We start from the raw sequence: 230,686 nt of genomic DNA, 5'->3' as shown, positions 1-230,686 counted from the left end.
AGGACGCGGGCGTCGTGACCAACACGCGCGACACCTCGACGGTGCTGCTCTTCATGAATCAGTCGGTCAGCCGCAATGGCAAGGACCTCGTGCGCGTGGACCCGAGCCGACTGACGTTCGCGATGGTCCGCCACGACGACACCTGGATGATCGAAAAGATCGAGATCATCACCGACGACTCGTTCCGCAGCCGTATCGAGCAGACATCGACTCCGCCGGCAGGTGCGGTCCCGCTCCCGGGCCCGTCATCGGAGAGCCCGTCACCTGCAAGTCCGTCGCCGGCGAGTCCGTCGGCCGTCCCCACCGAGTCCTCGGCACCTCCTGCCGGTTAGCGGCGTCGGCGTGTTTGTGCGCACGAACCAAATCCGCCGACCGACTTCATGTCCGGAGGACATGGCCTAGGTCACTATTGCTGGATAGTGTCGTGTGGCACACAGCGCAGGCGACGTCTCGGTACTTTGCGCGAGTTAGTCTCCGCCGCAATGACTTTCGTGATGGTTCACGCCGTGGTCCTCGGGTTCGGTGTCTTCCGGCCCGATCGATGACGGTCGTCTCGTCTGTTGTGCAGTGCCAACAGATTCGAGAGAGGTCCGTGTAAATGTCGGAAGTATCCAATTCGGAATTGCAGGGTAAGCGCGTCTTCATCACCGGTTCTGCGCGCGGTGTCGGGCGGGGAATCGCCGAGCTGGCAATCAGCCGCGGCGCTCAGGTGGTGATCAGTGACTTCGACGAGGATGCGGCGCATAAGACGGCAGCGGACCTCGGCGCCGCGGGCGTGGCCAATTGCGATGTGACCGATGAGGCGAGCGTCATCGACGCGATCGCGCGGGTGCAGGAACTGCTCGGTGGGCTGGATGTGCTGGTCAACAATGCGGGCATCGAGATCGCGGCCCCGCTCGCAATGCAGTCGACGGACAGCTTCGACAAGATCTTCGCGGTGAACGTCCGTGGACCGTTCGTCGTCACCAAGGCCGCCGTGCCCGCGCTCGCCGAAAGCAAGGGCAACGTCGTCAACATCGCATCGGTCGCCGGAGTCGGCGGAAGTCCGTTGCTCGGCTCGTACTGCGCCACCAAGGCGGCGCTCATCCAGCTCACCCGGGTGTTCGCGATCGAACTTCGCCAGACCGGAATCCGCGTCAACGCCGTCTGTCCCGGATTTGCGGATACCTCCATGGTCGACCGGCTCGCCCCCGAGTTCGAAGCGGCGACCGACGCCCCCTTCGGTGACCTTGTCGCGGCAAAGCAGGGACGGCTCGGAACCGTGGAAGACATCGCGGAGGTCGCCTGCTTCCTCGCATCCGACCGCGCCAGTTGGGTAACCGGAAGCCACTACGTGCTCGACGGCGGACTGACCGCATCCCTTGTCTGACTTCGTATTTCGATCCACTCCAATCCACTTGTAGAGAAGAGGACCAACTCATGGCACAGAAACTGGACGGTCGCGTTGCCGTCGTCACCGGTGCGGGCGCCGGACTGGGCGCCGCGATCGCACGGCGGCTCGGACAGGAGGGTGCGCGCGTCGTGGTCTCCGATATCAACGCCGACGCCGCCAAGTCGGTCGCGTACTCGATCGACGGCGCTATCGCGTGCACAACGGATGTCACCGACGAAGAACAGGTGCAGCAACTGATCGCCGACACGCAGGAGCACTTCGGCGCGCTGCACATCATGGTTCCCAACGCGGGAGTCGGCTCCGTGCAGCCCATCGCGGAGATGTCCTACGCGGATTGGCGCAAGACCACCTCGGTCAACCTCGACGGGGTGTTCCTCTCGATCCGCTACGCCGCACCGGCGATCATCGCCTCCGGTGGAGGGTCGATCGTGACGATCAGCTCGATCACCGCGACCGCCGGCTCTGCACTGATCGCTCCGTATGCCGCGGCCAAGGCTGCCGTACGAAACCTCACGGAGACCGCCGCCGCGGAGTTCCGCGCGCACGGCATCCGCGTCAACGCCGTACTGCCGGGCTTCATCGATACGGAACTGGTCACCACCGCGGCGCCACTGTTCGAAGCCGCCCTCGGACTGCCGGAAGGCGGCTTCGACGCTGTCATGGCTCAGAAGCAGGGACGCTACGGAACGCCGGAAGAAGTTGCTGCAGCGGTGACGTTCTTCGCCTCGGATGAGTCGTCGTGGTGCAACGGCAGCAGCCTGGTGCTCGACGGCGGATTCGTGAGTTCGCTGCTCTGAGGCCGGTCAGGGGACTCGAGTCAGGAGACCTGATAGCCCATCGGCATCATCGTCGACTTGTGTTCGACGAACGACTCGAGTCCCTCGGGCCCGCATTCACGGCCGATGCCCGAGCTCTTGAAACCGCCGAACGGTGAGCCGGGGTCGATGGCGTAGAAGTTGATCCCGAAGGTGCCGGTGCGGATCTTCTCGGAGATCTCGATACCGCGGTCGACGTCGGCGGTCCACACGGTGCCCGCGAGTCCGTAGTCGGAGTCGTTGGCGATGGCGATCGCGTCGTCGACGTCGTCGTAGGTGATGACCGACAGCACCGGGCCGAAGATCTCTTCCTGAGCGATGGTCATGTCGTTGGTGACGTCGGTGAAGATCGTCGGGGTGAGGAAGAAGCCGGCGTCGAGGCCTTCGGGGCGGCCGCCTTCGAGGGTCGCGGTGGCTCCCTCTTGCTTGCCCTTGGCGATGTAGCCCTCGATCTTCTCCAGCTGCCGCTTGTTGATGACGGGTCCGAGCTGGCTGTCGGGTTCGCTCGGCAGGCCCACCTTCATGGCGTTGGCTGCCTCGACCATTGCCGCGACGATCTCGTCCTTGCGGCTCGCGGGTACCAACACCCTGGTCTGCGCGACGCACGCCTGGCCGGTGTTGAACAGGCCGAGGAAGACCATCATGCCGATGTTGTTGATGTCGACGTCGTCGAGGACGATCGCGGCGGACTTGCCGCCGAGCTCCAGCGAGCAGCGCTTGAGCGATTCGGCGCACGCGGCACCGATCTGCCGACCAGCGGCCGTCGACCCGGTGAACGTGATCTTGTCGACGTCGGGATGTGCGACGAGTGCTTTACCGGTGTCCGGTCCGCCGGGGAGTATCGAGATGACTCCTTCGGGAACGCCTGCCTCGGTGAAGATCTCGGCGACGGCGTTGGCCGTCCGCGGTGTCTCCGGTGCAGGTTTGAGCACCACCGAGCAGCCGGCCGCGAGTGCCGCGCCGAGCTTGTTGCAGACCAGGAACAGCGGGACGTTCCATGCGGTGATCGCGCCGACGACTCCGACCGGTTCGCGCGTGATGCGCGTGGTGCCGAACAGGCCGTTGCGGTACTCGATCCAGTCGTAGTTGCGTGCGGCCTCGGCGTACGAGCGCAGCACGCCGGTACCGGGCAGCTTCTGCAGCATGTCGACGGCACTCGGCGGGGCACCCATCTCCGACGACACCAGAGCCGAGATCGCTTCTGCGCGTTCGTCGATGATGTCAGCGACGCGATCGAGCACGGCTGCACGTTCTTCCGGCGACTTCTGCGACCACACGCCCGAATCGAAGGCGGCGCGAGCGGTACGGACTGCCGTGTCGACGTCGACCTCGTCGGCGAGCGGAACGGACGCGACTCGCTCACCGGTCGCGGGCGAGAACACCTCGAGAGTCTCGGTCGAATGGGGCTTCACCCACGTGCCGCCGATGTAGAGCTCGGTCCGGTCGTCGGATGTGCCTGCCTCGTTCGAGGAACGAGGTTCGACGGTCTGAGTCATGCGTGCTCCTGAAGTTGGTACCCGATGTTTCCCTCGACCCGTTGTGCTCTGAAGACTGCTGAACACTCCTCGGGGAGGGGCGCGGACAGGTGTGAACCACCGCACATCCAATACTAGAACACGTTCTAACTCTGGTGTCGAGATCAGGCGTCAAAGGCGATGCGGGCGGCAAATCCCTCGACGGCATCGTCGAGTATCGCGACCCGCGCGGGCATGTCCTGTGCTTCGAGGAGCGACTGTCGGTCGGCGGCGCCGATCGGTAGGCGGGCTGCCCAGCCGAAGAGTCCGGCGTCGTCGAAGTCGGCGTCGTCGAATGAAGGCAGGTCGTCGGGCAGGGGTGTGCCTCTGCGGGCGTAGGCGTCGACGACGATCTCGCGGATGCGGGTTCCGAGCGCGATCGAGTCGGCACGGGCCGCCGCGCTGGTCTTCGGTTCGTTGAGGACGGCCACCTCGGCGCGCGGGTACGGATCGTCGGGCAGCCATTCGGTTACCCGGAAGCGTCTGGTGCCGACGCAATGGACAAACGACAGTCCGCTGGGGTCGCGGCTCACGCGGTCGATTGCCGCGAAGGTCCCGACGTCGTGTCGAACATCGCCGCCGCCGACCTCCGAACCGCGCGCGATGAGGACGACGCCGAAGCCCGGCGGTCCGTCGGCGGCGGCGAGACAGTCGTCGAGCATCGTTCGATAGCGCGGTTCGAAGATCCGCAGCGGAAGCACCTCACCCGGCAGCAGTGCTGTGCCGAGCGGGAACATGGGTTGTGCGCTCATGTTCACACACTCCGGTGGGCTGGTCGGCCCACGTTGAATTGGGTTGTCAGGCAGACGGTTTGGCGTCGAGCACGACCTCGAACTCGAGAAGGTCTGCGCCGCTGGCGACAGGTTTTGCGCGCTCACCCGAATGGGCCTCGCGTGCGGGGCCGGCAGCCCATGCCTGGAAATCCTCTTCGGTCTCCCACTGCGTGACGACGAAGTACCGGTCGTCGCCCTTGACCGGACGCAGCAACTGGAATCCGAGGAAACCCTTCGAGCCGTCGACCGAGTGTGCGCGGTGTGCGAAGCGCTTCTCGAGTTCGGGCCCAGCGCCCTCGGGGACATGGATCGCGTTGATCTTCACAACAGTCATGTCCTCAGCCTAGTTCGGAATGTCTGTGCGTCGGATTAATCTCATTTACTGTGAGTGCGTACGCGATGTCTGAGGCGGGGTATGTGACGGCCGAGACGGGCCTGCTCGACCACGGTGGTCCAGACCGGGGCCTCGACGCGCAGCAGTCGACGGAGGCGGTCGGCGTGGGGCCGATCGTGCTACTCCACGGGCTCATGGGGCGTGGCCGCACCTGGCGGCGACAGATCCCCTGGTTGCGAAGGTATGGCCGGGTCTTCACGTTCGACGCCGCGTTCCACACCGGAGCCGACGCCGCGCTCATCTCCGACCCCGCGGAGGTCTCGACCGAGCGGTTCGTCGCCGACCTCGCCGAGATTCTCACCTGGATCGACCTCGGACCCGCTGTGCTGGTTGGACATTCGATGGGCGCGCTGCATGCGTGGTGCGCCGCCGCGGAGTATCCGGAACTCGTCAGTGCGCTCGTCGTCGAAGACATGGCGCCGGACTTCCGTGGCCGCACAACCGCCGAGTGGACGCCCTGGTTCGACTCGTGGCCGGACCGGTTCAGCTCACTCGGACATGCCAGGCAGATGTTCGGCGACGTCGCGGGACGGTACTTCTACGAGGCATTCGACGACGGCGCATTGCACGGTCAACTGGCGACCTGGGCGGCGATCGCACAGGAGTGGGGCGAGCGCGACTTCTGGGATCAGTGGCGCAGAGTGCCGGTGCCGAGTCTGCTGATCGAGGCCGGACACACCGTGACGCCCGAGGGGCAGATGCGGAAGATGGCGTCTGTCAACGACCACGCCGCACACCTGAAGGTCAGCGGAGCAGGCCACCTGATACACGACGACGCCCCGGAGGTCTTCCGGGGCGCCGTCGAAGCGTTTCTCTCTGGTTTGCCGTACCGCTGAGTACTCAGGCGGCGGGCGGTGCCACCGGCTCGCCGACGATGCGGCGGAACGCGTGCACCTGGAACAGCGCCGCGAGCGGTGCCGAAATGATCAGTCCGATGCCGCACAGCAGTGCGCCGACGACGTTGGTGAACCACACGATGATCAGTGTGAGGATCGAGTCGCCGATGTTGTCGCTGGTGACGCGGAACGATCGACCGATGGCATCGCCGGGTGAACGGGATTCGCTGATCGTCGAGAGCACGGCGAACTGTAGGAAGAACGCCGCGATGATTCCGCCGATGACACAGAAGCTGAGCACGAAGGCGATCAGCGCAACGAGGATTGCCGTGCCGACGACCGGCCAGAAGCGGAGCGGGACCAGGAACGACTTCGCGTCGATCGGTTCGCCGTTCGCGACGCGGACCGCGCCGGACAGGATGGAGACCTGGAAATACAGCAGGAGCAGAAGCCCGACGATGTAGACGGCGATCAGACCTGCGAGAGCTCCGCCGTTGACCGTCGTCGTCTCGTAGCTGTAGGTCGTGTCGCCGTAACTGCCGACGGTATTGGTAGTGGTGGTCTCGACCCACGACGATCCCCAGAAGACGAGCGCCCAGAACAGCAGTCCAACGGCGGCCATGATCACGCCGGGCAGGACCATCGGGCCGGGGTTGGCCTTGAACTGGCTCCACGCCCAACTGAAGCTCTCGCCGACACTGAACGGGGTACCCGGAGCGCCGGGGGCCGGTGCGGCGGGATAACCGGGTGCGGCACCGAACTGGCCGGGAGGCGGCGTGCCGCCGGGGGGAACCGAACCCGGCTGTGGTTGCCCGTACTGAGGCGTGCCGTATTGGGGTTGCCCGTACTCGGGTTGCCCGTACTGGGGCTGGCCGTACTCGGGTTGCCCGTACTGGGGCTGGCCGGGAGCAGGTTGCCCGTACTGTGGCTCACCAGGAGATGGTTGGCCGTACTGGGGCTGACCAGGAGCGGGCTGCCCGTATTGCGGTTGGCCGGGGGCCGGTTGCCCGTACTGGGGTTGGCCGGGAGATGGTTGGCCGTACTGGGGTTGGCCCGGGGTGGGATTCGTCCCATACGGCTCGTTCGGGTTGGGTCCGGAAGAAGGCGTCGATTCGTTCGGCGGCTCGGTCATCAGGCAAAGCTAGCAACCCGCGCCGCTCAGATGAAGAGTTCGAACGACATACCGTTCAACGTGTCGCGAAGTCGGCTCACCTGACGAGGGTCGCGCGGGCCATCAACCCGCCTCACCTGCCAGGCAGAAGCGGCCGTCGGAGGTGATCTCGACGAGGCCGTCGACAAGTAGTGAGTCGAGCGCACGGTCACGTTGGGCTGTGTCGGTCGGCCAAACGATGTCGAGTCGGTCGCGGACGACCGGCCCCTCGGTGCCGCGCAGAACGTCGAGTAACAGTCCACGAACCTGGCGATCGGTGCCCGCGAACTTCTGCACCCGCTTGGGCGGGCCCGTGTGGGCGGGTTTGCCCGCGTTGACCCACGCGCATGAGAGCGGGCATCGCGCACAGTCGGGGTTTCGCGCTGTGCACACCAGGGCGCCGAGCTCCATCAGTGCTGCGCTGAAACGAGGAGTCGACGACGCGTAGGTGCCGTCTGGGTCACGGGGCAGCACGGCCTCGGCGTCGGCGAGATCTTTCTTCGACGGATTGCCGGGCTCGGCGCGACCGTGGACGGCGCGCGCGAGAACGCGTCGGACGTTGGTGTCGACGACGGGAACCGACTGGCCGTAGGCGAAGCAGGCGACTGCTCGCGCTGTGTAGTCGCCGATGCCCGGCAGAGTGAGCATCGTCGCGACGTCGTCCGGGACCTTGTCGTCGTGATCGGCGGCGAGCACCCGTGCGCATTCGTGGAGGCGCAGCGCACGACGCGGATAGCCGAGTTTTCCCCAGGCCCGCAGGACGTCGCCGGGCGACGCGGCGGCCATCGCGGATGGCACCGGCCAGCGCCGGACCCATTCCCGCCACGGTTCGACGACCCGGGCGACGGGTGTCTGCTGGAGCATGATCTCGCTGATGAGAATCTGCCAGCCCGAAAGCCCTGGCTCGCGCCATGGCAGGTCGCGCTCGTTGGCGTCGAACCAGCCCAATAGCACCTGAGGTGGCAGACTAAACGACATGATCGGATTGACCCCGAAACAGGCATGGGACGTTCTGCGCGAAGGTAACAAGCGCTTCATCAACGGAGAGTCTGAGCATCCCAGCCAGGGTATCGAGGACCGCGCACGTCTCGTCGCAGGCCAGCACCCCCACGTGGTGCTGTTCGGCTGCGCCGACTCACGACTGGCGGCAGAGATCATCTTCGACCAGGGTCTCGGCGACATGTTCGTGGTCCGCACCGCGGGCCACGTCGTCGACTCGGCGGTGATGGGCTCGCTGGAGTATGCCGCGGAGGTGCTCGAGGTGCCGCTCGTCGTGATCCTCGGCCACGACAGCTGTGGAGCGGTCAAGGCGACGCTCGACGCTCTCGACGACCTGCAGATCCCCGGTGGCTACATCCGCGACGTCGTCGAACGTGTCACGCCGAGCATCCTCGCCGGCCGCAGCGAGGGGCTGACCAGGGTCGACGAGTTCGAGGCGCGGCACGTCGTCGAAACCGGCCGCTTGCTGATGCAGCGCAGTCGGATCATCGCCGACCGGGTGGCCAACGGAAAGCTGGCCATCGTCGGACTGACGTATGCGCTCAACGAGGGTGCCGTCCAGTTGCAGGGCGCCTACGGAGATATCGGCCAGAGTTACGTCGAGATCGATACCGCTGGAAATGGCCACAAGGGCGCACACGAAGCGTCCGCCGCGGTCGACGAAGCCCAGTCGGCGTGAGGCTCACGCGGCTGAGGGATTGCGCAGCTTAAGTCAACCTTTAGACTTTGCGCCGGTCAGGCGCGGTTTTCTCAGCGACACGCCGTTGCGGGTCAGCCGTCGCATAGAAGGTGGCCGTTAGCGTGGATGCGTGATCGAACCGCAGGGCCCGTTGCCATCCGAGATCTATTGGCGTCGTCGTATTGTCGCTGGTGGCGTCGGGGTGGCTGTGCTTGCTCTGGTCATCGGTTTGATCGTGTGGACGACTTCCGGAGGCGACAAGTCGCCGTCGAACGCAGCATCGTCGTCGTCGATCTCGACCACGACCTCGCCCGCGTACGGATCGTCGGCATCGTCGGAGGCCCCGTCCGGTCAAGCCGGTACCGGTGGCGGCGGCAATGGCGGAAACAACCCCGCCGGTGTGTCCGGTCAGCCGGGCGCGTCGCAGGCTTCCGGGGACGCCCCCGCTCCCGCGGCCGGAGTGAACGGGACCCCGCTGTGCCCCGACCAGAACATCGCAGTGGTGCTCTACACCGACAAGCCGACCTACACGGTCGGGGATCAGCCGGTGTTCACGATCGTCACCACCAACGCCGGTTTGACCGCGTGCACCCGCGACGTCGGGAAGGCCGCGCAGAACGTTGTCGTGCGGACACTCGACGGCACGCGCACGCTGTGGTCGGCGCAGGATTGCTCGCCGCTGAAGGACGTGAACAACGTCGTACTGCAGCCGAAGCAGCAGGCCACCGACACCATCACCTGGTCGGGTACGACGAGCAACCCCGGCTGCGACAAGCCGCGCGTCCAGGTGCCGGTCGGGTCGTATCAGGCGATCGGCAAGATGGGCGAGAAGGAATCGGCGCCGATCACGTTCAACGTCGTGGCGCCCGCGCAGCAGTAGCGTCCCACCGGGTCAGCCGGCGGCGCCCGGTGCCGAGGCTCGGGCAGCGGTATCCCTGTTCTCGATGGCCGCACCGACCTCAGTGATGGCCGTGCGGATGATGTCGCCGTAGGCATCGTCGGACAGTGCTGATGCATGCCGGTCTGCGGCGCGAATGTGCTCGGCCGCGGCGTCGAATGCGCTCAGGCGGCGGAGGTCGTCGGCGATGTTGAGGTGCAGGCTCGGGTAGAAACCTGCGACACGAAGTCCGTCGTGGTGCTGCCCGGTGCGCTCATCGGTGAGTGCCGCAGCGGCGTCGAGCGCGCGGACATCCCAGACCAGCGCCTGTGCGGGATCGTCGTAGAGGTCGGCGAGATAGTGAGCCAGGGTGCAGCGGTGGAATGGATCGCCCGCGACGCCGATACGGTCCCAGATGTCGAGCAGATCGCGCCGCGCCGACGCCGCGTCACCCGTATGCCCGAGTGTCACGGCTTTGCTGATCGCCTCCATCGTCGGGTCGGGTGTAGTGGTTGCGTCCATGGTGTCTGTGCGCTCCTTCGGTTCGAGGTCAGTGGGGCCTGCAGGGCATGACGAGCGTCGTGAGGTCGCCGTCGTCGGCCGAGCGCACGGTGGCCGGCTGATCGGTCGAGCGAAGGTCGAGGATCACGTCGCTGCCGAGTGCGTTGCTCAGCGCGGGATACAGCGTGGTGAGCTCGAACCAAACTGTGATGTCGTGGCCAGTCGACGTGCCGTCGAGTTCGACGGATTCGTCGGGTAGGAGCAGGGTGGTTCGGCCGTCGGCGACACGTAGACCGACCTTCTCCGGTGCTCGCTCCAGGGCCTTCAGGAACTGTCGGGTCCCTACGGTGACGCGATGGGTGGGCGCGGCGAGAGAGGCGAGCAATACGGAGCGATCGGGGAAGTCTGCGGTGAGCAGGCGGCAGTGTGTCTCGAATTTCTCGGGTGTCTCGGTGCTGTCGGGTGTCTTGGTGCTGTCGGGTGTCTTGGTGCTGTCGGCCATGCGCAGGTCGAGGGTCGTGGCGCGGGCCGCAAGCGTCACCGACGGACTGCGGCGCAGCAGCGATGTCGACGCCGCGAGGTCTTTTCCGGAGACGGTCGCCGCCCAGGGTTGGTCCGCTGTCGGCAGTCGGCTCGCGACCAACGTCCTGGTGGCCAGGCGATAGCGATCGGTTGCGGTCAGGGTGATGCCGTCGGCGTCGACCTCGACGCGTACCCCACCCAGCACCGGGAAGTCGGGGTCGTCAGCGGTGGAGGCCAGGACCTGATGGACTGCCGCGGCGAGGACCGGACCGGCGACGGCGCAGAGTGGGCGGCAGTCCGCATCGTCGAGTGACGCTTTGAGAGCCGTTGCGGCATGGGCGATCTCGTCGGCCTGTGTGGTGGCTCTGGCGACCTGCTCGTCGATGAGCGTTGTGGCCTCGGCCGCGCTCGCAGTGAAGAACCGGTCGATGGTGGGCAGTGGCATCCCGATCGCGCGGAGTTGGCGCAATCGCGTTGCGCGCGTCAACTGCGACCTGCTGTAGAACCGGTAGCCCGACGAAGGGTCGACGTGGTGGGGGCGAAGCACGCCGGCGTCGTCGTAGAACCGCAGGGCGCTAGTCGTGAGTCCGGCGAGCTCGGCGAAGGCGCCGATCGACATCAGTTCCGAGTCGGTCACAAGTTCCGTGTCAGTCACTCGAACATCATCGGGTCTCGACCCACTCGAAGGTCAAGGCGGTTCGAGGGTGGAGGCAGGTGGGCTAGTCGAATCGTTCGATGCTGGTCTCCGCCAGCCGCGAGAGACCCTCACGGATATGGCGGGCCCAGATGCCGCCGATGCCCTCGATGGCTTGCAGGTCGGCCGCCGACGACGCGAGAAGCGCTTGCAACGTGCCGAAGCTGCGCACGAGGCGGTCGATGTGCGCGAACTGCAGCCGCGAGATGCCCGCGAGGAGGCGGTAGCCGCGTGGACTCATCGCGGTGTCCTGGGCCTCGATCGTCGTCGGATAACCGAAGGCGCCCGCAAGGAGAGAGAGGTCGAGGAGGTCGGCGTCGGAGAGCGCTTCGATCGCCTCGAGCGATCCCCGCACCTCCTCGGTGGTCGCGGGCTCCGGGCTTGCGTAGTAGTCGCGGACCAGCAGTTCACGCATCGTGTCGTTCTCGGCGATGAGCTCTTCGAGCTGCAGGCTGACCTGTCGGCCGTTGACGCCGAGTTCCAGGACGTAGTCGTCGATTTCGGCCGAGACCCGACGCACCATCTCCATGCGCTGGGCTGTCGACATCGCGTCGCGGAGTAGTACGTAGTCTTCGATCTCCGCGCGCGACAGTGCGGCGCTGACGTCGTCGAGGCGCGCCTTGTAGCGTTCGAGCGTCGAGAGCGCGACGTTGGCGCGCGAGAGGATCGGGTCGGGACTCTCGACCACCTTGCGGAGTCCGTCGACGTAGACGCTGACGATCGACATCGACGCACTCACCGAGATCACCGGATGCCCGGTCTGGATGGCCGTGCGCTCGGCGGACCGGTGCCGCGTGCCCGATTCCTCGGTCGGGATCGACGGGTCGGGCACGAGTTGGACGTTGGCGCGCACGATGCGCTTGCCGTCGGTGGACAGCACCACGGCGCCATCCATCTTGGCCAGTTCGCGTAGACGCGTCGGCGCGAATTCGACGTCGAGGTGGAAGCCGCCGTCGCAGATCTTCTCGACGTCGGAGTCGTGTCCGATGACGATCAGCGCGCCGGTGCCGCCGCGCAGGATGCGCTCGAGCCCGTCGCGAAGTCCTGTTCCCGGCGCGACGCGAGCGAGCGTCTCGCGCATCAGTTCCGAGCGTGTTCCAGGCTCGGTTCGCGCGATGTCGCTCATGGCTTGCGTTCCCTTCTCGCGGCCGCGAGAAGCTCACGGTCCGTCGCAGACTAGGGTAACGGCACGTGAAACGTGACTTCGTGGTGCCCACCGACCTCGACCCGCTGCAACGCCACCCCAAAGCGGCCGCGCCGGGGGAGGCGATCCGCATGCATAATCCGCTGTGCTTCGGCTGTGGCGCCGAGTCGGCACAGGGACTGCACCTGGAGGTACGCGCGGCAGACGGGTTCGCCGTCGAGACGTCGATGCTGGTGGAGTCCCGATTCGAGGGTGGTCCCGGCGTGATTCACGGAGGCATCCTGTCGACCGCGATGGACGAGGTGATGGGGACCGTTCCGCTGCTGGTCGGACCGTCGGCCGTCACGGTGCACCTCGAGGTCGACTTCGTCGCCCCGGTCCCGATCGGCTCGACGCTGCACCTGCGGGCCGACATCCTCGGCAGGCAGCGTCGCAAGGTCTACGTCGAGGCCGTCGGCCATCTCGGCGACCCCTCGCAGCCGGTCGTCGTCGGCCACAGCATCTTCGTGACCATCGACGCGCGGCAGCACTTCGCCGAGCACGTCGAGAACAGCGCGATGGCCGACGAGTACAAGCAGCGCATGTCGCGTCCGTGAGCGTCAGAACGGTGCGCGCGACACGTCTCTGATCGTGACCGCGCGGATGGCGTCGGAGATACCCGACACACGAGTGACCCGGATGCCCTTGGGGAGCGGATCGTCGGAGCCCGCGGGGATGATCGCGTGCGTGAAGCCCAACCGCTTGGCTTCGGCGACCCGACGTCCGACAGCCGACACCCGACGCACCTCTCCGGCCAGGCCGACCTCGCCGATCGCGACGGTGGTGCGCGGCGTCGGCTTGTTCGTGACGAACGAGTTCACCGCGAGCGCGATGCCGAGATCGGCGGCGGGCTCGGTGACCTTCATCCCGCCGACCGTCGACAGATAGATCTCCTTCTCGCCGAGCGGCAACCCTGCCCGACCCTGCAGCACCGCGAGGACCATCGCGGAGCGTGCCGAGTCCAGACCCGACACCGCACGACGCGGGTTGGCCATCTTGGACTCTGCGAGCAGCGCCTGGATCTCGCCGACAAGCGCGCGCTTGCCGTCCATGGCGACGATCGACGACGATCCGCTCACGTCCGAATCATGTTGGTGGACAAAGATTCCCGACGGGTCGGTGACCTGATGGATGCCGTCGGAGCGCTGCTCGAAGCAGCCGACCTCGTCTGCGGAGCCGAACCGGTTCTTGATGCCGCGCACCATGCGCAACGACGTGTGGCGGTCGCCCTCGAACGACAGCACGACGTCGACGAGATGCTCGAGTGAGCGCGGTCCGGCGACGTTGCCGTCCTTGGTGACGTGACCGACGAGGATGACCGCGATCCCGCGGTTCTTGGCGAGCGAGACGAGCGCCGTGGTGACAGCCCTGATCTGGGTGACGCCACCAGTCACGCCGTCGGTTCCGGTGGCGACCATGGTCTGCACCGAGTCGATCACGAGGAGCGTCGGGCGCACGGCGTCGACGTGGCCGAGGACCGTGGCGAGGTCGGTTTCGGCTGCGAGATAGACGTTCTCGTGGACGGCGTCGGTACGTTCGGCGCGTAACCGGACCTGTCCTGCCGACTCCTCGCCGGTGAGGTAGAGCGCGACGCGCCCGCCGCGTGCCCAATGTTTGACCGTCTCGAGGAGCAGCGTCGACTTTCCGACGCCCGGCTCGCCCGCCAGCAGGATCACCGAACCCGGCACGACGCCACGTCCGAGGACACGGTCGAATTCGGCTATGCCAGTGGGGATTGCGTTCGACGACGCGGCGTCGACCTGGGTGATCGGAACGGCTGGACTCGACGGCGCGACAGCGCTGTGTGCGGCGGTCGCTGCGGGGAGCGAGGCCACCTCGTCGACGGTGCCCCACTCGCCGCACTCGGGACAGCGCCCCACCCACTTCGCGACGGTATGGCCGCACGCGGAACAGCGGAACGTCGACTTGGGTTTTGCCACGAATCCGAGCCTAGGTCAGGCCACCGACACTTCTCGGCATGGCTACCGGGACGTGTCGGGAGGGGCGGTTAGGCTCACCCATTTCCTTCCGGCTCATTGAATTCAATAAGCGGGAAGGAAGCGAGTGAGCGTAAACCTGGGTCACGCCGCGAGAGGCTGCGCGAGAAGTCAGTTGGGCAGGACGTTCGGCGCTTCTTCGCCGTGCTCGTCGGCAGGCGCCTCGGCCTCGCGGACCTTGTCCTGGCGGGTGAGCAGTGTGCCGGAGTCGACGGGGGTGTCGACGGTGACCGAGCCGACCGGAGAGGTGGCGCCGTTGGGGCCGACCTTCTCGAAGCTGAAGGTCAGCTTGGTGGTCAGCCCTACAGCGACGGACTTCCCAGTGCCGTCGAGGGTCGCCGACATGCGCTTCTCGTCGGTGATGCTCGAATCCTTGATGAGGGCGGCGGGCTCGCCTGCGCGCAGGGCTTTGCCGGGTTCGAGGTCGTAACGGTCCTTGAGGGTGACCGTGCCCTTCTCGGCTGTCACGCCCGTGAGGCGATAGGTGTCGATCTCGCTCTGGTTGGCGATCACCCAGGACAGCTGGAACGGGCCGCCGTTGTCGAAGACCGACGCCGCGTTCTGCGTGGGGTAGATGATCTGCACGTCGCGCAGCTCGATGCTGCCGAGGTTGGCATTGTTGCCGTTGACTGCGGGCAGCTGGTTCGCGGTCTGCGAGATCTGCCCGGCACCGCAGCCGGTCGTCCCGAACGCGATCGCGATTCCGACTGCTGCGATGGCTGTGGCTTCGGCGAACCGACGCACACGACGAGTCGGATGGCTCGACCCACTCCGAGTTGTCCCACTCCGAGTTGCCTCATTCTGCGATGACACAGACACCCGTTCCTCCCAGGTAATCGAAAGGCCGAAATCGCTTGGCGCGAACCCTGCACTACGCAGCGTAGTGGGCGGGCGTGCCAAAAGCCCGACGGGGTACCGGATTGGTATCTGCGAGCCGGATCTCGCGCGTCTCGAACGCGGGTGGGCGGGCCGTCGAAATCGGTCTCGCAAAGGGCTGTGGAGCGAGCTCTTGCGCGTAGTCGCCGAGGCTGTTATGGCCTTACCCGCTCACCTGCTGCAACGGTGAAACTCGAGGGTCTGCGACCACGCAGTAGTGCCTTGACCTGCACCGTTGGATGTGACCCAAATGACCCCCGTGCTAGACTGGGCCTACTCGAAAGGGGCACGGAACATTGAATTTCAAAGTTGGCGACACCGTTGTCTACCCCCATCACGGTGCTGCCCGGGTCGAAGACATCGTTACCCGGACCATCAAAGGTGAGCAGATCGAATACCTCGTTCTGAAGGTTGCCGATGGTGATATGACAGTCCAGATTCCCTCGACAAAGCTCGAGTATGTCGGCGTCCGAGACGTCGTCGGTCAAGAGGGACTCGACCAGGTGTTCCAGGTGCTGCGGGCACCCCACACCGAGGAGCCCACCAACTGGGCCCGACGTTTCAAGGCCAACCAGGAGAAGCTGATCTCCGGCGACATCATCAAGGTCGCCGAGATCGTGCGCGACCTGTGGCGCCGCGAGCAGGATCGTGGCTTGTCCGCAGGCGAGAAGCGCATGCTGACCCGCGCTCGTCGCGTACTGGTCGACGAGCTCTCGCTCGCACAGAACACCAACGACGAGAGGGCCACCAGCATCCTCGACGAGGTGCTGGCCGCGGCGTCTTGACGCTGACCGGCTACTGATAGACGTGGCCCAAGGGACCAAGCCGACACCCGGCGGACCGTTGACCAGCGTCATCATCCCTGCGGCTGGATCGGGTACCCGACTCGGACTCGACCAGCCCAAGGCATTCGTCGACCTCGGCGGATCGACGATCCTCGAGCGTTGTGTCCATGGCGTCCTCGACGCTGACATCAACGCCGAGGTCGTCGTCGTCGTTCCCGCTGATCTCGTCGAGCATGCTGCTGCACTCGTTCCGTCGGCCGTCGTTGTGGCCGGTGGTGCTCACCGTTCTGAATCGGTGCGTGCCGGTATCGCGGTGAGTGGCAACGCCGACATCGTGCTCGTGCACGACGCCGCGCGCCCGTTCACACCTCCCCGCGTCTTCCGCGCAGTCGTCGACGCCGTGCTCGCCGGACATCGCGCTGTGGTGCCCGGACTGCCGGTGGCCGACACACTCAAACGCGTCGACGGTTCTGGCCGGGTGCTCGACACCGTCGATCGCGAACCACTCCGCGCAATCCAGACGCCGCAGGGTTTCACCCGCGACGCCCTGATCGCAGCGCATGCAGACGACTCCGGCCTTGCCACAGACGATGCCGGACTCGCCGAGCGCATCGGTATCGACGTCCACGTCGTCGCGGGCGACCCTCTGGCCTTCAAGATCACCACGCCGTGGGACCTCCGCATCGCCCGTGATCTGGTGCAAGAAGTCGCGCGATGACGCAGCGCACGGTGACAAGACGGTGCCCGATGAAACGACGCCCGAAGACTTCAGGAGCAACTCGATGAGAGTCGGCATCGGTACCGACGCACATGCACTCGACCCGACCGCTCCGTGTTGGATGGTCGGGCTCTTCTTTCCCGACACGCCCGGATGTGCGGGGCATTCCGACGGCGACGTCGGTGCGCACGCACTGTGCGACGCCGTGCTGTCGGCTGCAGGTCTCGGCGACCTCGGCTCGGTGTTCGGCACCGGACGGCCCGAATGGGACGGGGTATCGGGCGTGACGATGCTCGCGCACGTGTCGCAGCTTCTCGCCGACGACGGGTTGGTCGTGGTCAACGCCGCGGTTCAGGTGATCGGGAACACACCCAAGATCGGTCCGCGCCGTGGGGAGGCGCAGCAGGTTCTCGGTGACGCGCTCGGTGCTCCGGTCTCGGTCTCGGCGACGACAACGGACGGCCTCGGTATGACCGGCCGCGGCGAGGGTGTGGCCGCAGTGGCGACGGCGCTGGTGACCGAGGCGGATCCGACGCCGGGCGACCGGTAGAATCGCACGTCGTGACCTTGCGCCTACATGACACCGCTGCTCGAGAGGTGCGCGACTTCGTGCCGCTGCACCCCGGCCGAGTGACGATCTATCTGTGTGGCGCAACCGTGCAGGGCGTTCCCCACATCGGTCACGTGCGCAGCGGCATCGCGTTCGACGTACTGCGCCGCTGGCTGGAGTACAAGGGCGACGACGTCCTGTTCGTCCGCAACGTCACCGACATCGACGACAAGATCCTGCGCAAGGCCGCCGAAGCGGAGCGACCCTGGTGGGAGTGGGCCGCGACGCATGAGCGCGAGTTCTCGAAGGCGTATGACGCGCTGGGCGTGCAACCACCGTCGGCCGAACCGCGCGCGACCGGCTTCGTGACGCAGATGGTCGAGTACATGGAGCGACTCATCGCGCGCGGACATGCCTACGCCTCGGACGGCAACGTCTACTTCGACGTCCGCAGCCTCCCCGATTACGGTGCGCTGTCGGGGCAGAAGCTCGACGACATGCATCAGGGCGAGAGTGCCGGCACCGGCAAACGCAACCCGCAGGACTTCACCCTATGGAAGGCCGCGAAACCGGGCGAGCCGTCGTGGCCGACGCCGTGGGGTCCTGGCCGGCCCGGCTGGCATCTCGAATGCTCGGCGATGGCGACGTCGTTGCTCGGTCCCGAGTTCGATATCCATTGCGGTGGAATGGATTTGATCTTCCCGCACCATGAGAACGAGATCGCGCAGGCGCACGGCGCAGGCGATCCGTTCGCTCGGTACTGGCTGCACAACGGCTGGGTCACCATGGGTGGCGAGAAGATGAGCAAGTCGCTCGGCAACGTCGTGGCGATCCCGGCGATGCTGCAGCGGGTGCGGGCCGTCGAACTGCGCTATTACCTCGGTAGTGCGCACTACCGGTCGATGCTCGAGTACTCCGACGGCGCGCTCACCGAGGCTGCCGCGGGATATCGGCGTATCGAATCGTTTGTGGGACGGGTTGTTTCGCGCGTGGGCCAGGTCGCCGTGGGGCAGGTGCATCCCGACTTCGCCGCGGCGCTCGACGACGACCTCGGCGTGCCCGCCGCGTTGGCGACGATCCACAACGTCGTGCGTGAGGGCAATACCGCTCTCGAGGCGGGCGACGGCGCGGCAGCGGTTGCCGCCGCCGAGTCCGTTCGCGCGATGATGGATGTGCTCGGCGTCGACCCTCTCGACGAGCATTGGTTGGAAGGTTCCGACGAGACCGATGCGATGTCGGCGCTCGATGTACTGGTGCATGCGGAACTCGGTCGGCGCGCACAGGCGCGTGCCGACAAGGACTGGGCGACGGCCGACGCTGTGCGAGATCGCATGTCGGAGGCCGGTATCGAGGTCACCGACACTCCCGACGGCCCCACCTGGGCGCTCAAGGGCAAGTAAGCAATTCAAGCGGACGGGACGACAACGATGGCCGGAAACTCCAAACGCCGTGGCGCAGTGCGCAAATCGGGCAGCAAGAAGGGGCAGACCGTCGGCTCCGGTGGGCAGCGTCGACGCGGACTCGAAGGCCGTGGCGCGACACCCAAGGCCGTCGACCGTCCGTACCATGCCGCGCACAAGAAGGCGAAGGCCGCCGGGAAAAGCGTTGCGGGAAGGCCGAATCCGCGTCGCAAAGACGACGGTCCGGAGTACGTGCTCGGCCGCAACCCGGTGCTGGAGTGTCTGCGCGCGGGAGTTCCCGCGACTGCCCTCTACATCGCGGTGAACAGCGAACCGGACGACCGCGTCGCCGAATCGGTGAAACTCGCGGCGGACAAGGGCATCGCGATCCTCGAGGTCGGCAAGCCGGAACTCGACCGCATGTCGGCCAACGGACTTCATCAGGGTGTCGCACTGCAGGTGCCCGAGTACCAGTACGCGCACCCCGACGACCTCATGCGCGACGCCATGGAGTCTGGCACCCCGCCGCTTCTCGTCGCGCTCGACAACATCACCGACCCGCGCAATCTCGGCGCGGTGATCCGTTCGGTCGCCGCCTTCGGTGGGCACGGCGTGGTGATCCCGGCGCGCCGCAGCGCGAGTGTCACCGCGGTGGCGTGGCGGACCAGTGCCGGCGCAGCCGCGCGCCTACCGGTCGCGCAGGCACCGAACCTGACCCGCACGCTCAAGGAGTGGGCGGAGACCGGCGCGCAGATCGTCGGCCTCGACACCGCGGGCGACGTGACGCTCGACGACTACGACGGCACCGGGCCGACCGTGATCGTCGTCGGATCGGAGGGCAAGGGGTTGTCGCGGCTCGTGCGCGAGACGTGCGATTCGATCCTCTCGATCCCGATGGCAGGTGACGTCGAAAGCCTCAACGCGTCGGTCGCCGCGGGCGTGGTGCTCGCCGAGTTCGCGCGCCAGCGTCGTCAGCAGTAGCCCTGCCGGCAGGCGTCCCATCGGACCTGTGTGACCGTGGTCGCCCGACGTTCGTTAGGTTGAGGCAATGACGCTGATCGACACCATCGTGACCACGACCGACGGACTTGTCGGGGGTCTCAGGGGAAGACGCGCCCGACGCGGCACCATCAGCTGGAAGGGCATTCCGTTCGCGGCTCCGCCCGTCGGTGAGGGCCGTTTTCGCGACGCACAGCCGGTGGCGCCGTGGCCAGGTGTTCGCGACTGCACGGCATTCGGCAACGCCGCCATCCAGGAGCGTCGATTCACGGCGACGGGTCCTGGGCGCTACGTACCGACCAGCGAAGACTGCCTGACGCTCAACGTCTTCTCTCCCGAGGAGCAGTCGTCGACGCCGCGCCCGGTGATGGTCTTCATCCACGGCGGCGCATACATCCTCGGTACCGCGGCGACGCCGCTGTACGACGGCGCGGCGCTCGCACGCGCGCAGGACGTCGTCGTTGTGACTGTGCAGTACCGCTTCGGGGCATTCGGAATGCTCGATTTCAGTGACTATTCGACGCCGGAACGCACCTTCGACGAGAACCCGGGACTGTCGGACATGCTCGCCGCGCTTCGCTGGGTACAGCGCAACATCGCGGCATTCGGCGGCGACCCGGACAACACGACGGTGTTCGGCGAGAGTGCGGGCGGATCGGCGGTCTTGACGCTGCTCGCGACGCCGGAAGCCAAGGGTTTGTTCGCGCGCGCGATCGCCGAGAGTCCCGCGCCGGAACTCGTCGTGAGCAAGCCGAGCGCGACAACGTTCGCCGACGAGTTCCTGCGCCTGCTGCGTGACCCGGAGCGTCGCACCGGAGACCTCGACGATCGCGAAGAGCCGATCGATCCCGTCACCGCGCGTGAACTCCTCGACGGCGCGAGCCCCGAGCAGATCTTCCGGGCGAGCAATCGGCTGATGCGCTTCGCCGCCAGGGCGCAGACCCCGGAGCCGGTACCGTTCGCGCCCGTCGCGGGCAGCGCGCTGCTGCCGAAACTACCGGTCGACGCGGCGCGAGCAGGCGAAACACACCCGGTTCCGCTGATCGTCGGCGGTAACCGGGACGAGGGCAAACTCTTCGAGAAGCTGTGGAACATGCTTCCCGACGCCGAGCGCATGCTCCTGCGCGTCGAGGACGAGGGTGCCCGCGAGCAGATCTCCGCGCTCTATGCGGGTCCGGGCGAACGGCTGCGACTGTCGGCCGACGCGACCTTCTGGGCGCCAGCGGTGGCCTTCGCCGACGGGCACAGTCGCGTCGCGCCTACCTACACCTACCGCTACGACTTCTTCACCAAGGTGCTCGGCAAGCTCGGCGTCGGAGCGACGCACGCGACCGAACTGTTCGCGGTGTTCGGTGCCTACCGCTCGGCTCTCGGTGCACCGCTGAGCGTCGGGGACTGGCGTGCCGTGGCGCGTGTGACCGCCGACGTGCAGTCGAGGTGGGGAGCCTTCGCGCGCACCGGCGTCCCCGGCGACGACTGGCCGCGCTACTTCGAGGACGACCGCGAGATCCTGGTCATCGACAGGACCGATCGCGTCGAAGCCGATCCCGACGGCGAACGCAGACTCGCCTGGCATCGGGGGACCGGCCTGATCGTCGACGATGGCCCGATCGAGTCAGAGTTCGACGCTGCTCGGGGGATCTGACGCCAGGTAGGTCAGCACCAGTGGGTTGAACAGGTGCGGTGACTCCAACGGGAGGATATGGGTGCCGGGGAGAACGGCGAGCCGACCGTTGGGCAGGGTCGCCGCGAGGTCGACGGAGTGCTCGATCCGAACGATTCCGCAGTCGGCCGCGATGACGAGAGTCGGGGCAGCCACCGCCGCGAAGTCGGTGCTCTCGAATTCCGGCTCGAAGCGCAGCATGGTGACCGTCTTGTCGAAGACGACGTCGGATTCCCTGCCGTGGTGTTCTCCGTCGTCGTGCAGAAAGCAGTCCCGAAGGCACGCGACGACCTTCTCGTCGCTCTCGTCGAGGCGGTCGGTCAGTGCGGAGACCGTGAGTCCGTGCCGGTTGACATAGCTACCCGTTGTCACGATCCGGGCCACGAGTTCGGGACGGCGTTGCGCGATCATCAGGGCGATGACGCCACCGTCGCTCCAGCCGACGATGTTCGCGGGGCCGCGCACGACATTCTCGAGGTAGGCGATGACCTGGTCGGCCATCGACGCGAAACTGTAGGGGCCGGGGCAGTCGGGGCTGTGGCCGTGACCGCTGCGCTCGGGTACGAACAGGCGAAGGCCCGCGTCGGTGAAGTCGCCGAACTGCGCACCCCAACTCGACGCCGACGAAAACGAGCCGTGCAGTAGGACGGTGGGCGGACCCATCGGGTCGCCACCTTGAAAATGCCACAGCAAATCCCCGTTGATGTCGATGTAGCTTCCACCGTCGGCGCGGTCGCCGACACTCGGTGATGCACTGCGGAAATGTGCGTCGATCATCCGCTCGATTCTCCGGCCAACCCTCCCAGGCGGCGACAACTGCCGTTGGACATGCGGCCCATGCTTCCAGAAGCCGTGGAGCCTGTGGACACGGAATGGACTCGAAACTGCAACGGCAGCACACATGCGGCAGGTCACCCGTCCCAACGCTGACACGCTGATGTGTGTTCGCTGACAGTCGCATCTGCACAGCATTAACCTCAAACGTGCAAGTGCTTCCGGCCAGACGCATTGAGGCGAGATCGGTGGAGTTCCCGTCACGGGGGATTGGGTGTGCAGAGTGGGCATGTGCCGTCGGATTGTTGTGATCGCCGCGGCACTGTGTGCAGTGCTGGCGTTATCCGGAGTCGGCGACGCGTTGGCAGCGCAGGGCGACACACCACCTCCGCTGGGATTGCGATCGATCGGGGCGGCTCCCGACATCACCTTTGCGGGCCAGCAGGCCCAGGTCAGCGTCTCGATTCCAGCGCCACAGAACCTGACGCCGGACAAATTGAGCGGATTTACCGACGTCCCGCCGTTCGTCACCGGCGGGACGGTCGACGTTCTGCAGGGTGACCGGGTGATCTCGCGGACGCCGATCAATCCGGCGCCGAACTCGCCGATCGAGTTGCCGCTGGCGGGTGTTCGTGTGACCCGCAACGCCGCCGACATCACGTTGCGGGCCTACCTGACCGTGAGCGGAATCTGCCAGTTCGACCCGGACAACGCGTTCCACATCCGCGACACGACGCTCTCCTTCACCGGGCGCGAGGCGATCCCCCGAAATGTCGCCGAATTCCTTCCCCCGATCCTGCGCAAGCTCACGATCTTCGTCCCGCAGAACCCGACGAGTGCCGAGGCGTCGGCGGCCGTCGGTCTGGCGACGTCCGTCGCGTCGAACTACGGCACCGCCGACTTCGACATCGACGTCGCGTCACTGGGTGCGGGCTCGCTCGTGCCCAGCGGTCAACCGGATTCGCTCGAACGGCAGATCGTGATCAGCAGCGCGGCGCCCGCCGGGCTGAGCGTCGAGAATCAGAACGGCGCGGCCTATCTGGTGATCGGCGGTCAGGCCAACGAGCTGACCAACCAGGCGCGGGCTCTGACGTCGAATCTGTCGCCGATCGCGCAGAGTTCCTCCGCGGTCGCCGGTCCGCTGCACGACGCGCCGCAGCTGACTCCCGAGGTGCAGACGCTGGCCGATCTGGGCATCAACGATCAGATCGTTACGTCGTCGGCATGGCCGTCGATCACGCTCGGGATCGACCAGACCCGCCTTGGCAGGCCGTCGCAGGACATCCGTGTGCAACTCATCGGATCGGCGACACCGGCGGCGAACGGGTCGTCGCCGGTGGTATCGGTACGGCTGGGCGATCGCGTCATCGCGACGATCAAGACCGATGACTCGGGTGCGTTCAACCAGTGGGTCGACCTGCCAAACGATGCGTTGAGCAGGTACAACGGGCTGGTCGTCACGCTCGAACGTGGCGACGTCAAAGAGGGCTGCGGCAACGGGACCCGTGGGTCGCTGAGCGTCTCTGCGGCAGGCGAGATACGTAGCTCGCCCGCAGATCCGCCGATCCCCGCGGGGCTCGGCTCGATGCCACAGTCACTGATGCCGCGCACGCAACTGGCATGGACCAAGGGCGACGTCCCCGACGTGGCGCGCGCGGTCTCGATCATGACGACGATGCAGCGGTTGTCCGCGGTGCCGCTCGGCGTCGACGTGGTCTCGATGTCCGACGCCGCGTCGTCGACACAGCCTGCGGTGCTGATCGCCGCTGACGGGCAGGGACTACCCGACGGCGTCGCGCTGCCGGTGACGCAGAAGTCGGGGACGGTCACCGTGCGCTCGTCGTCCGGCGCGGAATCGAAGGTGACGCTGAATCCGCAGGTGCAGTTCGGGTCGCTGCAGGTGACGCGGTCCGACGACCGCAGCATGCTGGTCGCGACCTCGACCAACGACGTCGGTGACCTCGACGATCTGGTGCGCTGGTTCTCCGACAACGCCTCGAACGCGACGGGCGACGCCGCGCTGAAGATCTCTGGCCGCGATCCGATCACGGTCGACGCCGACGCGGGTGCCCACGACGAGACGTCGAACAGTCATCCGCTGGGGTGGCTCGTCGTCGTGGCGGTGATCCTGGGAGCGGTGATCCTGTTCCTGATCGTTGCCGCAGGACTCAAGCTGCTGCGGCGTCGACACACCGGTGACGACAGCGCGCAATGACCGTCACCGAGGCACCCGCTGACTCCTCCGGCGCGTCGTCGGAGGAATCGCGGAGTGCGGGTAGGTCGATTGTCTCGCGGCTGCTCCTCAGGTGGCTGCTGCTGGTCGCGGCGACGGTTGTCGCCTACTGGCACAACATCGGGCAGTGGTACCGCGAGATCTTCGTATACGAGTCGGATCTCAGCTACATCCTCGTGGTGCTGGTCCTTGTCGCCATGGCCGCGTACGGGGTCACATTGCGCCGCCACGAGGAGCGGGCGATCCGCGATCGTCAGACCGACATCATCGTCGGTGTCATCGTGATGCTGCTGTCGTTCTGCTTCGACGGCGCGCTGACCAACCGGTTCACCGGTTCGCTGTATCTGCTGACGCACCTCGACATCCTCGGCCTGCTGACGTTCTTCTTCGGCGGTTCGATCCTGATGTTTGGGCTGCGGCCGACGATGCGCTACCACTGGGTGTGGCTGTTCGGACTGGTGACGTTTCCGATCGTGTACCGGGTCGCGTTGCTGAGTATCGGTGGCAACGAGTTGTCCGCGGGTCTGGTGATGACGGTGTTCGGGGCGGTGGCCGCCGCAATCGCGATCGGTCGTGATCGACGGTCGGCCCTGATCGGCTTCATCGCGGCGGTCGTGCTCGGGGTCGTGATCGTCGTGGTTGTCCACATCCTGCATCCCGACGCCCCGCTCTTCGCGTTTCAGGCACTCCCCGCGGTCGGCAGCGTCTTCGTCGTCGGATTGATCGCGTACCTGCATCGCCGTCGGCACACGACATCGCGTCCGTTCGACCGCCCGTTGTACGAGCCGGGCGTCGAGACGGTCAAAGCGGGTGCCATCTGCGTGCTCGTGGTCAGTGCTGTGATCACGCTGCTCCTGCCGTTTCAGCGAGTGGTGGCTACGCCGGTGACGACGATCGCGGGATTGTCGACCCAGGCACCGTTGGCGGTGCCACCCGAGTGGCGCCAGGATGGGCCGACGCTGCGCTACGACTTCGCCCACAACCTCTACGGGCGCGGTGCGCAGTTGGCGCGACAGAATCTGATCCAGCGATCCGGGGATATCGCATTCGACAAGGAGTCCCGTCCGCGCAAGGTGGTCGTCGACACGATCGAAACGCTGTACCCGCTGCAGTTCGACCTCTACCCGCAGACCTTCACCTACGACCTGTTCGGTGACCGCTTCTCCGACTCTGTCAATGTAGTACTGCCGCACGGCATCCCAGCAGTTCTCGAGGTGATCCTCGATGACAGGAGGTACCTCACCTACACCCTGCTCACCTGGCTATGGGGCAACGGTACGCACGCGCAGCAGGTGTCGGTGTGGTCGGTCGACAACCACGAGCCGAACGCCTACTTCCCGCAACCCGACCTGACGATCGCGACGAATCTGCGTGCGCTGGTCGACATCACGCTGCGGGGCAACGCGGTGACCCGCGACGACCGCCCTGATTTCAAGGACCGGCAGCTGGTACTCGACGCCGGGCGCGACATCGTCAACGAACAACTGTCCGGCGTACGGCGGGAGGATCAGCCATGACCGAATCCGCATCGGAGCAACCGACATTCGCCTCGCCTACCACCAAAGAAGAAGTCGACGAACTGCTTTCGGACGAGAAGTACCGCACTGCAGCGCTCGACGACGCGATCAACCGGCTGCGTCGCGAAGATCCGATGATGACCGCGTCGGTCGCGTTCAGTCGGACGCAGAAGATCATCGGTGCCGTCGTGGTCGCCGTCATCGTCGTCGGATTCGTGTTCTGGCCGGTCGGTACCGCGGCGACGCTGGTGTCGATCGCGACGGTGATCTACATCGTCTCGCTCATCGAGCGGCTCAACACATTTCGGCTGGGCCTGGTCAACGGTGCGATCCGGATCTCCGACGAGGCGGCGCGAGCGATCGCCGACGACGACCTGCCGAAGTACACCGTGCTGGTTCCCGCATACGGTGAACCGGAGGTCGTCGGACAGTTGATCGAGGCGATGGAGTCGTTCGAATACCCGCAGGAGAAGCTGCAGGTGTTGCTGCTGCTGGAGGAGGACGACGCCCCGACTATCGAGGCCGCTCACGCGGTCGACTCGTCGCCCATCATCACCTCGGTGCTCACACCGCCCGGCGATCCGCGGACCAAACCGAAAGCCTGCAACTACGGATTGCATTTCGCCACAGGCGATATCGTCACAATCTTCGACGCGGAGGATCACCCCGACCCGCTCCAGTTGCGCAGGGTGGTGGCTACGTTTCGTGAACTCGACGACGATTCCGTCATCTGCGTGCAGGGCAAGCTGAGCTTCTACAACGTCACCGACAACGTTCTCACGCAATGGTTCACGGCCGACTACGGCATCTGGTTCGGCTACCTGTTGCCGGGACTGATGGTCAGCAAGGCGACGATTCCGTTGGGCGGGACGTCGAATCACTTCCGCAAGGACATGCTCATCGAGCTCGGTGCGTGGGATCCGTTCAACGTCACCGAGGACGCCGATCTCGGGGTGCGCATCGCAGGCGAGGGTTACCGCACCGCGGTGCTCGACTCGGTCACGCTCGAAGAAGCAAATGTGGACGGCATCAACTGGATTCGTCAACGGTCGCGTTGGTACAAGGGCTACATGCAGACGTGGCTCGTGCACATGCGCAGGCCGCGGCGCCTCTTCCACTTCATGGGTCTGCTCGGGATGACTCGGTTCACCCTGCTGATCGCGGGCACTCCCTTCATCGCGTGTATGAACATGATCTTCTGGCTCATCCTGATCGTGTGGATCGCCGGGCAGCCGGCGTTCGTCGCGCAGCTCTTCCCCGGGCCGATCTACTACCTGTCGCTGATCTCGTTCGTCATCGGTAACAGCGCGGCGATCTACATGACGCTCGTCGCGAATCGGGAAGACGACCGTGGCGAACTGCTCTGGTCGGGGCTCATCGTCCCGTTCTACTGGGTGATGATGAGTATCGCGGCGATCAAGGGCATGTGGCAGTTGCTGTTTCGGCCGTCGTACTGGGAGAAGACGGCACACGGGCTCACGTCCGACGCCAGTCCGTCTGACACGTCTGACGCTTCCGGTGCTTCTGACGCGTCGGCTTCGTCGGGTACGGGTTCGTCGGGTACGGCTTCGTCGACGCAGGCGGCTCAATGACCCGTCGATCCGTCGCGCTGTGGCTCGTCGTGTGGCTGGCCTACCTGTCTTTCGGCGTATATCTGGCAGTCGGCGTGCACGCCTACTTCGGCGACTCGTTGGCGCGCGTGCAAGCAGCGCAGAGCGTGCTGTTCAGTCGGGATCCCCACTTGGCCGCAATAGGATTCATCTTCACACCCCTGACCGCGCTGGTGCAGCTACCGCTCACCGCGCTGTCGGTGTGGTGGCCGCAGATGACGACCGACGCGTTGTCGGCCGCGATCATGTCGTCGGCGTTCATGGCAGGCGCCGTGGTGCAGGTGTCGGGGGTGGCGCGCGACCGCGCACTGCCCCCGGCGATGACCGTCATCGTGACGCTCGTGTTCGCGATCAACCCAATGATCGTCCTGTACGGGGCCAATGGGATGAGCGAAGCGCCGTACATTTTCTTTCTCGCGTGGGCCGTCCGACGGTTGATCCGGTGGGTCGACACCGATGACGTACACGAATTGATAGTCGCCGGAATCGCTCTCGGCCTCGCCTACCTCACGAGATACGACGGCGCGGTCGCAGCATTTGTCGCAGGGTGCTTTGTGGCATTCGTGACCTATCGACGTTCCGACAAGGCAGTCGGGCGCAGGCTGCGCGCGCAGCGGGCGCTGCTCGACGTCGTGCTCGTCGCGTCGCCGAGCCTGCTGGCGTTCATCGTCTGGGCAATCACGAGTTGGCTGATCACAGGCCAGGCGTTCGCGCAGTTCACCTCGCAGTACGGAAACACCGCGATCATCGATCAGTCGGGTGGCACGGGCAGTGCGACCGGCATTGAGGCGCTGCGTTTCTCGATTACCGAACTACTTATCCTTGCGCCGCTTTACCTTGTGCTGTTCGTTCTCGTCGCGTGGGTGCGTATTCGCCGGCACCGGCTGTATCCGCTCGCGGTACCGGTCCTGATCATCGGTGCTGTTGTTGCGTTTCAGGTACTGAGCTACGTCCGCGGAACCACTTTCGGATTCTTGCGCTTCTACATGACGATCATCCTGTTGGCCGCGGTGACCGCGCTGCTCGCCACCCCGGCGCGTCGCACCGAACCGTATCGTCGACTCGGACCGCGAGCGTCACTGCCGCAAGCGAATCCGCGCGCAGGACGAGGGTGGCGCTACGGCGTGATCGGCACTGTCGCGGTCCTCGCATTCGTGGTGGGACTCCCCGTCACCGCTGCAGGCATGACGTCGCCGAAGTATGCGCCGCAGGAGTTCGCATACCGCTCTGTCGTTGCGCCCAAACCCGATTCGACGGAGAAGCGCTACCTCGACGAAGCGCGAGTGCTGCGGTCGTTCTCCACAGAGCGGGCGCTCGCAGAGTACCTCGACTCGCTGCATCTGCCGGAGGGCAGCGTGCTCACCGACACCGTCTACGGTTTCGCCGTCGTCGTGCAGTCCCGACATCCGAAGCAGTTCGTGATTCCGTCGGATCAGGACTTCGACCAGATCTTGAACGAACCCGCTCGGTTCGGAGTGCGGTTTCTGCTCGCGGTGCCGCGAGCCGGCCGCGGGTCGTCGGACGCATTGAACATTCGATACCCCACGCTGTATGACAACGGCGATCAGATCTCAACACTCGTCCTCGAGGCCCGCAACCAGGGCGCCAACATGCCGAACTGGCGTGTGTACGAGGTGAATCCGCGGACTTCGTGAGAGCTGTCAGGAGATTTCGCGTGCAACGACCTGCCAGGCGGGGTCGTCGTAGCCGATGTCGAACGTGCAGTCGTCGAGCCGCGGGTCGGGGACGAATGCCCACAGCAGGGCACCCGCGACCCCGACGGAGCGTAGCGACTCGTACTTGCTGGTGAACTGGCGTGCGCGAGTGTCGAGTGGTAGACACGACCCGGCCTCGATCCCAATCTCGTTGACCACCAACGGTTTACCGAGATTCCTTGCCTGGGTAAGGCGCGCAGGGAGATTGCTGCCACCTGGTGCGATCGCGCCGCCCGCGCTGTAGTCGTGGTAGTCGAGAACGTCGAGGCCGTGGGATGCGGCGACGCGCGCGTAATCGCCTCCCGTGAGCCCACATTGGTCGCCCCCGACGAAGCCTGCGAAGATCGGGTGCTTGGAGTCGATGGCCCTGATGCGTTGGCCGATTTCGTCGAAGAACGTACGCAGAACCGCCGCGCCGTTGGCTGGACAGGTACGTGTCTGCCAGGCGCATCCCGTGGCTCCGCAGTTGCTCGCCTCGGGCTCTCCGACCGGCTCCCAGCCCGCGAGCGTCGGTTCGTCGTGCCAGCGTTTGATCGCAGTGGACAGCCAGTCGTCGAAGGTCATTTCCGCGGCGATTTCAGTTGTGCGCCAACCGCTCTGGTACCAGGAACGCTCTTTGAACTTCTCGTTCTCACACGCGCCGGAGCTTCCGGTCAGCACCGGCAGGATCATCTGGTTGTGCCGCTTGGCTGCGGCGAAGACGGCGTCGAGTCGTGAAAAGTTGTCTCTGCCGGTCTTCTTGTCGACGATGAACGCCGAGTAGAGGTTGAACCGCGTCAGCGCACGCGGAGGGAGCTTGCCGAAGTACTCGTCGAGATCGACCTGGGCGCCGCATCCGACATTGATCGCCCAATCGGTGCCGAGTTGGTAGCTGTTGAAACCTGCGGGAAACCAGGTGCGTCCGTCGAGTGTGAGCCCGGTTTCTGTCGTCGCCACCCTGCCCGCGAAGTCGTGGTGCGCCGAGGGTGCCGCCGACTCGTCGTCGAGCGTTCTGGGAGCAGGTTGGCCGCACGCGGCGGCGAAGACCATGACCAGCGCAGCGATCACGCAGAATCGGAGCGCGTGCCGGAAGGTCACGCCTCGAACCCTACTCCGCCGACTACCGTCGAAGCGGTGAGAACATTCCGGACGACGCGCGCCGCGGCGGTGCTCTCGTTGATGGTGGCGCTCGTCTTCGCGCTGACTGGCTGCGGCGCGGACTCGACGTCGAGCGCGCCGACGTCTGCGTCGGCATCGAGTGTGTCGGGGTCTGGGGCCGAGTCGAGTGTGTCGGATGCTGCGTCTGGCTCCGGGGCGCCGTCGGGTGCTGTGTCTGGGGCCCCGTCGGTGTCTGCAGTCCTCGATCCGGCGCACCCGCCGCCATACGTCGACCATGTCACGTGGGTGAGCACGGCCGTCGGACCGAGCCTGCAGATCTATCCAACGCCCAACGGCCGCGCGAGCATCGCCGACGACGGCGCGCAGGTCGCCTGGCGCGAGGTGCTCGCGCTGGCCCCCGACGCCGACACCCCCGGCATGAACGCGCAGTTCGTGTGCCACTGGAACTTCGCCCGCGCGGTCGACCCGAACAAACCGAGCTGGAACATCGAACCGCAGCGACCCGTCGTCGACGACTCGACGATGATCGCCACCCGCTGCAACCCCGGCGCGCCGGAGGAGTGAGGCGCGGCGCGTTCTGGCTCGGCGGGCGTCTCGGCGGTGCGCGGGAAGTGGGGGAAGGGTCGTCGAGCGGCGCAGAAAGTAGGGGAAGGAACCCTTCCTCGGGTTGTGTACGTTTCCTCGAGTTGTTGCTAGAGGAAGGGTGAACATCCCGCGGAAAGAACTCTTCCCCTACTTTCTGCCAGCGCCGCGGGCCGCAAGACCCGCTCCGATCACAGCCCCGCCCAAACCCCTACCCCGCGGCGGCGATGGCGCGGCGGGTCGTGTGTTCGCGGCGCGCGCCGATCTGGCGGCAGATCACGTAGATCACGAACGAGATCGTCGTGACGAACACCGAGACCGGCAGCTTGGGGGCCAACGAGAGGATCAGCCCGCCGACGGCGGCGACCTCGGCGAAGATCACCGACAGCACCATCATCAGGGTGGGGTTGGCGGTCAGGCGGGCCGCGGCGGCGCCGGGGGTGATCATCAGCGACATCACCAGCAGCGCGCCGATGATCTGCACGCCCTGCGCGCAGGCGAGTCCCATCAGGATCGCGAAGATGACCGACAGCGTGCGCATCGGAACGCCGTTCGCCTCGGCGACCCTCGGGTCCATCGACGCGAAGAGCAGCGGCCGGTAGATCACCGCGAGCACTGCGAGCACGACGACGGTGGTGACCGCGATCGCGGTCAGGCCTTGTACGCCGACGCTGACCACCTGCCCGGTCAGCAGCGCGAAGCCCGTGCCGATCCGACCGTAGAGCGCGAGAAACAGCACGCCGAGACCAAGCCCGAACGCCATCACCACGCCGATGACCGAATCACGTTCTCGCGCTTTGTTTCCCAGATAGCCGAACACTCCGGCGGCCACGACGGCGCCGATGATCCCGCCGATGTTCACGCTGATGCCCGCCAGCAGTGCGGCGGCGGCGCCGGTCACCGACAGTTCGCTCGCGCCGTGCACCGCGAACGACATCTGTCGCACGACGATCAGCGGCGCCAGTACGCCGCCGAGCAGTCCGAGCAGCGCCAGCGCGAGCATGGCCTGCAGCACGAAGTCGTAGTGCAGCAGATCCGCTGTCACCGAGAAGTCCCAGAAGTCGCTCCAGTGCACGTCGGCGGCAAGCACCGTCTGCCCGGCGGCGAGGTCGGTTGGGGTCGAGCTGATCGTCATGTCGCGGGAAGCCCCTCGGGAGCGGTGCAGTGGTGTGCGTCCTCTTCACCGCCGACGACGAGCAACCGACCGTTGACCCGCAACACCTCGACGTCGCTGCCGTACAACTCCGACAGCGTCGCGGTGTTCATCACTTCCTCGGTGGTGCCGATGCGGAATCGGCCGCCGACGAGGTACAGCACGCGATCGACGTACGGCAGCACGGGGTTGATCTCGTGCGTGACGAACACGACGGCTGTGCCCGCGTCGCGGCGTCGTTTGTCGATGAGTTCGACGACCCGCTCCTGGTTGGCCGGGTCGAGGCTGGCCAGCGGTTCGTCGCAGAGCAGCAGTTCGGGATTGGTGGTGAGCGCTTGGGCCACGCGCAGCCGCTGCTGCTCGCCGCCGGACAGCAGGCCGACGGGTGCGTCCGCGAACTCGGTCGCGTCGACCTCGGCGAGCGCGGCGTCGACCTTCGCTCTGCGCGCACGACGCCCGCGGATGCCGAGACCCCAGCGCGCGCCGTCGACTCCGAATCCGACGAGGTCGCGACCGCGGATCGCCATCGAGTCGGCGTCGTCCGCGTGCTGCTGCGGTATGTATCCGACCTGGTCGGTGACGGTCAGCTCACCCGCCGACAACGGGTACTGATGCAGCAGCGTGCGTAGAAACGACGTCTTGCCCGAGCCGTTGGGGCCGAGGACCGCGACGAACTCGCCGGGCATGATGTCGAGATCGAGATCATCCCAGAGCACCCGCTCACCGAAGGCGAGTCGGGCGTGCCGGAACGAGGCGACGGGTTCGCGACCGTCGGAATCGGACCCGCTCACGCCGGCAGTGCCGAGGCGAGCGCAGCGATCTGTTCCTGCTGCCAGTCGATGTAGCTGTTCTGGCCCGCTGGCAGTGTCTCGGTGAACTCCACAACAGGAACGTTGGCAGACTTCGCGATCGACAGCAACGCTTCGGTGACCGCGTCGACGGCCTGGGTGTTGTAGATGAACACCTGCACCTCACGCTTGCGGAGCAGATCCTCCATCGCGGCGCGGTCGGCGGCCGACGGCGACTGTCCCTCTTCGACGGCCGCGGTGAAGCCTTCCGGGGCAACATCGCGCAGGCCCGCCTCGGTGAGGAGGTACGCCGCGAGCGGCTCGGTCTGCGCGACCTTCGTGCCGTCGTGGGCCTTCTTGATATCGGCGAGCGATCCGCGCAGACCGTCGATCTTCTCGTTGAACGCCTTGGCGTTGTCGCGGTACGTGGCGGCGTTGGCCTCGTCCTTCGCGGCGAGGTCGTCGGCGAGTTCGGTGGCCACCTGGCCGACGACGGGCAGGTTGTAGAAGACGTGCTCGTTGGTCTCACCGTGCGCGGAGTGGTCGGTGTCCTCGTGGTGGCCGGTCATCGTGTCGAAGGCGTTGATCACGGAGCCCTTGGTGTTCTGCGACGCCTTCTCCATGTACTCGTCGTAGTGTCCGCCGTTCATCAGCACCACGTCGGCGTCGACGACCTTGGCCGAGTCGGCCGCGGACGGCTCGAACTCGTGCGGATCGCCGGTCGGATCGTTGAACAACACCGTCACCGACGCCTTGTCTCCCGCGACGGCCGACGCGACGGCACCCCATACGTTTGTCGAGGTCACGACGGTCGGCTTGCCGTCGGAACTGCCCGAGTCGTCGCCAGAACAACCGGCAAGTGTCAGTGCCCCGCCGACGGCGAGGGCCGTGGTCAGTGCCAGGACTGCGCGTTTCATCGTTCGCCTACCCGTTTCGCTAATGACAATCGTTACCGAAAGAAGTGTAGGTGATGATCGACGACGCCGCGCTGCGGGGTCGGTTCGCACGCAACGATCAGCGCGGCAGCGCCCGTCTACCTGCGTTGTTCGGGTGTGCTGAGGATCGTCGGCCGCCGGACCTTCTCTACAGTGGAGTAATGAGTTTCAGGGGGCCGCGGCGAGTCGCGCTCGTCTCGGTACACACCTCTCCGTTGGCGCAGCCCGGCACGGGCGACGCCGGCGGCATGAACGTGTACGTGTGGCAGACCGCGCAGCGCCTCGCCCGACGCGGCGTCGAGGTGGAGATCTTCACCAGAGCGACGTCGTCGTCGGATGCGCCCATCGTCGAGGCCGCGCCCGGCGTCACCGTGCGCAACGTGGTCGCCGGACCATTTGAAGGACTCGACAAACGCGATCTGCCGACGCAGTTGTGCGCGTTCACCGCCAGCGTGCTGCGGGCCGAGGCGCAGCAGCGCCCCGGCTATTACGACCTGATCCACTCGCACTACTGGTTGTCGGGGCAGGTCGGCTGGCTCGCGCGGGATCGCTGGGGAGTTCCGCTGGTGCACACCGCGCACACCCTTGCCGCTGTCAAGAATGCGTCACTTGCCGCGGGCGACACCGCGGAACCGATGCTGCGCGTGATCGGTGAACAGCAGGTTGTCGACGAGGCTGATCGTCTCGTCGCGAACACCGCGACCGAGGCGCATGAACTGGTCTCGATGTATCACGCCGACCCGGCGCGAATCGACATCGTCACGCCGGGAGCCGATCTCGATTGCTACACCCCCGGCTCGATGGAGCAGGCGCGCGCCGAACTCGGATTGCCTTCTGACGCAACGCTGTTGACGTTCGTCGGGCGTATCCAGCCGCTGAAGGCTCCCGACGTCTTGCTGCGCGCCGCGGCTCCGCTGATCGAGAGGTCGCGGGGTGGGGATCGCCCCGTGCGGGTGCTCATCGTCGGCGGTCCGTCGGGTTCCGGTCTGGAAACGCCTTCTGCGCTGGTTGATCTCGCCACGCAACTGGGTATCTCCGACGAGGTGATCTTCCTGTCGCCGCAGCCGTCCGCGAAGCTCGCGCAGGTGTATCGGGCGTCGGATGTGGTTGCGGTGCCCAGCTATTCGGAGTCGTTCGGTCTCGTCGCGATCGAAGCGCAGGCCTGCGGTACACCCGTGATCGCGGCCGATGTCGGTGGGCTGTCGGTCGCGGTCTCATCGGGACGCAGCGGTGTTCTGGTCAACGGCCACGCCATCGGCGACTGGACCAACGCGCTGGAGAAGATGATCGGTTCTCCGGACGAACTGGCCGCGATGCGTCGACACGCACGTGCGCACGCCGAGAACTTCTCCTGGGAACACACCGCAGATGCGTTGCAGGAGAGCTACTCCCGCGCGATGGCCTCGTTTGCCGCGGCCCCCGGCGCACGGGTGAGCCCGACAGGCGCCGCGCGGCGCGCGTCGAGACGGTGGCGGCGTCGTCATCGTGCGAATGTCTGATCCGAACATCCAACCGACCCAGCGTCGTCAGGAGTGATAGCGATGAGCCACATCGAGAATCTCGAACTGTTGGAGAAGTCGCTGACCGAGCGCGACATCCCCTACAGCCGAAAGAGCTCCGGCGGAGCACAATCCGAACACGTCATCCTCGATCTGCCCGGAGAGAAGAAGCTCAAGACGACGGTCCTGCTGACCGCGGGTCCGTACGGGGTGCGCGTCGAGGCGTTCGTCTGTCGTCACGCCGACGAGAACCACGAGGCAGTCTACCGCTATCTGCTCAAGCGCAATCGTCGGCTCTACGGTGTCGCCTACACCATCGACAACATCGGCGACATCTATCTGGTGGGTCGGATCTCGGTGGACGCGTTGACATCTGACGAGATCGACCGCGTGCTCGGCCAGGTTCTCGAAGCCGCCGACGGCGACTTCAACACGCTCCTCGAGCTCGGGTTTGCGACGTCGATCCGCCGCGAATGGGCATGGCGTGTCTCGCGTGGAGAGTCGCTCCGCAATCTGCTCGCCTTCGAGCACCTCATCGACAAGGAATCGCTACCCGAGCCGGGGGAGCCGCTCGAAGGTCGCTACGAGCCCTCCTCGGTGGTCGACGCCGCGCAGGACGGTCCTGCGGGAGGCGCGCAGCTCGACGAGTGACGGTGCGCGAGCAGGCGGGATGCAGAGAGGGCCGTCACATCGTGGCAACAGCCGTTGGTAAGATCCTATTTGACTGATTTACCAACGGAGGTGCCATGAGCGTCAAGAGTCCCTACCCCGATGTCGAGATCCCGAATGTCAGCGTCTACGACTACCTGTTCGGCAGTATCGCCGATGACGACCTAGACCGCGTCGCGCTCGTCGACCCCAAGACCGACACGAAGACCACGTACCGCCAACTGATCGGCCAGATCAACGCCGCCGCAGGCGCTCTCGCGGCGCGCGGCATCGGCGTCGGCGACGTCGTCGGAATCCTGTCACCGAACATTCCCGCGTTCGCCACCGTCTTCCACGGGGTGCTGCGCGCGGGTGCGACGGCCACGACTATCAACGCGCTGTTCACCGCGCGTGAGATCGCCAAGCAGCTCACCGACTCCGGTGCCAAGATGCTCGTCACCATCTCGCCGATGGCCGCGCAGGCTCTCGAGGCCGCCAAAGAGGTCGGGATCGCCGACGACGCCGTCGTCATCCTCGACGGTGAGGGCGTCGAGGCGTCGGGCCATCCCAACGCCGCCGACCTGCTCGGCCCCAATCTGCCGGCGCCGGATGTCTCATTCGACCCGGCGACGCACGTCGCCGTCCTGCCCTACAGCTCGGGTACCACCGGAAACCCCAAGGGCGTCAAGCTTTCTCACACCAATCTCGTGGCCAACGTCGCGCAGATCGCCCCACTGCAGGGGATGGCGCGCGACGACGTGATCGTCGCTGTCCTCCCGTTCTTCCACATCTACGGCATGACCGTTCTACTCAACGCCGCACTGCGCGCCCGCGCGAGCCTCGTCGTGATGGCCAAGTTCGATCTCGTCGAATTCCTGGAGAACATCCAGAATTACAAGGTCACCTACGCGTTCATCGCGCCGCCCGTCGCGGTGGCTCTCGCGAAGCATCCGATCATCGACAACTACGACCTCTCGTCGCTGCACACCATGCTCTCCGGTGCGGCGCCGCTCGACGACGAGCTCGGCAAGGCGGTCGCCAAGCGGCTGAATCTGCACATGCTGCAGGGTTACGGCATGAGCGAGCTCTCGCCCGTCAGCCACCTCATCCCGGTTGACTCGCAGGCCGTGCTGGGGCTCGACGAACCGCCGCTCTCGTCCGTCGGCTGGCCAATTCCGAACTCGGAGAACAAGATCGTCGACCCGGCAACGGGTGAAGAGTTCACGGTGCCGAGCGAGGGCTTGTCCGAGCCCGGCGAACTGTGGGTCCGCGGACCCAACGTGATGCTCGGATACCTCAACAACGAGCAGGCCACCAACGACACCATCGACGCCGACGGCTTCCTTCACACCGGCGACATGGCCCAGCTCGACGCCGGCGGATCGGTCTACATCGTCGATCGCCTCAAGGAGCTCATCAAGTACAAGGGCTACCAGGTGCCGCCGGCCGAGCTGGAGGCGCTGCTGCTCACGCACCCGAAGATCGCCGACACGGCAGTCATCGGTGTCATCGAGGAGGAGTCCGGCGAGGAGATCCCGAAGGCTTTCGTCGTCAAGCAGTCCGATGTGGAGCTGACCGAAGCCGAGGTCATCGACTTCGTCGCCGCGAAGGTTGCGCCGCACAAGAAGGTGCGCGCCGTCGAGTTCATCGAGGTCATCCCGAAGTCGGCTTCCGGCAAGATCCTGCGCAAGGATCTGCGCAAGTAGCCACCCAGATCGCAAGGCAGCGGGCCGCTTTCGGATACTTCCGAGGGCGGCCCGCTCTTGTCGGTGACCCGTCGACCCCGTGTGGAGGCTCGGGTGAAGCCCCCGTGCAAAGCCTCTGTATGGAAAACTGACCCCTATGAGCAACGGCACCCTGATTCTCATGCGGCACGGCGAGAGCGAATGGAACGCGTCCAACCAGTTCACCGGTTGGGTCGACGTCGCGCTGACCGACAAGGGTCGAGCGGAGGCGACGCGCGCGGGCGAGCTGCTCGTCGAGCACGATCTGTTGCCGGACGTCCTCTACACCTCGCTCCTGCGACGCGCGATCACCACCGCGAACATCGCGCTCGACGCCGCCGACCGGATCTGGATTCCGGTCGTCCGCGACTGGCGTCTCAATGAGCGTCACTACGGCGCCCTGCAGGGTCTGAACAAGGCCGACACCCTCGCGAAGTTCGGCGAGGAGCAGTTCATGCTGTGGCGCCGCTCCTACGACACCCCGCCGCCGCCGATCGAACCCGACTCGGAGTACAGCCAGACGAATGATCCCAGGTACGCCGACCTCCCCGAGGTTCCGCTGACCGAGTGCCTCAAGGACGTCGTCGAGCGACTCATCCCGTACTTCGAATCCGACATCGCCGCCGACCTCAAAGCCGGCAAGACGGTGCTCATCGCCGCGCACGGCAACTCGCTGCGCGCGCTGGTCAAGTACCTCGACGGCATCTCCGACGCCGACATCGCCGCGCTCAACATCCCGACGGGTAACCCGCTGCGCTACGACCTCGACGACAACCTCAAACCGCTCAACCCCGGCGGCACCTACCTCGATCCCGAGGCTGCTGCCGCAGGTGCTGCAGCCGTCGCGGCGCAGGGTAAGAAGTAGTCCGTAACCCAATTGTCACGGGCAGGTTGCTGTGACCGCGGTTACATTGGTTGCATGGCCGATTCTGGAACCCTGCGCATAGTCCACTCGGCACCGCAGGAGAGGTACGAGGCGATCCTCACCGATCCCGAGTCCGATCCGCGCGACGTCGAACCCACCGATCGGCTGGTCGGGTACCTGGACTACGTGTCGGAGCCCTACCAGGTGATTCTGACTCACACGGTGATCCTCGACGCCTACTCGGGACGCGGGTACGCAGGCCAGCTCGTTCGGACCGTCCTCGACGACATCCGGTCGCAGGGCAAGCAGGTTGTGCCGGTCTGCTCGTACGTTCGTCACTACATCGACCAGCACCCCGAGTACGCCGACCTGGTGGCGTCGGTCACCTCCTGAATGCAAGCGACGGCGGTGTCACGTAATGCGGGTGGAACGGTGCGTGAACAGCGGTCGAACTGTCCTGCACTGAGTGTTCCTGCAGTTTGGTGGGCCGTAAGCTGACGTTGTGACCGGTGTATTCGTGGGCGGCGTGACAGTTGCCGTCGTCCTCGTGGCAGCCGTCCTCGTCGGATTCGCGCTCGGTCGTTTCTGGCGTCGCGACGCGATGTCACGCAGCGGGCTCGACAGCAGTCGCGACGATGCGAACCACGCGACCAATGTTGCCGCCCCCGTCGTTCCCGAGATCGCCGACGATCAGCCCAGCTACGCGTTGACTCTCGCCGAGCGCCCGCGGGTGGTGCCCGAGAGCGCGGAGCTGCGCGAGACCGACGTAAACGGCGTCACCGAGGACGGTCGGATGACCACCGCGGGACTGCTCGGACTGATCGTGCGAAACTCCGACACCGCGGTCGCGGTCGTCGACCAGTTCCGCGACGTCGTCCTCTACAACCATCGCGCCGTCGAACTGGCTCTCGTGCGCGACAGGCTGCTCGACGATTCGGTCTGGGAGGCTGCGAAAGAGGTCCTCGACACCGAGGCCGAGCGTCGTTTCGATTTCGAACCCCCCGCGTCGGCGTTGGGATTTCTCTCGACGGGACGTGCACGCGGCAAGACCGTCGAATCCGTGAGCTGTATCGCGCGGCTGGTCCGTGAAGGCGAGGAGCGCTACGCCGTTGTCTACGGAGCCGACGACACCGAGCACCTGCGCGTCGAGGCAACCCGCCGCGACTTCGTCGCCAATGTGTCGCACGAACTGAAGACGCCCGTCGGTGCCATCAGCCTGCTCGCAGAGGCGCTGCTGGAGTCGTCGGACGACTCGGATTCGGTGCAGCACTTCGGTAATCGTGTGGTCGCCGAGGCCACGCGCATGGGCAACATGGTCACCGAACTGCTCGCACTATCGCGACTGCAGGAGGGCGAGACCGCCGACTTTTCACTCGTCGACATCGACACACTGATCGACGACGCGATCGAATCAGCCGGTGTCGCTGCCGAAGCGGCGTCGATCTCACTGCGCGCCGACGCCCCGGCCGGCCTGACGGTGCGCGGCGACCGAATGCTGTTGTTGACGGCACTGAACAATCTGATCGTCAATGCCATCTCCTACTCACCGCCGCACACAACCGTCTCGGTGAGCAGGCGGGTGACCCGCCACGACGGACGCCCGATGGTGGCGATCGCCGTGACCGATCGAGGCATCGGGATCGCGCCGGCCGATCAGCAACGAGTCTTCGAGCGCTTCTTCCGTGTCGACAAGGCGCGGTCACGCAGTACCGGCGGCACCGGCTTGGGGCTCGCAATCGTCAAACACGTCGCCGCCAATCATGGTGGAGTCATCTCACTCTGGAGTAAGCCAGGCACGGGCTCGACGTTCACCCTGTGCATTCCGCAGGACATGAGCACCGAGATCGGTTGGGGCGACGACGACACCGATGTGGCCGGCGCCGGAATAGCCGGTACCGAAATAATCGAACCTACGGCAGCTGTAGCCGTGGTCCAGGGCGAGACGGTTCCGTCTGCGCCACTCGCACGACCGAAGGAAACCGACAGGTGACTCACGTTCTGATCGTCGAGGACGAGGAATCGCTGGCCGATCCGCTGGCATTCCTGTTGCGCAAGGAGGGATTCGAGGCCACCGTCGTCAACGACGGCGCTGCGGCACTCGGCACCTTCGATCGCGTCAGCCCCGACATCGTTCTGCTCGATCTGATGCTGCCCGGCATGTCCGGCACGGAGATCTGCAAGTCGTTGCGCACGCGGTCGAGCGTGCCGGTGATCATGGTGACCGCGCGCGACAGCGAGATCGACAAGGTCGTCGGACTCGAACTCGGTGCCGACGACTACGTCACCAAGCCGTACTCGGCGCGCGAGCTCATCGCCCGTATCCGTGCCGTGCTGCGTCGCGGTGGCGACGGAATCGACGACGACCTGGCCATCGGCATTCTGGAGGCAGGTCCTGTCCGGATGGACGTCGAGCGCCACATTGTCGCCGTCAACGGACAGCAGATCACGTTGCCGCTCAAGGAGTTCGACCTCCTTGAGTATCTCCTGCGCAACTCGGGCCGAGTGCTCACCCGCGGTCAGCTCATCGACCGTGTGTGGGGTGCGGACTACGTCGGCGACACCAAGACTCTCGATGTCCACGTGAAGCGGCTTCGCTCGAAGATCGAGCCGGACCCGGCCAGCCCGAAGCACCTCGTGACGGTCCGCGGACTCGGCTACAAACTCGAGCCCTGACTGTTCGACTCCCGGCTGTCCGGGTCGTGACTGTTGGAGTTCTGACTGTTGGAGTTCTGACCCGGCCCGAGCGTGGCCTGAGCCACCTGGTCGCCGCCTGATCGTTTTGCCGTGTACATCGCCGTGTCCGCCGACGCGACCAGTTCGAACACGTCGCTGGTCGGGGTGCCGGTGGCGACGCCGAGGCTCGCCGACACGCCGAGATCGGTTTCCTGGCTGATTGTCTGCAGGACGCGGGTGGCGAGGCGCTCCGCATCGGTCTTCGTTGCACGCAACACCATCGCGAATTCGTCGCCGCCCAGTCTGACGATCAGTGTCTGCGTACCCGGGACCTGGCAACGTCGGAGTACGTCGGCTACTGCGACGAGGACGTCGTCGCCTCGCTGGTGCCCGTAGATGTCGTTGACGGCCTTGAAGTTGTCGAGATCGACCGCGACGACCGTCCACGGGGTCGAGTCGGGTGATTCGATCTCGGCCTTCGCGACCTCCTGTCGAAGGCCGCGCCTGTTCAGCAATCCGGTCAGCGAGTCGACCGCCGACGCGTCAGCACTGGACCGGAACATGCTGTAGGCGATGCGCAGGAACGGCAGGACAAGCGCTGTCAGCAACAGGGCGATCAAGCCTTTGCTCATCGCGACCGGAAGCCATTGCAGGCCTTGAACGAAACCGCTTGCGACCACGGCAGTGACCACCACGGTGACCGCGAAGACGATATGGCAGATATTGGCTGCGGTGCTGTGGAAGAAGGCGATGTAGGCCCCCGTTGCCGCGAACAGCGGTGTCGCGGCAACGCCGAGCACGAGGTTGTGATGAGCGAAACATGCTGTCGCGACACCGATGTCGGCTGCGGCGATCAATACCAACGATTCGAGATGCGACGGCCAGCGCCCGAAAAGCCACCGTGCCGCCCAGCAGATGCCGGCGACGGCCAGACCCGCCATCACGAGGTTGCCATACGGCCACAGCACGCCTGGGGGAGCGAGGGCGGCGAGCATCGCAGTCACCCCGATGGTGGCGCCGTCGATCGCTACCAGCCACCTGCTCCAGCGGAGCAGGCCGCGCGCGACGAGATAGGACACCAGCCACTCGTACTCGTCGGCCTTCAGTAACTGCCGAGCTGTATTTGGTATCCCAAATCGCATGCTCGGTAGTGTGCCCGATGCGCGGCGCCTGCGGAGCGGTTAACCCAGTTCCTCGTACTTGATGTCAGTCGTCCGGCGCGTGGTCGCCGCGGCCGTCGCCGGATGGACCGCGACGATCCCGAGGCCATTGCGGCGTCGGCACGCCCGAGCCAACTCGTCGTATGCGGGTTTGCCGAGGAGTTCGGTCAGTTCCGGGGCGTAGGACTCGAAGACCTGCGTCGCTCCGACGTGGGCGTCGGGCGAACCCGAGCAGTACCACTTGAGGTCGTGTCCGCCCTCGCCCCAGCCGCGACGGTCGAACTCGGTGATCGTGGTCTTGAGGACCTGCGTCCCGTCGGGGCGCTCCACCCAGTCCTGCTCGCGCCGGATCGGAAGTTGCCAGCACACATCGGGTTTCACGCTCCACGGCTCGATGCCCTTGCGCAGCGCCATGGCGTGTAGTGCACATCCGGGTCCGCGGTCGAAACCGGGACGATTGAGAAAGATGCACGCGCCCTTGTGAGTTCGCGTTTTGAGCGCGGGCTCGTCGTCGAGGTCTCCCTCTTCGAGATACCCCTTCTTGCCGAGGGGATCTTTGCCAGATCCCTTCTCGTAGAACTGCCAGTCGTCGGGAGTGAGCATGGCGACGCTCTTCGCGAGATGCTTGCGGTCGTCCTTGTCGGTCAGGTAGGCGCCGTGGCTGCAGCAGCCGTCGTCGGGTCGGCCGTCGATGATCCCCTGGCACGCCGGTGTTCCGAAGACACACGTCCAGTGCGACAACAGCCAGGTCAGGTCGGCGTTGATGAGGTGTTCTGGGTCCGCGGGATCGAAGAACTCATACCATTCGCGCGCGAAGTCGAGTGGTACCTCGGGAGCCGGTGAGATCTGTGCGGACGGGGTGGGGCTTGGCACGCGTTCACGGTAGTCGTATCGGCAGCGTGGCGTCTGATCGCGCCCGTGTGTTTCGCCACCCACGCAACATGGCGAATCGTCGAAGCACTACCGTGTATGCGTGCGTTTAGGAGTGCTCGACGTGGGCAGCAATACTGTCCACCTGCTCGTCGTCGATGCCCATCGCGGCGGCCATCCGACACCGATGAGCTCAACCAAGTCGGTTCTGCGACTCGCCGAACAGATCGACGAGAAGGGCAGGCTCACCGAGCGCGGTGCCCGATCGCTGATCGACTCGGTCGACGAGTTCACCCACATCGCCGCCACGTCGGGGTGCGAGCAGACGATGGCGTTCGCGACGTCTGCGGTGCGCGATGCGACCAATTCCGAAGAAGTGCTCGACCGCGTCGAAGCCAAGACCGGTGTCCGAGTGACCGTGTTGAGCGGTCGCGACGAGGCGCGGCTGACCTCGCTGGCCGTGCGGCGCTGGTACGGCTGGAGCGCCGGGCGCATCCTCGCGCTCGACATCGGAGGGGGATCGCTCGAGATCTCCAACGGCGTCGACGAGGAGCCCGACGTCGCGTTGAGCCTGCCGCTGGGCGCGGGCAGGTTGACCCGCGAGTGGCTGCCCGACGATCCGCCGGACCGTCGACGTATCGGCGTGCTGCGTGACTGGCTCGACGCCGAGCTCAGAGACCCCGCGCGCGAACTGCGAGCCGCGGGCAAACCCGACATCGCGGTTGCGACGTCGAAGACGTTCCGCTCGCTCGCGCGTCTGACCGGCGCGGCGCCGTCGGGAGCCGGGTTGCGGGTCAAGCGTCAACTCACCGCGAGCGGGCTGCGCCAGTTGATCGCCTTCATCTCGCGGATGACCCGCGACGACCGCGCAGAACTCGAGGGCGTCAGCGCCGATCGTGCTGGTCAACTCGTTGCGGGCGCGCTCGTCGCGGAGGCGGCGATGCGGGCGCTGTCGGTCGATACACTGGAGATCTGTCCGTGGGCCTTGCGCGAGGGCGTGATCCTGCGTCGTCTCGACACCGAGCTGGCGGACAACCAAGAACAGATCGGGACGACCCCCACTGAAGCGACCCGCACAGGGTCGGCGGGTTCGACACCGGCAACCCAGGGCCTGCGCTAGGCGGCCTGAGGAGGAGAGCGAGTTTCGATGGCCAAGCAACCGGGGTCACCCACGGGCGGATCGGACGACTCGGCGTCGGAGTCGAGGCCCATCTCCGTGTCGGAACTGCTCGCACGTCGCGACGCCGCCATCGCCGACGAGGAGCGCGCCAAGCGCATCACCGAGACCCGTGGCAGGCGCCGCGCCGGGCGCGACGGAGCCGTCTCGGTGTCTGAGCTCACCGGCGAGATCCCGCGGATCACCGACGCGCCCAAGGGCGAAGCCCCGAAGACCAGCGCACCGAAGACCCAGGCTCCGAAGACTCAGGCTCCAAAGACTCAGGCACCGAAGACCGACACCCCGGCGGCCGGCGCGCCGAATGCCTGGGAGTCGCCCGACTCCGCGCCGCATTTCCCGCGGTCGAGCAGCCCGGTCCCGCGACGTGCGACCGACCGCCGACCGCTCCAGGATTCCGCCGACCCCGCCGGCGCGTCGACCGGATTCGACCGCGGCGTCTACGACGCTCCGCCGCAGACGCGCGACTTCAGTTCCGCCGCCATCGCCGAGCGGGCATCGCGCAGCACGTCCGACGGTGAACCTGTCAGCGACGAGCACGCGAACGCTGTCACCGGAATCATCCCGATCGTCGGCGACGACGACACCGCCGATGGCGTGCGACTCGTCGAGGCCGACGACGTCGACGTCGTAGAACTCGATGCGCCGCCGCCCGCGCGCACCGGCAGGTTCGCGGACGTCATCGACGACGACTTCGACGCATACCGGTCGTTCGCCGAATACGACGATGACGACGAGAAGAGTGCGTCGTCGAAGAAGCGCTCGGCCCGACGCTCCGGCGACAAACCCAAGCGCAAGCGCGGATGGTTCGGGCGCAAGGCCGCCGCGCGGGACGACCGCACCGACGTCGAGTCCGACTCACTCGTCGACGACGATCGCCACACCTCCGGAGCCGCGTTCGTGGAGGAGACCACCGCCATCGGGATCGTCGAGGAGTCACGCGACGTGACACCCGACGTCGAGGCATCCGGTGACGTCGAGACATTCAGTGACGTCGAACGACCCAGTGACGCAAATGCTTACGACGACGCAGGCAAGTTCGACGGCGACCGCGCGTACGGCTACTCGTCCTTCGACAGCGTCCGCGAGGACGACGACGAGCGCGACGCCCGTGAGCACGCCGATCGAGATGCGGCCGAGGCGCTCGAATCAGACTCACCCGAGGCCGCGACGACAGGCTTGACCGGAGTCGGCGCCGCCGCGGTCGCGGCCGAAGTCGGCACGAGCCCAGCGGACAAGAGCCCTGCGGACAAGAACCCAGCGGACGCGAGCGCAGCGGACAAGAGTGCGACAGACGAGAAGGAAACGGACAGCACGGCGGGTCTCCTAGCCCCGACGTCCGAAGCCCCCAAATCCAAAACCCTCACGTCGAAGGCGGCAACGCCCAAGGACGCGCGGCCAGGCGACTCCGACGACGGGGACGGCCGTTCGCCGGCGAAGGCGTGGCTGTTGGTCATCGGCGAGGCGATCCTCGGGCTGGCGGTCGGTGTCGGATTGTTCTGGGGATTCACCGAACTCTGGCGCTGGAACGTCTACTTCGCGCTGGTATTGGCGGTGCTGGTGATCTTCGGCATCGTCTCGTTCACCCACGCCGTGCGGCACTCCCGCGACCTGTTCACCACGTTGCTGGCGCTGGGCGTCGGACTGATTGTGACCATCGGCCCGCTGGTGTTGCTCGCGACGTGAGGATCTGATGGTCACTCCTGTAGCCGACATCCCCATCGGGCTGTCGACGGCGTCGGTCTATCCGCAGAACACCGAGGCAGCCTTCGCGTACGCAGCCGAGCTGGGTTTCGACGGCGTCGAACTCATGGTCTGGGGTGAGGCCGTCAGCCAGGACATCTCGCACGTCGAGTACCTGTCCGAGCGATATCAGGTTCCGGTGCTGTCGATCCACGCGCCGTGCCTGCTCATCTCGCAGCGCGTATGGGGTCGCGATCCGCAGGCCAAGCTGGCGCGGGCAGTGTCGGCGGCGGAGGATCTCGGAGCGCCGACCGTCGTCGTACATCCACCTTTCCGCTGGCAGCGGGCGTACACCGCAGCATTCGACGACCTCGTGACGGAACTCGAGGAGAACAGCGGCGTCGACGTCGCGGTGGAGAACATGTTCCCGATGCGCGCCGACCGACTCTTCGGCGCGGGTAAGCGCTCGGCGCAGCGGTTGAACGCACGTGGGGGAGGGCCGGGACGCGCGGCATCGGCATTCGGAAAGTCCACCGATCCCACCGACGACGGGTACGCGCACTACACCCTCGACCTCTCGCACACCGCGACGGCCGGGGTGGACGCGGTCGAGCTGTTCGATCGCATGGGGCCGGCGCTGAGCCATCTCCACCTTGCCGACGGCAGCGGTGCGGCAACCGACGAGCATCTGATCCCGGGCGACGGATCGCAGCCCTGCGTCGAGGTGTGTCGACGCCTTGCCGCGAGCGACTTCGCCGGGGCTGTTGTGCTCGAGGTCAGCACGGGATCGGCACGCACCAAACCCGAACGCGCGGCCCTCCTCGGGCGCGCCCTCGACTTCGCGCGAACCAACCTTCGACGCGATCCCGTCCGCACTGCACCGATCCAGGAGACCGAAACCGAATGAGCGACAAGATCGCTGGGCTGTTGACCCTGCGTCCCACCGAGGGCCCCGGCGATGTGAATTACCGCGCGAGTATCGACCCGACGTTCACGATCGGACCCAAGGTGCACGGCGGCACGATGCAGATGCTGGTCGCCCGAGCGGCGCTGCACGCATACGACGAGCTCGTCGGGTCAGACGAGTCGATGCCGTCGGCAGCCGACCTCGTGCCCGTCGCCATCGCCAGCGACTACCTCGCCGCGCCCGATCCCGCCGACGTCGACCTGGCGGTCACGCTGCGCAAACGCGGTCGCACCGTCACCCTGCTGACCGTCGACCTCGCGCAGAACGGACGACTGATGGTGTCGTCGTCGGTCACCCTCGCGCGACCCGACAGCGGCACGCCGCATCACTCGGCGCCGTCGGTGCTCGACGACCTGCCCGTCGATCCGCAGCCCGGCGGCATCTCCATCGACGGCTCGCCGGTCGGTGAGGTCATGCACCTCGGGGCTGCACTCGACCTGGTGCTCGATCCGACGAGCTTCCCCGTCGCGCGTGGTGAGACCGGTGAGCCGGTCGTGCGCGGGTGGACGCGTCCGAAGAACGCCGAGCCCGACGTCGATTTCTCCGTGCTCGTCTGCGACATCTCGCCACCGGTGGTGATGAACCTCGCGCTCTTCGGGTGGGCGCCGACCGTCCAGCTCACCACCTATGTCCGACGACATCCCGCGCCGGGTTGGCTGCGGTTCGCGGCGTCGAGTACCGAGGTCGGACCCGGAATGTTCGAGGAGGACCACCTCGTGGTGGACTCGACGGGCACCGTGGTCGCGCAGTCGCGTCAGCTCGCGCTGATCCCGCAGCGGCAGAGCTGACACGACCCCCCGCCGACCCGAATTCCGCTGACCACAGATGTCACGGCTGAGAAGAAAGGCACCACGACGTGAGTGAACGGATCGCCGTCATCGGCGGCGGCAAGATCGGCGAGGCGCTCCTTGCCGGACTCATCGCAGCGGGTCACCAGCCCAAGAACCTGGCCGTGGCCGAGCCCAACGAGGGACGCGCCCGCGAGCTCTCCGAGGAGTACGGCGTACTGGTCACCGATGTCCCCACCGCGGTCGAGGGCTCCCAGTACGTCTTCATCGCGGTGAAACCCGACATCGTCGACGCCGTGCTGCGCCAACTCGCGCGGGTCGACGACGACGGCGAATCCGAGCGCGTCACCATCAGCCTCGCGGCAGGAGTGCCGATCGCCCGCTACGAGAACGCGCTGCCCGCAGGCGTGCCGGTCGTGCGGGTCATGCCGAATACGCCGATGCTCGTGAACGAAGCGATGTCGGCGGTCGCGCCGGGGCGCCACGTCGACCCAGAGCAGCTCACCGCGGTCGTCGGGCTGCTCGAAAGCGTCGGCAAGGTCATCGTCGTCCCGGAGAAGCAGATGGATGCGGTCACCGCGATCTCGGGCTCCGGACCCGCCTACGTGTTCCTCCTCGCCGAATCGATGATCGACGCAGGCGTTGCGCTCGGCCTCACCCGCGCTCAGGCGAGCGAACTGGCGGTGCAGACGATCCGCGGGTCGGGGATTCTGATGAGCGACTCCGGGGTCTCTCCGGTCGACCTGCGCGCAGCCGTGACGTCGCCCGGTGGAACCACCGCGGCCGCGATCCGCGTGCTCGAGGAAAACGGTGCGCGAGCAGCGATGTATCGGGCCACGGAGGCGTGTGCGCAAGCCAGTGCGCGCGCGGGACGTCGACCCGACGTTGAGGGTTTGGGAGGCTGAACAGCCGACCACGCCGGGTGTCGGCTCCCAATATTTGGGGCTTCTACCGGCCAAAACCCCAGTATGTTGTGGTCGACGGCCAGAAATGCCACCGATCCAGGCCACTTACGTCGCTTTTTTCACATCTGCCACGCTAAGCTGCTTTAAGCACGTGCGTGTCTGGTGTCCGCCGGAGGGGAAGCCGGCGGCCGCGACGCGTGCTCCGGAGGTATGAGTAACTCATGGCAGCAGAGACTCCTGGTGACAGGTCAGGTGCGGTCAGCAACGCGGCTTCAGGGTCGCAGTTCTTGACCGTGGCCGAGGTCGCATCGTTGATGCGCGTCTCGAAGATGACCGTTTATCGCCTCGTCCACAGTGGGGAACTCCCCGCCGTGCGCGTGGGTCGTTCCTTCCGTGTGCACGCCAAGGCTGTGCATGACTACCTGGAGACGTCCTACTTCGACGCCGGTTAGTCCGACCGCGAACTACGAGGCAACTCCTGCCGAACGCGCGCAGCGCGCCGTCGGCAGGAGTTGTGGTGTTCACCAGAGGTCCCCTGATTTTTCTCTTTGCGACCTCGACCGGTAGTGTTGATGATCGCGTAGCTGATCTCGCCGCAAGGTTCCGGCGGGCAGGCCTCACCACCCAAGTGTGAGTGTCGACGACAGCGTGCCGTGAAACCGCGTGAGACTGTGTAAGTAAGGAAGTGCCCCGATGGGTTCAGTGATCAAGAAGCGCCGCAAGCGCATGTCGAAGAAGAAGCACCGCAAGCTTCTGCGTCGTACCCGCGTGCAGCGTCGCAAACTCGGTAAGTGAGCGTTCGCGCCGAGTAAGTCGGCGCGGATTCGCTCCACCGATACGTTCGCGGTCACCTCGACCGCGCGCCAAAGAACCCGCCTGAGTGCGGGTTCTTTTTCGTCGGGCTAGCCTTGCGTTCATGCCCGATGGTTCTCAATCCGACGTCCAACAGGTTCCGCGCACGGTGCTGGTCACCGGGGCGTCGACCTTTCTCGGTGGATACCTCGTCGCCGCACTGGCGGCCAATCCCGACGTCGAGCGGGTCCTCGCAGTCGACTCACGGGTGCCGCGCAAGGACCTGATGCGGCGGATGGGGCGCGCAGAGTTCCTGCGCCTCGACATCCGCAGGCCCGCGATAGCGAAGGCGATCTCGCACTACGAGGTCGACACCGTTGTGCACGCCGCGACGTCGATCATGGAGACCGCTCCGCACTCCGCGGCGATCAAGGAGTTCAATCTCCTCGGCGCGATGCAGGTGTGCGGTGCGTGTCAGCGAAGCCCCTCGGTCAAACGGCTCATCCTGCGTTCGACGGCGATGGTCTACGGTGCGAGCCCCCGCGACCCCGCCTACTTCACCGAGGAGACGCCCGCCAAGCGTGAACCCCGACGCGGCTACGGACGCGACATGCTCGACGTCGAGGGGTACGTGCGCGGACTCGCGCGACGACGCCAGGACATCGACGTGACGACGATGCGACTGCAGGCGATGCTCGGTCCTCGAATCAACACCAGGATGAGTTCCTATCTTTCGCTCCCGGTGGTTCCGACTGTCATCGGCTATCAACCACGTCTGCAATTTCTGCATGAAGAGGATGCGCTCGCAGCAATGGAACACGTGACGCTGCGTGGGCGGCCGGGAACTTTCAACATCGCAGGCGACGGAGTGGTGACGTTGACGCAGGCCATTCGACGCGTCGGACACGTGGAACTGCCCGTGGTGAGCGGTCTGCTCGCGCCGATCACCGGGGTGATGCAGAATCTGCGCTCAGCCCGTCTGCGGTCGTCGCAGACCGAATTCCTCACGTACGGAAGGGTTCTCGACACCACGAGGATGCGCACCGAGCTCGGATTCGCGCCGCGGTACTCGACGTCGGAGACGCTCGACGACTTCGTCGACCGCAGCGGTGTGACTCCTGTGATCGCGCCGGATACGTGGCGAAAAGCGGAACGACAAGTCGTATCGGCGGCGCATCGTCTTGCCTGAACAATTCGCGCACAAATCGCACAGACTGTCTGTTTTCGGCGTCAATTTGAATCCCCAATTTGACGCATTCAATGACAATGCAAATACGGCGGCGGAACGTGCACTATCAGGGACGAACCCGTAAACTCGGGCGTCAGGCCCGGTGCGTCGACGCAGCGACACCAGGCACCCCCCTCCCGTTCTTCTGCGTCATACCCGTTGGGGGTGGAACGCCTTGTCGAATCACGTGACGTCTTCTGGTGATGCGCGGACGGCAAAGGTGATCCAGTTGTACGCAAGCTCCGGCATGGGCAACTCCAGGGCGGGCCTCGAAGCGTCTCGTCGCGATCAGCCGGGAGTGACGCGCGATGGCGGCCGCGGTCGCCACCCGAGCCAGCAGGCAACGGCGCCGTCGAGTATCGGCCACCCCAACACCGACGGCTTCGGCCGTCCGCCCGCTGCGGTCACCCCCATCAACGACGACGTCGCGCTCGAGACCGACGCACTCGGCGTCGAGCAGCGTGGACCTGCGCGCAGCCCGTTGTTCAGTCTCGGTGGTATCCGTGGTGCAGTTGCTGATTCACTTACTGCCACAGCGGGTTTCATTCGTGAGCGGATGACCGGCGACTACGAGATCGACGACTTCGGCTTCGACCCGCACTTCACCGAGTCGGTCTGGTTCCCCGCGATCCGCCAGGTGTACGAGAAGTGGTTCCGTGTCGAGGTAACCGGTGTGGAGAACCTGCCGCTCACCGGTGGCGCTCTGCTCGTCGCCAACCACGCCGGTGCATTGCCCATCGACGCGCTGATGACCAGCCTCGCCGTGCACGACAATCACCCAACCGGTCGGCATCTGCGAATCCTCGCCGCCGACATGGCTTTTGACACACCAGCGGTCAGTGAGGTGGCCCGCCGTATCGGCGCGACCCTTGCATGCACCAACGATGCCGACCGCCTGTTGCGGGCGGGCGAACTCACCGCGGTGTGGCCCGAGGGCTACAAGGGAATCGGCAAGCTCTACAAGGATCGGTACAAGCTCGCGCGATTCGGTCGCGGAGGCTTCGTGACGACGGCGCTGCGCAACGCCAGCCCGATCATCCCGGTGTCGATCGTCGGGTCGGAGGAGATCTACCCGATGCTCGCCGACCTCAAGCCGATCGCCCGCATCCTCGGACTGCCGTACCTGCCCATCACGCCGACGTTCCCGTTGCTCGGGCCACTCGGCCTGGTGCCGCTGCCGTCGAAGTGGCACATCCACTTCGGCCGTCCCATCGAGACGGGCGGCTACGACGAGTCGTCCGCCGACGACCCCATGGTTGTCTTCGACCTCACCGACCACGTCCGCGAAGAGATTCAGCAGACGCTGTTCCGCATGCTCAGCCGTCGTGGGAGCGTGTACTTCGGCTGAGTGGCAGCGAGCGGTGGGCGCTACTCTCAGTGCGTGAGTTTCGACGCCGACTTGGGCCCCATCAATTTCATTGTCGTGAGTTTTCCGTCGGCGCCTGTGCCGTCGGCCGGCTTCGCGGTGCTGACCGACCTGGTTGCTGCGGGTCGGGTCAACGTTCTCGACACGGAGTTCGTCAGCCGCGACGCCGACGGCAACGTGCAGCGACTCGACGCCCCGAGCGTCGGCCTCGATGAGTTCTCGGGTGCCGACTCGCACCTGATCGACGACGACGACGTCGCTGCTGCCGCGGAATCGCTCGCCGCCGGCGAGGTCGCCGCCATCGTGGTCTACGAGGACCTATCGTTCCTCCCCGTTATCGGCGCGTGGGGTGCCGACGGCGGAACCGTGCTCACCGAGGGGCCGGTCCTCGTCGATGACCTGATCGACGCGCTCGACGCCACTGACGCTCTCGAAGGGAACTGATCATGAGCCTGATTCGCACAGCGGGCCGCGCGGCCGTCGCCAGCTCGGTGCACGGCCGGGTGCAGCGTCGGCAACAGGACAGGTGGGCCGCGCAGGCCGCATCGCAGCAGGCGCACGCCGCGCAGCAGCCGGTTGCGCAGCCTGTTGCCCCACAGCCGGTTGCCCAGCCTGTTCCTGCGCCCGCCGCCCAGCCGGTTGCCGCAGATCCGAAGTCGCAACTCATGAACGCGCTCACGTCGCTGCGGTCGGCGGGCGTCGTCACCGATACCGAGTTCGCCGAGATCTCGTCGCGCATCTTCTCCTGACGAGGCTTTGGCGGCTGCGACGGGTGTGTCCCGTCCGGACCTGTTCTTGATTGGCCGGCCCCAGGGCAGGGAGCCGCGTCACAGCGTCGGCGTATTGTGCGGTAGAACGTTACAACGAGTGTTGGAACATCGCACGAGAGGAAGCCGATGCGGGCAGTGGTGTGTCACGAGGGCAAGCTGAGTGTCGAGGAGATCGAGAAGCCGCAGCCAGGTCCAGGTCAGGTGTTGTTGAAGGTGCGGCGCACCGGGATCTGCGGCTCTGATCTGCACGCGCGCACGCACGGTGACGACACCGCCGATGTCACCGCCGAGGTCGGCTACGACCGCTTCATGCGCTCGACAGATCACGTCGTGATGGGCCACGAATTCATCGGCGAGATCGCCGAGTACGGCCCCAAGTGCCGCAAGAAGTGGGCGCCGGGAACCCTGGTCGCCGCACTACCGATCATCAAGCACGGCGAGACCGAGCACCTCGTCGGACTCAGCGCCGACGCCCCCGGTGCCTACGCCGAGTACGTCGTCGTCTCCGAGGACATGACGATGCCCGTGCCCGACGGCGTGCCACTCGATCACGCCGCCCTGACCGAGCCGCTGTCGGTGGCCGTGCACGCGGTCAACCGCGGTGACGTGAGCAAGCGCGACGTCGCGGTCGTCGTGGGCTGCGGACCTATCGGGCTGTCGGTGATCCTGGTTCTCAAGGCCAAGGGCGTCAAGACCGTCATCGCCTCCGACCTGTCGGCGGGGCGTCGAGATCTTGCCCGACGCTGCGGCGCCGACATCGTCGTCGACCCGACTGTCGACTCCCCGTGGGACATCGCCGCCAAGAAGGGCAAATACCTCACGCGCACAGGCCAATTGCTCGGCACCGCGTTCGACGCCATGCACATCCTGCGCCGCATCCCGGGCCTGCCGTGGTGGAAGGCAATCGAACTCGGCGACAAGGTCGGTGCCACCCCGAAGGGGCCGGTCGTGTTCGAGTGCGTCGGCGTGCCCGGAATGATCGAGAACATCGTGTCGGGCGTGCCGCTGCGGACGCGCATCGTCGTGGTCGGCGTGTGCATGGAGTCCGACCGCTTCCGACCCGCGATGGCGATCAACAAAGAGCTCGACCTGCGCTTCGTGATCTACTACGACCCCGCCGAGTTCCGCGCGGCGCTGCACCTCATCGCCGACGGCAAGGTCGACGTGACGCCGCTGGTCACCGGCATCATCGGATTCGACGCCGTCGCAGACGTTTTCGAGATCCTCGGCGGCGCGGAGCACCACGCGAAGGTGCTCATCGACCCGTCGAGCCCCGTCGCGGCGCTCTGAGGCCGTCGGGCCGGCGGGAGGTTTCTAGGGGGAGGGTTTTCCCTAGTTTTGGCCGTCGGGCCCGCGGGCGGTTTCTAGGGGAAAGGTTCTTTCCTCGGATTTTGGCGAGCGGGCCGGCGGAAGTTTCTAGGGGAAGGGTTTTTTCCTCGGGTTTCGTACTCGTCCCCGCGAAGTTTCCGGGGGAGGTGTAAGGAAGTGCCGGAAAGGTTCCTTCCCCTACTTTCGACGCCCCGGGCCGGCAGGAGGTTTCTAGGGGAAGAATCCTTCCCCTACTTTTCGCCGGCGCGCGCCGAAGCCCGACGCCCGACTCCCGACGACCTCCGACCCCTAAACGTCAGCCCTTGTTGCGCAGCAGCTTCACGGCGCCGGCGCTCGCGGCGCCCGCGGCTCCGACGACCAGGGCCGTCGACGCCCCGTACTTCGCGGCCTTGCGGGCCGTGCGGAAGTCGTACATCTCCCAGCCGCGCACCTTTGCGACGTCGCGCAGGTCCGCGTCGGGGTTGATCGCGACGGCGCGCCCGACCAGTGACAGCATCGGGACGTCGTTGTGTGAGTCCGAGTACGCGGTGCACCGCTTGAGGTTCAGTCCCTCGCGAATTGCCAACGCGCGCACGGCATGTGCCTTGCCCGGGCCGTGCAGGATATCGCCGACGAGCCGTCCGGTGAACTTGCCGTCGACGCTCTCGGCGACGGTGCCGAGCGCACCGGTGAGGCCCAGGTGGTCGGCGATGGTCTGTGCCAGCTCCACCGGAGTCGCGGTGACAAGCCACACCTGCTGACCGGCATCGAGATGGCGCTGAGCCAAAGCCCTTGTGCCAGGCCAGATCTTGTCGGCGATGTACTCGTCGTAGATCTCCTCACCGAGTCTGGCGAGCTCTGCAGTCTCGCGACCGGCGATGAACGACAACGCCTTTTCCCGACCCTCTGCGACGTCTTGGGCGTTCTCTTTGCCCGTGATGCGGAACTTCGCCTGGGTCCACGCGAAGTCGAAGATGTCGGAGTACGAGAAGTACTTTCGCGCAGCGAGTCCGCGCGCGAAGTGCACGATCGACGCTCCCTGTACCAGCGTGTTGTCGACGTCGAAGAACGCCGCGGCGGTGAGGTCGACGTCGACGTCGACGTCGGGTTCGGTTTCGCTCGGTGGCCGGGCGCGCAGCGAGTCGACGGCCGCCTGCGCCGACGCCTCGCCGGCGAGGGCCTGTCGCAATTCCTGCGCGGTCTGCCGGAACCTTCCGGTGGCCGCGGTGGCCCGCTCGGAGATCCAGGTCGTGACCCGGCGGGATTCTTCGTCGTCGAACTCGTCCTGCAACTCGTCGTCGGCATGGATCTCGTCGTCATCGTCGCCGACGGAACCGTCGACGTCGTCGGCGTGCGACTCCCAGTCCTCGCCACTGCGGACCGGCCGCGCCTCGGCATCTGCGGAATCGGACGCGCCTACACCGCCCGACGAGGCGTCGCTACCTGGCGTTCCGCCGTCTGAGGCGCCCTCGTTCGGAGTGTCGCCGACGTCGGACACCTCGGACCCGGAATCGGGAACCTCGCCGTTCGGCTCCTCGCCCTCAGAGGTCACGCCCACCCTCCACCTCTCACGAATGCACAACCACTCAACGAATGCCGCCTCGCTCAGGCCTGCTCACCAACAGAGTAGTCATGGTGTCAGACTGTTCTGGCACCAACGTCGAAGGAGTTCGTTCGATGTCCATCACGCTGCTAACCCGCGACGGCTGCTCGGCCTGCGAGGCCGCCCGCGCCGACCTGGATCGGATCTGTGGCGAGCTGTCCGTCGAGTTCGACATCGTCGACGTCGACGCCGCCGCGAACTCCGGCGACGCCGAGCTACGCGCCGAGTACGGCGACCGTCTGCCCGTCGTCCTGCTCGACGGCGAAGAGCACAGCTACTGGGAGGTCGACGAGCCACGGTTGCGCGCCGACCTCGACGCCGCCAAGCGCTGAACGCCCGAGCGCGCGTCGAAACCCTGAACCCGCGAACTCCTCGAACTCCCGCCGCGGGTCGCGTGCCGAGCGTCGAAGGCCGCGTATTACGCTGATCCTTCGGTCGGGTTAGTCGAAAGTGAGTGTGCGCAATGGCTATCGGGTCGGCGTCTGATCGCATCCCCGAGCCGTCGGTGACGCGCCTGGCCACCTACCTCCACGTTCTGCGCTCCCTGGGGCAGCGGGGCATTCTGATCGCCTCCAGCGGCCAACTGGCGACCGCGGCGGGAGTCAACCCGGCCATCCTCCGCAAAGATCTGTCCCACGTCGGAGCCAACGGCGTACGCGGCGTCGGATACGACGTCGGACGCCTCACCGCCCGCATCGCGCTCGCACTGCACACCGACACCGTCCACACCGTCGTGCTCGTCGGCGCAGGCACCCTCGGTCGCCTACTCGTCGCGCACACAGCCACCGACCGCACCTTCCGGGTCGTCGCGATGTTCGACGACGATCCGGACGTCATAGGGACCGTCGTCGACGACGTGGTGGTCTCCCCGTGCGCGGGTCTCGCTTCACTTGCGAACGATCCGTCGATCGGCCAGGTCGACATCGGGGTGATCGCCACCGGTCCTGACAAGGCACAACGCGCAGCTGACGCGTTGATCGCCGCGGGAATCCGGCAACTCCTGAACGTGACCGCCGCAACGTTGTCGACGGACTCCGATGTCGTCGTCAGACAGGTTGATCTAGCCTTGGAGTTGCAGGTGCTGACGTTCCACGCGTCACGCACCCCGTTGTCTGTCGGGGAAGACGGGCAGCAGGGCCATGTCGACCTGCCTGTGGACGTGCCGCTCAGGGCCAAGGGGCCCGGCGACGATCTGGCTGTTGACCAACTGCCGGGGGTCGGCGTCGCGGACGTGCCCAGAACAGACATACGGAGTGTGGGTCAAGGATGATGAGTGCGAGATCTGCGATGGAGACGGTGACGCGGTGAGTGTTCTGCTGTTCGGAATCAGCCATCGGAGCGCACCCGTCGACGTTCTGGAGCGACTCGCGGTCGCCGACCACGACCGGCCCAAGCTCGTCGACGACCTGCTGTCGTCACGTGCGATCTCCGAGGCGATGCTCGTCTCGACCTGCAATCGCGTCGAGATCTACGCCGTCGTCGACGCATTCCACCCCGCACTCGAAGCCGTTGGTGACGTGCTCGGCGATCATTCCGGGCTTTCCATCAACGACCTCACCCGCCACGCGTACGTCCGCTACTCCGAGGCCGCCGTCGAGCATCTGTTCACCGTTGCCGCAGGCCTCGACTCGATCGTCGTCGGCGAGCAGCAGATCCTCGGTCAGATCCGCAACGCCTACCTCGACGCCGACGCCAACAAGACCACCGGTCGTACCCTGCACGAGCTCGCCCAGCACGCCCTGCGAGTCGGCAAGCGGGTGCACTCCGAGACCGGAATCGACCGCGCGGGAGCGTCGGTCGTGTCGGTTGCGCTGCATCGCGCCCAGCATCTGCTGCAGAAGGCGGCGCCAGAGATCGATCCCGAGCAGTCGCTGCGCAGAGCCGTTGTCATCGGCGCAGGCGCCATGGGGGGTCTTGCGACCGCCCAGTTGGCCCGTGAAGGCGTCCGCGAGCTTGTCGTGGTCAACCGGACCGTCGCCAACGCGGAGCACCTCGCAGGCAATATCGCGGCCAATCATCCGGGTGTCGCCGTGCGCGGCGTCGGATTCGACGACCTGCCTGCCGTGATGGCCTCCGCGGACGTCGTCGTCGCATGCACGGGTTCCATCGGGACCGTCGTCGGCGTCGGCGAGGTGCATTCGGCACTGGCCGCACGTACCGCTGTGCAGCCGCTGATCATCTGCGACCTGGGGCTGCCCCGCAACGTCGATCCCGCCGCCGCGCGACTGCCCGGCGTCCACGTCATCGACATCGAGAGTCTGCGCGGCGATTCCGAGGCACAGGCCGCTCACGACGACACCGCCGCTGCCCGCTCGATCGTCGGCGGCGAGCTCTCCGACTACCTGACCCTGCAGCGTCAGGCCGAGGTCACGCCGACCGTCGCGGCACTGCGTCAACGCGCAGCCGACGTCGTCGAGGCGGAGATTCTCCGGCTCGAGACCCGCCTGCCCGACCTCGAGGGCGCTCAGCGCGACGAGGTTGCCAAGACTGTTCGACGCGTCGTCGACAAACTGCTGCACGCCCCCACTGTCCGGGTCAAACAGCTCGCGTCGACGCCCAACGGCGACCACTACGCCGAGGCGCTGCGTGAACTCTTCGAGCTCAAGCCGGGCGCAGCCGAGGCCGTATCGGCGCCGGAGAGCGGTCTGGGCGACAAGCATGGCGTCGGCGAAACGTCGGCCGATCAGGGAGAGCGTTGAGCCCCATTCGCATCGGTACGCGCGGCTCGCTGCTCGCCCGTACCCAGTCTCAGACCATCGCCGACGCTCTGACCGCCAACGGGCATCCCGCAGAGCTGGTCATCATCAAGACGGCGGGTGACGCGTCGGCGGCCCCAGTCGCCGAGATCGGCGTCGGAGTGTTCACGACGGCCATCCGCAACGCGCTGCATGCGGGCGAAGTCGACGTCGCCGTCCACTCCTACAAGGACCTGCCGACAGCACCCGATCCGGGCCTGGTGATCGCGGCTGTCCCACCTCGGGAAGATCCACGAGATGCGCTGGTCAGCAGGGGTAACCTCGTACTCGGGGCGCTTCCTCCCGGCGCGACGGTCGGCACGTCCTCCCCGCGGAGGGCGGCACAGCTTAAAGCATTGGGTCTCGGTTTGGAAATCCGCCCCCTAAGAGGCAACCTAGATTCTCGGTTGGGCAAAGTCGCCGGCGGCGAACTCGACGCAGTCGTTGTCGCCCGTGCCGGACTCGTCCGCATCGGCAGGGCCGAAGAGGTCACCGAAGCGTTCGATCCAGTGGTGCTGTTACCAGCACCGGCGCAGGGTGCACTGGCAGTTGAGTGCCGCTCCGACGATGCCGAACTGGTGAGAATTCTCGCCGAGTTGGACGACGAGGCCACCCGCGTGGCGGTCGACGCCGAGCGTGCGGTATTGGCGGCTCTCGAAGCCGGATGTACCGCACCGGTCGGTGCGATAGCCGAAGTGGTCGAGTCGATCGATGAGGACGGGCGCATCTTCGCCGAACTGTCGCTCCGTGCGGCGGTGGCGGCCGAGGACGGATCCGATGTGATCCGCGCTTCGGTGGTGGGTCCGGTCGACAACGCCACACAACTCGGACGAGGCCTCGCCGCCGAACTGCTGGATCTGGGAGCGGGCGAACTCGTCAACTCCTGAGCAGCAGAGAAGAACTGCAGCCCTCTCGACGAGGGCAGGAGAGTGCGAACGCATGAGCCGTACGAAGAAGGCCAATCCGGGTCGAATCCTCTTCGTGGGATCGGGTCCCGGCGATCCCGACCTGCTAACCGTGCGTGCGCGGACAGTGATCGCGAATGCGACGACCGCCTTCATCGATCCCGACGTTCCAGCAGCGGTCGTGGCGATGATCGGCTCCGCCCACCGGCAGGAGCTCGCGGAATCCGCGCGTAAGAGCACCAAGAACGACACGAAGAAGGCCGACGAGGCCACCGACGAGAACGAGTCCGACGACTCGTCGACCGCTGCGGACGACACCGTCGAGGAGCAGGACCAGATCGTCCATCCCGCACTCGGCGATCCCGCTGAGGTCGCTCGCACCCTCGTCGCCGCAGCGAAGGAGGGCGACGACGTCGTCCGCGTCGTCTCCGGTGATCCGCTGACGACCGATTCGGTGCTGTCCGAGGTCAACGCCGTCTCGCGTACCTCGGTCGCATTCGAGGTGCTGCCAGGACTGCCTGCGGCTTCCGTGGTCCCGAGCTATGCGGGCATGCCGCTGGGCTCGAGCCACACCGAGGCCGACGTCCGCGCCGAAGGCGTCGACTGGGCCGCGCTCGCCGCAGCACCGGGACCGCTGGTGCTGCACGCGACGTCGGGCCACCTCGCCGAGACCGCCAGTGCACTGACCGAGCACGGTCTCGCCCCGCAGACGCCCGTTGCGATCACGATCAATGGCACCACCTGCGCGCAGCGCACCATCGAGGCGACGCTGGCCACGCTCAACGAGCAGGGCAACGCGCTGAGCGGACCGCTGATCCTCACGATCGGCAAGGTCGTCAGCCAGCGCGGCAAGCTCTCCTGGTGGGAGTCGCGCGCGCTCTACGGCTGGACCGTTCTGGTGCCCCGCACCAAGGACCAGGCAGGCGACATGAGCGAACGCCTCGTCAGCCACGGCGCTGTGCCCAAGGAAGTGCCGACCATCGCGGTCGAGCCGCCCCGCAGCCCGGCGCAGATGGAGCGCGCCGTCAAGGGACTCGTCGACGGTCGCTACCAGTGGGTCGTGTTCACCTCGACCAACGCGGTGCGTGCCGTGTGGGAGAAGTTCGCCGAGTTCGGACTCGACGCTCGCGCGTTCTCCGGCGTGAAGATCGCCTGCGTCGGCGAAGCGACGGCCGAGAAGGTCCGGACCTTCGGTATCAACCCCGAGCTGGTTCCGTCCGGCGAGCAGTCGAGCCTCGGACTCCTCGAAGACTTCCCGCCGTACGACGACGTCTTCGACCCGGTCGACCGAATCCTGTTGCCGCGCGCCGACATTGCCACCGAGACCCTCTCGGAGGGTCTGCGCGATCGCGGTTGGGAGATCGACGACGTCACCGCGTACCGCACCGTGCGGGCAGCACCGCCGCCCGCCGAGACGCGCGAGATGATCAAGACCGGCGGATTCGACGCCGTCTGCTTCACCTCGAGCTCGACGGTCCGCAACCTCGTCGGCATCGCCGGAAAGCCGCACGCGCGCACCATCGTTGCGTGCATCGGTCCCAAGACTGCCGAGACCGCAACCGAATTCGGACTGCGCGTCGACGTCCAGCCGGAGTCGGCATCGGTGACCGAACTGGTCGACGCCCTCGCCGAGCATGCCGCTCGCCTGCGCGCTGAGGGCGCGCTGCCTCCTCCGCGCAAGAAGTCGCGGCGGTCGCGGTCGTAGAGGTGGGGCGTATGACACCGGTTATTCGACCCCGCAGACTGCGCACCACACCGGCGATGCGTCGGCTGGTGGCGCAAAACGCGCTGCGCCCAGCCGATCTCGTGCTGCCGATGTTCGTCGCCGACGGCATCGACGATCCGCGCCCGATCGGATCGATGCCCGGCGTCGTGCAGCACACGCTCGACTCGCTGCGCAAAGCGGCCGACGAGGCCGTGCGCGCGGGCGTCGGCGGGCTGATGCTGTTCGGTGTTCCCAAGGCCGAGGACAAGGACGCAGTCGGGTCCGGCGCTGACGATCCGGACGGCATCCTCAATCGCGGATTGCGTGTTCTCGCAGACGATCTCGGCGATTCGACCGTGCTGATGGCCGACACCTGCCTCGACGAGTTCACCGACCACGGGCACTGCGGCGTGCTGTCCGACGACGGCCGAGTCGACAACGATGCGACGCTCGAGCGCTACGTGTCGATGTCACTCGCGCAGGCCCGTGCCGGTGCGCACCTTCTGGGTCCGTCGGGGATGATGGACGGCCAGGTCGCCGAGATTCGTGCCGCACTCGACGCCGAAGGCCTTACCGACACAGGCATTCTCGCGTACTCGGCGAAGTATGCGTCCGCGTTCTACGGCCCGTTCCGCGAGGCTGTCGGCTCGTCTCTGCAGGGCGATCGTCGTACCTACCAACAGGATTCGGCCAACCGCACCGAGGCGCTCCGCGAGGTGCGGCTCGACCTCGACGAGGGCGCCGACATCGTGATGGTCAAGCCCGCCATGAGCTACCTCGACATCGTCCGCGACGTCGCAGAGATCTCCGACGTTCCCGTCGCGGCCTACCAGATCTCGGGCGAGTACTCGATGATCACCGCCGCCGCCGAGCGCGGCTGGATCGACCGCGACGCCGCCATCCTCGAGTCGCTGACCTCGATCAAACGCGCCGGCGCCTCGATCATCCTCACCTACTGGGCGACCGAGGTCGCCGCCAAGTTGGCCTAGGCCGCTTTACCGCTGGCCGGGCGGCGCGCGCTTTACCGCTGGCCGAGCGGGGCTACCCCTACCGGTGGTCGGGCGGCGCGGCTTTTCCGCTGGCTGGGCGGGGCGGCCACAACCGCTGGTCGAGCGGGCCCGAGCGGAGCGAGGTCCCGAGTCGAGACCACTCGCGCCGGCCGCTGGCCGCCTTCTCCCTGTTCGGGCGGCGCGGCCTTTCCGCTGGTCGAGCGGGTCCGAGCGGAGCGAGGTCCCGAGCCGAGACCACTTCGCGCCGCCGTCGGGTACCGCGCCCCCGTCGTGCCCGGTGTGCGTACACAATCGTGACGTCAGCGGGGGGTGATCGAAATTATTGTCGTGGCCACCCGCTGGCGTCCGAGTTGTGTACGTAGCCGCGCTCTGCAGGTCCTCATCGCTCCTTCCCGCTGGCTGGGCGAGACCCGCACCGCTAGTCGGGCGAGGCCGCCTTTCCCGCTGGTCGAGCGGGCCCGAGCGGAGCGAGGTCCCGAGTCGAGACCACACGCGTCGGCCGCTGGGCCCGTCCCCGCTGGCTGGACGGCGCGGCCACAACCGCTGGTCGAGCGGGCCCGAGCGCAGCGAGGTCCCGAGTCGAGACCACTTCGCGCAGCTGTCGGGTATCGGCGCCCGTGGTGGTCCGGCGTGCGTACACAATCGTGACGTCAGCGGGTGGCGATCGAAGTTATTGTCGTGGCCTCGCGCTGGCGTCCGAGTTGTGTACGTAGCCGCGCTCTGCAGGTCCTCATCGCGCACCAAGCTGCGTTCATTACGCTGGAGCTATGTCGCATTTTCTCGATCCGCGTCGCGACCCCGCGTCCGCGCAGCCCGACGGGCAGAATAAGCGCCCGAAGCTGCCCGACTCGGTGGCAATCGCGTGTGAGCTGTGGATTGTCGTGGTCATCGCCAGGATAGTCACGGCCGTCGCGCAGTACCCGACCCTGCGCGACATGATGAACCAGCGAGCGTCCGACCTCCCCGCCGATACCCCGCGCGCAGAGGTAGACCTCATGACGTCCTCGGGCTTCCTGATCGCCATTACGGTGATCACGGCGGTCGTGCTGTCCGCGATCTCGTTGACCTTCGTCTGGTTTGTGCGCAAGGGATACAACTGGGCGCGGGTCCTGCTTGGTGCGATGGGAGTTTTCGTCCTCATCGACATGGCCTTCTCGCTGATCGGGGGCGTCGATCCCTGGTGGACCGGAATCCCTCTGACCATCGGTGGCATCGCCGCGCTCGGCGCGACCATCCTTCTCCTGAGACGTGAGTCCGACGCCTACTGCCGCGCGATGGCCGACTACCGCCGACCGCGAACCACGCCGCCCGGGTACCCCGCGCCTCCCGCGTACCCACCCCAGTACCCGCAGGCCCCGCCGTACCAGCAGACACCGCCGTACCCTCAAGCACCGCCCTACCAGCAGACACCGCCATACCCGCAGGCCGCGCCTCCGTCGTACGGACAAGCACCCGACCAGCCTCCGGCCGGTGGCCAGTATCCCGACAACGCCTACTATCCCCAGAACTCGCCGACGCCGACGTCCTGGGAAGAAGAGGCGCGACTCCGGGGCTGGCAGCCGCCGACGACCACCGAGGCGGCATCACCCCAGAGCACGTCACCCCAAAACGCAACACCCCAGACCGGATCGCTGCAGAAAGATCCGAATACAGTCGGCACGCCGTCGGGAACGGGCCACGGCGACTACGCTTCCGAAGAGGGGGACCGATCCGTCGAGGCGCGTCTCCACAGCCACGAGAACGAGTCGACGCCGCACAGCGAGCCGTCGACAGACAGAAAGCAAAGCAGTGACCCTTCCTGACGCAAGTAAACGCCCGAAGATGGTGACCTGGGCGTATCGATGCTGGATAGCGTCCGGCGTTCTGTTGGGACTGCTCGGGGTCGTCTACATCCTGGCAGGCATCTTCGCCGACGGCCCGACGCTGCTTCCGATCGGGATCGGGATCATCGTGATCGCGGTCGGCGTGGCGTACGTGCTGCTCGGCAGCAAGGCCTACGTCGGGGATGCTCGTTGGCGCTCCTCGTTGGCGGCGCTGACGCTGGTCGTGGTGATCATGCTGGTGTTCCTGAGTTTCGGCGATCCAGCCCTGGCGTTCACGCTGCTCGCAGCAGTCATCGGACTCCTGGGATCGTTGTTCGCCTACCGGCCGGAAGCCGACGCGTGGTTCAACGCCGGCAGCCCACCCGAGTGCCCGGAGAAGTCGACGTCGGGCAAGGGTAAGTCGGGCGGCAAGGGTCGCGTCGCGAACGGCAAGAGCAGGCCGGGCGGTAATACACGCCCCGCCGAGAATCGATCGGGCGCCAACGGCGCCGCGTCCGCGCGGAACAAGCAGGACCGGAAACGGGACAGAGCGTGAGCTCTGCCGCTGACGATCCCAGCGACGACGACGTCGAAGAAGCCGCAGCGCCCGATGAAGCCGCCGACGCTGACGAAGCCGCGGATGCCGAAGAACCCGCCGACGTTGAAGAACCTGCCGAGCCCGAAGAACCCGCCGACTCCGCAGAACCCGCCGAGCCCGAGGAAACCGCGAACCCGATCCCGGCGCCCGAGGATCGTGGCGAGACGTTGTTCGTCGAGCAGGGCGGAAGTTGGTGGGTCGTGGCGATCGGCCCGGTGCTCGCGGGTGCCGTGCTCGCGATGGACATTGCAGGCCCCGGGCGCGTGCACTGGCTGTGGATTTCGGTCCTCGGAGCGATCATCACGCTGTTCTCGATCGTCCAGGTGTATGCGGCGCGCCGTCACGTCGGCGTCGAACTGACCGAGACCACGCTGCAGCAGGGCACATTGCTGATGGCGCTCGCCGACATCGAGAAGATCTACCCCGCCAACAATGGCGCCGAACACGAGAAGTGGGAGAGCGCTCCGGCGCTCGGAGAACTCGCGGGTGTTCCGCGACGGCGCAAGGGCGTCGGCGTGAAGCTCGTCGACGGCAAGCTCGCCCAGGCGTGGGCCCGCGACGTCGAACGATTCCGGCAGGAACTCACCGAGGCGCACCTCGCGGTGCAACTCGGTGTGTCCCCGCGGGGGCCGAGCAGCTAACCCAGCCCCCGACCTCTCAGTGGTTGTCGATCATCGGCGCGCCCATGAGTTCCTCGGGGATGCCGAACGCGTCGACGAGTGTCGCCGCGTGGGGACGAAGGTCTTGGCAGAGTTCGTTGACGCCGCGTCGAATCGCCTTGGCGCGCTCCACGGAGATGTGGCGATGCATCATGAACCAGCCGAGGTCGGCCTCGAGGGCTGAGTAGACGAACAGATCGCACACCTTGCCGAGCACCTCGGCCGCGGCGCGCGAATCGCAGTCGTTGATGGCCTGGACGAACGCCTCCAGCACGATCCGCTCGGTGCGAGCCTGCCCGACCTTGAGCAGATGGTCCTGCGCATTGTTGAACACCTCGAACGCATCGTTGTCATCGTTGGTTGCTCGACGCAGGCGCTGCGCGCAGGTGCGCACCAGATGGTCCTCGCGGTTGCGGAACAGTCGAAGCTGCGTGCCACGGTTGGTCAGCGCCGACTTCTCGGTGTCTTCGTCCGAACTCTCCAGGAGCGTCTGAACCACTTGTCGCGCAGCGGTTTTCTCGACGACGACGTCGCGCGCCATCGACGCGATGAACCGCACCCAACCGCCTGCCGACAGGCCTTGGACGTCGTCGGCGTAGGCCGAAAGCACTTCCTTGGCGATGAGCTGGGTGAGCACGGTGTTGTCGCCCTCGAACGTGGTGAAGACGTCGATGTCGCCGCGGATGATCGAGATCTGGTTCTCGTCGAGATAGCCTGCGCCGCCGCATGCTTCGCGAGCGACATTGATCGCGTGAGATGCGTGCCATGTCGCGTACGCCTTGAGTCCTGCGGCGTTGGCTTCGAGCTCGCGCTGGCGACCCGCCTTGGAATCGTCGGCGGAGCCGTCGGGCGATTCGGCCGGGGTGTCGGACTGGACTTCGTGCAGTTCTTCGGTGAGCTCGTTCTGTGCGAATGCGATGGCGTACGACTTCGCGATGAGCGGCAGCAGCTTTCGCTGGTGGCCGAGATAGTCGAGGATGACGATCTCTTCCTCGTCGCCCGGGGCGTCGAATTGCCTGCGCACCAAGCCATATCGTGTGGCGATCGCCAACGCCTTACGTGACGCGGCTCCGGCGGTGGCCGCTACCGTGATCCGACCACGGATGAGTGTGCCGAGCATGGTGAAGAAGCGTCGGTTGGGGTTCTCGATCGGCGACGAGTACGTGCCGTCGTCCTCGACGTCCGCATAGCGGTTGAGGAGATTGTCCTTCGGTATGCGCACCTCGTCGAACATGATGCGTCCGTTGTCGACGCCGGGCAGTCCGCCCTTGTAGCCGCAGTCGCTCGTCGTCACGCCGGGAAGGTCGTTGCCGTCGGCGTCGCGGATCGGCACCACAAAGCAGTGCACGCCATAGCTTTCCGGCTCCTGGCCGGGACCGGCAGTGATCAACTGCGCGAAAACCGATGCCATGCGGGCGTGTTCGGCAGCGCCGCCGATGTAATCCTTGCGGGCCGACGGCGTCGGCGAGTGGATCACGAATTCCTTGGTGGCTGCGTCGTACGTCGCGGTGGTCTCGAGTTCCTGCACGTTGGAACCGTGCCCGGTCTCGGTCATGGCGAAGCAGCCGAGGAGGTCGAGGCTGATGGTGTCGGCGACGTACTTCTCGTGATGCCCTGCGGTGCCGAGGTTTTCGACGGCGCCGCCGAACAGCCCCCACTGCACTCCCGCCTTGACCATCAGGGACAGGTCGGCGTAGCCGAGCATCTCGATCGCGGTGATCGACGCCCCGACGTCGCCTGTGCCGCCGTGGTCGGCGCCGAATCCGGCAGCCGCGAATCCTTCGTCGGACAGTTCGCGCATCTCCTCAAGGATGCGCGCACGCGCCTGTTCGAGAGTTCGCGACGGATCGGGAAGCAGGTCGGCGCGGTTGGCGCGTCGTCGAACTTCGTCTCGGGTGGCTCGCCAGCGTCCGTCGAGTACGTAGCGCAGGTTGTCGACGAGCAGACCGCGTTCGGCTTCGGACAGTTCGCTGGTGTCGGCGACTGGCGTGTCGATGCTGGGATCGTCGTCGGTTGCTGGCGTCGAGGGACTCTCGGTTGGGGTCGACATGAGCTCTACGTTACGGATCGATTCCGACCGTGGGGGTCGATACCCGCGAGGACAGGCTTACGACGCGCGATGAACACCGACGGCCCGATGCTTTCCGCCTGCGAAACCGTCGACGGCAGCATGTTTGCCCGGCGCCGCGTGAGCGCTCGAATGCTGGCCGAACGGCAACAGCGGGGCGACCGCGTCGGACACCTGCTTGCTGACATCGGCGACCTGCGTCCGGAGCGTCGAGAACGGGTCTGTCGGGGCCGGACGCGTTGCCGGCTTGGCCTGAGCAACCTGCGGCGCGGCCGAGTTCGGTGCTGTCGGGGGAGCCACGCGCTCGTCGTAGCCCTGGGTGGCACGCGTGCTGCTCATCGTGATCTGGCTGCGTACCTCGACACGAGGTTGAGTCGACGCCGACTTTGGCTGCGCGCCAAACGATTCCGCGATCTGATCGAGGAAATCCTGTCCGGATTCCAGCGTGACCCCGAATGCCTTCTGCAGGCCCTCGATGTTGATCGCGATGTTCTCGTTGATCTGTTTGCCGACCGCGTCCATGTTCTTGTAGAACTCCGCGGTGCTCTCGCGCAGAGCCTCCGGTGTGGTCGCAGCGCGGGCGTCGGCGAGCAATTGCTGCTGGACCTTCGGGTCCTGCCCGTTGCGCACCTCGATGTAGTCAAGGCGTGACTTCTCGTCGTAGTCGGGCCGGTTGTACACCCAGTTGTGCTCGGTCTGTGGTTGCCCGAAATCGAAGAACGAGTAGTAGTTGCCGAACAGATACTGTTTCGGCAGCGAATCCGGCGCGCCCTTGATCCCGCCGAGCTGGCAGGGAAGGCAATACGTGCCCTCGACATTGGGGTTCAGACCGATCCACGACGCCTTGCCCAGGCGATTGAGTGCCTTGAGCCACTGGTCGGCGGTGGGCGCGGGTCGATAGCCGGTCGGGTCCTGCGTCAGCGTTTCCCAGATCGCCTTCTGCGGTCCCCACGGGTCGAGCTTGTAGTACTTGCCGGACCAATCCGGCTGTATCTCGACAACCTTGCCCTCGGGAGTGGTGTAAGTCTCGTGGTTGGGATCGATGGTGTTGCGGATCTCCGGGAAGCGATAACCCAACACCAACTGCCAAGTGGGCACCTGCCCGTACTGGTCGAAGTAGAAGACGTCCGAACACGGCCCGGGGATGCCGGTGCAGTTCTCCGTCATGGGCGCGTTGGCGGCCATGGTGATCCACCACTGTTCGAAATTCGCCTGTGCGACAAGCGGAATCGGCACCATCATCAGGGTGGTGCCTTCGAGCTTCTGCTTGTCCTGCTGGTCGAACCCGATGACGTTGGTCGGGATGTAGAGCCACCAGTTGCTGGAATTCTCGAGCGCTTCACTCGTCTTGTTCATGCCCTCGTACTCGACGGCAGGCATGTTGGCGATCGTCTGAAGGAGGTTCGTCGGAATATTCGCCACGGAGTTCCCGGCGAGCCGCACGCCATTGTCGGCGGTCACGGTCGGCACCTGAACGTCGGGGGGAGTGGGCGTATGCGACGCCAACGCCGAGACGACGCCGACTCCGACAAGTGCAGCCCCCAACGCGGTGACCGGTCGCGACCCGCCGGTCCGTCGAGACATGCTTGTGGCGTCGACGTCGGTTTTCATCAGATGCGTCCCCCCATGGAACTCCGTCTGGCTTTGAGTAGCGATTGACTGTTTGTCGTGTTGTGCCCTGCCTGGCGTGAGCATCCGCGACGTTGCGACCCCCGATGCCACCTCCTTCCGGGGGTGGCGTGCACACGAGTGTGGTCCATATCGTAGGAGCACGTCAACGTCGCGGGCCTCACCCCGCGTGTCATCGATGCCAAGCAGGGAGAACACTGTGTCGTCACAGACAACCGATGTCGCTGTCACCGCGCAACTCGACGCCGAGTTCGGGCGCATCGACTCCGGGACCGCCAATCGCTCGGAAATGACGCCCCTTCGCTTCCTGCAGCGCTCGGTCGAGGTGTTCGGCGATCGCACCGCCATCCGTTACGGGGCGCGTTCGGCGACCTACACGGAGTTCGGCGACGAGGTGCAGCGCCTTGCCCGGGTCCTCGAGTCGACGATCAGGCCGGGTGAGCGGATCGCCTACCTGGCACCCAACGTGCCCGAGTTGCTCGTCGCGCACTTCGCGGTGCCGCTCGCAGGCGGAGTTCTTGTCGCACTCAACTCACGCCTGGCAGGCCCCGAACTCGTCTACATCCTCAATCACGCCGGCGTCACCACACTGTTCTTCGACGCCGAGTTCCGCCACACCGTCGCTTCCATCGCCGACGAGGTTCCTGACGTGACGTCGTACGTCGAGATCACCGACCTCGAGTTCGGTCCAACGCCGAGCGACGTCGAATCGTCGGGCATCAGTGGACTTCGCTCGTACGCTGACTTTCTCGCAGGCGCCGAGGAGCTTGATTCGACGCCGCTCCCGTGGACTGTCGACGACGAAGACCGGGTCATCAGCATCAACTACACGTCGGGGACGACGGGCAAGCCCAAGGGTGTGATGTACACGCATCGGGGCGCCTACCTCAACTCGCTGGGCGAGATGCACCACAACCAATTCACCGGCAGCACAAGGTATTTGTGGACGCTCCCCATGTTCCACTGCAACGGGTGGTGCACGCCCTGGGCGGTCACCGCTGCGTCGGCGATGCATGTGTGTCTACGTCTGGTGCGCGCAGACGCGGTGTGGGACGCCATCGACGACCTCGGTGTCACCAATCTGTGCGGTGCGCCAACGGTTCTCATCACGATTGCCGGATCACCACGCGCGCACCGCCTCGACGCGCCGCTCCGGATCACCACGGCGGGCGCACCTCCGTCTCCGACGGTGATCGCAGCGCTTGCGGCGCTCGACATCGGTGTCGTCCACGTCTACGGCCTCACCGAAAGCTATGGCCCGTACACGATCTGCGAGTACCAGGAAGCCTGGGACGATCTCGACCCCGCCGACAGGGCCGCGAAACTATCGCTGCAGGGTGTCGGAATGGTTCAGGCAGAACCGGCGCGTGTCGTCGAGCGCGGCGTCGTGCCACTTGTCGACGTGCCCGCCGACGGCTCGACGATCGGTGAGATCGTGTTGCGCGGCAACAACATCATGGCCGGGTACTTCAAAGATCCCGATGCGACTCGACAAGCGTTCGAGGGTGGATGGTTTCACACCGGCGACCTCGGCGTGATGCACCAGGACGGCTACATTCAGCTCCGCGATCGAGCCAAGGACATCATCATCTCGGGTGGCGAGAACATCTCGACGATCGAGGTCGAACAAGCGCTCGTCAGCCACGACGCAGTGCTCGACGTCGCGGTCGTCGGTGTCCCCGACGAGAAGTGGGGCGAGCGGGCCAGAGCGTATGTGCTCCTGAAGGAGGGGCGGTCGCTGAGCTCCGACGAGTTGATCGAGTATGCGCGAACTTTGTTGGCGGGCTACAAGATTCCACGAGATATCATCTTCGCCGACGAGTTGCCGCGCACGTCGACAGGCAAGGTACTCAAGTTCGAGCTACGCAAGAACGCCGCGAATTGATCTGCGTCGCCGATCACATCGCGTAGCGCGCGAGCAGGTCGGCGCCGACTGCAGGCGGTACGAGTTCTTCGGGGAAGACCATGGCGGGTGTCGCGAACTGGCGGGTCCTCACCACGAACATGGTCCCGAGGTGTGCGACTCCGGTGATCGCCGACGCATGCACTGAGTTCGTCGTCGGGCCCGCCGTCAGGGTGAGGCGATCGAACGAGAACTCACTCGACATCGGCGTCCCCGCAGGGGCGAATCTCGCCCACACGGCGATGATCCGACGGTAGGCAAAGAACGGCAGCGCGGGCGTGAGCACGAGGAGCGCGCAGCCATAGATCAGTACCGAGGACGACGAGTCGTCGCTTGCCGCCATGAACGCACCGAAGACGACGAGCAGAACGCCGAACCCGCCGAAGACAGCAGCCTGGACGACGAGCTGACGGCGCAGACCGAGCAACAGGGATTTCGCGGCCCGCGACGACATGTCGGGTCCTGCGATCATCTGGCTGCGCACCACACCCGGGGGTGGAGGCGGCGTCGTCGCGTCGAAGCGGGGGATTGACGGCAAAGTGTCGGGGCCTTGCGACGACGGAACGGTCACGCGATCTCCTCTGACTGGCGAGTGGTCGTCGAAAATGTAGCCGAGAACACCCGGGTCGACGCCGTCGTCGGCCCGGGTGTCGTTCGGCTGACCGAGCGCGAGGTTCATCCGATGATCGGTGCTCCTTTCGCACACGCCGGACGGCTGCGCGTTGGCACAACGGGTTGGCCACCAGCGATACTGAATCCATGGCACCGAGTGACACAGCGGGCGGATCGGTCGATCTCCGAACCCAGGTCGTCGCGGCGTCGATCCGTCTGTTCAGCGAAAACGGCTACGAGTCGACGACGGTCGATCAGATCGCGGCCGCCGCGGGTGTGTCGCGACGAACCCTGTTTCGACAGTTCCGGTCGAAAGAGGACATGATCTTCGCCGACCATGAGGAACTGCTGACCGACGTGGCCGCGCAACTCGCCGGCAGCGACGACGTCGACCCGCCGACCGCGGTGTGCGCAGCGGCCGAGCTGGTGTTCACGCACTTTCACAACACCCGTGACCTGGCGGTTCGACGCATGGACGTCGTATCGAAGGTGCCGACTCTGCGCGAGCGCGAGTTGGTGACGACGTATCGGTACCAGCGGGTTTTCGAAGAGTATCTGCGCAGTCGGCTACCCGATGAGTCGCCGGTCGACATCGTCGCGTTCGCCGCAGCGATCACCTCGGCGCACAACTACCTGCTGCGATCGATGATCCGCGGCGACGCGGACGCGACGCTCGGTCGGTTGCGTCGAGACCTCGAACGTATTCGGATGGCCCTCGGTGCCAGCGGACGACCCGAGGTAGCTGTCATCACCTTCCCCGCAGGCGCGTCGGCACTCGAAATCTCGCGGGCGGTCAGCGAAAAGATCGGCTCGGAGATCCCTGACTCTGGCACCTGACACTTCTTCGATCACCTGATCGGATGAATACGAGCGGGTCGCGAGTGATTCAAGCACGAAATGGTCGCTGAAGTGCCATGATGTGGTCCGTGGTCGGCGTTGCCTGCCATGTGCTGTAGGTGGCGCGGCACCCGGGGGAGCAGTTTCGAGGAGTCTCCGTGAGTGTTCAGACTCAGCGGTACTCGCACGCGCTGCGTCGGGCGTGGATGGCGCCCGACGGTTACGACGCCGTGGTTGCGTCGATCAAATCCAGCGGGATGGGCGCACTTGTGCGCGGCTGCGTCGGCCTGAGCGTTGTGCTCGTGGCGATCGGCGCAATGCTGTTGCTCGCGGTCGATGGTGGACCGGACACCACCATCGCACGAGCGGTCCTCGTCGCCGACAACGTGATTGCCCTGATCATCGGGATCAGTTGGCTGATCGCTCCGTCCTGGCCGTCGCGTCGGGGCTCTCTCATTCGCGTCTACGCGATGTGCATGTTGTACGGCATCTCGCTGTTCGTGATCGGGATGCCGCTCGTCGGGTTGGTCGGCTCATGCGCGTATGCGGCACTGGCCGCGTATGTCTCGCTCTTCCACAGTGTCCGACATCTGGCGGTGATCCTGGTTGTCGCGGGCGTGTTCATCTCCGTGCTGTATGCGCTTGTTGTCGTTGACCATCACGCGATGCTCGGTCTGTTCATCTGCATGATCGCGGCGGTCACGATCGTCACCGTTCCGTTCGGCCAGCAGGTGGCGGTACTCGTCTTGCGCGACGACGCCGCAGAGTCCGACCACGACCCGCTCACCCGCGCGCTCAATCGGCGGGGTCTCGAGCGCCGATTCGACCTGCTCGTTCGCGATCTCTCCACCGAAGTCGAACGCCGCGCGATCTTCATCGCCATCGACCTGGACAACTTCAAACGCATCAATGACACATTCGGCCACGGCACCGGAGACAGAATTCTTTGCGACGTCGTGCGCGCGATCGGGGACGTCGTCTCGCCGCGGGCCCTGGTGGCTCGGACCGGCGGAGAAGAGTTCGCCGTCGTATGTCCGCAGCCTTCGCTCACACGAGTGGAGCAGATCGGCGATCTGATACGGCAAGCGATCGCACAGTCGTCGCCGCAGTACGACGTGCGCGCGAGCGTCGGGCTGTGTCTGGTGACACTCTGGCCGACATCGACGGTGTCGTCGAGCGCCGACGTGCTCTGCGCTGCACTCAGCTCGTCGGATGCGGCGATGTACCGCGCGAAGCGCGCGGGCGGTGATCGCGTCGAATGGACGTAAGGGTGGCACCGAGTGTCGACAATGGGCTTGTAGGGCGAGTAATATGACACTCAGTGTCGCGTTCACGGGAACGCATCATCATCCTAAAATCATGTCATCGTTGACTGAATGAGGAGGCTCTCATGGGGTATGCCAACCCCGATTTCGATCTATTCCAGCTGCCAGAAGAGCATCTCGCGCTCCGCGAGGCGATTCGAGCACTCGCGCTCAAGGAGATCGAGCCGCACGCGGCAGACGTAGACGAGCGTTCACGATTCCCCGAAGAAGCGCTGAAGGCGCTGACGACCTCGGGGTTCAACGCGATCCACGTACCTGAGCAGTACGGGGGCCAGGGCGCCGACTCGGTGGCCGCATGCATCGTGATCGAAGAGGTGGCCCGAGTGGACGCTTCTGCTTCGCTGATCCCGGCGGTGAACAAGCTCGGCACGATGGGCCTGATCCTCAACGGATCGGAAGAGCTCAAGCAGCAGGTCCTGCCTTCCATTGCCTCCGGCGAAGCCATGGCGTCGTACGCCCTGTCGGAGCGTGAGGCTGGTTCTGACGCAGCGGCGATGAAGACGCGTGCGCGCAAGGACGGCGACAACTGGGTCATCAACGGCACCAAGTGTTGGATCACCAATGGCGGCAAGTCCACCTGGTACACCGTCATGGCGGTCACTGACCCCGACATGGGTGCTCACGGAATCTCGGCGTTCATGGTGCACAAGGACGATCCGGGTTTCACGGTCGGGCCGCTTGAAAAGAAGCTGGGCATCAAGGGTTCGCCCACCGCGGAGCTGTACTTCGAGGACTGCACCATCCCGGCCGACCGCATCATCGGCGAGCCGGGTACCGGCTTCAAGACGGCACTCGAAACCCTCGACCACACCCGCCCGACGATCGGCGCGCAAGCCGTGGGCATCGCACAGGGTGCACTCGACCAGGCCATCGAATACACAAAGCAGCGTCGCCAGTTCGACCGCCCGATCAGCACGTTCCAGGGCGTCGAGTTCATGATCGCCGACATGGCGATGAACATCATGGCAGCGCGCCTGATGGTCTACACCTCGGCCGCTCGCGCCGAGCGCGGTGAGAAGAACCTCGGCTTCATCAGCTCGGCGTCGAAGTGCTTTGCCTCCGACGTCGCGATGCAGGTCACCACCGACGCCGTGCAGCTGTTCGGCGGCGCGGGCTACACGCGCGACTTCCCGGTCGAGCGCATGATGCGCGACGCCAAGATCACGCAGATCTACGAGGGCACCAACCAGATCCAGCGAGTCGTGATGAGCCGCGCGCTGCTGCGCTGACCTCCAATCTCGTTCGGCTACAACAGAATCAACGACGACGCCCCGCTCGCGAACCGAGCGGGGCGTCGTCGTATCGGTGTGACTCAGCCTGCGTAGGCCGGTTGGAACAGCAGGTTGGCGCGCTGTGCCTTGGCGGCGTCGCGGAAGTTCTTCATCGCGCGCGGCATGTGGAAGTTATTGGTGACGACCACCGCTCCGGTGGCGCCCAGCGACTTGAGCATGCGGACAGTGAACTCGGCGTTCTGGACTGTCGAGGTCGACGCCGACTCGTTCACCATCTGCCACATCGGGACCCCGCGATGGATCAGGCCGATGTTCATGAACTGCGCTTCGGACACCGGCAGCCACCAGGTGTCGCCGCCGGACACGATCACACGGTTGAACGGATGGGTGCGCGCAAGCCGGGCACCGACATTCATGCGCTGCTGCAGGATCGCGGGCGGCTGCCCCAACACACCCTGCTTTGCGCCGAGCACCACGATGTATCGAGTCGGCGGACTCTGCCACAGGAACACACTGTTGGCGCTCAACAGGTCTGAGCTGCCGAGATCGACGCTGCCCGCGTTGATGTCGGCGTGGGCAGGAGAAGCGGCGACCACGCCGCCCGCGAGAGCTGTCGTCAGGGCCAGCAGCACCGCGGCGCTACGCAGTCGGAGATCTGTTCGTAGACGCATGCGGCCATCGTACGGAGAAGGTTGTGCGCGCTAAAGGCCACAGGGATCACTTCAGCAACAATTCTCACGAATGTAACGTTGCGGTTGGGCGTGTCGACTGGGCGTTGCGTCGTGCCGACTGGGCGCTCGAGAGCGTCGACTAGGCAGTCGGGAGTGTCGAGTGGGCGTAGCCGGGGGCGTCGACTTGGACGCGCCGGAAATCGGATGGATCTATTCGCACTATCGCTGCGTCCAAGCACCATGACTCCATTTGATGCATCACCCGTAGATTCGCCTGAGGTCGTGAAGCGCAGGGCAACGCTCAGCGTCACCGGTATCAGCGCCAGCGAGTTCGACTCGACGTTCCGTCGACTTCGTGGCAGCGGCTACATAGCCAAGTCGACGCTCATGACGGCTCGACAACGAATCGTCGCCGTTGCGCGGCAGGCTCAGGGCGACGTCGTGGTCGCGGGCATGGCAGCGCTGATCATGCACGGAAGTGTGTGGTACGACGAGGATTTCACCATCGAACTGATCCGCGGCATGAGCTGCTCCGGCCGACCCGCAAAAGGATCCGTCACTAATCGCCTCGACCTCGACCCTGCAGACATCGTGACCATCGACGGCATCAAGGTCACGAGCGTGATCAGGACGGCCTTCGACATCGGCCGCATTCGGTTCGCGTCACGCGCGCTCGGGTACCTCGACGCCCTGGCACGCGCTACCGACCTCGACGTCGCCGCGCTGGATAAGTACACAGCTACGCAGAAGGGCAGGCGCAACGTGGTGCAACTGCGGCGACTGATACCGCTGATCGACAGCCGAATCGAGTCGCCCACCGAGGCATGGCTGCTCTTGACCATTCTGGAGGGCGGACTACCGGCGCCCGACCTCCAGATCGAGGTCCGCGACGGAACAGGGGAGATCTACGCGCGCATCGACATGGGATACGAGGCACTCAAGATCGGCATCGAGTACGACGGCGAGTACCACACCAGGCCTGGTCAGCAGGTTCGCGACGCCGAACGTCGCGCACGGCTGCACGACGACGGATGGCTGATGATCTACGTCGACAAGGCCAAGCTCCGCGACAACCCGTACGCCGTTCTAGCTGAGATCCGACAGGCGCTTCATCGGCGAGGTGCGTATTTCGACTAGACCGGAGCGCCCAGTCGGCACGACGAGGCGCCCGGTCGACGCGCTCGAGCGCCCAGTCGGCACAACGAGGCGCCCACTCGACGCTCTCGAGCGCCCGGTCGACGCTCTCGAGCGCCCAGTCGACGGTCAGAGGCGCCCAGTCGGCACGACGAGCCGCCCAGTCGACGGGCTCGAGCGCCCAGTCGACCTCAGAGCGCGACGTACTTGGTGGTCAGGTACTCGTCGATGCCCTCGGAGCCGCCCTCGCGGCCGATGCCCGATTGCTTCACGCCGCCGAAGGGTGCTGCGACGTCGGAGATCACGCCGCGGTTGACCCCGACCATCCCGACGTCGAGCTTCGACGCGACGCGCATGCTGCGGTCGAGGTCGCGGGTGAAGAAGTAGCCGGCGAGGCCGTACACGGTCGAGTTCGCTGCGGCGATCGCCTCGTCCTCGGAGTCGAAGGTGCTGATCACCGCGACGGGGCCGAAGATCTCGTCGCGGGTGACCGGCGCGTACGCGTCGACCTGATCGATCACGGTCGCGGGGTAGAAGTATCCCTTCCCCTCGGGAGCCTTACCGCCAAGGCGAACCCGACCACCATGTGCGACAGCACTTTCCACCGCTGCGGCGACCTTGTCGCGCTGCGCTGCGGTCACGAGCGGTCCGAGCGTCACGCCTTCCTCGTAGCCGGGTCCGAGTCGTACCGCCGACATCTTCTCGATCAGCTTGTCGGTGAACTCTTCGGCGACCCCGGACTGCACCAGGAAGCGGTTCGCCGCGGTGCATGCCTCGCCGCCGTTGCGCATCTTCGCGAGAAACGCGCCCTCGACAGCCTTGTCGATGTCAGCGTCGTCGAAGACGACGAACGGTGCGTTGCCGCCGAGCTCCATCGACGTCCGCTGCACCCGCTCCGCGGCCTGTTCCATGAGATTTCGACCCACCGGTGTCGAACCAGTGAAGCTGATCTTGCGGATCCGGTCATCGGTGATGATGGCCGACGCGACGCCGCGTGCGTCAGTGGTCGGCAGCACCGACAACACGCCCGCGGGTAGTCCTGCTTCGGCAAAGATCTCGGCCAGTGCCAGCATGGTCAGCGGTGTCTCGTGGGCGGGCTTGACCAGCATGACGTTGCCAGCAGCCAATGCCGGGCCGATCTTGCGCGTGCCCATCGCCAGCGGGAAGTTCCACGGCGTGATCGCGAGCGACGGCCCAATAGGACCGTGGCTCACCAGGATTCGACCGGTGCCCGCCGGTGACTGCGTGCAGCGACCGTCGATCCGGACGGCCTCTTCGGCGAACCAGCGCAGGAACTCGTTGCCGTACTTGGTCTCCGAAAGGCTATCCGGCAGTGCGCGACCCAGTTCGAGCGTCATGAGCATGGCAAGGCTGTCGGCCCGGCCGGCGACCAATTCGAAAGCGCTACGCAGGATCTCGCCACGCTCGCGTGCAGGCGTCGCTGCCCATGAATCCGCGACGGCGACAGCGCGGTCGAGTGCGTACACGGCGTCGTCGACGCTGGCGTCGGCAACTGCGGTCAGCGTCTCTTCGGTGGCCGGATTGATGACGTCGAATGTCTTGCCGCCCTTGGCCTTGACCTCCTTGCCGTCGATCCAGAGGCCGGTAGGTATTCCGTCGAGTACGGCCTGCGGGTCAAGCACCTGGGTGCTGGTCATGCGAGTTCCCTTCGTGATGGCAGTGAGTCGGGGGCGATGCCTCGACGTCGAGAGAGGGGTTGCGATCGAAGAAGCCGAATGGCTTGAGCCAGAACGACACCGTGTCGGCCGGCATCACCGGCCAATCCTCCGGGCGGGTGATGTGATGGATTCCGAACGTGTACCACAGCACGACGTCGGTGTTCTCGATCGGTCGATTTGCCTTGGTCCACTCGCCGAGTCCGGTGTCGCGCTCGGACTGATTGACGAATTCGCCTGCAGGCCAACGCTCGTCGGGATGGTTCGGGGTCACCCAGAGGGAGTGTCCCATGACGGTTGCGCGCTGGAAGATCGGCGACGCGGGGTCGAACATCGCCGGGAACGCGCCTGTCGGAACCAGCTTGTACGCGGGATTCAGGCCCAACGCTGTTGTCTTGTTGGGATTGGCGATCTTCCACGATTTCTGCGTCGCGAAGTTGGGGTCCTGCATGCCCTCCGACTCGGTGAGCAGCGGCGTGTTCTGTTGCACCAGACCGAGACCGAGCGGATTGTCGGGACCCACCGGCTCGACGAGAGTCTCGCTGGCGTACACCGTGTTGTCGGAGCCGTCGATGTCGAGATCCATTCGCGCAACGAGGAAATGCTGGTGGAACGGAGCGTACGTGCGGTTGTCGACCGTCGTGCCGTGCGGATTCGACGTCACTCCCGGAGGCATCGGTGTGGTCACCATGATGCCGGTGGCGCGTACCTCGCACTCGATGTTGCCGTCCTGATAGAAGCGCCAGTAGACGAGGTACTCGTAATTGGCAACTGTGACATGGAAACTCACCGTCAACCGACGCATACGACGCACCTCTGCGCCCGCGTCGTGATCGACGTGCTTCCACAGCACGGCGTTGTCTTCCTCGTGGATGCAGATCGCGTTCGTGATGGTGTACGGCTCACCCGCACTGTTGTGCAGCGTGGCGTCGAGGTATCGGATCTCGCCGAGGCAGTCGCAACCCAGCTCGAGCGACGTCGTCATGAAGCCGAGGCCCCACTCGCCGATGTCGAAAGCCGTACGGCGGTAATGGTCTTCGCTCGGATCACGGTAGGGGACGACCATCTCGGCGAAGGAGAGACGATGCGCGATCTTGCGCACGTTCCCGCCGTCGTCGTAGGTGACGGTGTGCAGGGTCATGCCCTCGCGGTAGTTGAAACCCACACGCAGCGACCACTTCTGCCACGTGAGCTGATTGCCGTCGAGCGTGAACGACGGTCCGTCGGGCTGGGTGATCTCCAGTGGCTTGAGCTCGGGTCGGTTGAATGTGTCCCGAATGCGTTGTGGGATATGGCGCGGAACGTACTCGCCCATCACTTCCGGCTGGTCGAATCCGCCGGTGTCCTCGATGCGCAACAGTTCCATCGTGTTCACGTCGATCACACAGTGCAGCCCCGACACCGGGTTCGCATACGGGTTGGAGCCCTCACTGTTGCGCACCCAGGTGTCCGACCAGCCGAGGCGTCGACCGCGGTACTCGTCGGGGATGACCGCGCCACCATAGGTCCACGTATCCATGAAAACGCCGTCCAGATCGGTGATCCCGCGTCGAGCCAGCGCCGCCTGGACGTCGGGGTGCGCGCGCAGGACGCGGTCGCATTCCTCGAACTCGTCGACGGTGAAGTTCGCCTGGACGTCGGGAATCAGCTCGAACGAGTCGACGCTGCCACCCGAGATCGACACGAACGACTTGTACGTCGTGTTCTCTCCTGTGTTGAAGCAGACGACCACCGCTCGACGCGGTGGAAGCGTGCCGTCGGCGTCGAATGCGGCGAGTTCGGTCTTGGTCGGCTCCGCGAGTTCGATTGACGCATAGCGCCAACCGTCGCCGACGCCCTGCTCGCTACCGAGTAGGGCTGTGACGGAACGGAATTCGTCGGCGGTCAGCGGATCGAGGGGATGCGGTTGGTCCAGGGGATGCGGGGACACGACTCTCCTTAGTGATCTGGCAACGAACTAGCAGGTCAGGCGTTGTCCTTGAGTGCCTGGCACAGCACCGCCAGGCCATCGCGCAGCAGGTCGTCGCCGATGACCAGCGGTGGCAACAGACGTAGCACGTTGCCGTAGGTGCCGCAGGTCAACGCGACGACGCCCTGGGCGAGCGCCGCTTTGGCCACCGCGGCGGTGAGGTCGGGGTTGGGTTCGCGAGGCGCCGTTCCGTCTTCGGCAGGCGTGACCAATTCGACGGCCATCATCGCGCCGCGACCGCGGATGTCGCCGATCACGGGCAGGCCCGCACCGTCGAGTTCGTCCTTGGTGGCCGAGAGCGTCTCGGTGATGATGGTTTCGATGTGCCGCGCACGGCCGCACAGGTCGAGCGATTCCATCTGGTCGATGGCTGCCAGCGCCGCAGCGCACGCAACGGGATTGCCGCCGTAGGTGCCGCCGAGTCCGCCGCCGTGCACCGTGTCCATGATGTCGGCGCGACCGGTCACCGCAGACAGCGGCATTCCGCCGGCGATGCCCTTGGCCATCGTGATGAGATCGGGCGTGACGCCCTCCTGCTCACACGCGAACCATGTTCCGGTACGGGCGAATCCGGCTTGCACCTCGTCGGCGATGAACAGCACGCGGTGCATGGTGCACCACTCGGCCAGCGTCGAGAGGAATCCCGGTGCGGGAACGATGAATCCGCCCTCGCCCTGGATCGGTTCGATGACGATCGCGGCGGTGGTCTCTGCGCCGACCTGCTTCTCGATCATCGAGATCGCGCGCTTGGCCGCGGCCACGCCGTCGCTGCCGAGTTCGTCGCGGTACGGATAGCTCATCGGCATCCGGTACACCTCGGGCGCGAACGGACCGAAGTTGCGCTTGTACGGCATGCTCTTGGCCGTCATCGCCATCGTCAGGTTGGTGCGCCCGTGGTAGGCGTGATCGAAGGCGATGACAGCGTTGCGTCGTGTCGAGAGGCGGGCAATCTTGACCGCGTTCTCGACGGCCTCGGCGCCCGAGTTGAACAGCACGGTGCGCTTCTCGAAGTCACCGGGGGTGATCTCGTTGAGCTTCTCGGCGACGGCCACGTAGCCCTCATACGGCGTCACCATGAAGCAGGTGTGCGTGAAGTGCGCTGCCTGCTCGGCGACGGCCGCCGCGACGGCCGAGTTGCTCGCGCCGACGGATGTGACGGCGATGCCGGAGCCGAGGTCGATCAGCGAGTTGCCGTCGACGTCGACGATCACTCCGCCGTCGGCGTCGGCCGCGAAGACGGGAACGCTGGAGCCGACGCCCGCGGCGACGGCACCGAGTCGGCGTTGCCCGATCTCCATCGAGCGTGGGCCGGGCAGTTCGCTGACCAGCTTCCGCTCCTGGGGCAGCCGGTAGACAATGTCGGTTGCTGTGGTCATGGACACCAGTGTTCGCCTGCCAGCCCCACCTGCGGACCTGACAAGTTGTACAGCCTTTCGGCGTCGCACTGCCACAATGTCCAGTCGACGGTTACGGTGGGTGGGTGACCACCGTTCGATGGCTGATGGCCCAGCGTCGACTCGAACTCTCGCTGCGCGCCGGGGCAGAGGGCCTCGACCGCGACCTCGACTGCGCGGTGAGCTCCGAACTCGTGAGCACCGCCGACTGGTTGCAGGGCGGCGAGGTGCTGTTGACCACCGGCATGCGACTGAACGCCGACGACGCTGCCGCCCAGCGCGAGTTCGTACGCAGCCTCAACGCCGTCGGTGCCGCCGCGATCGGGTTCGGTGTCGGTCTCGGATTCGACGAGGTGCCCGACGGCCTGCTCGCGGCCGCCGACGAGTTCGGTCTCCCGCTGTTCGAGGTTCCGCTCGCGATACCGTTCTCGGCCATCACGCGGGCAGTCCTCGATCAGATCGCCGCGCAGCGGTCGGCGCGGTTGGTGTCCGCGACGCGTGCGCAACCTCGCATGACAAGGGCTGCAACGGTATCGGGGTCGAAGGGACTCGTACGGGAGCTCGCTGATGCGGTGGGCCAGCGGGTGATCCTGCTCGACGCCGGGCACTCCCCGGTTGCCGAAGCTCCCGGACAGGCGAATGCCGTTGAACTCGAACAGCTTCGCGCGATAGTGATGCGCGACCCCGCATCCGCGGGTGCCGTCCGCGTGACCGATGATTCGGTGCTCACCGTCGCGCGAGTCGGTTCGGGGGCAACGACGTTCGGACATCTCGGCGTCATCGGTTCGAGCCCACTCGACGACGTCGGCCGCATGCTGATCGGCCACGCCGTCTCGCTGCTCGTCATCGAATATGCCAAGCCGCAAGAGGTTCGACGCGACGTCGGCGAACTGCAGGGAGAAGTGCTCGCGCTCGCCATGGACCGCCACGTCGGGGAGCGGTCGCGCGAGATGCTGCTTCGGGCAGCCGATCCCGAGGGTCGGGTACGCGCGGTGGTGTTCCGTTTCGAGAGTGTCGACGACGCACAACACGGTGCTCGACGCCTCGCCGTCGAGTTCGAGCGTCGGTGGCGACCGGTGTTCGTGCACCGTCGCGACAACGAACTCGTCGGCCTGATCCGCGGCGACGATCACATCCAATTCGCCACCGGTCTACTCGGAATGCTCAGTGCGACAGGAACAGTCCGCGGCGGGCTGGGGCCCGCGGTTCCGGTCGAAGACGTCGCAGACTCGGTACGGCAGGCTCGCCTCTCGTGTCGTTCGGCGGCTGCGGGGCAGCTCCTCGACCTCTACGACCTACGCTCACTACTCGCCAGCGACACCGTGCGAGAGGTGTTGCGCGACAGCTACACCGAGCGCATCGCACCGCTCGTCGCATACGACGCCGCGAACGCCGGACATCTCCAGCAGAGCCTGCTGGCCTACCTCGAAGCCAACGGCAACTGGGGTGCCGCGGCGAGTGCGCTCGGCGTGCACCGGCATACATTGCGCGGCCGTATCGAGCGGGTCGAGGACATGCTTGCCGTCGACCTTTCCGACGCCCGCACCCGCGCCGAACTGCTGCTGACACTGCTGAGCGAGAGCGCGTGAACTCCCGCCGCCCTTGGCTTCTCGTGGTCCTCGCGACGCTGCTGTTGGAGACGGCGTGCACCGACGGCGGCTCGAATTCGGCGGAAAGTTCCGGGACGACCGCGAGCGCGGGGACGTCCGCCGGCACGGGAACAACCGGCAGCAGCGGAACAACCGTCAGCGCCGCGTACGTCAACCTCGGCGACAGCTACAGCGCGGGAACGGGGGTGCGTCCGCTCGTCGAGGATTCGCCGGTGCAGTGCCAACGGTCATCGTCGAACTTCGCACACGTGCTTGCGCAACGACGTGGACTTGCCCTCGACGATGTCAGTTGCGCGGGTGCGACGACGTCGGATTTCTTTGCGGCACAATACTTTGGCGTCGATCCGCAGCTCGACGCGCTCGGGGAGGGAACGCGGATCGTGACGCTCATGATCGGCGGCAACGACGGTGACATCTTCTCCGGAACCATCGCCGACTGCGGTGAGGTGGCCGCCGACGACCCGACCGGGGCGCCGTGTCGCGCCCAGTACGGCGACAGCTTTGTGCGCAGGGTGCAGTCGAGCACCTATCCGGCGCTGGTGAAAGCGCTGAACGCCGTCGCCGACCGCGCCCCGAACGCACGCGTGGTCGTCGTCGGGTATCCGTGGATTCTGCCCGATACGACCGGCTGCTATCCGACGATGCGCATTGCCGCGGGCGACGTCGCGTACATCCGCGAACTGCAGGCGACGCTCAACCGCGCGGTCGCGCGCGCAGCCACCGAGACCGGCGCGACGTTCGTCGACATGTCGACGGTCTCGGAAGGTCACGACGCCTGCCAGCCTGAGGGCGTGCGCTGGATAGAACCGCAAGTCGGGTCGTCGGCCCCGGTGAAGGTGCACCCCAACGTCGACGGCCAGCGCGCCATCGCCGACCAGGTGGGCGCCGCGCTTGGCCGGTGAACACACCGAAGGCTGGCGGCACAGGACCTCTAGGTTCAATGCACAGCCCGCCGCGTATCCACAGCATCGCCCATCTCGCCGCCTTCACCGCTGGTTCGCAGCGATCCGCGCGAGACGCTGTGGTTCGTGACCGGACTCGAGCACAGCGACCAGTGGCGCGGCGTCTTCTCCTGGGCTGAGCTGACCCGCCGCGACTTCAGCCAGGCGCAGGTACGGCGAATGGTCGACGCCGGAGACCTGCGCCTACTGCGTCGAGGCTGGTACGCCACCTCGTACGCGGACCCGACGGTCGTCTCGGCGGTGAGCGCGGGCGGAGTCTGCACCTGTGCCAGCGCACTCGATCTGCACGGCGTGTGGGTTGCCCCGTACGGCGACCTCGTCCACGTGCGCGGTCGCAACGTCGCCGCGCGCGGATCTGCCGGCACACATCACGCGTGTACTCGCTACGGACGGGCGTCGCGGGAGGTCTACCCGCTCGATGACGTGGCCACAGCGCTGCAGTACGCGGTCCGTTGCCTCGGCGACGAGGGCATCGTCGCCGCGTGCGATTCCGTGCTGCATCAGGGGCTGCTCGAGTTCACCGACCTACAGGCGTTGTTCTCGTCGATGCCCGTCCGAATCCGGTGACTCCTCGACCGGTGCGTCGACTGCCTCGACTCCGGGGCCGAGTCCATCTTCGGGTTCCGCCTGACAACGCTGGGGATCGCGTTCGAGACTCAGGTGGAGATTCCCGGGATCGGCAGGGTCGACTTCTTGATCGGAAAGAGGCTGATCGTCGAGGTCGACAGCGTCGCCTACCACGACAAATCGCCGGAGCAACGCGAGAAGGACCGGGTCCGAGACGAGACCGCTCACCGCCTCGGCTACATCCCATGGCGGATCTCGTACAAGCGGCTGATGTTCACGTGGGACGAAGTGGTCGACACGCTTCTCGCGATGATCCGCCGACGCGATCACCTCAAATCGCTGGCCGAGCCGCCCGAGCTTACGCGCCAGGCGGCCGACTCCGGCGCCGATCACGCCCTCGGCTACTGGGACGATCCCGACTTCACGGGATGCTGAACCCCGCGCAGGCCGGGTCCGTACACAACTGTGACGTCAGCGGGGCGCCGAGACAATTATTGTCGCGGCCTCGCGCTGACGACCGGATTGTGTACGTAGTTTGCCGTGCTCCCGCGCCGCGCCCGTGATCCCCGCGCCTGCGGCTCGGCGCTGGCGCGCCTGCGGCTTCGCGCTGCCGCGCCCGCCGGCGGCCGCGCGGTGCAGCCCCGACACATCCCTTGGCAGAACCGGCAGCCGCCGGTCGAGTGCTGCGTACACAACTGTGACGTCAGCGGGGCGCCGAGACAATTATTGTCGTGGCCTCGCGCTGACGACCGGATTGTGTACGTAGTTCGCCGTCCTCCCGCGGCGCGGCCGTAATTCCCGCGCCCGCGACGCCAGCTGCGCGCCCAACGGGTATCCGCGCTGGCGCGCCCGACGGATCTCCGCGCTGCCGCGCCCGCCGCGCGGAATTGGCACGTCTCCTGCAGAACCGGCAGCTGCGGGTCGAGGGCGTGTACACAACTGTGACGTCAGCGGGACGCCGAGACAATTATTGTCGTGGCCTCGCGCTGACGACCGAATTGTGTACGCAGTTCCCCGCGCTGGCGCGCCCGCGCCTCGGCAAGTTTCTCCAACACGGCGGCGCGCGATTGCAGCCGCTATCCGAGTGCCAGCGCGGCCTGACCAGGGCGAATTGTCGCCGATCGTTGCGGTTTGGAACACTGTAGGCCGTGAGGAGTTCCGCTGAGGTCGCAGCCCGTTCCGCTGAATTGTTCCGTCGGGCCCAGGATGCGACGCCCGGTGGGGTCAATTCGCCCGTGCGCGCGTTCTCGGCGGTCGGCGGCACTCCGCGATTCATCGCCTCGGCGCAGGGTTGCCATCTCACGGATGTCGATGGCAACGACTACGTCGATCTCGTCTCCTCCTGGGGGCCGATGATCCTCGGCCACGCGCACCCCGCGGTCGTGGAGGCCGTGCAGAAGACAGCAGCGCACGGACTTTCCTTCGGTGCGCCGACAGAGGGCGAGATCGAACTCGCCGAAGAGATCATCGACCGCGTCGACCCGGTCGAGCGTGTCCGCTTGGTCAACTCGGGCACCGAGGCCACGATGTCGGCGATCCGCCTCGCGCGCGGCGCAACCGGACGCTCGAAGATCATCAAGTTCTCCGGCTGCTACCACGGTCACGTCGACGCTCTGCTCGCCGACGCCGGCTCCGGTATCGCGACGCTCGGCCTCCCGACGACGCCCGGCGTCACGGGTGCTGCGGCACACGACACGATCGTCCTGCCCTACAACAATCTCGACGCCGTAGCCGAAGCGTTCGCCACCTACGGAGACGAGATCGCAGCCGTGATCACTGAGGCCGCGGCCGGCAACATGGGCGCGGTCGCCCCTGTCGACGGTTTCAATGCGGGCCTGCGCGATCTCACCAGACGCCACGGAGCGCTCTTCATCATCGACGAGGTCATGACCGGTTTCCGTGTCAGCCCCGCAGGCTGGTACGGCCTCGAAGGCGTTGCCGCCGACCTCTACACCTTCGGCAAGGTGATGAGCGGCGGACTGCCTGCTGCGGCGTTCGGCGGTCGCACCGACATCATGGAGAACCTCGCACCCACCGGGCCCGTCTATCAGGCGGGCACGCTGAGCGGTAACCCTGTCGCCGTCGCCGCAGGACTCGCGACGCTCCGCCACGCCGACGCCGACGTCTACACCGCACTCGACGCCAACGCCAACAAGCTGGCCGCGCTGTTCACCGAGGCGCTCACTGACGCGGGCGTCGGCCACCGGGTGCAGATGGCGGGCAACCTGCTCAGTGTGTTCTTCACCTCCGACCCCGCGACGCCCATCACCGACTATGCCGCGGTCAAAAACACCGAGACCTGGCGTTTCGCGCCCTTCTTCCACGCGCTGCTCGACGCGGGCGTGTACGCGCCGCCCAGTGCATTCGAAGCCTGGTTTGTCTCTGCGGCGCTGGACGAGGATGCTTTTGGTCGAATCGCTGACGCGCTGCCGGCCGCAGCCCGCGCTGCAGCGCACGCCACGCAATCGGGGGAGTCCGACTGATGCACACGATCGTCCACATGATGCGCCACGGAGAGGTGCACAACCCGGACGGCATCCTCTACGGCCGTTTGCCCGGATTCCGCCTGTCGACGACCGGCCGCGCTCAGGCGGAGAAGGTCGCGGGTACGCTCGCCGACCACGACATCACCGCGGTCTTCGCCTCCCCACTGCAGCGTGCACAGGAGACCGCCACTCCGATCGCCGCAGCACACGGACTGCCGATCTTCACCAACGATCAACTCATCGAGGCCGAGAACGTCTTCGAGGGCCTCAAGGTCTCCGTCGGCGACGGCGCGCTGAGCAAGCCCCGACACTGGGTCAAGCTGCGCGACCCGTTCACCCCGTCGTGGGGCGAGCCCTACATCCAACTCGCGCACCGCATGCTCGCGGCCGCCAACAAGGCGCGCGACGCCGCTCGCGGCCACGAGGCCGTCTGCGTCAGCCACCAATTGCCCGTCTACACCCTTCGACGCTTCCTCGAGGGCCAGCGTCTCTGGCACGACCCCCGACGTCGGCAATGCTCACTGGCCTCGCTGACCAGCCTCATCTACGACGACGACGCTCTCGTCGACATCATCTACTCCGAACCCGCCGGGCATTCCGACCCGCTCGCCACCGGGGCATGAGCCGGATTCGACACATGCGCAGTAAGACCTTCACCGCAGCTCTGTTCGCCGTGCTGACCGCGCTCGGCGTGCTGCTCAGCGGCTGCAGCGGAGGTAATGACGCCGTGGCGCAGGGCGACACCTTCCAATTCGTGTCGCCGGGGGGACAGACGACGATCACCTACCCCGAATCCGAGCGCAAGCCGATCGCCGACCTCATCGGCCCCGACCTCGTGACCGACAAGCAGATCGACGTCGACAAGGACTTCGCAGGCAAGGTCACGGTGGTCAACGTGTGGGGCTCGTGGTGCGCTCCGTGTCGCGCAGAGGCCGACGACCTCGAGACCGTCTACGACCAGAACAAGGACAACGGCGTCGCCTTCGTCGGCATCAACCTGCGCGACGACCGACAGTCGGCCAAAGACTTCGTCGCCGACCGCAAGGTCGGGTACCCCTCGATCTACGACTTCGACGGCGCGACGCTCGCCTCGATGACCACACCCACCTCGGTCGTCCCGACGACCGTCGTCCTCGACCGGCAGCACCGTCCGGCCGCGGTCTACCTGCGCACGGTCAGCGCCGACGAACTCGACGCGATGGTGAAGAAGATCGCCGCGGAAGACTCCGGAAAGCAGCCGTGAGCGGAATGGGACAAACTTTCGCCGACACGGTCACCAGCGGCCCGCTGCTGTTGGCGCTTGCCGCGTGCGTGATCGCCGGTCTCGTCTCCTTCGCGTCCCCGTGCGTGGTGCCGCTTGTCCCCGGCTACCTTTCGTACCTCGCAGGCCTCGTCGGGGCGGAGGCGCCCGCGGTGACGGTCGGTGAGTCACCCAAGCGCGGACGCTCACGGGTGGCGATCGCGGCAGCGTTGTTCGTCCTCGGCTTCACGGTGGTCTTCGTTGCCGCGACGGCGACGGTCCTCGGCATCACGAGCACCGTGATCGTCAATCATGATGTGCTGCAACGCATCGGCGGGGTGGTGACGATCGTGATGGGCCTCGTCTTTATCGGACTCGTCCCGATGATGCAGCGCGAGTTCCGCTTCGCGCCGCGCAACGTCTCCAACATCGTCGGAGCCCCACTGCTCGGCGCGGTCTTCGCGCTCGGCTGGACCCCGTGCCTCGGTCCCACACTCGCCGCGGTCATCGCCACCGCGAGTGGCACGCAGGGCGCGACAGCTGCGAAGGGCGTCGCGCTGATCATCGCGTACTGCGCAGGCCTCGGCATCCCGTTCGTCATTCTCGCGTTCTCGTCCGCGTGGGCACTGCGCAGCCTCGGCTGGTTGCGCACGCACGCCCGACTCATCCAGATTGTCGGCGGCATCATGCTGATCGCGGTCGGAGTGGCTCTCGTCACCGGCTTGTGGGACCAGTTCATCGTGTGGGTCCGCGACGCTTTCATCTCCGACACCGAGCTTCCGGTATAGAAGCAGGGCGAACATGACACAGACCATCGACCGACCGTCCACCCCCGCGCCGCAGGCCCCGCAGCGTCCGCACTGGGTCAAGCGTCGGGTGCTGTGGCCGCTGCGCAATCTCTGGCGCAGCCTCACGTCGATGCGTACCGCGTTGGTGTTGTTGTTCCTGCTCGCGCTCGCCGCGATCCCCGGTGCACTGCTGCCTCAGCGAGAACTCAACGAGCAGAAGACGCTTCAGTACATCTCCGACCACGGCTGGCTCGGGGAGTGGATGGACAAGATCCAGCTCTTCGACGTCTTCAAGAGCGCGTGGTTCACGGCCATTTACGTTCTGCTGTTCATCTCGCTGGTCGGCTGCCTCACCCCGCGCATCATCGAGCACGCCAAGAGTCTTCGGGCCAAACCCGTTGCCGCACCTCGCAATCTGTCGCGCATGCCGCGACACATCACCGAGACGGTCGACGGCGAGCCCGCCGAACTCGCCGAGCGCATCTCGGGCAACTTGCGTGGCTGGCGACGCGAGATCACCGTGCGCGAGCCGTCGAAGGCATATCCGGACGGCTGCGTCGAAGTGTCGGCCGAGAAGGGATACCTGCGCGAACTCGGCAACCTGGTCTTCCACTTCGCGCTGCTGGCGCTGCTCGTCTCCATCGCGGTGGGCAAGGTGTACGGCTACGAGGGCACGCGCAGTCTCGTCGCCGACGGCGAGCAGGGATTGTGCAACACGTCGACGGCGGTCTACGACTCGTTCCGTGCGGGCGCGCTGGTCGACGGCACCAACCTCTCACCGTTCTGCATCCGCGTCGACGACTTCTCCGCGACCTTCCTCCCCAACGGTCAGCCGTCGATGTACGACGCAAAGATCCGCTACACCACCGACCCGCGCACACCGTCGTCGCAGTGGCAGGAGCGCTCTGTGCGCGTCAACGATCCGCTGCGCGTCTCGGGCGATCGCGTGTACGTGCTGGGCAACGGCTTCGCGCCGACCTTCACGGTGACCTTCCCGAACGGGGAGAAGCGCACGCAGACCGCCCTGTTCATCCCCGAGGTGATGCAGACCATGCTGTCGTCGGGCGCTGCCCGCTTCGACACCCCGGCTGGCCTGTATCCCGACGAGGACACCCGCCGCAAGAATCAGATCGCCCTCGAGGGACTCTTCGCGCCGACGGCGAGCTACGACGGCACGCTGCTCAGTTCGTCGTCGCCGGAGCCGAACGACCCGCAGGTCGCGATCCGCATCTACCGTGGCGACACCGGCCTCGACACCGGCCGTGCGCAGAACGCCTACTCGCTGGACCCCACGATGATGCACCAGGGCAGGCTCAACCGTGAGGCCCAGGCGAACCTGAAGATCGGCGAGAGCGCGAGCCTCCCCGACGGCACCAAGGTCAGCTTCGACGGCTACAAGCGCTGGATCTCCGTCCAGGTCTCGCACGATCCGGCGCAGACCTGGGTGCTCGTGTCGTCGATCGTGATGCTGGTCGGGTTGGTGGTCTCGCTGATCGTCAAACGACGCAGGATCTGGGCGCGTCTGGTGCCCGACTCGGACAACGGCGACCGACGACGTACGGTAGTAGAGATTGCCGGACTGGCTCGCACCGACCAGGCCGGCTGGGGCGAGGGCTTCGACGAGCAGGCACGCGGCCTGCTCACCGACGACAACAGGAGACTACGACGCCTGTAGTCGCGGACGCTTCCAGCAGACTGCAGCAGTAGAGATAGGGCCAGCGATGGGTAACGGAACAGACCAGATCGACGAAACGTTGGCGCGCTACTCCGACCTTCTGTTCGGTACGGCGATCACCATCTACGTCCTGGCGATGCTCATGTTCCTTGCCGCACTCGCAGGAGCACGCTCCCGCAAGCTCACCGCGGCCAAAGAACTGGTCGCAGCGGGAGGCGGTTCGACGACGCAGCGCGCCCCCGGCAAGATCGAGGGTCCGGCTCCGCGCACGCTGTCGGAGAAGATCGGCAACATGGCCTATCCGGTCGTGTTCGTCGGACTCATCGCGCACATCGCGTCGATCGTCACCCGCGGACTCGCCACCGACCGCGCCCCCTGGGGCAACATGTACGAGTTCATCTCGCTGACCTGCGCCGCGTGCGTGGTCGCCGGGCTCGTCATCCTGCGTAAGCAGATCAACCGCCCGCTACTGGCGTTCGTGCTGCTCCCGGTCACCCTGCTGATGTTCATTGCGGGTCGGTGGCTCTACACGCAGGCCGCGCCCGTTGTTCCAGCGCTCAAGTCGTACTGGTTGGCCATCCACGTCTCGATCATCTCGATCAGCTCGGGTGTGCTGCTCGTCTCCGGCGTCGCCAGCATTCTGTACCTGGTCAAGATGCGTTGGGGAGCGTCGGCCGAGAACGTCTCCGAGACCGGTGGTGGCGTCGTCGGCGGGCTGCGTCGACTTGTCGCCCACATCCCGACCGCAGAGGCACTCGACCGTCTGGCCTACAAGTGTGTGGTGTTCGGGTTCCCGCTCTTCGGGCTGGGAATCGTGTTCGGCGCCATCTGGGCCGAGTCGGCATGGGGCCGCTTCTGGGGCTGGGATCCGAAAGAAACCGTCTCGTTCATCGCGTGGATCATCTACGCCGCCTACCTGCACGCCCGCGCAACTGCCGGATGGCGCAACAGCACCGCGGCATGGATCAACGTCGCCGGATTCGTGGCGCTGCTGTTCAACCTGTTCATCATCAACCTGGTCGTCTCCGGCCTGCACTCCTACGCCGGCCTGTGACGGAGCCCGCGTAAGCGGAATGGTGAAATAGCGCGCGCCTACGCGAAGCGGTGAAGTAGCCCGCCTAAGCGGAACGGTGCCCACCGGTTGACCGCGCGCTGCGCTCTGACAACGCCTGTGCGCGAACCATTTTGAGCAGATCGATCATGACGTCGATGGTGTCGGGGCAGAGGCTTGCCAGGTCGACCCCCGACAGATGAGTCTCAGTAGTGGCGAGCATCTCGACGTAGTCGCGCTGCCGCTGCACACGGTCGAGGTCCTCGGAGGGATTCGAGAGGAAGTACGTCACGCTGACCTCGAAGGCGCTCGCGATGGCCTCCACTGTCTTGAACGACGGCGTACGCGCCTTACCTGTGCGCAACTGCGAAATGTAGGCGTCGCTCAACGAGTGGCCGTGCTGATTGGCCTTCTCCGCGATCCGCTTACCGGTATACCGTCGGCCGTCTTCATCGCGAGAATGCTCAAACAGTTCGGCCAGTTTGGCGGCGAAACTGTCGTCGCCGTCGGGAGCCGTGCCCGGGCGAGTGGTCATGATTCAGAACTCGCCCGACGTGTCGATGTCGATGACGCTATTCCCCCTGGCGCTGTGTCTGCTACGGACCGCAATCGTACCCACACCATGTAGGTGTGCGTCGTGCATCCCCGGTGCAGGGTGCGTCACAGTTCGTCGTTGGGTCCTCGCGTGCGCCTGTCGAGATCGCGAAGGAAATCCGCGTCGTCGTCGGGCCCTACGGGTCCGTGGCTGCGAGACGTCGGCCTCCCCGTCGTCGTGTCACGTCGTTCTGCCAGAGCGGGCCCAAACGCGCGCCACAACAGAAAACCGATCGCGGCCAAGCCGACGATGGCCAAAAGAAACGTCATGGCAACCTCCCATCAACCAGGGTACGCGCCCCGGTGTGGGAGATCGGTGAGCCCAGCGGCGCGTGGTGACTATCCGACGCGACGATTGAGAAGTGCGACAACGTCCTCCTCGCGGAAACGACGATGGCCGCCGGGGGTACGAATCGACCCGAGAATGCCCGAGCTCGCCCACCGTGCGACGGTCTTGGGGTTCACGTTGAACATCGCGGCAACCTGGCCGGGGGTCAGTGTGTGCTGGCTTGCGAGGCCGGGGGTGATGACGGTGGCTACACCAGGGCTGAGAGCGGTCATTGTTCTCCCCTTCGGGTTTCTCTTCCAAAGACGCGCGGTGATTGCGCGTTGAGACATGAATACACGCAAAACGCCCAGGTACTCGAACCGTCATTACGAGGTAAAGAGAGTCAAAAGGTGCCTGTGACCTGCAAACACCGATTATGCACCCAAGTATCCTGAACATGTGACCGACAAGCAGGAGCCCACTCAAGCGGGTACGCACAAACCAGACAACACAGACATCGCAGGTCAGAGCCATGTGGGCATGGGAACGTTGCTCGTCTCGATCCTTCTCTACACCGTGGCGCGACTGCTACTGGTGGTGGTCGTGGCCGCGATCATCATGGGAATCGGTGCGCTCGCGGGCGTCACCGTGCCGCTGTTGGTAGCCGCGGTGTTCGGTGTCCTCATCGCGCTTCCGTTGGGCATGGTGTTGTTCAAGAAGCTGCGCGTACGCGTCAACACCCAGATCGCCGCGGTCGACGCAGAGCGCCGTCGTAAACACGACGACCTCCAGACCCGCCTGCGTGGGGCAGACGGCAAATGAGCCCTGAAACCCAGCCCCTAGACCCGCCGAACATCCGATGAGTGCGACTCTCGACCCGGCGCGATCCGTCGACCATCGCACAGATCGACGCTGGGCCGACAACGCCGTGCGACTGATCGAGGCCGACGCACGGCGCAGTGCCGATACGCATCTGCTGCGCTGCGAGCTTCCGGGATGGTCGCGCTGGATCGAGGACGGAAGCAACGGTGCTCCGGGCACCGAGGTCGGCGTCGACCTCTATCTGAAGGACGAGAGCACACACCCCACGGGCTCGCTGAAGCATCGACTGGCCCGTTCGCTGTTCCTGTATGCGATCTGCAACGGGTGGATCACCGAGGGCACGACGGTGATCGAGGCGTCGTCGGGATCGACGGCGGTCAGTGAGGCGTACTTCGCGCATCTGATCGGGGTGCCGTTCATCGCCGTGATGACGTCGGGAACGTCACCCGCCAAGACAGCGCTGATCGAGCGTGAGGGCGGTCGCTGCCACTTCGTCGAGCGTGCGTCGGATGTGTACGACGAGGCGCTGCGGCTCGAGGGCGAACTCGGCGGACATTTCATCGACCAGTTCACGATGGCCGAACGCGCAACCGACTGGCGTGGGAACAACAACATCGCGGAGTCGATCTTCGCGCAGATGGCCACCGAGGATCATCCGGTGCCCACGTGGATCGTGGTGGGTGCCGGTACGGGCGGAACGTCGGCGACGCTTGGCCGCTACCTGCGCTACCGCAGGCATCCAACGTGGCTGGCCGTCGTCGACCCGGAGAACTCGGTGTTCCTGCCCGCGTACGAAACCGGCGACGGATCGCTGCGATCGGAAACCGGCTCGCGGATCGAGGGCATCGGTCGGCCGCGCGTTGAGCCGTCGTTCGTGTCGCAGGTCATCGACCGCATGATCGGCGTACCCGACGCCGCGTCGATTGCGGCCGCACGCCATCTGTCGGATCGCCTCGGGCGTCGCGTCGGCGCGTCGACGGGAACCAACATGTGGGGTGTCGCGCAGGTGATCTCGGAGATGGTCGCGCAGCGCCGTGCAGGCAGCGTCGTCTCGCTACTGTGCGACTCCGGAGACCGTTACGCCACAACCTATTTCGACGACGACTGGGTCGCGGCGCAAGGCTTCGACCTCGCGCCGCCGACCGCCGTCCTCGACGAGTTTTTTCGGACGGGGGAGTGGACGGGCTGATCGGGTTCGACGACCGATGCGACGGGCAGGCCGAGTACGTCGAGGCAGGTGCTGTGCATCGCGTCGCGAATTCCGGTGTGATATCCGGGATGATCACCGGTTTCGCTCCTCGTCACCGCGACCTTGATCCGACGCCGCGCCGGTGAGTGAGGGCCGACGAGTCGGGTGAACAGATCGTGGTCACCTGGTCCGAACACCAAACGGACTGTCGCGCCGCCGCGTTGTACGCTGTCGATGAACACGTCCGGCATCTGGAAGCCCCGAATCCGGGAGAGGGCCATCCGCGCGAAGCGCGGCCGGACACGCGCCGACACCTCAATGAGATCGCGTGCGCAGCGGGCAATTACGCGTTGTCGCTGGCGTTCGGCTTGTGCACGCCATGCCTGCGTCGACCGCGGCAGGCGCGGAACGGCAACGGCGGGTCGAAGATCCCATCGATTGGGATTCACAATCACCGCAACGCTTTTCGCGCCGGGTAGCCGCGACGCGGTCGCCATCGCCGCATGCGCCGACATCCAACTGCCCGCGCACACTCCGACGTGAGCTACCACCTCGGCGTGTGAGAGGTCGACTTCGTCGAGAATCTGGAGACCGTCACGGACGTAGGGCACGGTGAATAGGCCTGCGAAAGTGTCCTCCGGTGCAGTCTGTCCGGATTCGCCGACACCCCGACGGTCGAATCGGATCATGCGACCGCCGCGGGCGGCGACATCAAAGGCCAACTCGGCGTAGAAGCGGGTAGGCCCACTGCTGATGTCGTGGCCGATCGGATGGCTGACGAGCACTCGGTCGGCAGTCTCGTGAGATCCGAGAATCGCTGTGTCCCAGATGATCATGCCATCGTCGCTGATGCACAGTCGGGTCTCGACGGGCCGGCCGCCCGGTGCGTGGCCGACGACAGCGCTCGGCGAGATCGTCGGTGCGATCGTCGTGGTCGCAGTGCCGAATCGTGCGCCGAGCCAGCGGGCCACGTCGGTCAGTTCGGCAGGGTAGTTCGTGAGCCACGGGTCGATGGCGTCGATGAACGACGCCTGATCGCCGATTGGTGTGAGGGTACCGCCTGCACGCATCACCGTTGTCGCCAAGGGACTCTCGGTGTCGTCGTTGTCGATGAGCACGAGGACATTGCCTCCGCGCGATCCGACCACCGACTCTGGGTCGACAGTCAGTCGAGACAGGGTACGAGCGGCTTGCTTGTCCAGCGAGAGCCCCGCGAGCTGAGTCAGGTGCTCGGGCTCCGCGCCCGCGTCCTCGGGGCCTTCGGAGATCGCTGCGTAGAGCATCTGCTGGCTTCTCACGAACACCCGACCACGAACCACCGGGTCCCACAGCACGAGCGCTCGCGCGGTGGTGCGGACACGGCTGTTGTTCGCGGCGAGCAGCACCCCGCTCCGGTGAGCGACGACCGCAGGTGATGAAAAGCCCAGATCATTGAGGTAGTTCATGCACCTGGTGATGCTGGCATCCCAGTGCTCGACGGCGTCGGGATCTGTCTGCGAGCCCGACGATTCGCCGGTGCCCGCGTAGTCGAACCGCAGCGTTGCGATCCGTTCCGCCGCCAACTTCTCGGCCAACCGCTTGAATCCGCGAGCAGTGTGATTGTGTTCTTTGCCCAACGGCGGGCAAATCAGGACCGCTCCGCGGACCGACCCGTCGGTGGGAAGGGTCAGTACCGCGAAGAGTGGGACGCCGTCATCCGTGAGGAAGCCAGGCGTCGAGACGACTTCGGTCACTTCTCCAACGCCAGCGCGGCACGGACGGGTGCGGGCCAGTCGGCGCTGTCGATTCCGTGAATCGCGAACAGTGCCAACGTAATGCGGTCCATGCCGATGCCGACGCACGCGCTGTGTGCAGGCTCGCCGTCCGCGGTGGAGATGTCGAAACCGGTTCCGAAGTGATCCTGGTGGTTGTTGCACGACAGCAGGGCGGTGCCGTCGTCGAGGTCGCCGTACAGACGCACCACCAGTTCGGTCTTCAGGTTCTCTTCGAGCTGATTCGACGCGAGCATCTTGCCGGTACGGCCGAAGAACGGGTCGTTGGCGGGAACGTCGTCGGCGAGCAGTTGGAGTTTGACGAAGATCTCGTGGGCCACCCGCGTCCAGGTCGCGCGATGTTCTTTCGCGCCCTCGGGGTCGCCGACGTAGACGAACTCCTGCATGCGGAAGGCCTGCATGCGTAGCGGGTCGTCGGACGGTTCGTGGCGGAAGCAGTATCCGTGCACGTTGTAGCGAGATCCACCTTCTGGCAACGTGTTCGGCAGCGTCGAGTACAGCGGGTGACATGCCGCCGAGACGAGCATGGTGCCTGCGGACGAGAGATGACCGTCCCACGGCAGGCCGGCTTCTCGGTCGAGAAGTAGCGAACGGTGCTCGGACGAACCGCCGGTGAACGTGGAGATTGCTCCGGTCAGTTGCGGGAACGACGCGATGTAGTCGGTCTTCTCGTATGCCTCCCGGGGGAAGATCGGCGGAAACCGGAAGCGCGTGATGTTTTCCTCGCCGTGGGCGTCGACGCCAGCCTGCCACATGATGCGGTCGACTCCGGCGAAGGCGGCCTCGTACTCGGCGCCGCGGCCATACAGGCCGTCGAGACCGGAGGGAATGAGATGTCCCGCTGCGATCAGTTGATCACGGAACTGGCGATGCGCGACCGGGAGGTCGACGATGAGTTGGTCAGTCATGTGAATTACCCCCGTAGTGCGAGGACCAGTTGCGAATTGTTCGCCCTGATCCGGTCGTTGGAAACCATGAGTGCTGGCCCGTATGAGTCGCGAAGCAAACGCCCCATCGAGGCCCGGTGATTCTCGCGGTAACCGTTGATCCCACAGATCGTCAGCGCGGCCGCGACGATTTCGACTACCGCCGTTGACGCGGTCAGTTTGAGATTGTTCATCGCGACCGAGAATCCAATGGTCGGTTCGAGGTGTCCCGCTGCGAGAAATTCCTCATATTGTGCGATGCCGTCGGAAACCGAGCTCTCGAATCGCTGGTGAAGTTCGACTAGGTCAGCGAGTCGAGCTGCCTGCGGCGGCGTCGTGCCGGGTGTCTTACGGGCGGCGGCACGAACTTCAACGCGCGCCTTTGCTATCGCGGCGTCGGCCATGCCGAGCCATGCTGCAGCCCACAGCGTGTGCGACGACGGCTGCATGGTGTGCGCCGAGATGATGGAGTAGTCAACAGGAATCACGTGATCGACGCTGGTGTCGGCGGTGAGCATGAAGCCGGGGCTGCAGGTGCCGCGGAACCCGAGTGTGTCCCACTCCGACGTCTTGGTGAGCTCGGTCTCGGCGCGCGGACAGACGACGAGCACCTGGTCTCCGGGCGGACTGTCGCTGTTGCGCCGTGCGGTGGTGCAGATGTAGTCGGCATATTCGCCGTAGGAAATGACCGGCGCATTCTTTTCGAGATGAACACGATCACCGGTTGTCTGGACCGCGCAGGTCGAAGAACGAACATCACCACCTGTGGTGATCTCGGTCGTCGCCGACGCGAGGAGCGCTTCGGTGCGCGCCACTTCACGGGCCAGATCGGCTGCTGCGGGTGTTGCGGCATGGAAGCGAAGCGTCAGTGCCTGCGAGTGGTGCATGGCAAAGATCATTGCGGTTGAGCTGCAGGCAGCTCCGAGTTGTCTTGTCACTCTTGCGAGTTCGCTGATCGAGCTTCCGCGTCCGCCGAACTCTACCGGCAGGGACGCCGACAAGAGCCCACTCTGACGTAGTGCGTCGACGGCCTCGTGTGGGAAGCGTCCATTGCGATCGACATCATCGGCAGCAGCTGCGGCGACCTCAATGACTGTCGAAGCGTCCAGCGCGCATGCAGAATCCAATTCTCCTGTGGTCAACACATTCCTCCCAAAATGCGATAACGGAGTGGGATTCACAGAATGATAAATCCCCCCAAATGCACGGACCGTCTTTCCCCCGGTGGTCCATTTTTCAGTGCGTCTGTAGTATACGAGTACGATGTGGCATCTGCAACGCAGGATTTTGCAGACTAATCATCGGTGGGGATCATGTACGGCACGGGAGGGAACAATGACCATCAGCAAAAGCGACATTCGGGGTGTACTGGACAAGTACGGCAAGCTAACCGTTGCAGCAGAAAAGGTGTCAGACGACACCGATCTGTTTACGGTGGGATTGACGTCACACGCGACAGTTAACGTCATGTTGGGACTCGAGGATCTTTACGATGTCGAGTTTCCCGAGGAGATCCTGAAGAAGTCGACCTTCTCCAGCGTGAACAGCCTTGCCTCGGCGCTGAGTACCCTCGTCACTGCCGGAGTATGAGCCTCGTTGTCGGCTGCGACCTCGTCGACGTCGCCGATGTGAGTGCCTCGATCACGGAGTTCGGCGATCGCTATCTACGGCGCGTCTTCACCGATGCGGAGCTCGCGCGATGCGAAGGGCCCACGCGCGCACAGCGTCTCGCGGCACGCTTCGCTGCAAAGGAGTCGGTCATCAAAACGTTGATCGACTCCGACGCTGCGACCCCGCTGCATGAGATCGAGGTCGTCATGAACGGTCCGGTGCCCGGTATTCGGCTGACCGGAAGCTTGGCCGCGGTCGCCGAACGCAAGAATTGGCGCGAGCCGTCGCTGTCGCTGTCGCACACGTCGACGCATGCAATGGCAACGGTTATCGCCAACGTCGGGGTGTGATGCACCGCACGTCGCGTCGCATACCATCGGTCGCGTGGCGCAATGCGTGGTGCAAGCAGATGACCTTGTCAGGGAGTATCGCCTCGGCGACGAGCGGGTTCGCGCGCTCGACGGGGTGAATCTCACGCTCGACGGTGGGCAGTTCGTCTCCATCGTGGGGCCGTCGGGTGCGGGTAAGAGCACGCTGCTACACATCATCGGGGCACTCGACACCCCGACGTCGGGATCGATCGAGGTCGACGGCGTCGACCTTGCGAGCCTCGACGACAACGCGGCGTCGGCCTTCCGTAGGCATCGCGTCGGGTTCGTGTTTCAGTTCTTCAACCTCGTGCCGACGATGTCGGCATGGGAGAACGTCGCGCTGCCAAGACTTCTCGACAGTCAGTCGCTGCGACGCGCAAAGCCGCGGGCCGTCGAACTTCTCGACCGCGTCGGGCTCGGCAACCGTATCGATCACCGACCGTCGGAGTTGTCGGGCGGACAAATGCAGCGCGTCGCGATCGCGCGCTCGTTGATGATGGAGCCGTCGATCCTCCTCGCCGACGAGCCGACCGGCAACCTCGACTCCCACACTGGAGACTCTGTCCTCGAACTGCTGTCCGAGGTTGCACACGACGCACCGAATCGCTTGGTGATCATGGTGACTCACGATCCGCACGCCGCAGATGTCGCCGACCGGACGATCGTCGTGCGCGACGGCAGGGTCGCAACCGATGGTGACTAAGCTGTTCGCCGCACTCACGCGTGTACGGGTCCTGAACCTGCGTGAGCTGCGTGATCACCGTCTGCGCGTGGTCACCTCTCTTATCGTGGTCGCGGTCTCGTCGGCGCTGTTGATCGCGGTACTCGGCACATACGGGTCACTGAGCGAGTCGATCCGCGACTTCGACGCCGCGATCAACGGTACGGCCCAGCTCGAGGTGGCGTCGATCGCAGATTCGGGAATCGACGAGTCGGTTGCGGGAGATATCCGCGCACAGGTTCCCGACGCCAAGTCGGTGGTTCCTGTCATCCGCGGTACGGCGGTCGTTGACGACAAGCGAATTGCGCTGGTGGGATCTGACTTTCGGGCACGTGCCCTTGCCGGCGGTGTCCAGGAGGCCGCAGCCACCGGGCTGAGCCCGGGCGACCTCGACGACGGCGTCATCGTCGGGTCGGGTACGGGTTTGTCTCTGGGGCAACGACTGTCGGTGAACGGAGTCGACGTCCGGGTGGTGCGGGTCGTCGACGGTGCGGGACTCAACAACGGCGACTTCATGTTCGCCTATCTCGGCTTGGCTCAACGCCTCACCGGGCTGAGCGGCAAGGTGTCGTCGATCCTCGTCGTCGCAGCGCCGGGCGTCGACGTCGGTACGCTGCGTGACGAGGTGCGGCACGTCGTCGATGGTCGTGCGGTGGTGGTCGATCCGGGGTTCCGCGCGAAGCAAGCTGAGGTTGCCGGGTCGGTGACCCGTGATTCGACGCTGCTCGTGTCGCTCATCTCCCTTGTGATCGCCGCATTCCTCGTGTTCAACACGATGAACATGGCTGTGGCGTCACGCCGGGCGTCGTTGGCGATGGTTCGCGCGTTGGGCGCCAAGCGATCCCATCTGGTCTCTGACCTGCTCGCAGAGTCTGCGGTCTTCGGGTTCGTCGGCGGCTTGATCGGCGTACCGATCGGAATCCTCGCCGGCCGCTGGGCCATTTCGCGGGTTCCGACGACGAAACGGGATTCGGTCTCGATCGTCGTCGACTATCACCTGCCGTCCTATGCGCCGGTCGTCGCGGTGATCGCGTGTGTGCTTGCCTGTGTTGCCGCGACGTCACTCGCCGCGCGATCGGTGTTCGCTGTGTCGCCGGTCGAGGCGATGGTGTCGGGACAGGTCGCCGACACCGGACCGCAGCGCGGACCGCTGACTGTGCTGGCAGCGGTAGCCGGTGTGGCTCTGCTCGTCGGGTCGTGGTTCATCGCTGTCGACGTTCCTGGCCGCCCGGCCATCGTCGCAGGCGCGGTGTATGCCGTTGGGGCGCTGCTGGTCTGCTTCGCGCTCACCCGGCCACTCGTGCGGCTCGTCGTGTCGGTCGCCCGACGATTCGGCGGTCCGGGACAACTCGCCGCGGTCAACACGGAACGTGCGCCGCGACGCGCCTGGGCGACACTGATGACCGTCGCGGTCGCCATCGCGGTGGGGATGGGCACGTCGGGCGCACTCGACAATCTCGTTGCGTCGATCTCACATTCGCTAGACGGACTCGGCGACCCCGACTTCTACATCTCGTCGACGCCGCGCGACGAGATCCCCGCGGGCGCAGCGTTACCCGGCGTGATCGCCGACGAGGTGCGCGCGGTGCCGGGAGTGTCGCGGGTTGTCGGAGCGCAGTGGGCCAATGTCAACGTGGGTGAGGCTCGCATTCTCGTTCAGGGACTCGAACCCGGATCGACAGCGCCGTTCACCAAAAAGGCGACGCCGCAAGCACTTTCCGACGTCCTCGATGGTCGTGGAATCATCTTGTCGAGCGTGCTCGCCCGGTCCCTCGATGCCGACATCGGTTCGACGCTGCGCCTGGCAACACCAACCGGCTATCACGAGCTCGTCGTACGCGACATCGTCGATTACATCTCCATCGACTCCGGTACCGCCGCGATGTCGAATCCGCTTCTCGCGCAGTGGTTCAACCGGACCGGCGACACGTATCTACAGATCGACGTCGAGCCGAGCGCCGACCGCGCTGCGGTGCAAGAGCAGTTGCAGCGCATCGTCGACGCGCATCCGTTGCCGCGGTCCGGGACCGCATACGTCTACACCGGAGCGCAGGCGCTGGCGGCAACCCAGCAGCAGGCGCAGCAGGCGGGTGCCTTCACTGTCGCCATCCAGTGGATCGTGTCGGTGGCCGCAGCGATCGCATTGCTCAACACACTGTTGTTGTCGGTACTCGAGCGTCGTCGTGAGCTCGGTGTGCTGCGTGCGATGGGGGCGTCGCGTCGATTCATCTCCCGCATGGTGGTCGCCGAGGCCGGCGCGATAGCGGTGGTCGGCACGGTCACCGGGCTCGTGATGGGTACGGGCCTGCACTTCTTGGCAGACAAGATCCTGTCCGCGACGACGTCGCTGGACATCACCTACTCGCCTCGACCGTCGACTCTGCTCTTCGTCGCGGTGTCGATCGTGTTGTGCCTGGTAGGGGCGTTTGTGCCCGCGGCTCGTGCTGCACGGATGAACATCACCGAGGCGATCGTCGAGGAGTAGCGTCGAATTAGAGTGTCAATAATTGTTGACAACGGGGTAGTGTCAACATAACCTGACATCATGCACGACGAACCAACGACACCAGAGCAAGATCTGGCCGGAGCCGCTGCGAGCGACGACCCGGCCATCGGCCTCGCCGCTGTCCGCGCACTGCGGACCCTGGCTGACCGGCTCGAGGAAGTACAGGTTGCGAACGCTCGATCCAAGGGCTGGAGCTGGCAGGCGATTGCGGAGATTCTGCAGATCAGCCGCCAGGCCGTGCACCAGAAGCATTCACAACGTGAGGCCTGAGAGGGCCGAAAGGAGAACCATCATGTTTGGACGATTCAGTCGAGACGACAAGATGATGCTGGCATTTGCCACGCAAGAAGCCGCCGACCTGGGACATCGCCAGCTCGGCAACGACCACCTCATCCTTGGCATGCTGTGCAACGCGCGTTCGCCGTTGTTCGGGCTGCTCGGTGAGCAGGGTCTGAAGCTCGACGCGGCGCGCGACGTCGTGCGGGCTTACCACGAAGAGAACGACGCCGACGAGGAGCAAGCCGCCGAGCAGAGCGCCGCCGAACGCTACGAGGAGGATCGCGAGGCTCTCAAGAGCATCGGGATCGACCTCGACAAGGTCCGCGCCGCCGTGCGCGACCGCTTCGGAGACGACCTCTCCGAAGGCTGGGCCGAGCGACCCGAGCGTGGCCGTGGTCCGCGTGGCCGCGATTGCGGTCCGCGTGGCGGGGGCCCCCGTGGTCGGGGCCGTGGACACGGTCACGGTCATGGCAGGGGCCGCGGTCGGGGCTTCGGCCCTGGCTTCGATCCGCGCGAGGGTTTTGACCCGCGTCGCGGAGGGCCCGGGGGCTTCCCGGGTGGTCCGTTCCCGGGTGGTCCGTTTGGGGGCCCCTTCAGGCCCGAGGGGCCGTTCGGAGCCGAGTTCGGTCCCGGGCAGTTCGACGGCGAGTCCGACGGTCGGGGCCCCTGGGAGCCCGGTCGCGGACGGCGCGGCCCGCGCGGTCGCGGTGGCCGACCCCGCTTTGCGGCCGTGACCCGCGACGCCTTCCGGGCTGCGGTCGAGATCGCCCGTGAGCGCAACGACCAGCTCCGCGCCGAGTATCTACTCCTGGGCATCCTGGAGGTGAACGACCCGGCGTCGCGCGCCGTCGTCGAATCTGCCACGAGCGCAGAGGATCTCAAGGCCGCCGTGCTGGCGAGCCTGCCTGAGGTCGACGCGGAGGTCTGATCTCGAGTCCGACCGTGCGCAGAAAGTTACACGCCAGGGGTGGTTCGCCTGTACCGGTACAGGTGGACCACCCCTGAGTCGTAGGTTTCTGCGCGGACCCGCGACCCTGTGGAGAGATTTCCCGCGCGTGCCCGAATCCGGTGCACACTGTGTCGCCATGGATGACTTCGGAGTGCACCGGGTTGCCGAGTTGCTGCGCGACGGAATGTCGCCGAGAGATGTTCGACGCGGCGTCGAAGAGGGCCAACTACAGCGACTGCGCCACGGCTGGATGGCCACCGATGGTGCCGACCCGCTGGTCGTCGAGGCTGTCCGCGCGGGCGGCAGCCTCACATGCGTGGCGGCGCTCAAGCTGCACGGGTTCTGGATTCCGCCGCGCGTCAAGGCATTACACGTGCGCGGGACGGCCGCGGCGCATCGTCGACATCCGCGACGATTCTGCCGCCAGTACGGCGGACACATGAGGGTCGACGCCGCCGTCGACGAGCCGGTGACCGCCCTGCGTCACGCACTGCGATGCCTCACCGAGGAGCAGACGATCGTCGTCACCGACTCGATGCTCCACCGCCGATACCGTTACGACGCAGGCAAACCCGTCGGAGAACCCAGCGACGCGGGCGAGCTTGCGGGCACGTCCCCCGGCGCGGGTGACCTCGGGGGCAAGCCCGGCGCCGCGGGCACGCTCGTCGGCAAGTCCGGCGGCGACGACGAGGCGGAGTCCGACCTCGTCGTGCCCACCGTCGAGGAGATCCACTCGGCGTTCGACGGTGCGCCGAAGTCGGTCAGGCGACTGCTCGACGAGTGCGACCCCAAAGCCGCGTCGGGCATCGAGTCGATCACACGGGTTCGTATCCGCCGCAAGGGTGTACGGCTGACGACGCAGGCACACATCCCGGGTGTCGGGCATGTCGACATGCTGATCGGAGACAGGCTGGTCGTCGAGGTCGACGGCTATGCCTTTCACTCCGAGAAGGAGAACTTCCAAGAGGACCGTCGTCGAAACCAGGTGCAGGCCGCGGGCAACTACGTGTACATGCCGTTCACCTACGACGACGTCGTCAGCCGGTGGCCCCACGTCGAGGCGACGATCATGGGCGCTGTCCACAACGGGGTGCACCTCAATCCGCGGCGGCGCTCGACGACGATCCTGACGTCCGACGAGTTCTTCGAGCAGATCAACTTGCGCAGATAGTTACAGCTCTGGGGCCGTGGGCCTGTACCGGTACATGTGCACCGCCTGTGGGCTGTAGTTTTCTGCGGCCCGGGCCCCGGGTCGCTGCTCGACGACGATCCTGACGTCCGACGAGTTCTTCGAGCAGCTCGACTCGCGCAGATAGTTACGACTCTGGGGCCGTGGGCCTGTACCGGTACATGCGCGCCGCCTGTGGGCTGTAGTTTTCTGCGGCCCGGGCCCCGGGTCGCTGCTCGACGACGATCCTGACGTCCGACGAGTTCTTCGAGCAGATCAACTCGCGCAGATAGTTACAGCTCTGGGGCCATTGGCATGTACCGGTACATGCGCGCCGCCCGTGGGCTGTAGTTTTCTGCGCGCACCCCGACCGCGCGCACCCAGCCGCCGGCACCCAGGCGCGCCCGACTACCCGACCGCCAACCCCACGGCGGTGAGTACGGCCCACGCGAGCATGGCCATGCCCGTGGCGCCGAGCGACGGAATGAGCCCCGGGCCGACGGCTCCGGCGCGGACCGCCTGGTATGCCTTCCACAGCAGGGGAGCGGCGAGCAGCCCGAGCAACGCCCACGGGGTGGCCGCGACGAGTACGACGCTCATCACGAGCGGAACCAGCAGCAGCACGCCGTAGAAGCGTCGGGTTGCGGCGTCGCCCATGCGCACGGCCAGGGTGTTCTTGCCCGACTCGCGGTCGGTGGGGATGTCGCGCAGGTTGTTGACCACGAGCACCGCCGTCGAGAGCGAGCCGACCCCCACAGCGCACGCCAGTCCCACCCAGTCGACGGTCCCGACGGTGACGTACTCGGTCCCCAGCACGGCGACGAGTCCGAAGAAGACGAACACCGCGACCTCGCCGAGCCCGATGTAGCCGTACGGCTTCGACCCTCCGGTGTAGAACCACGCCCCGGCGATACAGATCGCTCCGACGATCACGAGCCACCAGGCCGTCGTCGCGGCGAGTATTAGACCGCAGACGGCCCCGATCCCGAAGCAGAGGAACGCCGCGCGCTTGACCGACTCCGGTGATGCAGCGCCAGAGCCGACGAGGCGCATCGGGCCGACGCGCTCGTCGTCGGTGCCGCGGATGCCGTCGGAGTAGTCGTTGGAGAAGTTCACGCCGATGATGAACGCGATCGCGACGACCGCGGCCAGCGCAGCCTTCCACCAGTTCACGCCGCCGATGTGCAGGCCTGCGCCGACACCGGCGATGACGGGTGCGATCGCGTTGGGGAGTGTGCGGGGTCGCGCCCCGGCGATCCACTGCTTTGGGGTTGCCACCCTAGAACCCTAGACCGACGGTGAGCTCGGACGCGGGGCACCACCGGCCACGCGCCCGATCACGGCGAACTCGTCACAGCAGGCACGCGCTACAGCAACCCACTCGTCACAGGAGCCGCACCCGGCTACTGGCTCGACAACCCGAACGCGGTGAGGACAGCTTTGGTCGCCTGGTCGGACGGGAACGCGCCGTGGACGTCGATGACCTGGATGCCCTCGGCGTCCATGGCGGCGGCGTATCCGGCGCTCTGATCCGACGACGCGCCCTCGACGCTCTGCTTGATCACGGCGATCTTGGCCTTCGGATACTTCTTTGTGAGCTGGTCGATCAACGGCTGGACCTGCGCGGCGAGCGGCGTGCCCTGATCGGGCGAGCTCGCGTAGTTGAGCAGGATGAGATCGGGTGTGACCTCGGGGCGGATCAGCTTCGCGAGATTCTCCTGCGCATACGAGGGGCCCTTGCCCGCGGTGCTGCCGTTCCAGTAACCGATGGGACCGTTGGTGCCCTCGCCGAGGCCGGTCATGGGTCCGTAGGCCTCGGTCGAGGTGTTCCAGTATTTGGTGGCGACCGGCCGGTCGAGGGCCTTACTGATCGCCGAACCGAGTGCCGGCGCCCAGCCCTGCTGATCGGCACCCGTTGCATCACCGAGCAGCACAATGGTCTTGGGGGTCTTGGGAGACGACTTCGCGCTGTCCATGAACGCGACCGTCGCCGGGGTCGCAGTCGGCGCGGTACTCGACGGCGCGGCATCCGATGGCGTACCGCTCGACGCAGTCGAACTGACGCCGCTTGTGCGGTTCCCCGACACCACAAGTCCGACGATCAGCACGACAACACAGACGATCATGACCACCCAGGCCCAGATCGGTGCGGAAGCCCAGATTCGCTTCAGCAGACTTCCCATGCGATTAATCACTCCATCTTCTCGCCCACGCCCCGAAGGGTCACAATAGCGGCCCGTCGGTCAACAGTCGCTTTGTACGTGCAAACCACGCATTCGCGCGCCAATCCACTCGCCGAGAATGGGGCCCGGATCAAACGAGTGTCCGAGTCCTTCGCGCCGATCGCGCGCGACTTTATCTCCGAGGCTGCAGGCTCGCGCAAGTGCGGCCTCGGTCACGTGCACAGGGTTGATCTCGTCGGCGCTGCCGTAAATCGCGAGAATGGGCACGTCTGTTCGTGCCGACGGTAACGCGAAGCGCTGCAAAGTGTTTCGAAGCAGCGCAGTAGCGTCTGATGAGTCCTGCGCCGCCGCAGAGCCCAATGCCTGCGCATCGGGGCTGTGCGACTGTGCTGCCAGAGCGGTCCGACCGCTGGCACAAGACATCCTGGCGTCGACGTCGTGCGTCGAGAGTCCCGGCAGATACGTGCCGGGGTCGATGCGCGAATCCGCCCGCGACGCCCCGACGACGATCAGGGGATAAAGGAATCGCTGGGCGGTGTTGAGTGTGCCGTCGGCTGCGGCGTCGGCGTAACCGGTCATGTCGAGAACTGGCGACATCGCGACGGCCCCGACGAGTTCGCCTGTCTGCGTTGAGTTTTCGTACTTTCCGTACTGCTCGGCCGTTGCCCATGCCGCTGCGCCTCCCTGCGACGGGCCGACGACGACCCACTTCGCGCCGATCGTCGGCTCGACCGAGCGGGCAGCGTGCACGCCGTCGATCACGTTGTATGCGGCGGTGCGCGGCTCGAGGTAGGGGTGCGGCGGGGCGTCGACGCGGGTGCTCAGCCCCTGGTAGTCGATGGTCACCACGGCGTATCCGGCGCGGACGAACGAGCCGATGAGCGAGACCTCGCCGAACATGTCCGGATGGTCGGACGGCCCGCAGTCGCGTGCGAGTCCCGTCGTGCCATGCGCGAACGCGATCAGTGGCCACCCGCCCGCGGGCCAAGAGCCACCCGGGACGAACACCGCCCCGGTGACCGCGGTCTGCGAATCGTCGACTCCAGACGTCGACGTGTAATTCAAACGGGTGACACGGGTGTGCGGCGGCAGCGCTGCCGTCCACGAGTTGAGGCCGGGCGACGTCGTGAGCACGTCACCGCGTGCTTGTGTGGTCTTGGTCACTGATGAAGGTGATGCGTCGTTTCCGCAGGCAGTAGCCACGCACAGCGTGACCACGCACGCGCACGCGAAGACCAACGCTTTTCTCACACGGAGAATCTAGCGGGTCGTGCGAACACGGCGCCGTCTGCTTGCGCGGGGGTGCCCCGTCCATGATTCTGTTTCGCGTGGGAGTGCAGATCAGCACGCGTGACGACGCGGCAGCAACGCGGCGCCGTCATGGCACTCCGCCCACACCTCTGCGCGACCCCAATGTGGTGACGGTTCCGCGCGACGGCGAGGTCTACGCCTATCTCGGTCCGCAGATGAGGTGGGTTCAGCTCTTCCTGATTGCCGCGTTCGTCCTCGCCGGCGCGTCGTTGTTCGTCTTCGCGACGGCTCACCCGCTGCTCTGGCCGGCGCTGATCGTCCTCGCGCTCAACGCGGCGAGTGTGGTCTTCGCAGCGTGCACCGGCATGTCTCGACGCCGCGTGCAGTGGCGTTCGCACCAGACACTTGCGGCGAACTGGGAGCCCGACGACGCGCGATATCCACGTGTCGACGTCTTTCTGCCCACGTGCGGCGAAAGTCTCGCAATTCTGCGCAACACCTACGAGAACGTCTCGCGCCTGTCGTGGGGGAGCCGCATCAAGTTCTACGTCCTCGACGACGCCGCGCGGCCAGGCGTCGAATTCCTTGCCGAGGAGTACGGCTTCACCTACATCGTCCGGCCCAACCGCGGTGAGCTACGCAAGGCGGGAAACCTCAGACACGCGTTCGGCATCAGCTCCGGGCATCTCATCGTTATCTTCGACGCCGACTTCTGTCCGCGCCCCGACTTTCTCTGGCATCTCGTGCCCTACCTCGACGATCCGCGAGTGGGGGTGGTGCAAAGTCCGCAGACCTTCGCGACCACCGAATCAATGAACTGGATTCAGCGGACCGCGGGGGCGACACAGGAATTCTTCTACCGCTGGGTGCTGCCGTCACGCGACGGCTTCGATGCGGCGACGTGTGTCGGCACCTCTGCGGTGTATCGGCGGTCGGCACTCGAGGCCGTTGGCGGGTTCGCGCCGATCGACCACAGCGAGGATCTGCACACGGGCCGGCATCTGCAGCAGGCCGGTTACCGGGTCAGTTACGTCCCGGTGGTGCTCTCGCGCGGGTTGTGTCCCGCAGATCTCGCCGGATTCCTCAACCAGCAGTACCGCTGGTGCATGGGATCGCTGTCGCGACTCCCGAATCCGGCGCTGACCACGGCTCCCGTCCGTCCGACGATCCGGCAGCGCCTCGCGGCCCTGGCAGGTGTGTTCTATTACCTGACGACTGCCATGAACGTCTTCATGCTGTTCATTCCGGGGATCGTGATGGTCGCGTTCTATCCGGCCGATGTGCATCCGGCGCAACTCGTTCCGTTCCTGCTGGGACTGTGGGTGTACGTGGTTCTTTTTCCGTTGGTGTCGCGCAGCAGGTGGCGATTCGAGGTGCTCCGGATTCAGATGGCGTACAGCTTCGCGCATACGGTTGCCATCTGGCACAAGCTCACCGGACGCGAGAAGAGTTGGGTACCCACAAGCGTTGTCGGAAAGACGAATTCACTTGCGCGATCGATCAGTCTGCTCGGAGTTGTCGCACTCGGCGGATCACTCGCGCTCTTCTGGGTTCTCCTCGTGCGTGACGTGCGCGAATACGGACTCTGGGAATTCTTCATGCTCGTCGGATTCGTGGGGGCCTACACCTATCTCGCCCTGCCGCTGCTATCCGAGTTCATCAAGATACTCATCTCACATCAGCGTGCATCGTCGAAGGTGTCCGACGAGATAGGCGCTGCCACCGCGACTGCTGACGCGTCCGACGTCACGGAGCGCGCGGCATGAGTGAACCCGAGTTCGGGCCGCAGGCTCCTCAGCGTCGCTCTCCTGAGCGTCCCGAGGTGACGGAACGTCGCCCCACCGAACCCAATTGGAACCGCATCACCGTGTTCGAGGTGGTCGGCTACACGCTCGCGATTGTCTTCATCGGGGTGCTCGCGATGGGCGTCTTCGACATCATGCTCCCGTGGTCGACGTGAGACTGACCGACATCCTCGCGCCTGCCACCCCCGCGGTTCCCAAGCGACAGTTCTTCGACGACATCGCGGGTCTGCGCGGCATCGCGGTGCTTGTCGTCGTGGCGTTTCACTCGCGTATCCCGTTCATTCCTGGCGGATTCGTGGGTGTCGACATCTTCTTCGTCATCTCCGGATTCCTCATCACCCGGCTGCTCGTCAACGAGTTCGAGCAGACAAAGACGGTGTCTTTCAAGGGTTTCTATGCTCGACGCTGCCGCCGCATCATTCCGGCGGCCTCATTGGTGATCGTCGTCTCGCTCGTGGCCGCCATCATCACGATGCCCCTACTGAAGGTGTTCAAGCAGTCGCTAGATCTCCTCGCCGCGGCAGCGAACGTGGCCAACTGGCACTTCATCGCGCAGAACGCCGACTACCTCTCGGGTGCGATAGACGGCAGCCTCGCGACGCACTTCTGGTCACTGTCGATCGAGGAGCAGATCTACCTCGGCTGGCCGTTGATCATCTTTGCCGCCGCTGTTGCGGTGTCGAGAACCGCTCTGCGCAGACGTCTTTCGCCCCGAGTCTCGATCGGCGTGGTCGTCGGTGTGATCACGGTGGTCTCGCTCGTCTGGTGTATCCAGACAACCGCAGCCGACCCCGCGTACGCCTACATGGCGACGCAGACCCGCATCTGGCAGTTCGGCGTGGGCGCACTCATCGCCGTCGCATCACCCTGGCTCGCCACCCTCGCCGGTCGAGCTGGTCGAAACCACCCCGCCCGCTGGTCGAGCTTGTCGAGACCACCCGCCGCCGGTCGAGATGCTCCTACCGCTGGTCGAGATGCCCTTACCGCTGGTCGAGATGCCCTTACCGCTGGTCGAGCTTGTCGAGACCACCCCGCCGTCACGTTGCTCGCCGTCGTGCTCGGCTGGGCGGGTTTCGCGGGCATCGTCGCGGCGTGTGTGCTGATCGATTCGCGCACGCCCTATCCCGGGACCGCGGCGCTGCTGCCGACGCTATCGGCAGGAGCGGTCATCGTCGCGGGACAGCTCGCCGGTACGGGTCTGCCGCTCGTCGGCAGTCTGCTGTCGCTTGCGCCGCTGCGCTTTCTCGGGCGTGTGTCGTACTCGTGGTACCTGTGGCACTGGCCCGTGCTCGTCATCTTCGAGGCGCAGACCGGCATCCGCTCATGGCCGGTGCTGGTGGCCGTTTCGGTGGGATCGCTTGCGATAGCGACGTTGTCGACGCTGTACTTCGAGGAACCGATCATCGCCAACGCCGAACTCCGTCGTAACGCGTCGGCGTCGATCTCTGTCGGACTCACCGGACTGGTCGTCGCGCTGTCGGTGTCGCTGACTGCCGGTGTCCTCGTGGTGAAGGCGGCGAGCCGCGACACCGTCGCGCACGCGTCGTTGAACTACGACGCCGTGTTCGGCCAGGCGCGCGCGACAATGAGCGGGCCGGTGACGCCCAACCCGTTCCAGGCATACGACGACAGGCCGTCGCCCACCGAATGTCTTGTGCCGGTGGGGCAGCAGAACCCCACGCGGTCGTGCGTCTTCGGGCGCGCGGATGGTATTCCTGTGGCGCTTTTCGGTGACAGCCACGCCGAGCAGTGGTCTGAAGCCCTCCGCAGCATCGGCGATGCGCACGGCTGGCAGATACACCAGTTCACCAAGGCCGCCTGTCCCGCACAGGATCTCACTCCTCGACCGCGCCAGCAGGATCCGTTCAACAAGCAGGACTGTCTCGACTGGCGTTCGTCATCCTTTGATGCGATCGACGAACTCCACCCGAAGATCATCATCATCTCGTCGCTCTCGACCTACGTTCCTGATTACCCGTCGTCGCAGGAGGCGTGGGACCGCACGCTCGCGAGACTCCGCGCCACCGGCGCACGCCTGGTGTACATCGAGGACACTCCGTATCCGGGATTCCAGATCGCCGACTGCATGTCGGGTGCGCTGGATAACTGGCACAGGTGCGATTTCGGACTCGACGGCTTCATCCGCATCGAGCCGATACTCGACGCCCAGGCGCGTGGCAAGGACACCGACATCACCTCGATCGGTGTCAACGACCTGCTGTGCGAGGGCAATACGTGCTTCCCGGCGCGCAACAAGATCATGTTCTACCGAGACGACTCACACCTGACGAACACGGCCGCAACGGTTCTCGAGCCTGCGCTCGTCAGCAGACTCGACGAGCAGCGATTCGACTACACCGCCCGCTGAGTGCCCTGCGGCACCGCCGGCTAGGTGCGCTGGAGTTTGGTGATGGCCTCGCGAAAAGCGTTGAGGCTCTGCGGCGTCGAGTTGAATCGCCAGTCACGTTCCTTGTCGACCTGGAACCAGAGTGCTGCCTCGAGGCGATCGGTGGCTTCGACGATGCCGAAGAAGCGTCGTATCCAGTCGGCTTTCGCGTCGGGTGTCGTTCCGTCGGTGCTCGCCGCCTCGGTGATGAGGATCGGGCGGTCGGAATCGAGGCGGGCCAGAGTGCTCAGGCTGTCGGGGAACAGTTCCTCGGGCCACTGCCATCGATGTCCGGAACCGTCGCCCCAGTTGTATCCGTCGAGGCCGAGGTAGTCGACATGGTCGTGGCCGGGAAACGCAGACGTGAAATCCGTTGTGCCAGCAGTGAGTACGTTGGGTGCCCAGACGAAACGAACGTTGTCGGCGTGCGCGTCGTCGAAGATCGAGTGCATCCGTAGCCACGCTGCCCGATACTGTTCCGCGGTGTTGCCGCTGACGCCGATCGACCACGGATACCAGGTGCCGTTCATCTCCTGCGCGAAGCGCAGCAGGACCGGCTTGCCCCACGAGGTCAGGCTCGAAGCCCATTTGCGCAGTTCGCCGTCGAACACTCCGGACGCGATGCGTGCCAACGAGAAAAGCGGCTGCACAGTGCCGCCGCCCGGGTCCCATGGCTCCAGGCTCAGTAGCGGAACCGCACCCGACGCCGCGATGGCGTCGAGGTCTGCGGTCGGTAGTGAGTCGCCGAAGGAGACGAACCGGTGCAGATAGTGTGGGCTGCTGCCCGCCAATTCGGTGAGTCGCGCGATCGGCGTCGACGCCACGCCCTCGCGGGGGAGGACCTCGGGAATGAATGCGCCCCACTGTCGCTGCGAGGTAGGCGATGTCGGCTGTTCAGATGTGGAGGTGCACGCCGCCACGGCTGCGAGTCCACCCAGCGCGGCCAGACGCAAGATGTCGCGTCGGGGCAGCGGTATCTGGGGCACCCCGCAATGTTAGGCCCCAGGCGCAGGATCGAGCTTCTTGATCCAGACGTCCCACGTGATGTCCGACGTGTACGCCGAGTGCTGGTGGACCGCGTCGTGTGGATAGTCGTCGGGTGATGGATCGGGAAGCCAGGCCTCGACGGTCTGATCACCTTCTGTGACGAGGTAGCATCCGTCGGGGAGTTTTCGTGCAACGTCGGGTCCGTTGGGGATTTCTTGTGGAACAACGGATCCGTTGTCGTAGCGCTTCAGTTCGCCGCCCTCGGTGTAGCTGACCACGCCGTCGCCGATGTAGTCGGTGAAGCGGACGAGGTTGATCCATCTGCCGCCCAACGCGCGTCGGAGCGTCGCGTGGGTGTCATGGCTCAATGCCGCGGGAAATGCTCTGCCGTATGCCCACCCCAGTTGCGAGCCGTACGTCAACAGCGAGAGCCGTGTGCGTTCCGGGCCTTGCTCCCGTGTGATGCGGTACGCGAGGGCGTACATGATCATTGAGCCCTGGCTGTGCGCGGCCAAGATCAACCGCCGATGAGGTCTCGTGCTCAGGAATCGTTCCAGATCGCGAATCGCGCGCGGTGCGTACGCGGGTGGCACGAGTGGATGTGCCTCGCGGGGCCAGAAGGATGCGAGGTCCCACAGCACGCCCAGGGATCGGCCTGCCTTTCGTGGTTTCTGTGCGGCATTGAACATCGCGCGTAGAAGCAGCAGACCGACCAGACCGAGTGCGCCGATGCCGACCCACTGCAGACCTTCGCCGCGGCGGACAAGGCTGGTGCTGGCGGTGGCCACGATGCCTGCGATCATCGCGCAGAGAGCGAGTGTGCCAACGCAGACCGGGATGCGGAGCTTTGCGGAGGCCACGCCCCACCTGATGCGCTGGCCGAAGGAGCGTCGTGGCGACGTGTCGAGCAACTTGAGATCGGCCAGTTGTGGACCAGCAAGCTTCGCTCGTGCTCGACCGTCGACGACGACTACCCCGCCGAGAAACACGACGGTTCCCAGACCCCAGATGAGGACGGTGACTCCCCACATCCAGGCAGTGCTGGCGTACGAGTCGGGCAACGGCACCGGGTTCTCGTGATCGGGATTGTTGTGATCGATGACGAGCGCGGCCAGTCGGGTGAACCCGACGCCCAGCCCGACTCCCCACAGCACGCCGATCGCAGCGACGAGAGGAGCGTGTAGCCCGTTGAGCCAGGGCGTCGACGGCTTCTCGCGAGCACCCCACCACGTCTTCAGATTGTGCGGTAGCACCAGCGCGCCGACGGTCGCGAGAATGGCTGCGCCGACCAGCGCGGCGTCGAGCCAGAACAGCCAGGTGATGGCATCGCCGACGATGTGCTGTGGCTTCGCGGCGAAGTTTGTCACGACGAGAAGCGTCGACGATGCGACGACCCAGAGCGCCGCTGGCCACGACACGAATGCCTTCGTCCACGGTTCGGGCGTCGACGTCGCGCGAGGGTCGACGCATAGAGCTGTGGCCACGATGACCGCAGTGAGCATGGCGACGACGAGTCCCCAGATCACGCGCGGTACGGTGTGGTCGCCCAACACGATTGTGGCAGTGCAGATTCCGGCAACGGCGTGCGTGGTGATCAACACCGTTGCCCTGCCGTCCGATGGTGAGACGAACGCGTCGGTCGCAATCAGTGGAACCTCGGCGGGGCCGGTGGCCGGCGGCGATTCGTTGAAACGCGCTGGGTTCGTGGGCGCCGAACCCGTGGGCACGGAATCCGTGGGAACGGAGTCAGTGGGCGCCGAGTCAGTGGGCGCGTCCACGTCTTTGTCGTTGTCGCCGTACAGACTCACGAAGCCGCCGACGAGGAAGATTGCGACGAGGCAGCCGAGGACGGCCCAGTCGCGCCAGGCGCCGTCGTGCATCCGGCGAAACAACACGCCGTCGATCAGGAATGTCAACTGCGCAATCATCGTGACCGTCAGGGCAAGTCCGAGTAGTCGTAGCAGTGCGCGCAGCACGACGACGCAGCACTGTGCGATCGGATTGTCCTGTGCGGCTTTCGGATACATCCACCCCGCAACATTGACCAGCGCGAAGGGGCCGAAGAGTGCCCAGATTGCCTGTATGGCCATGCCGGAGGTCATGTTTCCCCACCGGTACGCCACACGGTTACGGCGGCGTCGGACGTGGGCTGGTCGTTCGGGATATGTCGTGAAGACGCCCTTGAATCCCTCGCCGGGGACTTCGACGACCCGCGCGCTGTCGAGGATGACCGCAGATTCGGTTCCGCTGACCCCGTGGGTCAGGAGCACGAACGGTTCGGGAGCCCGGTCATCGTCGGCCATGAAAGAGCATTGTCCCACCTCCCGCATGGCCGAGTATGTCGTTCGGAGGACGCGACTTTCCCGCGTGCATCGTTCTCGAGGTGAGTTCCGCGACAGGACCTTTCTGTCACGGACGGCAGCCGCAGGCAGTAGTTCGGGTGGCGTAGTCCGAACGGTCGAACCTCGCCATCGGACGCGTTGGCGGCCGTCGTGGGGCGCAGACTGTGCAGGCCTTATTGTCGATCACAGGCGGTGACCATGACCGGACGCTATCCCTATCAACCTGCTCCTACGGGGCAGGCGTCGAAGATCAGTCGCAAGGCGATTGTCGGGGGAGGCGTCGGGGCGCTGTTTCTCATGATGGCCAGTTGCGGTATCGGTGCGGCGCTCGGTGGTGGTGGCGACAGCACGCAGGCGGCACCGACCGTGACGTCGACGACGACGCTGACCGAGACCACCACGGCGGCGTCGAACGAGACTGTTTGGCGCACCACAACAGTCACGCCATCTCCGACGGAGACCACCACCGAGGTCGCCGATCAGACCGACGATTCGGCCAATACGCCGCGCGGACTGGTGGGTCCGCGGACCACGACGCCAACCGCGAACTCCGATTCCGGGGCCGGTAGCGCGTCCTACGGAAGCTGCTCGGCAGCGCGAGCGGCCGGCGCGGCTCCGTTATACGAGGGACAGCCGGGCTACTCGTCGAGTCTCGATCGTGACGGCGACGGGGTTGCCTGCGAGTAGATCGGCTAGCTAAAGATCTGCTTCCGATCATTTGTCCCGGCGGCTTGTTCGATCTCCGGCAATTCGGATTTCGAGCTGTGGGCTGCGAGTGCGCTGCCATAACGCCGAAAGGCTATGAAAGCGTGGAGGATTAGTCCGATCAGAGGACACTTACCTCTGGCGGCGCGCGCATGCCGGGCCCCACGAGGTGCCCTGGGGGGCGGGCACGGGTGACCCTGGGGGATTAATCTCGCGCTTGAATAACTCGATTTCGTTGTCGATTGACATATTATGGTTGACGATTGATGACAGTTTTCAACTGAATTGCGCCAGTATTCGGCGTGGCCAAGAACACATGTTGACAACGTTGAACGGCGCGATGAAACGAATCCGTACACAACGTCTCATGATTCTTAGTCGCGCGAATCGGATTCGATGGACGCTTATTCGCGTCGCCGCAGGGCTTCCGCATGATCTGAACTGCGGACTTTACCAAGCCTTGGGAAATCGACCTGCGTCACCGCCTGGGTGGAGCTTCGTTCGCCGTGTATATCAAACGTGTACATCTCACACCATGGCGTACGCGGCCCTGAACAGCACGCTTCGATAGCTGGTATGGTTCCTTTAACGCGGTACATCCGGGGGGTTGGTTTCCATGGGGGGAAACCAAAGTAGCGCGCAGTCCTTTTGGACGACAAAAGAACGCAGTTTCCGTGGGGGATACTTTGATTTCTTCAACCGGCCGAATAACGGTCGGTCGCGAATCGTGGCGGGGTGATTCAGCTACGATTCTGCGGCCGAACCGTTGGCATGATGCATACCTGCGAGGTGTGCGGGCATCTGATGTGTTCGTGGTAGTCGCGAGCACGATAGTCGGGCAACTTATCCGATTCGGCAGCCACCCGCTGGCGCCTGTCGGAAGGCTGCAAGTGCCGCTCGTGGCTGTCTCGATCGTGATGATCGTCGGGTGGCTGGTGGTTCTGAATGTCGCGCAGACGTACGACCGGCGTGTCATTGGATCCGGGGCCACAGAGTACGTGCGTGTGCTGCGGGCATGCTGCGCTTTCTTCGGTGGCCTTGCCGTGGTCGACCTGCTCTTCAACTTCTCGATCGCGCGTGGCTACCTCGCGGTGGTCTTTCCACTAGGAACCCTCGGGTTGCTGATGAGTCGACGAGTATGGCGAATGTGGTTGTCGCGCAGCAGAAGACGCGGCGAGAACCTGAGCCGGCTGGCAGTCGTCGGTGATATGGCGTCGGCGACGCCGCTGATTCAGCGAGTGATCCGAAATCCGGATCTGGGCTACCGAGTCGCAGGCATCTGTCTTCCACTGCACAACCTTGACGACGCGCCGAGCGAGATAGAGGTCGATGGCCGGAGCGTTCCGGTACTCGGCGGAATCGACGACGCGGCCGACATGGTTGTCTCGTCCGACATCGCTTCGGTTGCAGTCACATCGGCTGATGTTCTCGGGCACCGTGCGATGCGCGAACTGTCCTGGGAGCTAGAGGATTCGGACACCGAGTTGCTCCTGGCTCCGGCGTTGATCGATGTGGCCGGCCCGCGGTTGACGATGCGTCCGCAGGCGGGTCTGCCGCTGCTGCACGTCGACAAGCCGCGCTACCAGGGAGCCACCAAGCTGCTCAAGCAGACCTTCGATAAGGTGCTCTGCCTCATGATCCTGCTCGCGGCTTTGCCCGTGCTGGTGATCTGCGCGGTGGCGATCAAGCTCGACAACCCCGGACCGGTGTTCTATCGGGCTGAACGAATCGGTGTGAACAATCAGCCGTTCCGGATGTGGAAGTTTCGCTCGATGGTCGTTGGCGCGCACAACATGCGGGCAGCGTTGGCGAGTGCCGACGAGGGCAACGGAGTCTTGTTCAAGATGCGTGATGATCCTCGGGTCACCCGTGTCGGGGCGATACTGCGACGCTACAGCCTCGATGAACTACCCCAACTGTTCAATGTGCTCGGTGGAACGATGAGCCTGGTCGGGCCACGTCCGCCGCTGCGGCAAGAGGTCGAGACGTACGACCACGTCATCGTGCGACGAATGCTGGTGCGGCCGGGAATGACTGGTCTCTGGCAGGTGTCCGGGCGCAGTGATCTGTCGTGGGAGGAGTCGGTGCGACTCGACCTCTCCTACGTCGAGAACTGGACTCTGCTCGGCGACCTGATGATCCTGTGGCGCACCCTGCGAGCGGTCGTATCCAAGAGCGGTGCCTATTGAATCCAGCTGCCCTTGTCATACGCCTTCCACGTCGTTGAGGCCTGACGCCTTCGACCCTGCCAGCAACCGACGTCTTCGACGTTGCCACCAACTGACTCAACGCGGTTCCGCCTGACGCATCCCGCATCACGCAGTCGGCGGTGTCTGCACCCGATATCTCAGAGAGAAAGAACTTACGATGAAACGCGCACTGATCACCGGGATCACCGGACAGGACGGCTCATACCTAGCAGAGCTATTGCTGTCCAAAGGCTATGAGGTCCATGGCCTCATCCGCAGATCCTCGACTTTCAACACCAGCCGGATCGATCATCTGTATACCGATCCGCACGAGCCGGGCGCCAGGCTCTTCCTTCACTACGGTGACCTGTCCGACGGTGCTCGGCTGGTCACTCTGCTGACCACAATCAACCCCGACGAGGTGTACAACCTCGCGGCACAGTCGCACGTGCGGGTGAGCTTCGACGAGCCCGAGCACACCGCCGACACAACTGGAATCGGAACGGTCCGACTGCTCGAAGCTGTTCGGCAGACCGGTATTTCGTGCCGGTTCTACCAAGCATCGAGCTCGGAGATGTTCGGTGCCTCACCGCCGCCGCAGAACGAGAACACCCTGTTCTACCCGCGGTCGCCCTACGGTGCGGCAAAGGTGTACTCCTACTGGATCACTCGCAACTATCGCGAGGCATACGGCGTCTATGCGGTGAACGGAATTCTCTTCAATCATGAATCGCCCAGGCGTGGTGAGACTTTCGTAACCCGGAAGATCACACGTGCGGTCGCCCGGATCAAAGCGGGCGTGCAGGAGAACCTCTACATGGGCAACCTCGACGCCGTTCGGGACTGGGGATACGCGCCCGAGTATGTCGAAGGCATGTGGCGCATGCTGCAGGCTGATGAACCCAGTGACTATGTGCTGTCGACTGGCGTCGCTTACACCGTGCGTGACTTCTTGACCACTTCGTTCGAGCATGCAGGCCTCGACTGGGAGAAGCACGTTCGCTTCGACAACCGCTATCTCCGGCCGACCGAAGTCGATTCGCTCATCGGAGACGCAAGCCGCGCTCGTGATCTGCTCGGCTGGGAGGCGACGGTCGACGGTGCCGATCTGGCCCGAATCATGGTCGACGCCGATATCGCGGCGCTCGAATGCGAAGGCAAGTCCTGGATTGATACTCCCGCACTGGCGGATTGGAGCTGAGCACGATGACAACTTTTGAACCCGCACCCATTGACCGCTCGTCGCGGATCTACATCGCAGGCCACCGTGGTCTTGTCGGGTCGGCTCTCTGGCGTACCTTCGCCTCGTCGGGATTCACCGACCTGGTTGGGCGTACGCGCGCCGAACTCGACCTCTGTGACCGCGCCGCGACTGAAGAGTTCCTCGCTCAGACGAAGCCGGATGTCGTCATCTTGGCAGCGGCCAAAGTCGGCGGAATCGGTGCCAACAACTCGTTCCCGGCCGACTTCTTGACCGAGAACCTCAGAATTCAGACCAACGTGCTCGATGCCGCACTCGCGCAACGGGTTCCGCGACTGCTGTTCCTTGGCTCGTCGTGCATCTACCCCAAGTTCGCGGCGCAGCCGATCACGGAGGACGCGCTCCTCACGGGAGTTCTCGAACCGACCAACGACGCGTACGCGATCGCGAAGATTGCGGGCATCCTGCAGGTGCAGGCGGTCCGTCGCCAGTACGGCCTTTCGTGGATCTCGGCAATGCCCACCAACCTGTACGGGCCGGGTGACAACTTCTCGCCGGACAGCTCACACGTATTGCCCGCACTCATTCGTCGGTATGACGAGGCGCGCAGCAGTGGTGCGGACGTGGTGACCAACTGGGGATCGGGAACTCCGCGACGGGAGTTCCTCCACGTCGATGACATGGCGTCTGCCTGCCTGTACCTACTGGAGAACTTCGACGGACCGCAGCAGGTCAACGTCGGTACGGGAATCGACCACACCATCGCCGAGATCTCCAAGATGGTCGCCGACGCAGTTGGCTACTCCGGCGAAACCATCTGGGATGTCAGCAAGCCAGACGGCACGCCGCGCAAGCTTCTCGACGTCTCGACGCTGCGCGACCTCGGGTGGAGTCCGCGCGTGACACTCGCGGAAGGCATCGCCGAGACCGTGGACTGGTTCGCTGCGAACCGAGCAGGCGTTCGGGAGTGAAAATGGTTGTGCTACTTATTCTCTCACTCGGCAGCCTCGCGCTGGTCGCGTGCGAGACAGTGGTACCAGCGGAGGAGGCGGACGTCGTCGGCCCTCCGCCGATCCCGACGAGCGTCGTTGCATTGTCTGAGGATGTCCTCGAGGCACGTGGCACCATCGTCACGAGTGAGTCGTGGGAAACCTCAAATGATATTGCACGCGTCGCTTCACGTTCGGTGCGCGCCACCTACCGTTCGGTCGACGCTGTTGCGGGGACCACTACTCAGGTGACGGGCGCGTTCTTTCTACCGCGTGGTGAGGTTCCAACAGGCGGGTGGCCGGTCGTGTCGTTCGCTCACGGCACCACCGGTCTGGCCAATGGTTGTGGGCCGACGCAGCTTTCGGATCTTGCGGGACTCGGAAGCACCGTCGTAGGGCTGCTCGGAATGGGCTATGCGGTGGCGATGACCGACTACGCCGGTCTCGGACCCGACGGCGTCCACCAGTATCTCGAGCCGACGTCGGCGGCGTACAACGTCACTGATGCCGTGCGTGCGTTGCGCGCCATCTGGCCCACGGTGTCGGATCGCTGGCTGGCCTTTGGTCCGTCCCAGGGCGGCCAGGCGGTGTGGGCAGCTGACGAACTTGCTGCAACCTACGGTTCCGGCCTGAATCTAGTCGGTGCTGTTGCGATGGAACCCGCCGCCGACATCACCCGGCTCGTAGATCTTGCCGACTCGAATGCGATGTCGAGTGAGCAGCGGGCCATCTACCCGATGGTGATCGAGGGAGTCCACCGGGCCGATCCGTCGGTGCCACGGTCGGACTATCTGGGCGAGGCGGCTGTGTCGCACATCGACGGCCTCGTCGGGTGTGACAAGGATGCGCGCAGAAAGGCGACGGCAGGCATTTCGTCGTCGGATCTGCGGCCGGTTTCGACACAGGCAGCCGATCGCCTTCGCGATTACCTTCGCAGAACCGCGCTGCCACAAAAACCGCTCACCGCACCGCTTCTCGTGGTGAACGGCCTCAATGATCAGACAATCTTGCCGTCGTGGGTGAGGGCGGCGACGCAGCGGCAATGCGACGCGGGCGGCCGCGTTGTTCACTACGAGATCCCTGGTGTCGGACATGCGGATCTGACACCCAACAAAGACGTCACCAACTGGATCGCGCAGCGCTTTCTCACCGATGCTGCGCCGTCGAACTGTAGAACGGAGTAAGGCATGCACGGCGACACAACACTGGTGCGCGAGCCGCGCGGAGCGTCGGATATTCGTGATTTCGTGCTGAGCGAGTTCACGGGTGTCGGTTACGACAAGGGCAGATCGCTGCCGGTTCAGTGCCTGTGGCTCTTCGCGAGAAGCATCATCAGCCAATGGTGGGTGCCCAACAAGGTGCGCATCGCGGTGATGCGGATGTTCGGGGCGCGTATCGGCGATCGCGTGCTGATCAGGCATGGGGTACGGGTGCACTGGCCATGGAAGCTCGAGGTCGGCGACGACACGTGGATCGGGGAGGGTGCGTGGATCCTGAATCTCGAACCGGTGCGCATCGGTTCGAACACGTGCATCTCGCAGGACGTCGTGCTCTGTACCGGAAGCCACGATTCACGTTCGCGCAGCTTCGAATTCGACAACGCGCCAGTCATCGTGGGTGACGGCGTGTGGATTGCTCTGCGCGCCACAGTGTTACGGGGAGTCACGGTGGGCGACCGGGCGGTAGTCGGAGCAACGGCACTCGTCGTGACCGACGTCAAACCAGGTGCGACGGTTCTGGCGCCGTTGGCCGTCGAGGCCAATTCCAACGAGGTGACGGCATGAGGATTCTGATCATCGGGCTCAACTACGCGCCGGAGGTGACCGGAATTGCTCCCTACACAACGGGTCTCGCCGAGGGGTTGTGCGAGCGCGGACACTCAGTGACCGTGCTCACCGGCATGCCTCACTACCCGGAGTGGAAGGTCGACGACGAGTACTCCGACTCCGACGGTGTGTTGGAGGTCAGGAATGGCGTGCGCGTGCGTCGGTTCCCGCACTTTGTACCGCGCGGTGGGTCGATGGCGAACCGGGTACGCATGGAGGTCAGCTTCGGACGACGCGTGGCGTCGGCGCACTGGGGTGATCCCGATGTGGTGATCACCGTCAGCCCTGCGCTGGTCGCGGCGTCGATGATCGTGACCCGCGCCAAGGCCGAGGGTGTACCCGTCGGTGTCATCGTGCAGGACCTCTACGGGCTCGGGCTGCAGGAGACGTCATCGGGAGGTGGTCTTTCTGCTCGTGCCGCAATGGGATTCGAGACCAAGGTGCTCGCTCAGGCCGACGGTGTGAGCGTCATTCACGATCACTTCCGCGATTCTGTTGTGGACATGGGTGTGCCGCCCGGCAAGATCACCACGATCCGCAACTGGTCGCACCTACAGGCCTGGGCACGCCCAACCAGTGCCCAGATCGACGCCACGCGGACCACGTACGGGTGGACCGACCGCGAGATCATCGTGCTGCACACCGGAAACATGGGCCTGAAACAGGGCTTGCTCAACGTTGTGGACGCTGCTCGGTACGCCGACGAGACCGACGCGGATGTGCGTTTCGTACTCGTGGGTGACGGCAACCAGCGGGCCGAACTCGAGCGCGCAGCGAAGGGCACCACGCGGATACAATTCGTGCGTCCGCTTCCAGGCGACGAGTTCACCGAGATTCTCTCGGCAGCTGACCTTTTGCTGGTGAATGAGCTGCCGGGTGTCAGCGGAATGGCTGTGCCGAGCAAGCTGACGTCGTACTTCACAGCTGGTCGTCCGGTACTCGGTGCCGTCGACGCATCCGGTGTCACCGCGTCGGAGATTCGTGCGTCGGGTGCCGGTGTCATCGTGCCGGCCGGTGATCCTCGCCAGTTGGTCACCGATGCACTCGAACTCGGCTCCGATTTGGAGCGTTGTGAGGCCCTCGCGGCACTCGGACCGATCTACGCAACATCGGTACTCGGCCGCGACGAAGCGGTCAGCAGGTACGAAAGCTGGTGTGCGGAACTCGCAACCGGCGACACCGCGCGCACCGCAGGGGCCACCGATAACGAGCTGACATTGGCGGCGCAATGGCAATGAAGCGAGTCAGTGGACTCGACGCGCTCTCTGCGGGTACCGGAGTGTGGGTGCTCGCCGGACCAGTAGCAGCGGCCGATGACGCAGGAATCGTTCGTGGGCTGCAGCGTCTTGTCGACAGTGATACGGATCAGCGGGTCGGGCTCGTTCCCGACCGCGCGTCGATGTGCTGGTTTGACGAGCAGACTATCGATGATCGGTATCTGTTGTCGCAGAAGCATATCGACGCGTCTGATCCGGTCCTCACGCTGACTCAGGCGATGAGCGAAGTGCCGGTGCTGGGGGTGCAGGCCGACGCTGCGGGACACCACCTTCTCGTCGCTTTCAATCACGGCATCGGAGATGCCAAGGTGATGGCCGAGGTGGTCGCTGAGCTCTCGCGGTCAGACGAGGAAAGTGAACTGGCCGCGACGCCGCTGCAAGTGGCGACGCCACGTCCACTGCGGCTGGCGCACAAGGCTGCGCTGCGTGCTGCGCCGGGCGCATTCATGACGGCGCTCGCATGTGTCGGCGCGCGTCTCGGGCGTGAGTTCGTCGGCGGCGCATATCGGCGGGTCGCCGGCGCGAGAGGTAGCCGACCAACTGAGGAGCTTGCAGCGACAAAGATGACAGTGTGCTACGTGCGCAGCAAGCCGTCGTTCCTGGGTGAACTCGCGCAGTGGCGCGCCGCACATGCGCCCGACACTTCGACGAATTCGATTCTGTTTCATCGAATCTGGCACGGCATCCGCGAAGTCGGTCTCGACCCGATTGATGAGGTCGAGCTCCTCGTCGACCTTCGTCGGCATCTGCCCAAGGGCGCAGATTCGTATGCGAACCTCGCCGCGGTCTCTTCCGTTCACATTGCGGCCGACATGACGCCGGCAGAGTTCGGCAGTCGCGTTGCCGATGAGATGGTCTCGCTGAGGCCATTGATCCGTGCAGGTCTGGCATCACTGGCACGCAACGCGCGCAACGGAACTCGCCTACATCAACTGTGCGCGCCCGACATGCCCGTGCGCCCACAACTGACGATCTCCGACATCAGCCGTGCGCCCGGCATCAGCAAGATCGCTTGGCGCACCGACGCGTCGAAGGGTGCAGATGTCCAGCGGACGTTTGCCGTAGCGCTTCAGCCGGGAAGCGCAGAGCGGATCTCGTTGGGGCTGTGCACCATCGATGGCATCGTGCATGCGACCGCGACGTTCTCGCCCGATGTCGTCTCGCCGGAGGCCGTCGAACGCGGCGTCTCCCTGGCACTGAACCTGGGACGGTGGTGAGAGGGATGCTCGCACCGGATCGCTCTACGCGCAGGGTCTCACGTGGATTTGTCGCCAAGATCGCGCTCGTCGTTGTGGCGACGGTTGTCGTTGCCTTTGCGCTCTACTGGGGTTTCGTCCGCGACAGCACACCGTCGGATCAACAGGGCATCCGTGTCGAGTCGTCCTTCACGGGAATGCCGAACGGTCCAGCGCCCCAGAAGTTCGACACCGGTGAGCCTGCGATGACAACGAATAGTTCGTCCGTTCCGGCAGATCAACTGCGTGTGGTCGATCACTCGTTGACGTTCACACCCACGTCGGCTGAGCGCACGGCCGGTTACTTCAGCACACCGAACATGCAGGCACCCGTCACCGCGCTTGGAGCCGACTTTGTCTTCCGACCCGGGGATAGCTCCGATGGTGCAGTCGCCTTTGTTATTTCGCGTAACGTCACGCGTACCGCGCCCTTCCTCGTGTCGCCTTTCCCGATGCATCTGGTGCTCACTTCAGTGAACTGGAACGTCTCAGTCAAGAACGGCGACGTCGGTTCGCCACTGGAGGTGATTCACGCTGAGTCGTATCGACATCCGCTGAAGGCCGATGGGTCGACCGTGTACTCGGTGCGTGTGCACATCGACGGCAGCAGGATGACCATCGAGCTGCCGGACGGGACCAAGAAGGTGCTCAACGATGCACGAATCAGCCAGTGGCGCGGGCAGTTCGCGACCTTCGAGGTGTACGCGAACCAGGGCGCGACCGCAGCCAATGGAGGCTTCCGGAAGATCTGGGCTGAGTCGGGTGAGCACTGATATGACTCAGGAGTTCACGGCCGTCGACGAACAGCGCGCCTGGCAGATCACGGCTCGACGAGCTGTGTGGGCGAGCGCGGTTATTGCCGTGCTCGGCTGTGCTGCTGCGTTTCTCGGCGGCTCCGAGCAGCCGAGTGTTGCGCTGCTGGCCTTGGCCGCTGTGCTCCTCGTCTGGCCGGCCGCCGTTGTCTCGTGGAGCCTTGAAGTCGGGGCGCGCTCACGCGCCCAGGTGGTGGCCCTCGTATCGGTCGTGCTTCTCGTGGCGTGCGCGAGCATCACCGGGATGGTCTTCGGTGGAATCACCGCAGTGGCTATGGGTTTGGCGGTTGCCGCCTTCGGACTCGCCGCAGGAGTGTTGCTGACGTGCGTTCCGTGGCGCGATCCGCAGCGGGCAGAGCAGGTTCAGACAGCGCCGGTGCGCGTTGTAGTGCCACGCGCCGCCGGTGATAGCGGCGCGGCGTATCTCGGAGTGCTCTCGGCGGCGGTGCTGATCGTATTCATCCCCGCCGCCATCATCGCCACCACCGACAACGAATCGGGGCGGTTGTGGCTTTGGTCGATGGTCATCATCGCCATCTCCGGCTGGCGACTCGCGTGGTTGATTCGACGCGGCGACAGGCGCCTCTACGAGATGACCTTCTGGGTTTTCACCTACACGTTCATGGGGTTGGCGGCGCTGGCGCAGATCCGCGAACACAGTTGGCCTGTCACAATTTTGCGGAGTGACTGGACCCTGGTGCCCGCGGCTGCGCTGGTGGTGATCGTCGGTTGTCTCGCCTTCCTCGTCGGTGCCTATCTGTCTGCGCGGCTGGATCGCTTCCGCACCTGGGAGCAGCTTGCCCCGACGGGAGAGCGCCTGGTCACCATCTCGTACCGTAAGCTGCTGGCCCTCACGGTGTTCACGGTGCTGTTCAATGTCTACTACCTGTCCAAGGTGGGAATCATCCAGTTCACGCAAAGTCGCGAGCAGGCGTTCACCGCGTACGACGTGGTGTGGCGGCCGGGTTCACTCGGCATCCTCGTGCGTGCATGCACGTTTATGAGTCTGCTGGTGACGTGGTTGGCGTGGATGCGGTTTCGTAAGGAGATGAGCGCTGCCGCAGAGGCGGGTGTGGCATACACCAAGTCGCAGAAGATGATTGCGGTCTGCTGTGCGTGGGGCATCGGAGTCTTGTTGCTCAACAGCATGAATCCGATCTCCAACGCGCGCTATCTCTCGGGAACGGCGATGCTGGCGGCGACAGTTGCGTTCGGATGGTTTGCCACCAAGGCGAGATATCGAACCATGGTGATGGGCTTCGTGCTGGCGCTGGTGGTGGTGTTCCCGCTCGCCGACGCTTTCCGCTACTCGGACTCCGCTGAGGTGAAGAGCAGCAACCCGCTGCAGTCGCTGATGTCGCCCGACTACGACTCGTTCGGGCAGATCACCAACGGAATCCTGATTGCCAACCGCGACGGAACTGCCTTCGGCAGGCAGATGCTCGGCGTGTTCTTCTGGTGGGTGCCGAGAACGCTATGGGACGACAAGCCCAAAGATACGGGCATCTTCATCGCGAATGGCCGTGGTTACAAGATGACGAATCTGTCTGCGCCATTGTGGATCGAGCTGTTCCTCAACGGCGGCTGGGTGGTCATGGTGCTCGGCATGGCGCTGATCGGCTTCTACCTCTATCGGTGGGACAGCCGTATCGAAGCGCAGATGCGTGTTGCGCAGATGCCCGGCGTTCTGGGGTCGGTGTTGCCGTTCTACCTCCTGATCCTGATGCGCGGCTCGATGTTGCAGGCAATGTCGTACCTGATGTTCATCTTGGTCTTCGCGGCCATGGTGCGACGCTCTCCACCGAATGTTGGTGGTCCGATGAACAAGAGATGGTTGCCTCGGTCGATGTCGTATTCGACTGAGCCCCAGCATGCTCCGTCGACGACGAGGCAGAAGGAGATCGTGGGATGAGCGGGATCAGATTGGCCTACATCGCTCTCGGGGTCGTGGCTGTGCTCACCGTCGTCGTGTGTGTTGCGGCCCTCCTGCGCGACGACGCACCCGATGCGCCGGCACAGCGTGAATCGGCATTAGTTGGTGCACGCCCCACCGCGCCCACGCTGCTGGTGATAGGCGACAGCTTCGCCGGTGGTACCGGAGACCCGCAGATCACGGCGTACCCGGAGCTACTCGGTTCGGCCCTGGGATATCACGCAGTCGTAGATGCTCAGGGTGGTACAGGTTTCCTCAACGACGGCAACAACTTCAAGGCACCTGGGAAGCCGAAGACCCAGCGAGCGATCGATCGTCTCGATCACGACGCTGACACGTTCCTTGTCGACAATATCGTGGTCGATCTCGGACGCAACGACCTCGGTTCGGATCCATCAGCAGTGAAACCCTATGTCGTGTCCTATTTTTCGAAGCTGCGGGAGATCTGGCCGACTCAAAAGCTGGCGATCGTGGTGCCGACTTACGTCACCACCAAAGTCGAGGACACGGTTGTTGCGATGCGTTCGTTGTTCTACGAGATTGCCGGCAAGTACCAAGCCATAGTCGTTGATCCAGTGACACGTGGCTGGTACCGAGACCAACCACTCGGACCGCTGCTCTGGAACGATCACGTGCACTTCTCGCAGAAGGGCAACGACTTCTACGCAGCCAAGATCGCGAAGTCGATGCTGGCTCAGGGCTTCACGCCGTTCAAGGAGGATCGATGAACGACTATCGTGCGCTGCTCGCGCTTGTGCGGCCGTACTGGCTGGTCGTCGTGGCAGGCGTCATGCTCGGCGTGTTGGTCGGCGGGTCAGTCGCGCTGCTCATGCCCGCCGACTTCACCACCCACAGCAGGGTGTTCATCGCAACGCCCAACTGGAACGACTCGACTGCCGACGCTCAGCCCGGTACCGAGGACACCCAGACCTCCTACGGTGACGAGTTCACCCAGCAGAGGATGTCGAGCTACCTCGAGGTACTCACAAGCCCGCTTGTGCTACAGCCGGTTGCGAACAAACTCGGCGTTCCCGTGTCGGATCTGCAGGGCCGCGTCACGGGCAGGTTGGTCCCAGACACGGTGATCGTCGAGATCACCGCGCACGGATCATCACCGGCCGAGGCGATGCAAATAGCCAATGCCGTCGCCGCGCAGTACACCGACACCGTCGCAAAGATAGAGAAACCATCTTTCCGCAAGGCGTCTCCGGTGCAGCCGATCGTCATCTCACCGGCCGTGGAGCCTAGCGCGTCGACGACGCCGGATGTGGGTGTCTACCTGATCTGTGGTGCGGTAAGCGGCTTCCTCATCGGGCTGGCGGGCGCCGCTGCCCTCGGGACGCGGAGGACGACGAAGTCCTCGAACACCCCCGAGCGCACCAATACTGAACCTTCGGAGAACGAGAAAGTAACGGTCTGACAATGGAATTGATCAAACTCACCTGGTACGTGATCCGTCGGCGGTGGCCGGTCATCCTGATCGTGCTGGTTGTTGCCCTGACTGGTGGAGCGCTGTACAACGCAACCCAAAAGAGCGAGTACACGGCGTCGACATCGCTGTTCCTGCGAGCGCCGGATGTGAAGACGTCGACGAGCGCTTATCAGGGCGACCTGTTCTCACGTCAGCGCGCGCAGACATACATGAACATCATTACGAGCGACGAGCTGGCGCAGTCTGTCATCGACAAACTCGGCTTGTCCATGAGTCCATCAGAACTCGAGTCTCGTGTCAGCGCGTCGACGGTCAAAGAAACAGTCATCATCGTGTTGTCGGCCAAGGACTCCGATCCGCAGGAAGCGGCGAATATCGCCAACGGATACGCGTCTGTCTTTGCGTCCTACGTCGCCAAGGTCGAGAACGTACAGAACGACCCAAGTGTCCCGCCGCTCGTGACAGTGATCAACGCGGCGAGTGCTGACACCGCGGTGCGCGGTGGCTATTCGCTGACGATGACGCTTCTCGTCGCGCTCATTGTCGCACTGGTTGTTTCGGCTTTGATCATCTGGTTCCTCGAGTACTTTGACACCAAACCCAGGACGCGTCGTGACATCGAAGAGGCGGCGGGGGCACCGGTAATCGCCACATTCGGCAGCGACATAGACGATCCGGGCGTTCCGAGCGGTTCGCTTACTCCAGCGCTTGCAGAGGAGGCGCAACGAGCAGGCGTCGCGGTGAGACAACGACTGCAGCAGGTCGCGCGATCAGACGACGCCGGCTATGAGGACGACGTCGACGACACCGATGGTGCTGCTTTCGCGCTCGTCGGAGATCGAGCGGGTGTCGGAGCTGTTCAGGCGGGATACGCGATGGCTGAGGGGATCGCCGCGAGTGGAGCGAGCGTGTCGCTGCTGACACTCGGCGCGTATGTGGCTGATGTACCAGCAGATTCAGGGTCGTCGGTCACGCTTCTTTCGCTGCCGACCGCGTTCAGCGACGAGGCAACGATCCGAGAGTCGCTCGAGCAGCTGCGTTCGAAGACCGACTACGTCGTCGTGGCGTCCTCATCTGCGGTTACTTCAGTGGAGTCGGAAGTGGCCCTCTCGTTGTCGGATGCGTTCGTGCTGTGCGTGGCACCGGGGCAGTCGACGTCGGTCGGTATCCGCGAGGCCGTGCGAGTCAGCGACGGAATACACAAGCCGATGCTCGGTGTGGTCGTCACTCATGCCGTACAAACACCGACGGTCAGCGGTGTTTACGTTTGAAGGACGTCGGCGAAGACTGCGTCGGGGACGGCTGCAGCACCCGAGCCGACGCCACCTGATGAGTCCGCCGTGCTGAGCAAGATTCGCTCCGCCAGCGGATTGCTCGACCAGATCTTTTCCAGTGCGAGCAATGGGCTGATTCTCTTCGCCCTCGCTGTTGTCGCTGCGCCCAATGACTTCGGACGAATTGCGTTGCTGTTCACGCTCCTTGCGGCGACGATCGGAGTGTTGCGGGGTGCGCTGGGCACACCATTGCTACTGGCCGCTGGCTCGGGCAATGCGTCTGTGCTTCGTCACGGAGGCTACTCAGTGGCCGCGGCGGGCATTGCGGGCGTTGCTGTCAGCGTTGCGCTTATCGCAACGGGCGCATTACTTGGCACACTTAACGAATCACTCCTCATGGCCGCAACCGTTCCCGTCGTACTCATGCAGGACACGCTGCGGTATACGGCAATCGGACTCGGACGACCACATCTTGCGGCGATGTGGGATGGGCTGTGGTTCCTAGGGAGCGCCGCGTTCTGGATCATTGCGTGGCTCAACCCTGCAGGATTGTCGCCCAACGGTTTGGTCTTTGGATGGTGTGCGTTGGCGGTGATCGCCTTGATCGGACTCGCTTTTACCCTCGGGACAGGCCCACGGGTGCGAGGACTGTGGAAGTGGTTTTCCGATGATCCCTGGCACCGTGTCCGCTACGGAGTCGATTCTGGATTGGAACAGGTATCGGTGTTCCTCGTACTGGGTCTCGCAGGCCTGTACGTAGGCGAGAATGCCTCAGCCGCATTGCGCGGTTCGGCAGCTGCTTTGGCGCCACTGGCGATCATCGGTAGTGCACTTCCCCTACTGGTGATCCCGGAGACTGCGCGGAACGGACGACCACCTACCGAGACATGGCGCGTCCTGATGAAGGTTGCGGCGCTGACCTCGTCGATTGCGTTGTTGTCCGGAGTGTTGATCCGTGTACTGCCCCAATCGTGGGGCAGGCTCATCCTCGGTGACACCTTTGAGTTGTCTCGTCACATCGTTCTGTTGATCGCCGGCGAATACACCGTCGCAGCTTGGCTTTTTGTGATCGGTGTCTATCTGAAGTCGCAAAACAGGTCGACAGAAGCGCTTCTTACCAAGTCCGTTTTCGTTGCCACGACGTTGCTCGTCACGGCCTGTGCCCTCGCGGTCGATCGATCCGCGCTCAGTGTGGCACTGGGCATGTTGATCGCTAGCACCTTGGTGACGTTGGGCGCCCTCAGTTGGTTCGTGCCGTGGCGTGAACCGCGTACTCAGGGGCCACTTGAACCCTCCCATCGCACGCTCGGACAGTCATCGCTCGACGAGCATCGTTTGAAAGGAAACACCCATGTCCCAGTTGAAGAAGCTCATAGAGGCGGCAGTTTGGTTGCTGCCGGCGTGCCGTGCCAAGAATCGCATGCTGCGATCGTTTGGCCACCAGATCTCGGCGACAGCCAGCATCATGCCGACCATCGCTATCGGCGTCAAACATGTGACGCTTGGCGAGGGAACTGAGATAGGTCTACTCAACGTCTTTCGGGGCCTCAGACGGATCGAGTTGGAAGATTCCGCTCGAATCGAATCGTGGAATTGGGTGTCAGCGCACCCGATATACCAGCAACTCGACGACAACGCCGGCACCCTGTTTGTGGGTTACGGATCCAAGATCGGCAGCCGCTGCTACATCGACTGCTCGGGGACCGTTATCGTACGGGAGTACGCGGCGCTCGGAGGGCATCGTTGCCTGTTGCAGACTCACGAGCCGGACCTGGCGCACCACCAGCAAACCGTCGGCCGGATCACCATCGGCGACCACTCACTGGTCTCGAGTTGTACTGTGCTGCTGCAAGGCGCTTTCGTACCAGCGCGATCGGTCGTAGGAGCGCACAGCACCGTACTCGCCGGATACGACGACGAGTCGGCGGCCGGACTGTACGTAGGGTCGCCTGCAAAGTGGAAGTGCGCCTCGTCAGGAGGGTGGCATGACCGTGAGTACGTGGACATTACTCAGCACGGCGTCAGGGCCGAGCAGGGGATTCTTTCTGGCGATCGGTCCGCCACACGCCAGAGCCGACAGGCCGACAAAGTTGCAGCGGAAGCATGACGTCGATGCGAATCCTCCATATAGTCACGCTGGTATCGCCCGACGGCGAATACGGGGGCCCGGTACGTGTGGCAGAGAACCTTTCAGGCGAGCTGGTGCGACGCGGCCATGAGGTCACCGTCGTGGCCGGCCGTGCCGCAAACCTCGGCGAGACCGGTCAGTTCGGAACCTCGCGGCTGATCCTGTTCCGGCCGTTGCTAAGTCTTTATAAGCGCAGTCATGTGCTGACGATGTCGTTGAGCGCGATGTGGTGGGCGTGGCGCAGACGAGGTCGATTCGACGTCGTTCACGTGCACCTGGCACGTGATCTGTTCACCGGGCCGGTGGCTTGGCTCGCTGCGGGGAGGAGCTCCCGTGTCGTCGTCCAGTCGCACGGCATGCTGATGCCACGCACGGGCTTGGTATACCGAATCTTTGATTCCTTCACCATCAAACCGGTTATCGCTCAAGCAGATACGGTGCTATACCTCACTGACCGCGAGCGTGGCGAGTTGGAGTCTCAGGTGCCTTCACACGTGCCGTTGCAACGGTTGGAGAACGGCGTGCCGCTTACCGAAGGGGGCAGCGCACGTACCTACGGGGCGGATTCAGAAACGCTGAAGTTTCTGTTTCTGAGTAGGCTGCACGAACGCAAGCGTCCACTCGATTTCGTGCGCGCGGCGGCCGAAGTGAGTCGGTCGGGGGCGACCGACGCGAGCTTCGCATTGGTGGGGCCTGATGGAGGCAGTGCGTCAGAAGTGACCGCAGCCATCGCGGCCGAAGGGCTGGGGGACAGCACAATTCGCTGGGAGGGGCCGATCGAACCCGGTCTGGTGCAGCAGCGGCTGGCGTCGGCAGATGTTTTTGTTCTGCCATCTGTGGCTGAGCCGTTTCCGATGGCTGTTCTGGAAGCGATGTCGGCAGGCTTGCCAGTGATCATCACCAACGAGTGCGGTCTGGCCGGTCTGGTGACGGAGTTCGACGCAGGCATCGTCATCGAGCCTGGCAGCGAGTCGCTGACCCAGGCAATGACGTCGTTGATCGGCGATCCAGATCGTCTCGCTAAGCTCAGTGTGAATGCGTTAGCTGCTGCGCGCAGTCTGTCCGTGGAGGAAATCGGCGGACAGCTGAGCGAAATCTACACGCGCTGAGCTAGTTTCAGCGTAGTCCGCCGCCGGCAACGTACTGGAGGTCTTGTACGTACGGAGTGGCGGTGACGTCGGCAGGGCTGTCGGCCGTAGCGGTGACAGCGTTGTTGCTGAAGATCCATGCAGCCACATGTCCGGTCGCCAGCGGGAAGGTGCACGTGGTCACACCTGCGGGGATTGCGCAGTACTGCTGATTGCCGTTGATGGTCACGCCCGCATACCCGGGTGTTTGAGAGAATGCGGTGACCTCGACCTGATCGACAGCGGGTGTGCTGCCCGCGCGCAGGGTCATGAGCTTCGTTTGCGGGAAGCTTGGCCTCTGTGCGGCGGCCTGAGTTCGGTGGGTGACATAGACGGCGTTACGCAGGATGCTTGGGGTGCTGCCGGACTTGTACTGGGCCACGTAGTAGGCCATCAGGTCGAGGAGGCGGTATCCGTGCTTGACCGACGGTGCGATCTGGGTGCCCTCGGCGTAGTCGTTCCAGGTGATGAGCTCCACCCAGTTGGCGTTCTGTTGTGTTGCGATTTGCCATGATTGGCGCATCGTGGTGCCGTTGACCGCTTCATCGTAGATCCCCTGAGCTGGCCGGTTGTCTTGGAAGGCAACGGTTTGCATCCACTGCTTACCGAGTTGGTGTGCGCGCGTGATGAGGTCGACCGGTGAGCCCCTGCCGACGTTTGTCGTCGGCATGAAGGCGGGGTTGCGACCTCCCCACGCGCTCAGACCGTAGCTGATGGGCGCAAAGGCTTCGAGGTTGGAGTTCGCGTCGAGGAGTATCGGGTAGAAGGCGACGGAGATGCCTCGCTGCGAGAGTAGGGAAAACACCTGCTGCCACCACGCCGGTGTCTTGTTCTCGGCACGGTATGCGCTGAGAACCAACCTGCCGTCATCGAGCCTGGTGGCCGCAACGCTCGACGCGTACGTGGCTATGTCGTCGACAAAGCTGGCCATCGATTGACTGGCGACTGGGCCGTCCATGTCCATGGTCAGCAGGATTGAGAAGCCGAATCTGGTCGACGCGACCGCAAGCATGTCGTTGACGATTGTCGACGCTGATCGTGGCTGGATCACGTCGACCGCGAATCCGTTGATGCCTACGCTACGGGCCTGATCGACCTCGGTACCGAAGTTCTTGTTCTTCCAGTCGGCCGCGTTGGACGGCGTTACCGGCAACGGACGGTCGCGGAGGTAGCCCCCGTATGCGGCGTGGACACCGTTCTCGCCGGTCGGCGTGAGGTACTGCGTGGTGTAGTAGTCGCTGTCGGACGGCTTGTTGTCGAACGAGAGGGGAAAGTGCGGCATGTAGTGGGCGAAGACCTTGCGGCCTGCGGTGCTCCAGGACGGGACGTCGAAAGGCAAGTAGGTGGTGCTTGCAGTGGTACGAACTCGGTTGGTGCTTATCGTGGCTGCCACTCCTGCGACGAGTGCCGCAACGATGAAGGTGCTGATCGCGATGCCGACCAAGGTTCGTCGTCGACTCCTGCGGTGATGCGGGGTCATGCCTGCTCCGTTCACGATCCCCCCATGGGACTTTGCCGTCATCACCAGCGATGACACTATCCAATAATCGACTACGACGGAGACTGAGATACGGAGGCGCGCACGGCGATCCGCAGGATATGGCGAGCGTCAGCTTTGTTTGCCAGGTTTGCGTTGTTCTGCGCCCCTCCCAATGGCATTGGAGTTCGGCGACAGTGGGAACTGGCGACAGCGAGTCTGCCTATCAGAGACTTGGCTATAGAGGTTCGGCGCCAGGCAGTTTGCCGACGGCGGCGACTGGCTCTACGCGCGGCCGCGGTACTTCCGGTGGTACTCGTCGTACAGGTCGGCGTTGCGAACTCGCTCGTTGTGCTTGACCAGATCGGGATTCAATCCATGCTGCTCGAGTCGATGCCTGCGGTAGATGACGTTCAGGGCGATCGAGAAGAAGATGTACGCGATGGGGATCGGCGAGAACATGATGAACCGGACGCCCCAGTCAGCAGGAACGAAGAGCATCGGCAGCATCAGGATGATGCAGGGAATTGCCCAGCGGACGACCATACGCAGCGGGGCGCCCTTGCCTGCCAGGTCGTTGGCGACCCAGGCACGCATGGAGTCCGGTAACACTGCGCCATAGCAATAGCGGACGTACTGCCAGCCCCTTGGTCGAGCCGCGGTGTCTGCCATGGTTTGCGCCCTTCTCGAAATTCAATCGCGTGCTACTGAATTCTACGCGAACGCCCATACCGGACGTCGGCGAGGTGCTGTGATGTGTGTCCACCTCGCGCCTGAGCTCGGTGCGTCAGTACTGACTACGCCGGCACGTCGTCGCTCCGCTTCGCCTTACTGTCTGCGCTGCTGTTATCGCCGGACGACTGTGCGCGCTGGAGACCCTTCTCGAGACCCTTCTCGACGCCCTTTTCCATCGCGGCACTGAGTGAAGCTCCCATGCTCTGCGCCAGCACAGACCACGGCGTCTTGCCGATCTCCTCTGGCTTTATGTCGAGGAACGACGAATCGCCGCCGATGTTCCATTGGAACGCGTCGCGGAGGTCGTCGAGTTTCATCTCGTTCTCAGTGGCATTGAGGTAGACATACATCCTTCCGAAGCGCAGGGCGTGGCGTCGTCCGAGGAGGGTGACGCTCTCATGGAGGAACGATCGCGCAAGCGAGACGAAGTACTTGACGCCGACCAGCACGATTGCGCCGAGCGATATTGCGCTGACCACGCGCAGCAAGAGGACGTTCACGTTCAGGGCGTGGTCGTAGGGGATGTCGCTCGCATGCTGCGCTATGAACAGGCTGAGGATCATCAGGGCGGCGACCGCACCCGCTGATGTGGCGATTCCCGCGAAAACCATGTTTCGGGCGCGACGCGTGAGCGCGTCCTGGGCTTTCTCAACGAACAGATCTACCGCGGCAAGCCGGAACACTGTCTGCGCCGGTGGCGCAGCATCGTTGGGAAACAAGTGCCACGATCTTGCCTCGAGACTCCTCGAGGACCTTGTTTCGAAGACCTATCTGGAGGGCGAGAGTGTCGAATTCGCGCTCGATTCTTCTGCGCTTGTAACTCGACCAGCTCAACGCGGTGCGAACCCTGCCGCAACGTGTGACTTTGGCCTGACTCTCGGTCACTCCACACTCCATTCGTGCTGTTTGATCTCGGAGACCATCGCACGCGAAAGTCGTTGCCGCACAATTCGTCGCGCCGTTTTCGTACGATCGGGCGACAAGTTGAAGAGTTTGTGCAACCGCGTCCACGCTCGGCCTCGTGGGGCAGCCAGCCGCGTGTCGGAAGGCTGCCCCGCGTGTTGTCGCGCAGAGGTATGGAGTTCTCAAGGTTCGTGCGCGGTCCCTCGATGTGGGTGCGCAGGGGCGTGGTCTCGGGTACGGAGGTGTGTCGTCTCGACGGGCGGTGTCGGGTCAGTGGTGGTGGCGGTGGGTCAGCAGAGCCGGATCGTGCTGGGTTGGATGACGCCGAGCTCGCTCATGTCCGGCTCGGTCATGCCGCGGCGGGCAGGTTGTCGAGGTTCATGGTGCGTCGGTGATAGGACATGATCGGTTGGCGTTGGGGGTCGACGGTGGTCGGTGGAATGAGCCAGGGGTGGCGGTCGTGGCCCATGACCACGTCCCAGCCGCGGTGGTGCACGTCGTCGTGGCATGAACTGCACAGCAGGCAGCCGTTGTCGAGGTCGGTGTCGCCGCCGTCGGCCCAATGCGTGATGTGGTGAGCGCGAGTCCATGAGGCGGGCGCCCCGCATTTGATGCAGCAGTGGTCGCGCTTCTTCAGCGCTCGGCGTTGGGCGCGCGTGAAGAGGCGTTTGGTGCGCCCGACTGCCAGCGGGACTTCTTCGCCGTCGGTGATCATGACGGTGACGTCGGCGTCGCAGGCGAGGCGTCGGGCGGTGGCTTCGGTGACTGCACCCATGAACGGCAGCGTCGACAGTTCGGGAGTGGCAGCGGGGATGGTCAACCCGAGTTGAGTAGGAGCGGCCAGTCCGGCGAACGGTTGACTGATCACGTTGTCGCCGTAGATGTTCGACGATGCGTCGGTGGCCGCGCCGTTAGCGGCGAGGTCGAGGATGATCTCGAGCGCGTCGGCGCAACGACGTTCGGGACCGCGCGGGTCGTGCGAACCGTCGGGTTGCGGTTGCGGCGCCGAGAACTTGTCGATAGCAGTCATCAGCTTCTCGGCGACGATGGCGTCGAGGTCGGCTTTGACGCGGAGTCGGCCGTCGACTTTGGCGGTGGTCACCGAGTTGATGCAACGGTCTTCGGCGGGTGGCAGACCGCCGGTGTCGTCGGATCGAATATTGCCGACTGTGCGGGCGTATTCGAAGATGTCGGCTGGCGTTGTTGTCGAGAATGCTTGAGCGGCAAGCGAAGATGCGAACTGTCGTCGTTCGTCGCTATCGATAGGAGTGGCGCTGCGTTGCTCGATGTGGGCTAGTCCGCGCACTATGGCGTCGACATGTGCCGACGAGAACGCGCCGTCTGCGGAGAATCCGTCGACCGTGCCGAGGCTGCCGAGAGCGCGACCAATGCGCACCCACCGATGTGCGTCGGCGGGTGCCACTCCGAGTTCGCCCAATAGTTCAGTCATCTTGCGGCCCTGACGTTTATCGACGCCGAGCCTACATAGCGTGGCCGAATGTGCGGCGAGCTGGTGCTCGGTGACGTTGCGCAATTCGACCAACGCGCGGATGGTCTCGCAGGCGAGGGCGGCGTCGTCGTGGTCGGCGCTCACGGCATCGCGAACCACGGCGATAGCGTCGCGCAGCGCGGCGGAAACAGAGTGGGTGGAATCGGGGTCGGCAAGAACGGGCGCGGTAAAAATGGCGATCGGCGACGAATCGGACATGGCTCCAAAGTACACGAACGGGAGTTCGAGTCAAGGGTTATTTTCGCTGGTAGAAGGCCTGTGGATAACTCGTGTTTAGGCGGCAAAATTGTCGGTGGCGAGTGGTAGAGGCGACCAATTAGGTGCCGGGGCCGTGGCGCCCGAGTGCACGGACGCCACGGCCAGGTGATCACACGTCGAAGCTCACGTCTGTCTTTCCGGAGACGTTCATTCCTGCGGTGATGGTCGCGTACCGTGACGCCCCTCCTGGTTCACGACATGTGGGCAAGGTTTCGATCGCCGCGTCGTAGTTGGGTTGGCAGAAGAACGGAAACGAGATCCGACGACTCGCTGCGCCACCGATCGTCGGATTCTGCACACGATGCAGCGTCGAGATCCATCGGTCGTTGGTCCATCGGGCCATGAGGTCGCCGATGTTCACGACGAAGGAGCCGGGGATCGGGTCGATGGGGCACCACGCGTCGTCGAGGAAGACCTCAAGTCCGCCAACGGCATCCGACTGGTACAGCAGAGTGAGACTCCCGTAATCGGTGTGCTCGCCGACTCTGATCTGGCCGGGTTCAGGCTCGCAAGTCAGTGGTGGGTAGTGGTTGGCGAACAGGTTGCTGATCGGGCGGTCGACCAAGGCGTCGAACCAATGCTTGTCCAGTCCCAGTGCGGTGGCGAAGAGTTGCATGAGTTCGAATGCGAGAGAATCCATCTGGCGGTAGTACGCCTCCCAGATTCGACGGAAGCCGCTGGGCGTCGATGGCCATAGATTGGGCGCGAAGTAGCCGAGATCTTGCGCGCGTTGAAACCACGGATCGTCGGGAACATGGGGTGAACCGATGGAGAAGAGTTCGACGAGGTCGGCCGGTGTTTGGATTCCCCGCGTGCGAGCGAGCGCACGTTGCTTGGAGGGGATGTACCCCCGGCTGGTGTGTCGGCTGCCGAGTACTTCGAGCTTCTTCTCCTCGGGCATGTCGAAGAATTCCGCTGTTACGGAGTACATCTCGTCGAGCAACGCCTGCGGCACTCCGTGGTTGACGAGGGCGAGAAAGCCGATGTGTTGGTTGGCGTCATCGATTTGTTCTGCTACCGCGAGGTATTCGGACTCCGATGATCGTGCTCGGGCGAGGTCGATGATGGGCACAGTGTTGTTCATGAGTGGTTCTCCTGGGAAGTTATGGGCCAACCGTCACGACGCTTGGTGCGTGGGTGGGCGTAGCTGAGTGAACGGGAAGTGTTGAGGCCGAGCGCAATCAACGATTCGGCCTGCGCAACCGCTGCGGTGACAGAGTCGACGACGGGCACGCCCAGCTTGTCGCTCAGCGCGGCGTCGAGACCGGTCATGCCTGCGCAGCCGAGGACCAGGACCTCCGCGCCCCGATCGACAGCGCGTTGTCCGGCAGCGCACATGGAGTCAAACGCTGCATCGGGTTCGAGTTCTAACTCGAGTACCCCGACATCGGCAGCCTCGACGGACGCGCAGCGCTCCCACAATCCTGCGACGCGCAGACTGTCACGAATCTGGGCACGCGCCCTCGACAGCGTTGTGACGACGCCGAATTGGGGGCCAAGAAACAAGGCGAAGGTTGCTGCGGCCTCTGTGACGTCGACGACGGGAACGTCGAGCATCTCGCGAGCTCCCTCACGGCCGTGTTCGCCGAATCCGGCCATGACGACGGCTGCGGTTTCCGCGGGGACGCTGTGCAGTCGGTCGAGCACGGCCGCGGCCGTGATGAAGCTGTCGTAGTAGCCCTCGGCCGAATCGGGACCCCACGTGGGGTTGAGTGCCAGAATCTGCGTGCCCGGTCGGGCATGCGATTGCGCCTGAATGCCCATCCTCGAGGTCATCGCCGCTGACGTGTTGCAGTTCATCACTACGATGAGGCTCATGCCGCCACCTGCTTCGGTGCGCGCTGACGCCACGACAAGGCAAGGTGCACAACGGCTGCCAGCGCCGCTCCGATCACCCATGAAAATGGCGCCCACGCGCTGAAGTAGGGGACGAGCGCGAGGATTGCCGCCGGAATGGTAGCGGCTGTGACCGCGACCAGCGCCCGCGGATTGAATCCGCGTAGGAAGTGGTACTTGCCGGTCGGAGCATCGTCGTAGAGGGCGTCGACATCGACATGGCCTCGTTTGATGATCCAGTAGTCGGTCATCAACACACCGAACAGTGGTCCGAGGAAGGCGCCGAGACCGCCGACGAAGTACGCGATCGAGTCGGGATTGTTGTAGAGATGCCACGGTAGCGGCAACACCGACAACACAGCAGCCAGCACGCCACCTCGAAAGAAGTTGATTCGACGCGGTGCCAGATTCGCGAAATCGTAAGCGCACGAGATGAAGTCGGCGACGATATTGATGCCGATCGTCGCCACCACGAACACCATGGCGCCGATGAGTATCGCCGTGGTGCTGTCCGTGCGCTGGATCAGTGCCACGGGATCTGTGATGGCCTCGCCGAACACGGTGATGCTTGCGGAAGTGACCGTCACCGACACGATGGCGAACAGGATGAAGTTGACCGGAAGCCCGAAGAAGTTGCCGCGCACTACTGTTCGCTTATCTGGAGTCAAGCGCCCGAAGTCGGCGAAGTTGACAAGGAAGGTTGCGAAGAACGAGACAGTCAGGGCGATAGCGGCGATCATGCTGTACGTGAGACCCCATCCCGAAGCTTGGTGAGGTGACAGATTGAACGAGATGTTTCCTCCCGCCTTGATGATCATCCAGATCATCAACACGAACATCACGATCCAGACTGCGGGGCCTGCCCAATCCTGGAACTTTCGAATGGCTTCCATTCCGCGTCGGACGACGGCGAGTTGGATGATCCACATCAGCGCGAAGCACAACCACCCCAACGCGCTGAGGCCGAGGAACGACGGCTTCGTCATCGGTTCAAATGTGTTGTAGCTCAATTGCAGTAGCGCGATCTGCAGCCCCGTCGACCCGAGGTAGGTGAGGATTCCGTAGTAGATGACGGCGATCGTTGCCCGGATCATCGCGGGAACGTTGGCGCCCCAGACGCCGAAGCTTGATCGCGCGAGTACGGGGAATGGAACCCCCGTGCGTTGGCCCGCGAGGCCGCTGAGGTTCATCAATCCCCAGATGATGACGACGCTTACCGCCAACGCGATGAAGACCTGTATGCCGTTGAGCCCCATGAAGAACAGCGACGCAGCGAAGGTGTAGACGGTGATCGAGTGGATGTCTTGCATCCACATGGCGAAGATGTCGTAGACGCGCCACGTCCTGTGCGTGACTGGAGCGAGATCAGCGTTGTAGAGCCGAGGCGAGAAACTAGCTGTAGCCGTGTCGATTTCGGCGGTGCTGTGCGCCGACGGCGGCGCGGTCTCGTCGGGGGTCGATGGGTGAATAGATGGAATGATAGACATGGTTTCTCCATGGCAGATGAGCAAGGGTGTGCGTCAGCCTCTCGGGGGATGCACACAGGAATCCGACGCCCCTGATGAGAAGCGGGCTCGGCGAGGAGGTCGGCAATCGCGCCGACCGACGAAGTGGTAATTCAGCGCGGAGACAGCCTTCTCGACGCGCAGCAGAAAGTTATGGCCGGACTCGACCGAGGTTCACTGACAGCATTGCAAGCGCAGGACGCTGGAAAGCGGTTGCGCGCAGGCAGTCCTCAACGGTGAACGTGATACCACGAACCGTCATGAGAACCTCCGAGCTGAATCAGTGAACGCCTTTGAAAGTAGACGGCGGGCGCTACGAGCCTGTTTCGCTATGTGTCGAGAGCGTGAACTTGCACGCGGCGTCGCTACAGGACACACGGGATGCGTGCCCAGAGCCGCGCTCGACTCACCTCGCGCCCTGCCACGAAATGCCGCCGGCACAGCGCTCGGTACTGCATCGGTCCGTCGGCAGTATCACCGACGGCGACCACGTCTCCGGTCCGCACCATCACGCCGTCGACGATGCGTGCGTTCATGAATGCTGTTCGGCCACACCAACACAGCACGACGGCCTGCAGCCGGTGCATCTCGTCTGCCACCTCAACGAGGCGAGCAGCACCGTCGAACAGCTTTGATCTGAAGTCGGTGAGGAGTCCGTAGGCGAAGACGTCGAGACCGCTCTCGTCGACGATGCGCGCGAGATGATCGACCTGCGTGACGCTCATGAACTGCGCCTCGTCGCAGACGACGTAGTCGATTCGCGAACTGGGGAAGCCCTCGACGAGCGCAAAGACGTCTGTGTCGTCGTCGATCAGCACAGCGTCGGCGACAAGTCCGATCCGGCTAGTCACCAGCGACTGGCCCGAGCGGTCGCGGTTGGTCATCAGCACACCGACTCGGCCCTGCTGGCCGTGATTGAAGTGCGTCTGCAGCGCGAGCGTCGCTTAACCCGCGCCCATCGGTCCGTAGTAGAAGACGAGACGACCGGCTCAACCATTGCGCAACCTCCAGACGACTGTTGCATGATGCTGCACGCGCGGGCCGACCGCACCGCGCAGGAGCGAAGCGAGGTCAACGTGGGGCGTTCACCCGAACAGACGAAAAGGGAGTTCAGGCCCATAGCGTGCTGGCTCAGCGGGTAGCCTTTCGACGTCTCGTGGCGCACCATGGGCAGCCCATATACGCTGGTCAGGGGCACGCTCACGGTAAACTCAATTCAGTGATCAGACTTTGCATCCCGTAGGGCACAGGCGCAACGCCATGGTGTTGAGTGGTAGTGGGTGATTCGGCGAGAGCGACAGCCTGTCACAGGAGATCAATCTATCCCTGATCCAGCCGTCGTCGGGACCGCTGGCACCATGAGCTGGCCGGGTGAATCGTGTGGTCGATCTGCCAACCCGCCGTGAAGGTCACCTGATTCCCTGATAGGCCACATCCGATTGACGCGCATGACCAACGGCACCTGGTGCGGGTATCACCTGAACCCGGTCGAGCCGATCGGATCGTCTTGGTCGATGTTCCTGGAGTCGGGCAAGTTCGACGCACAAGGCGGGACCGTCGAGAACACCTGGGTGTTCCCAAATAGTCGGAGGCCATGGGGCTCGCTTTGAGGTCAAGAACATCGCGACTGCGAATCTGGATCTCATCCGACAGGGCACCGACATGATCCGCGACACGTCGGGATTGGCTAGGTTTGATAGTTCCTCCCAACGGTGCGGCGGTATGACACAGGGCACGTTCGTATGCCATGAGCCAGCAGCTAACTCGGCGATGCCTTCTCGCCCAGCATGACTCGCCCCACCCGGGCTTTCCGGAGCACAATCACGCCGAGGATAGACAGGAAGATGCCGGCCACCCCGAGCGTGAAGAACTGAAACCCGTCAGATGTGATGCCCGCCTTGCTTAGGAATGCCCGGGTGCCGCCGATCGCGAACGAGTGCAGAAGGAAGATGCCCGAGGAATAGACACCGATCCACGCCAGCGCTCTGCTCTGCCATCGAAATGCAAGGAACAGTACTGGGAAAAGTATGCCGATCGCGATACCGCCGAGGTCGCTGCGAGAATCGGCATAGTCGAGAACGCCGAACACGCCGAATTGGGTGTAGGCGATCAATGCGGCGAACACCACGCTGAGTGCGGCCAGCGGCGCAGGTCGCAGGGAGTCGAACTGGAATCGTGCAGTCGCGAGACCGGCCAGGAAGAACACCGACAGAGTAAGCGCGTTCTGGGCTTGTAGGACTGTCGGTGCGTCTGGGAGTAGCACATTCACGACAATCAGGCCCGCGATCGCTGCGAGTGTCGCCTCGGGACGGCTGAGCAGTTTGAAGCTGTCGAGGAGGGCGACGACCGCGAAGATCCAGAACGTTGACAATAGGAACCAGTACGGCGAGATGGAGTAGAGCAACCACGTCGCGACGTTGCCCTCAGGTGGGTTATTCGCTCCCGGTAGGTACGTTTGCACTACGCCGATAAGCGGCACGAAAACAAGGTATGGGATGAGCAGTCGACGCACTTTTTTGCCCATGAATTCGGGGTAGGCGCCGAGTGAGTCGAGTGGTCGCCACGCGTACACTAGGCCGGCTAGGAAACTGAACAGCGGCATCCGGAGGTACACCGCGGAATCGACGAACCAGCGGAACGCACTATCGTCATCGACCTGAATACCCGACTGCGCGTCGTGGCCGATGACGTGCGTGCAGACCAGAAGAATGCAAGCGATACCTCGCAAGGTATCGACGGCTGGATTGCGCGCGACCGGCGCTGGCTTGACGCCTTCGGAAACTGAGGACGGCTTTCCCATGGAGCCCATGATCAGGCAGATCGCACGTGTTCGCCTCTCGGACGGGACGATTCGTTCGTTCGGACGTGCGTACTAAAGTTCGATCAGCCCTGATCGACCCGGATACTCGCCGCTAACGCGAAGTGCCCTTCTGCGGTAATAGTCGCAGAGTATGTGCGGTAAAACGACCCATCGCGGGTTGGGCCGTAGACGAGCGACATATGCGGGATCCCGTCGTCGACCGTTAGACCTCGGTACGCGAGTACACCGTCGGCGGTCTTCGAGGTCCATCCCGAGCAACGAATGTGGTCAACCGCAGTTGGACCACGAAGCGAGCGGATACACGCGGCAGCTGACAGGAGGAAGATAAGGGCGAGGTGAGCGACCCGCGATGCAGCGGAACTAGTCGCAGGCACATTCCAAGGACTGGTCAACATCATAAATCGCGTGGTCCGAGCCGCCATCTGCGAAGCGTCGCGACGCTAGGAGGACTCGTGCAGAAGTATCCCAACGACGCCGTTCAATACGAAGGAGAACAGCTCTCCGAGGCGGCCGAGTCGCAGACCGTGACGCTGAGCCCGTCCTCCTCACAACAGAACATCAAGGCAGCCTGCTCTGGATGAGCCGCCGGCGTCACGCGTCGTCCGACGCTTCACCCGCATACCGCGCGATGGTCCCGTCGACGAGAGCTGCGATGTGCGTCCGCACGTCGTAGCTCGCCGCGTACGAACTCCACACGGGTAGCACGCGCGCAAGGGCAGGGTACTTCTCTGCGACGGTGCCCGGATCGACCGTCTCCAGCCACGACTTCTTCTCGGCGTACGCGCGGTTGACCTCATGCCACTGAAGCTCGAACCCGATGAGCGACCACACCGCCCGCCATAGGTCGTATGCCTGCTCGTCGTTCAGTCCCATGTCATTGGCGTTGGAGATGAAGGCGTCGATCATCGCGTAGGGCGGCACCCCCGTGCTCGCACCTTGATGAAGGAGCTCGGGTAGCCACGGGATCGCGGCCAGGCCTGCATACGTGTCGTAGAGCTGAGCCAACAGGCGGTCACGCGGGCCGCCCCTAGGCCTGTGCCACTTCACCCTGCTGGTGACCTCGGCAATGACCATCGACAGCAACTCGGCCTTGCTGCTGACGTAGTGGTAAACCGCCATCGGCCGCAGGTCCATCTCCTCAGCGAGCAGCCGCATGTTGAGCGCGTCGGCGCCGTCGCGATCCAGGATGCGGATGGCGGCGTCGACGATGCTTGCTCGGCGTTGCTGCGGTGTGACAGTCACTGAATCAAGATTCACACAAGCCAAGCGGGCACGCCAGTGGCGGTCCGAGGCAGAGCGGCGGCGACATCAGCCGACTGTGGGGTGTGAGCCCATCGCTGTGTGGTGGGAAAAACGTTTGCTGATCACCTTCAAACCCTTGTGCGGGAAGCACAAAGAAAAATCAGAAAATCGAAATCATGCGGATTTCTCTATCTTCCGCGCGGACGTTTCGAACAGCTCGTCTCGTCTAAGCAGGCGTGCGCCGACGATCCACTCGTGCACGTCTGTCCGCAGGTCAGCGCTAGTCATCGGGCTGCGGGTCCGCGTTGACGCGTGAGCTCGCTTAACTTACTCACAGGTATGAATTGCGTGCGGCGTTGACTCAGGTTATGTTTCTCGCATCGATCGCAGCGTAGCGTCGTACGCGTAAGAAAATCTCTTCATCTGATGTTCACAGAACGGTGTTGAATCATGCTTCGGTGTAAACCGGGGGAAGCATGGGGGGTTAGGGGCAGGTCGAGTCAACGGCTTGCCGAACGCTGCGACGGTGCTGTCGATCAGTGTCGTGACGTAGGTGAGAGCGTCGTACCCCGACGTGTACTCACACCAGCGGGGCACCACGCTCACGATCGTCGGGAGGTCACACGTCGCGCCTGGGCTGATCGCTCGGTGCGTGCGTACGTCGACTGGCCAGCGGCGAGTCGCGGTGCACCACTCCAGTGCCGAGCGGGTCAGAAACCGCATCGAATGCGTCTGCTGGAGCGCGCGCATGCTGAACATCTCAATGCAGGCGCGGCCGAGTGTCTCTCTCGATGCGTCGACGATGCTGGCACGACGTGGTGGCTTCTCGCTGGACATCCAAACCACACTTCCCCGCACCGCCCCCGGTTACGCCGTCTAGTAACCGAAGCAATCGATGCCAGTCTGTGAACTTGGTTTCAAATCGTAAACTCCTTGCATTGAAGGACGTACCGAACAGTGTGTAGTCCGACCAGATGAATTACTAGCTAGCGCCTTTTCGTACACGTGCGATTTACATGCACGAACAACTCAAGCAACACGCACGTGTGACGGTCAGGGCGCTCAAAGTGTCAGTGGGATCTGTTGTAGTGCAAACGTGTTCGCACAACGCGGTGACCACAGTCACATCTACGAAACACGCACAACGAGCGAAAGAGACCCCCGAATTGTGTCGCAATTACGAGCATCGTATCTTTCTCGTACGCGTGCGAAACACTCTGAACGTATGCGCTCCACCGTCGGGGTTGGTTCTGTCGTGAGTACCTCACGCGTCAAGAAGGAGAAGGAAGTGTTCCTTCGTTGTGTCGAGAACGACGCACTCCGTAGCAGCCGTCAAGTCAGGCCGATACGTCAAGGTGAACGCGGTTCACTACAGCGCAGTTTGCGGACGCCGCGACGAGCCAACAGCTCCGTGGAGTTGGGGCACGTTGAGCCCCCGGAGTCTAATGTCGTGGACTTGTCAGGAGGACTAACGATGGTGCCCCGACCCATGCGATCAACCGAGCTGCACTGTCCGAATGCTTGGTCGCGGTCGTCTGAGCGAACTAGTACTGGTTCGAAGGTGAAGCCAGGCCGCAACACCTACTCAGCCGAGATCTCGACTGTGCAGCTTCGGCGAGAGCCGTCGAAAGCCAGGGTCTGGGCCCTCTGGTCATTGCAGCCCAAGTACGAGCACATCGGCCGCCAGTCAGAGACGACGCATCCTGGCAGCCCTGGTAAGCCTCCACTTCGATGTGATTCAGATCGAGATAGCGCCTCAAGTCCGCCAACGAGCTCAGGGTTAGCAAACTCCAGAGTCAGCCGGTGGCCTAGCGTTGACCTGATCCGGAACACCACACGCACCAGCGGTTGGTGATCAGTTATGACCGTTGAACCGAACCGTGTTGCCAACCAGGCGAATACGAACCAGCGTGTTGGTCGTCCGCAGGGAGCCGCGAATGACAAGTCAAGAGACTGGGTCGGCAAGTACGTTAGATCGGTAACATGGACTGATCTTCTAATCGTGACCGTCGCGATTACCGCGGCTCAGCTTGCAAGATTCGGTGCAAATGATCTGATGGAGCCAAACGGGACTTTCCGTCTACCTGCTCTTGTGGTGTCTGTCGTTCTCTTCTTCGCGTGGGTGCTCTCACTTCAATTGTTCCAGACCTCCGACAGGCGCATAGTGGGTTCTGGACACCGGGAGTATGGGCGTGTGGCGAGCGCATGTTTCGCGGTGTTCGGAACCCTAGCTATCCTCGATCTGCTATTTCGCCTAAATATTGCTAGGGGCTTCTTAGCGATCGCACTTCCTCTCGGTACCATCCTTCTCATCGCGGGGCGGTCTGCATGGCGCTACGATTTACGCAGACAGCGACGCCGGGGTGAGGCACTCGAAGGTCTGTTGATCGTCGGATCAGTGGGTTCGGCTATGCCTTTGCTGAAACGTATAGCGCGTGATCCTTCACTGGGATACCGGCCAGCAGGAATCTGTGTGCCGACGGACGCCGTCGATATGCCATCAGAAGTCAGAATCCGTGATCTGGGCATCCCGGTCTTCCAGCAGTCCGTGCTGCACGCGATTCGAAGTTCGGGCGCGTCAACTGTAGCGATTAGCTCCTCTGACGAATCTTGTTACGAATCCTTGCGAGAAATGTCATGGCAACTCGAGGCGATTGGCGTAGAACTGCTTGTCGCTCCTGGAGTAGTCGACGTGGCAGGTCCCCGCATGACTGTTCGACAAGTCGACGGTTTGCCGTTGCTACATATCGATCGGCCCCAGTACGAAGCGTCAAAGACCGTGTTGAAAGCTGCCTTGGATTACACAATCGCTATGACGGCTCTCGTCGTGCTCTTCCCGTTAATGCTAGCGACCGCTGTGGCGATCAAAGTTGAGGACCGCGGGCCAGTCTTCTTCCGGCAAACCCGCGTTGGTCGCGACGGCGCTACTTTCAGCGTTTGGAAATTCAGATCCATGCGAATCGATGCCGAGCGAATTAGAGCGGAAATAGAGCAGGCAACCACCCCGGACCAGGTCTTCTTTAAGTCAACATGCGATCCACGCGTGACCCGGGTTGGCCGACTTATCCGAAAGACCAGCATTGACGAGCTTCCGCAGCTGTTTAATGTACTAACGCGTGAAATGAGCTTGGTAGGACCTCGACCACTCCTTGTCGGCGAGGGCGCGGAGGTCCCCAACTTTGTCGAGCGCAGGCTACTTGTGAAGCCCGGAATTACCGGACTATGGCAAGTGTCCGGACGGTCCGATCTAGAGGCGGAGGATCGCATCAGACTCGATCTACTCTACGTAGAGAACTGGACGATCACGCAGGACTTAGCAATCCTGGTCAAAACAGTGAAGGCAGTTCTATTTCAGGACGGCGCTTACTAGTCGCGTTGAGTCGCCGAGCTAAGTAATTCGTCGTAAAACGAAATCTATGAAGCATACAAGTGAAGCTGCGATGGCGGACTTCGGAACACTGGAAGAGGTACGATGATCCATCGTCGGACAGCCACTCTGTACTGGTGGTCGCCTGTGCGACCGTGGAGATCGCTTGTTTCCGAGGTGAAGAATAATCGGTCAGCATGGTACAACATGCTGACCGATGAGTTCTCCAGTCGACGTCTCCCGAGCAACTTTGGTGACCAAGTCAGCCCAATCGTGTTTAGCGAGCTCACTGGAGTAAGAACAACATGGGCGCCAATTCAAAAGGCGGACTTCGTCTGTATCGGTTCGATACTGAACTCGTACATGCGCAAGAACTGTAACGCGATCATATTTGGTTCGGGACTGCGTGACCCAAATTCGATCGTGGCACCGATCGACACGTCAAGGATCGTTGGCGTACGCGGTGAACAGACTGTAGCTGCGATGCCTGATGATTCCGTACAGGCGATAGGGGATCCTGCGCTGGCGATACGCGCGATGCCCGCGTTCAACCCCGTTAACCGGAAGCGAAGTGGCGTAATAGCGCTACCACATTTCTCATCGTATGCGAATCGAACGATTCGCAAGCGCCTAGGCGATCTCTCACACGAAGGCGTTGAAGTGCTAGCTCCAAATACCCACCCCGTAGAGGTGGCACGAATAATACGACAATCTGACCTCGTGTTGACGTCCAGTCTGCACGGACAAATATTTGCGGACGCGCTCGGAACACGGGCTGTAAGAGTGAACTTCGGACCAAGTAGTGAAAGTGACTTCAAGTTTGAAGACTATTCCTCGGTCTTTGGTCTGGGCAATCAAGCGCAATCGGTAGTCAACTTCACGGGTGCGCGACTAAGCGAGCTTCATGCGATTGCTGACAACCGGCGCAGTCGCATTGCGGAGAGGATAGACGGTGTCGTCGATAACTTGTACAGGCTTGGTCGACAGTTATGAAAAACTCGCTCGCTGGCGGTAACGCGCAAGACTTCTCTCGGGGGTCTCGGCTTGGACCTCAAATTGCGTTCAGTGAACGGAACTGCCAATGATTTCGGACTTGGTGGTTGGAATGGCTGTCGCAGCGGCGATTGCCTGCTTTATCGGAATACGTGACTGCCTACTATTCATGTTTATTCTTTCCGTAACTGTTGCTCCGGTGCAGATATTCAAGCTGGCTCCAGATGTTCCGTCCTACATTGTGGGCATAGCTTACCCGGTGCCGGCCATATCGACGTTCACGATTACAATCGCAGCTTCTGTTTTGTACCTTCTTGTGACCGGAACCCCCAGATCGTGGCTACTAGCAGTTCCCGCTTACTGTGCACTCGGTATCGGATTTCTGGCATTCTGGGACACAAACTACCAGGTGCAGTCTGGTGTTCTCCATGCGTTCCTGGCGATATCCGCGTGGATCGTAGGATGTGGCTTTGCAAGCAGATTCCGAATAGATCAATCCGAATTTGCTTGTTGGCTGCTACTTCTAGTCTCCATGGTCCTAGCGGTGCCTTCGTGGGCACAGTGGTTCGCCGGGACAGGCGCGGACGACTATGGCGACCGTGCTGGCGGCCTGTTTGCTCATCCAGCCACGACAGGGAAGATCGCGGTAGTCGTTCTTTGCCTGGCGTTACCAATGACCCGCTCATTGTCAACACGGATAAGCCGCCTGTCGGTGATCACAGTTGCGACGGCAGCACTCGCAGTGCTTCCGACGCTAAGCCGAGCAAATGTATTAGCGGTGTTGCTTGTGCTTGGGGGCTGGTGGTTGATGAATGCGAAGGCGGCACGTATGCGTGTGCTTGTGACAGGAGCGATCGGGGCCAGCGTGGTGGCCTACGTGTTCGCTCCTCTACTCTTGTCGCGTTTTCAGCGTGACCCCGGCGGGGGTGATAGACCGGAGCTCTACGCTGCGGCGATGCGACAGCTACCAAACATTTGGCCAATAGGAACAGGGCCGAACTTCTACGTGCCGATGGTTTCGCCGAGGGAGCCTATCGTGGCAGCAACAGGTTACCCCGTGCACAATGCAGTGGTACTCTTCTTAGCCGAAACCGGACTTCTTGGATTGATAGGAGTGGCGGCGTTAGCGGCATGCTGCGGTTGGGCCATTATCGACCGAAATATCTATCGTTCGCAGGGACGTGTCTATCAGCAAGGGCTCTTGCTGATGCTTGCATCGGTGCTATTTATTAGCTGGACTGGGTGGGGAACGCTTCGACAACCCGTACTTGAATTTGTAGTTTTTGGTGTGGCTGTTTGCTATACAAACGCTACGTTCTATCGATCGCGAAGCCTGTCACTAGACAATGGTCAGAGTGCCTTCGTTGGGCGAGCCGGGTACGACGCACCCGACCCCACAGTGGTGCTGTCGGCCCCGCGAGATAGGAGATGATGACGTTGCCAACTAGAAGAACACGTCGTCGGAAGGCAGGCGTGTCCTATGGACCGGGGTCGCGTAGCACGCATTTCCGCTTGATGGAGCGCGCCGACCAGAAGGTCGATGGACCCACTGCCACCGGAGAGCTGGGAGCTAGAACGATCGAGACTCCCTCACCTGATGTACTACTCTTGATCCACTGGGGAAGTAGCGGCGCTGGCCCGAGGCTGCTCTACGAGCTGGCGGCCGAGTTCGCAGCGTCTGATGGGCGCGAGTTGATCGTCAGCTATAATACGGGTGCTGAACTTGGACCTCAGTTTGTATTACTTAAGTCACGAGCAATTCCCGTTGCAACGTACACCAGCAAGATCACTTTACTTACTGGGCTACCCCGGTTGTTGCGAACATCGCTGACTTTGCGGCGCGACATCCGCAAGTACGGTGTGACGACCGTATATTCTCCAATGTTCAACATCTGGCAGTCGATATCAATGTGGATCTGGCTACCCCGCGAGACGGTCTTTGTCGCGACGGTTCATGACTTTGTTTCTCACCCTGGGGATGAGCACTTTATAAAATCGCTGTCTCGCCGTATCGAGATCAATCGGTCGAATGGATTGGTCACCTATTCCAAAAATGTTGGCATGCTTGTAGCTGAGGCGGGATACAATCGACCAATACATGCAAGTGTGCATCCAGCATTCGAGTCAAGATCTAACCCAGAACCACGGGAGCTTCCTAAGCGCACTATTACGATCGGCTTCTTTGGACGTATCCAGGAGTATAAAGGGCTAGACCTGCTAGCCGATGCTTTTGCCCAGCTAAGAGCCAACGGACTGGATTGTCAACTAGTCGTCTATGGTTCGGGCGACGAGCGACTTCTGGCCTCTTTCAGCGGCCGACCCGGAGTATTCCTTCAGGAAGGCTGGGTACCAGAATCGGACGTTAATCGGGTTGTGGGTTCCTTTGATGTTTTGGTTTTGCCATACCGGGAAGCGAGTCAGTCAGGGGTTCTGGCATTGGCAATGGGGGAAGGCGTGCCAATAGTAGCAACGCCGGTCGGGTCGTTGCCTGAGCAGATACATTCGAGCGGGGCAGGAGTCGTAGCCAAAGCCGTGTCAGTGCCTGACATCGTTGAAGCGCTTACGCTCCTACTGACTGACGAAGACCTCTACAGATCGGCGTCGGCCAGCGGCATCTCGGCGAGCAGGAGTCGCTATAGTTGGCGGGCCCACCAGGGTGAGTTGAGCCGATTCTTCGCCGACGTGCGACTTTCAGGAATAGAGGTCTCGTGACAATGTTGGGGAAGATCCTCGAATTACGTTTTCTGCGACTGAATCAAAGTTCGAATACCAAGCTCGGGACTGTATCAACACCCCGTCTCGGAAATGGCTCGATTCGGGTTCTTCACGTGGTTGACTGTGCTTCGGGTGTCGCGGCTGCGATAAGAAGCTACACCGAATCTACACCCGAGATTGTGCATCAAATCTATTTTATGAGGCGCAGAGATGTTGCGTCGAGCACTGGATATATAGACATGCCCGAAGGTGTGAGAGTTGTCGAGAATGAAAGAGTGTTGTGGAAAGAGTTCGGACGCATTCGAAAGTTGGTACAGGAGTACCGGCCGGACGTTGTTCACTGTCACTCGAGTTGGGCGGGAGGGGTGACAAGACTTTCGATTGTGCGGTCGCGGCACCGAAGGATCCTCTACTCGCCGCATTGTTTCGCATTCGAACGTGGCGACTTGTCGAAGCCTACTAGACGGCTGGTTCGCGTGTTCGAACTAGCATTGTCTTTGAACACGTCGAGGTATGTTTGCTGCTCGACGAGAGAACAGAGGTTGGCGCGGAGGCTAAAATTTGGGCGATCTGGTTCGTCGTACGTTGCGAATTGCCCGGACAGACGTTTTATATTTAACCTCCCACTCGGTCATGTGCGATCCACAGGGGAACCGGTAAGGGTCATAGGAGTGGGTCGTGTATCTAGCCAGAAAGCGCCCAATTGGTTCGCGGACGTCGCTCGCAGAGTGAAAGGTCTCGGCGAGGCCGTGCCGATCGAGTTCATTTGGGTTGGCGGGGGCGATCCTGTGCTCGAATCGAGCCTGCGAGACGCGGGCGTAATAGTGACGGGCTGGTTGGATGAAGAAGGTGTTGCCAAATCGATGGCGGAAGCTGACATCTATCTTCACAGCGCTGCTTGGGAAGGGTTCCCAGTGGCGCTTCTTAACGCAGTTGCGATGGGACTTTGCCCGATTGTTCGTGATATACCGGCGATGCACGGGTTCGAGGCCATGTGCGCGAGGTCGCCATATTCCGCAGCGGTGCAGATTATGGAGGCTTTGAAAAGACCTGAGTATGCAAGCGAGAGGCTAATGGACTGGCGTGCGCTGCTCGCCGACAACCGCCGTGAGGTTCAGCGCCGTCAGTTATTAGCAGCGTACGGCCTGGAATATGCGTAGAATTCGCTTACTAAATAAGGTGGGATCACCTGCAGCGGTTGGCGTATTGGCGCAGGCGTTGGCGGTCTCGGCCGGATTTCTCCCATTATTCTTCAATATGGGAAGTGTGGTGGCGTTTGTTCTAGTTGCAAGCGCGATATCAAATCTCTTGGTTGGTAGCGCCACACTTGCTGTGGCATATCGGCTACCAGTCCTAGGCAATAGCAGTGGTTCTAACAGCGCGATGTCAGGCAGTCGGCTGGGTTTCCCCTGGAAGGCATCGCGTGATAGCACGGCGGCACTTGTTGCGTTGGGCATCTTCGTTGGTGGCTGCCTGGCTGTTGGTGCTGTCCTTGTAGTCTGTGAAGTTTCCTTCGGAACGGTTGTAATGTGCGGCGGGGTAATTCTTCTTGGACAGGGAATATTTCAGATTACCCAAACCGTGGCGGTAACGTTCGATAGCTACGTAGTAGCAATGAGGATGCGTTTAATTTACGGATTCAGTACGTTCATATTGTCATTGCTCTGCTGCGTTCTTGCGCTCAACGCTATCTGGTTTGCGTTCTCTGTATCCGCAGGTTATGCTGTCGCGGCGCTTGTCGGGTTATGTAGCCTCCACGCGGGTCCAGTGTGGTTAGAAAGCGTGCGTAGATTTCAGCCAAGCTACTTCATAAAGTATGCCATTGAAGGGCGCACATTATTTTTTGGCCAGTTAATTAATGGTGTAGCTTTGCAGGCTGGGGCAATCGCGACCGCCAGTATGGGCAGTTTGGCCGCCGCTTGGGCTGTAAGTTGTCGCGTAAGCGGCGGACTGCAGACAACTGCTGGCCAGATTGTGGCGCCAGCGATCGACGCGAGGGTTGCAAGGCATATGCGCTCGGGGGACGTACACTCCGTGGCGCGGTCTGTGCGACTAGGGTCGCTGATCGGGTTGATTCTTGTCTTCGCGTGTGGATTCGTAACCCTCGGTATTCTTACCTACTTTAACCTAACCCCATCTGCGTCCGATTCTGCAGTTGTGTTCTGGATCGCTGTCATCGGCTTCAATTGCCTGCAGATCGTTTGCATGCCAATCGACCGAGTATTGGCTTTCATGGGTGGTGCTCGGCTACGTCTGCTCTGGGCTTGCGTACGGCTGTTAGGCGTAGTTTTCGCGCTGGTGATGAACGATTTAGAGGCTTTCTTGGTCGTACTGGGTGTGACAGGCTTGATCGGGACTAGTATGTACTGTATAGGTACGGTTTTTTACATGAAGACGTGGGCGAGCACATTCCGTCGTTCTGATGTGAATGCGAAGCGATCCGCAGATCTTGGAATCGCGTGAAGTTTGGTTTCGTCTTTTGATAGGTAGTTGGAGAGGACTGGCAGTGGATAATCCGCAGACAACAAGGGGTGATTCAGCGAGCTCGTGGAGAAGGGGGCTTGATGCTGTACGGAGAGGGTGGTGGGTCGTTGTTATCATGGCGCTGGCTGGTGGCATAGCCGGGACTTTCGGTAGCGAATTACAACAGTCAATGTACTCGTCAACTGCTGTGTTGTACGTTACGAGTCCAACAGAGGGCAGCACTCAATCTGCTTACCAGGGAAACCTTGCTTCGCAAGAACGCGTGGCGTCGTACGCACGACTGGCAACTTCGGACACTGTTCTCACCCATGCGATTGACAAAAGTGGGATCGGCCTGTCCGTAAGTGAAGCGCGGCGTGAATTGAAAACGGAAGTCACACCCAGTACTGTCCTGTTGTCTATCACCGCGACTTCGCCGAGTGCCGAGCAAGCGGCGACTCTGGTTAACGCTGTTGCAGGATCTCTGAGTGCGTATGTATCCGACATCGAGAGGCCGCAATCGGGCGGCGAGCCTCTGGCGAGAGTGACGGTCGTTACCCCGGGTCAGGCAGTAGCAACGCGTGTCTCGCCCCATGTAGTGCGAAACTCGATGCTTGGAGTATTGGTCGGTATTTGTCTCGGTGTTTGTTTTGTCGTGATTCGTTCCAGGTTTGACACCACCGTTCGAAGTGGTGAAGATCTGCGGGATGTTTCCGAGTTCCCTATTCTTGGCGCTGTCCCGAGTAGCGGTGAACTTTCGAACGGTTCGAATGCTGAGTTCTCTATCGGCGGTGGGCGAGTCGCGGAGAGTTACAGAAAACTTCGTGCAAACCTGGGCTTCTCGAGCGTGGATGATCCGCCACGGGTCGTTATGGTAACGAGCGCTACAGCGGGAGAGGGCAAGTCCACGACGGCGGCGAATCTAGCGATTGCTCTCGCTGAGTCGGGTTGTCGGACTGTGCTTCTAGACGCCGATTTCCGCAGGCCCACGTTGGTCGCACGGTTCGGGCTGTCGGGCAGCATTGGATTCACTGACTACCTTCGCGGTAAAGCGTCGATGCGGGATTTGGTCCAAGATACCGAAGTTCCGAGATTGTCGTTTGTTGCGTGCGGTGCGATCCCCCCGAATCCGACTGAGTTGCTTAATTCTGAACGTGCGCGTCTGGGCATTGGCGAATTGAGAGAGTTGTTTGAGTATGTGATTATTGATTCGGCTCCGATCTTGGCAGTGTCTGATTCTATATTCCTTATCCGTAGTGTCGATGGAATACTCGGCGTGGTTAGATGTGGCCATGTTACGACGCCTTCTGTAAAAAGCTTCTTAAATGAGGTTAAGTCTGTGAATGGCGTCGTATGCGGTATCGTTCTAAATGACGTTGATGTTAGTAGTGGTGCGGCGGGCTATGGCTATGGCTATGGCTATGAGGCCGATCCCGAGGCCGCGGCCTCGGCGTCAGGAGTGGCCTCGGGATAGCAGGCGCAAGCTGCGGCGAAGGGTGTCGGAGGTCAATTATTCGAGGTTGTTCACCGTGGAGGTGCTTCGCTGAGCGGTTACTGTCTTTAACCCGCCGTGCGGAGCTTCGCTCGGTGTCTATTCTGTGCGCCTGCGCGCCCCGTGAGCAGGTGGTGGAATGTTGACGTGTCCATCCTTTGGTGCCACAGGGACTCCCGCGCGCTTGGTCTAATAGTTCGCCCGGCTCGTCAGGGCGTATGTCGTTTGGCACTTGGGTGCGCTGCGAAGCGTTGCAGTCGAGTCGCTGTTCCTGGGTGAGCGCGGCTCCCGATCCGAGGTTCTCGAACGGAGCGTGAGCCAGCGAATCAAGCTGGCAGAGTTCAGCTTCGGGTGTCACAAGCAGCTGGTGAACGCGCGATTTCGTGCGATGCGCACCGTTGTCTGTTTGCGAAGTAAGTGAGCCTCTTGTGGCCATTGGTCGCAGTTTCTAGGACACTCCATTGTCGTGAGCAGCGAGGGGGCATCCGGCAATTGCCGGACGCAGGCGACGGCTACGGCAACACTGCTCAGAGGCCCCAATGGCATATAGGCGCCTGTCATCTCGAGGTAGCCGAGCCGATGGGTGACGGTAGGCTACGCACAATCACGAGCGCGTAGATCGCGTCGGCCGCTCCGTCAGGCGGCTGCACCACGAAGCTCGCGAGATCCGATACGGGTGACACCCTACGGCCCTTGCGCGGGACTAGATGTACTGACCTGAGAGGTTGGGTACGCGGCTGGCTGGTGGTTGGCGCCCGAGTGCTGTGTGACCGCGGTGGATCTCAATGCGGGAACGCAAGTGCGCTCCCGGGTATCGGAGGGCCTTGTCCCGTTGAATCGATGTATGTCAATATTGACGGGTGTCGAATAAGAACTTGCTTCTCTTGCCAGGCCGCGGCCTGAGTGGTGACGAGACCGGAGCGGTTACCCCGCTGCTGAAGGCGCTCGCGGATCCGGTTCGGCTGCGGTTGCTGTCGGAGGTCGCCGCGCATCCGGGAGGTGAGGCGTGCGTGTGCGACATCTCCGGGCCGTTCGAGCTGTCGCAGCCGACGATCTCGCATCATCTCAAGGTGCTGCGTCAGGCGGGTCTGGTGACGAGCGAACGCCGCGCGACCTGGGTGTACTACCGTGTGAACACCGAAGCACTGCAACAACTGTCGGTCTTGCTGGGCGATCTCGCCATGGTTGTGGGGGAAACTCGTTCGTGCGAGGCCGACCAGTGACCACCACCGACACCGCGGTCGCGGCGAAGTTGTCGATGCTCGACCGGTTCCTGCCGGTGTGGATCGGCGCAGCAATGGTCGCGGGCCTGATGCTGGGCCGCACCGTTCCCGGCCTGGGTGACGCCCTGGCGGCCGTGGAGATCGACGGCATCTCGCTGCCAATCGCTCTCGGACTGCTGATCATGATGTATCCGGTGCTGGCCAAGGTGCGCTACGACCGACTCGACTCGGTCACTGGCGATCGTCGCCTGCTCCTGGGATCGCTCCTGCTGAACTGGATCGTCGGACCCGCGTTGATGTTCGCGCTGGCCTGGCTTCTGCTCCCGGACCTACCGGAATACCGGACCGGACTGATCATCGTCGGTCTGGCGCGCTGTATCGCGATGGTCATCATCTGGAACGACCTGGCGTGCGGCGACCGCGAGGCGGCTGCCGTCCTCGTCGCACTGAACTCGGTGTTCCAGGTGATCATGTTCGCCGTGCTGGGCTGGTTCTACCTTTCGGTGCTACCCGGATGGCTCGGCCTGGAACAGACGACCATCGACACCTCGCCGTGGCAGATCGCGAAGTCGGTGCTGATCTTCCTCGGAATCCCGTTGATCGCCGGCTATCTCACCCGCCGCATCGGCGAACGGGCCAGAGGCCGCGAATGGTACGAATCCTCGTTCCTCCCGCGATTGGGGCCGTGGGCCCTCTACGGTCTGCTGTTCACCATCGTCATCCTGTTCGCCTTGCAGGGGGAGCAGATCACCTCTCACCCGTGGGACGTCGTGCGGATCGCGCTGCCGCTGCTGATCTACTTCGCGGTGATGTGGGGTGGCGGATTCGTCCTCGGCGCCGCGATGGGGCTGGGTTACGCACGGACCACCACGCTGGCGTTCACCGCCGCCGGCAACAACTTCGAACTCGCCATCGCCGTCGCGATCGCGACCTATGGTGCGACCTCCGGCCAGGCTCTCGCCGGGGTCATCGGGCCACTGATCGAGGTCCCGGTTCTCGTTGCCCTCGTCTATGTGTCCCTGGCGTTGCGGAAACGCTTCACAACTCCCACTGCTTCTAGCCTAGATGTGTCGAAGGAGCCTGCTCGCGATGTCTGAGAATGCGTTGGACGAACACCTACGTCGCGGTGAACACCGCGAGCAGCCCGAACTGTTGATGCCTCATACCGTGTTGGCCCGTACCGCAGCTGACTTGGCCGCCAAGTACGAGGGGGTGGTGTCTCGGCAGACGGTGGAACGCTGTGTTTTCGAGTCCTACACCGTGTTACGGCGTACCTCCCGGGTGCATGCGCATCTGACGACCTTGGCGGGCCGGTTCGCGGCTGATCGGTTACGCGCCCTCGCCCAGGCTGAGGGCGCGGTGCCCAAGGATGTGCCCGAGGTTCTGTTCGTCTGCGTGCAGAACGCCGGCCGCTCGCAGATGGCCGCCGGATTGTTGACCCATCACGCCGCTGGGCGGGTACACGTGCGCTCCGCCGGGTCAGCCCCCGCGCACTCGATCAACCCGACCGTCGTCGAAGCAATGAGCGAGATCGGCGTCGACTTGGGTACGCAGTACCCCAAACCGCTAACCGACGATGTGGTCGCCGCCGCCGACGTGGTCGTAGCGATGGGTTGCGGCGACGCGTGTCCGATCTATCCCGGTAAGCGGTATCTCGATTGGACGGTCTCCGATCCTGAAGGCCGTCCACTTGGCGAGGTTCGCGCGATCCGCGATGACCTTGATGCCCGGGTTCGTGAGCTCCTTGCCGAGCTCACGGCCGACCGTGTGTGACTTTCCGAGCTTTCCTCCACAGCTGAAAGGGCCTGTGTTTCATGTCTTCCTCTCGACCTAGCGTGCTGTTCGTGTGCGTCCACAATGCTGGCCGATCGCAGATGGCCGCGGGGTTCCTGACCGCTCTCGGCCGGGGCAGTGTCGAGGTCCGCTCCGCCGGATCTGCTCCCGCCGACTCGATCAATCCCGCCGCTGTCGAGGCGATGGCTGAAGTCGGTATCGACATCTCCGCGCAGTCACCGAAGATCCTCACCCCCGACACGGTCGAATCCTCCGATGTGGTGATCACCATGGGCTGTGGCGATGCATGTCCAGTGTTCCCCGGCGTCAGGTACCGCGATTGGGCCCTCGACGACCCGGCCGGTCAAGGCATTGATGCGGTCCGCCCGATCCGCGATCAGATCCGCGGGCTCGTCGAGGACCTGCTCGACGAACTCGTACCCGCCGACCAGCAGGTCGGCCGGTGAGCACGACACCGCAGGTGCTGTTCGTGTGCGTGTCCAATCGCGGCAAATCGGTGATGGCCGAACATCTCACACCGACAGTCACCGCCCGGATCACCCCATCCTCGGCCGGCACCAGCGCGAAGATCGGCGGCCAGGTCAACGACCTGTCCGCCCAGGTGCTCGCCGAAGTCGGCGCCACCGTGGACGGACATCAGCCGCGCCAACTCACCGACGAACTGATGCAAACTGCAGATCTCGTCGTGGTGGTCGGCACCGCCGACGTCACCCCACCCGACGGCGTCGCCCTCGAGGTGTGGAACACCGACGAACCCTCCGAACGGGGCATCGACGGCATCGAACGGATGCGGTTGATCCGCGACGACATCACCGCGCGGAGTTTCAGCGGCGGCTCGACGACCGCGAAATTGGCGTATCCCGGCTTGCGTTTGGCCGGGGTGGTGTTGAACAGCTTGGAGTAGAACTCGATCGCGGTATCGAGATCATCGACGTTGAGCGCCAACTGCATACGGGACATGACCATCACCTTCACCTGTGAGACATATATCGAACTGCGGTCACTCTGCAGCGTGCCCACCTTTTCGACATATGTCAAGTAGGGGCGTACGATCTGGTCATGCCGAAGCCCTTGCCGATGGTCGACATCAGCGCCCCGATCTGCTGCGCACCGGTATCGGCGGCACCGCTCGATGACGACACCGCGCTGCAGATCGCGTTGCGGCTCAAGGCGCTTGCCGATCCCGTTCGGATCAAGCTCGTCTCAATCCTGCTTACCGACACCGGTGACGGGACCTGCACCTGCGACCTCGCGACCGCGGTCGGCCTCACCGAAGCCACCACCAGTCACCACCTGGGGCAGCTCCGCAAAGCCGGCATGGTCACCCCCGAGCGCCGCGGCATGAACGTCTACTACCGAGCGCAACCGGACTCGTTGGAAGCACTACGCAACGTTCTCAGCGCTACGACGGGTTGCTGTTGAACGGCGACGGCACGAACTGAGCGAGCCTTATCCGGGTGTCCTTTTGGCAGGCCAACTCCGGTGTCTTTCAGCAGGTCAGCGAGCATGGCGAGCAATCCAGCTCGGCTGGTGGCGGGCAGATCGGATCGGTGATCACGGCGTGGCCGGCGCCGGCGAGGGCGGTGATGCGGGCGGCGACGTTCACCGCGTGCCCGAACAGGTCTCCGTCGCGGACGACTGCGCTGCCGTAGTGGATCGATCCCGGCGCGTAGGGCGATGAATCCGTCTTGACCGGCGGCCGCGGCCGCGGGGGCGGTGATCGTGGCGAGGATCACTTGGGGGGCCGTCGGCGGTGAGCATCACCGCATCGCCGATGGCCTTGACCAGCCGCGTGCCCGGTCGTAGAGCCTGCCTGCCAGGTCTGAGAGGCCAACCGTATGGCCAGTTCTGCGGCTTCCTGGTCGCCGCAGAACTCGGTGAACACGCTGTATCCGGCGAGGTCGACGAACGCCACCGCGACGTCACGCTGCTCGAGCTCGGCGAGCTCGTCCGAGGGCGGGCCATGGTGATGCCCGTGCAGTGGTGGCGTGGTCATCGGTCACCGGCACGGCGGGCACGGAACCGGGCGAGCGCAGGGTTCTCGCGGACCGTGATGTCGGTCAGAGGCAAAGACGTCAGGCGCAGGCGGAGTTCGCCACGGGGGATGAACCGGTGCGGTGCCCCTTCGAGGTTGTGCAGCAGCCGCGCCGGTGCGCTGCCGAGCAGGTCGTAGCCGACCAGCATTCCGCCGGGCGCGAGCACTCGGGCGGCCTCGGCGAGTGCGCGTTCCCAGTCGATGACGTGGTGCAACATGATGAACGAGACGACGGTGTCGAAGCTTCCGTCCTCGAACGGCAGGGCTGTGGCGTCGGCGACCTGGGCGTGAGCGCGGGCCCCGAAACCCTGCAGCCGATCGCTGGCGGCGGCGACCATGACCGGGTCGAAGTCGGTGACGGTCACATCCACGAGTTCGTCGGGGTTGGTGGTGAGGATCTGTTCGGTCATCGCGCCGGCGCCGCCACCGATTTCAAGGACCCGGCCTCGGGGATGGATGCCTTGCAGCGCCCACGGGAGTACCCACCTGCCGGTGGCCGCCTGCCACGGTGCGCTGCGGCAGAACAGAGACTCGATCGTCGACATCGACGGCATACCAACAGCTCCCACCATCTCGCCCGGCCGCGCCTGCTGCCACTTCTTCGTGATGATTCGATTACAGCACACAATGCCGCTATCATCGTCATATGACGATGAATGAGTGTTTGGTGGCGACTAGGGCGGACCTCGATCCCGCGGTGGCGTTGTTCCACAGCCTCTCCGATGGGACCCGTCTGGCGATCGCAACCCGCCTCGCGCACGGTGGCGAGGCCCGGGTGGCGGATCTGATGGCGGAGCTGGGGTTGGCGCAGTCGACGGTGTCGGCGCACGTGGCGTGCTTACGGGACTGTGGGCTCGTCGAAGGCCGCCCGCAGGGGCGGCAGGTGTTCTACAGCCTGGCCCGACCGGAGCTGATGGACGTGCTCGCCGCCGCCGAAACCCTCCTGGCAGCGACCGGAAACGCGGTTGTGTTGTGCCCGAACTACGGCACCGAAGCCACCACCTCCTGCGCCACAACGGGCGACACGAAGGCGGGGGTGCGGCGATGAGCGACGCATGCGGATGCGGGCACGACGAACCGAGCAGTGAGGACGAGCAGGCTCCGGAGCACTGGTGGCAGGTGCGGGAGCTGCAGGCTGCCGCCGCGGCCGCGGTGTTCCTGCTCGCCGCGTACATCGTCAGCTGGTCCGGCGGCTCCGAACCGGTCGCGCTCGCCCTGGAGTGGGTGGCGCTGCTGATCGGGGCGTGGACATTCGTCCCCTCGACCCTGCGTCGGTTGGCGAAGGGCAAAATTGGCGTCGGCACCCTGATGACGATTGCTGCGGTCGGCGCGGTGATCCTCGGCGAGGTCGGTGAAGCCGCGATGCTCGCTGTGCTGTTCTCCATCAGCGAAGGCCTTGAGGAGTACGCGGTCTCGCGCACCCGCCGCGGGCTGCGGGCGCTGCTGAATCTGGTCCCGGACTCCGCGACCGTGCTCCGCGACGGCACCCCGGTCACCGTCTCCCCGGCGGAATTGGCTGTCGGGGACCAGATGTTGGTCAAACCCGGCGAGCGGATCGCCACCGACGGCACCATCACCGAAGGCCGCACCGCACTGGATGTTTCGGCGATCACCGGTGAATCCGTGCCTGTCGAAGCCGGACCCGGCACGCAGGTCTACGCCGGGTCGATCAACGGCACCGGCGCCCTGAGCGTGCATGTCACCAGCACGGCGGAGAACAATTCGCTGGCCAAGATCGTGCAGATCGTCGAGGCCGAACAGTCCCGCAAGGGCGACGCCCAGCGCCTCGCCGACCGGATCGCCAAGCCCCTGGTACCGGCGATCATGATCTTCGCTGCCGCCATTGCGATCCTCGGCTCCCTGCTCGGTGACCCGGCCACGTGGATCGAACGGGCCCTGGTCGTGCTCGTCGCCGCGTCGCCGTGTGCGCTGGCGATCTCTGTGCCGGTGACCGTGGTCGCCGCGATCGGCGCCGCCAGCAAGATCGGCGTCCTGGTCAAAGGAGGTGCCGCCCTCGAAGCCCTCGGCCGGGTCCGCACCGTCGCCCTCGACAAGACCGGCACTCTGACCGCGAACCGGCCCACCGTCGTCGACATCGCCACCACCCCCACCGACACCGCTGCTCCTAGCACCGGGAGCAGCGTCGGTGGCGGCGAGCGCACTCCGGGCCAGGAGCGGGTGCTCGCCGTCGCCGCGGCGCTGGAAGCGCACAGCGAACACCCGCTCGCCCGCGCGATCCTCGCCGCCCACGGCGAGACCACCGCCGCGCGCGATGTGCAGGCTGTTCCCGGGGCCGGCCTGACCGGCCTCGTCGACGGACGGCCCGCGCGGCTGGGCCGTCCCGGCTGGATCGAGTCCGGCCCGCTCGATGAGCGGGTCGCGGCCATGCAGGCCGGCGGCGCCACCGCCGTCCTGGTCGAACACGACGGTCAGGTCATCGGCGCGGTCGCCGTCCGTGACGAGCTTCGCCCCGAAGCCGGCGCGGTAATCGAGCACCTGCACCGCATCGGCGCCACGGTCGCGATGCTCACCGGCGACAACACCGCCACCGCCAACGCGCTGGCGAAGATCGCCGGCATCGACGACGTACACGCCGACCTCCGCCCCGAAGACAAGGCCCGCATCATCGGCGACCTCCGAACGAACTCGTTCACCGCGATGGTCGGCGACGGCGTCAACGACGCTCCCGCCCTGGCCACCGCCGACCTCGGCATCGCCATGGGCGCAATGGGATCGGACGTAGCGATCGAAACCGCCGACGTCGCCCTCATGGGCGAAGACCTCCGCACCCTCCCGCAGGCACTCGATCACGCCCGCCGCGCCCGGAAGATCATGCTGCAGAACGTCGGCCTGTCCCTCGCCCTGATCGCGATCCTCATCCCTCTCGCGCTGTTCGGGATACTCGGCCTCGCCGCCGTCGTCGCCGTCCACGAACTCGCCGAGATCGTCGTCATCGCCAACGGAGTCCGCGCCGGCCGGGTCAAAGCGCTAGCCCGGGCGAGGACCGGAACTGGCAGCGGACTCCGTCCGTAGTGACGGTCGGGCAGTGATCACCGCGGTTCCGGTGGCGCACCGCCGCGTACGCCTCACACGGCGGTGCGGGCTGCTGGCCGTCGCTGTCGGACTCGCGGCCACCGATCTGGCCGTCAAGGCATGGGCCACAAGCGCGCTCGCGGACGGCGCAGTCATCGGAACGGGGCCGGTGCAGCTGCGGCTGGCATTCAATCCGGGCGCGGCGTTTTCGATCGCCGCCGATGCCCCGGCATGGGTGCTGCCCACAGTCACCGGAATCATCACCTTCATCGTCGCGGTCACCTCCTGGCGGATGGCGCCAGGCACCGGGCACCTCGGGCGGCTGGGGTTAGCAGCGATCCTCGGCGGGGCAAGCGCCAATCTCATCGATCGGTTCCCCGACGGAGTGGTCACTGACTATCTCCACACCGGTTGGTGGCCAACGTTCAACCTCGCTGACACATTCATCGTCGGCGGCGCTGCCATCTTGATCACCCTCACCGCATTCAGGAGTCCCGACGAACGAGCGCAGCATTCACCCGAGCGCTGACCCCCCCCCGATCCGGCGCAGGGCCCGGCTGGCCGCGCTGGTCACTGCCCGGCTCACCGTCTGCCCGGAGTCTCGATGGTCCGCTCCCAGAGGAAACGCCAGAGACTCCTCGCTGCCGGATACAGAATCTGATCCGCTTGTAGCGCGCACCCATGAAGACTGAGAACAGACATCAGGTTCATACATTCCGGGCGCTACCCCGAAGGCAACCCCCGGCCTGATGAGACCGATCCTCATTCCCGCCGACATCGCCTCTACGTTGAACGTATGACCAGACCAACCAAGTTCGCGTGGGCGTTCTTCGTAACCATTATCGTCGGTATCGGAGTCGCCGTCCTCGTCGATCAGGACACTTCCACACCCGCCCCGTCCGATACCGCCGCGGTGTCTGATCTGGTGGCCCGGCCCGACAGTCATCGGCTGACGTCGCCTGCGCAGAGCCGGGCGCAATTCGTCGAGTTCCTGGACTTCGAGTGCGAAGCCTGCGGAGCCATCTACCCGGTCATCGAGGATCTGCGGCGAACCTACGGCGACCGCGTTACGTTCGTCGTCCGCTACTTTCCGATGCCCGGACACTTCAACGCCGAACGTGCTGCTCGCGCGGTCGAAGCCGCCGCCCAGCAGGGGCGGTTCGAGCAGATGTACCAGCGCATGTTCACCACCCAAACCCATTGGGGCGAACAGCAAGTCCCCGCTGACGACCTGTTCCGTAGCTTCGCCGTCGACCTCGATCTCGATATGGCGGCCTTCGACACGGTCTACAACAGCCCGGCCACGCTCGAACGGATCCGCGCCGACGTCGCTGACGGTCTGGCTCTCGGGGTCCAAGGCACCCCCACATTCTTCCTCGACGAGAATCGGCTACAACCGAACACGATCGACGACCTCACCGCGGCGGTGCGTGCAGCGGCGTCTGAATGATCTCAGGGGCTAGGCGGCAGCCTCCGCGATGGGCGGGCCGGCGCCCCTCGGAGTCCATTCTCGGCCATCACGGATGAGTGCCCACACAACATCAATCAACCGTCTGGCCAGCGAGATGAGCGCATGCACGTGAGAGCGGTTCTCGCGTCGTTTGCGCTGGTAGAACTCCCGTGATGGTCCGTCGCGTTGCGAGCTGTTGAGTGCGGCCATGTAGAACACCTTCCGCAGACCCCGGTGGTAGCGCTGCGGTCTACGCAATGTGCCCCGCCGGTTACCTGAATCATGCGGGACGGGAGCAAGACCGGCGTAGGCAGCCAGTTTGGCAGCCGAGCCGAACGACGTGAGGTCGCCACCAGTGAACGCGATGAGTTCGGCACCACTTCGGGTGCCGATACCGGGTACGGATTCAAGAATCCGGGCGTGGCGGTCTCGGCGGAACACCTCGGCGATCTGTTTATCCAGGTAGGTGATCTGGCGAGTGAGCGCCATCAGCGAGGTAGCCGCCTGCTGCACCAGCAATGCCGTGGTCGCCTCACCAGGCAGAGCGACGGTCTGCGCGGCCGCGGCGGCACGCGCCTTGCTGATCATCTTCGGGATGGTCGGCCGGCGGACTCCTTGACCGCGTAGGTGGTCGTAAATCTCCTCGTCGGAGACCCCATCAATCGCCGACGGTGTGGTGAAGCGGGTGACGAACGCCAAACCAGTCAACGTCGAGTAGTCGAAGCACCGTTCGAGACCGGGGAAGATGCGGGTCAGCAGGCCGCGCAGTCGATTGATGCCTCGTGTGCGTTCGGTGACCAAGTCGCGGCGATGCCCGGTCAACAGGTCGAGTTCGATCGCGACGTCATCAGGGACCGCGACCGTCGCGAGATCACCACGCAGGCGCGCGGTCTGGGCGATCACCACCGCGTCGCGGGCGTCGGTTTTGCCTTCGCCGGCGAAAGCGCCGGTCATGCTGTGCACAACGCGACCAGGTACATAGCGAATGTGTTGGCCGCGGCGGGACAACACCCCTCGGAGGAGGGCCGATTCCGGCGCGGTCATGTCGATCGCCCACACCACCGATTCGACACGGCACGCCTGGTCCACAATCGCTTCGATGGCCGCCTGATCGTTCGGTACCCGACGTGACCACAGCACCGTCCCCGCGTCGTCCACAGCGGCGGCGTGGTGTGCGTGACGGCCGACATCGATTCCTACCCAGATTGTTTCGACCACATGAACCTCTCTGCTCGAACCTGTTGACCTCGTCAGGGGTTGTTTCGCCGGCGCACCTTTACACAGCGACAAGTTCGCGAACACTTCTCAATCAGCGGCCGAAACGACCCGTCACGGTCCGGGGTGGCCTTCCACGCCGAGCCACCGAGGGCACACAGGTGATTGTCGAGCCACGCCCCGAACCGCGGACGAGCGTCCGAGGCGACCGCCCCGGACGTACTCCAACGTAAAGGTGATTGTGCGGGAGCGACGCGGGTCCGGGAGGGCTTGGTGTCGCGGTAGCACTAATTTTTTTCTGACGCAGCGAGAATTGGAAAAGTAGGACCGTTAAATGTGGTCATATTTCTTCACACTGGGCAGTGCCAATAACGTCCAGATCGCAGATGTTCCGAAGGTGATGAGGGCTAGGACTAATCCCACAAACCAGTCGTAGCCGTCGGCATTGTTTCTGAACCACACGCTCCCTGCGGCGGAGACAAATAGGGGAAACAGAACGTTCATGTAGGCGATTTGAAGAAACGAACGAGCGTTAAGATACCATTGTCCAGCTTCGTCAGGTTCGATTCCGATTAGTGCTGACGTTTTGACAAACCGCTGAAGGAACCATGACCGCGAGCTATCGTCTCGTAGGTCCACCAGGTCTGACCGCAGGTTTCGCCAGTTGGCGACAGTGACAGCGATAGCGACGCATATTGCTGGTATAACGATTGCGGGCTGCGGTATAGAGGCTTCTTCTGCTATAGCCCTAGATGCTACTACCGTGAGCGTGTATAGCGGGAGCAGCGAACGGAGAACCGCTTGTCTCTTCCATGGGGCTCGGGCATCTTGCCACGCACCGGAGGACCATTTGAAAACTAGTCGCATTGGTAGGAATAGGAAGAGAAATATTCCTACTCCAGCTGCTAGATACTTGACTGCCTCCACGAATGCCCCCGATATGTAGTATGCGTGCGGGTTTTATGGTGTCATCCGGCCCGGCGTAGCCGGGCTGTGTGTCGGGTTGGGCCGCGTAGCGGCGGCGGTTTGGGTGCGACCGGAGGGAGCTCCTTTGGCAGTGCACCTGGGCTGGGCCGCTGGTGTGGCGGCCCCGCCTGGGTGTTCAGGGGGTCCAGCGGCCGGGGTTGACGGATTGCTGGTGGCCGGCGATTCGGGCTGCGAGGTTGGCTGCTTTGGCGAGGAGGTGCCAGGCGTCGTGGGGGTCGTTGAGTCCGTGGTACCAGTCTCCCCAGTTGGCCCAGTCGAAGTTGCGGTTGTTGTCGGGGTAGTCGGCGATGGTGACGTGGATGGCGAGGTCGATGGCGGCGAAGTAGGTGGTGGTTGGTGATGTGTCCGGCTTTGAGTGCTCCGTCGCCGATTCGGGAGAGTGGGTCGACGGGGCTTTCGGGGTCGCCGGCGATGTAGTCGGCGGCGTCCCAGAGCAGGGCGGTGACGGTTCCGTCGATCAGGGCGCTGTGGGAGTGGGGGGTGTACTGCATGGCAGGTCCTTTCGTCTGTGTCCGCTGGTTGTGGACGTCGAAAGACGTCAACAGAGCACGGCCCCCACCGGGGCCGTTCCGATGCCTTACCGCCCAGGCCGGGCAGATCCATCGAGCAGGGCCTAAGCCTCCCGCCACCTGGGTTGTCCGGGTGACGGGAGGCTTCGTTGCTATTGCTTGGTGAGGGTGTAGCCGAGTGTGTCGGCGAGCATCTCCAGCAGGTTGTGAGCGTTGGGTAGGTGGGCGGCTGCCATTCGGGCTTCGACTCGTTCGCAGTCGGCCTCGTTGCCGCATTCGCATTCTTCGCTGAGGGGACGGTCGAGGCTGGAGTCGAGGGCGTAGCCGTCGAGGCAGCTGGGGTCGATGACCCAGGCGTCGCGGCCGTCGGGGTGGCGCATGAGGTAGACCTTGACCGATTCCTCGATGTAGTGGGCTCGGGGATCTTCGTTGTCGCGGCGGCGGTACTTGATGTCGTCGGTGTACTGCATGGCAGGTCCTTTCGTCTGTGTCCGCTGGTTGCGGACGTCGAAGACGTGGCGGACCGGCCGGGGTGGGCTGTCAACCCCGAAGAGTCAGGCGCGCCGGAGACCAATTTCGGTGCGAGCGCAGCGAGTGTGGGTGCCGAAATTGGTTGGAGCGCACGGTCGGAGCGCAGCGGAGGACGGGCGGTAGCCGCCTGGCGTGGGTTGACAGGTCGGGTCCCGAGTCGGTCAGGCTTGGTCGACGTGCGCGCGTGTTAGGTGACCACCCACCCAACTGGGAACCGTCCCGGTTCGGTGGCGCAGCGCAGCGGAGACACCGGACCGGACAATGCAGTACGGCCCGCTCGGGGCCGTTCCGCTGCCCGCGCCTGATCGCCGGTCGCCCTGGGTAGGCGACCGGCGGGTACCGGGTCAGGCGGCGACTTCGTCGGTGTCGTCCTGGTCTTTGGTGTCGGGGTCGAGGGCGGCGGCGATGCGGCGGGATACCTCGAGGACGCGGGCGGCGGTGTCGGCGATGACCTGGGGGTCTCCTTCGGACCATCCGGCGATGTAGCCGATGCTGTAGTTGCTGGTGTCGACTCCGAGCATTCCGGCGGTGATGTAGGCGACGGATTCGGCTTCGACTTCGCAGCGGCCACGGTGGGCGATGTAGTCGGCGGCTTCGATGTCGGTGTGCATGAGGGCGTGGGCGGTCTCATGCAGCATGGTTTTCGCGGCTTGGGCGTCGGTGAGGTTGTCGGCGACGACGATTCGGCGGGTGCCGTCGGTGGTGGTGTACCCGTTCGTGCCCTCCTCGGCGATCTGTTCGCGGGTGACGGTCCAGCCCTGGGCGGTGATGTAGTCGGCGGCGCGGGTGTAGATGTCGGCGGGGTCGTCACCGATGAGGGTGTGGGCGGGGCTGGCCAGGTCGACCCATGCGCGGGCGTTGGGGTTCTTTTTGCGCATCCAGTCGGTGACCTCGGTGATGGGGTCGGTTTGGGCGATGTCGAACACGGACAGGATCGGGTAGGTGGCGATCTTGCGTTCGGTGTCGTCGCCGGTTTCGGGGTCGGTGTCGGTGATTTTGCGTGAGCTGAATCCGCGGATCCGGATCGCCTTCTCACCTTTGCGGACGTGGCGGCCGAGTTCGAGCCACTTGTTGTATCCGGCGACCTGGGAGGCGTCGGGGCGCTGGGCGATGATGAGCATCAGGTTGTTGAGGCTGTAGGCGTGAAACTTGGTGGCGTAATCGCAGAATGCGGCCCATTCGTCGGTGTCGGTGAGTGCGGCGACTTTGTCGGTGATGGTGGCGTGCAGCTGCGCGGCGAGTTCGCGGCGCGCGGCGGCGCGGTCTTCGCGGCTGGTGGTGGCGGTACGGGCCATGGTGGGTGCCTCCCTGCGGTGTCGGCCTCGGCGGGCCGGTGCTTTGTTTGACACCTGCCATCTCTTTGCCGGCGGGAGGCCGGTGCAAGGGTGTTCACAGCGACAAAAGTTGCCCGGGCCGTAGGCCTGGAACCCGTAGGGCGGGCCAGTTTTTCGCGGCCCTTGTCGCCGCGCCGACCAGAGGTAAGAGACTGGTGGGGGTCAGCAAAGCAACCCCAGTTCAGATGGGGTGCGGCGTAGCCACTCCGCTGATCTGTTCGTTCGATGTCGGGCCAACTGGTCGACTGGTCGAGTGGTCGAGTGGTCGAGGACGCACAGACCTCGGGCGGGGCCGCCGTGGTGGCGACCCCGACCCGCTGCCCGGTCAGGGGGTCCAGCGTCCCGGGGTGATGTGGGCTTCGAGGCCGGCGATCGGGGCTGCGATGCCTGCGGCGTAGGCGAGGATGGGCCAGGGCTCGGTGAGTACCTGCTGCCAGGCGGCCCAGTCCTCGTCGGCCCCGATCGTGGCGGCCAGCCGGGGGTGGCGGTCGGCGGCGACCATCGTGGCGAGCTCGACGGCGGCGGCGCCCCGTCGGGCTGTGGCCTGCCCGGCGGCGATGATGTGGAGGCCGGCGTCGTGGATGGGGTCAACCGTCTCGGGGTTGGTGGCGGCGAGGTCGGCTGCTGCCCAGAGGATGTGGGCGACGCTGCCCTCGGCGGCGGCGGTGACGGTGTGAGCGATGTAGTCCATGATGTGGCCTCTCGGTTGTGGTCCGGCCCGGTGTGGCGGACGTCGAGAGACCTGGGGGACCGGCGGGGGTGGGCTGTCAACCCCGAAGAGGCAGGCGCGCCGGAAACCACTTTCGTCGTACGAGCGTAGCGAGTGAAAGTGGTTGGAGCGCACGGGCGTAGCGCAGCGGAGAACGGGCGGCAGCCGCCTGGTGTGGGTTGACAGCTCGGGGGTCCCCGTCGGTCACACTTGGTCGACGTGCGCGCGCAAATTGGTGACCACCCACCTGACTGGGAATCTTCCCGGGTCGCCGGCGGAGCGCAGCGGAGTCGGCGGGCCGGGACAATGCTGTGCGGCCCGTGGGCCGCTCCGCTGCGCCCGGTGTCGGCGCGCGGTTCAGCCGGTGATCTGTCGGCAGTCGCGGCATTCCCATTGGCCGGCGATGAGGACACAGAGGCGGCGTTGTTCGCACAGCCAGCAGGTTTGTCCGGGTTTGGGCTGTTCGCCTGGCCTCGACGGCACGCAGCCGGTCGGCGGCTGCCTCGAGGCGGGCGTGGCGCTGGGCGCGGTAGGCGGCGTGTATCGCCTGGTCGCGGGCGATTTGGGCGGCGGCGGTCATCGGTTGCCCGTCGGGGTTGTGGCGCAGCATCGGGCCGAAGTCGCGGCGGCATTGGCCGCAGGGGTGGCCTTGGGTGTCGGTGGGGTTCGCGCAGCCGGGCAGGGCGCAGCGGGGAAACAGTTCGCCGGTGATGGTCATCGGGGGGCACCTGTTCGGGGTAGTCGGGGTGGTGGGCCGCGACCGGGAGGGGTCGCGGCCCACCGTGGGGTCTAGTCGAGGGGCACGTCGGCGGCGTCTTTCTCCCCGGCGATGACTTGCTCGACGTCGGAGAGGGTGTAGCCGGTGACCTCGACCAGGAATCGCAGGTAGTCGGCGCGAGCGCGGACGGTGCTGCCGAGGTAGTTCCGGTCGGTCACGTTGCGCCAGGCGTCTTTCCACATGTGCGCCTCGCGCGCGGCCAGAGCGATCCCGAGTCCGATGATCTGGGCGCGGTCAGCGGTGCTGGCCTGCTCCAACAGGTCGGCGGGCTGGCCGCCGAGGATCGTCGCGGCGATCTCGGCGGCGTTGCCCTGCATGCTGTTCGCGCCGAACATGTCGTGATGGGCGTGCATCGAGGTCGCGATGAACGTCGCAACCTTCGGGGCGCTGCCCTTGGGCAGGGTTTTGCGGGCCAGCCACGCGGTCAGCTTCTCGATCCGCACCTCGCGGGCGGTCGCGCTGGCGGCGTTGAGGACTCGCACTCGGCGACGTTCCTGCTTCTGCGCCTCCTTCTCGGCGGCGCTGACCTCGGCGGCGGTGGCCGCATTGCTCGGGGCGCTGTAGCTGTAGGCGCGCTCGATGAGGCCGAGGTCGTCGCTGCCCAGTACGTACCAGGTGGTTTCGACCTCGCGGGTGACGTGGCGGGTCAGCGTGCGCGGGTCGAGCAACCCGTCCTCTGGCTGGTCGTCGGCGGGAGCGTCCTGGTCGTCTTCGTCGTCGTCGAGCAGGTCGAAGTCGATGACGTGTTCGGGAACCTCGTTGCCCTCGGCGTCTGTCCACGATTCGGTGTCATCGGCCCACACATAGGCCAGCCGGTTGGCGACCGGCACGTCCTCGATCCGGGCTGCAGCACCGGCTGCGGTCTCCAACCGGTCGATCCTGCGGGCCTGGTTGTAGCTGGGTTGGCGGGTCACCGGGGTCCCGGTAGTAATGGCGCAAAAAACAACGAAGTTCGCGTAGTGCCTGGTCAGCGGCGATTTCTCGGTTCGGGCTGCGGGCCGGGGTGGTTGGTGCTTGGCTTGTCTGCCGATGAGGTTGGTCGGCGTGTTGGAGGCTGGGGTTCGTGGCGACGCGGGTATTCGCGGACGAGGAGTTGCAGCGCCTGCGGGAGTTCCCGGAGATCAGTCGTGAGGAGTTGTTCCGGTACTTCACGCTGACCCCGGCGGATCTGGCGTTTGTTGCTCCGCAGGGTAGGGGCCCTGCGGTCCGTCTGGGCCTGGCGGTGGCGTTGTGCACCTTGCCGTGGCTGGGGTTCGTGCCGGACAAGGTGCCGTCGGCGCCGCCGGTGGCGGTGGCCCGGCTGGCGGATCAGCTGAATATCGATGCAGCGCAGCTTCGTTCGTATGGCAAGCGGGCGCAGACGCGGACCGAGCATGTGCGGCTGGTGGCCCAGTATCTGGGGTGGCGGCCTGCCGGGGCGATGGAGTTGAAGGAGCTGGATGAGTTTCTGCTGGCGCGGGCGATGGAGCACGATTCGCCGACGCTGTTGTTCCGGCTGGCGTGTGAGTACCTGATCTCGGCGCGGGTGATCCGGCCGGGCCCGGAAACGGTGGTCCGCCGGGTCGCGCACGCTCGCACGCGGGCGCAGCGGGAGACCTACGACCGGTTGGCGCGCGAGTTCACGCCGCAGCGGTGTAAGGAACTGGATGCGTTGCTGGTCGTCGACCCGTCGATCGAGATGTCGCGGTTGCGGTGGTTGTCGACCGGCCCGGTGGAGGCGTCGGCGACCGCGGTGAAGGCCGAGGTCGAGAAGCTGGTGTTCCTGCGCAACCTGGGCGCGGATGAGCTGGACATGTCGGTGCTGCCGGCGGAGCGGCGGCGGTTCCTGGCGACGGTGGGCCGCCGCTTGACGGGCCAAGCCCTCGAACGCCGGGATCCGCAACGCCGCTACCCGATTCTGCTCACCGTGTTGGCGCAGTCGGCCACCGATGTGCTCGACGAGGTGGTGCAGCTGTTCGATCAGGCGATCTCGGCCAGGTTGAGCAAGGCCGAACGCCGGATGCGCGACGAGCTGGCCGAGCGCGGTAAGGCCGGAGAGGATCGGCAGGGGTTGCTCGACGACCTGCTGGCGATCGTCTGTGACCTGCAGATCCCCGACGAGGAGATCGGCGGCCTGATCCGGGGCGATCGGATCGGATGGGAGCGGTTGCGGGCCGCGGTCGCGCAGGCCAAGCCTCGGCTGCCGCGCGATCACGGGCACCTGGCCGCTCTGGACAGCTCGTACTCCTACCTGCGGCAGTTCACCCCGCAGGTGCTGTCGACAGTCCGGTTCGCCGGCGGCACCGCCGCGACCGAGCTGCTGATCGGGGTGCACATGCTGCGGGAGCTGAACGCGACCGGTACCCGCAAGGTGCCCGACGACGCGCCGACCGGGTTCGTGCCGACGAAGTGGCGCGGCTACCTCGACGAGGCCCGCAAAGCCGGTAACACCACCGCCTATCGGCACTACTGGGAGCTGTGCGTGCTGCTGGGGCTGCGTGACGGGTTGCGCAGCGGGGATGTGTTCGTGCCGGGGTCGCGCCGCTACGCCGACCCGGCCGCGTACCTGCTGACCCCGCAGGCGTGGGAGCCGCAGCGTGACGAGTTCTGCCGCCTGGTCGGCAAGTCCGCTGATCCCGCTCGCGCGCTGGCGACCGCCACCGACGAGCTCGACGCCGCTATGGGCGAGTTGGAGAAGGTGCTCGCCGGCGGCGACGGGCCGGTCCGTCTCGATGAGGCCGGTGACCTGGTGATCTCACCGCTGTCGGCGGAGGATGTGCCCGCGGAGGCGACGGCGCTCAAGGCCGAGCTGACGGAGATGCTGCCGTTCGCGCCGATCGTGTCGCTGCTGATCGAGCTGGACAAACGCACCGGCTACCTGGACTGCTTCACCCACGCCGGCGGCAAACAGGCCCGCAGCCCGGAGCTGAAACGCAACCTCATCGCCGTCCTGCTGGCCTACTCCACCAACCTCGGGCTGACCCGAATGGCCGAGGCGTCGGGCCTCTCCTACGACATCCTGGCCTGGACCAGCGAATGGTATGTGCGGGAGGAGACGCTGCGGGCGGCGAACCTGACGATCATCGACTACCACCAAAGGCTGCCGCTGACCCCGGTCTTCGGCGCCGGCACCCTGTCGTCGAGTGATGGGCAACGGTTCCCGACCCGCGGCAAATCGGTCACCGCCAGAGCGTTGAGCCGCTATTTCGCGAACGAAGGACTGAGCACGTATACCCATGTCACCGATCAGCACGCCACCTACGGCACCAAGGTCATCGTCGCGACGAGACGCGAAGCTCACTACGTGCTGGACGAAATCCTCGGCAATGCAACGGATCTGCCGATCACCGAGCATGCGACCGACACGCACGGCGTCACCCTCGTGAACTTCGGGCTGTTCGACCTGCTCGGATTGCAGCTCTCGCCCCGCATCCGGGACCTGGGCCGGATCACCCTGTATCGGGCGGCGCCTCGGGCCCAGGTGGAGTCCGCGTTCCCGCACGCCGGGCCGCTGCTGACCCGCAAGCTGAATCTGGATCTCATCGCCGAGCACTACGACGACCTGCTCCGGCTGAGCGGGTCGCTGAAGTTCGGGCACGCCACCGCGTCGCTGCTGGTCGGCAAGCTCTCCGCGTCGGGCCGGCAGAACGCCCTCGCGGCGGCGCTCAAGGAATACGGGGCGCTGCGGCGCACGATCTACGCCGCCCGGTACCTGTCCGACCCGGGCTATCGGCGCAAGATCTCCCGACAGCTCAACAAGGGCGAATCCCTGCACGCGCTCCGCCGCGACCTGCTCTACGCGCACGAAGGCGCCGTGCGCGCGAGGCACCTGGAGGGACAGACCGAACAGGCATGGTGCCTCACGTTGGCGACCAACGCCGTCATCGCCTGGACCACAGAGTATTACGGGCTGGCGACCGAACAGATGCGGCGGGCCGGGCGGCGCATCGACGACGAGGTGCTGACGCACATCTCCCCGGCCCACAGCGAGAACATCAACTTCTTCGGCGCCATCGAGGTCGACATCGACGCCGAACTCGCCCAGCTCGGCCCCACCGGGTACCGGCCGCTGCGCGTGCGGGACACCCTGTTCTGACCCGCAGCGCCGGCCCGGATCGGCGGCGGCGCGATCTAGCAGCAGGCGCTGGTTCCGGTGGTCGTGGTCGGGTCGGTGATCGCGTCGGCGAGGGGGCGGGCGAGCTGGTGGTAGGCGTCGGTGACCGGCAGCACCGTCATGCCTGGGAATTTCGCCTGCCAGTGGTGGGCGGCGTCGGAGGTGGCGAGGAACATCTGCGGGTTGCAGCAGGTGGCGCGGAGGTGACCGGGCTGGATCCGGTCGGGGTCGACGAAGGCCACCATCGCGGTGGCCGGTTCCAGGTCGCTGACCCCGGTGACGGGGTCGATGGTCAGGCGCACGGTGGTGCCCGTGATCGGGCAGTCGGATTCGATGCAGGCGGGTGCGCCGATGACGGCGGGGAAGATGAGGGTGTCGGGGGCACACCAGGTGTAGAGCTGGTGGCCACCGACGCTGAACCGGTGCGGGGTCGGGTTGAGGGTCAGGCCCCAGCCGACGATCCGGCCGGCCTCGTCGTATTCGACGTCGGCGCCGATCGGCGTCTGCGCGGGGTCGAGGTCGGGCACTCCCGCGGCGGCGGCGAGTTCGGTGACGGTGACCGGGGTGCCGTGGGCGAGCAGCCGCAGCGCGGCGCGCATCAGCGCCCGGTCCCGGCCGGCGGGCAGGATCTTGGCGAAAACGTCGGCAGTGAGGTTGTCGGTACTCATGGGATCGGACTCCTCGAGGGCGATCGGACAGTGACGGTGCCGACGGTAGGGTCTGTCCCCGGGGTGAGGGTCAAGCCCGTAGCTCGCATCCGCACGGGTCACCGGCCCAGCACAGGTCGTCGGTGGCCAGATGCGCACGGTGTGCGGTTTCGAAGGCGTCGATGCGGTCGAGGATCTGCTCGGCATCGGGCGCAGCCGCTGCCGCGACCGCTGCAGCAGCTCGGCGAGATGGGCGCCGACCGAACGGCCGTGGTCGTCACGGTCGGTGGAGGTGAGCTGGCAGATCTCGGCGATGGTGAGCCCGAGGCCGCGCAGCTCGCCGATGAACCGCACGCACCACTCCGCGTCGTCGGTGTAGAGGCGGTAGCCGGCCGGGCTGCGGCCCAGGGTGTAGATCAGGCCGAGGTCGGTGTACTCGCGCAGCGCCTTCACCGGCACCCCGGTGCGGGCCGAGAGGTCCCCGATCGTCATGTGTCCGTTCATCACTGCCTCCCGTCCGACGGCGTCAGCCTGCGCAGCAGGACAGTTTGGTGACGTCGGTGGTGAAAGTCTGCGCGGTCAGTTTCAGCGCTTCGGCCATGGTCAGGTACGGCGCCCAGGTGTGGGCGAGCCGGTCGACGGTCAGACCCGCGGTCATCGCATAGGTGGCGGCGGTGATCAGGTCCCCGGCGCCGTCGCTGAGGGCGTGCACGCCCATGATCCGGCCGGTGCCGGCTTCGGCGACGATCTTGACCAGGCCGCGGGTGTCCCGGTTGACCAGCGCCCGCGGCACGCTCGACAACCCCAGCACCCGGCACTGGCAGGCCAGCCCGGCCGCGGCGGCTTGCGCGTCGGTCAGTCCGACCGAGGCGATCGCGGGGCTGGTGAACGTCACGCGCGGCACCGTGGTGTAGTCCAGGACGCGATCGGCACCGGCCAGGGCGTTGTCGGCGACCAGGGTGCCCTGCGCGGCGGCCACGTACACGAACTGCGGATCCCCGGCCACGTCCCCGGCCGCCCAGATGCGCGGATTGCTGCTGCGCTGGCGGTCGTCGACCACGACCGCGCCCCGCTCGTCGACGGCGACGCCGACCGCATCCAGGCCCAGCCCGGCGGTGTTGGGGCGGCGGCCGGTGGCCATCAGCACCTGCTCGGCCCGCAGCTCGGTGCTGGCGCCGCCGCCGGTGCGCACAGTCACCACCTTGTGCCCGTCGTCGGCGAGGACCTTCTCGACGGTGGCGGCGGTGAGCACGTCGATGCGCTCGTGGGCGAAGACGGCCTCGAGCGCGGCCGAGATTTCCGGTTCCTCACCCGAGGTCAGCCGGCTACGCGCGATCACCGTGACCTTGCTGCCCAGGCGGGCGAACAGCTGGGCCTGCTCGAGCCCCACATAGCCCGCACCCACCACGATCAGCGACTCCGGCAGCTGCTGGAGGTCCATGGCGGTGGTCGAGGTCAGATACCCGGCCTCAACGAGGCCGTCGATCGGCGGAGCCCAGGGCGCGGCACCGGTGGCGATCAGATACTGGTCGGCCTCGATCACCCGTACACCGCCCTCGGCGCGCGCGACCCGCAGCACGGGTGCCTCGGCGCTGCCGTCGAACACCGCGGTGCCGGAGACGATCTCCCACCCGTAGTCGGCGGCCAGGTCGACATACTTCTCCGCCTGCAGCTGCCCGACCAGCGCGTCCTTGCCCGCGATCAGGGCGGGGAAATCCAGCGGCACCTCGGCGGGGGTGAGCCCGGGGAACCGGCCCGCCGCCTCGGCGGCGTGGCGGGCCTCGGCGGCGGCCAGCAGCGCCTTCGAGGGCACACACCCGACGTTCACGCACGTGCCCCCGACCGTCCCGCGCTCCACCATCACCACCCGTTTGCCGAGGTTGACCGCGGCGATGGCGGCGGCGAACGCCGCCGAGCCGGAACCGATGATCGCCAGATCGGCGCGGGAATCTGTCAAGGTCACGAGGGTGCCTCCTGGTCGGGCAACCGCTGAACCGACAACGGCTGCTATTCGTGTTGACGAATATCTACCGGAACCATATTATGCGTTTATCCGAATAGTTCAAGTCTCGTGGAGGCGATCCCATGGCCCGGTCCACCACCGCCACTGTCACCGTGCCCGGTGCCGAGTCGGCGTGTACGCATCTGGATACGACGGCGAAGTTTTTTCGCGCCCTGTCGGATCCGACCCGGCTCAAGCTCCTCGAATTCATCCTCGCCGGGGAGCGCACCTCCGCCGACTGCGTCGAACACGCTGGCATCTCGCAGCCCCGGGTGTCGGTACACCTGTCCTGCCTGGCCGACTGCGGGTATGTCCTCGCGCGCCGCGACGGGAAGAAACTGCGGTACTCCGTGGGTGATCCGCGGGTAGCTGACCTGGTGATGCTGGCGCGGTCGCTGGCGGCCGACAACTCCGCCGCGCTGGGCTGCTGCCCGCGCATCCCCGCCGCGGACGGTAGTGGGCGGCGATGAACACACCCGACAACAAGGCGATGAACACACCCGACAACGACTCGGGCGGGTTCGGTGGTCTGCTCGCAGTGGCCGGTGGCGTGCTGGTGATGGTCGCCTGCTGCGCCGGTCCCGCCCTGATCGCCGGCGGCGTGCTCGCCGGTCTCGGCGGTGTCTTGACCAGCCCGTGGCTGCTTGCCGCAGGCGTGCTGGTCGTGGCCGCCGCCGTCGGCTACACCCTGCGGCGCCGCGCCCGTAAGGCCACGGGGTGTTGTCCGCCCCGACCCGGATCCCCTCGGTCGGCTCCGGCCGACCGCGACCGGACGGAAACCCCGGCATGACCGTCTCGAACTCTGACACCCCGATGAGCGGTCGCGAGACCGCGCTGACACTCCCTCGCCCCCCGCACGAAAGGCCACTGTCCTCGAATGGCCACTCTGCCACGCTTTCGCCGCCCCGCCCTCGCCGCCGCCGCGCTGGCGCTGTCCGCAGCCCTGGCCCTCACCGGGTGCACCTCGACCGACACGACGGCGCAGGATCCGGTGGCGCCGGTGCAGGTCGACACCGTCACCGGCACCTCCATCAGCGTGCCCGGTGACAAGCCGACCGCGTTGTTCTTCTTCTCCGTCGGCTGCGGCGAATGCGTGGGCGGCGCGAAATCGGTGGCGCAGGCGGCCGGACAACTCGGCGACAAGGCGTCGTTCGTGCTGGTCGACATGGATCCGGGTGAATCCGCGCAGACGGTGGCCGGGTTCCAGGACTTCACCGGCACCCAGGCGCTGCCCGCCGTGATCGACACCGGCGCCACCCTCACCACACGACTCTCGGTGGCGTCGCTCTCGACGCTGGTCGTGGTCGATCCGGCGGGCAAGGTCACCTACCGCGCCACCGACCCGTCCGCCGACCAGATCACCACCGCACTGCGCGACGCGGGAGCGGCGTGATGGGCGGACTGCTGGCGCTGGCGTTCACCGCCGGGATGCTCGCCCCGGTCAACCCGTGCGGATTCGCGCTGCTGCCCGCCTGGATCACCCACACCCTCGGCGACACCACCACCGACGCGTTCCCGGTCCGCATGGCGCGCGCCCTGCGCGCCGGGACCGCGCTCACCCTCGGATTCGCGGGCACCCTCGCCGCGGCGGGCCTGGCCGTCAGCGCCGGCGCCCGCGCGCTCATCGCCGCGGCCCCCGCCTCGGCCTGGCCGTCGGCGCGGCGCTGGCGGTGCTCGGGCTGGTCATGCTCACCGGCCGTGGCCTTGGCCTGCGCCTGCCCCGCCGCGCTCAGCGCCCGCCCCGCGCATCGATGACCACCACCGGTATGGTGGCCGCCGGTGCCGGCTATGCGGCCGCGTCGCTGTCGTGCACCTTCGGGGTGCTGCTCGCCGTGATCGCCCAAGCCCAGGCCACCGCCGGATGGGCAGCGCTGCTGGTGGTGTTCGCCGTCTACGCCGCCGGGGCCGCGACGGTCTTGCTGCTGGTCAGCCTCGCCACCGCCGCGGCGGGCACCGCTGCCACCCGCTACCTCGCGGTGCTCGCCCGCCACGGCACCCGCATCACCGCCGTCGTGCTCGTCGCTACCGGCGCCTACCTCGTCTGGTATTGGTGGCCCGCCGCTATCGGCAGTACCGGTGGTGCCGCGATGGGCTCCACCGCCTGGTCCGCCGCGGTGAGCATCTGGATTCAAAACCACACCGGCACGGTCATCATTCTCGCCGTGGCGGCCGTGGCCGCCACGCTTGCCGCCACCGTCGTTGCCCGCAACACCCGGGCCCGACACCGCGACGCCACCCCCGACAACGACTGCTGCGCCCCCGCACCCGCCACAATCGAGGAGAAACACGCGCGCTGACCGCGCCGACCGGTCGACTGCCGTACCCCTTCCAGAGCGATTCGATCGAGGAAAGGCACCGAGCACATGAGCGAACGCTACGACACCCTGGTACTCGGCGGCGGCATGGCCGGCCTGCCGCTCGCGCTGCGCGCGGCCCGGCACGGCCGCGTCGCGTTCGTGGAGAAAGAACTGCTCGGCGGGACCTGCCTCAACCGCGGCTGCATCCCCACCAAGACCATGATCGCCTCCGCCGCCGTGGCGCACCAGGCGCGCCGCGCCGCCGAATTCGGGGTCCGCCTACCCGGACCGGTCACCGTCGATTTGGCCGCCGTGGTCGACCGCAAGAACACCATCGTCGACTCCATCCGCGCGGGCTCCTACCGCACCGTCGAGAAATCAACGGACCTCGACTTCTACCACGCCACAGGACATTTCACCGCACCCCGCACACTCACCGTCGACGGCACCGACCTGACCGCCGACCGGATCTTGCTGGTCACCGGCACCCGCAGCACCATCCCCGCCATCGACGGCCTCGACACCGTCCCCTACTTCACTTCCCGCACCCTGCTGGACCTCACCGACCTGCCCTCACATCTGCTCGTCGTCGGCGGAGGCTACGTCGGCTGCGAGTTCGCCCAAATGTTCCGGCGATTCGGCTCCGAGGTCACCCTCATCCAACGCGCCGACCGGCTGCTGCCCGGCGAGGACCCCGACATCTCCGCCGCCGTCAGAGAGGGCATGACCGCCGACGGCATCACCGTGCTCACCGGCACCACCTGCACCGCGGCCACCGGCACCACCGGGAACATCCGGCTCGGCTGCACCGGCAGCGAAGCCGACGACATCACCGGCAGCCACCTGCTGATCGCGACAGGACGCACCCCCAACAGCGACAATCTCGGCCTCGAGTACCTCGGTCTCGAACCCGACCCACAGGGCTTCCTCACCGTCGACGCCTCCCTGCGCACCGACGCCGAAAATGTTTGGGCGCTCGGCGATCTGCGCGGCGGGCCCATGTTCACCCACACCGCCCGCGACGACGCCGACATCGTCTACCGCACCATATTCCGAAGCCAGGACCGCACCACAACCGGGCGCATCGTGCCTCACGCGGTGTTCACCGACCCCGAAGTCGGCGCCGTCGGGCTCACCGAACCTGCCGCCCGCGCCGCCGGCTACGACGTCGTCGTCGGGCGCCAGGACTTCACCGGCGTCGTGAAAGCCCGCGCCATCGGCAACACCCGCGGCCTGGTCAAATTCGTCGCCGACGCCGCCACCGACCGTATCCTCGGCTGCCACATCGCCGGACCCGACGGCGGGAACCTCGTTCACGAGGCCGTCATCGCCATGACCACCGGCGCCACCTACACCCAACTCGCCCAAGCCATCCACATCCACCCCACCCTCGCCGAAGCGGTCAACACCGCCGCCGGCGGCGTCCACCGCGAAATCGGCGCATAGACACCCCATGAGCATCGCCCGGTACTCGGGTGAGGCCATTTTCCGACTGCCACGGATAACACCCTGTTATCTGTAGCATCATGACATCCGGCCTGCGCCGACTCCGCTCCGGCGGTGCGCGACGCGGACCTGTTATCTGCGGCAAGCCCAGTGAGGGAGGTACCACCGTGCCGTCCGGGATCACCGTCCGCGCCGCCGGCGACAGCTTCCTCGACTCGATCGGCTCCCCGAACACCCGCCGCGCCTACGGCATCGCCGTCGACAAGACCACCGCCACGCTCGGCGAGACCCGGCGGCTGGCCGACGTCGCCGACGATGAGATCGGTGAAACCCTCGAAACCCTGTGGGGCTCCTCAGCAGTCAACACCTGGAACGCCCGCCGCGCCGCGGTCGCGTCGTGGCTGGCGTGGTGCCGCGAGCACGGCCACACCGCCCCGGCGGTCCCGGCCTGGGTGAAACGCTCCACTCCACCGGACTCCACCACCCCGGTGCACTCGCGCACCGCGATCGACCGGCTCATCGCCCGCCGCGACATCGACCTCCGGGAGAAGACGCTGTGGCGGATGCTCTACGAAACCTGCGCCCGCACCGAGGAACTGCTCCAGGTCAACATCGAGGACCTCGATCTGGCCGGGCGGTGTTGCCCGGTGAAGTCCAAGGGCGCCAAGCCCCGCACCCGCCGCCGCGGTGCCACCTACCACGAGTACGCGCACGAGCTCGTGTACTGGGACGCGGGCACCGCCCGGCTCCTGCCACGCCTCACCAAGGGCCGCACCCGCGGACCGCTGTTCGTCACCCACCGCCGACCGGGCCCCGGAAAGGCCGCCGCCGACCGGGACATCTGCCCCGACACCGGGCTGGCCCGGCTGTCCTACGGCCAGGCCCGCGCCGTGCTGGATGCCGCCACCGCGACGAATGGGCCCGGCACCGGTTGGGATCTGCACGAACTTCGGCATTCCGGCCTGACGCATCTCGGCGAGGCCGGTGCCAGCCTGGTGGAGCTGATGGCCAAGTCCCGCCACCGCAAACCCGAGAACCTACGCCGCTACTTCAAACCCTCACCGGCAGCCATGCGCGGCATCACCAGCCTCATCGGCCCCGACCGCAGCCACCGATAGCGGCCACCAACAAGAGCGTCCGTCTACCCGCTGACCAGGCACTACGCGAACTTCGTTGTTTTTTGCGCCATTACTACCGTGACCCCTCACCGCCGCGATCCCCTCGGCCGCGTAGGCCGCGACCTGGGCCAGCAGGGCGGGCCGCTCGTCGGCCTCGGCCAGTACCTTGGCCTGGAACTCGAACCGTCCGCTGTGTGCGGCGGTGATGAGCCATTGCTGGGCCTCGGGGTCGTGGTCGTAGGCCGCCAGCGTCGCCGACTGCTCCAACGTCAGCCCTGCGCCTTGGTCGAGCAGGTCGAGGGTGGTCGCCGACTTCGCGACCGCCAGGGTGTGGTCCACGTCCTTCTTCTTGGTGCGGGTGGCCTTGGCGATCTTGGTCGCCGACATCCCGGCCAACGCCAGCTGCTCGATCGCGGCCACCCGGTCTGATGCACGCAGTTCTTCGCGCTCGAAACTGGCCAGTTGCTCCAGGATTCGGTCCACGGTCAGCGCTTTGTCGTCGGCGTCGCTGGCGACGGGCACGACGTAGACCGGGACGCTGGCCAGTCCGGCCTGCCGCGCTGCCAGCGTGCGGCGCTGCCCGTCGCGCACGCGGACCTGCCCGTCGATCTCGACGGCCAGGATCGGCTGGCGGACGCCGTCGCGGACCGAGTCGATGAACTCAGGCGTGAGGGTGGCTTCGGCTTCGGTGCGGATGTTGGTGTCGATGACCAGATCGGCCGGGGCGAGGTGGCGCAGCTCGCCGGTCGCCACGGTCGTGGCGGTGGTGGTGTTGTGTGTCATGGGGTTTCTCCCTTACTGTGGTGGGTGAGACCCCGGTCAGGTATCAGCTGACCGGGTTTTCTGTTGTCCGCGTGCCGATTTGCGACGCGGAAGCTCTTCTAGAGGTCGCCGGACTGTTCCCAGTGGTCCAGTGCGTCGGCGGCGGCGTCGGCGGGGGACCAGTCGTCGTCGTAGACGTCGCGCCATCCCCAATCGGGGAAGTCGCGGTGGTCGAATCCTCCGGTGCGCTCGCGGATGATGCGGTCGACGGCGTACAGCCACACCGCGCACTCGCGGTCACCGTCGACCTCTTCGAGGCGATGGGGTTCGTGCGCGGCGATCTGGTCGGCGAAAGCGTCAACCTTGGCGGGGTCTTTGGTGGCGATCCAGGCATTCATCGTGTGGTTCCTTTCGCAGTTCAGGGGCTAGTCGTGGGTGAAGATGCGGCCTGCGCCGAGCTGGTCGAGTCCGCAGCATTCACACAGCCAGTAGCCGGGCGGGTCGATGTCGTCGGCGGGCACCAGGTAGCCGTGATCAGCCATGAACGCCAGGACCTCGGCGGTGCTCTCGGTGTCGAGGCCGCTCATGTCGCCGTTGGCGACGGCGACAGCGCAGCTGGTGCACAGCTGGTAGACGGTGGTGGCGATGCTCATGGTGACCCTCCCGTTGTGAGTGCTGGTTTGCGTTTGCACCGGCCATCTCTTTGCCGAAGCGAGTGGGCCGCAAGGGTGTTCACAGTGAAAAAGTCATCCGGGCCGCAGGCCTGAAACCCGTAGGGCGGATGAGTTTTTCACGGCCCTTGCGGCACGGGAGTGGAGGTAAGAGAATGCGGCGATGCAACGCAAACCAACTCAGCCCGAAGGGCGTCACAGCGCGGCGCAGCCGCATCCGATGAGGTGACGGCGCAGCCGGCAGACAGACCTCGACCCGTTCCTGCCGGCGACTCAACGACTGGGCGGCGAGTAGGCCGGACCAACCCGGCACTCGGGATCTCAATGCGGGTGCGCAAGGATGGGCCAGCTGGTGGATGCGGGGCGACTCTTCTGCTTGGTGGCGTGCCTGGCGGTCGCTAGTCGGCCTGAAAGAATCTGGTGATGAGGTCTGCTGTGGCGCCCCAGTCTCCGTGACGAAGAAAATGACTCAAGTCGACCTTTACGAAGACCGCTTCTGCGGCGAAATAGGTTGTGTCGCCGACAGTACCGTTGGCTTCGATGAAGAGCGCGCGGTCGGTTTCGTCGACGAGGGAGGCGGTGATGTGCACGGGGGTGTGCAGTGGGACCGGGCGTCGATACTCCACGGTGAGGGTTCGGGTGACTGCGGGTGTCTCGGCGATCCACAGGGTGAAACCCATGATGTCATCGCATGCCGCTGAGATGGCTCCGCCGTGGGCGAGTCCCGGGGCTCCTGAGTGGCGCTCGTCGAATTGCAGGTCGGCGTAGACGTGGTCGCCGTGCAGGTGTACCTCGAGGTGCAGGCCATTGGGGTTGTCTTCGCCGCATCCCATGCACCATGGTGCGTGTGCTGGTAGTGGTTTGTCGCCCCTCATAAGTGACCTTTCTGAGCCTTCAATCGGTACCGCCACTGGCAGTTTCGCTCTGTTACCGACGGTATTGTTGTGCAGTCAGGGGTTCGTGATTTTGGCTATATAGGGAGTGGCCAGGTGGAAACCATCGATTCCGACGATGTTGACCCGAGGCGGGTTCGGTCGCGTCAGCGTTTGTTGGATGCTGCGGTGACCTTGCTGAACAGTGGCGGGGTCGAAGCCGTTACCGTGGAGGCGGTCACTCGACTGTCTCGTGTTGCTCGCACCACCTTGTATCGTCACTTCGAGAGCTCCACAGATCTGGTGGCGGCTGCCTTCGAGCGATTGTTGCCTCAGGCCGAGACCCCCGAGACGACGACGTCGATCCGTGATGACCTGCTGAAGCTGATGCAGCGGCAGGCTGAGCTTATTGAGCAGGCACCGCTGCAGTTGACGACGCTGGCATGGTTGGCAATGCTTCCCGAGCAGCCCCGGCAATCCGGGCAATCCGACGGGGATCAGAACGCGCTCGCGCCACTGCGTCGTCGAGTCGTCGAGCAGTATCGAGAACCATTCGATCGAGTTTTGACGAGTGACGTGGCCACGGCGGAGCTCGGCGACCTCGATTTGACCATGGCAGTCACTCAACTGGCGGGCCCCCTTGTCTTTGCCAAGCTCACGGGCATTCGGTCGATGACCGTTGGCGATCTCGAACAGCTTGTCGACGATTTCCTCATGGCCCACCGGCGACACCAAACCTCCTGACCTCCTTCCCCATCTACGGTACTGCTAGTACCGTAACGATACCGTCGGTTTCGTAGACGGGCTGGGTCGAGGGTGAGGTGCTGCGTATGGTGGTCCAACGTCCAAGTGGTGGGCGCTTGGCGGCGCGCCGGTTGGCGGAACGCAGCGAGTACAGCACGACATTGGGGCGGTTGGCACGGTTCACCTTGGCGCACAGATTCCTCGTCATCGGGGCGTGGGTGGCTGTGGGTATCGTCTTGGCGATACTGTTTCCCCAGCTGGAGACGGTGGTGCGGCAGCAGTCTGTTGATCCGATCCCTGCTGGGGTTCCATCGTTTCAAGCACTCGATCAGATGGGTGGTGCGTTCGGTGAGAAGGGCGCCAAGACCACTGTTTTCGTGACCATGGAGAACCCGAACGGGTTCACCGACGTGGCGCGGGAACGCTACGACATGCTCGTTCTGCAGTTGCGCGAAAATTTCGACGATGTGCAGTCAGTGCGGGATTTGCTCTCCGATCCGACGACGGCCGGCCAGGCCTTGAGTGAGGACGGGCAAGCCTGGTACTTGCCTGTCGGGGTCACCGGAACTTTGGGAGGGCCAACGGCCACGCATGCTGTGGAGACCGTGCGCCAAACCGCGCAGCGCGTGTTTGACGGTACGGACACCACTGTCCATGTCACCGGGCCGACGGCCACTTTCAGTGACCAGATCGTCAGTGCTGAAAGCGATTTAGTCGTGATCACTGTGGCGACGGTGGCGCTTATCGCGATCATTCTGTTGATCGTTTACCGATCGCTGTTCACCGCGCTGGTGCCGTTGTTGGTGATCGGTGTCAGCCTCGGCGTGGGCCGCGGGGTCTTGTCCGCACTCGGCGAACTCGGTATGCCGGTATCGCAGTTCACCGTCGCGTTCATGACCGTCATCCTGCTCGGAGCCGGGGTCGACTACTCAGTCTTTTTCATCAGTCGCTATCACGAACGGCTACGCCAGGACGCTACCACTGAGGTTGCGCTCGTGGACGCGACAGCAACTATCGGACGGGTCATCCTGGCTTCAGCTGCCACGGTGGCGCTGGCCTTTTTGGCGATGGTGTTTGGTCAGCTGAGCGTGTTCTCCACCTTGGGTCCGGCATGCGCGATCGCCATCCTCATCGGATTCCTCGCCACGGTCACCCTGCTACCACCGGTGTTGCTGTGGGCGGCGCGATTCGGCTGGGGCGCACCCAGACGAGATCTGACCCGAAAGTACTGGAATCGCGTCGCCGTGCTCGTCGTGCGGCGTCCTGTGCCTCTGCTGGCACTAACCCTGGTCGGGCTAATCGTGCTTAGCGTCTTCGCGATGGGCATCCAGATCACCTTCGACGATCGTGAGGGGCAGCCCGCGACAACCGACAGCAACGAAGGCTACGCGTTGCTCGACCGTCATTTCCCTCAAGACGTCACTATCACTGAGTTCCTCGTTGTAGATGCACCGATCGATCTCCGTACTGCCAGCGGGCTGGCCGATCTTGAGCAAATGGCCTCACGTGTATCCCAGATCCCCGGAGTGACTCGAGTCATCGGTGTTACCCGTCCCACCGGGGACAAGCTCGAGCAAGCCGAGCTGTCCTGGCAGAACGGTCAGATCGGGGACCGGCTGGCGGGTGCGGTCGACGATGGCCAGAACCGCCGAGGTGACCTCGAACAGCTCCGTACCGGCGCATTCCAACTCGCCGACGGGCTTACTCAGCTCGACACCCAGGTACGCACCAACTTGGCCCCCCTGGCCGGCATCCTCGATAAGGCAAGCACAGCAGGGCAGCAAATTCAGCAGTACCAGCCGATACTCCGCCAACTCGCCGCATCTGCACCAGCGCTCGATCGCGCTTCTCAGAATGCCCCACAGCTGGCCGCGCTCACCCGCCAAACATCTGCAGCCCTGGCAACAGTGACCTCGATCCTGCCCATCCTCGATAATGCGCCCTGGTGCACCCAAGTCCCGCAGTGCGCAGCTCTGCGCGCGCAGACCCGCAATCTCGACGCCCTACTGAGCAACGGGACCCTCGACCAGATCGCCACGCTGTCAACACAACTCGCGCAGCTGGATACACCGATCTCAACAGTCACCGACCAACTCACTTCCACCGTCAACTCACTGGGCTCCACGCTGGGAAGCATCAGCAGCCAAGACCTTCCCGGCAAGCTCACCCAACTGCAAACAGGTATCAGTCAACTCGCGGCGGGATCACGCCAACTCGCCGCCGGTGTATCCGCGCTGATCGACAGCAACCTTCAACAACTCGCCGGGATGGCCGCGCTAGCCACACAACTACAAACCTCCGCCCGCGAGACCGCCGGAACAAACTCAGCAACCGGCTTCTACCTCCCACCTCAGGCCAACGCAGACCGCCGTTTCGTCGACGTCGCTCGCCAGTTCGTCTCGCCCGACGGCCATACCGTGCGCTACGCAATACAAACCAGCTTCGACCCCTACAGCACCGAGGCCATGCAACTGGCCGACACAATCACCGATGTCGCACTCGCCGCCAGACCGAACACAACCCTGCAGGACTCCAACATCGCGATAGCCGGGTTCCCCGCCATCAACGCCGATCTGCAACGTCTACTCACCGAAGACTTCCGACTCCTAGCGTTGGCCACCCTCACCATCGTCGGCCTGATCCTGATACTCCTACTCCGAGCACTCATCGCGCCGCTATACCTTCTGGGCACCGTCATACTCAACTACACCGCGGCACTGGGTATCGGTGTCCTGATCTTTCAACACATCCTCAAAACCGATATCGCCTGGCCCGTACCACTACTGGCCTTCATAGTCCTCGTCGCGGTCGGCGCCGACTACAACATGCTTCTTATCTCTCGCCTACGCGAAGAATCCCAAAACAACATCCGCATCGGCGTCCTGAGAACCGTCACCAACACCGGATCAGTCATCACCTCGGCCGGCCTCATCTTCGCTGCCAGCATGTTCGGACTCATGGCCGGATCCATCTCGATCATGACCCAGGTCGGACTCATCATCGGCATCGGCCTGCTGCTCGACACCTTCATCGTCCGCACCATCGTTGTGCCGACCATCGCCACACTTGTCGGCAGAGCAAGCTGGTGGCCGAGTACCCGAACCGACACGCATCCAGTGTCCCGCTAGTACGCACGCACGTGCCGAGATCTGACCGGCCCCGCCAGTCATCCAGCCATCGCGCCCACCTCATCGACTGACACCCGCTCGACGGTCGGCCGCGGCAACCACACCCTACCGTCGCGGATCAGTGCCCAGACCACGTCAACCAGACGTCTAGCGAGAGCGATGAGAGCGTGGACGTGGGAACGCTTCTCGCGTCGTTTGCGCTGGTAGAACTCGCGGGACGGGCCGTCGCGTTGCGAGCTGTTGAGTGCGGCCATGTAGAACACCTTGCGAAGTCCTCTGTGGTAACGCTGGGGTCTACGCAAGGCTCCCCGGCGGTTACCGGAGTCGTGCGGTACCGGAGCAAGACCGGCGTAGGCGGCGAGTCTGGCGGGCGAGCCGAACGAAGTGAGGTCGCCGCCGGTGATCGCGACGAGCTCAGCGCCGCTTCGGGTGCCGATGCCTGGCACGGATTCGAGAATCCGTGCGTGACGGTGGCGGCGGAACACCTCGGTGATCTGCTTATCCAGGTCGGCGATCTGACGGGTCAGCATGACCAACGAGGTAGCCGCGTGTTGCACCAGTAGGGCTGTGGTCGCCTCGCCAGGCAGGGTGACGGTCTGCGCGGCCGCCGCGGCACGGGCTTTGTCGATCATCTTCGGGATCGTGGGTCGGCGGACGCCGTGACTGCGCAGGTGGTCGTAGATCTCGTCGTCAGAGACCGCAGCGATCGCAGATGGCGTGGCGAAGCGGGTGAGGAACGTTAGACCGGTCAGTGTCGAGTAGTCGAAACACCGTTCTAGTGCAGGGAAGATGCGGGTCAGCAGGCCGCGCAGGCGGTTGATGCCTCGCGTACGTTCAGCGACGAGGTCGTTGCGATGTCCGGTCAGCAGGTCGAGTTCGATCGCGACGTCGTCGGGCGCCGAGACGGTGGCGAGATCGCCACGTAGGCGGGCTGTCTGGGCGATCACGACCGCATCGCGGGCATCGGTCTTGCCCTCACCCGCGAACGCACCGGTCATGCTGTGCACGACCCGGCCGGGCACGTAGCGGATCTGCTGGCGCCGCGCAGCCAGCACACCCCTCAGCAGCGCCGATTCCGGTGCGGTCATGTCGATCGCCCACACCACGAATTTCATGTCGGCGACCCGGTCCATGAGCGCTTCGATCGCCGGTTGATCGTTGGGAAGCCGCCGAGACCACAGCACCGTTCCCGCCTCATCGACCGCGGCGGCGTGATGCGCATGCCGACCGACATCAATTCCTACCCAGATCTTTTCGTCCATACTGTCCTTCCGTGTGCGGTTGGCTCGTCAGGGTGGTTTCGCCGGCACACCTTTACACAGCGACAAGTTCGCGAACACATCTCAATCAGCGGCCGAAACGACCCGTCACGGTCCGGGGTGACCTTCCACGCCAAGCCACCAGCGACAACAGGTGATTGTCGAGCCACGCCCCGAACCGCGGACGAACGTCCGAGGCGACCGCCCCGGACGTACTCCAACGTAAAGGTGATTGTGGTGATGCAGCCAGATAGGGAACTGTAGGCAGCGTTCGGTGTCGCTGGTATAGAGACGGTCGTAGGCCCATTCGTCGGCCAGGGTGCGGTGAAACCGTTCGACCTTGCCGTTGGTTTGCGGCCGATACGGCCGGGTTCGACGGTGGATGATCGATGGTCCGAGCGCATCGGCGTAGGCATGCGACTTGTAGCAGGAATCGTTGTCGGTCAACACTTTCCGCACCCCGGTACCGCACTCGGCAAACCACTGCTCGGCACGAAGCCAGAACTCGGCGGCGGTCTCTTTGCGTTCATCGGCCAGGATCTCCGAGTACGCCAACCGTGAGTGGGCATCGATGGCGGTGTGCAGGAAGTGATAGCCGCGCATGGGGTTCCGGTACTTGTTCTGTTTCCCGCTGCTCTTGTCGGCTCGGCTGTTACGGCGGCGGGCGGTGCGGCCGAGTTTGCGCCAGCCACCGCCGGCAGGGATCTTGCCGAATTTCTTGACGTCGACATGCACCAGCTCACCCGGGTGATCAGCGATCATACGGCGGATCACGCGCCCGGTCGGATGGTCCAGCCAGCGCAAACGCGCCAGTCCGTAGCGAGAGAGCACCCGGTGCACAGTGGAAGGGTTCAGGCCGAGTAGGTAGGCGATGCGGGCTGGTCCCCAGCGTAGGACGCGGATGTTGATGATGCTTCGTTCGGTGCGGGTCGGTGTGCGATGGGGACTGCGGTGCGGGCAGCTGCTGCGATCGACCATCCGGGCCGACCCGTGTTCGCGCGGTAGCGGCGGGCCCAGCGTTGGGCGGTGGTGGGTGTGACCTGAAAGCGTTCAGCGGCACGGCGAATTGACCAGCCGTCCTGCACGACACATCGAGCAAGACGTAGCCGACCGAGTTCGGTCAGTGGGGCGTTACGGTAGGACACGAAGACCTCCGAGTTGAGCGGTGCTTACCTAGGCAGTTCGCACTTCACTCGGAGGTCTTCGTCATGTCATCCCGCCACGCCGTACCTAACGTCCGTGGTTCGTACAACTAGACCGGCCTTTCAGCAGCGCCGTTGGCAGTATCGGCAGCGGATCACCAGTTGCGGCAACTCGAGTGATTTCGCGAAGCGGTCTGCGGGTCGTGACCAGCAGATCGGCGACGGTGCAGGCCCGGCGACGTGTTCGAGGTTCGAGGTCGCCGTGGTGCGAACGTCGAGCGCGGACTGTGCACGATCTGACCGTGTTCGTCGACGATGCCTGGTCTCGCAAGTTTGTGTGTGAACACTCGAAAAGCCTGTACAAGCTGCCACCCTCAGGAATGGGTGTAGGGTCTCCGGTTTGGACCAGTTGGTGAACGTGAGTGCTGGTGGCCCTAGTTCTTTCGCGTTTATTCGCTATGCGCTATTCGGAGCACGCGGGGACGGACACTTTAGGACTGGGATTGTCGACGAGCGGCTGTACCGGTACCTGTGCCTCGCCAGGCGTGCTGGGTTCGGTCAGTTCGAACGTCAATTCTGCGGTCTCGCCGGGTGGTACGGCGAACGTGGCTTCAAAGGTGGGGTGGCCGCGTTCAGTTGAACCGATGACCTGCACGGGCGAGCCGTTCACCTTCACACTGACGACCTCGGCGCCCGTTGTGGCGAGGAGACGCACGGAGGTGATCATCGAACCGCGCGGAACGCCTGAGGCCAAGCCCGGTAGAAATCCCATCTTGCCCACTACATAGTCGGGTAGTCCCGACGTGTCTTTGATCGTGTTGGTCAGCCGGATGGTCGCGGTCGATCTTCGTGTGCCGGGGGTGCAACCCTCTGCGCTGTATTCGATTTGGCGAGTCAGGTAGTAGTCCATCTTGTTGCCGCCAAGATTGTTGACGACGAACTGCGCGTGCGGAGCACGATCGTTGGCAACGGTGTTGGCGAGCGGGGTCTGCTCGAGTTGCTCCTGCTCCTCGGGCGAGGCGCTCCACACGGAGATCCGGTGTTCGCCGACGCCGCGCCCGAGCGCGCGCAGCACCTCCTGCGGAGACTCGAGGGGCCCGGTCACCTTCTTGACCACCTCGATTGCGATGCCCTGCAGATACTGCTTACGAGCAGCCTGGTCATCGGGATACCGGGTATAGGCCGTCGACTCTGTCAGTTCGACGACGTTGTCCTTGGTGATCACCTCGCCGTCGGGCATCGTGACCGGTCCGGTAGCGCCAAGAATGTAGCTCAGCGCAATGGGGTCCAGGGCGATGACGCCATCGACGTCTGTGCCGGACTGCTGCTTCCACATCGACTTCCAGATTTGAGCTGCGTAGGGAAAATGCGCGCTCTGATTGCTGTTTCGGAAGTCGGTGCTCGGGTTGGTGTAGCCGTACTGTTCCTCATACTCCGGCCCGAGGGAGAGCGGCGTGAACGTCTTGTTGAGCTCGCTGTTGGCGCCAAGGTCGTCGACTGTCGGTTTGCCGTCGTTGAATCGCAGGATGCCGAATCCGCCCAGGAGGCCGCCTGTGCCGCGCGCCTCGGCATTCGTCTGGAATGCCATGAAGTATGACCGCGGACCGTCGGCGCCGAGCATTGCAGGGCCAATGTTTGCCGCAATCGAAGTATTCTTCAGCAGCGTCGCTATGTCGGCAGTTTGCGATTGGACCTGCGTCCGTGCGGTATCGAGAGCAGAGACATAATGCGGATTCTGTATCGCTCGTGCGTCTTTATCGAGTCGGGTTGCGGCTGCGGAAATCTTTGTGAGTTCGGACGCTTCATCGCGCAATTTGGCCACATCGACGCGCCCGCCGGCAAGCAGTGAACCGGGCGCAACGGTGGCGCCCATCTGCGATGCAGGCTTCAGGACCTCGGAGGTCAGGCCGGCGGCAACGTCGGATATCTGTTGCCCGGTCTTGAGTGGGCTGCCGAGCCACGGGACGGCTGCTGCCACGCTCCACGACACCGAGTGAGTGGTGTCTTTCGCGTCCTGGGCGTGCTGCTCCGCCTGACCAGCCAGCTTCGACGCCGACGACATGTCTTCATGCAGCAGAGAATCTTTGGACTGTTGCGACTGCGTGCGGGCCTGCTCGAGGTTGCTCTTGACCGACTGCGCCTGAAACACGAGCCACACGCAGTACGCCACGACGATAACGAGCACTGCTACCCCGGCAATCACGAGATTGCGTCGCCTGAAGATGTCGCTCGTAGTCGTTGTGTTCTCGTTGGTCGCCTTAGAACCGTCGGTCAAGTCGTCATTATTCGACCGACGCGGGGAGAGTCCCACTGAAGTTAGTTCCCTGCACTAGGGCGCCGTCGAAGTCTCGGCGCATGATGAGCACAAATCGTGAAATCCGCATAAAAATACTCGCCAGTCCACGTGGTCACATGAACTGACGAGTATTTTTCACATCTGTTTACGTGCCGTACGGGCCGACCCTGGTGATCCTCGCAATGGTGTTCGCGATGAAGGTGAAGATCGAGCCGATACGGTTGAGGCCAATGGCCTTGAAGACCTGCCCGGTTGCTGCAAGGGTCACGTAAGTGACGGTGCCGACGACGCTGGCTACGCCCCGCGTCCAGTAGGAGACGCTCTGCCTGAACTGCTGGCCGGCGGTCCTGAATCCCTGAACGAGGTAGCAGCCGAAGTTGTTCGGTTGGCAGTTGCTGAGGGGCTGTGCCGCTGCCGTGGGTGCAGCAGACGCCTTGACGACGTAAGGAACACCCTTGGTGATGTATGCAACTTGCGCTGCAGGCGCCGCGGCGGCGATGGGCGCTGAATGCACGACTGCGGGAGTGAACGCGGCAGCGGAAGCGACTGCTACGGCCGCAGCGCCCATACGCATCCTTGAGGAGAATCTGGTTTTGACTGTGGGCGCAAATGCAGTAGCCATGAGGCCTCCGGGTGAGCTCTGATCTGGGGGCGCCCACAGCGGTGTGGACTCGCCTTAGCGGCAGCTAAGAATTGCACTCAGATTGTCATAGGGCCTCAATGTTGTCAACACGGAAACCGCCGGTCGAAAGCATTTCGCACGTGTACGACTCGCATGCTGCCCTGCGGTTCTCGCGGACGGTTTGCTCGGCTTCGCAAGGGTGTCCTCCAAAGGGGCTACACGGTGTAGGTCCGCCGCTGCGGTAGTGAGCAGGCTATCGATTCGTTTGGCGGCCTAGGAATCCTCAGCTACTCCATTCTGTTGCACTATCTTCGCCTTTCTGATGCGCGGCACTGCCCATGCGTGGCGGTTGCGGTGCCTACCCTGCAACTAAGCCGACAACCCGGGGCCAGGCCGAAGCCGAAGGGGTGATCGTCGTGGCGCAGAAGCATCGCGGAGTGATCGCAACGATGTCGGCCGCCCTGTGCGTTTTGTTCGCGCTGGTCGGATGTGGAGTGACCACCGAGTCAGGGACTGCAGTCTCGGCGGCGCCCGCGCCCAGCGACCACGTTCCGACAGACTTCAACACGACGTTCCGGTGGATCCCGGGTGGTGCGCTCGACCTCTCGGGCCCCGAGGGCACGTTTGTTCGCGCCTTCGTCGAATCGTTCGAGATCGCGAACGCCGCGCAGTCGACGAGCTGGGGATATCCGGGGTTCTCCGACGCCGCGCCGTCGAACATTGATCAGATGATCACGGTGTATCCGTCGAAGGTGTCGGATGCCAAGCCATCGGTCGGGACTGTGTTCTTCTCGGCGCTGCGTCGTGAAGACAGTGCGTACGGGACGCGAATTGTGTTGTGTCGGTATGGGTATTCGTCGGTGCGAAACGGCAGCGGCGCGTCGCCGTGGAGCTCGCGGGTTGATACGCCGCGACCGGTTGAAATCGACTTCCGACAGCAGGCCAGCGCGCCGCCGGTCAGAGTGCGGGGATCGCAACGGACGCCAGGTGGCAACGTCTTCGGCGGGTGGTACGTCTCGCGCTACGACTTTGCCGCGGTCTATCCGAATCCGACTGCAGACCAGCGGGCGTGCGCGTCGAATGTTCCTGCGTCGGTGCCGAATCGGGCGGCGAGCCAGGGCGCGCAGCCGTGGGCGCCTATGACTCCGAGCCCCGGGTGGTCGGCGAGCAACGATCTTTGAGGTGGTCTCGACAGGCTCGACCAGCGGCGGGGGGCTCGACCAGCGGCGGGGGGCTCGACCAGCGGCGAGGGGCTCGGCCAGCGGTTGGGGGTGGTCTCGACAAGCTCGACCAGCGGTGGGGCGCTCGACCAGCGGTTGGGGGTGGTCTCGACAGGCTCGACCAGCGGTTAAGGCGCTCGATCAGCGGGTGGGCTTAGCCGTTGGGGGTGTGCCGCCGGTCGGGCGAGTTGCGGCGCATCCGCTCGTAGGAGGAGCCGGCGATCCAGAATGCGACCAGCGACAGCAGATCGGACTCGGTGACGCCGTGTCGCGAGGAGAATGCGATCAGGGTGGCTCCCTCGATGGGGCCATTCCAGATAATCCAGGCGACAGCGACGCCTGCCAGCACCAACGACGCACGCCCTGATGGCCTCATGAGCGCCCACAACCCGCTGGCGAACAAGAGATTGAGAAGGACAAGGGCGTGGAAGAAGTCGGGGGCGCGCACTCGATAGATTGTGCCGCGTGGTGAGCACGACAAGCCGGTCTGACGTCGGTAGACACGCTGAATCACAAATGTGTCTCACATAGTCGATAGTCTGAGCGCGTCGCACCGCCGATATCCACGGGGAGAGTGAATGGCACGCAATACGCGCTCAGTTTGGATGATCCGCGCGGCAGTCGTTGCTCTGATTACGGCGGGAGCCTCGGTTGGCGCCATGCCCGCGCATGCTGACGCCGCGGTGCGCACCTTGACGGTCGCGCAACCCGGCGGAACCGGTAAATACGGCGCGGGTTGCACGTACACACTTACCGCGCGGGTGACAAACGATGACCCGGTGACATTCTCTGTCCGGCAACCGACGCGGCTGGCCAATGGAAAGCTATTGCGATTCACCTTCGACGTCGTGCCACGCAAACACGTCGCGATTTTCCACTGGAGTCCTGTTGTGGAAGGACGCTTCGTACTTGGTGCGCGGCAAGGGGATTCGCCCTGGAAACTGCGCGGTGCCGATGTCGGACGGCGGTTGGATCTGGGAAGTTCTTGCTCGGGGATCTGAGCTGATCCCCGAGCGTGGTGCATCAGTGAGCGGCTTCGAACGCTTCTACAATTTCCTTGGGAAGCCGACCGCGAGGCCCTACCTCGTAGCCCTCTTCGATTGCCCACTCCCGAATATCACTGGTCGACGCCACCGACTTGGACGGGCCGGATGACTTCTTTGTGGTCACACGAGGCGCCGTGGACTGCTTGCGACCACCAATCCTGGTGGAGGCCTCAAGGAGTTTGGCGACGGTGACACGGCCGTTCTCGACCTTGTCGAGATTTGCGCTGGAAATATCGAGCTGATACTCAACGCCGAGCCAGGACCACAACACGGTATGAACGTCGTCGAGATCAATCTCCCGACCGTCGAGATCATCAACAAATGCGACTGAGCGGATGGTTGCCATGTGTCGAGGTTAACCGATGACCTCGGGCATTAGAGGGACGGACACGTAGAACGGCTAGAAGCCGCTGCCGCTCGAGTATTCTGAATAGGGAATTTTCGGTATACGAACCGCAAATTCGCAACCGAGATTGCATGCCCGGCAGCGGGATAGGCTGTCAGCATGAACGTCCTCTTCGTATGCACGGGCAACATCTGTCGCTCACCGATGGCCGAGAGGGTCTGCTGGGGTGTGGCCGATCGGGCCAACGTCGATATCGCAGCGTCGAGTGCTGGTGTTGGCGCGCTCAACGGTCGACCGATGCACCCGTTTACCGCTGAGGTACTTACCGAAAATGGTTTTGATGCAACCGATTTCGAGTCTCGTTATCTACTTCCACCCGTGCTGGCGGATGCCGACATCGTGTTGTGCTTCACCCGCGAGCACCGCGCGGCGTGCCAGCGGATGCTGCCCGTGCGGTGGCGACGGATGTTCACGCTCGTCGAGTTCGACGAGTTGACCTCAGCTGTCGCGGAAGGCGGTATCGACGCGGTCATGGCAGAGCGCGGCCGCATCGACACGAATGCGGAATCGCTCGACATTGTCGATCCCATGGGGCAGCCCAAGGAGCACTTTGTGCGCGTCTACCAACAGATCGCCCCGCGGGTTGAAGCTCTCGTCGACTGGGCCGGTCGACAGTAGGGCGGTAAGTGCTCGATCAGGAGTAGCGAGCGCGCAATGCGCGTCGGTCGATCTTGCCCGGACCGCGCAGCGGAAGTTCGTCGACCTCGATGATGTCGCGGGGAGCGGCGTAGCGGTCGAGTCGTTCGACGACGGCGCCGCGGATGCGCTCAGCGTCGAATCTGCTTGTGTCAGAGGGGATGACGAAGGCGACGACCTTCTCGCCGAGACGGTCGTCGGGTAGTCCGACGACGGCGCACTCGCGTACGGAGTCGTCGTCGAGGATCACGGCCTCGACCACCTGGGGTACCACTGTGAGTCCGCCAGTGGTGATGGCTTCGTCGGCGCGGCCGATGATGCTCAGGACGCCGTCGTCGAGGTGGCCGAGGTCGTCGGTGATGAAAGTCCGTGCGCCGGGCGTGAGTGTGAAGGCCGGGTGGTCGGGGAGGTTGCGGTATCCGTGGGCCACCATCGGACCCGAGAGTGCTACGCGCCCAACGCCTTCGGGGTTTGGATTGATGAGGGTGACGGTGACGCCGTCGAGTGGGATGCCGTCGTAGACGCAGCCGCCGCCGGTCTCGCTCATGCCGTAGGTGCGCACGATGGGTAGCCCGGCGTCGAGGGCGCGACGCAGTAGCGGTGCGGGAGTCGCTGCACCGCCGACGAGAAGCGCATCGGCGGTGCGGAGTGCTGCGGCGGCACGGGGGGAGTCGAGGACTTTGATCAGCTGGGTGGGGACCAGCGAGGTGTAGCGGCGCGGACCGTCGAGGGCGTCGAGGGCGTCGGCGAAGGCGTCTGGGTTGAAACCGGACGAGACGTCGAGGACGCCTGGCGTGAAACCTGCTGCGAGCGCACGGAGGAGGACTTGGAGTCCGGCGATGTGGTGCGGCGCGAGCGCGAGGAGCCAATTACCCTGCCCTCCAAGGTATTTGTGCGTCGCTGCCGCAGATGCGGCGAGGGTGCGGGGTGTGTGCTGCGCGCCCTTGGGCGTGCCGGTGGTGCCCGAGGTGGAGATGACGAGCGAGATGGCGTCGTCGATGGGCGTTTCGGCGGCGAGAGCGTCTGCGAGACGCTTCGCGTGGGCGGGGTCTGCGGCCGGCACGGGCAGGGCGGCGGGGGTGGTCTCGACAAGCTCGACCAGCGAGGACGGCTCGACCAGCGGTTGGGGCTCGACCGGCGGTGGGGGCTCGACCGGCGGGGAGGGGGGCTCGACCGGCGGTGGGGTGGTCTCGACAAGCTCGACCAGCGAAGCCGGCGGGGCGGGAAGCTCGACCAGCGAAGCCGGCGGGGCGGGAAGCTCGACCAGGGCGAGCAGCTCGTCGCGCAGTTCCAGGACCGTCGCGTCGGCGGGCAGGGGGAGTGGTCGCAGGATGCGGGTCACCGCAGCAAAACTACTCCGGCTCGGGGGCGTCGGGCGGTGGCGGGTCGAGGGGGTGGTCGTCGAACGGCCAGCCGCGTGACTCGAGGTAGGTGCGGACGCGATCGATGTCGGCCTCGTGGGGCAGCTCGTGGGTGACCTTGGAGATCTTGACCCCGGCGTCGATCTTGGAGATCGGTTCGGGCGGAGGTGCGGACTCGCGGATGAGCTCGTCCGAGACCTCGTCGACTTCTTCCTCACTGAGCTGTCGGCGGAGGAGGGCGACGAGGGGGATGTAGTCGTCGGCGGGTACGCCGTCGGGATATCCGGCGCGCAACCAGTCGATGATCTTCTTCAGAAATTGCGGCCGATCGGCCACGCGGTCCCCCTCTCGCACACGCAGACGCCTTACGCGTTCTGGTCTGCGATTCTAAGCGGTCCGCGCCTGCTCGGGGCAGGCGCGGACCGGTGTGACTTGTGATGGCTGAGCAACCTCAGCTCACCGTGATCTCAGTTGGGTCAGTTCAGATCGTGAACCTGATCCTTTGACTCCGCTGCCAACGGCCAGCCAACAGCGGCAAGTCGAGACGCCACCTGGTTGACCTCGTATTCGGTTGGCGGTTGGTCGGAGACCTTGGCGATTGCGTTGGAGATCTGCTCTTCGGTGAGCGGAGTTCCGATTCCCTGCTCGGCGGCGAGCTCCATGCAGATGCGCATGATCTGATCTTCGTCGAGCACCTTGGTCAGCAGTGCGAGCAACGGCGGGAAATCGGTGGCTGGGATGCCTTCGGGGTAGCCCTTGCGAATCCAATTGACGGCGGACTCGAACAGCGAGGTGTTGGCCATGATGCCTTTCGGTTCGAAATCGAAGTGTCGAGTGGCGCGGGGGCCTACTTCTTATATGCCCACGAGGGGAAGATCTTGATATCGAAGTAGTAGTTGAGCGTCTGGCGGCAAATCCACAGCAGGCCGATCACGATCACGGCCGCGACGATCGCGAACAAGACGTAGCCGAGTGCACGTAGTGCCGGATTGGGTGCCGAGGTGGTGCCGTCGGCGTTGAGTCCGCCTTCACCGCGCGACTCGCACACCATGCCGACAGCGAACAGAGCGGGCAGACCTGCGCCGAGAACCAGACCGATCGCGAAGACCTTGAAGATCGATTCGAGGATGTCCATGAGATTCAGCTTTTCCTTTTGTCGTCCGTCGTCGTCTCTGGTTGCCTACGTCATTGCTGTCGGATCGGGGAGCTGACGCGGTCCGTCCTGGCCGGCCGGCGGGATGATCGAGTTGGTCTCTTCGTCCCAATCGTCGTTCACGTTGTTGGAATCGACCTTGTTCTGCTGTGCGCGCCAGTACATGTAGCCCGACGCCGCGAGGAGGACGAGGAAGATGACGACCGCGCCGAGGACGTCGCCGAGCAGGTGGCCGAGGCCGTAGCAGATCGCACCGATGAGTCCGGCTGCCGGAAGGGTGGTGACCCATGCGATCACCATGCGCCCGGCGACGGCCCAGCGAACCTGTGCGCCCTTCTTGCCGACGCCGGAACCGAGGATCGAGCCGGTGGCGACCTGAGTCGTCGACAGCGCCATGCCTGCTGCCGAACTGGTGAGAATGATTGCGGCGGAGCTGGCTTCAGCAGCCATGCCCTGCGGCGAGCTGATTTCGACAAGGCCCTTGCCCAGCGTGCGGATGATGCGCCAGCCACCGAGGTAGGTACCCAGTGCGATGGCTCCGGCGCAGCTGACGACGACCCAGATCGGCAGGCCGTGTGTCACCGACGACGCGCTCAGGTGACCGGTGCTGATCAGGGCAAGTGCGATGACACCCATCGTCTTCTGTGCGTCGCCGGTGCCGTGGGCGAGCGACACCAGGGAGGCGGTGACGATCTGGCCGCTGCGGAAGCCCTTCTCCTGCTTGGAGACGAGGACCGATGCGGTGATCTTGAAGATCAGCCAGGTGCCGACCGCGGCAACCGCGCAAGCGATGAACGGCGATGCGAGCGCGGGGATGATCACCTTCGACAGCACGCCGTGCCAGTCGATTCCGCTCATGCCGAGCGCCGCGATGCCCGACCCGATGAGTCCGCCGAACAATGCGTGGCTCGAGCTCGACGGTAGGCCGAAGAGCCAAGTGAAGAGGTTCCAGAGGATACCGCCGACGAGGCCGGCGAAGATGATCAGCAGCGCTTGGTTGACGTCGATGCCGGGGATCAGATTTCCGGACTTGTCTTGTAGGTGAAGGATGTTCTTGGTGATTGTCGCCGCGACCTCGACCGAGAGGAACGCGCCGACAAGGTTGAGGATGGCCGCGATTGTGACCGCAACCTTGGGCTTGAGGGCGCCGGTGGCGATGGACGTCGCCATGGCGTTTCCGGTGTCGTGAAATCCGTTGGTGAAGTCGAAGCCAAGTGCTGTGATGACCAGCAACACGAGGACAAGCATCTCTCCGCTCATGGGCAATATCATGCGACCCGCCTTAAGGTTTCGCATAAATTACGTTCGACTGCCGTAAGTTTGTGACCTGCGGGTTTGCCTACCCGCACACTGTGTTCACCTAGTGTTCACCGAACCGACCGTGGGCAGACACCATTTGCGCAGCTAATGTCCGATTTTTGTGTGTGGGGGTCTCGACAAGCGGAGGGCGCTCGACCGCGGGCGGGGTGGTCTCGACAAGCTCGACCAGCGGGGGCCGCTCGACCGCGGGGCAGGTGGTCTCGACCGCGGGCGGGTGGTCTCGACAAGCTCGACCAGCGGAAGCCGCGCTCGACCAGCGGGGACCGCTCGACCAGCGGGCAGGGCGCTCGACCAGCGGAGCGGCGACGGTTGAACGAGCGCTCGGGCGGGCCTAGTGCGGCGTCGAAGCGCTGTGGAAGAATCCGAAACCATGACCGCTTCTGCCATCAAGCTCGGTATGCCCATCAACTACGCCGGCGATTTTCGCGAGACCATCGACAACCTCGTCGACTTCGAGGCCGCCGGTGTCGCTCGGATCGCGGTGCCTGAGGCATATAGCTTCGACGCCGTGAGCCAGCTGGGGTACATCGCGGCGCGCACCGAGAAGATGGAGCTGCAGTCGGCGATCCTGCCGATGTACTCGCGCACGCCGTCGAACTTGGCGATGACCGCAGCGGGCCTCGACTTCATCAGTGGTGGTCGCTTCGTGCTGGGCATCGGGGCGTCGGGGCCGCAGGTGATCGAGGGTTTCCACGGCGTGAAGTACGACTACCCGGTGGGGCGCGCGCGAGAGAACGCCGACATCTGTCGACTGATCTGGCGCCGGGAGAAGACGGAGTACCGGGGCAAGCACTACACCCTGCCGTTCACCAAAGAGGACGGCGGAACCGGGCTTGGCAAGCCACTGAAGATCATCAATCACCCTGTGCGTGAACGAATTCCGATGCTGCTCGCTGCTATCGGCCCCAAGAACACTGAAGTCGCGGCCGAGATGTTCGAGGAGTTCCAGCCGTTCCTGTTCCACCCCGAGCACGTCGACGTCGCGTTCGGTGAACCGCTGGCGGCGGGCAAGGCAAAGCGCGATCCGTCGCTGCCCGAGCTGGGCATCGTGGTGCAGGCGACCGCGCGAGTGACCGAGGACGCGGAGCAGATCGAGAACGCCTCGCAGATGGTGCGGCATCAGGCGGCGCTGTACATCGGCGGCATGGGCGCGCGCGGAAAGAACTTCTACAACCAGCTCGCCGTGCGTTACGGCTACGCCGACGCGGCCAAGGAGATCCAGGACCTCTACCTCGACGGCAAGAAGGTCGAGGCTGCAGCGGCGGTTCCCGCAGATCTGGTCGAGGCGATGAGCCTGATCGGTCCGCGTTCGCTGCTGGCAGAGCGGGTCGCGGCGTTCCGCGCGGCGGGTGTCACGTGCATCCTCGCGGCTCCGGTGGCGCCGACGCATAAGGAGCGGGTCGAAGACATGGCCCAGCTCGCGGAGATCTTCGCGAGCTGAGCCAGCCTTCGTCCGCATTCAGCGGTCAGTTGGTTTTCGTTGATGCGCCCGACGAGCTTTTAGTAGCGGTCGCTGTTTCCGTGGGCGTTGCTGTGGCAGTTGGCGTCGCGGTTGTCTTGGGTGTGGCCGAGGGCGTTGCGGTTGCCGTGGGTGTTGCGGTCGCTGTTGCCGTGGGCGTTGCTGTGGCTGTCGGTGTCGCGGTTGCCTTGGGTGTGGCCGAGGGCGTTGCGGTTGCCGTGGGTGTTGCGGTCGCGGTAGCCGTTGGCGTGGCGGTCGCGCTCGACGACGCCTTGGGTTGTGTCGTCGATTGAGTTGCTGCCGACGGCGTGGTTGTCGCTGTCGGTGTGGGTGTTGCGGTGGCCGTCGAGGTCGTTGTCGCCGCCGCCGTTGTCGCGGTCGTCGTGGCCGACGCGCTACTTGCCTGTGCGGCAAGCTTTGTGACAGTTGTGGTCGTGGCGGCATTGGCGCCGTACGCGTTGCCCAGTGCTGCTGCCAAGTCGTTCAGCATCTGCTGGAACTGGGCAGCCAATGCGGCCATCATCTGCTGGAAAGCATCATTGAGCGCTGCCCCGGGGTCCGTGGTTCCACCGCCCGTGGTTCCACCGCCTGTGTTCCCACCGCCCGTGTTTCCGCCGCCGGTCGACGGTGTGCCCGAATTGGATCCGGATGCGTACTTCGCGATGAGCTCGGCCAGGACCTGGGCCGCGGGTTTCGCGGTCCAGTCGGTATGAAAGAGCCCGAAGTTCTCCTCGGTGCTGCTGCTTCCGGTGTTGGTGTCGCGCGTTTCGTAGATATAGATAGGTCCGGCGCCGGCCTGCTTCTGCCAGGTCTCGATGAAGTCCCGGATGAACTCAGCTTGTCGTGCTTCGGTGTACGCGCCGGTCGTCGGCTGGCCGTATTCGGTGATCCAGATCTTCTTCGCGGAGTCGCCATACTGCGCCATGAGCGCGCGGATCGCCGCGATCTGCAGCGATGGCGCGTCGGGGTGGTCGTTGCTCGAGTACGACGCGTCGTATTGATACGGGTGGTACGAGAGGGCGTTGAAGTATCCCGCTGCTCCTGCCGCGTACATCTGAGAGATGAAGTCGACCGGGTTCAGCGTGATGCCACTTGTAACGGCCGCCCCGACGACGCCGGCGATCACGACGGCGTTGGGGTCCGCCGCCTTGATGGCGGTGTAGGCGGCCTTGAGCATTGCCGTGTAAGCAGCGGGATCGATGGGGTTGTAGAAGAGTGTCGAATTGGGTTCGTTCCACACCTCGTAACCCGAAATCTTGCCCTTGTAGCGCGTTGCGATGGCAGTGGTGAAGCCTGCGTACACCGCCGGATCGGTGTGACCGCTGATGATGTTGCCTGCCCACCACGGTGTTGCGGCCACCGTCGCCACCAAGCTGATCCCTCGGGATTGTGCGGCGTTGACAAGTTGATCGAGCTGGGTCCAGTCGTACACGCCCTGACGATTCTCGACGCTGGCCCACGGGACGAGTACACGCACGCTTGTCACGCCCAGCGATTGGATTTTGTCAAGGGTCGCGTTCAGGTCGGCGCTGCTCATCGAGTACAGCGATGAGTCGGCGATGCCTATGGTAGTTGACGATTCATCGATAACCGCTGCCATAGTGTAAGGCAATGTGACGGTGCGAATCTGGGAAACGGAAGATTTTGCCGCCGGAGCGATGGTGGGAAACTCTGTGGCGACCAAACCTGTGCCGAGAAGTGCTGCGGCACAGAGTGTTAAAGACCTGGTGCAGAGACGTGATGCGGGCATCGGGCAGATTCCTGTCAGTTGCCCCCCTAAGCTACAGAGTAGATACGAAAACCGATTCGGTCGAGTTAATTGGGGGTTACTGAAAAATGCTGTGAGGATTCTACCGGCGGATTCACAGAGGGGTTTCAGGTTGGCTGCGCACTATACGCTCACGGCTTGTGGGCCGGTCCTGTAATCGGAACGTCGACATCGTGTTCGGCTCGACAGCCGCTCTGCGCGATGCGAGATCGGGGTCGGCAAGGTCGAGGTTCGCGGCTACGGCGCTCACGGCGGCCGACGCTTGGCCGTGACTGCCTGTTCGTCGACGCTTCCGCCGCGTCGTTGGGTTGGGTTGGGGTGGGCTCGCGCCCGTGCAGAAAGTAGGGGAAGGGTTCTTTCCCCGAGTTGTCGACGTTTCTCCGCGAAACTACCCATGGAAACCCACAAAACCCGGGGAAGATCTTCTTCCCCGGGTTTCTGCACTGGGCGGAGCCGTATGGCGACCGAAGTGTCAGCCGGCGACGTGTCAGATGGCGACGGCGGGGCTGGGCGCCTCGATGGCGACGTCTGACTCCACCATCATCCGGACCAGCGACTTGAAGTCGACGCGAGGTTTCCAGCCGAGCTTCTCGTGTGCCTTCGTGGAGTCGCCGATGAGAAGGTCGACCTCCGCGGGGCGGAAGAACTGGGGGTCGGTCTCGACGTAGCGCTCCCAGTCAGTGATGCCGACGGTCTCGAAAGCGACGTCGAGCAACTCGCGGATCGTGTGTGTCTCTCCGGTCGAGATGACGTAGTCGTCGGCCTCGTCCTGCTGGAGCATCCGCCACATGGCGTCGACGTAGTCTCCGGCAAAGCCCCAGTCGCGCTTCGCGTCCAAGTTGCCCAGCACGAGCTTGTCCTGGAGGCCCAAGCTGATGCGCGCCACAGCCTGTGAGACCTTCCTGGTCACAAACTCGGGCCCGCGTCGCGGTGATTCATGGTTGAACAGAATGCCCGAGCTCGCGTGCATGCCGTACGACTCGCGATAGTTGATCGTCATGTAATGCCCGTAGACCTTGGCGACGCCGTAGGGCGAGCGCGGCCAGAGCAGCGTCGACTCACGCTGGGGTACGTCCTGCACCTTGCCGAACATCTCCGAGCTCGACGCTTGGTAGAAGCGCACGTCCTTGCCGGAGTCGTCGGAGTAGAAGCGCACGGCCTCGAGCATATTGAGAACACCGAGACCCGTTACCGCACTGGTCAATTCGGCGTTGTCCCAGGAGTACGCGACAAACGACACCGCGCCGAGGTTGTACACCTCGTCGGGCTGGGCCTTTGCCAGTGCCCTGATGAGGCTCGCCAGGTCGAGAAGGTTGCCGCTGAGGATCTTCACGTATGGGTGGCTGCGTCGCAGTGCCGGCAGCTTGGGGTTGTTCTGCCCACGGATCAGTCCGTAGACCTCGTAGCCCTTCTCGTGCAGCAACTCAGAGAGATAGAGCCCGTCCTGGCCGGTCACGCCCGTGATCAGTGCGGTTTTCAACGTGTGTTCACCTCAATGCTTGCCAGCAGCCGTAGCGATCCGGCGTCTGAAGGTTTGGACTAAGCAGGAGCAACAGGAGAGTCTGCATAGTGTGCGCGCTTGAATTACAACCGATTTTCGCCACCTCGGCAAGCGCAGTGGCAGTAGTCACAGGAGATGGCAAAACCGTATCAGGAAACCTGAAACATTCGCGACTATAGCGACGATATGGACTTAATGCCTAAGGCACGTTTCGTATGCTCAGGTGGGCCTGGGATGGCGAATTCGTGAACTCAACCTCACAGAAAACTTGCGGTATCGGCGCCTGGGCTTTGTGTTTGGCTTGTAGCTCGCGACGTCGATCGGGCGCGCAACGCTCGGCGCGTCGCACCCAAGAAGTTTCCTCCCGTTCACCCAATGGAAACATGCGGTGAGCTGGTTCGACGCGTCGCGTGCGGACTCCATTTGCCGATGTCAGTGCTAAATAGTGACGGTGCGCACATGGCGGTAACGAACTCCATTCTCGTGCCGAATGGTGTGATAGACACGTGTAGATGGCCATAATGTCCGATTCGTTCGGCTGCGCGTGTCAAGCATTTTGGGCGGCGGGATTTTATGGCGGAGCCGCTTGCTGGAGCGAATAGTTTCCACGACTGGGTTACGCTTGCGCGGTGTGTATCGGGAGATGGTCGGCGGTTTCAACGATGAAACCGTTCTGAACACTGTGTATTCCGGTCTTGAAGTCAACGTCCACGAATGGCGGTTTCTAAGAAATCATGCGCCTCGCAATAGCCCACGACTACCTCACGCAAAGGGGTGGCGCCGAGAAGGTTGTCTTGGCTCTGGCAAAAGCGTTCCCTGACGCGCCCATCTACACCACCCTCTTCGACGCGGATGGCACGTATCCGGAGTTTTCCTCCATGGATATCCGGCCGAGCTTCCTCAACCACGTTGGCCCGTTGCGTCGCAACCATCGAGCGGCACTCCTCGCGTTGCCGCCTGCGGCACGGTCGGTAAAGATCGACGCAGATGTCGTGATCGCGAGTTCCAGCGGCTGGGCACACGGATTTCAGACAACCGGGCGCAAGATCGTGTACTGCTATTCGCCTGCCCGATGGCTCTACCAGACCGATGCGTATCTCGGTGACGGGGCCGGACTGGCAAAGCGGGTGACGCTGGCACTCATGGCGTCGTCACTACGTCGCTGGGACCGCAGAGCAGCAGCGCAGTGTGATCAGTACCTCGCCATCTCACGCGCCGTCGCCGGCAGGATCAACGACGTGTACGGACTCGACGCGGCTGTATTGCCTGCGCCGGTCACACTCACCGCACTGCCGGATTCCGAAATGGAAACGGTCCGTGAGATCGAGCCGCTTGTACGAGAAGAGGACTCGTACTACCTGTGCGTGTCTCGATTGTTGGCCTACAAGAATGTGGACAAGGTGCTCGATGCCTTCGCCGGCAGTGGACGCAAGCTCGTCGTAGTCGGTCGTGGGCCTGAACGCGATGCGCTTGTGGCAAAAAACCTCCCGAATGTGACTTTTCTCCAAGACCTTTCGGACGCGCAGATGTCGTGGCTGTATCGACACTGCCGAGCAGTGGTTGCGGCGAGCCTCGAAGACTATGGACTCACGCCTCTCGAGGGCGCGATTTACGGGAAGCCCTGCGCTGTGCTGCGTTGGGGTGGCTTCTTGGACACCGTCGTCGAAGGTGTGACCGGCGTCTACTTCGACAATCCCGATCCGCGCTCGATTGCTCAGGCGGTGTCCGCGTTGGAAGAGATCGAATGGGATCCACGCGTGATCGCGAACCACACGTCCCAGTTCAGTGAAGAGATGTTCAGTTCGCAGATGCGCCACCACGTCGACAAGCTGGTGCAGTACGCATGAGTACGTCAGCGCCGATTGCGCTCATCACGGGTGTCGAGGGCCAGGACGGCTGGTATCTGAGCCAGTTGCTCAAGGCCGAGGGATTCGAAGTGCACGGTACGGTTCACCGCGAGCCGAGCATCGGGGACGAGACCGTTGAACAACTGATCGCGAACAGGGTGGGCGTCCACGTCGCCGATGTGGTCGATGGCGACAGAATGCGAATGCTGTTCGACGCCGTGCGGCCCGATCACGTCTTTCACCTGGCCGGCGTGTCTTCGGTTGCGCGGTCGTGGGAAGACCCGGTTGGCACGACTCGCACCAACTCCATGGGCACGGCTGTTGCGGTCGCTGAGGCACTTCGGTTTCAGGAGGTGTCGGGTAAACCCGTCACTTTCGTAAACGCTTCGAGCGCAGAGGTGTTCGCGGGATCTGCCCGCGTTCCGATCGACGAGACGGCCCCGATCGCACCGATCACACCGTACGGCGCATCCAAGGCGCTTGGTCACACACTCTGTGTTGCCTATCGGGCCAAGGGGCTCGCCGCGTCGAATGTGATCTTGTTCAACCACGAATCGCCCAAGCGCCCCAACACCTTTGTGACCGGCCGGATCGCGGAGACAGTCGCACGGATCGGTGCCGGAAGCCCCGAGACGCTCTCACTGGGCAACCTGAGCGCTCGGCGTGACTGGGGGTGGGCGCCCGACTATGTCGACGCGATGCGTCGGGTTGCATTGACCGGACGCGGCGAGGACTACGTGGTCGCTACCGGAACGCTGCATTCGGTCGCCGACTTCGTTGCCGCCGCCTTCGCTTCCGTCGGTATCGAGGATTGGGCAGAGCGAGTCGAGGTGGCAGACAACCTCGGGCGACCCAACGACGCCGCCGTGCTGGTCGGCGACTCGACGCGGTTGCGTACCGAGTTGAATTGGGCACCGACGCGGACCTTCGAACAAATCGTAGAGTCCATGGTCAATCACTACGCGCAGAAAGAGATGGCATGACGGTGGAAAGCGCCCGGCAGGATGAATCAACGGGTTCTGAGCAGAACGGCCCGACGATCACGCTGCCGCAGCGAGACGACTTCACGCCGCGCTACGACTTCAACGACATCAGCAAGTTGGGCAAGGCGCGCAACAGGATCGGCATCCTGCTCTACAACTCGTTGATCACGCACATCCCTTCGCACACTGTGCGACAGGGCTTTCTGCGAGCCTTCGGTGCGAAGATCGGGAAGGGGACGTCGATTCTCCGTGGTTGCCTCTTCTTCGACATCGACCAAGTGCGGATCGGCGACTACTGCTCCATCGGATTCCGATGCCTGTTCGACGCTAGATCGGGCATTCTGATCGGCGACAACGTGGTCATCGCGTCGGACACGCAGATCATCGCCGGGCACCACGATCCCAACAGCCCCACCTTTGCGCCGATTCTCAATCCGGTGCGGATCGGCGACTACGTGTGGCTGGCAAGTCGGTCGACCGTGCTCGCGAACGTCGACATCGGCCGAGGCGCGGTGGTTGGTGCCTGCGCGCTGGTGACGAAGTCGGTGAACGACCTCGAGATGGTTGCCGGTGTGCCTGCGAAGGTTCGCTCTATGCGCGATCCCGATGCGTTGCAGTACCGGCCGTTTTATCGGCCGCTGCTGTACTGACGGTCGGACCGGAGAGGATGCCGCTGCTGTGAACGCAGGACTACGGGTGATCTATGTTGCGCCGGAGACGGCCGCGGGTGGCGTCGGCGCTTTTGCTGATCTCTTGTTGCCTGCGATCCGTGACCTGGTCCCCGACGTCGTCGAGATCCGCCACGGTAAGCCGGGATCGGACACTGTCGCACAACTGCGCGCGCGTCGTGCACAGATCGTCGAGGCGATCGCCGGTGCGGGTGGTCGCGACGTGATCGTGCACAGCGAGCTGTCCGGCGGTTCCGTCGAATCCCTGTGGCCAACTGCGCGTCTGGGCGTTCGCTCGACGGCCGTTGTACATGATCCGCCCAATCTGGTGTGGTGGCCGTTTCGGACGAAGTTCCTTGCGGATCGCCGGGTACTCAACCACGGCCTGCATTTCGGTGCGCGCCCGGTGTCACATCAGATCGAGAAGTACCTCGGCGCTCGACGTGAGTACTTTGCGCTCAGTGAGATCGGCGCTGAGTCGATTCGCGGTCGCTTCCCCGGGGCAACCGTGGCACGGACCTACCATCCGACCACCACGAGCGTCGAACTCCCCGAGCCCTCGTTGCGTCCGCGTGCGGTGGGACTCTTCGGGATTGTGTACCGAGGCAAGGGTTTTGAACATATTTCCCGAATCCGCGAGGTGCTGCCCGACGACATCGAGGTCCGCATCGCGGGTCGTGGAACGGAGTCGATTCCGTCGTCACCGGGCGTCACCGTCCTCGGCACGCTCGATGAGGACGAGCTCGCAGACTTCTTCGGCTCCATCCAGGCGCTGCTGATGCCGTATGGGCGACGCAGCCCGTACGGAATCGCATACCCGGCGTCAGCTGTTGCGGCACAGAGTATTTCCCATCAAACCCCCTATATTTCGACCGATCACGGCGCGCTCGGTGAGCTCGGCGCCGAGGGGGGAGCCATCGTCGTCCCCGGTGAAGCGGACGACCTCGCCGGTCTCATGGCTCAGCAGGCCACACAGTTGCTCGACGACCCGGCCCGAATCGGAACCCTCCACGATGAGCTCGTGCGCCTGTGCAAGGAACGCACGCCCAAGCAGATCGCGGAAGCGCTCGTGGAAACGTGGTCGCGGTGAGCCGGTTCGCGGCGGCTCGCACTCTGGCACAGTCGCATTCGCATCTCACGAAGGCACTCGTCGCGGCCATGTGGACGTACGGCGGGCGTGGGATCGGACTGCTGTGGACGTTGATCCTGATCGCCAAGCTCGGCATCGGCGGATACGGGCAGTACGCCATGGCGTTCGCCCTCGCCGCTATCGCAGCAGCCCCCGTCGACAACCCGTTCAGTGTCCGCGCCATTCGCGAGAGTGAGTCCCGCTTCCTTTCGGAACGATCGGGCCGGGTTCTGGTCGGTCTGACGGCAATGGCCGCCGGAGTTGCGCTCATTCCGGTCAATTACCTCGCATGGTTCGCGTTGCTCGTCGGCGGCGGCGAGATCGTCTTCAACGCCTACAAGAGCCGTGCCTTCCGCGACGGCGACCCGCACCGCGTCATGCGGATGGATACGATCCGGCAAACGACCAGTATCGCGCTCGGTACCGGCTACCTCATGCTGGCTCCGCACCCAAGCCTCGTCGGTGCCAGTTTGCTCTATGCCGCACCGTATCTGGTGATCGCCTGCGCCTCGATTCGGATGGTCTGGGGCGTCGCGCCGAAGGCTCCCGGCACTCCGCGCATCATCGCGGTGCTGTTCACCGAACACCTTGCCAATGCGGTGTACATCCAGGGCGACATCCTGCTGCTGGGATTCCTCACGAACAGCGATGTGGCCGGCTACTACTCGGTGGCGAGCACATTCGCGTGGGCGGTCGCACAGGTCGGTCAATCGTTCGGCGTGACCTACCACGAGAAGCTGCGAGCCGCAGGAGGACACGCATCCGCCGGGCCGCCCAAGAAGCACGTGTTGGTCGTGGCAACAGGGGCGTCACTCGTACTTCTGACTGTGGGCGTGGTGCTCCTGTTCACGCCGGTGGCCACCCAGCTGGCCGTGTCGATGATCGTGATGTCGGCGTTCGTGTTCCTGCGAGTGTTCAACTTCGTCTACACGACGCTGCTGTATCTCCAACGGCGCGACGCGGTGCGCACCATCTCGGCAGGCGCTGTCGCGCCGGTCAAACTCGGACTGGTGGCCGTGTTGGCGATGGCAGGGCTGGGTGCTGTCTCGGGCGCGATCGCGTCGGTCGTCGCCGACGCACTGTTGCTCGTGGTACTCAGCCGAGCCTCTCGTTCTGGCCCACTGGAATCGGGCGATACCCCAGAGCTGCTGGAATCAGGCGACACCCCTGAGATACCAGCGCCGGAACGTGGCGGTCGACATCGTCGTGAAGAGCTTGAAAACGAGAGGGGGGTGCTATGGAGCGGGTAACTTTTCTGCTCTCCAAGGATCCGACGACCGAGCATGGTGGCGACATCGCACTGTCGCGCATCTTGCTCGGGATCGCGTCCGAGCACTACGACGTCGAGGCAGTGTGTTTATCCGGGGAGACGGGCCCGGCTGAGGACCGCAGCGTGACGCGCGTGCCCAAGCCGCCCGTCAGTGCTCGCTCGCTGCTGGCTCGTAGCGCGCGGCGTATGCAGAGCCTCTGCCATGTGCGTTACGACGTCGAAGCGCTTGTCTCCGAGATCAACTCGCGCGAATCGGATGTCTTCATCGCTGAGCACAGCTATATGGCCGAGTCGTTTCTCCGCTCTCGGCATGCGGGCAACACCCCGTTCGTGGTCAACACGGTGAACACCGAGTCGGAGGTCTGGAAGGCGACCCGCGGCTGGGTTGGGCGGGTGGAGGCGCCACGAATACTGCGGGACGAGGTCCGTGTGGCGAGGGCTGCGGACGCCGTCGGAACCTACGATCGCGAAGAGGCCGAGTTCTATCGGAGCCAGGGAGTTCCACTGGCGCGCTGGATCGACCTGACATTGCCTCCTGCGCCCCGATTGGATCTGACGAGCACCGCGAGGCGATTGGTGTTCATGGGAACGAGAGACTGGCCTCCCAACCAGGAAGCATTCCTCACAGCCCTGCGACTGTGGCCGAGGATCTCTGAGGGCATCAGCGACGCCGAACTGTGCATTATCGGGGCGAAGAAGCCGGGCGCTGCCGATCCGGAGTATCCCGACGGGGTTCGGGACCTGGGTTTCGTCGACGATCTACAGGAGTTCTTGGGTACGTGCCGCGCGCTGATAGCGCCGGTCTCGACCGGTGGCGGTGTGCGGGTCAAGATCCTCGAGGCCGCAGCCAAGGGCCTCCCCGTTGTGGGGACGTCGGCCGCGATCGGATCACTCGGGCCGGTGCTGGGCCTCGACCCGTGTGATTCTGACGACGAATTCATCGCCGAGTGTCGACGGTTTCTCCTGGAAACCGACTATTCGACGAAGAACGGGTCGGAACTGTATGAAAGGAATGCCTCGCGGTGGGACGCGGGCGTGCCGCAGGAGTCCGTGCTCGGTTTAATTGCTCGTAGCCCCGTGCCCGCAGGCAGATGAGACCATGGAATCACCATCAGTCACGAACCTCTCACATTCACGAACCCCTGACATTCACGAACAAGGACTGGATATCGCAATGAAGGCGATCGAACGACGAGATCACGAAGGCCCTTCGGCGTCGAAGAAGGGGGGTGTCTCCCGTGTGGCCCCTCGCTGGGCACGGCCGATGATGGTGATAGCGCTCCTGGTCGCAGTCGTTGGTGCCCTCACGACCGCCACGTCCGGCCAAGCACACGCCTTCCCGCGAGCCGAGTTCGGTTTCAGCGAGGGCGGGTATTCGCTCAAGAGGTCGAACGCGCAGTTGGCTGCGACATACGACTCGGCATCGGAGTTGGGAGCTACGTGGTCGAGGATGGTCGCGTACTGGCCCGATATCGAGCCGTCGCCCGGCAAGTTCGATTGGTCCAACACCGACCGACTGGTGAATGGCGCCAAGGCGCGCGGATTCCGGGTCGACATCATTCTGCTCGGCGCGCCGACGTGGGCCGGCGGTAACGGGCTACCCGGCACTCCGCCCAACGCAGCCGCGTTCGGCAACTTCGCTGCGGCTGCGGCGCGTCATCTCGGCAACAGGGTCGATGCGTACGAGATCTGGAACGAACCCAACCTCGTCAACATGTTCACGCCCGTCGATCCCGCGCGCTACGCATCGCTACTGCGCGCGGCCTACCCGAGGATCAAGGCGATCGATCCTTCCTCGACTGTGCTCAGCGGTGGACTCGCGAGTACGACGGCGTTGAACCTCGGTGCATATACGACTCCACCCGTCGAGTTCCTCAGGCAGATGTATGCGGCGGGCGCTCGAGGCTTCATGGACGCTGTTGCCGATCACCCGTACACGTTCCCCTTCACCGCTGACCGGGACCCGAATGCGCGGTGGGCGCAGACTGCCCAGATGTACGACATCATGCGCGCCAATGGCGACGGTGGAAAGAAGATCTGGATCACCGAATTCGGCGCACCGACAGGTACCGGTAACGGTGCGGTGAGCGACGCAGCGCAAGGCGCGATCCTCACAAGTGCGCTGCGCGAAGGGGCGTCGAGGCCCTACATCGGTCCGATGTTCCTGCACTGCATCCAGGATCCGGGTTCCAACCCGTCGAACGTCGAAGACAACTTCGGTGTCACGCGTATCAACAACTCCAAGAAGCCGGCGTTCTGGGCGGTCAAATCTCAGATCCGGTGAGCCGGGTATCGCTCCCGCGTCACCTTCTCGTCGCACTCGCAGCGGTGGTCGCTGTCGTGAGCTCGGTGTCGTGTGGAGCGGTGCGGACGTCGAATCAGACGAGCGGTTCGGAGAAGGTGCACGTGCAGGCGCCGCCGCCGACAACGCCCGAAATGGCGTTCTCCGGAGGCGGACGGTTGCTGTGGGCATCCGACGACGAACTACGGCGGTACGTCGCGACGGTTGTCGACTCCGGCGCTCGTATGGTGCGTTTGGATTTGTCCTGGCCGCTGCTGGAACCCGCTGAGGGAGTATTCAATTGGGCTCCGTTGGATCGCGTGGTGAATGCTCTGAGGTCGAGCGGTATCGACGTGTTGGGCATCATCGACTACACGCCCGCATGGGCATCGGGGCACAGCGACCTGGTGACGTATCGCCCCAACACCGCGGCCGAGTACGGCGATTTCGCGGGAACCGTGGCGTCGCGCTACAAGGGACGAATCAAGGCGTACGAGATCTGGAACGAGCCGAACGGAACGCCCTACTTCCGTCCCGGACCGGACCCAGAGTTCTACACCTCGATGCTGCGGGCTGCCCATACCGCCATCAAGACGGAGGATTCGGCGGCATTGGTGATCGGGGGTGCCGTGGGATTGGCGCCAGACACCGAGGTCAGCATGAATGCGCGAGTGTTCATCGATCGCATGTATCGGGCGGGCGCCGGAGGACACTTCGACGCGTTGTCGGTGCATCCCTACAGCTACCCCAACGGGCTGACGGCCAACGCGGACAACAGGGACTCGCTCGTGTCGATGCTCGCTGACATTCGTGCCGAGATGGTCGAACGCGGCGACGGTGGTCAAAAGATATGGGCCACCGAGGTCGGCTACCCCTCGGGGGGCCCGGGTGGCAGTGAATCGCGCCAGGCAGGCCTGATCACGGAGTTGGCAGCAGACTGGGCGCAACTGCCCTACGGCGGTCCGGTCTTCATTCACGAACTGGTGGATCGTGGGGTTTCGGACGTCGACAACGGTTCGACGACGGACTTCGGCTACACCACGGTTGCTGCGGAGACATCATACGGAGTCGTGCGCTCGGACTTCACGCCCAAACTCGCTTTCGTCAAGGTGAAATCGCTTGTCGTGCAGGACACGATCAGCAATCCGACGCTCGACCGGGTGCGCTCCGCCGCAGCGGAAGCCGCAAGCATGCTCGGCGAGGCGAGAACACCCGTGTATCAGACGACTTCGCGCAGAGGAATTGCCCAAACGGTGCAGCGGTACGCCTCGGGACGGGTGATCTGTGGGTCAGCGGGCTGCTACGCGGTGCCTGCCGTCCTGGTCGACTACGTTGCGCTCCTGGGTTACCCGCCGTCGGGCGCGTTCACCGGGACAACACAGGACATCGATTCGCCCGGCGGCACAAGGGTGTTCTACAAACCCCGAACCGGAGTCCACTCGCTGTCGGGCGAGATGCTGAAGGCTTGGTCACCCGACGTGGGGTATCCGATTGCCGAACAGCAGGTCATCGACGGCGAGACGATCGTGCAGTGCGAGAACGGTTCCATTGTGTACAGGCCCGGAGGTAAAGCGGTGGTGAGGTTTTCGTGAGGAAATGGGTGCGCAACCTTCTCATCGCGGTGGTGGTGCTCATGGCCGTGTTCGGGCTGCTCATAGTGGTGGCAATCGCGCGGCCGCTCCTTCATCGTGGGAGCAACGATCTGGGAATCCACCAGACCGTCGACGCTCCCGGCGCGGTGATCTCGGCGCGCGAGGTCTTCGATATTCCGCTCAGGCTGAAACTCGCCAAAGTCCATGCCGTGCACGTTCTCTACGCCTCGCGTGACGCCTCCGGGGTGATCCAGCGGGTATCCGGGACCGTGTTCAAACCAGACGGCGCCGCCCCGGCCGGGGGCTGGCCGATCATCGCGTTCGGCCACGGGACGAGCGGAATCAATCAGCCGTGCGCGCCGTCGAGCAGCTCGGGTATGGATGGTGCTGCGGCGCTTGCGCTTGGCCTGACAAGTGCGAAATACGCTGTGGCAGTGCCTGATTACCAGGGGCTCGGAGCGCCGGGAGTGCACCCGTACCTCGACAACGTCACCGAGGGCCACAATGTGATCGACTCGGTGCGTGCATTGCGCACGGTGTTCCCGGAATCGTCGAAGCGGTGGGCGGCATACGGCGGATCACAGGGTGGCGGTGCGGTGTGGGGGGCGGCAGATGCAGCGCCATCGTATGCGCCGGAACTCGACCTGCTCGGAGCGTCGGCGCTTGTACCTGCGGCAGACCTCACCGGGCTCGTCGACAAGGCGCTCGCCGGGACCCTTACTCGCGACCAACAGCTTGTGCTGCAATGGATCGTCGAATCCCGAGCGCGCATGGACCCGAACTTCCATCGCGACGACTTCCGCAAGGGTGCAGCTGTCGAGGGCTGGAACACGTTGTCGGCGTGCGACAGGTCGCTCGCCAAACGGCGAGACGAGATCGCCAAGAACCTCGGACCGCACGATATCGGTCCGCAGAATCCGGCTGCGGCACAACAGTTGCGGGATGTACTTGCTGCATACGCGCTGCCGAAGAACCGTTCCGCGGCACCGCTGCAGATCACCTACGGGACGGCCGACACATTCATCGACGTCGCGTGGACCGACGCCGCCATCCGGCGCGCGTGTGAGTTGGGAGATACGATCACCATCGATCGGCAGCCGGGCAAGGGGCACGGAGACATCAACGGCGATGCTGTGATCCCTTGGCTGCTCGACCGATTCGCCGGAAAGCCGGCCCCCAACAACTGTTGATCGGATGAGACCGTGCAGGAACCGAACACAGCCACACCCGCATTCGATCTGACGCCGGGTTCACCCGATCAGTTGGCGCGTCACGGCGATTCCGGTCGACGAGAACAGGCGGTGCGCCGAGCCAAGGACAAGGTGCTGCGGCTGCTGGCGACCGGCGAGCCTGCACCACAGGTCGACTCCCCGTATCTGGTGGTCCCGATTCTCGGTCAGTCGAATGCGGTGGGCGACAACGAAGTCCAGCCGGATGACATGTCGCCGGGAACGCTACCCGTACACCAGTGGCCCGGGTGCGGAAGACGTAAGGGACAAATTCTGCTTGCCACAGACCCGCTACTGCATGAGATACCCGCGGGCGGCGTCGGTTTCGGCCGGTCATTCGGCGAACGCTTGGCGGCCGACACCGGTCGGCCGGTGCTGCTCGTTCCGTGCGGGCGTGGTGACACGTCGTTCTATCCCAAGAACGGCTACAGCTGGGACCCTGCTGATACGTCGGCGCGGGTCAACCTGTTCACGTTCGCGGTGACGCAGATAGAAGGCGCACTGGCGGCGGCGGGGCCATCCGCTCGGGTAGCTGCGTTTCTCTGGCACCAGGGCGAGTCCGACGTCCCGCTGCTGGCGCCCGATGCCTATCGAGCGCGACTCGAGTCCGTTGTCACCGGTCTCCGGTCTCGCTTCGGCGATGCTCCATTCGTCCTCGGCCAGATGGTTCCCGAGGAGATCGAGAGTCGACGCGCCGAGTATGCGGGCATCGACGACGTGCACAGGACCCTGCCACGGACAGTCGATAGCTGCGCTTTTGTGCCGGGACCCACCGGTATGGCCAAGTTGCCGACCGAGATCATCCACTACAGCCGCGCCGGTCAGCGGGAACTGGGTGACCGAATGTATGCGGCGTATGCCGAGCTGTCGTCGATGGGAGAGTCTCGCTGAAAACCGGCCTGTCGGCTGGGTTTCAGTACGCGCCGTCGCTGGAGATCACAGCGCGAGCCGTCCTCCACATGATCATCAGATCGTGTGTGATCGACCAGTTCTCGACGTAGGAGAGGTCGAGGCGCACGGACTGCTCCCAGGACAGATCCGACCTGCCGGACACCTGCCACAGTCCGGTCATGCCCGGACGGACGAGCATGCGGCGCGACGTCGGGTCGTCGTAGGTGTCGACCTCTTCACGCAGGGGAGGGCGCGGCCCGACGAGGCTCATGGAACCGAACAAGACGTTGAAGAGCTGCGGGATCTCGTCGATGCTGTACCGGCGTAGGAACGCTCCCACCCGGGTGACCCGCGGATCGTCCCGGATCTTGAACAGCACCCCGTTCCCTTCGTTCTGGTCGGCGAGTTGGCTACGCAGCCTGTCGGCATCCACCACCATCGACCGGAACTTCCACATGTGGAACGGAATGTTGTTGAGTCCTATGCGTTCTGCCCGGTAGAAGACAGGCCCGCGAGAGTTGAGCTTGATTGCGATCGACACCACGATCAGCGCGGGAGTGAAGGCCAAGAGCAGAAGTGCGGCACCGACCCTGTCGACCGTCGCCTTCAGCAGGCGGTTGGCGCCGTGATACTGAGGCTTCTCGATGTGCAGAAGCGGAAGGTTGGCCACCGGACGGACCGACATCCGAGGTCCGGCGACGTCGGTGACGCCCGGGGAGACCAGGATATCGACGTTCATCCCCTCCATGCTCCAGGAGAGCTCCCGCATGGCGGAGTGACCCAGAACCTCGGCGGACGTGACTGCCACTGTGGTTGCGCCGCACAGTGCCACGGCCTCACGGGCGTCGTCGAAGGTTCCGATGATCGGGACTTTGCGCTCGCCCACTTCGAGTGACGACGCGTGCGCTTTCGACGAATCCTCGGGAACGCATAGCCCCACCACCTGGTAACCGAGCCGGGGATGAGCCGAGAGGTGTTCGATGAGTGGCGCGGCGGAGCGACTCGATCCGACGACCAACACCTGGTGCTGGTCGACGCCCTTTTCCCATCGCCGCGCGATTGCTTTGCGCCACACCCAATGTGCGATGAGCAGTGCCAGAGTGCCGAAGGGGAGGGCGATGGCGATGAAACCACGCGCGACGTCGAACTTGAAGACGAGGTCGAGCATGGCGATGATGCCGAACGCGATCACACTCGATTTGAGAATGCGGGTGTATTCCGCGTGTCCGGCGCCGATCACCCGTCGGCTGGAGGTACCCGAAACCTTGAGGACAGTACTCCATAGTGCAATGAGAGCCAATGGAAGCACGATGAATGGAAGGTTAATATCTCCCACCGGATTCAACAGTCGGGGTGCCCCGTATTCTGCCGCCGGGCCGCCATATCGTGCGACGGTCGCGCAGGCCACGCTGATTGTGACGATGATCAGCTCGGTGGCGCGAAGTCGGGACGAATACCGATCCAGCCATGACCGGTCGCCGGGAGACGCGGCCGGGCGGAACACCCGAAGATACCGAGGGTATGGACTATCCGTACGGGGTGATGAAGGCAAAGGACGAATGGCCACAAGTCCTCCGACGGGTAAGTAGTTGTTACTGACACCTGCTGACGGTCAGGCGGAAATTTGTTGCAGGCGCAAATTCATTGAAGGTCGGGATTTGGTGCAGAGCGATCGAGTGTATGTGTGATCGAGCTTTTAAGGACTTCATCAACGCCGAGCGTCCTCTCAGTAAATCCTAACGATTCGCGCTCACGGTGCAAGTCGGAATTGGTGTGAAATAGGACGCGTAACGTTCTCTGTCACTATTTCGATTAAGTGCTGCGCGGTGCGCTCGGCGGGCCGCACAACCCGAGATCGGGTAGCCTGACCCGGTGGTGGCATCGCGATCTGGGCCGGTGACGAATGCCATGCGAAGGCAGGCCGTGCTGGTGGGTGTCGGTGCGGCGTGCGCTGCGGCCGGGCGATATCTCATCGATCGGTACTTTCCGGTGTCGCCGATCGTAATTGCGACGGTAGCGCCCATATGTGCTTGCTTCCTTTATGCGCTTGTTCGCATGTCCGGGCAGCGCTCGGAGTTCTTCGTGACGGGAATCGCGGTTGGGCTGTCGGGTTTTGCCTCGACCGCAGTGCTCGGGCTGATGTACTACCCCATCTGGCAGGGGCTGGTGGTCCTTGCGGTTACTCCACCTGCGTCGGTGATCGCCTACGTCGCCGGCCGGGTGGTGTCGCAGCGATGATCGTCGAAGTGTCGGGACTGCTGCTCACGGGTTTCGTTGCGGCAGTGGTGTGGTGGTATTTTTCGGCGTCGCGAGGCGAGTCCGATGCGCTCGGCAGAGTTTTACTCCTCGGCGTGCTCGCCGCCGCCTGTGCAGGCGCAGCGTGGGGGCTTCCGTTCTCCGGCCAGGTGCGTTCCGTTCTGGTGCTCGGCGGATGTGCCGTTCTCGCGCCCTACGCGTTGGTTGTGGCAGCGGCAGTCGACGCAACGACGAATCGCGCCCGTCGCCAATCGATGGACTCGGGATCCCGACGACGCGATTCGGAGGTCACGCAGTTGCTGAGGTCGACACTGCTGTCCGCGACGCTCGTGATGCTGTACATCCTCGCGGCAGCGTCGGTTGCCGTCCTCGTATACGTCGTTGTGAGTCAGGGTTTCTCCGGAGTGAGGTGAGGACCCGTCAGTCGGGCGGACACCCGGTGAGTGCTGCCCGGGCGGTTCCGGCGAACTGGTAGGCGTAGACGAAAGCCCAAGCCCCCAGCGAGAAATGGTAGGTGCGGGGAACTGCGACGAGCTCTACGTCGATGCCGAGACACTGCCGGAATATCACACCGGCGCGAAACAGATGATGGCGCCAACTCACGACCGTCACTCGGCTCCAATGATGGGCCCGTGCCTGCTCGCGCGTGAACAGCGCCTCGCCGGTTGTCGTCGATGGACTCGGCGTGAAACACACGATCCTGACCTGGCGGTCCGACGACTGGCAGGCCGCACGCATCGTGGCGTCATCGGAGGGATACGGGTTCGAGAGCAGTACGGTGTCCGCGAAACCTGCACGGGCGAGGTCGATTCCGAAAGCTTCGCGGCCATCGTGCGCACCGCCGAGTACCACGATGGCGTCGGAACGGGTCGGCGGCTGTGTGGGTGGATCGGTGAAGAGGCGATAGCCGACGACGGCGCCGCTGAGTTGCACGACCATCAGCGCGGCCACCAGGATGCCGATCACCCGCACCCCGCCGCTCACGGGACCGGGGCCATGTCAGCGACGTCGGGACCGAATGGCGTAATTGATCGCAGGCTTCTCGACGAAGTAGAACGACAGCGTCGCGAGCGCGATGCTCACCGCACTGACCACAACGAAATTGAACGCCAGGCCCGACCAGGTGTCGCCGTGCATCCATCCCCACCTGCCCAGGACCAACAGCACGGGAAAATGCCACAGGTAGATGCTCAGTGATACCCGGCCGCAGTACTCGAACGGGGCCCAGTCGAGTGCCCGGGCAAATGCTGAATCCTCGCCGCGCGCAAAGGGAATGACGATGAACAAGATGATCAAACCGGATGCGAGGGCCGTCGCGGTGCTGGAGAAGGGCGAGCCCATGGCGATGAGCACATAGGTGATCGGAATCAGCGGGAGGATGGCGAGTCCGGTCCATGGTCGCACTCGTTTCAGGCGACGACGCGAGATGAGTCCGGTCTCTGCCCCGACGAACAGAATCGCGGCGATCATGCCGAATGCGAAGTTGTCGGACGAAGCGATGAAGCTGCGCAGCACGACGGCAACCCAGTTGGGCCCCCAGTTCTGCATGATGATGTCGGTGATGCCGAGTCGGCTCGCGAGCCACAGGGCAAAGAACTTCCCGACGGTACCCAGAATCACCAGGACAACGGGGCCGATGAGGGCCAGCAAGAGCGGATTCCACCCATATCGGCGTCGTAACGTGAAGACCAGCAGGCCGATGAGTGGCAATGCCACGTAGAACACGATCTCCATGGTCAACGACCATGACGGGTTGATGCCCGTTTGAAGCATCGACGGGATGTAGCTCTGCACGAGCGTGAGGTTGGCCGCGATCATGGCCGGATCGGTCATCATCCCGATTCCGGCGAACTTCCCGCTTGATTCCGCGACCGCAGCGTTCTCCAGATATACCGCCCGCATGAGATAGCTCGCGACGAGGAAGATGACCAGATATGCCGGGAATACTCGCAGTATTCGGTGTCGGGTGTACGACGCCACGTCAGGCTGTGACTGGCCACCGGTGAACAGGCGGCGAAGAATGGGCAGATACAGCAAAAATCCGGAGAGCGCGAAGAAGAAGATCAGGGATTGACCGAATATCTGCAAGTGGCCGGAAAAGAACGTGTTCGGAGAATAGTGGCCACCGACGTGTTGGGCCAGCACGAGCATGCACGCAATTCCGCGGGGACCGTCGAGTCCGCGAATTCGTGCTCGAAAAGGCTTGGCTTCGGTGGTGTCCTTAGCCTCGGTGACCTGCGGGTCCCGCATCTGTGGGGGATTGTGCGTGTTGTTTTCAGGCATGCGGTGACGACCTGATGATGCGCTCTTTTCGACAGACTGCTCAGGTGCTGTCGCGGAGTGATCACTCACTTGTCAACGATACAACGAGAGTGGAAACGTGTCGCGTCAGATATTCGTGCATCCCGATGGGGTCCTCGATCCTTGCATTCGTTGCTCGAGCCAGGAGATGGCAATGCCGGGATCGACGTCGGCATGTCCGCGATCGGGTTGGAAGGACACGACGAGATTGGCTCCCGCTGAGCAATTCGCGCCTATGACGGCGGTAGTCCAGTCGGCGTCGATCAGGGTGTCTTTTCCGCCGTACATGACCAGAATCGGGGCGGTGGGTAGGCCCTCAGGGAGGCCTCGCTCACGCAAGAGTTGTTCGAGTTGTTCGCGGCTCGTGGTGGAGTCCGGACGGAGGTCTGCATCGGTGAGTGCATCAGCGGCCTGCTGTCGCTCCTGGCTGTAGCGGGCTGCGCACTGCGACAACGCGTCCCAGTTCGTGGTGGCGGAGCCTCGCCGATAGCTGTCGAGGTCGAGGTCGGGGTTCTCGTGCTTGAGTGCCAACAGCAACCACTGGTACAGCCCGTACTGATCTTTGGTCAGATTCGACGACCAGGCCTTATCCGACAGCTTCGAGATGTCGGCGGGAGGCGAGATGGCGACGCTGCCGACGAGGTCGAGGCCTTTACCGTAGGAGGCGGCGAGAACGTTCGACGCCCACGCGGCTTGGCCGCCCTGCGACACCCCGAATCCCGCCCACTTGTCGGAGGTATTCGACGGCGACATCTGCCTCATCGCGCGCACCGAGTCGATGATGTTGTGTCCCTCGGTTGTCGCGTCGAGGTACGGGTGTGTGGGTTCTGCGTCGCCGGGGGTGCCAAGCCCCTGGTAGTCGCTGACTGCCACTGCGTATCCCTGGGCAAGCAGAACGTAGACGAGGTCGGCCGCGCCTCGGAGGCTCGAGTCCAGCGTCGGCCCGCATTCACTGAGGACACCGACAGTCGCATGGCCGAATCCGATGATCGGCCATCCGCCCTGGGGTGCCTGGCCTGCCGGCACGAACAGGCCGCCGGTGACAACGGTCGGATTGTTGTCGCGATCGGTCGAGGAGTACTCCACGCGCACAGCGAGACTCGTTGCGGCCGAGATCCGGCGGTCGAGGATCGGCATGGTTTGCGCCCATGACACAGTCCCGGGCCCGGTGGTGGCGGCGCGGGGCACTTCTACCGGAACGCCGGGAGGACGTCCGGGTGATGTCGTCGCAGACTGCTCGTCGGAGCCGCAGGCGGTCACTGCTGCCGCGACCGCGATGGCCAGTGCCAACCAACTCACGAACATCCGCACGCGTACGGTCGGGCGATTCACTGCGATTTCTCCAACTCTCGGGTCGCTCTGAGGGTGTTCGACGCACCGAGCGCATCGTCGACTTTGTTGCGTAGCAGGCTGAATGCGAGGAGTGCCACCGCGGTGAACACGACGGCAATGGCGGCACCGAGGCCTATATAGGTGAGCAGCTTCGGCGAGCTCACGCCCATATCGGTGGCGGCGTCGATCGTCTTCAGCTCGTAGGGTGCGCGGCCATTCAGGTTGTCGACTTCGACAACCAGCTTGGGCATCTCTCCGGCGAGCGCCGCGGAAAGTTGTTGTGCGGCTTGTGGTGTATCCCCAGTTGTCGTGATGGTCAGTACGGCATTCGTCGGTTCTATCGACGCGACGACGCGCTCTCGGAGGTCGGCAGGGGGAGTCCCTGGATCGATACCCGGCCACTGCGCCGCAGCGACACGCATCAACAGCTGGTCGCTGGTGGCCAGTTCACGATAGGAGGATGCGCGTAGCTGTCCGGCGAGACCACTCGTGCGGGCGCCGGACACGGTTGCCGAACCGGGGGCAACGATGAACAAGCGTGCCTGCGACTCATAGGTTTTCGGTGTCATCTCGGCTGCCAGCCAGCCTGCGAGTCCGCCTGCGATTGCGGCACAGATCAACACAATTCCACCGCGCAGGAGGATATGTGCGTATTCGCCGACGGTCCGCGTCGATGGTGATTTCATGGGCGGTTGTCGCAATTGCTCTCGGGTTTGTCGCCGTTCAACACGCCCTTCATCCAGGGAATTGCCTGCGCTGAATCGAGTCCGGCGTGGGTATCCCCAACGCGTTTGACGATTGTGAGGTTTTCACCTGCCTCGCAGGACTTTCCGATGACCCGCTCCGTCCACTGCGGAGGGATGAGCGGATCATCGGTGCCGTACATGACGAGAACGGGTGAGTTGGTGCGGCCTACGGGCAGTGCGTAGTCGGCGAGTTGATCGCGCAGCGCGGTGGTGGCAGCAGCGCTCTTGGGCATCAGGTCTTGCGGTGTCAGTTCACTCAGGGCGCGCTGGGTAGCCGTCAGATCTCCGGTGGAATCGGGAACGCACTGGACCAAGGTGTCCCACTCCGACTTGACCCGCTCGGAGCGGTAGTCGTCGAGGTTGAAACGGTCGGGGAATGTTTTCGCCAGCGAGTCGAGTGCATAGACGAGAAGCGGGTATTGATCGCGTGTCAGTGTCCCCTGCGCGGCTCGGTCGGCGAGGCCCCTCATATCTCCGACGGGAACCAATGCGACGGTCGCGTCGAGATTGGTGTCGCTTCCGTAGTCGGGTTGGCGGTCTCCGGCAGCCCACGCCGCCATGCCGCCGAGCGAAACCCCGAATGACACCCAGTGATTGCTCACGTCGGGCGCGATCGCCTGTGCAGCTCTGACGGCGTCGATCTGGTTGTTGCCGTACGTCTTCGCGTTGAGGAAGGGATGGACTTCCTTGCCGTACCCGAGGCCCTGGTAGTCGGACATGACGACGGCATAGCCGTTGAGTCGGAACGCCTCGATGATGGTGTCGTTGCCGAGTAGATTGGCGTATTCGGAAGGGCCGCAGGTGCTCTCGATGCCGGAGTTGCCGTGGCCGAATGCGACGAGTGGCCAGCCGCCTGCGGGCGGGGTGCCCTTGGGGACGACGAGAATTCCGGACACTTCGGTTGCGGAGTTGTCGATTCCAGAAGTCGAGCGGTAGACGATTCGCTTGACGACGGCGTCACGATTGTTGATGGCCTTGATCGGTCCCCGGGGCGGATCCTCGACGGCCAGAACCGCACCCGGTTTGCCGGTGTCGCGGGGCGTCGTCAGCGATGCCGATGGCAGCGGTGACGCGGGATACGCAGCAGCCGCGGGCGAGAGCGTCAGCGGGGTGTCGTCGGTCGATCGTGCGCATCCCGACACTGCGATCGCGAGAACGCAGACCAGGCCGACCGCGAGCGCAGACGTTGCGCGACGGCGCGTGATGAAGGTCGAGACTAGTGCGGCAGGGCTCACGAGTCCGCGTGCACCTCGGCTGCGTCGACCTTCGATGCCGACACCCGCTCGGCGGTGAAATCGCTTGTCGGTGAACCGCTGTTGTTGTCCGTTGCCGCGCTGTCAGCCTGCTTGCGAGCGACCTTTGCCGTGAACGTGAGCACGACGCCGAGCAGCGGAGCGTTGACACTCTCGATCGCCTTCGTCGATGTGCGGAGTTGCTTCCTCGTGGTGACGCCGCGTCGAGTCACGAGCAGTGCGCCGTCGGTGCGAGCGGCGATCGTGAGGGGCTCCGGCGACGCGGACAGCGGGCCGGCGTCGATGATCACGTAGTCGTAGGAATGGATCGCGGACTGAACGACAGCGTCGAAGCCGTCTCCGCCGATGGCGCTCCAGGGGTCGGACGTAACCGGCCCACTCGGCAGGAGGTCGACGCCGTCGTGGAGACTCAGCGTCGCATCATGAAGCGAGATCTCGCCCACTGCCACGGTCGTCAGGCCTTCGGTCGGCGGCTGACCGAGGTCGCCGGTGAGGGTCGGATCGGCGAGGTCGGCGTCGATGATCAGCACGGTTTTCCCGCGCGCGGCGAACGACGACGCAAGATTCACCGCGGTGGTCGTCGTGCCGACGCCGCGGGTAGGGCCGACGACGGTGATCGCCGACGGCGCGGTGCGATGTCGAGTACTTCCCGAGGCGATGAATCGGAGGTTGGCGTCGAGGCGGCGGTACGCGTCGGACGTCGGTCCGGTCGCGGGCTCCAGTGACGAATGGTCGGTGAGCTCCGGGTCGGTGGGGATCACGGCGAGAATGCCGGACTTCTCGGTGGTATCGGCGATGTCGGACTCGCTGTCGATGCGACGACGTTGGTAGATGCCGATCGCCACGGCGACGAGCACGCCGATCAGTAATCCGCCAACCGCTCCGATGATGAGCCAGAGCCACCACGACAGACCGCTCTTGGATGACGGGAGGCTCGCGTCGTCGTAGAGAACCGCTGTCGCGGAGGGGGAGTCGCCGCGACGCGACGTCTCGAGTTCCTGAACCACTGCGGTCGTGGAATTGGCAATCGCCTGGGCGTACGCCTGAGCTCGCTTCGCGTCGTCAGCGGAGGCGGTGATCGTCAGTATGACGGTGTCCTTGACCGGGACGGCCGTCACGCTCCCACGGAGGTCTCCGGCGCCGACCTGGCCGCCGAGAGTTTCGGCAGCTCGCTGCGCGACCTGATCGCTCGTCGCAATTGTTGCGTAGCTGTTGACCCGGTCCTGGGCGAACAGGTTGTTCTGGTAGCTCTCGCCGACTGACGTTCCACCCTCCGCGGTCACGAACAACCGAGCGGTGGATTCGTATTTTCCGGGAGAGATCCACGTGCTGTAAGCGAAAGCCGCGAAAGCCCCAACCAGCGCTCCCACTACGAGAACCCACCAAAACCGCACAATGATGCGCCAGTAATCGCCGAGTGGCACCTGACCGGTTCCCTTCTCTGGGGCAGCGCCGCGCGGGCGCTTCGTTCAACCGTCGAACAATGGACAGTTGATTGGATCATGGTTCTTGGGCAATTGCTGTGTGGGATTGCCCTCAGACATTGGTCGATCGCGACGAGCGCAGTGTTACACGATCGGGTGTGTCACTATGTGGCTCGTGGAATCAGCTAGGCGCTCATGGATCCTCGGCACCCTGTTGGTGCTCAGCGCCGCCGTGGTGGCGTTTGGTTCGTTGATGGTGGGAACCAAACCCGCATTTCTTGTCATCGTGTTACTGCTGGTCGTTGTCGGTGCCTACGTTGGCCTGGCGCATCCGACCTGGTTTCTCTGGGCATTCGCCGCTGTTCTCGGATTCATGCCGGTCGCGCATTTACCTGGTGTTCACGTTCCGTTGACATTGGCGTTCGCTGTCGCTGTGATTTTGGCGACCGCGGTCCACCCCATCGAGGTGCGCTCGCTGACCACAATGGACTGGTTCGTGATCGTTCTCATTGTGGTCAGTGGAATCTCGATGTTGGCAACCTACGTCGGTTTCGCCGACATAGCCCAATATGTGAAATGGTTCACGGTAACTATTCTCATCGTCGCGCTTCTGCGCCTTCCGCGACTTCAGCTACGGACGTTCGGTCGCGTGTACGTGGTGGCCAGCGCCGCCTGCGCGATTGTCGCAGCAGGGGTGCTGGTCTATCCGGGAGTGATGAAGCCGTTCAAGCTATTCGGCTACGACCCCAGTGCGCTGCGCTTCGTCTATCACTCCGGAGGTGCGACGCAGCGGCTTGCAGGGACGTATATCGACCCCAATGCCGCCGGAATCGGATTCTTCGTAGCGCTGGTCATGTGTGTTGTCCTGTTCGACGGGCGCGCGCGCAATGTGCTCGGTGTGATTTTGGCGTTGGCGCTTTTGCTCACGCTGAGCCGTGCGGGTCTCTTCTCGGTGATCGTCGGTGTCGTGCTCATGCTCGTGTTCCAGACGATGTCGAATCGCAAGCGGCTTGCCATCGTCGGACTCGGCGTGGCCACCTTCGCCGCGCTGGCTGCGGTGCCGCAGCTGCGCCAGCGCGTGTTCTCGTCGTTCGGTAGCCAGGACGAGGGATCGAGTGCGCGTCTGGACGCACTGAAGGAGTATCCGAGTACCGTCGCCGGGCACTGGGTTTTCGGAAAAGGCTGGGGACTGGCCGAGTTCATCGATCCTGAAACCTCATTCACCACCAACTACGTCGCGAACGCACCCCTGCTCGCTGTCTATCGTGGTGGAATTCTGGTCGGTCTGGCATTTGTCGCGATGCTCATTTACGGCTGCTACCTCGGTTATCAGTGCCTGCGTTCGCGCCGCTG

Annotated in this window: 214 protein-coding genes and 2 pseudogenes (2 of these 216 only partly in view); 136 read left to right on the top strand and 80 right to left on the bottom strand. The window is 64.4% G+C overall.

The window, feature by feature from the left end; translation table 11 throughout:
- The 3 genes from ACRVY7_RS08520 to ACRVY7_RS08510 all read left to right on the top strand — a co-directional run.
- On the top strand, window positions 1-332 hold the end of the coding sequence (locus ACRVY7_RS08520; RefSeq protein ID WP_431816726.1) for a hypothetical protein. Its footprint begins 343 nt before the window's first position; only the last 332 of its 675 coding nucleotides appear in the window; the start codon falls outside the window, past its left edge; its stop codon occupies window positions 330-332.
- Window positions 333-598: 266 nt separating this feature from the next.
- Window positions 599-1,369, top strand: coding sequence for an SDR family NAD(P)-dependent oxidoreductase (locus ACRVY7_RS08515; RefSeq protein WP_431816725.1), 771 nt, complete (start codon window positions 599-601; stop codon window positions 1,367-1,369).
- 50 nt (window positions 1,370-1,419) lie between these two features.
- The gene (locus ACRVY7_RS08510) at window positions 1,420-2,190 is read left to right on the top strand and encodes a glucose 1-dehydrogenase (RefSeq protein ID WP_064866596.1); all 771 of its coding nucleotides are present in this window, start codon (window positions 1,420-1,422) and stop codon (window positions 2,188-2,190) included.
- A 20-nt stretch (window positions 2,191-2,210) separates the two neighbouring features.
- Here ACRVY7_RS08510 and ACRVY7_RS08505 read toward each other — a convergent pair whose 3' ends face one another.
- The 3 genes from ACRVY7_RS08505 to ACRVY7_RS08495 form a co-directional block, all read right to left on the bottom strand.
- Window positions 2,211-3,704, bottom strand: coding sequence for an aldehyde dehydrogenase (locus ACRVY7_RS08505; RefSeq protein ID WP_431816724.1), 1,494 nt, complete (start codon window positions 3,702-3,704; stop codon window positions 2,211-2,213).
- Window positions 3,705-3,847: 143 nt separating this feature from the next.
- On the bottom strand, window positions 3,848-4,459 hold the full coding sequence (locus ACRVY7_RS08500; RefSeq protein ID WP_431817057.1) for an LON peptidase substrate-binding domain-containing protein: 612 nt from the start codon (window positions 4,457-4,459) through the stop codon (window positions 3,848-3,850).
- A gap of 61 nt (window positions 4,460-4,520) precedes the next feature.
- A complete protein-coding gene (locus tag ACRVY7_RS08495) occupies window positions 4,521-4,829 on the bottom strand; it encodes an antibiotic biosynthesis monooxygenase family protein (RefSeq protein ID WP_049699879.1) in 309 nt (102 codons plus the stop codon).
- A gap of 65 nt (window positions 4,830-4,894) precedes the next feature.
- Here ACRVY7_RS08495 and ACRVY7_RS08490 point away from each other — a divergent pair, with 65 nt between their 5' ends.
- Entirely contained in the window at window positions 4,895-5,725 is an 831-nt protein-coding gene (locus ACRVY7_RS08490; RefSeq protein WP_431817056.1) for an alpha/beta fold hydrolase, read from the top strand.
- Between the two features lie 4 nt (window positions 5,726-5,729).
- On the opposite strand, the gene ACRVY7_RS08485 is transcribed toward ACRVY7_RS08490, so the two are convergent.
- Together ACRVY7_RS08485 and ACRVY7_RS08480 are read right to left on the bottom strand one after the other, a co-directional pair.
- Window positions 5,730-6,857 (bottom strand): DUF2189 domain-containing protein, encoded by a 1,128-nt coding sequence (locus ACRVY7_RS08485; protein ID WP_431816723.1) that lies wholly within the window; start codon window positions 6,855-6,857, stop codon window positions 5,730-5,732.
- Between the two features lie 102 nt (window positions 6,858-6,959).
- Window positions 6,960-7,853: an HhH-GPD family protein gene (locus ACRVY7_RS08480; RefSeq protein WP_064866588.1), complete on the bottom strand. Its 894-nt coding sequence runs from the start codon at window positions 7,851-7,853 to the stop codon at window positions 6,960-6,962.
- Here ACRVY7_RS08480 and ACRVY7_RS08475 point away from each other — a divergent pair.
- A complete protein-coding gene (locus ACRVY7_RS08475) occupies window positions 7,852-8,553 on the top strand; it encodes a carbonic anhydrase (protein WP_049699876.1) in 702 nt (233 codons plus the stop codon). The genes ACRVY7_RS08480 and ACRVY7_RS08475 overlap by 2 nt on opposite strands.
- 130 nt (window positions 8,554-8,683) lie before the next feature.
- Complete coding sequence (locus ACRVY7_RS08470) at window positions 8,684-9,433, top strand: hypothetical protein (protein ID WP_049699875.1); 750 nt, start codon at window positions 8,684-8,686, stop codon at window positions 9,431-9,433.
- Window positions 9,434-9,445: 12 nt separating this feature from the next.
- On the opposite strand, the gene ACRVY7_RS08465 is transcribed toward ACRVY7_RS08470, so the two are convergent.
- The 3 genes from ACRVY7_RS08465 to disA all read right to left on the bottom strand — a co-directional run bounded on the left by ACRVY7_RS08465 (window position 9,446) and on the right by disA (window position 12,273).
- Entirely contained in the window at window positions 9,446-9,952 is a 507-nt protein-coding gene (locus tag ACRVY7_RS08465; RefSeq protein ID WP_431816722.1) for a hypothetical protein, read from the bottom strand.
- A 28-nt stretch (window positions 9,953-9,980) separates the two neighbouring features.
- Window positions 9,981-11,108, bottom strand: a complete 1,128-nt coding sequence (locus ACRVY7_RS08460; protein WP_431816721.1) for a DNA polymerase III subunit beta family protein — start codon at window positions 11,106-11,108, stop codon at window positions 9,981-9,983.
- Between the two features lie 64 nt (window positions 11,109-11,172).
- Window positions 11,173-12,273 carry a DNA integrity scanning diadenylate cyclase DisA gene (gene disA / locus ACRVY7_RS08455; protein WP_049699874.1) on the bottom strand — a complete coding sequence of 367 codons (1,101 nt, stop codon included), beginning with the start codon at window positions 12,271-12,273 and terminating at the stop codon, window positions 11,173-11,175.
- Between the two features lie 65 nt (window positions 12,274-12,338).
- Between disA and ACRVY7_RS08450 the strand changes: the two genes are divergently transcribed.
- On the top strand, window positions 12,339-12,887 hold the full coding sequence (locus ACRVY7_RS08450) for a PaaI family thioesterase (protein WP_049699873.1): 549 nt from the start codon (window positions 12,339-12,341) through the stop codon (window positions 12,885-12,887).
- Window positions 12,888-12,890: 3 nt separating this feature from the next.
- Here ACRVY7_RS08450 and radA read toward each other — a convergent pair whose 3' ends face one another.
- The gene (gene radA / locus ACRVY7_RS08445; protein ID WP_431816720.1) at window positions 12,891-14,270 is read right to left on the bottom strand and encodes a DNA repair protein RadA; all 1,380 of its coding nucleotides are present in this window, start codon (window positions 14,268-14,270) and stop codon (window positions 12,891-12,893) included.
- 168 nt (window positions 14,271-14,438) lie between these two features.
- Complete coding sequence (locus ACRVY7_RS08440) at window positions 14,439-15,071, bottom strand: copper chaperone PCu(A)C domain-containing protein (protein WP_270484213.1); 633 nt, start codon at window positions 15,069-15,071, stop codon at window positions 14,439-14,441.
- 428 nt (window positions 15,072-15,499) lie between these two features.
- Here ACRVY7_RS08440 and ACRVY7_RS08435 point away from each other — a divergent pair, with 428 nt between their 5' ends.
- From ACRVY7_RS08435 to ACRVY7_RS08410, 6 genes are all read left to right on the top strand, one after another.
- Complete coding sequence (locus ACRVY7_RS08435) at window positions 15,500-15,988, top strand: CarD family transcriptional regulator (protein WP_049699870.1); 489 nt, start codon at window positions 15,500-15,502, stop codon at window positions 15,986-15,988.
- 22 nt (window positions 15,989-16,010) lie between these two features.
- Window positions 16,011-16,706 carry a 2-C-methyl-D-erythritol 4-phosphate cytidylyltransferase gene (gene ispD, locus ACRVY7_RS08430; protein WP_049699869.1) on the top strand — a complete coding sequence of 232 codons (696 nt, stop codon included), beginning with the start codon at window positions 16,011-16,013 and terminating at the stop codon, window positions 16,704-16,706.
- A gap of 64 nt (window positions 16,707-16,770) precedes the next feature.
- Window positions 16,771-17,256: a 2-C-methyl-D-erythritol 2,4-cyclodiphosphate synthase gene (gene ispF, locus ACRVY7_RS08425; protein ID WP_431816719.1), complete on the top strand. Its 486-nt coding sequence runs from the start codon at window positions 16,771-16,773 to the stop codon at window positions 17,254-17,256.
- 11 nt (window positions 17,257-17,267) lie between these two features.
- Entirely contained in the window at window positions 17,268-18,656 is a 1,389-nt protein-coding gene (gene cysS / locus ACRVY7_RS08420; RefSeq protein ID WP_049699867.1) for a cysteine--tRNA ligase, read from the top strand.
- 27 nt (window positions 18,657-18,683) lie between these two features.
- Window positions 18,684-19,637 (top strand): 23S rRNA (guanosine(2251)-2'-O)-methyltransferase RlmB, encoded by a 954-nt coding sequence (gene rlmB, locus ACRVY7_RS08415; protein ID WP_431816718.1) that lies wholly within the window; start codon window positions 18,684-18,686, stop codon window positions 19,635-19,637.
- Window positions 19,638-19,704: 67 nt separating this feature from the next.
- A complete protein-coding gene (locus ACRVY7_RS08410; protein ID WP_431816717.1) occupies window positions 19,705-21,300 on the top strand; it encodes a carboxylesterase/lipase family protein in 1,596 nt (531 codons plus the stop codon).
- Here ACRVY7_RS08410 and ACRVY7_RS08405 read toward each other — a convergent pair.
- A complete protein-coding gene (locus ACRVY7_RS08405; RefSeq protein WP_431816716.1) occupies window positions 21,271-22,095 on the bottom strand; it encodes an alpha/beta fold hydrolase in 825 nt (274 codons plus the stop codon). The genes ACRVY7_RS08410 and ACRVY7_RS08405 overlap by 30 nt on opposite strands.
- 286 nt (window positions 22,096-22,381) lie before the next feature.
- Here ACRVY7_RS08405 and ACRVY7_RS08400 point away from each other — a divergent pair, with 286 nt between their 5' ends.
- Genes ACRVY7_RS08400 through ACRVY7_RS08385 form a run of 4 tightly spaced genes read left to right on the top strand, consistent with a single transcriptional unit; the run spans window position 22,382 to window position 29,107 of the window.
- Window positions 22,382-24,307 (top strand): hypothetical protein, encoded by a 1,926-nt coding sequence (locus ACRVY7_RS08400; protein ID WP_431816715.1) that lies wholly within the window; start codon window positions 22,382-22,384, stop codon window positions 24,305-24,307.
- Window positions 24,304-25,842 (top strand): hypothetical protein, encoded by a 1,539-nt coding sequence (locus ACRVY7_RS08395; RefSeq protein ID WP_431816714.1) that lies wholly within the window; start codon window positions 24,304-24,306, stop codon window positions 25,840-25,842. The genes ACRVY7_RS08400 and ACRVY7_RS08395 overlap by 4 nt, the downstream gene beginning before the upstream one ends.
- Complete coding sequence (locus tag ACRVY7_RS08390; RefSeq protein WP_431816713.1) at window positions 25,839-27,434, top strand: glycosyltransferase; 1,596 nt, start codon at window positions 25,839-25,841, stop codon at window positions 27,432-27,434. The genes ACRVY7_RS08395 and ACRVY7_RS08390 overlap by 4 nt, the downstream gene beginning before the upstream one ends.
- Entirely contained in the window at window positions 27,431-29,107 is a 1,677-nt protein-coding gene (locus ACRVY7_RS08385) for an ArnT family glycosyltransferase (RefSeq protein WP_431816712.1), read from the top strand. Before ACRVY7_RS08390 ends, ACRVY7_RS08385 begins: the two co-directional genes overlap by 4 nt.
- Before the next feature lie 6 nt (window positions 29,108-29,113).
- On the opposite strand, the gene ACRVY7_RS08380 is transcribed toward ACRVY7_RS08385, so the two are convergent.
- Window positions 29,114-30,244, bottom strand: a complete 1,131-nt coding sequence (locus tag ACRVY7_RS08380; protein ID WP_431816711.1) for a beta-mannosidase — start codon at window positions 30,242-30,244, stop codon at window positions 29,114-29,116.
- Window positions 30,245-30,280: 36 nt separating this feature from the next.
- Between ACRVY7_RS08380 and ACRVY7_RS08375 the strand changes: the two genes are divergently transcribed.
- Window positions 30,281-30,829, top strand: a complete 549-nt coding sequence (locus ACRVY7_RS08375) for a DUF2599 domain-containing protein (protein WP_431816710.1) — start codon at window positions 30,281-30,283, stop codon at window positions 30,827-30,829.
- A gap of 229 nt (window positions 30,830-31,058) precedes the next feature.
- Here ACRVY7_RS08375 and ACRVY7_RS08370 read toward each other — a convergent pair whose 3' ends face one another.
- From ACRVY7_RS08370 to ACRVY7_RS08360, 3 genes are read right to left on the bottom strand one after another with little or no spacing between them, the layout of a single operon-like run.
- Window positions 31,059-31,982, bottom strand: coding sequence for a metal ABC transporter permease (locus tag ACRVY7_RS08370; RefSeq protein ID WP_049699858.1), 924 nt, complete (start codon window positions 31,980-31,982; stop codon window positions 31,059-31,061).
- Window positions 31,979-32,791 (bottom strand): metal ABC transporter ATP-binding protein, encoded by an 813-nt coding sequence (locus ACRVY7_RS08365; RefSeq protein WP_431816709.1) that lies wholly within the window; start codon window positions 32,789-32,791, stop codon window positions 31,979-31,981. The genes ACRVY7_RS08370 and ACRVY7_RS08365 overlap by 4 nt, the downstream gene beginning before the upstream one ends.
- The gene (locus tag ACRVY7_RS08360) at window positions 32,788-33,705 is read right to left on the bottom strand and encodes a metal ABC transporter solute-binding protein, Zn/Mn family (RefSeq protein ID WP_431816708.1); all 918 of its coding nucleotides are present in this window, start codon (window positions 33,703-33,705) and stop codon (window positions 32,788-32,790) included. The genes ACRVY7_RS08365 and ACRVY7_RS08360 overlap by 4 nt, the downstream gene beginning before the upstream one ends.
- Window positions 33,706-33,884: 179 nt before the next feature.
- Between ACRVY7_RS08360 and mshA the strand changes: the two genes are divergently transcribed.
- The 7 genes from mshA to ACRVY7_RS08325 all read left to right on the top strand — a co-directional run bounded on the left by mshA (window position 33,885) and on the right by ACRVY7_RS08325 (window position 41,132).
- The gene (mshA, locus tag ACRVY7_RS08355; protein WP_431816707.1) at window positions 33,885-35,222 is read left to right on the top strand and encodes a D-inositol-3-phosphate glycosyltransferase; all 1,338 of its coding nucleotides are present in this window, start codon (window positions 33,885-33,887) and stop codon (window positions 35,220-35,222) included.
- 42 nt (window positions 35,223-35,264) lie between these two features.
- Entirely contained in the window at window positions 35,265-35,873 is a 609-nt protein-coding gene (locus tag ACRVY7_RS08350) for a type III secretion system chaperone family protein (RefSeq protein ID WP_049699853.1), read from the top strand.
- 95 nt (window positions 35,874-35,968) lie between these two features.
- On the top strand, window positions 35,969-37,576 hold the full coding sequence (locus ACRVY7_RS08345) for an AMP-binding protein (RefSeq protein WP_431816706.1): 1,608 nt from the start codon (window positions 35,969-35,971) through the stop codon (window positions 37,574-37,576).
- Between the two features lie 136 nt (window positions 37,577-37,712).
- Complete coding sequence (locus tag ACRVY7_RS08340) at window positions 37,713-38,459, top strand: phosphoglyceromutase (protein WP_049699851.1); 747 nt, start codon at window positions 37,713-37,715, stop codon at window positions 38,457-38,459.
- Between the two features lie 54 nt (window positions 38,460-38,513).
- Window positions 38,514-38,852, top strand: a complete 339-nt coding sequence (locus ACRVY7_RS08335; RefSeq protein WP_049699850.1) for a GNAT family N-acetyltransferase — start codon at window positions 38,514-38,516, stop codon at window positions 38,850-38,852.
- Window positions 38,853-38,961: 109 nt separating this feature from the next.
- Window positions 38,962-40,449, top strand: a complete 1,488-nt coding sequence (locus ACRVY7_RS08330) for a sensor histidine kinase (RefSeq protein ID WP_431816705.1) — start codon at window positions 38,962-38,964, stop codon at window positions 40,447-40,449.
- Window positions 40,446-41,132: a response regulator transcription factor gene (locus ACRVY7_RS08325; protein WP_049699848.1), complete on the top strand. Its 687-nt coding sequence runs from the start codon at window positions 40,446-40,448 to the stop codon at window positions 41,130-41,132. The genes ACRVY7_RS08330 and ACRVY7_RS08325 overlap by 4 nt, the downstream gene beginning before the upstream one ends.
- Here ACRVY7_RS08325 and ACRVY7_RS08320 read toward each other — a convergent pair.
- Together ACRVY7_RS08320 and ACRVY7_RS08315 are read right to left on the bottom strand one after the other, a co-directional pair.
- Entirely contained in the window at window positions 41,114-42,274 is a 1,161-nt protein-coding gene (locus tag ACRVY7_RS08320; protein WP_431816704.1) for a GGDEF domain-containing protein, read from the bottom strand. The two genes, ACRVY7_RS08325 and ACRVY7_RS08320, sit on opposite strands and share 19 nt — an antisense overlap.
- 39 nt (window positions 42,275-42,313) lie before the next feature.
- Window positions 42,314-43,138, bottom strand: a complete 825-nt coding sequence (locus ACRVY7_RS08315) for a DUF3109 family protein (protein WP_416259124.1) — start codon at window positions 43,136-43,138, stop codon at window positions 42,314-42,316.
- A 127-nt stretch (window positions 43,139-43,265) separates the two neighbouring features.
- Between ACRVY7_RS08315 and ACRVY7_RS08310 the strand changes: the two genes are divergently transcribed.
- The 12 genes from ACRVY7_RS08310 to ACRVY7_RS08255 all read left to right on the top strand — a co-directional run bounded on the left by ACRVY7_RS08310 (window position 43,266) and on the right by ACRVY7_RS08255 (window position 54,125).
- Entirely contained in the window at window positions 43,266-44,282 is a 1,017-nt protein-coding gene (locus ACRVY7_RS08310; protein ID WP_049699846.1) for a Ppx/GppA family phosphatase, read from the top strand.
- A 27-nt stretch (window positions 44,283-44,309) separates the two neighbouring features.
- Window positions 44,310-46,022, top strand: coding sequence for an Rv0497 family membrane protein (locus ACRVY7_RS08305; RefSeq protein WP_431816703.1), 1,713 nt, complete (start codon window positions 44,310-44,312; stop codon window positions 46,020-46,022).
- A gap of 7 nt (window positions 46,023-46,029) precedes the next feature.
- Window positions 46,030-46,926, top strand: coding sequence for a sugar phosphate isomerase/epimerase family protein (locus ACRVY7_RS08300; protein WP_431816702.1), 897 nt, complete (start codon window positions 46,030-46,032; stop codon window positions 46,924-46,926).
- The gene (locus tag ACRVY7_RS08295; protein ID WP_431816701.1) at window positions 46,923-47,774 is read left to right on the top strand and encodes a thioesterase family protein; all 852 of its coding nucleotides are present in this window, start codon (window positions 46,923-46,925) and stop codon (window positions 47,772-47,774) included. The genes ACRVY7_RS08300 and ACRVY7_RS08295 overlap by 4 nt, the downstream gene beginning before the upstream one ends.
- A gap of 68 nt (window positions 47,775-47,842) precedes the next feature.
- Complete coding sequence (gene proC, locus ACRVY7_RS08290) at window positions 47,843-48,679, top strand: pyrroline-5-carboxylate reductase (protein ID WP_431816700.1); 837 nt, start codon at window positions 47,843-47,845, stop codon at window positions 48,677-48,679.
- A 221-nt stretch (window positions 48,680-48,900) separates the two neighbouring features.
- Window positions 48,901-49,131 (top strand): helix-turn-helix domain-containing protein, encoded by a 231-nt coding sequence (locus ACRVY7_RS08285; protein WP_005204681.1) that lies wholly within the window; start codon window positions 48,901-48,903, stop codon window positions 49,129-49,131.
- A gap of 241 nt (window positions 49,132-49,372) precedes the next feature.
- Window positions 49,373-49,474, top strand: coding sequence for a 30S ribosomal protein bS22 (locus ACRVY7_RS08280; RefSeq protein ID WP_003402602.1), 102 nt, complete (start codon window positions 49,373-49,375; stop codon window positions 49,472-49,474).
- A 121-nt stretch (window positions 49,475-49,595) separates the two neighbouring features.
- Complete coding sequence (locus ACRVY7_RS08275) at window positions 49,596-50,660, top strand: NAD-dependent epimerase/dehydratase family protein (RefSeq protein ID WP_049699841.1); 1,065 nt, start codon at window positions 49,596-49,598, stop codon at window positions 50,658-50,660.
- Between the two features lie 214 nt (window positions 50,661-50,874).
- A complete protein-coding gene (locus ACRVY7_RS08270; protein WP_431816699.1) occupies window positions 50,875-52,047 on the top strand; it encodes a lysophospholipid acyltransferase family protein in 1,173 nt (390 codons plus the stop codon).
- A 33-nt stretch (window positions 52,048-52,080) separates the two neighbouring features.
- Window positions 52,081-52,509, top strand: coding sequence for a hypothetical protein (locus ACRVY7_RS08265; protein WP_431816698.1), 429 nt, complete (start codon window positions 52,081-52,083; stop codon window positions 52,507-52,509).
- Window positions 52,510-52,511: 2 nt separating this feature from the next.
- Window positions 52,512-52,814 carry a hypothetical protein gene (locus ACRVY7_RS08260; RefSeq protein ID WP_431816697.1) on the top strand — a complete coding sequence of 101 codons (303 nt, stop codon included), beginning with the start codon at window positions 52,512-52,514 and terminating at the stop codon, window positions 52,812-52,814.
- 147 nt (window positions 52,815-52,961) lie between these two features.
- A complete protein-coding gene (locus ACRVY7_RS08255) occupies window positions 52,962-54,125 on the top strand; it encodes a zinc-binding dehydrogenase (RefSeq protein WP_431816696.1) in 1,164 nt (387 codons plus the stop codon).
- A gap of 334 nt (window positions 54,126-54,459) precedes the next feature.
- Here the strand turns inward: ACRVY7_RS08255 and ACRVY7_RS08250 are convergent, their stop codons facing one another.
- Window positions 54,460-55,701 carry an HAD family hydrolase gene (locus ACRVY7_RS08250; protein ID WP_431816695.1) on the bottom strand — a complete coding sequence of 414 codons (1,242 nt, stop codon included), beginning with the start codon at window positions 55,699-55,701 and terminating at the stop codon, window positions 54,460-54,462.
- Window positions 55,702-55,820: 119 nt separating this feature from the next.
- Between ACRVY7_RS08250 and ACRVY7_RS08245 the strand changes: the two genes are divergently transcribed.
- From ACRVY7_RS08245 to ACRVY7_RS08205, 9 genes are all read left to right on the top strand, one after another.
- Entirely contained in the window at window positions 55,821-56,078 is a 258-nt protein-coding gene (locus tag ACRVY7_RS08245) for a glutaredoxin family protein (protein WP_290727404.1), read from the top strand.
- Window positions 56,079-56,209: 131 nt separating this feature from the next.
- Entirely contained in the window at window positions 56,210-57,016 is an 807-nt protein-coding gene (locus tag ACRVY7_RS08240) for a redox-sensing transcriptional repressor Rex (RefSeq protein WP_049700771.1), read from the top strand.
- Between the two features lie 34 nt (window positions 57,017-57,050).
- Window positions 57,051-58,445, top strand: coding sequence for a glutamyl-tRNA reductase (locus tag ACRVY7_RS08235; protein WP_049700853.1), 1,395 nt, complete (start codon window positions 57,051-57,053; stop codon window positions 58,443-58,445).
- The gene (hemC, locus tag ACRVY7_RS08230) at window positions 58,442-59,368 is read left to right on the top strand and encodes a hydroxymethylbilane synthase (protein WP_431816694.1); all 927 of its coding nucleotides are present in this window, start codon (window positions 58,442-58,444) and stop codon (window positions 59,366-59,368) included. The genes ACRVY7_RS08235 and hemC overlap by 4 nt, the downstream gene beginning before the upstream one ends.
- Before the next feature lie 52 nt (window positions 59,369-59,420).
- Window positions 59,421-61,091, top strand: coding sequence for a bifunctional uroporphyrinogen-III C-methyltransferase/uroporphyrinogen-III synthase (locus ACRVY7_RS08225; RefSeq protein WP_431816693.1), 1,671 nt, complete (start codon window positions 59,421-59,423; stop codon window positions 61,089-61,091).
- An 11-nt stretch (window positions 61,092-61,102) separates the two neighbouring features.
- Window positions 61,103-62,080 (top strand): porphobilinogen synthase, encoded by a 978-nt coding sequence (hemB, locus tag ACRVY7_RS08220; RefSeq protein WP_431816692.1) that lies wholly within the window; start codon window positions 61,103-61,105, stop codon window positions 62,078-62,080.
- Window positions 62,081-62,868: 788 nt separating this feature from the next.
- Complete coding sequence (locus tag ACRVY7_RS08215; protein WP_431816691.1) at window positions 62,869-63,903, top strand: DUF998 domain-containing protein; 1,035 nt, start codon at window positions 62,869-62,871, stop codon at window positions 63,901-63,903.
- On the top strand, window positions 63,890-64,459 hold the full coding sequence (locus ACRVY7_RS08210; RefSeq protein WP_082937907.1) for a hypothetical protein: 570 nt from the start codon (window positions 63,890-63,892) through the stop codon (window positions 64,457-64,459). Before ACRVY7_RS08215 ends, ACRVY7_RS08210 begins: the two co-directional genes overlap by 14 nt.
- Window positions 64,456-65,142, top strand: a complete 687-nt coding sequence (locus ACRVY7_RS08205; RefSeq protein ID WP_431816690.1) for a hypothetical protein — start codon at window positions 64,456-64,458, stop codon at window positions 65,140-65,142. Before ACRVY7_RS08210 ends, ACRVY7_RS08205 begins: the two co-directional genes overlap by 4 nt.
- Before the next feature lie 16 nt (window positions 65,143-65,158).
- On the opposite strand, the gene ACRVY7_RS08200 is transcribed toward ACRVY7_RS08205, so the two are convergent.
- Both ACRVY7_RS08200 and ACRVY7_RS08195 read right to left on the bottom strand, forming a co-directional pair.
- Entirely contained in the window at window positions 65,159-67,210 is a 2,052-nt protein-coding gene (locus ACRVY7_RS08200) for an acyl-CoA dehydrogenase family protein (protein ID WP_431816689.1), read from the bottom strand.
- A 57-nt stretch (window positions 67,211-67,267) separates the two neighbouring features.
- Entirely contained in the window at window positions 67,268-68,839 is a 1,572-nt protein-coding gene (locus tag ACRVY7_RS08195) for a hypothetical protein (RefSeq protein WP_431816688.1), read from the bottom strand.
- A gap of 217 nt (window positions 68,840-69,056) precedes the next feature.
- Here ACRVY7_RS08195 and ACRVY7_RS08190 point away from each other — a divergent pair, with 217 nt between their 5' ends.
- Window positions 69,057-70,742, top strand: coding sequence for an AMP-binding protein (locus ACRVY7_RS08190; protein ID WP_414652038.1), 1,686 nt, complete (start codon window positions 69,057-69,059; stop codon window positions 70,740-70,742).
- Between the two features lie 13 nt (window positions 70,743-70,755).
- Here ACRVY7_RS08190 and ACRVY7_RS08185 read toward each other — a convergent pair whose 3' ends face one another.
- Window positions 70,756-71,439 (bottom strand): hypothetical protein, encoded by a 684-nt coding sequence (locus ACRVY7_RS08185; protein WP_431816687.1) that lies wholly within the window; start codon window positions 71,437-71,439, stop codon window positions 70,756-70,758.
- An 80-nt stretch (window positions 71,440-71,519) separates the two neighbouring features.
- Here ACRVY7_RS08185 and ACRVY7_RS08180 point away from each other — a divergent pair, with 80 nt between their 5' ends.
- The 3 genes from ACRVY7_RS08180 to ACRVY7_RS08170 all read left to right on the top strand — a co-directional run bounded on the left by ACRVY7_RS08180 (window position 71,520) and on the right by ACRVY7_RS08170 (window position 74,763).
- Window positions 71,520-72,209 (top strand): TetR/AcrR family transcriptional regulator, encoded by a 690-nt coding sequence (locus ACRVY7_RS08180; protein WP_431816686.1) that lies wholly within the window; start codon window positions 71,520-71,522, stop codon window positions 72,207-72,209.
- A 158-nt stretch (window positions 72,210-72,367) separates the two neighbouring features.
- Window positions 72,368-73,477, top strand: a complete 1,110-nt coding sequence (locus ACRVY7_RS08175; RefSeq protein ID WP_431816685.1) for a GGDEF domain-containing protein — start codon at window positions 72,368-72,370, stop codon at window positions 73,475-73,477.
- Window positions 73,478-73,599: 122 nt separating this feature from the next.
- Window positions 73,600-74,763: an acyl-CoA dehydrogenase gene (locus tag ACRVY7_RS08170; RefSeq protein ID WP_049700780.1), complete on the top strand. Its 1,164-nt coding sequence runs from the start codon at window positions 73,600-73,602 to the stop codon at window positions 74,761-74,763.
- A gap of 83 nt (window positions 74,764-74,846) precedes the next feature.
- On the opposite strand, the gene ACRVY7_RS08165 is transcribed toward ACRVY7_RS08170, so the two are convergent.
- Window positions 74,847-75,437 carry a YdcF family protein gene (locus ACRVY7_RS08165; protein WP_431816684.1) on the bottom strand — a complete coding sequence of 197 codons (591 nt, stop codon included), beginning with the start codon at window positions 75,435-75,437 and terminating at the stop codon, window positions 74,847-74,849.
- Between the two features lie 282 nt (window positions 75,438-75,719).
- On the opposite strand from ACRVY7_RS08165, the gene ACRVY7_RS08160 reads away from it, so the two are divergent.
- A complete protein-coding gene (locus ACRVY7_RS08160; RefSeq protein ID WP_431816683.1) occupies window positions 75,720-76,574 on the top strand; it encodes an endonuclease domain-containing protein in 855 nt (284 codons plus the stop codon).
- Between the two features lie 188 nt (window positions 76,575-76,762).
- Here ACRVY7_RS08160 and ACRVY7_RS08155 read toward each other — a convergent pair whose 3' ends face one another.
- From ACRVY7_RS08155 to gabT, 3 genes are read right to left on the bottom strand one after another with little or no spacing between them, the layout of a single operon-like run.
- Entirely contained in the window at window positions 76,763-78,229 is a 1,467-nt protein-coding gene (locus ACRVY7_RS08155; protein WP_431816682.1) for an NAD-dependent succinate-semialdehyde dehydrogenase, read from the bottom strand.
- Entirely contained in the window at window positions 78,207-80,177 is a 1,971-nt protein-coding gene (locus tag ACRVY7_RS08150; RefSeq protein ID WP_431816681.1) for a primary-amine oxidase, read from the bottom strand. The genes ACRVY7_RS08155 and ACRVY7_RS08150 overlap by 23 nt, the downstream gene beginning before the upstream one ends.
- Before the next feature lie 35 nt (window positions 80,178-80,212).
- Window positions 80,213-81,592 (bottom strand): 4-aminobutyrate--2-oxoglutarate transaminase, encoded by a 1,380-nt coding sequence (gene gabT, locus ACRVY7_RS08145; protein WP_431816680.1) that lies wholly within the window; start codon window positions 81,590-81,592, stop codon window positions 80,213-80,215.
- 104 nt (window positions 81,593-81,696) lie between these two features.
- Between gabT and ACRVY7_RS08140 the strand changes: the two genes are divergently transcribed.
- The 10 genes from ACRVY7_RS08140 to ccsB all read left to right on the top strand — a co-directional run bounded on the left by ACRVY7_RS08140 (window position 81,697) and on the right by ccsB (window position 91,992).
- The gene (locus ACRVY7_RS08140) at window positions 81,697-83,199 is read left to right on the top strand and encodes a PucR family transcriptional regulator (protein WP_431816679.1); all 1,503 of its coding nucleotides are present in this window, start codon (window positions 81,697-81,699) and stop codon (window positions 83,197-83,199) included.
- Entirely contained in the window at window positions 83,196-84,122 is a 927-nt protein-coding gene (locus tag ACRVY7_RS08135; protein ID WP_431816678.1) for an SGNH/GDSL hydrolase family protein, read from the top strand. The genes ACRVY7_RS08140 and ACRVY7_RS08135 overlap by 4 nt, the downstream gene beginning before the upstream one ends.
- A gap of 126 nt (window positions 84,123-84,248) precedes the next feature.
- Complete coding sequence (locus tag ACRVY7_RS08130) at window positions 84,249-84,749, top strand: hypothetical protein (protein WP_431816677.1); 501 nt, start codon at window positions 84,249-84,251, stop codon at window positions 84,747-84,749.
- Window positions 84,750-84,794: 45 nt separating this feature from the next.
- Window positions 84,795-85,184 carry an endonuclease domain-containing protein gene (locus tag ACRVY7_RS08125; protein WP_431817055.1) on the top strand — a complete coding sequence of 130 codons (390 nt, stop codon included), beginning with the start codon at window positions 84,795-84,797 and terminating at the stop codon, window positions 85,182-85,184.
- A gap of 713 nt (window positions 85,185-85,897) precedes the next feature.
- Window positions 85,898-87,232: a glutamate-1-semialdehyde 2,1-aminomutase gene (hemL, locus tag ACRVY7_RS08120; RefSeq protein ID WP_431816676.1), complete on the top strand. Its 1,335-nt coding sequence runs from the start codon at window positions 85,898-85,900 to the stop codon at window positions 87,230-87,232.
- Window positions 87,232-87,858, top strand: a complete 627-nt coding sequence (locus ACRVY7_RS08115; protein WP_049700787.1) for a histidine phosphatase family protein — start codon at window positions 87,232-87,234, stop codon at window positions 87,856-87,858. Before hemL ends, ACRVY7_RS08115 begins: the two co-directional genes overlap by 1 nt.
- A gap of 14 nt (window positions 87,859-87,872) precedes the next feature.
- On the top strand, window positions 87,873-88,478 hold the full coding sequence (locus ACRVY7_RS08110; RefSeq protein WP_049700788.1) for a TlpA family protein disulfide reductase: 606 nt from the start codon (window positions 87,873-87,875) through the stop codon (window positions 88,476-88,478).
- A gap of 5 nt (window positions 88,479-88,483) precedes the next feature.
- Window positions 88,484-89,263 (top strand): cytochrome c biogenesis CcdA family protein, encoded by a 780-nt coding sequence (locus ACRVY7_RS08105; RefSeq protein WP_049700789.1) that lies wholly within the window; start codon window positions 88,484-88,486, stop codon window positions 89,261-89,263.
- A 13-nt stretch (window positions 89,264-89,276) separates the two neighbouring features.
- On the top strand, window positions 89,277-90,938 hold the full coding sequence (gene resB, locus ACRVY7_RS08100; RefSeq protein ID WP_431816675.1) for a cytochrome c biogenesis protein ResB: 1,662 nt from the start codon (window positions 89,277-89,279) through the stop codon (window positions 90,936-90,938).
- 46 nt (window positions 90,939-90,984) lie between these two features.
- Complete coding sequence (ccsB, locus tag ACRVY7_RS08095) at window positions 90,985-91,992, top strand: c-type cytochrome biogenesis protein CcsB (RefSeq protein WP_049700791.1); 1,008 nt, start codon at window positions 90,985-90,987, stop codon at window positions 91,990-91,992.
- A 64-nt stretch (window positions 91,993-92,056) separates the two neighbouring features.
- Here ccsB and ACRVY7_RS08090 read toward each other — a convergent pair whose 3' ends face one another.
- From ACRVY7_RS08090 to ACRVY7_RS08080, 3 genes are all read right to left on the bottom strand, one after another.
- Entirely contained in the window at window positions 92,057-92,524 is a 468-nt protein-coding gene (locus ACRVY7_RS08090; protein ID WP_431816674.1) for a helix-turn-helix domain-containing protein, read from the bottom strand.
- A 125-nt stretch (window positions 92,525-92,649) separates the two neighbouring features.
- Window positions 92,650-92,853, bottom strand: a complete 204-nt coding sequence (locus tag ACRVY7_RS08085) for a hypothetical protein (RefSeq protein ID WP_049700792.1) — start codon at window positions 92,851-92,853, stop codon at window positions 92,650-92,652.
- A 69-nt stretch (window positions 92,854-92,922) separates the two neighbouring features.
- Window positions 92,923-93,144, bottom strand: a complete 222-nt coding sequence (locus ACRVY7_RS08080; RefSeq protein WP_049700793.1) for a BldC family transcriptional regulator — start codon at window positions 93,142-93,144, stop codon at window positions 92,923-92,925.
- Between the two features lie 166 nt (window positions 93,145-93,310).
- Between ACRVY7_RS08080 and ACRVY7_RS08075 the strand changes: the two genes are divergently transcribed.
- Together ACRVY7_RS08075 and cds1 are read left to right on the top strand one after the other, a co-directional pair.
- Entirely contained in the window at window positions 93,311-93,673 is a 363-nt protein-coding gene (locus ACRVY7_RS08075; protein ID WP_431816673.1) for a DUF4229 domain-containing protein, read from the top strand.
- Between the two features lie 37 nt (window positions 93,674-93,710).
- On the top strand, window positions 93,711-94,862 hold the full coding sequence (cds1, locus tag ACRVY7_RS08070; RefSeq protein WP_431816672.1) for an L-cysteine desulfhydrase Cds1: 1,152 nt from the start codon (window positions 93,711-93,713) through the stop codon (window positions 94,860-94,862).
- Here cds1 and ACRVY7_RS08065 read toward each other — a convergent pair.
- From ACRVY7_RS08065 to ACRVY7_RS08050, 4 genes and pseudogenes are all read right to left on the bottom strand, one after another.
- The gene (locus ACRVY7_RS08065; protein ID WP_431816671.1) at window positions 94,763-96,595 is read right to left on the bottom strand and encodes a hypothetical protein; all 1,833 of its coding nucleotides are present in this window, start codon (window positions 96,593-96,595) and stop codon (window positions 94,763-94,765) included. The genes cds1 and ACRVY7_RS08065 overlap by 100 nt on opposite strands.
- A complete protein-coding gene (locus ACRVY7_RS08060; RefSeq protein WP_431816670.1) occupies window positions 96,592-97,542 on the bottom strand; it encodes an amino acid--[acyl-carrier-protein] ligase in 951 nt (316 codons plus the stop codon). Before ACRVY7_RS08060 ends, ACRVY7_RS08065 begins: the two co-directional genes overlap by 4 nt.
- Window positions 97,543-97,547: 5 nt before the next feature.
- A complete protein-coding gene (locus ACRVY7_RS08055; RefSeq protein WP_431817079.1) occupies window positions 97,548-98,447 on the bottom strand; it encodes an acyl-CoA dehydrogenase family protein in 900 nt (299 codons plus the stop codon).
- A 33-nt stretch (window positions 98,448-98,480) separates the two neighbouring features.
- A pseudogene (locus ACRVY7_RS08050) lies at window positions 98,481-98,705 on the bottom strand (acyl-CoA dehydrogenase family protein); the annotation flags it as partial.
- A 190-nt stretch (window positions 98,706-98,895) separates the two neighbouring features.
- On the opposite strand from ACRVY7_RS08050, the gene ACRVY7_RS08045 reads away from it, so the two are divergent.
- The 7 genes from ACRVY7_RS08045 (at window position 98,896) to ACRVY7_RS08015 (ending at window position 105,168) form a co-directional block, all read left to right on the top strand.
- Window positions 98,896-99,150, top strand: a complete 255-nt coding sequence (locus ACRVY7_RS08045) for an acyl carrier protein (RefSeq protein ID WP_431816669.1) — start codon at window positions 98,896-98,898, stop codon at window positions 99,148-99,150.
- On the top strand, window positions 99,147-99,521 hold the full coding sequence (locus ACRVY7_RS08040; RefSeq protein WP_431816668.1) for a holo-ACP synthase: 375 nt from the start codon (window positions 99,147-99,149) through the stop codon (window positions 99,519-99,521). Before ACRVY7_RS08045 ends, ACRVY7_RS08040 begins: the two co-directional genes overlap by 4 nt.
- A gap of 46 nt (window positions 99,522-99,567) precedes the next feature.
- Window positions 99,568-100,245, top strand: coding sequence for an ABC transporter ATP-binding protein (locus ACRVY7_RS08035; protein ID WP_197494499.1), 678 nt, complete (start codon window positions 99,568-99,570; stop codon window positions 100,243-100,245).
- Window positions 100,235-102,748, top strand: coding sequence for an FtsX-like permease family protein (locus ACRVY7_RS08030; RefSeq protein ID WP_431816667.1), 2,514 nt, complete (start codon window positions 100,235-100,237; stop codon window positions 102,746-102,748). The genes ACRVY7_RS08035 and ACRVY7_RS08030 overlap by 11 nt, the downstream gene beginning before the upstream one ends.
- Before the next feature lie 60 nt (window positions 102,749-102,808).
- Window positions 102,809-103,039 (top strand): hypothetical protein, encoded by a 231-nt coding sequence (locus ACRVY7_RS08025; protein ID WP_005208515.1) that lies wholly within the window; start codon window positions 102,809-102,811, stop codon window positions 103,037-103,039.
- Between the two features lie 22 nt (window positions 103,040-103,061).
- On the top strand, window positions 103,062-103,976 hold the full coding sequence (locus tag ACRVY7_RS08020) for a Clp protease N-terminal domain-containing protein (RefSeq protein ID WP_431816666.1): 915 nt from the start codon (window positions 103,062-103,064) through the stop codon (window positions 103,974-103,976).
- A gap of 157 nt (window positions 103,977-104,133) precedes the next feature.
- Window positions 104,134-105,168, top strand: coding sequence for a hypothetical protein (locus tag ACRVY7_RS08015; protein WP_431816665.1), 1,035 nt, complete (start codon window positions 104,134-104,136; stop codon window positions 105,166-105,168).
- Window positions 105,169-105,573: 405 nt separating this feature from the next.
- Here ACRVY7_RS08015 and ACRVY7_RS08010 read toward each other — a convergent pair whose 3' ends face one another.
- The 3 genes from ACRVY7_RS08010 to ACRVY7_RS08000 all read right to left on the bottom strand — a co-directional run bounded on the left by ACRVY7_RS08010 (window position 105,574) and on the right by ACRVY7_RS08000 (window position 108,512).
- Window positions 105,574-106,443 (bottom strand): 1,4-dihydroxy-2-naphthoate polyprenyltransferase, encoded by an 870-nt coding sequence (locus tag ACRVY7_RS08010; protein WP_431816664.1) that lies wholly within the window; start codon window positions 106,441-106,443, stop codon window positions 105,574-105,576.
- 125 nt (window positions 106,444-106,568) lie between these two features.
- Window positions 106,569-107,348 (bottom strand): hypothetical protein, encoded by a 780-nt coding sequence (locus tag ACRVY7_RS08005; RefSeq protein ID WP_049700802.1) that lies wholly within the window; start codon window positions 107,346-107,348, stop codon window positions 106,569-106,571.
- Window positions 107,349-107,408: 60 nt separating this feature from the next.
- On the bottom strand, window positions 107,409-108,512 hold the full coding sequence (locus tag ACRVY7_RS08000; protein ID WP_431816663.1) for a lipase family protein: 1,104 nt from the start codon (window positions 108,510-108,512) through the stop codon (window positions 107,409-107,411).
- Window positions 108,513-108,661: 149 nt separating this feature from the next.
- Here ACRVY7_RS08000 and ACRVY7_RS07995 point away from each other — a divergent pair, with 149 nt between their 5' ends.
- From ACRVY7_RS07995 to ACRVY7_RS07985, 3 genes are read left to right on the top strand one after another with little or no spacing between them, the layout of a single operon-like run.
- Complete coding sequence (locus tag ACRVY7_RS07995) at window positions 108,662-110,365, top strand: glycosyltransferase family 2 protein (protein ID WP_431816662.1); 1,704 nt, start codon at window positions 108,662-108,664, stop codon at window positions 110,363-110,365.
- A complete protein-coding gene (locus ACRVY7_RS07990) occupies window positions 110,362-110,559 on the top strand; it encodes a hypothetical protein (RefSeq protein ID WP_049700804.1) in 198 nt (65 codons plus the stop codon). Before ACRVY7_RS07995 ends, ACRVY7_RS07990 begins: the two co-directional genes overlap by 4 nt.
- Window positions 110,556-112,772: an acyltransferase family protein gene (locus ACRVY7_RS07985; protein WP_431817054.1), complete on the top strand. Its 2,217-nt coding sequence runs from the start codon at window positions 110,556-110,558 to the stop codon at window positions 112,770-112,772. The genes ACRVY7_RS07990 and ACRVY7_RS07985 overlap by 4 nt, the downstream gene beginning before the upstream one ends.
- A 20-nt stretch (window positions 112,773-112,792) precedes the next feature.
- On the opposite strand, the gene ACRVY7_RS07980 is transcribed toward ACRVY7_RS07985, so the two are convergent.
- Together ACRVY7_RS07980 and ACRVY7_RS07975 are read right to left on the bottom strand one after the other, a co-directional pair.
- Complete coding sequence (locus tag ACRVY7_RS07980) at window positions 112,793-113,776, bottom strand: glycoside hydrolase family 26 protein (protein ID WP_431816661.1); 984 nt, start codon at window positions 113,774-113,776, stop codon at window positions 112,793-112,795.
- Window positions 113,777-113,785: 9 nt separating this feature from the next.
- Complete coding sequence (locus ACRVY7_RS07975; protein ID WP_431816660.1) at window positions 113,786-116,080, bottom strand: hypothetical protein; 2,295 nt, start codon at window positions 116,078-116,080, stop codon at window positions 113,786-113,788.
- A 237-nt stretch (window positions 116,081-116,317) separates the two neighbouring features.
- Here ACRVY7_RS07975 and ACRVY7_RS07970 point away from each other — a divergent pair, with 237 nt between their 5' ends.
- From ACRVY7_RS07970 to ACRVY7_RS07895, 16 genes are all read left to right on the top strand, one after another.
- Window positions 116,318-116,806, top strand: a complete 489-nt coding sequence (locus ACRVY7_RS07970; RefSeq protein ID WP_431816659.1) for an excalibur calcium-binding domain-containing protein — start codon at window positions 116,318-116,320, stop codon at window positions 116,804-116,806.
- A gap of 692 nt (window positions 116,807-117,498) precedes the next feature.
- A complete protein-coding gene (locus ACRVY7_RS07965) occupies window positions 117,499-119,013 on the top strand; it encodes a sugar transferase (protein ID WP_431816658.1) in 1,515 nt (504 codons plus the stop codon).
- Window positions 119,014-119,191: 178 nt separating this feature from the next.
- Window positions 119,192-120,214: a GDP-mannose 4,6-dehydratase gene (gene gmd / locus ACRVY7_RS07960; protein WP_431816657.1), complete on the top strand. Its 1,023-nt coding sequence runs from the start codon at window positions 119,192-119,194 to the stop codon at window positions 120,212-120,214.
- A gap of 5 nt (window positions 120,215-120,219) precedes the next feature.
- On the top strand, window positions 120,220-121,185 hold the full coding sequence (locus ACRVY7_RS07955) for a GDP-L-fucose synthase family protein (RefSeq protein WP_431816656.1): 966 nt from the start codon (window positions 120,220-120,222) through the stop codon (window positions 121,183-121,185).
- Window positions 121,186-121,187: 2 nt separating this feature from the next.
- Window positions 121,188-122,387 (top strand): lipase family protein, encoded by a 1,200-nt coding sequence (locus ACRVY7_RS07950; RefSeq protein WP_431816655.1) that lies wholly within the window; start codon window positions 121,188-121,190, stop codon window positions 122,385-122,387.
- Between the two features lie 3 nt (window positions 122,388-122,390).
- On the top strand, window positions 122,391-122,987 hold the full coding sequence (locus ACRVY7_RS07945; RefSeq protein ID WP_431816654.1) for a DapH/DapD/GlmU-related protein: 597 nt from the start codon (window positions 122,391-122,393) through the stop codon (window positions 122,985-122,987).
- Window positions 122,984-124,267, top strand: a complete 1,284-nt coding sequence (locus tag ACRVY7_RS07940; RefSeq protein ID WP_431816653.1) for a glycosyltransferase family 4 protein — start codon at window positions 122,984-122,986, stop codon at window positions 124,265-124,267. The genes ACRVY7_RS07945 and ACRVY7_RS07940 overlap by 4 nt, the downstream gene beginning before the upstream one ends.
- The gene (locus ACRVY7_RS07935) at window positions 124,258-125,523 is read left to right on the top strand and encodes a hypothetical protein (RefSeq protein WP_431816652.1); all 1,266 of its coding nucleotides are present in this window, start codon (window positions 124,258-124,260) and stop codon (window positions 125,521-125,523) included. The genes ACRVY7_RS07940 and ACRVY7_RS07935 overlap by 10 nt, the downstream gene beginning before the upstream one ends.
- A gap of 5 nt (window positions 125,524-125,528) precedes the next feature.
- Window positions 125,529-126,314 (top strand): T-complex 10 C-terminal domain-containing protein, encoded by a 786-nt coding sequence (locus ACRVY7_RS07930; protein ID WP_431816651.1) that lies wholly within the window; start codon window positions 125,529-125,531, stop codon window positions 126,312-126,314.
- Complete coding sequence (locus tag ACRVY7_RS07925; RefSeq protein ID WP_431816650.1) at window positions 126,304-128,265, top strand: hypothetical protein; 1,962 nt, start codon at window positions 126,304-126,306, stop codon at window positions 128,263-128,265. Before ACRVY7_RS07930 ends, ACRVY7_RS07925 begins: the two co-directional genes overlap by 11 nt.
- Window positions 128,262-129,014, top strand: a complete 753-nt coding sequence (locus ACRVY7_RS07920; protein ID WP_431816649.1) for an SGNH/GDSL hydrolase family protein — start codon at window positions 128,262-128,264, stop codon at window positions 129,012-129,014. The genes ACRVY7_RS07925 and ACRVY7_RS07920 overlap by 4 nt, the downstream gene beginning before the upstream one ends.
- A complete protein-coding gene (locus ACRVY7_RS07915) occupies window positions 129,011-129,706 on the top strand; it encodes a YveK family protein (protein WP_431816648.1) in 696 nt (231 codons plus the stop codon). Before ACRVY7_RS07920 ends, ACRVY7_RS07915 begins: the two co-directional genes overlap by 4 nt.
- Before the next feature lie 2 nt (window positions 129,707-129,708).
- Entirely contained in the window at window positions 129,709-130,989 is a 1,281-nt protein-coding gene (locus tag ACRVY7_RS07910) for a YveK family protein (protein WP_431816647.1), read from the top strand.
- A 99-nt stretch (window positions 130,990-131,088) separates the two neighbouring features.
- Window positions 131,089-132,510 (top strand): MATE family efflux transporter, encoded by a 1,422-nt coding sequence (locus tag ACRVY7_RS07905; protein WP_431816646.1) that lies wholly within the window; start codon window positions 131,089-131,091, stop codon window positions 132,508-132,510.
- Window positions 132,458-133,099 carry an acyltransferase gene (locus tag ACRVY7_RS07900; RefSeq protein WP_431816645.1) on the top strand — a complete coding sequence of 214 codons (642 nt, stop codon included), beginning with the start codon at window positions 132,458-132,460 and terminating at the stop codon, window positions 133,097-133,099. The genes ACRVY7_RS07905 and ACRVY7_RS07900 overlap by 53 nt, the downstream gene beginning before the upstream one ends.
- 5 nt (window positions 133,100-133,104) lie before the next feature.
- Window positions 133,105-134,229 carry a glycosyltransferase gene (locus tag ACRVY7_RS07895; RefSeq protein ID WP_431816644.1) on the top strand — a complete coding sequence of 375 codons (1,125 nt, stop codon included), beginning with the start codon at window positions 133,105-133,107 and terminating at the stop codon, window positions 134,227-134,229.
- Window positions 134,230-134,236: 7 nt separating this feature from the next.
- On the opposite strand, the gene ACRVY7_RS07890 is transcribed toward ACRVY7_RS07895, so the two are convergent.
- The 9 genes from ACRVY7_RS07890 to ACRVY7_RS07850 all read right to left on the bottom strand — a co-directional run bounded on the left by ACRVY7_RS07890 (window position 134,237) and on the right by ACRVY7_RS07850 (window position 145,271).
- Window positions 134,237-135,727, bottom strand: a complete 1,491-nt coding sequence (locus ACRVY7_RS07890) for a glycoside hydrolase family 71 protein (RefSeq protein WP_431816643.1) — start codon at window positions 135,725-135,727, stop codon at window positions 134,237-134,239.
- A gap of 282 nt (window positions 135,728-136,009) precedes the next feature.
- Window positions 136,010-136,396 (bottom strand): DUF5313 family protein, encoded by a 387-nt coding sequence (locus ACRVY7_RS07885; RefSeq protein WP_431816642.1) that lies wholly within the window; start codon window positions 136,394-136,396, stop codon window positions 136,010-136,012.
- Window positions 136,397-136,521: 125 nt separating this feature from the next.
- A complete protein-coding gene (locus ACRVY7_RS07880; RefSeq protein WP_431816641.1) occupies window positions 136,522-137,178 on the bottom strand; it encodes a hypothetical protein in 657 nt (218 codons plus the stop codon).
- A gap of 533 nt (window positions 137,179-137,711) precedes the next feature.
- Window positions 137,712-139,070 carry an HNH endonuclease gene (locus ACRVY7_RS07875; RefSeq protein WP_431816640.1) on the bottom strand — a complete coding sequence of 453 codons (1,359 nt, stop codon included), beginning with the start codon at window positions 139,068-139,070 and terminating at the stop codon, window positions 137,712-137,714.
- Between the two features lie 169 nt (window positions 139,071-139,239).
- Window positions 139,240-140,214, bottom strand: coding sequence for an isopenicillin N synthase family dioxygenase (locus ACRVY7_RS07870; protein WP_431816639.1), 975 nt, complete (start codon window positions 140,212-140,214; stop codon window positions 139,240-139,242).
- Entirely contained in the window at window positions 140,211-140,948 is a 738-nt protein-coding gene (locus tag ACRVY7_RS07865) for an aspartate/glutamate racemase family protein (RefSeq protein ID WP_431816638.1), read from the bottom strand. The genes ACRVY7_RS07870 and ACRVY7_RS07865 overlap by 4 nt, the downstream gene beginning before the upstream one ends.
- Window positions 140,945-142,453 carry an NCS1 family nucleobase:cation symporter-1 gene (locus tag ACRVY7_RS07860; RefSeq protein ID WP_431816637.1) on the bottom strand — a complete coding sequence of 503 codons (1,509 nt, stop codon included), beginning with the start codon at window positions 142,451-142,453 and terminating at the stop codon, window positions 140,945-140,947. The genes ACRVY7_RS07865 and ACRVY7_RS07860 overlap by 4 nt, the downstream gene beginning before the upstream one ends.
- Window positions 142,454-142,836: 383 nt before the next feature.
- On the bottom strand, window positions 142,837-143,355 hold the full coding sequence (locus tag ACRVY7_RS07855) for a thymidine kinase (RefSeq protein ID WP_431816636.1): 519 nt from the start codon (window positions 143,353-143,355) through the stop codon (window positions 142,837-142,839).
- An 875-nt stretch (window positions 143,356-144,230) separates the two neighbouring features.
- Window positions 144,231-145,271 carry an acyltransferase family protein gene (locus ACRVY7_RS07850; RefSeq protein ID WP_431816635.1) on the bottom strand — a complete coding sequence of 347 codons (1,041 nt, stop codon included), beginning with the start codon at window positions 145,269-145,271 and terminating at the stop codon, window positions 144,231-144,233.
- Between the two features lie 473 nt (window positions 145,272-145,744).
- On the opposite strand from ACRVY7_RS07850, the gene ACRVY7_RS07845 reads away from it, so the two are divergent.
- Window positions 145,745-145,873, top strand: a complete 129-nt coding sequence (locus ACRVY7_RS07845) for a hypothetical protein (protein ID WP_431816634.1) — start codon at window positions 145,745-145,747, stop codon at window positions 145,871-145,873.
- A 10-nt stretch (window positions 145,874-145,883) separates the two neighbouring features.
- On the opposite strand, the gene ACRVY7_RS07840 is transcribed toward ACRVY7_RS07845, so the two are convergent.
- The gene (locus tag ACRVY7_RS07840) at window positions 145,884-146,534 is read right to left on the bottom strand and encodes a TetR/AcrR family transcriptional regulator (protein WP_431816633.1); all 651 of its coding nucleotides are present in this window, start codon (window positions 146,532-146,534) and stop codon (window positions 145,884-145,886) included.
- A gap of 748 nt (window positions 146,535-147,282) precedes the next feature.
- On the opposite strand from ACRVY7_RS07840, the gene ACRVY7_RS07835 reads away from it, so the two are divergent.
- The 15 genes from ACRVY7_RS07835 (at window position 147,283) to ACRVY7_RS07765 (ending at window position 162,233) form a co-directional block, all read left to right on the top strand.
- Window positions 147,283-147,414 carry a hypothetical protein gene (locus ACRVY7_RS07835; protein ID WP_431816632.1) on the top strand — a complete coding sequence of 44 codons (132 nt, stop codon included), beginning with the start codon at window positions 147,283-147,285 and terminating at the stop codon, window positions 147,412-147,414.
- A gap of 981 nt (window positions 147,415-148,395) precedes the next feature.
- Complete coding sequence (locus ACRVY7_RS07830; protein ID WP_431816631.1) at window positions 148,396-149,904, top strand: sugar transferase; 1,509 nt, start codon at window positions 148,396-148,398, stop codon at window positions 149,902-149,904.
- A gap of 204 nt (window positions 149,905-150,108) precedes the next feature.
- Window positions 150,109-150,894, top strand: a complete 786-nt coding sequence (locus ACRVY7_RS07825) for a polysaccharide pyruvyl transferase family protein (RefSeq protein WP_431816630.1) — start codon at window positions 150,109-150,111, stop codon at window positions 150,892-150,894.
- Window positions 150,895-151,006: 112 nt separating this feature from the next.
- Window positions 151,007-152,326: an O-antigen ligase family protein gene (locus ACRVY7_RS07820; protein WP_431816629.1), complete on the top strand. Its 1,320-nt coding sequence runs from the start codon at window positions 151,007-151,009 to the stop codon at window positions 152,324-152,326.
- 176 nt (window positions 152,327-152,502) lie between these two features.
- Complete coding sequence (locus ACRVY7_RS07815; RefSeq protein ID WP_431816628.1) at window positions 152,503-153,606, top strand: glycosyltransferase family 4 protein; 1,104 nt, start codon at window positions 152,503-152,505, stop codon at window positions 153,604-153,606.
- Between the two features lie 2 nt (window positions 153,607-153,608).
- Complete coding sequence (locus ACRVY7_RS07810) at window positions 153,609-154,769, top strand: glycosyltransferase (protein WP_431816627.1); 1,161 nt, start codon at window positions 153,609-153,611, stop codon at window positions 154,767-154,769.
- A 19-nt stretch (window positions 154,770-154,788) separates the two neighbouring features.
- Entirely contained in the window at window positions 154,789-156,072 is a 1,284-nt protein-coding gene (locus ACRVY7_RS07805) for a hypothetical protein (protein ID WP_431816626.1), read from the top strand.
- Complete coding sequence (locus ACRVY7_RS07800) at window positions 156,038-157,546, top strand: tyrosine-protein kinase domain-containing protein (protein WP_431816625.1); 1,509 nt, start codon at window positions 156,038-156,040, stop codon at window positions 157,544-157,546. The genes ACRVY7_RS07805 and ACRVY7_RS07800 overlap by 35 nt, the downstream gene beginning before the upstream one ends.
- 878 nt (window positions 157,547-158,424) lie before the next feature.
- Entirely contained in the window at window positions 158,425-158,787 is a 363-nt protein-coding gene (locus tag ACRVY7_RS07795) for an ArsR/SmtB family transcription factor (protein ID WP_020173050.1), read from the top strand.
- Window positions 158,784-159,884, top strand: a complete 1,101-nt coding sequence (arsB, locus tag ACRVY7_RS07790; RefSeq protein WP_005193688.1) for an ACR3 family arsenite efflux transporter — start codon at window positions 158,784-158,786, stop codon at window positions 159,882-159,884. Before ACRVY7_RS07795 ends, arsB begins: the two co-directional genes overlap by 4 nt.
- The gene (locus tag ACRVY7_RS07785) at window positions 159,877-160,560 is read left to right on the top strand and encodes an arsenate reductase ArsC (protein WP_020173049.1); all 684 of its coding nucleotides are present in this window, start codon (window positions 159,877-159,879) and stop codon (window positions 160,558-160,560) included. The genes arsB and ACRVY7_RS07785 overlap by 8 nt, the downstream gene beginning before the upstream one ends.
- 41 nt (window positions 160,561-160,601) lie before the next feature.
- The gene (locus ACRVY7_RS07780) at window positions 160,602-161,027 is read left to right on the top strand and encodes an arsenate reductase ArsC (protein WP_005193686.1); all 426 of its coding nucleotides are present in this window, start codon (window positions 160,602-160,604) and stop codon (window positions 161,025-161,027) included.
- The gene (locus tag ACRVY7_RS07775; protein WP_431816624.1) at window positions 161,024-161,485 is read left to right on the top strand and encodes an arsenate-mycothiol transferase ArsC; all 462 of its coding nucleotides are present in this window, start codon (window positions 161,024-161,026) and stop codon (window positions 161,483-161,485) included. The genes ACRVY7_RS07780 and ACRVY7_RS07775 overlap by 4 nt, the downstream gene beginning before the upstream one ends.
- A 155-nt stretch (window positions 161,486-161,640) precedes the next feature.
- On the top strand, window positions 161,641-162,003 hold the full coding sequence (locus tag ACRVY7_RS07770; RefSeq protein ID WP_005193682.1) for an Rv2640c family ArsR-like transcriptional regulator: 363 nt from the start codon (window positions 161,641-161,643) through the stop codon (window positions 162,001-162,003).
- Window positions 162,004-162,038: 35 nt separating this feature from the next.
- On the top strand, window positions 162,039-162,233 hold the full coding sequence (locus ACRVY7_RS07765) for a hypothetical protein (RefSeq protein ID WP_328715116.1): 195 nt from the start codon (window positions 162,039-162,041) through the stop codon (window positions 162,231-162,233).
- Between the two features lie 80 nt (window positions 162,234-162,313).
- Here ACRVY7_RS07765 and ACRVY7_RS07760 read toward each other — a convergent pair whose 3' ends face one another.
- Window positions 162,314-162,577, bottom strand: a complete 264-nt coding sequence (locus ACRVY7_RS07760) for a hypothetical protein (protein WP_431816623.1) — start codon at window positions 162,575-162,577, stop codon at window positions 162,314-162,316.
- Entirely contained in the window at window positions 162,574-163,170 is a 597-nt protein-coding gene (locus ACRVY7_RS07755) for a class I SAM-dependent methyltransferase (protein WP_005193680.1), read from the bottom strand. Before ACRVY7_RS07755 ends, ACRVY7_RS07760 begins: the two co-directional genes overlap by 4 nt.
- A 92-nt stretch (window positions 163,171-163,262) precedes the next feature.
- Between ACRVY7_RS07755 and ACRVY7_RS07750 the strand changes: the two genes are divergently transcribed.
- The 4 genes from ACRVY7_RS07750 to ACRVY7_RS07735 all read left to right on the top strand — a co-directional run bounded on the left by ACRVY7_RS07750 (window position 163,263) and on the right by ACRVY7_RS07735 (window position 167,099).
- On the top strand, window positions 163,263-163,664 hold the full coding sequence (locus ACRVY7_RS07750; protein ID WP_431816622.1) for an ArsR/SmtB family transcription factor: 402 nt from the start codon (window positions 163,263-163,265) through the stop codon (window positions 163,662-163,664).
- Window positions 163,661-165,649: a heavy metal translocating P-type ATPase gene (locus ACRVY7_RS07745; protein ID WP_431816621.1), complete on the top strand. Its 1,989-nt coding sequence runs from the start codon at window positions 163,661-163,663 to the stop codon at window positions 165,647-165,649. Before ACRVY7_RS07750 ends, ACRVY7_RS07745 begins: the two co-directional genes overlap by 4 nt.
- 13 nt (window positions 165,650-165,662) lie before the next feature.
- Window positions 165,663-166,178, top strand: a complete 516-nt coding sequence (locus ACRVY7_RS07740) for a signal peptidase II (protein WP_005193672.1) — start codon at window positions 165,663-165,665, stop codon at window positions 166,176-166,178.
- 267 nt (window positions 166,179-166,445) lie between these two features.
- Window positions 166,446-167,099, top strand: a complete 654-nt coding sequence (locus ACRVY7_RS07735) for a DsbA family protein (protein ID WP_006360542.1) — start codon at window positions 166,446-166,448, stop codon at window positions 167,097-167,099.
- Window positions 167,100-167,108: 9 nt separating this feature from the next.
- Here the strand turns inward: ACRVY7_RS07735 and ACRVY7_RS07730 are convergent, their stop codons facing one another.
- From ACRVY7_RS07730 to ACRVY7_RS07710, 5 genes are all read right to left on the bottom strand, one after another.
- Complete coding sequence (locus tag ACRVY7_RS07730; RefSeq protein WP_005193666.1) at window positions 167,109-168,317, bottom strand: IS110 family RNA-guided transposase; 1,209 nt, start codon at window positions 168,315-168,317, stop codon at window positions 167,109-167,111.
- 1,645 nt (window positions 168,318-169,962) lie between these two features.
- Window positions 169,963-170,280 (bottom strand): hypothetical protein, encoded by a 318-nt coding sequence (locus ACRVY7_RS07725; protein WP_431816620.1) that lies wholly within the window; start codon window positions 170,278-170,280, stop codon window positions 169,963-169,965.
- 405 nt (window positions 170,281-170,685) lie between these two features.
- Window positions 170,686-171,636: an ArdC-like ssDNA-binding domain-containing protein gene (locus ACRVY7_RS07720; protein ID WP_431816619.1), complete on the bottom strand. Its 951-nt coding sequence runs from the start codon at window positions 171,634-171,636 to the stop codon at window positions 170,686-170,688.
- A gap of 364 nt (window positions 171,637-172,000) precedes the next feature.
- Window positions 172,001-172,366, bottom strand: a complete 366-nt coding sequence (locus tag ACRVY7_RS07715; RefSeq protein WP_431816618.1) for a hypothetical protein — start codon at window positions 172,364-172,366, stop codon at window positions 172,001-172,003.
- Between the two features lie 807 nt (window positions 172,367-173,173).
- Window positions 173,174-174,076 carry a hypothetical protein gene (locus tag ACRVY7_RS07710; RefSeq protein ID WP_431816617.1) on the bottom strand — a complete coding sequence of 301 codons (903 nt, stop codon included), beginning with the start codon at window positions 174,074-174,076 and terminating at the stop codon, window positions 173,174-173,176.
- Between the two features lie 149 nt (window positions 174,077-174,225).
- Between ACRVY7_RS07710 and ACRVY7_RS07705 the strand changes: the two genes are divergently transcribed.
- Window positions 174,226-177,237, top strand: a complete 3,012-nt coding sequence (locus ACRVY7_RS07705) for a Tn3 family transposase (RefSeq protein WP_005203168.1) — start codon at window positions 174,226-174,228, stop codon at window positions 177,235-177,237.
- 35 nt (window positions 177,238-177,272) lie between these two features.
- Here the strand turns inward: ACRVY7_RS07705 and merB are convergent, their stop codons facing one another.
- Together merB and merA are read right to left on the bottom strand one after the other, a co-directional pair.
- A complete protein-coding gene (gene merB, locus ACRVY7_RS07700) occupies window positions 177,273-178,394 on the bottom strand; it encodes an organomercurial lyase MerB (RefSeq protein WP_017681707.1) in 1,122 nt (373 codons plus the stop codon).
- Between the two features lie 34 nt (window positions 178,395-178,428).
- Window positions 178,429-179,865, bottom strand: coding sequence for a mercury(II) reductase (gene merA, locus ACRVY7_RS07695; RefSeq protein ID WP_005195274.1), 1,437 nt, complete (start codon window positions 179,863-179,865; stop codon window positions 178,429-178,431).
- A gap of 122 nt (window positions 179,866-179,987) precedes the next feature.
- Between merA and ACRVY7_RS07690 the strand changes: the two genes are divergently transcribed.
- The 7 genes from ACRVY7_RS07690 to ACRVY7_RS07660 all read left to right on the top strand — a co-directional run bounded on the left by ACRVY7_RS07690 (window position 179,988) and on the right by ACRVY7_RS07660 (window position 184,765).
- Window positions 179,988-180,374, top strand: coding sequence for an ArsR/SmtB family transcription factor (locus ACRVY7_RS07690; RefSeq protein ID WP_004018626.1), 387 nt, complete (start codon window positions 179,988-179,990; stop codon window positions 180,372-180,374).
- Window positions 180,371-180,694, top strand: coding sequence for a hypothetical protein (locus tag ACRVY7_RS07685; protein ID WP_005180211.1), 324 nt, complete (start codon window positions 180,371-180,373; stop codon window positions 180,692-180,694). Before ACRVY7_RS07690 ends, ACRVY7_RS07685 begins: the two co-directional genes overlap by 4 nt.
- 87 nt (window positions 180,695-180,781) lie before the next feature.
- The gene (locus ACRVY7_RS07680; protein ID WP_005180213.1) at window positions 180,782-181,297 is read left to right on the top strand and encodes a TlpA family protein disulfide reductase; all 516 of its coding nucleotides are present in this window, start codon (window positions 180,782-180,784) and stop codon (window positions 181,295-181,297) included.
- Window positions 181,297-181,659, top strand: a complete 363-nt coding sequence (locus ACRVY7_RS07675) for a hypothetical protein (RefSeq protein ID WP_235194086.1) — start codon at window positions 181,297-181,299, stop codon at window positions 181,657-181,659. Before ACRVY7_RS07680 ends, ACRVY7_RS07675 begins: the two co-directional genes overlap by 1 nt.
- On the top strand, window positions 181,656-182,201 hold the full coding sequence (locus ACRVY7_RS07670; RefSeq protein WP_235194085.1) for a cytochrome C biosynthesis protein: 546 nt from the start codon (window positions 181,656-181,658) through the stop codon (window positions 182,199-182,201). Before ACRVY7_RS07675 ends, ACRVY7_RS07670 begins: the two co-directional genes overlap by 4 nt.
- 66 nt (window positions 182,202-182,267) lie before the next feature.
- Window positions 182,268-183,647 (top strand): dihydrolipoyl dehydrogenase family protein, encoded by a 1,380-nt coding sequence (locus ACRVY7_RS07665; RefSeq protein WP_005206419.1) that lies wholly within the window; start codon window positions 182,268-182,270, stop codon window positions 183,645-183,647.
- 167 nt (window positions 183,648-183,814) lie between these two features.
- On the top strand, window positions 183,815-184,765 hold the full coding sequence (locus ACRVY7_RS07660) for a tyrosine-type recombinase/integrase (protein ID WP_005195278.1): 951 nt from the start codon (window positions 183,815-183,817) through the stop codon (window positions 184,763-184,765).
- On the opposite strand, the gene ACRVY7_RS07655 is transcribed toward ACRVY7_RS07660, so the two are convergent.
- The 4 genes from ACRVY7_RS07655 to ACRVY7_RS07640 form a co-directional block, all read right to left on the bottom strand.
- Entirely contained in the window at window positions 184,706-185,548 is an 843-nt protein-coding gene (locus tag ACRVY7_RS07655) for a ParB/RepB/Spo0J family partition protein (RefSeq protein ID WP_431816616.1), read from the bottom strand. The genes ACRVY7_RS07660 and ACRVY7_RS07655 overlap by 60 nt on opposite strands.
- Window positions 185,549-185,646: 98 nt before the next feature.
- Complete coding sequence (locus ACRVY7_RS07650) at window positions 185,647-185,925, bottom strand: hypothetical protein (protein ID WP_431816615.1); 279 nt, start codon at window positions 185,923-185,925, stop codon at window positions 185,647-185,649.
- Between the two features lie 27 nt (window positions 185,926-185,952).
- Window positions 185,953-186,180 (bottom strand): hypothetical protein, encoded by a 228-nt coding sequence (locus ACRVY7_RS07645; RefSeq protein WP_431816614.1) that lies wholly within the window; start codon window positions 186,178-186,180, stop codon window positions 185,953-185,955.
- A gap of 416 nt (window positions 186,181-186,596) precedes the next feature.
- Window positions 186,597-187,073 carry a PaaI family thioesterase gene (locus ACRVY7_RS07640; RefSeq protein ID WP_006896186.1) on the bottom strand — a complete coding sequence of 159 codons (477 nt, stop codon included), beginning with the start codon at window positions 187,071-187,073 and terminating at the stop codon, window positions 186,597-186,599.
- A 114-nt stretch (window positions 187,074-187,187) separates the two neighbouring features.
- Between ACRVY7_RS07640 and ACRVY7_RS07635 the strand changes: the two genes are divergently transcribed.
- The gene (locus ACRVY7_RS07635) at window positions 187,188-187,814 is read left to right on the top strand and encodes a TetR/AcrR family transcriptional regulator (protein ID WP_006896187.1); all 627 of its coding nucleotides are present in this window, start codon (window positions 187,188-187,190) and stop codon (window positions 187,812-187,814) included.
- An 86-nt stretch (window positions 187,815-187,900) separates the two neighbouring features.
- A complete protein-coding gene (locus tag ACRVY7_RS07630) occupies window positions 187,901-190,942 on the top strand; it encodes an MMPL/RND family transporter (RefSeq protein ID WP_238423070.1) in 3,042 nt (1,013 codons plus the stop codon).
- A gap of 38 nt (window positions 190,943-190,980) precedes the next feature.
- Here ACRVY7_RS07630 and ACRVY7_RS07625 read toward each other — a convergent pair whose 3' ends face one another.
- The 4 genes and pseudogenes from ACRVY7_RS07625 to ACRVY7_RS07610 all read right to left on the bottom strand — a co-directional run bounded on the left by ACRVY7_RS07625 (window position 190,981) and on the right by ACRVY7_RS07610 (window position 196,207).
- A complete protein-coding gene (locus tag ACRVY7_RS07625; protein WP_006896189.1) occupies window positions 190,981-192,204 on the bottom strand; it encodes an IS110 family RNA-guided transposase in 1,224 nt (407 codons plus the stop codon).
- A gap of 105 nt (window positions 192,205-192,309) precedes the next feature.
- Window positions 192,310-193,346 (bottom strand): annotated as a pseudogene (locus tag ACRVY7_RS07620) (IS481 family transposase).
- 460 nt (window positions 193,347-193,806) lie between these two features.
- A complete protein-coding gene (locus tag ACRVY7_RS07615) occupies window positions 193,807-195,618 on the bottom strand; it encodes a DUF4012 domain-containing protein (protein ID WP_431816613.1) in 1,812 nt (603 codons plus the stop codon).
- 166 nt (window positions 195,619-195,784) lie between these two features.
- The gene (locus ACRVY7_RS07610) at window positions 195,785-196,207 is read right to left on the bottom strand and encodes a hypothetical protein (protein WP_431816612.1); all 423 of its coding nucleotides are present in this window, start codon (window positions 196,205-196,207) and stop codon (window positions 195,785-195,787) included.
- 461 nt (window positions 196,208-196,668) lie between these two features.
- Here ACRVY7_RS07610 and ACRVY7_RS07605 point away from each other — a divergent pair, with 461 nt between their 5' ends.
- On the top strand, window positions 196,669-197,442 hold the full coding sequence (locus tag ACRVY7_RS07605) for a hypothetical protein (protein ID WP_431816611.1): 774 nt from the start codon (window positions 196,669-196,671) through the stop codon (window positions 197,440-197,442).
- Between the two features lie 193 nt (window positions 197,443-197,635).
- On the opposite strand, the gene ACRVY7_RS07600 is transcribed toward ACRVY7_RS07605, so the two are convergent.
- The gene (locus tag ACRVY7_RS07600; RefSeq protein ID WP_431816610.1) at window positions 197,636-197,929 is read right to left on the bottom strand and encodes a hypothetical protein; all 294 of its coding nucleotides are present in this window, start codon (window positions 197,927-197,929) and stop codon (window positions 197,636-197,638) included.
- Between the two features lie 130 nt (window positions 197,930-198,059).
- Between ACRVY7_RS07600 and ACRVY7_RS07595 the strand changes: the two genes are divergently transcribed.
- Window positions 198,060-198,482: a hypothetical protein gene (locus tag ACRVY7_RS07595; RefSeq protein WP_431816609.1), complete on the top strand. Its 423-nt coding sequence runs from the start codon at window positions 198,060-198,062 to the stop codon at window positions 198,480-198,482.
- A 22-nt stretch (window positions 198,483-198,504) separates the two neighbouring features.
- On the opposite strand, the gene ACRVY7_RS07590 is transcribed toward ACRVY7_RS07595, so the two are convergent.
- On the bottom strand, window positions 198,505-198,873 hold the full coding sequence (locus tag ACRVY7_RS07590; protein ID WP_431816608.1) for a histone-like nucleoid-structuring protein Lsr2: 369 nt from the start codon (window positions 198,871-198,873) through the stop codon (window positions 198,505-198,507).
- A 159-nt stretch (window positions 198,874-199,032) separates the two neighbouring features.
- On the opposite strand from ACRVY7_RS07590, the gene ACRVY7_RS07585 reads away from it, so the two are divergent.
- Entirely contained in the window at window positions 199,033-199,551 is a 519-nt protein-coding gene (locus ACRVY7_RS07585; protein ID WP_431816607.1) for an arsenate reductase/protein-tyrosine-phosphatase family protein, read from the top strand.
- Window positions 199,552-199,567: 16 nt separating this feature from the next.
- Here ACRVY7_RS07585 and menE read toward each other — a convergent pair whose 3' ends face one another.
- The 5 genes from menE to ACRVY7_RS07560 form a co-directional block, all read right to left on the bottom strand.
- Window positions 199,568-200,911 carry an o-succinylbenzoate--CoA ligase gene (menE, locus tag ACRVY7_RS07580; protein WP_431816606.1) on the bottom strand — a complete coding sequence of 448 codons (1,344 nt, stop codon included), beginning with the start codon at window positions 200,909-200,911 and terminating at the stop codon, window positions 199,568-199,570.
- A 10-nt stretch (window positions 200,912-200,921) separates the two neighbouring features.
- Entirely contained in the window at window positions 200,922-201,266 is a 345-nt protein-coding gene (locus tag ACRVY7_RS07575; protein WP_431816605.1) for a DUF3349 domain-containing protein, read from the bottom strand.
- A 140-nt stretch (window positions 201,267-201,406) separates the two neighbouring features.
- Window positions 201,407-201,733, bottom strand: coding sequence for a DUF3349 domain-containing protein (locus tag ACRVY7_RS07570; protein ID WP_064867113.1), 327 nt, complete (start codon window positions 201,731-201,733; stop codon window positions 201,407-201,409).
- A 44-nt stretch (window positions 201,734-201,777) separates the two neighbouring features.
- Window positions 201,778-202,065, bottom strand: coding sequence for a hypothetical protein (locus ACRVY7_RS07565; RefSeq protein WP_049700840.1), 288 nt, complete (start codon window positions 202,063-202,065; stop codon window positions 201,778-201,780).
- Window positions 202,066-202,110: 45 nt separating this feature from the next.
- On the bottom strand, window positions 202,111-203,343 hold the full coding sequence (locus ACRVY7_RS07560) for an inorganic phosphate transporter (RefSeq protein ID WP_431816604.1): 1,233 nt from the start codon (window positions 203,341-203,343) through the stop codon (window positions 202,111-202,113).
- A 430-nt stretch (window positions 203,344-203,773) separates the two neighbouring features.
- Between ACRVY7_RS07560 and ACRVY7_RS07555 the strand changes: the two genes are divergently transcribed.
- Window positions 203,774-204,844 carry an LLM class F420-dependent oxidoreductase gene (locus ACRVY7_RS07555; protein WP_431816603.1) on the top strand — a complete coding sequence of 357 codons (1,071 nt, stop codon included), beginning with the start codon at window positions 203,774-203,776 and terminating at the stop codon, window positions 204,842-204,844.
- Window positions 204,845-204,869: 25 nt separating this feature from the next.
- Here ACRVY7_RS07555 and ACRVY7_RS07550 read toward each other — a convergent pair whose 3' ends face one another.
- Window positions 204,870-206,612: an endo-1,4-beta-xylanase gene (locus ACRVY7_RS07550; RefSeq protein ID WP_431816602.1), complete on the bottom strand. Its 1,743-nt coding sequence runs from the start codon at window positions 206,610-206,612 to the stop codon at window positions 204,870-204,872.
- Window positions 206,613-207,117: 505 nt separating this feature from the next.
- A complete protein-coding gene (locus ACRVY7_RS07545) occupies window positions 207,118-208,110 on the bottom strand; it encodes a GDP-mannose 4,6-dehydratase (RefSeq protein ID WP_064865251.1) in 993 nt (330 codons plus the stop codon).
- Window positions 208,111-208,865: 755 nt separating this feature from the next.
- On the opposite strand from ACRVY7_RS07545, the gene ACRVY7_RS07540 reads away from it, so the two are divergent.
- The 10 genes from ACRVY7_RS07540 (at window position 208,866) to ACRVY7_RS07495 (ending at window position 220,021) form a co-directional block, all read left to right on the top strand.
- Complete coding sequence (locus tag ACRVY7_RS07540) at window positions 208,866-209,978, top strand: glycosyltransferase (protein WP_431816601.1); 1,113 nt, start codon at window positions 208,866-208,868, stop codon at window positions 209,976-209,978.
- On the top strand, window positions 209,975-210,961 hold the full coding sequence (locus ACRVY7_RS07535; protein ID WP_431816600.1) for a GDP-mannose 4,6-dehydratase: 987 nt from the start codon (window positions 209,975-209,977) through the stop codon (window positions 210,959-210,961). The genes ACRVY7_RS07540 and ACRVY7_RS07535 overlap by 4 nt, the downstream gene beginning before the upstream one ends.
- Window positions 210,958-211,611, top strand: coding sequence for an acyltransferase (locus ACRVY7_RS07530; protein WP_331436207.1), 654 nt, complete (start codon window positions 210,958-210,960; stop codon window positions 211,609-211,611). Before ACRVY7_RS07535 ends, ACRVY7_RS07530 begins: the two co-directional genes overlap by 4 nt.
- Window positions 211,612-211,639: 28 nt before the next feature.
- The gene (locus ACRVY7_RS07525; RefSeq protein WP_431816599.1) at window positions 211,640-212,719 is read left to right on the top strand and encodes a glycosyltransferase; all 1,080 of its coding nucleotides are present in this window, start codon (window positions 211,640-211,642) and stop codon (window positions 212,717-212,719) included.
- Window positions 212,716-214,008: a lipopolysaccharide biosynthesis protein gene (locus ACRVY7_RS07520; RefSeq protein ID WP_431816598.1), complete on the top strand. Its 1,293-nt coding sequence runs from the start codon at window positions 212,716-212,718 to the stop codon at window positions 214,006-214,008. The genes ACRVY7_RS07525 and ACRVY7_RS07520 overlap by 4 nt, the downstream gene beginning before the upstream one ends.
- Complete coding sequence (locus ACRVY7_RS07515; RefSeq protein ID WP_431816597.1) at window positions 213,996-215,123, top strand: glycosyltransferase; 1,128 nt, start codon at window positions 213,996-213,998, stop codon at window positions 215,121-215,123. Before ACRVY7_RS07520 ends, ACRVY7_RS07515 begins: the two co-directional genes overlap by 13 nt.
- Before the next feature lie 79 nt (window positions 215,124-215,202).
- A complete protein-coding gene (locus ACRVY7_RS07510) occupies window positions 215,203-216,312 on the top strand; it encodes a cellulase family glycosylhydrolase (protein ID WP_331436203.1) in 1,110 nt (369 codons plus the stop codon).
- On the top strand, window positions 216,309-217,901 hold the full coding sequence (locus tag ACRVY7_RS07505; protein ID WP_431816596.1) for a cellulase family glycosylhydrolase: 1,593 nt from the start codon (window positions 216,309-216,311) through the stop codon (window positions 217,899-217,901). Before ACRVY7_RS07510 ends, ACRVY7_RS07505 begins: the two co-directional genes overlap by 4 nt.
- Window positions 217,898-219,091, top strand: a complete 1,194-nt coding sequence (locus tag ACRVY7_RS07500; RefSeq protein WP_049700850.1) for a lipase family protein — start codon at window positions 217,898-217,900, stop codon at window positions 219,089-219,091. The genes ACRVY7_RS07505 and ACRVY7_RS07500 overlap by 4 nt, the downstream gene beginning before the upstream one ends.
- Window positions 219,092-219,103: 12 nt before the next feature.
- Entirely contained in the window at window positions 219,104-220,021 is a 918-nt protein-coding gene (locus ACRVY7_RS07495; RefSeq protein WP_431816595.1) for a sialate O-acetylesterase, read from the top strand.
- 22 nt (window positions 220,022-220,043) lie between these two features.
- Here the strand turns inward: ACRVY7_RS07495 and ACRVY7_RS07490 are convergent, their stop codons facing one another.
- A complete protein-coding gene (locus ACRVY7_RS07490) occupies window positions 220,044-221,330 on the bottom strand; it encodes a sugar transferase (RefSeq protein ID WP_231895438.1) in 1,287 nt (428 codons plus the stop codon).
- A 746-nt stretch (window positions 221,331-222,076) separates the two neighbouring features.
- Here ACRVY7_RS07490 and ACRVY7_RS07485 point away from each other — a divergent pair.
- A complete protein-coding gene (locus ACRVY7_RS07485; RefSeq protein ID WP_290727274.1) occupies window positions 222,077-222,259 on the top strand; it encodes a hypothetical protein in 183 nt (60 codons plus the stop codon).
- Window positions 222,256-222,690, top strand: a complete 435-nt coding sequence (locus ACRVY7_RS07480; RefSeq protein WP_431816594.1) for a hypothetical protein — start codon at window positions 222,256-222,258, stop codon at window positions 222,688-222,690. Before ACRVY7_RS07485 ends, ACRVY7_RS07480 begins: the two co-directional genes overlap by 4 nt.
- Window positions 222,691-222,697: 7 nt before the next feature.
- On the opposite strand, the gene ACRVY7_RS07475 is transcribed toward ACRVY7_RS07480, so the two are convergent.
- The 6 genes from ACRVY7_RS07475 to ACRVY7_RS07450 form a co-directional block, all read right to left on the bottom strand.
- Window positions 222,698-223,261 carry a YdcF family protein gene (locus tag ACRVY7_RS07475; protein ID WP_431816593.1) on the bottom strand — a complete coding sequence of 188 codons (564 nt, stop codon included), beginning with the start codon at window positions 223,259-223,261 and terminating at the stop codon, window positions 222,698-222,700.
- Window positions 223,262-223,276: 15 nt separating this feature from the next.
- Entirely contained in the window at window positions 223,277-224,560 is a 1,284-nt protein-coding gene (locus tag ACRVY7_RS07470) for an acyltransferase family protein (protein WP_431816592.1), read from the bottom strand.
- 105 nt (window positions 224,561-224,665) lie between these two features.
- The gene (locus ACRVY7_RS07465; RefSeq protein ID WP_431816591.1) at window positions 224,666-225,910 is read right to left on the bottom strand and encodes a lipase family protein; all 1,245 of its coding nucleotides are present in this window, start codon (window positions 225,908-225,910) and stop codon (window positions 224,666-224,668) included.
- Entirely contained in the window at window positions 225,907-226,596 is a 690-nt protein-coding gene (locus ACRVY7_RS07460; protein WP_270484005.1) for a YveK family protein, read from the bottom strand. Before ACRVY7_RS07460 ends, ACRVY7_RS07465 begins: the two co-directional genes overlap by 4 nt.
- Entirely contained in the window at window positions 226,593-227,891 is a 1,299-nt protein-coding gene (locus ACRVY7_RS07455; protein WP_431816590.1) for a lipase family protein, read from the bottom strand. Before ACRVY7_RS07455 ends, ACRVY7_RS07460 begins: the two co-directional genes overlap by 4 nt.
- The gene (locus ACRVY7_RS07450; RefSeq protein WP_431816589.1) at window positions 227,888-229,333 is read right to left on the bottom strand and encodes a tyrosine-protein kinase domain-containing protein; all 1,446 of its coding nucleotides are present in this window, start codon (window positions 229,331-229,333) and stop codon (window positions 227,888-227,890) included. The genes ACRVY7_RS07455 and ACRVY7_RS07450 overlap by 4 nt, the downstream gene beginning before the upstream one ends.
- 166 nt (window positions 229,334-229,499) lie before the next feature.
- Here ACRVY7_RS07450 and ACRVY7_RS07445 point away from each other — a divergent pair, with 166 nt between their 5' ends.
- Window positions 229,500-230,686 carry the 5' portion of an O-antigen ligase family protein gene (locus ACRVY7_RS07445; RefSeq protein ID WP_431816588.1) on the top strand. 232 nt of this gene lie beyond the right edge of the window, so the window shows 1,187 of its 1,419 coding nt (coding positions 1-1,187); its start codon is at window positions 229,500-229,502; the stop codon falls past the right edge of the window.

Source organism: Gordonia jacobaea (assembly GCF_965344965.1).
Classification (GTDB): Bacteria; Actinomycetota; Actinomycetes; order Mycobacteriales; family Mycobacteriaceae; genus Gordonia; species Gordonia jacobaea.
Note: the sequence above shows the minus strand (reverse complement) of the source record. Positions and strands in the feature narration are given on the sequence as shown.

Coding starts and splice junctions, on each gene's coding strand:
- ACRVY7_RS08515 (WP_431816725.1), top strand. CDS start 599: ATGTCGGAAGTATCCAATTCGGAATTGCAGGGTAAGCGCGTCTTCATC.
- ACRVY7_RS08510 (WP_064866596.1), top strand. CDS start 1,420: ATGGCACAGAAACTGGACGGTCGCGTTGCCGTCGTCACCGGTGCGGGC.
- ACRVY7_RS08505 (WP_431816724.1), bottom strand. CDS start 3,704: ATGACTCAGACCGTCGAACCTCGTTCCTCGAACGAGGCAGGCACATCC.
- ACRVY7_RS08500 (WP_431817057.1), bottom strand. CDS start 4,459: ATGTTCCCGCTCGGCACAGCACTGCTGCCGGGTGAGGTGCTTCCGCTG.
- ACRVY7_RS08495 (WP_049699879.1), bottom strand. CDS start 4,829: ATGACTGTTGTGAAGATCAACGCGATCCATGTCCCCGAGGGCGCTGGG.
- ACRVY7_RS08490 (WP_431817056.1), top strand. CDS start 4,895: ATGTCTGAGGCGGGGTATGTGACGGCCGAGACGGGCCTGCTCGACCAC.
- ACRVY7_RS08485 (WP_431816723.1), bottom strand. CDS start 6,857: ATGACCGAGCCGCCGAACGAATCGACGCCTTCTTCCGGACCCAACCCG.
- ACRVY7_RS08475 (WP_049699876.1), top strand. CDS start 7,852: ATGATCGGATTGACCCCGAAACAGGCATGGGACGTTCTGCGCGAAGGT.
- ACRVY7_RS08480 (WP_064866588.1), bottom strand. CDS start 7,853: ATGTCGTTTAGTCTGCCACCTCAGGTGCTATTGGGCTGGTTCGACGCC.
- ACRVY7_RS08465 (WP_431816722.1), bottom strand. CDS start 9,952: ATGGACGCAACCACTACACCCGACCCGACGATGGAGGCGATCAGCAAA.
- disA (WP_049699874.1), bottom strand. CDS start 12,273: ATGAGCGACATCGCGCGAACCGAGCCTGGAACACGCTCGGAACTGATG.
- ispF (WP_431816719.1), top strand. CDS start 16,771: ATGAGAGTCGGCATCGGTACCGACGCACATGCACTCGACCCGACCGCT.
- rlmB (WP_431816718.1), top strand. CDS start 18,684: ATGGCCGGAAACTCCAAACGCCGTGGCGCAGTGCGCAAATCGGGCAGC.
- ACRVY7_RS08410 (WP_431816717.1), top strand. CDS start 19,705: ATGACGCTGATCGACACCATCGTGACCACGACCGACGGACTTGTCGGG.
- ACRVY7_RS08405 (WP_431816716.1), bottom strand. CDS start 22,095: ATGATCGACGCACATTTCCGCAGTGCATCACCGAGTGTCGGCGACCGC.
- ACRVY7_RS08400 (WP_431816715.1), top strand. CDS start 22,382: ATGTGCCGTCGGATTGTTGTGATCGCCGCGGCACTGTGTGCAGTGCTG.
- ACRVY7_RS08395 (WP_431816714.1), top strand. CDS start 24,304: ATGACCGTCACCGAGGCACCCGCTGACTCCTCCGGCGCGTCGTCGGAG.
- ACRVY7_RS08390 (WP_431816713.1), top strand. CDS start 25,839: ATGACCGAATCCGCATCGGAGCAACCGACATTCGCCTCGCCTACCACC.
- ACRVY7_RS08385 (WP_431816712.1), top strand. CDS start 27,431: ATGACCCGTCGATCCGTCGCGCTGTGGCTCGTCGTGTGGCTGGCCTAC.
- ACRVY7_RS08370 (WP_049699858.1), bottom strand. CDS start 31,982: ATGACGATCAGCTCGACCCCAACCGACCTCGCCGCCGGGCAGACGGTG.
- ACRVY7_RS08360 (WP_431816708.1), bottom strand. CDS start 33,705: ATGAAACGCGCAGTCCTGGCACTGACCACGGCCCTCGCCGTCGGCGGG.
- mshA (WP_431816707.1), top strand. CDS start 33,885: ATGAGTTTCAGGGGGCCGCGGCGAGTCGCGCTCGTCTCGGTACACACC.
- ACRVY7_RS08350 (WP_049699853.1), top strand. CDS start 35,265: ATGAGCCACATCGAGAATCTCGAACTGTTGGAGAAGTCGCTGACCGAG.
- ACRVY7_RS08345 (WP_431816706.1), top strand. CDS start 35,969: ATGAGCGTCAAGAGTCCCTACCCCGATGTCGAGATCCCGAATGTCAGC.
- ACRVY7_RS08340 (WP_049699851.1), top strand. CDS start 37,713: ATGAGCAACGGCACCCTGATTCTCATGCGGCACGGCGAGAGCGAATGG.
- ACRVY7_RS08335 (WP_049699850.1), top strand. CDS start 38,514: ATGGCCGATTCTGGAACCCTGCGCATAGTCCACTCGGCACCGCAGGAG.
- ACRVY7_RS08320 (WP_431816704.1), bottom strand. CDS start 42,274: ATGCGATTTGGGATACCAAATACAGCTCGGCAGTTACTGAAGGCCGAC.
- ACRVY7_RS08305 (WP_431816703.1), top strand. CDS start 44,310: ATGGCCAAGCAACCGGGGTCACCCACGGGCGGATCGGACGACTCGGCG.
- ACRVY7_RS08300 (WP_431816702.1), top strand. CDS start 46,030: ATGGTCACTCCTGTAGCCGACATCCCCATCGGGCTGTCGACGGCGTCG.
- ACRVY7_RS08295 (WP_431816701.1), top strand. CDS start 46,923: ATGAGCGACAAGATCGCTGGGCTGTTGACCCTGCGTCCCACCGAGGGC.
- ACRVY7_RS08285 (WP_005204681.1), top strand. CDS start 48,901: ATGGCAGCAGAGACTCCTGGTGACAGGTCAGGTGCGGTCAGCAACGCG.
- ACRVY7_RS08280 (WP_003402602.1), top strand. CDS start 49,373: ATGGGTTCAGTGATCAAGAAGCGCCGCAAGCGCATGTCGAAGAAGAAG.
- ACRVY7_RS08275 (WP_049699841.1), top strand. CDS start 49,596: ATGCCCGATGGTTCTCAATCCGACGTCCAACAGGTTCCGCGCACGGTG.
- ACRVY7_RS08260 (WP_431816697.1), top strand. CDS start 52,512: ATGAGCCTGATTCGCACAGCGGGCCGCGCGGCCGTCGCCAGCTCGGTG.
- ACRVY7_RS08255 (WP_431816696.1), top strand. CDS start 52,962: ATGCGGGCAGTGGTGTGTCACGAGGGCAAGCTGAGTGTCGAGGAGATC.
- ACRVY7_RS08245 (WP_290727404.1), top strand. CDS start 55,821: ATGTCCATCACGCTGCTAACCCGCGACGGCTGCTCGGCCTGCGAGGCC.
- ACRVY7_RS08240 (WP_049700771.1), top strand. CDS start 56,210: ATGGCTATCGGGTCGGCGTCTGATCGCATCCCCGAGCCGTCGGTGACG.
- ACRVY7_RS08225 (WP_431816693.1), top strand. CDS start 59,421: ATGAGCCGTACGAAGAAGGCCAATCCGGGTCGAATCCTCTTCGTGGGA.
- hemB (WP_431816692.1), top strand. CDS start 61,103: ATGACACCGGTTATTCGACCCCGCAGACTGCGCACCACACCGGCGATG.
- ACRVY7_RS08215 (WP_431816691.1), top strand. CDS start 62,869: ATGTCGCATTTTCTCGATCCGCGTCGCGACCCCGCGTCCGCGCAGCCC.
- ACRVY7_RS08200 (WP_431816689.1), bottom strand. CDS start 67,210: ATGTCGACCCCAACCGAGAGTCCCTCGACGCCAGCAACCGACGACGAT.
- ACRVY7_RS08195 (WP_431816688.1), bottom strand. CDS start 68,839: ATGAAAACCGACGTCGACGCCACAAGCATGTCTCGACGGACCGGCGGG.
- ACRVY7_RS08185 (WP_431816687.1), bottom strand. CDS start 71,439: ATGAACCTCGCGCTCGGTCAGCCGAACGACACCCGGGCCGACGACGGC.
- ACRVY7_RS08180 (WP_431816686.1), top strand. CDS start 71,520: ATGGCACCGAGTGACACAGCGGGCGGATCGGTCGATCTCCGAACCCAG.
- ACRVY7_RS08170 (WP_049700780.1), top strand. CDS start 73,600: ATGGGGTATGCCAACCCCGATTTCGATCTATTCCAGCTGCCAGAAGAG.
- ACRVY7_RS08165 (WP_431816684.1), bottom strand. CDS start 75,437: ATGCGTCTACGAACAGATCTCCGACTGCGTAGCGCCGCGGTGCTGCTG.
- ACRVY7_RS08155 (WP_431816682.1), bottom strand. CDS start 78,229: ATGACCAGCACCCAGGTGCTTGACCCGCAGGCCGTACTCGACGGAATA.
- gabT (WP_431816680.1), bottom strand. CDS start 81,592: ATGACCACAGCAACCGACATTGTCTACCGGCTGCCCCAGGAGCGGAAG.
- ACRVY7_RS08115 (WP_049700787.1), top strand. CDS start 87,232: ATGCACACGATCGTCCACATGATGCGCCACGGAGAGGTGCACAACCCG.
- ACRVY7_RS08110 (WP_049700788.1), top strand. CDS start 87,873: ATGCGCAGTAAGACCTTCACCGCAGCTCTGTTCGCCGTGCTGACCGCG.
- ACRVY7_RS08105 (WP_049700789.1), top strand. CDS start 88,484: ATGGGACAAACTTTCGCCGACACGGTCACCAGCGGCCCGCTGCTGTTG.
- resB (WP_431816675.1), top strand. CDS start 89,277: ATGACACAGACCATCGACCGACCGTCCACCCCCGCGCCGCAGGCCCCG.
- ccsB (WP_049700791.1), top strand. CDS start 90,985: ATGGGTAACGGAACAGACCAGATCGACGAAACGTTGGCGCGCTACTCC.
- ACRVY7_RS08090 (WP_431816674.1), bottom strand. CDS start 92,524: ATGACCACTCGCCCGGGCACGGCTCCCGACGGCGACGACAGTTTCGCC.
- ACRVY7_RS08085 (WP_049700792.1), bottom strand. CDS start 92,853: ATGACGTTTCTTTTGGCCATCGTCGGCTTGGCCGCGATCGGTTTTCTG.
- ACRVY7_RS08080 (WP_049700793.1), bottom strand. CDS start 93,144: ATGACCGCTCTCAGCCCTGGTGTAGCCACCGTCATCACCCCCGGCCTC.
- cds1 (WP_431816672.1), top strand. CDS start 93,711: ATGAGTGCGACTCTCGACCCGGCGCGATCCGTCGACCATCGCACAGAT.
- ACRVY7_RS08060 (WP_431816670.1), bottom strand. CDS start 97,542: ATGACTGACCAACTCATCGTCGACCTCCCGGTCGCGCATCGCCAGTTC.
- ACRVY7_RS08055 (WP_431817079.1), bottom strand. CDS start 98,447: ATGCACCACTCGCAGGCACTGACGCTTCGCTTCCATGCCGCAACACCC.
- ACRVY7_RS08045 (WP_431816669.1), top strand. CDS start 98,896: ATGACCATCAGCAAAAGCGACATTCGGGGTGTACTGGACAAGTACGGC.
- ACRVY7_RS08040 (WP_431816668.1), top strand. CDS start 99,147: ATGAGCCTCGTTGTCGGCTGCGACCTCGTCGACGTCGCCGATGTGAGT.
- ACRVY7_RS08030 (WP_431816667.1), top strand. CDS start 100,235: ATGGTGACTAAGCTGTTCGCCGCACTCACGCGTGTACGGGTCCTGAAC.
- ACRVY7_RS08025 (WP_005208515.1), top strand. CDS start 102,809: ATGCACGACGAACCAACGACACCAGAGCAAGATCTGGCCGGAGCCGCT.
- ACRVY7_RS08020 (WP_431816666.1), top strand. CDS start 103,062: ATGTTTGGACGATTCAGTCGAGACGACAAGATGATGCTGGCATTTGCC.
- ACRVY7_RS08015 (WP_431816665.1), top strand. CDS start 104,134: ATGGATGACTTCGGAGTGCACCGGGTTGCCGAGTTGCTGCGCGACGGA.
- ACRVY7_RS08005 (WP_049700802.1), bottom strand. CDS start 107,348: ATGGGAAGTCTGCTGAAGCGAATCTGGGCTTCCGCACCGATCTGGGCC.
- ACRVY7_RS07995 (WP_431816662.1), top strand. CDS start 108,662: ATGATTCTGTTTCGCGTGGGAGTGCAGATCAGCACGCGTGACGACGCG.
- ACRVY7_RS07990 (WP_049700804.1), top strand. CDS start 110,362: ATGAGTGAACCCGAGTTCGGGCCGCAGGCTCCTCAGCGTCGCTCTCCT.
- ACRVY7_RS07975 (WP_431816660.1), bottom strand. CDS start 116,080: ATGGCCGACGATGACCGGGCTCCCGAACCGTTCGTGCTCCTGACCCAC.
- ACRVY7_RS07970 (WP_431816659.1), top strand. CDS start 116,318: ATGACCGGACGCTATCCCTATCAACCTGCTCCTACGGGGCAGGCGTCG.
- gmd (WP_431816657.1), top strand. CDS start 119,192: ATGAAACGCGCACTGATCACCGGGATCACCGGACAGGACGGCTCATAC.
- ACRVY7_RS07955 (WP_431816656.1), top strand. CDS start 120,220: ATGACAACTTTTGAACCCGCACCCATTGACCGCTCGTCGCGGATCTAC.
- ACRVY7_RS07950 (WP_431816655.1), top strand. CDS start 121,188: ATGGTTGTGCTACTTATTCTCTCACTCGGCAGCCTCGCGCTGGTCGCG.
- ACRVY7_RS07945 (WP_431816654.1), top strand. CDS start 122,391: ATGCACGGCGACACAACACTGGTGCGCGAGCCGCGCGGAGCGTCGGAT.
- ACRVY7_RS07940 (WP_431816653.1), top strand. CDS start 122,984: ATGAGGATTCTGATCATCGGGCTCAACTACGCGCCGGAGGTGACCGGA.
- ACRVY7_RS07935 (WP_431816652.1), top strand. CDS start 124,258: ATGGCAATGAAGCGAGTCAGTGGACTCGACGCGCTCTCTGCGGGTACC.
- ACRVY7_RS07930 (WP_431816651.1), top strand. CDS start 125,529: ATGCTCGCACCGGATCGCTCTACGCGCAGGGTCTCACGTGGATTTGTC.
- ACRVY7_RS07920 (WP_431816649.1), top strand. CDS start 128,262: ATGAGCGGGATCAGATTGGCCTACATCGCTCTCGGGGTCGTGGCTGTG.
- ACRVY7_RS07915 (WP_431816648.1), top strand. CDS start 129,011: ATGAACGACTATCGTGCGCTGCTCGCGCTTGTGCGGCCGTACTGGCTG.
- ACRVY7_RS07910 (WP_431816647.1), top strand. CDS start 129,709: ATGGAATTGATCAAACTCACCTGGTACGTGATCCGTCGGCGGTGGCCG.
- ACRVY7_RS07900 (WP_431816645.1), top strand. CDS start 132,458: ATGCCGACCATCGCTATCGGCGTCAAACATGTGACGCTTGGCGAGGGA.
- ACRVY7_RS07895 (WP_431816644.1), top strand. CDS start 133,105: ATGCGAATCCTCCATATAGTCACGCTGGTATCGCCCGACGGCGAATAC.
- ACRVY7_RS07890 (WP_431816643.1), bottom strand. CDS start 135,727: ATGACCCCGCATCACCGCAGGAGTCGACGACGAACCTTGGTCGGCATC.
- ACRVY7_RS07885 (WP_431816642.1), bottom strand. CDS start 136,396: ATGGCAGACACCGCGGCTCGACCAAGGGGCTGGCAGTACGTCCGCTAT.
- ACRVY7_RS07875 (WP_431816640.1), bottom strand. CDS start 139,070: ATGTCCGATTCGTCGCCGATCGCCATTTTTACCGCGCCCGTTCTTGCC.
- ACRVY7_RS07870 (WP_431816639.1), bottom strand. CDS start 140,214: ATGAACAACACTGTGCCCATCATCGACCTCGCCCGAGCACGATCATCG.
- ACRVY7_RS07865 (WP_431816638.1), bottom strand. CDS start 140,948: ATGAGCCTCATCGTAGTGATGAACTGCAACACGTCAGCGGCGATGACC.
- ACRVY7_RS07860 (WP_431816637.1), bottom strand. CDS start 142,453: ATGTCTATCATTCCATCTATTCACCCATCGACCCCCGACGAGACCGCG.
- ACRVY7_RS07855 (WP_431816636.1), bottom strand. CDS start 143,355: ATGACCAACCGCGACCGCTCGGGCCAGTCGCTGGTGACTAGCCGGATC.
- ACRVY7_RS07850 (WP_431816635.1), bottom strand. CDS start 145,271: ATGGGAAAGCCGTCCTCAGTTTCCGAAGGCGTCAAGCCAGCGCCGGTC.
- ACRVY7_RS07835 (WP_431816632.1), top strand. CDS start 147,283: ATGCTGAACATCTCAATGCAGGCGCGGCCGAGTGTCTCTCTCGATGCG.
- ACRVY7_RS07830 (WP_431816631.1), top strand. CDS start 148,396: ATGACCGTTGAACCGAACCGTGTTGCCAACCAGGCGAATACGAACCAG.
- ACRVY7_RS07825 (WP_431816630.1), top strand. CDS start 150,109: ATGCTGACCGATGAGTTCTCCAGTCGACGTCTCCCGAGCAACTTTGGT.
- ACRVY7_RS07820 (WP_431816629.1), top strand. CDS start 151,007: ATGGCTGTCGCAGCGGCGATTGCCTGCTTTATCGGAATACGTGACTGC.
- ACRVY7_RS07810 (WP_431816627.1), top strand. CDS start 153,609: ATGTTGGGGAAGATCCTCGAATTACGTTTTCTGCGACTGAATCAAAGT.
- ACRVY7_RS07800 (WP_431816625.1), top strand. CDS start 156,038: ATGCGAAGCGATCCGCAGATCTTGGAATCGCGTGAAGTTTGGTTTCGT.
- ACRVY7_RS07785 (WP_020173049.1), top strand. CDS start 159,877: ATGTCTGAGAATGCGTTGGACGAACACCTACGTCGCGGTGAACACCGC.
- ACRVY7_RS07780 (WP_005193686.1), top strand. CDS start 160,602: ATGTCTTCCTCTCGACCTAGCGTGCTGTTCGTGTGCGTCCACAATGCT.
- ACRVY7_RS07770 (WP_005193682.1), top strand. CDS start 161,641: ATGCCGAAGCCCTTGCCGATGGTCGACATCAGCGCCCCGATCTGCTGC.
- ACRVY7_RS07760 (WP_431816623.1), bottom strand. CDS start 162,577: ATGACCACGCCACCACTGCACGGGCATCACCATGGCCCGCCCTCGGAC.
- ACRVY7_RS07755 (WP_005193680.1), bottom strand. CDS start 163,170: ATGCCGTCGATGTCGACGATCGAGTCTCTGTTCTGCCGCAGCGCACCG.
- ACRVY7_RS07750 (WP_431816622.1), top strand. CDS start 163,263: ATGACGATGAATGAGTGTTTGGTGGCGACTAGGGCGGACCTCGATCCC.
- ACRVY7_RS07745 (WP_431816621.1), top strand. CDS start 163,661: ATGAGCGACGCATGCGGATGCGGGCACGACGAACCGAGCAGTGAGGAC.
- ACRVY7_RS07735 (WP_006360542.1), top strand. CDS start 166,446: ATGACCAGACCAACCAAGTTCGCGTGGGCGTTCTTCGTAACCATTATC.
- ACRVY7_RS07725 (WP_431816620.1), bottom strand. CDS start 170,280: ATGCAGTACACCGACGACATCAAGTACCGCCGCCGCGACAACGAAGAT.
- ACRVY7_RS07720 (WP_431816619.1), bottom strand. CDS start 171,636: ATGGCCCGTACCGCCACCACCAGCCGCGAAGACCGCGCCGCCGCGCGC.
- ACRVY7_RS07715 (WP_431816618.1), bottom strand. CDS start 172,366: ATGGACTACATCGCTCACACCGTCACCGCCGCCGCCGAGGGCAGCGTC.
- merB (WP_017681707.1), bottom strand. CDS start 178,394: ATGACGATCGGGGACCTCTCGGCCCGCACCGGGGTGCCGGTGAAGGCG.
- ACRVY7_RS07690 (WP_004018626.1), top strand. CDS start 179,988: ATGGCCCGGTCCACCACCGCCACTGTCACCGTGCCCGGTGCCGAGTCG.
- ACRVY7_RS07685 (WP_005180211.1), top strand. CDS start 180,371: ATGAACACACCCGACAACAAGGCGATGAACACACCCGACAACGACTCG.
- ACRVY7_RS07680 (WP_005180213.1), top strand. CDS start 180,782: ATGGCCACTCTGCCACGCTTTCGCCGCCCCGCCCTCGCCGCCGCCGCG.
- ACRVY7_RS07675 (WP_235194086.1), top strand. CDS start 181,297: ATGGGCGGACTGCTGGCGCTGGCGTTCACCGCCGGGATGCTCGCCCCG.
- ACRVY7_RS07670 (WP_235194085.1), top strand. CDS start 181,656: ATGACCACCACCGGTATGGTGGCCGCCGGTGCCGGCTATGCGGCCGCG.
- ACRVY7_RS07665 (WP_005206419.1), top strand. CDS start 182,268: ATGAGCGAACGCTACGACACCCTGGTACTCGGCGGCGGCATGGCCGGC.
- ACRVY7_RS07655 (WP_431816616.1), bottom strand. CDS start 185,548: ATGACACACAACACCACCACCGCCACGACCGTGGCGACCGGCGAGCTG.
- ACRVY7_RS07650 (WP_431816615.1), bottom strand. CDS start 185,925: ATGAATGCCTGGATCGCCACCAAAGACCCCGCCAAGGTTGACGCTTTC.
- ACRVY7_RS07645 (WP_431816614.1), bottom strand. CDS start 186,180: ATGAGCATCGCCACCACCGTCTACCAGCTGTGCACCAGCTGCGCTGTC.
- ACRVY7_RS07640 (WP_006896186.1), bottom strand. CDS start 187,073: ATGAGGGGCGACAAACCACTACCAGCACACGCACCATGGTGCATGGGA.
- ACRVY7_RS07630 (WP_238423070.1), top strand. CDS start 187,901: ATGGTGGTCCAACGTCCAAGTGGTGGGCGCTTGGCGGCGCGCCGGTTG.
- ACRVY7_RS07625 (WP_006896189.1), bottom strand. CDS start 192,204: ATGGACGAAAAGATCTGGGTAGGAATTGATGTCGGTCGGCATGCGCAT.
- ACRVY7_RS07610 (WP_431816612.1), bottom strand. CDS start 196,207: ATGGGCGCTGCGGCCGTAGCAGTCGCTTCCGCTGCCGCGTTCACTCCC.
- ACRVY7_RS07595 (WP_431816609.1), top strand. CDS start 198,060: ATGGCACGCAATACGCGCTCAGTTTGGATGATCCGCGCGGCAGTCGTT.
- ACRVY7_RS07590 (WP_431816608.1), bottom strand. CDS start 198,873: ATGGCAACCATCCGCTCAGTCGCATTTGTTGATGATCTCGACGGTCGG.
- ACRVY7_RS07585 (WP_431816607.1), top strand. CDS start 199,033: ATGAACGTCCTCTTCGTATGCACGGGCAACATCTGTCGCTCACCGATG.
- ACRVY7_RS07570 (WP_064867113.1), bottom strand. CDS start 201,733: ATGGCCAACACCTCGCTGTTCGAGTCCGCCGTCAATTGGATTCGCAAG.
- ACRVY7_RS07565 (WP_049700840.1), bottom strand. CDS start 202,065: ATGGACATCCTCGAATCGATCTTCAAGGTCTTCGCGATCGGTCTGGTT.
- ACRVY7_RS07560 (WP_431816604.1), bottom strand. CDS start 203,343: ATGAGCGGAGAGATGCTTGTCCTCGTGTTGCTGGTCATCACAGCACTT.
- ACRVY7_RS07555 (WP_431816603.1), top strand. CDS start 203,774: ATGACCGCTTCTGCCATCAAGCTCGGTATGCCCATCAACTACGCCGGC.
- ACRVY7_RS07550 (WP_431816602.1), bottom strand. CDS start 206,612: ATGCCCGCATCACGTCTCTGCACCAGGTCTTTAACACTCTGTGCCGCA.
- ACRVY7_RS07540 (WP_431816601.1), top strand. CDS start 208,866: ATGCGCCTCGCAATAGCCCACGACTACCTCACGCAAAGGGGTGGCGCC.
- ACRVY7_RS07535 (WP_431816600.1), top strand. CDS start 209,975: ATGAGTACGTCAGCGCCGATTGCGCTCATCACGGGTGTCGAGGGCCAG.
- ACRVY7_RS07530 (WP_331436207.1), top strand. CDS start 210,958: ATGACGGTGGAAAGCGCCCGGCAGGATGAATCAACGGGTTCTGAGCAG.
- ACRVY7_RS07515 (WP_431816597.1), top strand. CDS start 213,996: ATGGAGCGGGTAACTTTTCTGCTCTCCAAGGATCCGACGACCGAGCAT.
- ACRVY7_RS07510 (WP_331436203.1), top strand. CDS start 215,203: ATGAAGGCGATCGAACGACGAGATCACGAAGGCCCTTCGGCGTCGAAG.
- ACRVY7_RS07485 (WP_290727274.1), top strand. CDS start 222,077: ATGTCCGGGCAGCGCTCGGAGTTCTTCGTGACGGGAATCGCGGTTGGG.
- ACRVY7_RS07480 (WP_431816594.1), top strand. CDS start 222,256: ATGATCGTCGAAGTGTCGGGACTGCTGCTCACGGGTTTCGTTGCGGCA.
- ACRVY7_RS07470 (WP_431816592.1), bottom strand. CDS start 224,560: ATGCCTGAAAACAACACGCACAATCCCCCACAGATGCGGGACCCGCAG.
- ACRVY7_RS07460 (WP_270484005.1), bottom strand. CDS start 226,596: ATGAAATCACCATCGACGCGGACCGTCGGCGAATACGCACATATCCTC.